At 61.9% G+C, this 225,435-nt stretch carries 221 protein-coding genes, 3 tRNA genes and 1 pseudogene (1 of these 225 only partly in view); 133 read left to right on the forward strand and 92 right to left on the reverse strand.

Annotated features, from left to right (window positions below):
- Positions 1-2,157 (reverse strand): PAS domain-containing protein (locus MJ639_RS00005; protein WP_243367514.1); only part of this gene is annotated, 2,157 nt, incomplete at its 3' end.
- A 49-nt stretch (positions 2,158-2,206) separates the two neighbouring features.
- Positions 2,207-4,318, reverse strand: coding sequence for a S9 family peptidase (locus MJ639_RS00010; protein ID WP_243367516.1), 2,112 nt, complete (start codon positions 4,316-4,318; stop codon positions 2,207-2,209).
- 430 nt (positions 4,319-4,748) lie between these two features.
- Between MJ639_RS00010 and MJ639_RS00015 the strand changes: the two genes are divergently transcribed.
- A complete protein-coding gene (locus MJ639_RS00015) occupies positions 4,749-5,177 on the forward strand; it encodes a Ros/MucR family transcriptional regulator (protein WP_243367518.1) in 429 nt (142 codons plus the stop codon).
- 327 nt (positions 5,178-5,504) lie between these two features.
- Complete coding sequence (locus tag MJ639_RS00020; RefSeq protein ID WP_243367520.1) at positions 5,505-6,377, forward strand: DUF6456 domain-containing protein; 873 nt, start codon at positions 5,505-5,507, stop codon at positions 6,375-6,377.
- Here MJ639_RS00020 and MJ639_RS00025 read toward each other — a convergent pair.
- Entirely contained in the window at positions 6,374-6,817 is a 444-nt protein-coding gene (locus MJ639_RS00025; RefSeq protein ID WP_243367524.1) for a SufE family protein, read from the reverse strand. The two genes, MJ639_RS00020 and MJ639_RS00025, sit on opposite strands and share 4 nt — an antisense overlap.
- A 69-nt stretch (positions 6,818-6,886) precedes the next feature.
- The gene (locus MJ639_RS00030) at positions 6,887-7,216 is read right to left on the reverse strand and encodes a hypothetical protein (protein WP_243367526.1); all 330 of its coding nucleotides are present in this window, start codon (positions 7,214-7,216) and stop codon (positions 6,887-6,889) included.
- Between the two features lie 312 nt (positions 7,217-7,528).
- On the opposite strand from MJ639_RS00030, the gene MJ639_RS00035 reads away from it, so the two are divergent.
- From MJ639_RS00035 to MJ639_RS00045, 3 genes are all read left to right on the forward strand, one after another.
- Positions 7,529-8,482: a peptidoglycan-binding domain-containing protein gene (locus MJ639_RS00035; RefSeq protein ID WP_243367528.1), complete on the forward strand. Its 954-nt coding sequence runs from the start codon at positions 7,529-7,531 to the stop codon at positions 8,480-8,482.
- Positions 8,482-8,823 carry a DUF1491 family protein gene (locus MJ639_RS00040; RefSeq protein WP_243367530.1) on the forward strand — a complete coding sequence of 114 codons (342 nt, stop codon included), beginning with the start codon at positions 8,482-8,484 and terminating at the stop codon, positions 8,821-8,823. The genes MJ639_RS00035 and MJ639_RS00040 overlap by 1 nt, the downstream gene beginning before the upstream one ends.
- A gap of 305 nt (positions 8,824-9,128) precedes the next feature.
- Complete coding sequence (locus MJ639_RS00045) at positions 9,129-9,329, forward strand: hypothetical protein (RefSeq protein WP_243367532.1); 201 nt, start codon at positions 9,129-9,131, stop codon at positions 9,327-9,329.
- A 39-nt stretch (positions 9,330-9,368) separates the two neighbouring features.
- Here the strand turns inward: MJ639_RS00045 and MJ639_RS00050 are convergent, their stop codons facing one another.
- The 4 genes from MJ639_RS00050 to MJ639_RS00065 all read right to left on the reverse strand — a co-directional run bounded on the left by MJ639_RS00050 (position 9,369) and on the right by MJ639_RS00065 (position 13,322).
- Positions 9,369-9,872, reverse strand: a complete 504-nt coding sequence (locus tag MJ639_RS00050) for a GNAT family N-acetyltransferase (protein WP_243367535.1) — start codon at positions 9,870-9,872, stop codon at positions 9,369-9,371.
- Between the two features lie 8 nt (positions 9,873-9,880).
- Positions 9,881-10,444, reverse strand: coding sequence for a DUF1254 domain-containing protein (locus MJ639_RS00055; RefSeq protein ID WP_243367537.1), 564 nt, complete (start codon positions 10,442-10,444; stop codon positions 9,881-9,883).
- The gene (locus MJ639_RS00060; protein WP_243367539.1) at positions 10,441-11,034 is read right to left on the reverse strand and encodes a DUF1214 domain-containing protein; all 594 of its coding nucleotides are present in this window, start codon (positions 11,032-11,034) and stop codon (positions 10,441-10,443) included. Before MJ639_RS00060 ends, MJ639_RS00055 begins: the two co-directional genes overlap by 4 nt.
- A 77-nt stretch (positions 11,035-11,111) precedes the next feature.
- Entirely contained in the window at positions 11,112-13,322 is a 2,211-nt protein-coding gene (locus MJ639_RS00065) for a transglycosylase domain-containing protein (protein WP_243367542.1), read from the reverse strand.
- Positions 13,323-13,540: 218 nt separating this feature from the next.
- Between MJ639_RS00065 and MJ639_RS00070 the strand changes: the two genes are divergently transcribed.
- Positions 13,541-14,047 carry a YcgN family cysteine cluster protein gene (locus MJ639_RS00070; RefSeq protein WP_243367544.1) on the forward strand — a complete coding sequence of 169 codons (507 nt, stop codon included), beginning with the start codon at positions 13,541-13,543 and terminating at the stop codon, positions 14,045-14,047.
- On the opposite strand, the gene MJ639_RS00075 is transcribed toward MJ639_RS00070, so the two are convergent.
- From MJ639_RS00075 to MJ639_RS00095, 5 genes are all read right to left on the reverse strand, one after another.
- Positions 14,044-15,120, reverse strand: a complete 1,077-nt coding sequence (locus MJ639_RS00075; protein ID WP_243367546.1) for an AI-2E family transporter — start codon at positions 15,118-15,120, stop codon at positions 14,044-14,046. The two genes, MJ639_RS00070 and MJ639_RS00075, sit on opposite strands and share 4 nt — an antisense overlap.
- Before the next feature lie 388 nt (positions 15,121-15,508).
- Positions 15,509-16,093, reverse strand: coding sequence for a DUF2939 domain-containing protein (locus MJ639_RS00080; RefSeq protein ID WP_243367548.1), 585 nt, complete (start codon positions 16,091-16,093; stop codon positions 15,509-15,511).
- 152 nt (positions 16,094-16,245) lie between these two features.
- A complete protein-coding gene (locus MJ639_RS00085; protein WP_243367550.1) occupies positions 16,246-17,334 on the reverse strand; it encodes a TRAP transporter substrate-binding protein in 1,089 nt (362 codons plus the stop codon).
- A 136-nt stretch (positions 17,335-17,470) separates the two neighbouring features.
- Positions 17,471-18,883 carry a sensor histidine kinase gene (locus tag MJ639_RS00090; RefSeq protein WP_243367552.1) on the reverse strand — a complete coding sequence of 471 codons (1,413 nt, stop codon included), beginning with the start codon at positions 18,881-18,883 and terminating at the stop codon, positions 17,471-17,473.
- Between the two features lie 240 nt (positions 18,884-19,123).
- Entirely contained in the window at positions 19,124-19,282 is a 159-nt protein-coding gene (locus MJ639_RS00095) for a hypothetical protein (RefSeq protein ID WP_243367554.1), read from the reverse strand.
- A gap of 143 nt (positions 19,283-19,425) precedes the next feature.
- Between MJ639_RS00095 and MJ639_RS00100 the strand changes: the two genes are divergently transcribed.
- The 10 genes from MJ639_RS00100 to MJ639_RS00145 all read left to right on the forward strand — a co-directional run bounded on the left by MJ639_RS00100 (position 19,426) and on the right by MJ639_RS00145 (position 27,271).
- A complete protein-coding gene (locus tag MJ639_RS00100; protein ID WP_243367556.1) occupies positions 19,426-20,445 on the forward strand; it encodes an endonuclease/exonuclease/phosphatase family protein in 1,020 nt (339 codons plus the stop codon).
- Positions 20,446-20,619: 174 nt separating this feature from the next.
- The gene (locus MJ639_RS00105; protein ID WP_243367558.1) at positions 20,620-21,168 is read left to right on the forward strand and encodes a hypothetical protein; all 549 of its coding nucleotides are present in this window, start codon (positions 20,620-20,622) and stop codon (positions 21,166-21,168) included.
- Complete coding sequence (locus MJ639_RS00110) at positions 21,101-22,429, forward strand: DNA-packaging protein (RefSeq protein ID WP_480212882.1); 1,329 nt, start codon at positions 21,101-21,103, stop codon at positions 22,427-22,429. Before MJ639_RS00105 ends, MJ639_RS00110 begins: the two co-directional genes overlap by 68 nt.
- Before the next feature lie 118 nt (positions 22,430-22,547).
- Positions 22,548-22,859: a hypothetical protein gene (locus tag MJ639_RS00115; protein ID WP_243367560.1), complete on the forward strand. Its 312-nt coding sequence runs from the start codon at positions 22,548-22,550 to the stop codon at positions 22,857-22,859.
- A 533-nt stretch (positions 22,860-23,392) separates the two neighbouring features.
- Positions 23,393-24,577, forward strand: a complete 1,185-nt coding sequence (locus tag MJ639_RS00120) for a phage portal protein (RefSeq protein ID WP_243367562.1) — start codon at positions 23,393-23,395, stop codon at positions 24,575-24,577.
- A gap of 185 nt (positions 24,578-24,762) precedes the next feature.
- Positions 24,763-24,963 (forward strand): hypothetical protein, encoded by a 201-nt coding sequence (locus MJ639_RS00125; RefSeq protein WP_243367564.1) that lies wholly within the window; start codon positions 24,763-24,765, stop codon positions 24,961-24,963.
- Positions 24,960-25,109: a hypothetical protein gene (locus MJ639_RS00130; RefSeq protein WP_243367566.1), complete on the forward strand. Its 150-nt coding sequence runs from the start codon at positions 24,960-24,962 to the stop codon at positions 25,107-25,109. The genes MJ639_RS00125 and MJ639_RS00130 overlap by 4 nt, the downstream gene beginning before the upstream one ends.
- On the forward strand, positions 25,106-25,645 hold the full coding sequence (locus MJ639_RS00135) for an HK97 family phage prohead protease (protein WP_423790730.1): 540 nt from the start codon (positions 25,106-25,108) through the stop codon (positions 25,643-25,645). Before MJ639_RS00130 ends, MJ639_RS00135 begins: the two co-directional genes overlap by 4 nt.
- Before the next feature lie 97 nt (positions 25,646-25,742).
- On the forward strand, positions 25,743-25,946 hold the full coding sequence (locus MJ639_RS00140) for a hypothetical protein (protein WP_243367568.1): 204 nt from the start codon (positions 25,743-25,745) through the stop codon (positions 25,944-25,946).
- Between the two features lie 86 nt (positions 25,947-26,032).
- Positions 26,033-27,271 carry a phage major capsid protein gene (locus MJ639_RS00145; protein ID WP_243367570.1) on the forward strand — a complete coding sequence of 413 codons (1,239 nt, stop codon included), beginning with the start codon at positions 26,033-26,035 and terminating at the stop codon, positions 27,269-27,271.
- A gap of 19 nt (positions 27,272-27,290) precedes the next feature.
- Here MJ639_RS00145 and MJ639_RS00150 read toward each other — a convergent pair whose 3' ends face one another.
- Positions 27,291-28,088: a S1 family peptidase gene (locus MJ639_RS00150; protein ID WP_243367572.1), complete on the reverse strand. Its 798-nt coding sequence runs from the start codon at positions 28,086-28,088 to the stop codon at positions 27,291-27,293.
- An 88-nt stretch (positions 28,089-28,176) separates the two neighbouring features.
- Entirely contained in the window at positions 28,177-28,920 is a 744-nt protein-coding gene (locus MJ639_RS00155; RefSeq protein WP_423790731.1) for a S1 family peptidase, read from the reverse strand.
- A gap of 18 nt (positions 28,921-28,938) precedes the next feature.
- Between MJ639_RS00155 and MJ639_RS00160 the strand changes: the two genes are divergently transcribed.
- The 7 genes from MJ639_RS00160 (at position 28,939) to MJ639_RS00190 (ending at position 32,432) form a co-directional block, all read left to right on the forward strand.
- Positions 28,939-29,499: a head-tail connector protein gene (locus MJ639_RS00160; protein ID WP_243367574.1), complete on the forward strand. Its 561-nt coding sequence runs from the start codon at positions 28,939-28,941 to the stop codon at positions 29,497-29,499.
- 16 nt (positions 29,500-29,515) lie between these two features.
- Entirely contained in the window at positions 29,516-29,851 is a 336-nt protein-coding gene (locus MJ639_RS00165) for a phage head closure protein (RefSeq protein WP_243367576.1), read from the forward strand.
- The gene (locus tag MJ639_RS00170) at positions 29,848-30,258 is read left to right on the forward strand and encodes a DUF3168 domain-containing protein (protein WP_243367578.1); all 411 of its coding nucleotides are present in this window, start codon (positions 29,848-29,850) and stop codon (positions 30,256-30,258) included. The genes MJ639_RS00165 and MJ639_RS00170 overlap by 4 nt, the downstream gene beginning before the upstream one ends.
- Positions 30,259-30,288: 30 nt before the next feature.
- Complete coding sequence (locus MJ639_RS00175) at positions 30,289-30,699, forward strand: phage major tail protein, TP901-1 family (RefSeq protein WP_243367580.1); 411 nt, start codon at positions 30,289-30,291, stop codon at positions 30,697-30,699.
- Positions 30,700-30,710: 11 nt separating this feature from the next.
- Complete coding sequence (locus MJ639_RS00180; RefSeq protein ID WP_243367582.1) at positions 30,711-31,058, forward strand: gene transfer agent family protein; 348 nt, start codon at positions 30,711-30,713, stop codon at positions 31,056-31,058.
- Entirely contained in the window at positions 31,055-31,276 is a 222-nt protein-coding gene (locus tag MJ639_RS00185; protein ID WP_279306457.1) for a phage tail assembly chaperone, read from the forward strand. The genes MJ639_RS00180 and MJ639_RS00185 overlap by 4 nt, the downstream gene beginning before the upstream one ends.
- A gap of 469 nt (positions 31,277-31,745) precedes the next feature.
- Complete coding sequence (locus MJ639_RS00190; RefSeq protein WP_243367584.1) at positions 31,746-32,432, forward strand: phage tail tape measure protein; 687 nt, start codon at positions 31,746-31,748, stop codon at positions 32,430-32,432.
- Positions 32,433-32,448: 16 nt separating this feature from the next.
- On the opposite strand, the gene MJ639_RS00195 is transcribed toward MJ639_RS00190, so the two are convergent.
- On the reverse strand, positions 32,449-32,694 hold the full coding sequence (locus MJ639_RS00195; RefSeq protein WP_243367586.1) for an HP1242/YdcH family protein: 246 nt from the start codon (positions 32,692-32,694) through the stop codon (positions 32,449-32,451).
- A gap of 87 nt (positions 32,695-32,781) precedes the next feature.
- Between MJ639_RS00195 and MJ639_RS00200 the strand changes: the two genes are divergently transcribed.
- The 17 genes from MJ639_RS00200 (at position 32,782) to MJ639_RS00280 (ending at position 54,146) form a co-directional block, all read left to right on the forward strand.
- Positions 32,782-33,420, forward strand: coding sequence for a DUF2460 domain-containing protein (locus MJ639_RS00200; RefSeq protein ID WP_243367589.1), 639 nt, complete (start codon positions 32,782-32,784; stop codon positions 33,418-33,420).
- A 12-nt stretch (positions 33,421-33,432) separates the two neighbouring features.
- A complete protein-coding gene (locus MJ639_RS00205; protein ID WP_243367591.1) occupies positions 33,433-34,323 on the forward strand; it encodes a DUF2163 domain-containing protein in 891 nt (296 codons plus the stop codon).
- Positions 34,320-34,751 (forward strand): NlpC/P60 family protein, encoded by a 432-nt coding sequence (locus tag MJ639_RS00210; RefSeq protein ID WP_243367593.1) that lies wholly within the window; start codon positions 34,320-34,322, stop codon positions 34,749-34,751. Before MJ639_RS00205 ends, MJ639_RS00210 begins: the two co-directional genes overlap by 4 nt.
- Positions 34,752-34,753: 2 nt before the next feature.
- The gene (locus MJ639_RS00215) at positions 34,754-38,614 is read left to right on the forward strand and encodes a baseplate multidomain protein megatron (RefSeq protein WP_243367595.1); all 3,861 of its coding nucleotides are present in this window, start codon (positions 34,754-34,756) and stop codon (positions 38,612-38,614) included.
- A gap of 41 nt (positions 38,615-38,655) precedes the next feature.
- Complete coding sequence (locus tag MJ639_RS00220; protein WP_243367597.1) at positions 38,656-40,194, forward strand: DUF2793 domain-containing protein; 1,539 nt, start codon at positions 38,656-38,658, stop codon at positions 40,192-40,194.
- A 14-nt stretch (positions 40,195-40,208) separates the two neighbouring features.
- The gene (locus tag MJ639_RS00225; protein WP_243367599.1) at positions 40,209-40,958 is read left to right on the forward strand and encodes a glycoside hydrolase family 108 protein; all 750 of its coding nucleotides are present in this window, start codon (positions 40,209-40,211) and stop codon (positions 40,956-40,958) included.
- Positions 40,959-41,043: 85 nt separating this feature from the next.
- The gene (locus MJ639_RS00230; protein ID WP_243367601.1) at positions 41,044-41,322 is read left to right on the forward strand and encodes a PepSY domain-containing protein; all 279 of its coding nucleotides are present in this window, start codon (positions 41,044-41,046) and stop codon (positions 41,320-41,322) included.
- A gap of 16 nt (positions 41,323-41,338) precedes the next feature.
- Positions 41,339-42,016, forward strand: a complete 678-nt coding sequence (locus MJ639_RS00235) for a response regulator transcription factor (RefSeq protein WP_243367603.1) — start codon at positions 41,339-41,341, stop codon at positions 42,014-42,016.
- Positions 42,013-43,410, forward strand: a complete 1,398-nt coding sequence (locus MJ639_RS00240) for a sensor histidine kinase (RefSeq protein WP_243367605.1) — start codon at positions 42,013-42,015, stop codon at positions 43,408-43,410. The genes MJ639_RS00235 and MJ639_RS00240 overlap by 4 nt, the downstream gene beginning before the upstream one ends.
- A 71-nt stretch (positions 43,411-43,481) precedes the next feature.
- Positions 43,482-44,588: a c-type cytochrome biogenesis protein CcmI gene (gene ccmI, locus MJ639_RS00245; RefSeq protein WP_279306458.1), complete on the forward strand. Its 1,107-nt coding sequence runs from the start codon at positions 43,482-43,484 to the stop codon at positions 44,586-44,588.
- A complete protein-coding gene (ccmE, locus tag MJ639_RS00250) occupies positions 44,585-45,043 on the forward strand; it encodes a cytochrome c maturation protein CcmE (protein ID WP_243367609.1) in 459 nt (152 codons plus the stop codon). Before ccmI ends, ccmE begins: the two co-directional genes overlap by 4 nt.
- 15 nt (positions 45,044-45,058) lie before the next feature.
- Positions 45,059-47,041, forward strand: coding sequence for a heme lyase CcmF/NrfE family subunit (locus MJ639_RS00255; RefSeq protein WP_243367610.1), 1,983 nt, complete (start codon positions 45,059-45,061; stop codon positions 47,039-47,041).
- A 3-nt stretch (positions 47,042-47,044) separates the two neighbouring features.
- Positions 47,045-47,506, forward strand: coding sequence for a cytochrome c-type biogenesis protein (locus MJ639_RS00260; RefSeq protein WP_243367612.1), 462 nt, complete (start codon positions 47,045-47,047; stop codon positions 47,504-47,506).
- Between the two features lie 106 nt (positions 47,507-47,612).
- The gene (locus tag MJ639_RS00265) at positions 47,613-48,827 is read left to right on the forward strand and encodes a S1C family serine protease (RefSeq protein WP_423790732.1); all 1,215 of its coding nucleotides are present in this window, start codon (positions 47,613-47,615) and stop codon (positions 48,825-48,827) included.
- 140 nt (positions 48,828-48,967) lie between these two features.
- On the forward strand, positions 48,968-49,669 hold the full coding sequence (locus tag MJ639_RS00270; RefSeq protein ID WP_243367613.1) for a winged helix-turn-helix domain-containing protein: 702 nt from the start codon (positions 48,968-48,970) through the stop codon (positions 49,667-49,669).
- Positions 49,670-49,679: 10 nt separating this feature from the next.
- Positions 49,680-51,101, forward strand: coding sequence for a HAMP domain-containing sensor histidine kinase (locus MJ639_RS00275; RefSeq protein WP_243367615.1), 1,422 nt, complete (start codon positions 49,680-49,682; stop codon positions 51,099-51,101).
- Between the two features lie 93 nt (positions 51,102-51,194).
- Positions 51,195-54,146, forward strand: a complete 2,952-nt coding sequence (locus tag MJ639_RS00280) for a bifunctional [glutamine synthetase] adenylyltransferase/[glutamine synthetase]-adenylyl-L-tyrosine phosphorylase (RefSeq protein ID WP_243367617.1) — start codon at positions 51,195-51,197, stop codon at positions 54,144-54,146.
- A 19-nt stretch (positions 54,147-54,165) separates the two neighbouring features.
- On the opposite strand, the gene MJ639_RS00285 is transcribed toward MJ639_RS00280, so the two are convergent.
- Both MJ639_RS00285 and pepN read right to left on the reverse strand, forming a co-directional pair.
- Positions 54,166-56,493 carry a PAS domain-containing sensor histidine kinase gene (locus MJ639_RS00285; RefSeq protein WP_243367619.1) on the reverse strand — a complete coding sequence of 776 codons (2,328 nt, stop codon included), beginning with the start codon at positions 56,491-56,493 and terminating at the stop codon, positions 54,166-54,168.
- 198 nt (positions 56,494-56,691) lie between these two features.
- A complete protein-coding gene (gene pepN / locus MJ639_RS00290; protein ID WP_243367621.1) occupies positions 56,692-59,343 on the reverse strand; it encodes an aminopeptidase N in 2,652 nt (883 codons plus the stop codon).
- Between the two features lie 199 nt (positions 59,344-59,542).
- Here pepN and MJ639_RS00295 point away from each other — a divergent pair, with 199 nt between their 5' ends.
- The 7 genes from MJ639_RS00295 (at position 59,543) to ybaK (ending at position 66,901) form a co-directional block, all read left to right on the forward strand.
- Positions 59,543-59,983 (forward strand): VOC family protein, encoded by a 441-nt coding sequence (locus MJ639_RS00295; protein ID WP_243367623.1) that lies wholly within the window; start codon positions 59,543-59,545, stop codon positions 59,981-59,983.
- Positions 59,984-60,088: 105 nt separating this feature from the next.
- Entirely contained in the window at positions 60,089-61,576 is a 1,488-nt protein-coding gene (xdhA, locus tag MJ639_RS00300) for a xanthine dehydrogenase small subunit (protein ID WP_243367625.1), read from the forward strand.
- 4 nt (positions 61,577-61,580) lie between these two features.
- Entirely contained in the window at positions 61,581-64,046 is a 2,466-nt protein-coding gene (gene xdhB / locus MJ639_RS00305; RefSeq protein ID WP_243367627.1) for a xanthine dehydrogenase molybdopterin binding subunit, read from the forward strand.
- Positions 64,043-65,008: a xanthine dehydrogenase accessory protein XdhC gene (gene xdhC, locus MJ639_RS00310; RefSeq protein WP_243367629.1), complete on the forward strand. Its 966-nt coding sequence runs from the start codon at positions 64,043-64,045 to the stop codon at positions 65,006-65,008. Before xdhB ends, xdhC begins: the two co-directional genes overlap by 4 nt.
- 5 nt (positions 65,009-65,013) lie before the next feature.
- Positions 65,014-65,499, forward strand: a complete 486-nt coding sequence (locus MJ639_RS00315) for a nucleoside deaminase (protein ID WP_341482604.1) — start codon at positions 65,014-65,016, stop codon at positions 65,497-65,499.
- A 303-nt stretch (positions 65,500-65,802) separates the two neighbouring features.
- On the forward strand, positions 65,803-66,405 hold the full coding sequence (locus MJ639_RS00320) for an urease accessory protein UreE (RefSeq protein ID WP_243367631.1): 603 nt from the start codon (positions 65,803-65,805) through the stop codon (positions 66,403-66,405).
- Positions 66,406-66,430: 25 nt separating this feature from the next.
- Complete coding sequence (ybaK, locus tag MJ639_RS00325; protein ID WP_243367633.1) at positions 66,431-66,901, forward strand: Cys-tRNA(Pro) deacylase; 471 nt, start codon at positions 66,431-66,433, stop codon at positions 66,899-66,901.
- A 43-nt stretch (positions 66,902-66,944) separates the two neighbouring features.
- On the opposite strand, the gene MJ639_RS00330 is transcribed toward ybaK, so the two are convergent.
- Positions 66,945-67,712 (reverse strand): phospholipase A2 family protein, encoded by a 768-nt coding sequence (locus tag MJ639_RS00330; protein WP_243367635.1) that lies wholly within the window; start codon positions 67,710-67,712, stop codon positions 66,945-66,947.
- A 210-nt stretch (positions 67,713-67,922) separates the two neighbouring features.
- On the opposite strand from MJ639_RS00330, the gene dusA reads away from it, so the two are divergent.
- Complete coding sequence (dusA, locus tag MJ639_RS00335; RefSeq protein ID WP_243367637.1) at positions 67,923-68,915, forward strand: tRNA dihydrouridine(20/20a) synthase DusA; 993 nt, start codon at positions 67,923-67,925, stop codon at positions 68,913-68,915.
- 116 nt (positions 68,916-69,031) lie between these two features.
- Here the strand turns inward: dusA and MJ639_RS00340 are convergent, their stop codons facing one another.
- The 3 genes from MJ639_RS00340 to MJ639_RS00350 are packed head-to-tail and all read right to left on the reverse strand — an operon-like array spanning position 69,032 to position 70,786.
- Positions 69,032-69,733, reverse strand: coding sequence for a retropepsin-like aspartic protease family protein (locus tag MJ639_RS00340; protein WP_243367639.1), 702 nt, complete (start codon positions 69,731-69,733; stop codon positions 69,032-69,034).
- 1 nt (position 69,734) lies between these two features.
- Entirely contained in the window at positions 69,735-69,932 is a 198-nt protein-coding gene (locus MJ639_RS00345) for a DUF1289 domain-containing protein (protein ID WP_243367641.1), read from the reverse strand.
- A gap of 17 nt (positions 69,933-69,949) precedes the next feature.
- Positions 69,950-70,786, reverse strand: a complete 837-nt coding sequence (locus tag MJ639_RS00350; RefSeq protein ID WP_243367643.1) for an adenosylcobinamide-GDP ribazoletransferase — start codon at positions 70,784-70,786, stop codon at positions 69,950-69,952.
- A 77-nt stretch (positions 70,787-70,863) separates the two neighbouring features.
- Here MJ639_RS00350 and cobT point away from each other — a divergent pair, with 77 nt between their 5' ends.
- From cobT to MJ639_RS00380, 6 genes are all read left to right on the forward strand, one after another.
- Positions 70,864-71,883 (forward strand): nicotinate-nucleotide--dimethylbenzimidazole phosphoribosyltransferase, encoded by a 1,020-nt coding sequence (gene cobT, locus MJ639_RS00355; protein WP_243367645.1) that lies wholly within the window; start codon positions 70,864-70,866, stop codon positions 71,881-71,883.
- A gap of 2 nt (positions 71,884-71,885) precedes the next feature.
- On the forward strand, positions 71,886-72,383 hold the full coding sequence (locus tag MJ639_RS00360) for a thermonuclease family protein (protein WP_243367647.1): 498 nt from the start codon (positions 71,886-71,888) through the stop codon (positions 72,381-72,383).
- A 60-nt stretch (positions 72,384-72,443) separates the two neighbouring features.
- Positions 72,444-73,088, forward strand: coding sequence for a uracil-DNA glycosylase family protein (locus MJ639_RS00365; RefSeq protein ID WP_243367649.1), 645 nt, complete (start codon positions 72,444-72,446; stop codon positions 73,086-73,088).
- 6 nt (positions 73,089-73,094) lie between these two features.
- Entirely contained in the window at positions 73,095-73,886 is a 792-nt protein-coding gene (locus tag MJ639_RS00370) for an enoyl-CoA hydratase-related protein (RefSeq protein ID WP_243367651.1), read from the forward strand.
- An 11-nt stretch (positions 73,887-73,897) separates the two neighbouring features.
- A complete protein-coding gene (locus tag MJ639_RS00375; RefSeq protein WP_243367653.1) occupies positions 73,898-74,104 on the forward strand; it encodes a hypothetical protein in 207 nt (68 codons plus the stop codon).
- 103 nt (positions 74,105-74,207) lie between these two features.
- Entirely contained in the window at positions 74,208-76,445 is a 2,238-nt protein-coding gene (locus MJ639_RS00380) for a caspase family protein (protein WP_243367655.1), read from the forward strand.
- 79 nt (positions 76,446-76,524) lie between these two features.
- Here the strand turns inward: MJ639_RS00380 and MJ639_RS00385 are convergent, their stop codons facing one another.
- From MJ639_RS00385 to moaA, 3 genes are all read right to left on the reverse strand, one after another.
- Positions 76,525-77,406 (reverse strand): NAD(P)-dependent oxidoreductase, encoded by an 882-nt coding sequence (locus tag MJ639_RS00385; RefSeq protein ID WP_341482620.1) that lies wholly within the window; start codon positions 77,404-77,406, stop codon positions 76,525-76,527.
- Between the two features lie 45 nt (positions 77,407-77,451).
- Positions 77,452-78,273, reverse strand: coding sequence for a transporter substrate-binding domain-containing protein (locus MJ639_RS00390; RefSeq protein ID WP_243367659.1), 822 nt, complete (start codon positions 78,271-78,273; stop codon positions 77,452-77,454).
- Positions 78,274-78,373: 100 nt separating this feature from the next.
- Positions 78,374-79,411, reverse strand: coding sequence for a GTP 3',8-cyclase MoaA (moaA, locus tag MJ639_RS00395; RefSeq protein ID WP_243367660.1), 1,038 nt, complete (start codon positions 79,409-79,411; stop codon positions 78,374-78,376).
- 94 nt (positions 79,412-79,505) lie between these two features.
- On the opposite strand from moaA, the gene MJ639_RS00400 reads away from it, so the two are divergent.
- Positions 79,506-79,874, forward strand: coding sequence for a gamma-butyrobetaine hydroxylase family protein (locus MJ639_RS00400; RefSeq protein WP_243367663.1), 369 nt, complete (start codon positions 79,506-79,508; stop codon positions 79,872-79,874).
- Between the two features lie 63 nt (positions 79,875-79,937).
- Here MJ639_RS00400 and MJ639_RS00405 read toward each other — a convergent pair whose 3' ends face one another.
- Entirely contained in the window at positions 79,938-80,525 is a 588-nt protein-coding gene (locus MJ639_RS00405) for a L,D-transpeptidase (protein ID WP_243367665.1), read from the reverse strand.
- 258 nt (positions 80,526-80,783) lie between these two features.
- Between MJ639_RS00405 and MJ639_RS00410 the strand changes: the two genes are divergently transcribed.
- Positions 80,784-80,858, forward strand: a tRNA-Val gene (locus MJ639_RS00410).
- 68 nt (positions 80,859-80,926) lie between these two features.
- On the opposite strand, the gene MJ639_RS00415 is transcribed toward MJ639_RS00410, so the two are convergent.
- Positions 80,927-81,628: an HAD family hydrolase gene (locus MJ639_RS00415; protein ID WP_243367667.1), complete on the reverse strand. Its 702-nt coding sequence runs from the start codon at positions 81,626-81,628 to the stop codon at positions 80,927-80,929.
- A 92-nt stretch (positions 81,629-81,720) separates the two neighbouring features.
- Between MJ639_RS00415 and MJ639_RS00420 the strand changes: the two genes are divergently transcribed.
- The 3 genes from MJ639_RS00420 to MJ639_RS00430 all read left to right on the forward strand — a co-directional run bounded on the left by MJ639_RS00420 (position 81,721) and on the right by MJ639_RS00430 (position 83,642).
- Positions 81,721-82,176 (forward strand): hypothetical protein, encoded by a 456-nt coding sequence (locus MJ639_RS00420; RefSeq protein WP_423790733.1) that lies wholly within the window; start codon positions 81,721-81,723, stop codon positions 82,174-82,176.
- Between the two features lie 238 nt (positions 82,177-82,414).
- Entirely contained in the window at positions 82,415-83,110 is a 696-nt protein-coding gene (gene rpiA / locus MJ639_RS00425) for a ribose-5-phosphate isomerase RpiA (RefSeq protein WP_341482605.1), read from the forward strand.
- A gap of 28 nt (positions 83,111-83,138) precedes the next feature.
- Entirely contained in the window at positions 83,139-83,642 is a 504-nt protein-coding gene (locus tag MJ639_RS00430) for a DUF2059 domain-containing protein (protein ID WP_243367669.1), read from the forward strand.
- Between the two features lie 71 nt (positions 83,643-83,713).
- On the opposite strand, the gene MJ639_RS00435 is transcribed toward MJ639_RS00430, so the two are convergent.
- The 3 genes from MJ639_RS00435 to MJ639_RS00445 form a co-directional block, all read right to left on the reverse strand.
- Positions 83,714-85,213 carry a tripartite tricarboxylate transporter permease gene (locus MJ639_RS00435; RefSeq protein WP_243367671.1) on the reverse strand — a complete coding sequence of 500 codons (1,500 nt, stop codon included), beginning with the start codon at positions 85,211-85,213 and terminating at the stop codon, positions 83,714-83,716.
- Between the two features lie 10 nt (positions 85,214-85,223).
- Complete coding sequence (locus MJ639_RS00440; protein WP_243367673.1) at positions 85,224-85,697, reverse strand: tripartite tricarboxylate transporter TctB family protein; 474 nt, start codon at positions 85,695-85,697, stop codon at positions 85,224-85,226.
- A gap of 69 nt (positions 85,698-85,766) precedes the next feature.
- A complete protein-coding gene (locus MJ639_RS00445; RefSeq protein WP_423790734.1) occupies positions 85,767-86,738 on the reverse strand; it encodes a Bug family tripartite tricarboxylate transporter substrate binding protein in 972 nt (323 codons plus the stop codon).
- A gap of 156 nt (positions 86,739-86,894) precedes the next feature.
- Between MJ639_RS00445 and MJ639_RS00450 the strand changes: the two genes are divergently transcribed.
- From MJ639_RS00450 to gltX, 6 genes are all read left to right on the forward strand, one after another.
- Complete coding sequence (locus MJ639_RS00450) at positions 86,895-88,154, forward strand: O-antigen ligase family protein (RefSeq protein ID WP_243367675.1); 1,260 nt, start codon at positions 86,895-86,897, stop codon at positions 88,152-88,154.
- Positions 88,136-89,521: a glutathione-disulfide reductase gene (gene gor / locus MJ639_RS00455; protein ID WP_243367677.1), complete on the forward strand. Its 1,386-nt coding sequence runs from the start codon at positions 88,136-88,138 to the stop codon at positions 89,519-89,521. Before MJ639_RS00450 ends, gor begins: the two co-directional genes overlap by 19 nt.
- An 84-nt stretch (positions 89,522-89,605) precedes the next feature.
- Entirely contained in the window at positions 89,606-90,709 is a 1,104-nt protein-coding gene (locus tag MJ639_RS00460; protein ID WP_243368992.1) for a GSU2403 family nucleotidyltransferase fold protein, read from the forward strand.
- A gap of 151 nt (positions 90,710-90,860) precedes the next feature.
- Complete coding sequence (locus MJ639_RS00465; protein ID WP_243367679.1) at positions 90,861-92,246, forward strand: class II 3-deoxy-7-phosphoheptulonate synthase; 1,386 nt, start codon at positions 90,861-90,863, stop codon at positions 92,244-92,246.
- A 345-nt stretch (positions 92,247-92,591) separates the two neighbouring features.
- Positions 92,592-94,325, forward strand: a complete 1,734-nt coding sequence (locus MJ639_RS00470; RefSeq protein ID WP_243367681.1) for an NAD+ synthase — start codon at positions 92,592-92,594, stop codon at positions 94,323-94,325.
- A 54-nt stretch (positions 94,326-94,379) separates the two neighbouring features.
- Entirely contained in the window at positions 94,380-95,720 is a 1,341-nt protein-coding gene (gene gltX, locus MJ639_RS00475) for a glutamate--tRNA ligase (RefSeq protein ID WP_243367682.1), read from the forward strand.
- 153 nt (positions 95,721-95,873) lie between these two features.
- Here the strand turns inward: gltX and MJ639_RS00480 are convergent, their stop codons facing one another.
- The 3 genes from MJ639_RS00480 to MJ639_RS00490 form a co-directional block, all read right to left on the reverse strand.
- Positions 95,874-96,635: an ABC transporter permease gene (locus MJ639_RS00480; RefSeq protein ID WP_243367684.1), complete on the reverse strand. Its 762-nt coding sequence runs from the start codon at positions 96,633-96,635 to the stop codon at positions 95,874-95,876.
- Complete coding sequence (locus MJ639_RS00485; protein ID WP_243367686.1) at positions 96,632-97,579, reverse strand: ABC transporter ATP-binding protein; 948 nt, start codon at positions 97,577-97,579, stop codon at positions 96,632-96,634. The genes MJ639_RS00480 and MJ639_RS00485 overlap by 4 nt, the downstream gene beginning before the upstream one ends.
- Before the next feature lie 128 nt (positions 97,580-97,707).
- Positions 97,708-98,832 carry a DUF2865 domain-containing protein gene (locus MJ639_RS00490; RefSeq protein WP_243367687.1) on the reverse strand — a complete coding sequence of 375 codons (1,125 nt, stop codon included), beginning with the start codon at positions 98,830-98,832 and terminating at the stop codon, positions 97,708-97,710.
- Between the two features lie 147 nt (positions 98,833-98,979).
- On the opposite strand from MJ639_RS00490, the gene MJ639_RS00495 reads away from it, so the two are divergent.
- Together MJ639_RS00495 and MJ639_RS00500 are read left to right on the forward strand one after the other, a co-directional pair.
- On the forward strand, positions 98,980-99,363 hold the full coding sequence (locus tag MJ639_RS00495) for a VOC family protein (protein ID WP_243367688.1): 384 nt from the start codon (positions 98,980-98,982) through the stop codon (positions 99,361-99,363).
- A gap of 59 nt (positions 99,364-99,422) precedes the next feature.
- The gene (locus MJ639_RS00500) at positions 99,423-99,929 is read left to right on the forward strand and encodes a CreA family protein (RefSeq protein WP_243367690.1); all 507 of its coding nucleotides are present in this window, start codon (positions 99,423-99,425) and stop codon (positions 99,927-99,929) included.
- Positions 99,930-99,939: 10 nt separating this feature from the next.
- On the opposite strand, the gene MJ639_RS00505 is transcribed toward MJ639_RS00500, so the two are convergent.
- Entirely contained in the window at positions 99,940-100,539 is a 600-nt protein-coding gene (locus MJ639_RS00505) for a LysE/ArgO family amino acid transporter (protein ID WP_243367693.1), read from the reverse strand.
- A gap of 93 nt (positions 100,540-100,632) precedes the next feature.
- On the opposite strand from MJ639_RS00505, the gene MJ639_RS00510 reads away from it, so the two are divergent.
- The gene (locus MJ639_RS00510) at positions 100,633-101,517 is read left to right on the forward strand and encodes a LysR family transcriptional regulator ArgP (protein ID WP_243367695.1); all 885 of its coding nucleotides are present in this window, start codon (positions 100,633-100,635) and stop codon (positions 101,515-101,517) included.
- 10 nt (positions 101,518-101,527) lie between these two features.
- Here the strand turns inward: MJ639_RS00510 and MJ639_RS00515 are convergent, their stop codons facing one another.
- Positions 101,528-101,854 (reverse strand): hypothetical protein, encoded by a 327-nt coding sequence (locus MJ639_RS00515; RefSeq protein ID WP_243367697.1) that lies wholly within the window; start codon positions 101,852-101,854, stop codon positions 101,528-101,530.
- A 293-nt stretch (positions 101,855-102,147) separates the two neighbouring features.
- Between MJ639_RS00515 and cysS the strand changes: the two genes are divergently transcribed.
- The 4 genes from cysS to MJ639_RS00535 all read left to right on the forward strand — a co-directional run bounded on the left by cysS (position 102,148) and on the right by MJ639_RS00535 (position 106,497).
- The gene (gene cysS, locus MJ639_RS00520) at positions 102,148-103,617 is read left to right on the forward strand and encodes a cysteine--tRNA ligase (RefSeq protein WP_243367699.1); all 1,470 of its coding nucleotides are present in this window, start codon (positions 102,148-102,150) and stop codon (positions 103,615-103,617) included.
- A 166-nt stretch (positions 103,618-103,783) separates the two neighbouring features.
- The gene (locus tag MJ639_RS00525; protein WP_243367700.1) at positions 103,784-104,293 is read left to right on the forward strand and encodes a GNAT family N-acetyltransferase; all 510 of its coding nucleotides are present in this window, start codon (positions 103,784-103,786) and stop codon (positions 104,291-104,293) included.
- Positions 104,290-105,885, forward strand: coding sequence for a citramalate synthase (gene cimA / locus MJ639_RS00530; protein ID WP_243367702.1), 1,596 nt, complete (start codon positions 104,290-104,292; stop codon positions 105,883-105,885). Before MJ639_RS00525 ends, cimA begins: the two co-directional genes overlap by 4 nt.
- Positions 105,886-106,047: 162 nt before the next feature.
- Positions 106,048-106,497 carry a DMT family transporter gene (locus MJ639_RS00535; protein ID WP_243367704.1) on the forward strand — a complete coding sequence of 150 codons (450 nt, stop codon included), beginning with the start codon at positions 106,048-106,050 and terminating at the stop codon, positions 106,495-106,497.
- 11 nt (positions 106,498-106,508) lie between these two features.
- Here the strand turns inward: MJ639_RS00535 and MJ639_RS00540 are convergent, their stop codons facing one another.
- Positions 106,509-107,117, reverse strand: a complete 609-nt coding sequence (locus MJ639_RS00540; protein ID WP_243367706.1) for an LOG family protein — start codon at positions 107,115-107,117, stop codon at positions 106,509-106,511.
- A 126-nt stretch (positions 107,118-107,243) separates the two neighbouring features.
- Here MJ639_RS00540 and MJ639_RS00545 point away from each other — a divergent pair, with 126 nt between their 5' ends.
- The 7 genes from MJ639_RS00545 to MJ639_RS00575 all read left to right on the forward strand — a co-directional run bounded on the left by MJ639_RS00545 (position 107,244) and on the right by MJ639_RS00575 (position 113,556).
- Entirely contained in the window at positions 107,244-108,542 is a 1,299-nt protein-coding gene (locus MJ639_RS00545; protein WP_243367708.1) for a LysM peptidoglycan-binding domain-containing protein, read from the forward strand.
- Between the two features lie 89 nt (positions 108,543-108,631).
- Positions 108,632-110,545 (forward strand): ABCB family ABC transporter ATP-binding protein/permease, encoded by a 1,914-nt coding sequence (locus tag MJ639_RS00550; protein ID WP_243367710.1) that lies wholly within the window; start codon positions 108,632-108,634, stop codon positions 110,543-110,545.
- Positions 110,546-110,701: 156 nt separating this feature from the next.
- Complete coding sequence (locus MJ639_RS00555) at positions 110,702-111,403, forward strand: phosphatidylserine decarboxylase (RefSeq protein ID WP_243367712.1); 702 nt, start codon at positions 110,702-110,704, stop codon at positions 111,401-111,403.
- 140 nt (positions 111,404-111,543) lie between these two features.
- On the forward strand, positions 111,544-112,398 hold the full coding sequence (locus tag MJ639_RS00560; RefSeq protein ID WP_243367714.1) for a CDP-alcohol phosphatidyltransferase family protein: 855 nt from the start codon (positions 111,544-111,546) through the stop codon (positions 112,396-112,398).
- A 106-nt stretch (positions 112,399-112,504) separates the two neighbouring features.
- On the forward strand, positions 112,505-113,155 hold the full coding sequence (locus MJ639_RS00565) for a Maf-like protein (RefSeq protein WP_243367716.1): 651 nt from the start codon (positions 112,505-112,507) through the stop codon (positions 113,153-113,155).
- Between the two features lie 19 nt (positions 113,156-113,174).
- Positions 113,175-113,375 carry a DNA gyrase inhibitor YacG gene (gene yacG / locus MJ639_RS00570; RefSeq protein WP_243367718.1) on the forward strand — a complete coding sequence of 67 codons (201 nt, stop codon included), beginning with the start codon at positions 113,175-113,177 and terminating at the stop codon, positions 113,373-113,375.
- A gap of 105 nt (positions 113,376-113,480) precedes the next feature.
- Positions 113,481-113,556, forward strand: a tRNA-Phe gene (locus MJ639_RS00575).
- Between the two features lie 57 nt (positions 113,557-113,613).
- Here MJ639_RS00575 and MJ639_RS00580 read toward each other — a convergent pair.
- Both MJ639_RS00580 and MJ639_RS00585 read right to left on the reverse strand, forming a co-directional pair.
- Positions 113,614-114,282, reverse strand: a complete 669-nt coding sequence (locus MJ639_RS00580; RefSeq protein WP_243367720.1) for a hypothetical protein — start codon at positions 114,280-114,282, stop codon at positions 113,614-113,616.
- Between the two features lie 67 nt (positions 114,283-114,349).
- Entirely contained in the window at positions 114,350-114,658 is a 309-nt protein-coding gene (locus MJ639_RS00585) for a hypothetical protein (protein WP_243367722.1), read from the reverse strand.
- Positions 114,659-114,769: 111 nt separating this feature from the next.
- Between MJ639_RS00585 and galE the strand changes: the two genes are divergently transcribed.
- From galE to MJ639_RS00605, 4 genes are all read left to right on the forward strand, one after another.
- Positions 114,770-115,762 carry a UDP-glucose 4-epimerase GalE gene (galE, locus tag MJ639_RS00590; RefSeq protein WP_243367724.1) on the forward strand — a complete coding sequence of 331 codons (993 nt, stop codon included), beginning with the start codon at positions 114,770-114,772 and terminating at the stop codon, positions 115,760-115,762.
- A gap of 114 nt (positions 115,763-115,876) precedes the next feature.
- A complete protein-coding gene (locus MJ639_RS00595; RefSeq protein WP_243367726.1) occupies positions 115,877-116,404 on the forward strand; it encodes a DoxX family protein in 528 nt (175 codons plus the stop codon).
- 159 nt (positions 116,405-116,563) lie between these two features.
- Positions 116,564-117,652, forward strand: coding sequence for a LolA family protein (locus tag MJ639_RS00600; protein ID WP_243367728.1), 1,089 nt, complete (start codon positions 116,564-116,566; stop codon positions 117,650-117,652).
- A 102-nt stretch (positions 117,653-117,754) separates the two neighbouring features.
- Entirely contained in the window at positions 117,755-118,729 is a 975-nt protein-coding gene (locus MJ639_RS00605) for a phosphoribosylaminoimidazolesuccinocarboxamide synthase (RefSeq protein ID WP_243367730.1), read from the forward strand.
- Here MJ639_RS00605 and MJ639_RS00610 read toward each other — a convergent pair.
- From MJ639_RS00610 to MJ639_RS00620, 3 genes are all read right to left on the reverse strand, one after another.
- Positions 118,720-119,103, reverse strand: coding sequence for a DUF1622 domain-containing protein (locus MJ639_RS00610; protein WP_243367732.1), 384 nt, complete (start codon positions 119,101-119,103; stop codon positions 118,720-118,722). The genes MJ639_RS00605 and MJ639_RS00610 overlap by 10 nt on opposite strands.
- Positions 119,104-119,175: 72 nt before the next feature.
- The gene (locus MJ639_RS00615) at positions 119,176-119,379 is read right to left on the reverse strand and encodes a YgaP family membrane protein (RefSeq protein WP_243367734.1); all 204 of its coding nucleotides are present in this window, start codon (positions 119,377-119,379) and stop codon (positions 119,176-119,178) included.
- A 109-nt stretch (positions 119,380-119,488) separates the two neighbouring features.
- Positions 119,489-120,220 (reverse strand): L,D-transpeptidase, encoded by a 732-nt coding sequence (locus MJ639_RS00620; protein WP_243367736.1) that lies wholly within the window; start codon positions 120,218-120,220, stop codon positions 119,489-119,491.
- Positions 120,221-120,477: 257 nt separating this feature from the next.
- Here MJ639_RS00620 and MJ639_RS00625 point away from each other — a divergent pair, with 257 nt between their 5' ends.
- Positions 120,478-121,056, forward strand: coding sequence for a tyrosine phosphatase family protein (locus MJ639_RS00625; protein ID WP_243367738.1), 579 nt, complete (start codon positions 120,478-120,480; stop codon positions 121,054-121,056).
- Here MJ639_RS00625 and cueR read toward each other — a convergent pair whose 3' ends face one another.
- Positions 121,057-121,503: a Cu(I)-responsive transcriptional regulator gene (gene cueR, locus MJ639_RS00630; RefSeq protein WP_243367740.1), complete on the reverse strand. Its 447-nt coding sequence runs from the start codon at positions 121,501-121,503 to the stop codon at positions 121,057-121,059.
- Positions 121,500-124,031: a heavy metal translocating P-type ATPase gene (locus MJ639_RS00635; protein ID WP_243367742.1), complete on the reverse strand. Its 2,532-nt coding sequence runs from the start codon at positions 124,029-124,031 to the stop codon at positions 121,500-121,502. The genes cueR and MJ639_RS00635 overlap by 4 nt, the downstream gene beginning before the upstream one ends.
- Positions 124,032-124,247: 216 nt before the next feature.
- Between MJ639_RS00635 and MJ639_RS00640 the strand changes: the two genes are divergently transcribed.
- The 3 genes from MJ639_RS00640 to MJ639_RS00650 all read left to right on the forward strand — a co-directional run bounded on the left by MJ639_RS00640 (position 124,248) and on the right by MJ639_RS00650 (position 126,702).
- Positions 124,248-125,090 carry an endonuclease/exonuclease/phosphatase family protein gene (locus MJ639_RS00640; protein WP_243367744.1) on the forward strand — a complete coding sequence of 281 codons (843 nt, stop codon included), beginning with the start codon at positions 124,248-124,250 and terminating at the stop codon, positions 125,088-125,090.
- Between the two features lie 119 nt (positions 125,091-125,209).
- Complete coding sequence (gene gstA / locus MJ639_RS00645; RefSeq protein ID WP_243367746.1) at positions 125,210-125,824, forward strand: glutathione transferase GstA; 615 nt, start codon at positions 125,210-125,212, stop codon at positions 125,822-125,824.
- A gap of 83 nt (positions 125,825-125,907) precedes the next feature.
- Positions 125,908-126,702: a glycosyltransferase family 2 protein gene (locus MJ639_RS00650; RefSeq protein WP_243367748.1), complete on the forward strand. Its 795-nt coding sequence runs from the start codon at positions 125,908-125,910 to the stop codon at positions 126,700-126,702.
- Positions 126,703-126,719: 17 nt separating this feature from the next.
- Here the strand turns inward: MJ639_RS00650 and MJ639_RS00655 are convergent, their stop codons facing one another.
- Positions 126,720-127,073 (reverse strand): RidA family protein, encoded by a 354-nt coding sequence (locus MJ639_RS00655; RefSeq protein WP_243367750.1) that lies wholly within the window; start codon positions 127,071-127,073, stop codon positions 126,720-126,722.
- Positions 127,074-127,250: 177 nt separating this feature from the next.
- Between MJ639_RS00655 and MJ639_RS00660 the strand changes: the two genes are divergently transcribed.
- Positions 127,251-127,341: transfer RNA gene (locus tag MJ639_RS00660), tRNA-Ser, on the forward strand.
- A gap of 126 nt (positions 127,342-127,467) precedes the next feature.
- Here the strand turns inward: MJ639_RS00660 and MJ639_RS00665 are convergent.
- From MJ639_RS00665 to MJ639_RS00695, 7 genes are read right to left on the reverse strand one after another with little or no spacing between them, the layout of a single operon-like run.
- Positions 127,468-128,886, reverse strand: a complete 1,419-nt coding sequence (locus MJ639_RS00665) for a M20 family metallopeptidase (RefSeq protein ID WP_243367752.1) — start codon at positions 128,884-128,886, stop codon at positions 127,468-127,470.
- 33 nt (positions 128,887-128,919) lie between these two features.
- Entirely contained in the window at positions 128,920-129,792 is an 873-nt protein-coding gene (locus MJ639_RS00670) for an alpha/beta hydrolase family protein (protein ID WP_243367754.1), read from the reverse strand.
- Positions 129,789-130,793, reverse strand: coding sequence for an ABC transporter ATP-binding protein (locus tag MJ639_RS00675; protein WP_243367756.1), 1,005 nt, complete (start codon positions 130,791-130,793; stop codon positions 129,789-129,791). The genes MJ639_RS00670 and MJ639_RS00675 overlap by 4 nt, the downstream gene beginning before the upstream one ends.
- Positions 130,790-131,773, reverse strand: a complete 984-nt coding sequence (locus tag MJ639_RS00680) for an ABC transporter ATP-binding protein (RefSeq protein ID WP_243367758.1) — start codon at positions 131,771-131,773, stop codon at positions 130,790-130,792. The genes MJ639_RS00675 and MJ639_RS00680 overlap by 4 nt, the downstream gene beginning before the upstream one ends.
- Positions 131,770-132,684, reverse strand: coding sequence for an ABC transporter permease (locus tag MJ639_RS00685; protein WP_243367760.1), 915 nt, complete (start codon positions 132,682-132,684; stop codon positions 131,770-131,772). The genes MJ639_RS00680 and MJ639_RS00685 overlap by 4 nt, the downstream gene beginning before the upstream one ends.
- Positions 132,681-133,658, reverse strand: coding sequence for an ABC transporter permease (locus MJ639_RS00690; protein ID WP_243367762.1), 978 nt, complete (start codon positions 133,656-133,658; stop codon positions 132,681-132,683). Before MJ639_RS00690 ends, MJ639_RS00685 begins: the two co-directional genes overlap by 4 nt.
- Positions 133,659-133,703: 45 nt before the next feature.
- Positions 133,704-135,314 (reverse strand): ABC transporter substrate-binding protein, encoded by a 1,611-nt coding sequence (locus MJ639_RS00695; protein WP_243367765.1) that lies wholly within the window; start codon positions 135,312-135,314, stop codon positions 133,704-133,706.
- Between the two features lie 103 nt (positions 135,315-135,417).
- Here MJ639_RS00695 and MJ639_RS00700 point away from each other — a divergent pair, with 103 nt between their 5' ends.
- The 3 genes from MJ639_RS00700 to MJ639_RS00710 all read left to right on the forward strand — a co-directional run bounded on the left by MJ639_RS00700 (position 135,418) and on the right by MJ639_RS00710 (position 138,970).
- Positions 135,418-136,293: a MurR/RpiR family transcriptional regulator gene (locus MJ639_RS00700; RefSeq protein WP_243367767.1), complete on the forward strand. Its 876-nt coding sequence runs from the start codon at positions 135,418-135,420 to the stop codon at positions 136,291-136,293.
- 307 nt (positions 136,294-136,600) lie between these two features.
- On the forward strand, positions 136,601-138,412 hold the full coding sequence (locus MJ639_RS00705) for an ABC transporter ATP-binding protein (RefSeq protein ID WP_243367769.1): 1,812 nt from the start codon (positions 136,601-136,603) through the stop codon (positions 138,410-138,412).
- A 150-nt stretch (positions 138,413-138,562) separates the two neighbouring features.
- Positions 138,563-138,970: a DUF2177 family protein gene (locus MJ639_RS00710; RefSeq protein ID WP_243368993.1), complete on the forward strand. Its 408-nt coding sequence runs from the start codon at positions 138,563-138,565 to the stop codon at positions 138,968-138,970.
- A 5-nt stretch (positions 138,971-138,975) separates the two neighbouring features.
- Here the strand turns inward: MJ639_RS00710 and MJ639_RS00715 are convergent, their stop codons facing one another.
- The 3 genes from MJ639_RS00715 to MJ639_RS00725 are packed head-to-tail and all read right to left on the reverse strand — an operon-like array spanning position 138,976 to position 141,013.
- Entirely contained in the window at positions 138,976-139,776 is an 801-nt protein-coding gene (locus MJ639_RS00715) for a DUF1295 domain-containing protein (RefSeq protein WP_423790750.1), read from the reverse strand.
- A gap of 17 nt (positions 139,777-139,793) precedes the next feature.
- On the reverse strand, positions 139,794-140,447 hold the full coding sequence (locus MJ639_RS00720; RefSeq protein ID WP_243367773.1) for a ChrR family anti-sigma-E factor: 654 nt from the start codon (positions 140,445-140,447) through the stop codon (positions 139,794-139,796).
- Positions 140,444-141,013, reverse strand: coding sequence for a sigma-70 family RNA polymerase sigma factor (locus MJ639_RS00725; protein WP_243367775.1), 570 nt, complete (start codon positions 141,011-141,013; stop codon positions 140,444-140,446). Before MJ639_RS00725 ends, MJ639_RS00720 begins: the two co-directional genes overlap by 4 nt.
- A gap of 180 nt (positions 141,014-141,193) precedes the next feature.
- Between MJ639_RS00725 and MJ639_RS00730 the strand changes: the two genes are divergently transcribed.
- Genes MJ639_RS00730 through MJ639_RS00740 form a run of 3 tightly spaced genes read left to right on the forward strand, consistent with a single transcriptional unit; the run spans position 141,194 to position 144,605 of the window.
- Positions 141,194-142,567: an NAD(P)/FAD-dependent oxidoreductase gene (locus tag MJ639_RS00730; protein ID WP_243367777.1), complete on the forward strand. Its 1,374-nt coding sequence runs from the start codon at positions 141,194-141,196 to the stop codon at positions 142,565-142,567.
- Positions 142,567-143,331: a DUF1365 domain-containing protein gene (locus MJ639_RS00735; RefSeq protein WP_243367779.1), complete on the forward strand. Its 765-nt coding sequence runs from the start codon at positions 142,567-142,569 to the stop codon at positions 143,329-143,331. The genes MJ639_RS00730 and MJ639_RS00735 overlap by 1 nt, the downstream gene beginning before the upstream one ends.
- Positions 143,332-143,357: 26 nt before the next feature.
- Entirely contained in the window at positions 143,358-144,605 is a 1,248-nt protein-coding gene (locus tag MJ639_RS00740) for an SAM-dependent methyltransferase (RefSeq protein ID WP_243367781.1), read from the forward strand.
- Positions 144,606-144,645: 40 nt separating this feature from the next.
- On the opposite strand, the gene MJ639_RS00745 is transcribed toward MJ639_RS00740, so the two are convergent.
- The 4 genes from MJ639_RS00745 to MJ639_RS00760 form a co-directional block, all read right to left on the reverse strand.
- The gene (locus tag MJ639_RS00745) at positions 144,646-144,927 is read right to left on the reverse strand and encodes a hypothetical protein (protein WP_243367783.1); all 282 of its coding nucleotides are present in this window, start codon (positions 144,925-144,927) and stop codon (positions 144,646-144,648) included.
- A 92-nt stretch (positions 144,928-145,019) separates the two neighbouring features.
- On the reverse strand, positions 145,020-145,973 hold the full coding sequence (locus MJ639_RS00750; RefSeq protein ID WP_243367785.1) for an aldo/keto reductase: 954 nt from the start codon (positions 145,971-145,973) through the stop codon (positions 145,020-145,022).
- Positions 145,974-146,116: 143 nt separating this feature from the next.
- On the reverse strand, positions 146,117-146,731 hold the full coding sequence (gene prfH, locus MJ639_RS00755; RefSeq protein ID WP_243367787.1) for a peptide chain release factor H: 615 nt from the start codon (positions 146,729-146,731) through the stop codon (positions 146,117-146,119).
- Positions 146,728-147,882: an RNA ligase RtcB family protein gene (locus tag MJ639_RS00760; RefSeq protein ID WP_243367789.1), complete on the reverse strand. Its 1,155-nt coding sequence runs from the start codon at positions 147,880-147,882 to the stop codon at positions 146,728-146,730. The genes prfH and MJ639_RS00760 overlap by 4 nt, the downstream gene beginning before the upstream one ends.
- A 356-nt stretch (positions 147,883-148,238) precedes the next feature.
- Here MJ639_RS00760 and MJ639_RS00765 point away from each other — a divergent pair, with 356 nt between their 5' ends.
- From MJ639_RS00765 to MJ639_RS00785, 5 genes and pseudogenes are all read left to right on the forward strand, one after another.
- Positions 148,239-149,102: a MurR/RpiR family transcriptional regulator gene (locus MJ639_RS00765; RefSeq protein ID WP_243367791.1), complete on the forward strand. Its 864-nt coding sequence runs from the start codon at positions 148,239-148,241 to the stop codon at positions 149,100-149,102.
- Positions 149,103-149,149: 47 nt separating this feature from the next.
- The gene (locus MJ639_RS00770) at positions 149,150-149,911 is read left to right on the forward strand and encodes an ABC transporter substrate-binding protein (protein WP_243367793.1); all 762 of its coding nucleotides are present in this window, start codon (positions 149,150-149,152) and stop codon (positions 149,909-149,911) included.
- 146 nt (positions 149,912-150,057) lie between these two features.
- Entirely contained in the window at positions 150,058-150,771 is a 714-nt protein-coding gene (locus MJ639_RS00775) for an ABC transporter permease (protein ID WP_243367795.1), read from the forward strand.
- A 4-nt stretch (positions 150,772-150,775) separates the two neighbouring features.
- Positions 150,776-151,480: pseudogene (locus tag MJ639_RS00780) on the forward strand (ABC transporter permease); the annotation flags it as partial.
- Between the two features lie 90 nt (positions 151,481-151,570).
- On the forward strand, positions 151,571-152,809 hold the full coding sequence (locus MJ639_RS00785) for an NAD(P)/FAD-dependent oxidoreductase (protein WP_243367799.1): 1,239 nt from the start codon (positions 151,571-151,573) through the stop codon (positions 152,807-152,809).
- A gap of 145 nt (positions 152,810-152,954) precedes the next feature.
- On the opposite strand, the gene MJ639_RS00790 is transcribed toward MJ639_RS00785, so the two are convergent.
- Together MJ639_RS00790 and rocF are read right to left on the reverse strand one after the other, a co-directional pair.
- Positions 152,955-154,010, reverse strand: coding sequence for an ornithine cyclodeaminase (locus MJ639_RS00790; RefSeq protein ID WP_243367801.1), 1,056 nt, complete (start codon positions 154,008-154,010; stop codon positions 152,955-152,957).
- The gene (rocF, locus tag MJ639_RS00795; protein WP_243367803.1) at positions 154,007-154,963 is read right to left on the reverse strand and encodes an arginase; all 957 of its coding nucleotides are present in this window, start codon (positions 154,961-154,963) and stop codon (positions 154,007-154,009) included. The genes MJ639_RS00790 and rocF overlap by 4 nt, the downstream gene beginning before the upstream one ends.
- A 122-nt stretch (positions 154,964-155,085) precedes the next feature.
- Between rocF and MJ639_RS00800 the strand changes: the two genes are divergently transcribed.
- Entirely contained in the window at positions 155,086-155,523 is a 438-nt protein-coding gene (locus MJ639_RS00800) for an Lrp/AsnC family transcriptional regulator (RefSeq protein WP_243367805.1), read from the forward strand.
- Between the two features lie 51 nt (positions 155,524-155,574).
- Here MJ639_RS00800 and MJ639_RS00805 read toward each other — a convergent pair whose 3' ends face one another.
- Together MJ639_RS00805 and MJ639_RS00810 are read right to left on the reverse strand one after the other, a co-directional pair.
- Positions 155,575-156,021: a hypothetical protein gene (locus MJ639_RS00805; protein ID WP_243367807.1), complete on the reverse strand. Its 447-nt coding sequence runs from the start codon at positions 156,019-156,021 to the stop codon at positions 155,575-155,577.
- 599 nt (positions 156,022-156,620) lie between these two features.
- Positions 156,621-157,364, reverse strand: coding sequence for a Crp/Fnr family transcriptional regulator (locus tag MJ639_RS00810; protein ID WP_243367809.1), 744 nt, complete (start codon positions 157,362-157,364; stop codon positions 156,621-156,623).
- Between the two features lie 327 nt (positions 157,365-157,691).
- Between MJ639_RS00810 and MJ639_RS00815 the strand changes: the two genes are divergently transcribed.
- The 3 genes from MJ639_RS00815 (at position 157,692) to MJ639_RS00825 (ending at position 160,141) form a co-directional block, all read left to right on the forward strand.
- On the forward strand, positions 157,692-159,101 hold the full coding sequence (locus tag MJ639_RS00815) for an amidase (protein WP_243367811.1): 1,410 nt from the start codon (positions 157,692-157,694) through the stop codon (positions 159,099-159,101).
- A gap of 67 nt (positions 159,102-159,168) precedes the next feature.
- Positions 159,169-159,927: an oxygen-dependent tRNA uridine(34) hydroxylase TrhO gene (trhO, locus tag MJ639_RS00820; protein WP_243367813.1), complete on the forward strand. Its 759-nt coding sequence runs from the start codon at positions 159,169-159,171 to the stop codon at positions 159,925-159,927.
- The gene (locus MJ639_RS00825) at positions 159,920-160,141 is read left to right on the forward strand and encodes a SlyX family protein (protein WP_243367815.1); all 222 of its coding nucleotides are present in this window, start codon (positions 159,920-159,922) and stop codon (positions 160,139-160,141) included. Before trhO ends, MJ639_RS00825 begins: the two co-directional genes overlap by 8 nt.
- Before the next feature lie 22 nt (positions 160,142-160,163).
- Here MJ639_RS00825 and MJ639_RS00830 read toward each other — a convergent pair whose 3' ends face one another.
- Entirely contained in the window at positions 160,164-160,385 is a 222-nt protein-coding gene (locus MJ639_RS00830; RefSeq protein WP_243367817.1) for an alkylphosphonate utilization protein, read from the reverse strand.
- A 146-nt stretch (positions 160,386-160,531) separates the two neighbouring features.
- On the opposite strand from MJ639_RS00830, the gene MJ639_RS00835 reads away from it, so the two are divergent.
- The 4 genes from MJ639_RS00835 (at position 160,532) to MJ639_RS00850 (ending at position 163,380) form a co-directional block, all read left to right on the forward strand.
- Positions 160,532-161,224 (forward strand): RNA polymerase sigma factor, encoded by a 693-nt coding sequence (locus MJ639_RS00835; RefSeq protein ID WP_243367819.1) that lies wholly within the window; start codon positions 160,532-160,534, stop codon positions 161,222-161,224.
- A 100-nt stretch (positions 161,225-161,324) separates the two neighbouring features.
- Positions 161,325-161,873, forward strand: coding sequence for a DUF4142 domain-containing protein (locus MJ639_RS00840; RefSeq protein WP_243367821.1), 549 nt, complete (start codon positions 161,325-161,327; stop codon positions 161,871-161,873).
- A 2-nt stretch (positions 161,874-161,875) separates the two neighbouring features.
- Positions 161,876-162,205: a cupredoxin domain-containing protein gene (locus tag MJ639_RS00845; RefSeq protein WP_243367823.1), complete on the forward strand. Its 330-nt coding sequence runs from the start codon at positions 161,876-161,878 to the stop codon at positions 162,203-162,205.
- Between the two features lie 176 nt (positions 162,206-162,381).
- Positions 162,382-163,380 (forward strand): LLM class flavin-dependent oxidoreductase, encoded by a 999-nt coding sequence (locus MJ639_RS00850; protein WP_243367825.1) that lies wholly within the window; start codon positions 162,382-162,384, stop codon positions 163,378-163,380.
- On the opposite strand, the gene MJ639_RS00855 is transcribed toward MJ639_RS00850, so the two are convergent.
- The 8 genes from MJ639_RS00855 to MJ639_RS00890 form a co-directional block, all read right to left on the reverse strand.
- Entirely contained in the window at positions 163,377-164,219 is an 843-nt protein-coding gene (locus MJ639_RS00855) for an ABC transporter permease (protein ID WP_243367832.1), read from the reverse strand. The two genes, MJ639_RS00850 and MJ639_RS00855, sit on opposite strands and share 4 nt — an antisense overlap.
- Positions 164,216-165,163: an ABC transporter permease gene (locus tag MJ639_RS00860; RefSeq protein ID WP_243367834.1), complete on the reverse strand. Its 948-nt coding sequence runs from the start codon at positions 165,161-165,163 to the stop codon at positions 164,216-164,218. The genes MJ639_RS00855 and MJ639_RS00860 overlap by 4 nt, the downstream gene beginning before the upstream one ends.
- Before the next feature lie 4 nt (positions 165,164-165,167).
- Positions 165,168-165,620, reverse strand: a complete 453-nt coding sequence (locus MJ639_RS00865; RefSeq protein WP_243367836.1) for a hypothetical protein — start codon at positions 165,618-165,620, stop codon at positions 165,168-165,170.
- Positions 165,608-167,089: an ABC transporter substrate-binding protein gene (locus MJ639_RS00870; RefSeq protein ID WP_243367838.1), complete on the reverse strand. Its 1,482-nt coding sequence runs from the start codon at positions 167,087-167,089 to the stop codon at positions 165,608-165,610. Before MJ639_RS00870 ends, MJ639_RS00865 begins: the two co-directional genes overlap by 13 nt.
- A 111-nt stretch (positions 167,090-167,200) precedes the next feature.
- On the reverse strand, positions 167,201-167,947 hold the full coding sequence (locus MJ639_RS00875; protein ID WP_243367840.1) for an SDR family oxidoreductase: 747 nt from the start codon (positions 167,945-167,947) through the stop codon (positions 167,201-167,203).
- Between the two features lie 29 nt (positions 167,948-167,976).
- Positions 167,977-169,449 carry an aldehyde dehydrogenase family protein gene (locus MJ639_RS00880; protein WP_423790735.1) on the reverse strand — a complete coding sequence of 491 codons (1,473 nt, stop codon included), beginning with the start codon at positions 169,447-169,449 and terminating at the stop codon, positions 167,977-167,979.
- Positions 169,446-171,074 (reverse strand): ABC transporter ATP-binding protein, encoded by a 1,629-nt coding sequence (locus MJ639_RS00885; RefSeq protein WP_243367842.1) that lies wholly within the window; start codon positions 171,072-171,074, stop codon positions 169,446-169,448. The genes MJ639_RS00880 and MJ639_RS00885 overlap by 4 nt, the downstream gene beginning before the upstream one ends.
- A gap of 154 nt (positions 171,075-171,228) precedes the next feature.
- The gene (locus tag MJ639_RS00890; RefSeq protein WP_243367845.1) at positions 171,229-173,274 is read right to left on the reverse strand and encodes a sensor histidine kinase; all 2,046 of its coding nucleotides are present in this window, start codon (positions 173,272-173,274) and stop codon (positions 171,229-171,231) included.
- 111 nt (positions 173,275-173,385) lie between these two features.
- On the opposite strand from MJ639_RS00890, the gene MJ639_RS00895 reads away from it, so the two are divergent.
- A complete protein-coding gene (locus MJ639_RS00895; protein WP_243367847.1) occupies positions 173,386-175,194 on the forward strand; it encodes an ABC-F family ATP-binding cassette domain-containing protein in 1,809 nt (602 codons plus the stop codon).
- Positions 175,195-175,289: 95 nt separating this feature from the next.
- Positions 175,290-176,405 (forward strand): NADH:flavin oxidoreductase/NADH oxidase, encoded by a 1,116-nt coding sequence (locus MJ639_RS00900; protein ID WP_243367849.1) that lies wholly within the window; start codon positions 175,290-175,292, stop codon positions 176,403-176,405.
- A 16-nt stretch (positions 176,406-176,421) separates the two neighbouring features.
- Here the strand turns inward: MJ639_RS00900 and MJ639_RS00905 are convergent, their stop codons facing one another.
- The 4 genes from MJ639_RS00905 to MJ639_RS00920 all read right to left on the reverse strand — a co-directional run bounded on the left by MJ639_RS00905 (position 176,422) and on the right by MJ639_RS00920 (position 179,096).
- Positions 176,422-176,628 carry a dodecin gene (locus MJ639_RS00905; protein ID WP_243367851.1) on the reverse strand — a complete coding sequence of 69 codons (207 nt, stop codon included), beginning with the start codon at positions 176,626-176,628 and terminating at the stop codon, positions 176,422-176,424.
- 88 nt (positions 176,629-176,716) lie between these two features.
- Positions 176,717-177,298, reverse strand: coding sequence for a hypothetical protein (locus tag MJ639_RS00910; RefSeq protein ID WP_243367853.1), 582 nt, complete (start codon positions 177,296-177,298; stop codon positions 176,717-176,719).
- 86 nt (positions 177,299-177,384) lie between these two features.
- Complete coding sequence (locus MJ639_RS00915; protein ID WP_243367854.1) at positions 177,385-177,942, reverse strand: methyltransferase family protein; 558 nt, start codon at positions 177,940-177,942, stop codon at positions 177,385-177,387.
- A 143-nt stretch (positions 177,943-178,085) separates the two neighbouring features.
- On the reverse strand, positions 178,086-179,096 hold the full coding sequence (locus MJ639_RS00920; RefSeq protein WP_243367856.1) for a fumarylacetoacetate hydrolase family protein: 1,011 nt from the start codon (positions 179,094-179,096) through the stop codon (positions 178,086-178,088).
- A gap of 72 nt (positions 179,097-179,168) precedes the next feature.
- Here MJ639_RS00920 and MJ639_RS00925 point away from each other — a divergent pair, with 72 nt between their 5' ends.
- On the forward strand, positions 179,169-180,257 hold the full coding sequence (locus MJ639_RS00925) for a TRAP transporter substrate-binding protein (RefSeq protein ID WP_243368995.1): 1,089 nt from the start codon (positions 179,169-179,171) through the stop codon (positions 180,255-180,257).
- Between the two features lie 21 nt (positions 180,258-180,278).
- Complete coding sequence (locus MJ639_RS00930; protein ID WP_243367858.1) at positions 180,279-181,259, forward strand: endonuclease/exonuclease/phosphatase family protein; 981 nt, start codon at positions 180,279-180,281, stop codon at positions 181,257-181,259.
- A gap of 15 nt (positions 181,260-181,274) precedes the next feature.
- Here MJ639_RS00930 and hmgA read toward each other — a convergent pair whose 3' ends face one another.
- Positions 181,275-182,642, reverse strand: a complete 1,368-nt coding sequence (gene hmgA / locus MJ639_RS00935; protein ID WP_243367860.1) for a homogentisate 1,2-dioxygenase — start codon at positions 182,640-182,642, stop codon at positions 181,275-181,277.
- Positions 182,643-182,765: 123 nt separating this feature from the next.
- Between hmgA and MJ639_RS00940 the strand changes: the two genes are divergently transcribed.
- From MJ639_RS00940 to MJ639_RS00955, 4 genes are all read left to right on the forward strand, one after another.
- Positions 182,766-183,263, forward strand: a complete 498-nt coding sequence (locus MJ639_RS00940) for a MarR family winged helix-turn-helix transcriptional regulator (RefSeq protein WP_243367862.1) — start codon at positions 182,766-182,768, stop codon at positions 183,261-183,263.
- Entirely contained in the window at positions 183,260-183,886 is a 627-nt protein-coding gene (maiA, locus tag MJ639_RS00945) for a maleylacetoacetate isomerase (RefSeq protein ID WP_243367864.1), read from the forward strand. The genes MJ639_RS00940 and maiA overlap by 4 nt, the downstream gene beginning before the upstream one ends.
- Positions 183,887-183,965: 79 nt before the next feature.
- Entirely contained in the window at positions 183,966-185,081 is a 1,116-nt protein-coding gene (gene hppD, locus MJ639_RS00950) for a 4-hydroxyphenylpyruvate dioxygenase (RefSeq protein WP_243367866.1), read from the forward strand.
- Positions 185,082-185,589: 508 nt separating this feature from the next.
- The gene (locus tag MJ639_RS00955) at positions 185,590-186,855 is read left to right on the forward strand and encodes a porin (protein WP_243367868.1); all 1,266 of its coding nucleotides are present in this window, start codon (positions 185,590-185,592) and stop codon (positions 186,853-186,855) included.
- A gap of 279 nt (positions 186,856-187,134) precedes the next feature.
- On the opposite strand, the gene MJ639_RS00960 is transcribed toward MJ639_RS00955, so the two are convergent.
- Both MJ639_RS00960 and MJ639_RS00965 read right to left on the reverse strand, forming a co-directional pair.
- Positions 187,135-188,016: an alpha/beta fold hydrolase gene (locus MJ639_RS00960; RefSeq protein ID WP_243367870.1), complete on the reverse strand. Its 882-nt coding sequence runs from the start codon at positions 188,014-188,016 to the stop codon at positions 187,135-187,137.
- Positions 188,017-188,060: 44 nt separating this feature from the next.
- Positions 188,061-190,118, reverse strand: coding sequence for a transglycosylase SLT domain-containing protein (locus MJ639_RS00965; RefSeq protein WP_243367872.1), 2,058 nt, complete (start codon positions 190,116-190,118; stop codon positions 188,061-188,063).
- Between the two features lie 185 nt (positions 190,119-190,303).
- Between MJ639_RS00965 and dapA the strand changes: the two genes are divergently transcribed.
- The 3 genes from dapA to MJ639_RS00980 are packed head-to-tail and all read left to right on the forward strand — an operon-like array spanning position 190,304 to position 192,247.
- Positions 190,304-191,188, forward strand: a complete 885-nt coding sequence (dapA, locus tag MJ639_RS00970) for a 4-hydroxy-tetrahydrodipicolinate synthase (RefSeq protein ID WP_243367874.1) — start codon at positions 190,304-190,306, stop codon at positions 191,186-191,188.
- A gap of 6 nt (positions 191,189-191,194) precedes the next feature.
- Complete coding sequence (gene smpB / locus MJ639_RS00975) at positions 191,195-191,668, forward strand: SsrA-binding protein SmpB (protein WP_243367876.1); 474 nt, start codon at positions 191,195-191,197, stop codon at positions 191,666-191,668.
- 48 nt (positions 191,669-191,716) lie between these two features.
- A complete protein-coding gene (locus MJ639_RS00980) occupies positions 191,717-192,247 on the forward strand; it encodes a glycine cleavage system transcriptional repressor (RefSeq protein ID WP_243367878.1) in 531 nt (176 codons plus the stop codon).
- A 69-nt stretch (positions 192,248-192,316) separates the two neighbouring features.
- Here MJ639_RS00980 and MJ639_RS00985 read toward each other — a convergent pair whose 3' ends face one another.
- Together MJ639_RS00985 and pyrE are read right to left on the reverse strand one after the other, a co-directional pair.
- On the reverse strand, positions 192,317-192,985 hold the full coding sequence (locus tag MJ639_RS00985; protein ID WP_243367880.1) for a LabA-like NYN domain-containing protein: 669 nt from the start codon (positions 192,983-192,985) through the stop codon (positions 192,317-192,319).
- A 241-nt stretch (positions 192,986-193,226) separates the two neighbouring features.
- The gene (gene pyrE / locus MJ639_RS00990) at positions 193,227-193,811 is read right to left on the reverse strand and encodes an orotate phosphoribosyltransferase (protein WP_243367882.1); all 585 of its coding nucleotides are present in this window, start codon (positions 193,809-193,811) and stop codon (positions 193,227-193,229) included.
- 459 nt (positions 193,812-194,270) lie between these two features.
- On the opposite strand from pyrE, the gene MJ639_RS00995 reads away from it, so the two are divergent.
- Entirely contained in the window at positions 194,271-194,930 is a 660-nt protein-coding gene (locus tag MJ639_RS00995; protein ID WP_243367884.1) for a response regulator transcription factor, read from the forward strand.
- Positions 194,931-194,975: 45 nt separating this feature from the next.
- Here the strand turns inward: MJ639_RS00995 and MJ639_RS01000 are convergent, their stop codons facing one another.
- From MJ639_RS01000 to rpoZ, 4 genes are all read right to left on the reverse strand, one after another.
- Complete coding sequence (locus MJ639_RS01000; protein WP_243367886.1) at positions 194,976-195,674, reverse strand: gamma-glutamyl-gamma-aminobutyrate hydrolase family protein; 699 nt, start codon at positions 195,672-195,674, stop codon at positions 194,976-194,978.
- Between the two features lie 8 nt (positions 195,675-195,682).
- A complete protein-coding gene (locus MJ639_RS01005) occupies positions 195,683-197,854 on the reverse strand; it encodes a RelA/SpoT family protein (RefSeq protein ID WP_243367888.1) in 2,172 nt (723 codons plus the stop codon).
- A gap of 151 nt (positions 197,855-198,005) precedes the next feature.
- Positions 198,006-198,674: a hypothetical protein gene (locus MJ639_RS01010; protein WP_243367890.1), complete on the reverse strand. Its 669-nt coding sequence runs from the start codon at positions 198,672-198,674 to the stop codon at positions 198,006-198,008.
- 95 nt (positions 198,675-198,769) lie between these two features.
- The gene (rpoZ, locus tag MJ639_RS01015) at positions 198,770-199,174 is read right to left on the reverse strand and encodes a DNA-directed RNA polymerase subunit omega (protein WP_243367893.1); all 405 of its coding nucleotides are present in this window, start codon (positions 199,172-199,174) and stop codon (positions 198,770-198,772) included.
- Between the two features lie 411 nt (positions 199,175-199,585).
- On the opposite strand from rpoZ, the gene fabD reads away from it, so the two are divergent.
- The 7 genes from fabD to gmk all read left to right on the forward strand — a co-directional run bounded on the left by fabD (position 199,586) and on the right by gmk (position 206,216).
- Positions 199,586-200,533 carry an ACP S-malonyltransferase gene (fabD, locus tag MJ639_RS01020; RefSeq protein ID WP_243367895.1) on the forward strand — a complete coding sequence of 316 codons (948 nt, stop codon included), beginning with the start codon at positions 199,586-199,588 and terminating at the stop codon, positions 200,531-200,533.
- 12 nt (positions 200,534-200,545) lie between these two features.
- On the forward strand, positions 200,546-201,283 hold the full coding sequence (fabG, locus tag MJ639_RS01025) for a 3-oxoacyl-[acyl-carrier-protein] reductase (RefSeq protein ID WP_243367897.1): 738 nt from the start codon (positions 200,546-200,548) through the stop codon (positions 201,281-201,283).
- A 236-nt stretch (positions 201,284-201,519) separates the two neighbouring features.
- Positions 201,520-201,756, forward strand: coding sequence for an acyl carrier protein (locus MJ639_RS01030; RefSeq protein WP_009764365.1), 237 nt, complete (start codon positions 201,520-201,522; stop codon positions 201,754-201,756).
- Positions 201,757-201,823: 67 nt separating this feature from the next.
- Positions 201,824-203,086, forward strand: a complete 1,263-nt coding sequence (gene fabF / locus MJ639_RS01035; protein ID WP_243367900.1) for a beta-ketoacyl-ACP synthase II — start codon at positions 201,824-201,826, stop codon at positions 203,084-203,086.
- Positions 203,087-203,181: 95 nt separating this feature from the next.
- Positions 203,182-204,582, forward strand: a complete 1,401-nt coding sequence (mltG, locus tag MJ639_RS01040) for an endolytic transglycosylase MltG (RefSeq protein ID WP_243367902.1) — start codon at positions 203,182-203,184, stop codon at positions 204,580-204,582.
- A 91-nt stretch (positions 204,583-204,673) separates the two neighbouring features.
- Positions 204,674-205,561 (forward strand): YicC/YloC family endoribonuclease, encoded by an 888-nt coding sequence (locus MJ639_RS01045; RefSeq protein ID WP_243367904.1) that lies wholly within the window; start codon positions 204,674-204,676, stop codon positions 205,559-205,561.
- 4 nt (positions 205,562-205,565) lie between these two features.
- Positions 205,566-206,216 carry a guanylate kinase gene (gene gmk / locus MJ639_RS01050; protein ID WP_243367906.1) on the forward strand — a complete coding sequence of 217 codons (651 nt, stop codon included), beginning with the start codon at positions 205,566-205,568 and terminating at the stop codon, positions 206,214-206,216.
- Positions 206,217-206,224: 8 nt separating this feature from the next.
- On the opposite strand, the gene MJ639_RS01055 is transcribed toward gmk, so the two are convergent.
- From MJ639_RS01055 to lptF, 6 genes are all read right to left on the reverse strand, one after another.
- Positions 206,225-207,334: a D-alanine--D-alanine ligase family protein gene (locus tag MJ639_RS01055; RefSeq protein WP_243367908.1), complete on the reverse strand. Its 1,110-nt coding sequence runs from the start codon at positions 207,332-207,334 to the stop codon at positions 206,225-206,227.
- 89 nt (positions 207,335-207,423) lie between these two features.
- Positions 207,424-208,275: a 16S rRNA (adenine(1518)-N(6)/adenine(1519)-N(6))-dimethyltransferase RsmA gene (gene rsmA / locus MJ639_RS01060; RefSeq protein WP_243367910.1), complete on the reverse strand. Its 852-nt coding sequence runs from the start codon at positions 208,273-208,275 to the stop codon at positions 207,424-207,426.
- Entirely contained in the window at positions 208,272-209,288 is a 1,017-nt protein-coding gene (gene pdxA / locus MJ639_RS01065) for a 4-hydroxythreonine-4-phosphate dehydrogenase PdxA (protein WP_243367911.1), read from the reverse strand. Before pdxA ends, rsmA begins: the two co-directional genes overlap by 4 nt.
- On the reverse strand, positions 209,288-211,837 hold the full coding sequence (locus MJ639_RS01070; protein WP_243367922.1) for an LPS-assembly protein LptD: 2,550 nt from the start codon (positions 211,835-211,837) through the stop codon (positions 209,288-209,290). The genes pdxA and MJ639_RS01070 overlap by 1 nt, the downstream gene beginning before the upstream one ends.
- 39 nt (positions 211,838-211,876) lie before the next feature.
- Positions 211,877-212,962, reverse strand: a complete 1,086-nt coding sequence (gene lptG, locus MJ639_RS01075) for an LPS export ABC transporter permease LptG (RefSeq protein WP_243367924.1) — start codon at positions 212,960-212,962, stop codon at positions 211,877-211,879.
- 2 nt (positions 212,963-212,964) lie between these two features.
- Positions 212,965-214,125, reverse strand: coding sequence for an LPS export ABC transporter permease LptF (lptF, locus tag MJ639_RS01080; protein ID WP_243367928.1), 1,161 nt, complete (start codon positions 214,123-214,125; stop codon positions 212,965-212,967).
- A 189-nt stretch (positions 214,126-214,314) separates the two neighbouring features.
- Here lptF and MJ639_RS01085 point away from each other — a divergent pair, with 189 nt between their 5' ends.
- From MJ639_RS01085 to MJ639_RS01105, 5 genes are all read left to right on the forward strand, one after another.
- Positions 214,315-215,808 (forward strand): leucyl aminopeptidase, encoded by a 1,494-nt coding sequence (locus tag MJ639_RS01085; RefSeq protein WP_243367930.1) that lies wholly within the window; start codon positions 214,315-214,317, stop codon positions 215,806-215,808.
- A gap of 118 nt (positions 215,809-215,926) precedes the next feature.
- Positions 215,927-216,379 (forward strand): DNA polymerase III subunit chi, encoded by a 453-nt coding sequence (locus tag MJ639_RS01090; RefSeq protein ID WP_243367932.1) that lies wholly within the window; start codon positions 215,927-215,929, stop codon positions 216,377-216,379.
- Between the two features lie 84 nt (positions 216,380-216,463).
- Positions 216,464-218,005, forward strand: coding sequence for a S10 family peptidase (locus MJ639_RS01095; protein ID WP_243367942.1), 1,542 nt, complete (start codon positions 216,464-216,466; stop codon positions 218,003-218,005).
- Positions 218,006-218,008: 3 nt separating this feature from the next.
- Positions 218,009-218,383, forward strand: coding sequence for a hypothetical protein (locus MJ639_RS01100; protein ID WP_243367944.1), 375 nt, complete (start codon positions 218,009-218,011; stop codon positions 218,381-218,383).
- Positions 218,384-218,397: 14 nt separating this feature from the next.
- Positions 218,398-218,751: an immunity protein YezG family protein gene (locus MJ639_RS01105; protein ID WP_243367947.1), complete on the forward strand. Its 354-nt coding sequence runs from the start codon at positions 218,398-218,400 to the stop codon at positions 218,749-218,751.
- Between the two features lie 37 nt (positions 218,752-218,788).
- Here the strand turns inward: MJ639_RS01105 and MJ639_RS01110 are convergent, their stop codons facing one another.
- Positions 218,789-220,666 carry an ABC-F family ATP-binding cassette domain-containing protein gene (locus tag MJ639_RS01110; protein WP_243367949.1) on the reverse strand — a complete coding sequence of 626 codons (1,878 nt, stop codon included), beginning with the start codon at positions 220,664-220,666 and terminating at the stop codon, positions 218,789-218,791.
- Positions 220,667-220,845: 179 nt separating this feature from the next.
- On the opposite strand from MJ639_RS01110, the gene MJ639_RS01115 reads away from it, so the two are divergent.
- Positions 220,846-221,532, forward strand: coding sequence for a Crp/Fnr family transcriptional regulator (locus MJ639_RS01115; RefSeq protein ID WP_243367951.1), 687 nt, complete (start codon positions 220,846-220,848; stop codon positions 221,530-221,532).
- Between the two features lie 440 nt (positions 221,533-221,972).
- Positions 221,973-224,786: a calcium-binding protein gene (locus MJ639_RS01120; protein ID WP_243367954.1), complete on the forward strand. Its 2,814-nt coding sequence runs from the start codon at positions 221,973-221,975 to the stop codon at positions 224,784-224,786.
- Between the two features lie 83 nt (positions 224,787-224,869).
- Here MJ639_RS01120 and MJ639_RS01125 read toward each other — a convergent pair whose 3' ends face one another.
- A protein-coding gene (locus tag MJ639_RS01125) for a TetR/AcrR family transcriptional regulator (protein WP_243367957.1) crosses the window boundary here: on the reverse strand, positions 224,870-225,435 show its 3' portion. Its footprint extends 115 nt past the window's final position; only the last 566 of its 681 coding nucleotides appear in the window; the start codon falls outside the window, past its right edge — the gene reads right to left on this strand; it ends in the stop codon at positions 224,870-224,872.

The raw sequence follows: 225,435 nt of genomic DNA on the forward strand, positions 1-225,435 counted from the left end.
GGGGCCGCCGAAGGTCGACAAGGCGCCATGCTTGGCGGCGTTGGTGGTCAATTCGTGAATGGCCATGCCGATGGGCACGGCCGCCTCCGAGGGCAGCTCGATATGCGGGCCTTCGACGAGGATGCGGTTGCGCGCCTCGTCCTCGTAGGGGCCGAGCTCGGTCTGGACGAGTTCGCGCAGGTCGGCCTTCTGCCACAGGTCCTCGGTGAGCAGGTTGTGGGTGCGGGCGAGCGAGACGATGCGTCCGACGAAGCCCTGGTAGAAGTCATCGATGCTGGTGGCGGTGCGTGCGGTTGATCCGACGATGGCCTGGACGGTGGCGAGCGTGTTCTTGACGCGATGGTGCAGCTCGCGGATGAGCAGCTGCTGCCTCTCTTCCGCATGCTTGCGATCCGTGATGTCTTGGAGCACGCCAGTCATACCGCTTGGGCTACCGTCGGGATAATAAGTGCCCTGGCCCTGAGAAGCGACCCAGATCGGCACGTCATCCCCGAACCGCCTGACCCGATACTCGACGCTGAATTGAGTGCGGTTCTGAACGGCGCTCTGCATGGCGGCCACCATGCTCGGCAGATCGGCTGGGGTGATCCGATCGCGTAGTTCGGAGCGCGTGAAGCTGGAGCCTGGAGGAAGGGCGAAGATTTCGGCCGCACGATCGGACAGCGAGATGACGTCAGTCGGGCCATCGAGACGCCAATCGCCCATATGCGCGGCTTGGAAGGCCAACCGAAGTTGCTCCTCGCTGCGACGCAGGGCTTCTTCCGTCATCTTGAGATCATGGACGTCCACGCTGGTGCCAACCCAGCCCTTGAACTCGCCCGTGGCGCTGTGCACCGGCGCGCCCTGGATCAGGTGCCAGCGATATTCTCCTGCCGCAGAACGATAGCGGGCCTCCGTTTCATAAGCCGTATGATTGGGGACCACATGCTGCAGTTCCACCTCCATGCGTGCCCAATCGTCCGGGTGAATGGCGCGCGCCCAACTGTGCCCGAGCGCCTCCTCGGGCGGAAAACCGGAATAGGTGACCCACCATTGGTTCGTGTAGGTGAGCTCGGTTTTCGGATTGAGAATCCACACGAAGGCGGGGAGGGACTCCGCAATGATCTGGAAGCGCGCCTCCGTCTCGCGCAGCTCGCGCTCCGCACGGGCTTTCTCGACCGCGATCCAAACCCGATCAGCAACATCGACCACGAGTGCGATGTCGTCGCTTGGCCACGCGCGCGGCTGCGAGGAGCTGACATAGAACACGGCCGTAAGCTTGCCGTTCTTAAGAAGCGGAGCGCTCAGGATGGTCCTGACATTGACGCTGCTGTAGAACGCCTGCAGCGTGGGATCCTGAAGATTTGGATCCGTCGTCACATCCTCCGTGACAACGGGGAGGCCTTTTCTCAAAGGCTCCATCACGAAATCGGGAATATGAGCGAGCTGCTCCGCCCGGCCTTCGTTGCTGATAAGTCCTCTCGACCATTCCCGCTCGACGATGATGACACCGCGATTGTCAAAGACCTCGCCATAGCCGGTGCTGTCGACCTTCAGGAACTTGGCAAGGCTTTCCGCTGCGGTTTCCATGATGCGGAGGGGATCTTCCTCACTGCCGATCTTGTCGTTGAGCTCGAGCAGAAATTCCTGGCGGCGTTGCGCGAGAGTGGCTTCTTCCTTGGCCTTCTCCCTCTCCGTGACATCCAGAAGAACGCCTGCGATGCGAATAGGCTTGTCGCCTTCATAGATTGCGCTGCCCCGCGCCAGAACACGCGCGACGCGGCCATCCGTCCGGATCACCCGATGCTCGATATTGAAATCGGTTTTCGTGCGGATTGAATAGCTGATGGCCTGCTCGATGCGCTCCACATCAGCAGGGTGAAAGACCTGTTTCAGCTCTTCATAGGTGAGCGTTGCGTCGGGGCGTAGTCCGAGTGTCGCTTTGAATCCGGGCGATCCTGTCACAACACCCGTTTCGAGGTCACGCTCCCATGAGCCGAGCTTGCCGATATCAAGGGCCATGCGCAACTTGCTGCCGCTGAGGCGCAAGGCATGATCCGCCTCCCGCAGTTGCTGCTCAAGCTCCGCAATCCGCTGCCTCTCGACCGATGACGTCTCATCGTTCCTCTGCAGGGGGACAACCTCTTCGGACGCCTTGATACTCCCGCGCTTGTTCATGCGGGTTCACTCTCTGTAGGCCTGGACGTCACTATGATGACACGTTGCATCAATTCTGAAACCCCTCGGCGCATTTGATCGCAAATGCATAGGCCAGGGCGACCTCTTCGAGCCGGTCGAAGCGTCCGGCCGCTCCCCCATGGCCCGCATCCATGTTGAGCTTCAAAAGGATCGGTCCTCCGCCCGTCATCGTGGCCCTCAGGCGCGCCACCCATTTGGCGGGCTCCCAATAGGTGACGCGCGGATCCGTGAGCCCCGCAAGCGCAAGGATCGCGGGATAGACCTGAGGCTTTACGTTATCATAGGGCGAATAGGACAGAATGGTACGGAACGTGGCCTCGTCGGTGGCCGGGTTGCCCCATTCGGGCCATTCCGGCGGGGTGAGGGGAAGCTCGGCATCCAGCATGGTGTTGAGCACATCGACAAAAGGCACCTCGGAAATGATGCCCGCGAAGAGGTCAGGCGCCATGTTGGCCACAGCCCCCATCAGCATGCCCCCGGCGCTGCCGCCATGGGCGATGATCTTTCCTCGAGAGGTATAGCCTGCCTGGATCAGCGCTTCGCCGCTGGCGATGAAATCCTTGAAGGTGTTCGTCTTCTTCTCGCGCTTGCCGTCGAGATACCAGCGCCAGCCTTTTTCCGTCCCGCCGCGGATATGGGCGATGGCATAGACGAAGCCCCGATCCACCAGGGACAGTATGCCAGTGCGGAAGCTCGCAGGCATGGACATGCCATAGGAGCCGTAGCCGTAGAGGAGGCAAGGGGCGGAGCCGTCGAGGGCGATCTCCTTCCGATGCAGGATCGAGACCGGCACCTGCTCCCCGTCAGGCGCAGTGGCGAAGAGGCGGCGGGTCACGTAATCGGCCGGATTGTGCCCGCTCGGCACCTCCTGGCGCTTGCGCAGAATACGCTCGCCGGTGCGCAGGTTGTAATCGGTCACCTCGCTCGGAGTGGTGAGCGACGAGTAAGTGTAGCGGATCACATCCGTGTCGAACTCGTAGCCTGGTGTGAAGCCGAGCGAATAGGCTTCCTCGTCGAAGGCGATCGCTTCTTCCCGGCCGGTCGCGATCTCGCGCATCACGATCCTCGGGCTCGCGTTTTCCCGTTCCAGGCGCACCATGTAGCGGGCAAGCGCCACGACCGAGAGGATCATGATGCCGGGCCGATAGGGAACGAGGTCCTTCCAATGAGCCCGTCCCGGCGTCGCCACCGGAGCGGTCATGATCTTGAAGTCTTCCGCTCCATCCGCGTTGGTGAGGATGATCAGGCTGTCGTCATGATGCTCCACATCATATTGCAGTTGCGGCGTCCGGCCCTCGACGAGGCGAGGCGTGGCGGAAGCATTCGAGCGATCGATGAGCCAGACCTCCGAGGTCTCGTGGTCGCTGGCCTCGATCAGCACGAAGGCATCCGATTGGGTCACCCCGAGCTTCACGAAGAAACCGGGGTCCTTTTCCTCGTAGATGGAGGGATCTTGCGCCGGGTCGGTGCCGATGAGATGGCGCCGAACCCTGACAGGCCGGTGGTTCTCGTCGAGTTCGACATAATAGAAGCCCGAACTGTCGTTGAGCCACACCACGCCGCCGGAGGTGTGGAGCACCTCGTCGGGCAGGTTCTCGCCGGTCTCGATATTGCGGATGCGAATCGTGAAGTATTCGGAGCCTTTGACGTCCGAACCCCAGGCAAGAAGGCGATGGTCGGGAGAGTGGTCCGCGCCGCCGAGATCGAAGAAGGCATGGCCCTCGGCTTCCTTATCCCCGTCGAGCATAATGGTTTCGCCATCGCCATTCCTGGGCTTGCGGCAGACGAGCGGGTGTTGGCCGCCCTCGCGGTAGCGGGTGAAATAGGCGAAAGGCCCGTCGGGCTGGGGCACGGAGGAATCATCTTCCTTGATGCGCCCGCGCATCTCGGCCACGAGCCGGGCCTGAAACTCCTCCGACCCCGCGAAGGCAGCGGCCGTATAGGCGTTTTCCTGCTCCAGGCATGTCCGGATGGACGAATCGAGGGAAGCCGGGTTTTTAAGGACCTCCTTCCAGTTCTCGGCTTTCAGCCAAGCGTAATCGTCCTGGATCCTGACCCCATGCACCTCGAAACTGTGCGGCCTTGCCGGCGTGATCGGGGCAGGGGGCAGGGGGCGGGACGGGAGGCGCTCAAGTTTCATGGAGATGATCCGGGTCGCGTCTGAAGACGGCATGATTATGCATAGATAACTCGATTTTCCCATGCAGGGTCCCGCTACGGGAGGCATGGGCTTTCGAGACACTGCGTTAGCTCAGTGTCATTATAGCTACTTCTTCTGGCTGAGAGGTCGCGAATTCAATTTTTTGCTACCAGGACCGAGTCGGAATTTCCCCTACGTTAAACATGGGTTTATTAAAGAGGGAAAGTTGACCCCAAGTTTTCCAAAGTTTTCCTTTGAAAGAACTTGTCTTCTGAATGATTTTGACATACCTGAACCTCCAGGCACGATTTCTGTGCATGTACAGTGCGGTTCAAGAATGAAGCAAGCATTGCTTGCGTGATGACTGCTCAAGAAACAGCCAGAAAGGCATTTGAGCCGTTCTTGTGGGCCGGAAAGGAAGAAAATCAAAATGAGCGACAATATCGCTGCGTCGAATTACATTGAGCTGGCTGCTGATATCGTTTCGGCCTACGTGAGCAACAATTCTGTTCCGTCGTCCGATCTGCCCGCGCTGATCAACGATGTCCACACCGCCCTCATGCGCGTCGGTGGCGGCACGGTCGAAGCCCCGATCGAGGCTCCCAAGCCGGCCATTCCCGTGAAGAAGTCCGTCACTCCCGACTACATCGTCTGCCTGGAGGACGGCAAGAAGTTCAAGTCGCTGAAGCGCCACCTGCGCACGCAGTACAACATGACCCCCGAGCAGTACCGCGAAAAGTGGGCCCTGCCGGTCGATTACCCGATGGTCGCCCCCAACTACGCCAAGGCGCGCTCCGAGCTCGCCAAGGAGATGGGCCTCGGCCAGCAGCGCCGTAAGCGCCGCTCCTCCCGCGGCTAAGGCCGGGTTCGGGAAGACAGTTCAAAGCCGCCCTTCGGGGCGGCTTTTTTCGTTGGAGACTCAAGTCTTCAGGATGCTCGCATCATGGCGTTTGTGGGCCAGCCTCACGCACTCCCCGACTTATCCTCACTCTTATCAACAGAATTGAATCTCGTTGACAGCTAGGAATAACGGCCCACTATCAGAGGTGGAGGGGCGTGTCCTTTCTTTCTTTATTTATAGGAACAAAACATGAACAAAAAACAGAACGAACAGGTTCATCAAAGCATTGCTCAGGCAGGCCTTCAGGCACCTCGGAAGGTGAAAAAGGCGAGGCGGATCAGCAACGTGAGAAGTCGTTGCGTTACCGTGGCGGCATCGGCCAGGCCCGATTCTCTCTCGCGTGAGGCGAAACGACTTCTGGCTGTACTCAACGCAGCGGAAACACGCGTTCTGGTGGATCCGATCCACGAGGGTAGGGTCATCGTCCACAGGAAGCGCGCAGGGATCTCGGTGGGGGCAGGGAGCTTCGACATCGCGGATGCTGAGCGGCTCGTCCGGGAGGATCTCGCTTCATGGCAGCAGGGCGGCTCCTCGCAGAAGGTGCTGACCTTGAGCGAGGTGGGACGTGCCTATCTGCGGCGCAATTCGCTGAGTGATTCCGAGATGGCCTTCCTGCACCAGCACCGGGAAACGGCGCAGGTCACGATGGAGACTGAGGCCGGTCCTAAGCGGGTGCGGGTCGACACGGAGGAAAGCCCGCTCGACTGGCTGCGCCGCCGCAAGGATCGCAATGGGGAGCCGATGATCGACGAGACGGCCTATCAGGCAGGCGAGAGACTGCGCACGGACATCATGCTGGCGGGCCTGCTGCCGGGCGTCACGGCGCGTTGGGATGCGATGCCCAGCGGCGGAGGCGCGTTCTCGCCCTCGGAGGCCACCGACCGGATGGTGGCCGCGCGCCAGCGCATTCGCCACGCCTTCGACGCGGTGGGCTCGGATTTCAGCGACTTGCTGATGGACCTCTGCGGCTTCCTGAAAGGCCTCGAGCTGATCGAACGGGAGAGGGGCTGGCCACAGCGCTCCGCCAAGATCGTGGTGCGCCTCGCCCTGGCGCGGCTGGCCGAGCATTACGGCATCGAGGCCGCAGCGCGAGGGCCCGCTGCATCGCGCGGCATCAAGACGTGGCGTGCGGTGGTGATCGAGGGTGGGCGAGCTTAACCGGCGCGCGTGAGCGCTCCGGCTTGAGCGGCTGACGCATCGCGACGGATGCGCTCGACCATGGATCTGACGCCATTCGACCGTTGCGGCGTCAGGTGCTCCGCAAGGCCGAGATCCTTGAACAGGGCGATGGCGTCCGTGGAGAGAGCCTCCTCGGGCGTCTTGCCGTTGTAGAGCGAGAGCATGAGGGCCACGAGGCCGCGCACGATATGGGCGTCGCTGTCGCCGAGAAGACGGAGCACAGGCTTCCCGCCGGAATGGTCCAGGCGGGTCTCGAGCCAGACCTGGCTCGCGCAGCCCTGCACCTTGTTGGCGTCGTTATGCGCCTCCTCGGGCAGGGGCTCCAGCATCCGCCCCAGCTCGATCACATAGCGATAGCGCTCTTCCCAGTCGTCGAGCAGCTCGAAATTGGAGACGATCTCGTCAATGGTCGGCAGCATGGCATCCCTGCTTTGTCTGCCGGTCATATAATCATTGCCGAAGCGTTTGGCGACCGGGCAGGGCGGTTGTCAGCTGCGCGGCTTGTGCGTCGTGGACGCGCGGTCGTCCGAGGTCAGCGTGTCGGAGGGCTTCGTGGCCACGGGCGTGAGGCCCGAAGTGGTGAGGATCTTGTCCACCACCGCCTGCTTGGCGGTGTCGGGCAGGGCCTGCCAGACGGTCTCCAGATGTCCCGCTTTCGCGTCCGCTGAGGGTGGGTTCACGGGCGCAGGCGTCGCCTGTTCGGCGGACTTCGGCGCGAAGAAGGCCTGGAGCGGATCGGGCCCTTCACCGCGCTCGCGAACGGGCGAGTAGTAGTAGATCACGCCGACAATGAGAAAGAAGCGCAGGATGGAAAACATATGGCGGCCGCCGATGCCTGAATGAGCTGAAATGGTGATGCATCATAACGTGCCGTTTGCGCCTCGCGTAGGCGACGGCGCGACAACCTGAGAACAGCATGAATGAAAAGTTAAGGGCCTGATTGATTGACCCCGAGCCGTTAAGAACCTTGGATTTCCTAGAAGAAATATCACGTGTCGATGATGGTCGTGCGCGGATGGATGTTCATGCGGCTGTCAGCGGCATGGATTTAGAAATTTGCGAGCGTGTGGTTTTAGGGTTCGCTTAAGAGGCCTCTGCCACGCTTTCGACAAGAAGAAGGAGGAGCGGCCTTGGGCGCTCTCGCCGATGGCCTCCAGCTGATGGGGACTTGTCGCGGCGAGGCAGCGCCCAACCATCAGGCCTGCTCCTTCGATGATGGGATGATGATTGTGCGTGACGCTTTTCTAGTCGAGCCCGATGACGATCTTGATCTGCCGGCCGTGGTGCGGCGGAAGGCTCCACCGCGCCCGCAGCAGAAGCGGGCATCAAGGCAGGCGCCTCGCAAGATTGGCATGGGGGAGAAGCTCGTTTCCCAGGCCGCGAACAATCCCGGTCGTGTGGCGGCGGCTCTTTTCCTGACGGGCTGCGCGGGCGTGATCGCCTGGAACGCGCTTGTCCTGCAGAATGTCCGCCATCCCGCGCCGCTCTTCAACGTGCGCGATCCTGCCATGGCCGGGGCGCCCATGCCTCTGACACCGCCCGCAGCGCAGCCCTTGCCGCCGACGAGGCCCGGCGAGGCGCCCGAGGCGCAGGCACTGGCAGCGCATGAGCAGCCTCTCCAACTCGTGCCGCCTCCCGTCGAGCCGCCGCCGGCTCCGGCTGCACCCGCGCCTCGCGCCTCATCGCGCAGCGCGATCTCCGACCTCATCCGCAGCAACGGCACGCCAGCCCCTGCGCCGCAGCCGCAGCGTGTGCAGCAGGCCGCCGTTCAGGCGTCCGCTCCGGTGCAGGCTCCCGTTCGCGCGCCGACGGTGCGCGATCCGATTGCCGAAATGATCCGCCTCGGCGGTCCCGTGCCGACGCCGCCCGCGAATGTGGGGCAGCCTGCAAGCGACGGCGTTCTTGCCGGCCAGCGTGCGCTCGCGCGCCTCGGCTACGGCGTGAGGGTCGATGGCGAGATGGGGCCCGGAACGCGCCAGGCGATCCAGAAATTCGAGCAGGACCGTCGTCTGCCGATCACCGGCACGTTCAATGCACGCACGGCGCGTGAACTCTCGGCTGCATCCGGCATTGCCGTGCAGTAATGGCACGCCTGCGCTCCGACTTCTGGGTTTCCGCCTATCTCCGTCGCTGCGGCGTGGAAGGCATCGATGCCGCCTTGCGCAAACGCGGTTCCGCGGAGGCGGGGGCGATCTTCGTGAAGGTCGATCATCTCGACGGCACCGCGAGTCTCTACGGTCCTGCGCCGCAGCTTTTTATCGATGATAGCGGCGAGCGCCTTTTCGCACCGATCCTGCAAGGCGTGTTTTCTCTCGATGTGGAAGAGAGGATGACGCGGGAACTGCGTTTCGATTCCGATCTCTGGCTCATTGAGGTGGACGACCGCGAGGGGCGTCACTTCCTCGATCTTGCGCCTGACGCCTGAACCGTCCCTGCGATCGTGCTCACACATGCAGCCGTCGTCGCGGTTGCCATGCTCATTTCTCCACATAGTCGCAGCCTGGTCGTTGCACGTGTGCATGACAGCATCGCGCTGATGTGCGTGGTTGCACATATCAAACATGAACACCAAGGAATTCAAGGAACAGAAGCGAGTCTGGGGATGTTGTTTTCATGTCAGGCAGCGTGAATTTCGGGCAAGCTCCGACGCTTAGTAACGAGCTGTTAACCATAAGGCTTTTTGTGTGAGCAAGTTACAGAAGCGTGCTTTAGATTTTTGAGGAGGTTGCGATGCAGGATATGTGGGCAAGAGCGCCCGGTGTGGTGATCGCTTTTCCGGATGCTGCGGAACGACCGCAGAAGCAGCACCTGAATGACGGTGAGCCGAGAGGCGAGATCCTGCTGTTCACGGGTGTGCGTTACGAGAGGCCGGCGCCGAATCCCGGACCGTCCCGTCCTTACGCCAGCAACCGTCCAGGCCGCCGCTCCTGATTTCCTTTTAGTGTTTGTTTTCACGTGACGCTTTTCGCGTCAGCTGAGCGCCTTTGCGAGATTACGCGTCATCAGCACTGCATCCGGTCCATAGGTGAGGAGTTTTCCTTCCAGGCCGGGAACATCCGCCTTCCGGAAATCGAGCCGCTCCCAGAATCCTTGGGAGTTGTTGACGGCTACCAGCGACAGATTGCCGAAACCCGCCTTTGCCGCATGCTCGGCGAGTAAAGCGCCGATCTTCGCCGCGTGGCCCTTGCCGCGCGCCACGGGCAGCAAGGCGACGTCATGCACGTAATAGGTCGTGGCATCCCGAGGAATGTCGACGAGCATGGAGTTCAGCGCGGGCGGCTTGCCGAAGTGCCAGGGATGCGTGAGCGCATAACCGATGAGGTGCTCATCTTCTTCAAGGACGAGGCAGCCCTGCGGATAAAGATGCAGGCGCTCTTCGAAGACCGCCGCATCCTCGGGATGGTCGAGATGGATGGCATCAGCCAGGGCCTGTACCTGCGCGAGATCGCGCGCGCTCATAAGACGCCAGGGCATGTCTGATCTTACTCTTGCTGCTCGGTGGCACAGGAGACGGCCTTGGCGGCCTCTTCTGCAAGCGGACGCTGGCTTGCCGTGGGAGCTGCGACGCGGATGATCACGAAACCTTCTCTCTCAGGGGCGACGATGCGCACGTCCCGCGACGGCTCGTTCTCGTCCTCCGCCGCGCGCGCTTCGTCGAGTTGGCGCGCGGTCATCGCGACGATCTCAAGATCGCCTCGCACGGCGGCGCGGTCCGTCACCGCGAAGAAGACGCCGCCCGCCTCCCTGTGAAACGAGAACGACAGCATGGTCGCTCCCGTCTTCGCCGAAACGCGCATCGGCCCATCCCGCAGATCGTAGGCGCAGGCGGCAACCGCAACTGCCGGATCGGGATAGGGCATCCAGGTATTCTCGGCGCCCGGGGCGCTGATGATCTGAGCCTTCTCCGCGCCGAGCAAGGAACCGATCTTCGCGAAAGCATCGTTCTCCGCGAGATGCGGTGTTGCGAGGATAGAGACGATGTGAACGCCTGCCGCCAGAACGAGGCCACAGAGCGTTGCGATCAGGAAGCGGCTGAAGCCTCTCATGAGCCGCACTCCACGCGCTGAATGGTGGGGAAGACGCTGTCAGTCAGGCCGGTGCCCGTCGCGCCGGGCGTATCATAGAGCCTCAGCACAATGCTGAACGGGCCGGAGGCGGGAAGCTGGAGCCAATTGCCGTCCTGAAGAGTTCGGGAAAGCGCGATCGTGAACCGGTCCTGCGCATCACGCACGATCTCGCTGGAAGTGAAGCTGCTGCGTCCCAGTTCCGTCTTCGAGATGCGGCCATCACGATCATAGACGGCCAGCGTCCAGAGCCGCGCATTCGGGACGCCGGGGCCGACGCGATAAGTGCAGGCCGCATTCAGGCCTCTTCCCTCGCTGTCCGTCGTGGCGGTGAAGCCGAGGCCTTCGCCGATAGCCAGGGGAATCTCGCTGCGCTGGGCGATGATAGCGCGCATATAGGGATCGGCCTCAGCAGAGCCGAGGTCGGGCCATGCCTTCCACGGGCCGATGCTCAGGCTGCCGAAGGGCGGATCGCCCTTGAGAACGAAATAGGTCGAGCCAAGACCCAGCCCCAGCGCGAGAAGGAGCGTGTAGACGATCAGGACGACGGTGGGGATGGATCGATTGGTCACGGATTTTGTTACATGCGTCGGGGCGCGCATCGAAGCTGCCTCGGCGGCATTCGTCAATATCGTCTCGCTGTTCATGGTCAGGGCATGGCCACTTGGCGGGACGGTCCCACGGATCCGGTCATGCCCTCGATGGTGCTTTCCTTGACCGTCGCACCGCTGCGCTCCACCGTTTGGAAGAGGGTGCCGATGGTGCCCAGCACCTCAAAGGACTTGCGGGACAACGTACCGGCCAGGAAAGCCTGAGAGGGACCCTGAGCCTGATCCACAGCCGGACGGCCCGAATTCGCCACACGGGCAAAGGCGCCCGAGTCCACGCCCGGGATCGGGCGGATCTCGAGGTTCTGGTGCGCGATGTTCATCACCTCGTGCCAAGTCAAAGCGGGCAGGGTGCCGCCGGTCATGTTGTTCATCGGCTTGGAATCGTCGTTGCCGTACCAGACGGAGGCGACGAGGTTGCCGGTATAGCCGACGAACCAGGCGTCCTTGTAGCCATTGGTGGTGCCGGTCTTGCCCGCGACGGGCACGCCTTCGATGGCAGCGCGCTTGCCGGTGCCTTCGGTCACGACCTTGTTCAGCATGAAGTTCATGTCGGTGACGACACGCGGCTCGAGCACCTGCTTGGGAGGCGTGTCCCGGTCATGGCGATAGATCACCTCGCCGGACGAGTTGCGCACTTCCCAGGCCGCGTAGGGCTCGGCGCGCTTGCCGCCATTGGCGAAGACGGCATAGCCCGCTGCCATGTCGATCGCTGTCACTTCGGCGGCGCCGATGGGCAGGGGAGCCTCGTTCGCCAGCGGGTGGGTGAGGCCCATGCGCTTGGCGGTGTCGATGATGATGGCGCGGCCGGCCTTCGCATTGCCCTTGCCGATCTCGAGCGACATCCGCACCGGGATCGAATTGATAGAGCGCGCCAGGGCCGAGCTGAGCGGCATCGAGCCGGAGAAGGAGCGTCCGTAATTCTGCGGGCACCAATTGCCGAGGCAGATGGGGGCGTCGACGACGTTTGACGTCGGACGCAGTTTCGGGTTCGTGGTGAGCGCCGCCGCATAGACGAAGGGCTTGAAGGACGAGCCCGGCTGGCGCAGGCCGTTCGTGGCGCGGTTGAACTGGCTCTGACCGTAATCGCGGCCGCCGACGATGGTGCGTACGGCTCCATCCACGTCCATGACGACGATGGCGCCCTGGCCCGCACGGTACTGGCGGCCGTTCTGGCGGAGCTGGTTCTCCAGCACCTCTTCCGCGTGACGCTGCAAGGCGGTGTCGAGAGGCGTCTTGACGATGAGCACGCGCTCGGCGCCGAACTTCTTCTCGGTGGCCAGCGCCTGCACCTGCTCGAAGGCCCAGTCGAGATAGAAGTCAGGGGTGCTTTCACGCTCACGATTGACCGGCGTGGCCGGGTTGCGGCGGGCCGTCTGGATCTGGCCCTCGGTGAGGAAGCCCGCCTCGACCATGTTGCGCAGCACCTCGTTGGCGCGGGCGCGGGCAGCCGGCAGGTTCACATGCGGAGCGTACTTCGTCGGCGCCTTGAAGAGGCCTGCCAGCATGGCGGCTTCAGCAAGCGTCAGATCCTTCGCGGGCTTGCCGAAATAGTAATCGGCAGCAGCCACGACGCCATGGGCGCCGCCGCCCATATAGGCGCGGTCGAGATAGAGCTTGAGGATCTCGTCCTTGGTCAGGTGGAATTCGAGCCAGAGAGCCAGGAATGCTTCCTTGATCTTGCGCTCCAGGGAGCGCTCGTTCGTGAGGAAGAGGTTCTTCGCCAGCTGCTGGGTGATGGAGGAGCCGCCTTGCACCACGCCGCCGCCCTGGGCATTGACCAGGAGAGCGCGGAAGGTGCCGATGGGATCGATGCCCCAGTGATCGTAGAAGCGCCGGTCTTCCGTCGCGAGCGCCGCCTTGATCATGTAATCCGGAAAGTCCTCGAGCTTGTAGGAATCGTCGAGGTGGAGACCACGTCGGCCGACCTCCTGGCCGTAGCGGTCGAGGAAGGTAACGGCGAGGTCCTGGGTCTTGAGCCAGTCGTCCTCCGTCTCACGGAAGGCGGGAAGCGCCAGGGCCAGCATCACGATGCCGCCGGCGGCGCCCAGGGTCGTTGCCTCGCTGGTCAGGTCGAGGAGGACGCGCGTGGGCCCGCGAAACCGCAGACATTTCATCTTCTCGGAATAGGACCCGTAGGCTGAAGCCAGCCGATTCCCGCTCTGAAACAGGAACGAGTTGAGCCAAGCATCCAGCCAGAGCGCGGCATGCTTGAGCCGTGTCGAGAAGGGGGTAGGGGGCTGCTGGCGCACGATGGTCCCTTAGGGCAGGTCAGTAAGCCTGAGATGCCTTGTTTTATGATCGTTGATTTCCGTTACGGCAACGTTCGCACGTGACGTCCTGTGTTATCAACAACTCACAAACATGTTCCCCGGTTCACCTAGAGCATACCGGCCCAAGAAAAAGGTTTGTGGTTGTGTGTTGCCGCACCTTCCTTCAAACCGCCGCAAAGAAAGTTCACAGAGCCCGCATGTCCCCCAAAACACTGCACAATCGCTCCGAGCAGGAGGAGCAGCCTTTCTGGCGCGTGAAAACGCTCGAAGCCTTGAGCCTCGACGAATGGGAGAGCCTGTGCGACGGCTGCGGCCGCTGCTGCCTGGTCAAGCTCGAGGACGAGGATACGGCCGAGGTTCTCTATACCGATGTGGGCTGCACCCTGCTCGACGACGAGACCTGTCGGTGCCGGGATTATCCGAACCGCCAGGCCAAGGTTGCCGATTGCGTGCGGTTGACGCCGGAGGCCGTGCGCAGCCTGTCATGGCTGCCGAAGACCTGCGGTTACCGGCTCGTCGCGGAAGGCCGCGACCTGCCCTGGTGGCACCCGCTCGTCTCGGGCGATCCGGAAACGGTGCATGCGGCCGGCATCTCCGTGCGCGACCGGGTGGCGGGACCCGAGGAAGAGTTCAGCTTGGCCGAGCTCCTGGAGCGCCTCACGGATTGGCCCATGGAGGATGGAGCCTCCGAAGAGCCCGCTTAGATAGCACTGTCCTCCTTCGCCTCCGCCTCGCCCGGAATGGGTGTCTCCTCGCCGAGCGTTTCCCGCACATAGAGCTTCTTCACCAGCACATAGACCACGACCGCCAGCGGGAAGCCGAAGACCAGGCCCAGGGTGCCGAAGAGGATACTTCCGACCAGGATCGCGAAGAGCGCCAGCGCGGGGGGAATGCTGACGACGCTGCGCGCTATCAGCGGAAAGATCACATTGCCTTCGATCTGCTGGATCGCCAGGACCGCAAGGATAGTCCAGAGCGCGGTCTCGCCGCTGATGCTGAAAGCGAACAGCACGGCAGGCAGCGCGCCGAGAATAGGGCCGAGGAACGGGATGAAATCGGCAAGACCCGCGATCATGCCCAAGGCATAGGGGGAAGGAAGGCCGATGATCCAGAATGCGAGAGACGACAGAACCGCAACGCAGGCCATGGCGATCAACTGCGACATGAGCCATAGACGCAGGGCCTGACCCGCAGTGTCGAGCGAGCCTTCCGCGAGTTCATGATGGCGCTTGGGGAAGAGCTTGATGAAGCCCTGTTTGTAGAGCCTCGGCGAAGCTGCGATGTAGATGCCGGCAATCACCACGAGCAGGAAATCCGCAAAGCCGCTCAGAACCGCACCGCCGATGCCGGCGATTCGCGTCGCTAGGCCTCCGGTCGGCATGTTGTTCATCATTTCCGACAGGTCGTCGGAGACAGCGCCGAAGCCGAGCTGCTTGCTGAAATTGTCGATGACGAAGGGGAGACGCTCCACCACGTTGGTGAATTGCGCCCTCATCTGCGTTCCGAACAGAGCGATCAAGCCAAGAACGATCGCAAAGATGATGATGCTTGCGACCCACAGGGCCCAACGCTCCGGGACGCGCAGGTATCGAACGAGCACATCTGCGGAGGCGTGCAGGATCAAGGCGACAAGGATGGCTCCGAAGGCCAGCAGCAGAACATCCGCCAGCTTCCAGAGCAGCAGCGCCAGCAGAATAAGACCTAAGACGATGAGGGTTTTTCGGACGAACTCGGCATCGCCCATGATCCTGCGAAAAGAATACCCGTCTTCGTCCATCAATCCACTTCCTGCCTCGCCAGATGACAATTAAAACGGCGAAGCTGGGTTCCCTCGTAAGATCTGTTCCATATCCCTAGGGGCTTTTTTGTTCCTGCTTGGCTGTTGTTATTTTGTATTTGTGGCGTGGTTTTCGAAAAGGAACGTAAAACGCTAAAAGCAGTTGATCTGGCAGAAGGAGGATTCATGTAATGACCTCGAATGTCATCTGCTTTTTGCTTGGCACGGTATTCCCATTGGCAACCGTTGGCTGGATCATTTCTCATTGATTGTCAGAACTAATCTTGCCGGCGATTTTGTAGGGGCAATAAGGCTGCCGACCTGCTCAGAAACTTAAAAACCCGCCACGAGATGAGGCGGGTTTTTTAATGCCCTCTAGTGACTCTTCTTAACGCGATGCGACTGCCGCGCGTTTGATCAATTCTTCGCGCAGCGCTGTCGGAAGCTCAATGCCGCTCAAGCGCCAAGTGGTGTCTCTCAGTCGCATGGTAATCCGGAACTGCTCATCTTTGGGTTGATCGATCCGGATCGGAATGGTCACGATCCTGAAGCCCTCGGTTTCCGAAAACAGGAAGGTACGCCAAGCTTCCCGTAGCGAGCCTATTTCAAGGCGTGGTGGAGGAGGCGCATTCTCGGGGCGCCCCATCGTCTTCTCGGGCCAGCCATGCTCGAAAAGATCGGCTAGTGCCTCGGGATTGATGAACTGCTCGATCACAGGGTTGAGAACAGCGGCCCCAGCCTCCGCGGCCATGTCCCGTTCCTGCCCTTCCAGATCCCGATCCTTCAGATACTCGTTGAGGATCTGGCTAGAGAGCGAGGTTCGGAGAGCATTGAAATTCACGCGCTCCGTGATCCGGTCGATGTCGCGCGCTTCCACCGCCTTGCTCAGGTCGTAGAGCGCGACGAAGGGCGAGACCAGGAAGATCGCCCAGGCCAGAAAAAGGAGAAAGCTTATCCGTAACGTCCAGCGCATGTGCTCGGTACTTCCTTCGCTGTGCCGCCAGTCTTTCGCTTTGAAAAAGAAGAACGGGCTGCGATTAGGGAAGGCCCCTATGTGGGAAGCGCCGAAGACAAAAAAAGGGCGACCGAATGGCCGCCCTTTTTCGGATTTGATGGGAGATCCGATCAGCCGCGAGCGCGGGCGCGGATCATGAAGGTGTCGTAGGCGTACTCGGCCACTTGGAACCAGAGATACTCTTCGCCACGGAAGGCCTTGATCGAGTCGATGACCTTCTTGAAGTCGGCGTTCTTGGCCGAAACCTCATCGAAGACCTCGTTGGTGGCCTTGTAGGCGGCTTCCAGGATTTCCGGTGCGAACGGACGCAGCTGCGTGCCGGCGCCGAGCAGACGGCGCAGGGCGGCCGGGTTGCGTGCGTCGTACTTCGCCAGCATGTCGTTGTTGGCGTAGCCGGCAGCGGTGGTCAGGATCGCCTGATACGCTTTGGGGAGTTCTTTCCACTTTGCATTGTTGATGAAGAGGTGGATGGCCGGACCGCCTTCCCAGAAGCCCGGATAATAGTAGTACGGCGCGACCTTCGAGAAGCCGAGCTTCTCGTCGTCGTAGGGGCCGACCCACTCAGCGGCGTCGATGGTGCCGCGCTCGAGCGACGGATAGATGTCGCCGCCGGGAATCTGCTGCGGCACGGCGCCGAGCTTGGCGAGAACCATGCCGGCGATGCCGGCAATGCGCATCTTGAGACCCTTCAGGTCATCGACCGTCTTGATCTCCTTGCGGAACCAGCCGCCCATCTGCACGCCGGTATTGCCGGCAGGCATGCCGTACAGGTTGTGCTTGGCGTAGAACTCGTTCAGCAGGTCATTGCCGCCGCCGTGGTACAGCCAGGCGTTCATCTGGCGGGCATTGAGGCCGAAGGGGGCCGCCGTGCCGAGAGCGAAGGTCGGGTCCTTGCCGAAATAGTAGTAGGAGCAGGTATGGCCCATTTCGATGGTGCCGTTGCCGACCGCGTCGGCCACCTGCGGGGTGCCGACGATTTCACCGGCGGCGAAAGGCTGGATCTGGAACTTGCCGTCGGTTGCTTCCGAGACGTACTTCGCGATCACTTCGGCAGCGCCGTAGATCGTGTCGAGGGACTTCGGGAAACCGGATTGCAGGCGCCACTTGATCTCCGGCATCGACTGAGCGATGGCGGGGGCGGCTACCGCCGTCGTGGCGGCACCGACCGTAGCGGCCTGAAGAAATTGACGACGCTTCATGGATAAAAACTCCTCCCTGGATCGTGACTTCGTCACTTGCGCCCAATTGACACCAAATCGAGGGGCGGCTGCAAGGAGGTTTCGGGCACTATCGACCAATGGTCTAGACGCGATGTGAATAGGCCCTTGTAAATGCTTAACAATGAGGCATTTCGAGGGGCACGTCGATGGTGCAGACCACGCCCGTCGGCTCGTAGGCGATCTGAGCCGTGCCGTTCAGCTCCCGGGCCAGGCCTTTCTGAATCAGGCGGGACCCGAAACCGGTGCGCCGGGGAGGGGAAACCGGCGGTCCGCCCTGCTCCTCCCAACGGAGAACGAGGCGCGTGCCGTCGCCTTCCGAGACGCTCGACCAGCTGATCCTGATCCGCCCGGAGGAGGTCTTGAGCGCCCCGTATTTCAGGGCATTCGTGCAAAGCTCGTGGATCGCCATGGACAGGCTCAGGGACATGGCCGGCGGAAGGCGCAAGGATGCGCCCTCGATCTCGATCCTGCCTTCGTCATCCCTCTGGTTGAGGAAGGGGGCGCAGGCCTCCCTGACCACATCCGAGAGATTGGCGCCCTCCCAGTTCTCACGGGTCAGAACGTCATGGGCGCGGGAGAGAGCGAAGAGGCGCGCCTCGAACGCCGTACGCGCGGTTCCGACATCGTCGGACGGCGCGAGGCCGAATTTGTAGAAGCTCTGGACTGCCAGGGATTGGACCGTGGCCAGCGTATTCTTCACCCGGTGGTTCAGCTCGTTGACCATAAGGCGCAGGTGCTCTTCGGCGCGCTTGTGGTCCGTGATGTCGTATTGAACGCCGTCCCAGATATACGTCCCGTTGCTCAACTTGCGGGGCATGGTGATCATGCGGTGCCAGCGGATCTCTCCGGTCTTGGCATGTCGAAGCTGGAACTCCACGTCGAAGGTCTTGCGCTCCGAAAGGGCCTTGATGCCCTTCTGGTTCATCTGCTCCCGATATTCGGGCAGAACGAGCCGCGAGATGAGGCCCATATCGGCCAGCACTTCCTCCGCGCTGATGCCGGTCAGCGGCTCGCAGGCCTTGGAAATATAAACGGGGTGGCGATCATAGTATTCGGCGCCGACATAGAACTGGAAAACCATGCAGGAGGGCAGGTTGTCAGCGAGAGAGCTGAGACGGGCCTGGCTTTCGCGCAGTTCCTCCTCCGTCCGGCGGCGTTCCGTCCAGTCGCGGAAGCTGATCCCGAGGCCGCCATTGTAGGGGAACACCCGCATCTCGAGGTAGCGGCCCTTGACGCCGACCGCTTCGGTCTCGAACGCGGCGGCGATGCCGGTTGCTGCGACCTCCTCATAGCGGTGCCTGAGTTCGGTCCCTTTCGAATCCGGAAAAATGTCCCAGATCGATCGCCCGAGCATCTCATGGGCCGGAGCGCCGAAATATTCCTGTGCCGCACGGTTGATGTAGGCAAACCGCCATTTCTCGTCGAGCGCGTAGAACGCGTCGCCGATGCCTTCCAGGATTTCAGCGAGCCGCGCCTCGACCTTCGCCTCGATGGATTGGGCGAGCGCCTGCTGAAGGGCGCCAGCCATCGTTTCCACGGACCCTTTCTGGGGGTTCGGGATTACGAGGTCGCTTGCGGCTGCCGAGCTGTCTCTGGCGCCTGAGCGGGCTGAACGCGGTACAGTCATCGATGTAAACATAATCACGTTACATTTTAGGCGCAATCGCCGGTTTTCTCAGGCCGTTCGAAATTAAGGGAAATGATGCCTTCGGAATGCGGGCTGAACCAACCTTGGCCGCTCGAGCGGCATGCATTCCTAGGTCGGGTTCTAGCTTCTGGGTTCGCTGAAGGCTTCGGCTGCACAAACGAGGGTGAATAGGGCAACGACGCCGATCAGTTCGGCGAGGCTGGTCATCGCGGTTGATGGGTCCGCGACATAAAAAATCGCGCTCATGATGAGCGCAATAATAGTAGCCCAAGCGAGCATGGGCCTTCTCCCGCATATTCGTGTGCGATCATCTAACCCCAAAGGGGCAAAGAAGTTCCTAAGACGCGGAAATTTTTTCTCTCAGGTTCATCGGAGGCCCGGGCGCCTTAGCTATCCAACGGATTGTTGCGAAGGATGGAACCTTGCGACCCCTCGTCGATCAAGCCGTGCCCGATCTTCCCTGCCCGGATGAAAGTCTGCTCGTTGAAGCACGCAGAGCAGAGGCTGGTTCTCATGCGTGCCTTCTCGACCGGATCGACGCCTTCCAAGCGATCGAGTTTCGCGCGCCTCCCAGAGCGATGGGCTCCCCTGAGCGCCTGCGCGTGGCTGCTCTCAACGCAGAACGCTTAAAGCGCCCGCGCGCCGTGCGGCGTCTCATCGACGATGTCGGTGCTCATGTCGTGCTCATGAGCGAAGTGGATGTGGGAATGGCCCGCTCCGGCAACACCCATACCATCCGCGACTTCATCGGCTCGTCGGATCATGGTTATCTTTTCGGCGCGGAGTTCGTGGAGCTCGATCTCGGCGACGAGCGGGAGATGCGGAACCATGCAGGCGAGCGCAACGCCTGCAGCCTTCATGGCAATGCCATCGTCAGCGCGCTCAACCTCGAACAGCCGCATGTGATTCCGCTCGAGGAGAGCGGATTATGGTTCAAGGGGATCAACGGCGCTCAACGGCGTATCGGCGGCAGGATCGCCGTTGCCGCCCGCGTGTCGAACGCACCGCGCCCGCTCTGGCTTGTCAGCCTGCATCTGGAAAGCAAGACCGATCCCGCCGACCGGCAGAAGCAGATTTTAAATCTGCTGCGCGCCCTCGACAGCATTGCGCCGAACGAAGCCTGCCTCATCGGTGGCGATTGCAACACGAAGGCCTTGCCGAGAGGCGAGGGGGAACGCACACTGCTTCTCCAAGAGCCCGAACGCTTCGAGCCGCTCTTCGGGGATCTCCGCAAAGCGGGATTCGTCTGGACCGGCGCGAATCTCGGGTTGCCGACTCAGCGCGATGGTCCGGAGAAAACGCATCCCCGTCCGTTCGGAAAGCTCGATTGGCTGTTCGTGCGCGGCGTGAAGGCGGAGAATCCGCAGGTCGTTCCGTCTCTCGATGAAAGCGGACAACCGTTTTCGGACCATGAGATGGTCTGCGTCGATATCCTTCTGTGAAAAGGCGGCATAGAGCCCGCGAGAATCCTGCTTGACAGCGCAACGCTGTTAGAGTACAAAACGTGAACACTGACGAAGTGTGAATGAAACCCCGCCCGGCTTCATTGCTTAAAACCTCCGCCGCTCAAGCGCCGTCCTCGACGAGCCGTTTGGGCGGTTTTTTATTGGGTGCCCATGTTTCCCAGGATCGAAGTTTCCGACGAGAAACGGCAACAGGCTTATGCGCTTTATGCCGGCGACCCGAAGGTCACCATCAACGACATTGCGGCCTTGCTCGGCGTCGGCGCGAGCACGTTCGTCCGCATGAGACAAAGATGGGGCTGGCCGCCGCGCCTTGCCGCGCTCAAAGAGAACGAGTTGAGCAAGTCTGCGCAGGACCCTGGCGACATCGCGGTCGATGCTGCGGCGGCGACCACATCCTTGCACGCTGCGGCGCGAACGCTGGCGCGGGCCACGCGAACGCAGATCAACGAACTCATGGAGCAGCAGCGGAGCGGGGGACTTGAAGATCACGACCGGATCGCCCGGACGCTGGCGTCCTATGCCAAGACATTGACCACCGCGCGGGCGCTCCTGGAACAGGAAGGTTCGACGCTCGATGCCAACGAGCAACATAACGAAACTCCCCGCAGCCTCCACGAACTCCGCGACGAGCTTGCTCGCCATCTTGAGCGGGTTATCGCGGAAGAGGAAGCTCGCGGAAGCGACGGCCTGCTTATCTGAGGCCGAACTACAACAACTCATCCGCTTCTGGCCGATCCGGTGCCGCGTCGATCAACGCATGCCGGGATTGAGCCGTCATCACGATCCATGGACATTGTGGCTCATTCTTGGTGGGCGCGGCGCGGGCAAAACCCGCGCCGGCTCCGAATGGGTCCGCGGCATCGCACTCGGCGAGCCGGATTTCACGGATGGGCCCATGCGGCGCATCGCACTGATCGGAGAAACTTTTTCCGACGCGCGCAACGTGATGGTGGAGGGGCCTGCGGGCATTCTCGCCGTTCATGCCCGCCACGAGCGGCCGACCTGGTCGCCGTCATTGCGCAAGCTCGAGTGGCCCAACGGCGCGGTGGCGCATGTGTTCTCTGCGGAAGATCCGGATTCGCTTCGCGGTCCGCAATTCGAGGCCGCGTGGGCGGACGAGCTCGCCAAGTGGAAGCACGTGGAGGAAACCTGGGACATGCTGCAATTCGGTCTGCGCCTCGGCGCGCATCCGCGCCAGATGGTGACGACCACGCCGCGTCCCATTCCGCTTCTGAAGCGGTTCCTGGCCGATCCCAGGGTTGCGGTGTCGCGTGTGAGAACATCGGACAATGCGGAGAACCTTGCGCCTGCCTTTCTCGAAACCGTCGTCGGCCGCTATGCCGGCACGCGGCTCGGGCGGCAGGAACTCGATGGCGACATCATCGAGGATCGTCCCGACGCGCTCTGGACGCGCGACATGATCGAGGTAAGCCGCGCCGATGCGGCGCCGCCTCTCATGCGCATCGTCGTCGCCGTCGACCCGCCGGCTTCGTCCTCGAAGCGCGCGGATGCCTGTGGCATCGTTGCCGCCGGCGTGGATGAGGGCGGTACGGCCTATGTGCTGGAGGATGCGACCGCATCGGGCCTCAAGCCGCCGGAATGGGCGGCAAAGGCGGTGGCGCTCTATCGCAGGCTTCAGGCCGACGCGCTGATCGTCGAGACGAACCAGGGCGGCGAGATGGCGACCGGCGTGATCCGCGAGGTCGATCCGTCCGTGCCTGTCATGAGCGTGCGCGCCACGCGCGGCAAATATCTGCGCGCGGAGCCTGCCTCGGTGCTCTACACACAGGGCCGCGTGCGCCATGTGGGAGCCATGCCTGCACTCGAAGACGAGATGTGCGATTTCGGACCGGGCGGTCTCACCTCGGGGCGTTCGCCGGATCGCATGGATGCGCTCGTCTGGGCGCTCACAGACTTGATGCTGCGGGAGAAGAAGGAGCCGCGTGTGCGGATGATATAGTCTTCCGGAGCATAGACGGTTTTCTGTTCACACCCGTCCAGAGACGATTTAGACTTCGCCTGTCGTATCCAGTGCAGCGCTGGCCTGATGCCAGTCCCTCCTTTTCGAGGAGATCACCATGTATGCACGACTGACGACATTTCGCGTCAAATCCGACAAGCTGGAAGACATGCGCCGCTGGCGCGAGGTGAACGAAGCCAAGATCTATGCCCAGCCCGGCCTGCGTGAGTGGATTGGGATGATGGATGACAAGGGCGAGTTCACCGTCCTGGCCGTGTTCGACGACGAGAAGGCGGCTCGCGATGCGATGCCGCAAGTCCGCGCCTTGTGGAGCGACATGGCTTCCATGATCGAGAATGGCCCGACGGCGAAGTTCCTTGAGGTGCTGGCGGCCAAGAACATGGCCACGCGCGGCGTGATCATGGCTTGAGGGCAAGGATCAAGCTCCGGCCTGATCCATCGTTACAGAACGGCGTGTCATGTTGCAGTGAAAGATGGAGCCTTCGTTTCGCAAAGGCGGGCGGAGGGCAGTCCATCCGTGCCCGCCCGCCTCGCCATCTGCCTCGTGCCATTCCGTTTAGCAAGGAACGACAGAGCTGAGAAATCGATGGTCGCGCCAGCCGAAGAGTGAACTCACCCGGCTGGCGCGTGAATGTCGCTGGAGCATCGGACCCAAAAGTGGAATGCACTTTTGTGATCCAATCCGATGCTCTCCTTTGAGAGAGCGCATCGTTGAGTGCGGAAAACCGGATCCACTTTTCCGCACGATGCGCTTGCTGCCCCGCAACGTCTTCAGATTACTCTGCGAGATGTGACTGTCGAATGACACTTGCACTCAAGCTGCACGCTTGCTCGGCAGAACATGCGGAAATGAGCGCCACTCTGAACAAGCGAAGTGCTTTCCCATCCTTCTGTGATCATCGTCACAGTCTTTGATTGTTGCCCGCCGGGCAGGAGCTTTTGATGCTGACCAAATTGACTCGCTGGTTTCAGGCCGCGCCTGAAGCCAAGGCTTCGCGCGCCCATTCGGCGATCGCGTTCTATTTCGACGGACGTGCCGTGTGGACGCCGCGCGATTATGCGGCGCTTTCCCGCGAAGGTTTTCAGAAAAACGCCATCGTCCACCGCGCGGTGCGGCTCGTGGCGGAGGCGGCGGCATCGCTGCCGCTCATCCTGAAGCAGGATGCGCGGGAACTCTCGGCGCATCCGCTCTTGTCGCTTCTCACGCGTCCCAATATGCGGGAAGGCGGGCAGCGCTTTCTGGAGAGTGTCTATGGGCACCTGATGGTGTCGGGCAACGCCTATGTGGAGGCGGTCGGCGTAGATGGTACCCCATCCGAACTTTATGCGCTGCGGCCTGACCGCATGCGCGTCGTGCCAGGTGCCGATGGCTGGCCCGCGGCTTACGAATACAATGTGGGAACGGAGAATGTGCGTTTTGCCGTTGCAGGGGAGGCGGTTTCGCCGATCCTGCATCTCACCCTGTTCCATCCGGCGGATGATCATTACGGTTTGTCGCCCATGGAAGCGGCGGCCACCGCGCTCGACATCCACAACGCGGCCGGTGCCTGGAACAAGGCGCTCCTCGACAATGCGGCGCGTCCCTCCGGCGCGCTGGTAGTCGGCGGCAATGCGCTTACCGATGCGCAGTTCGAGCGCTTGAAGGGCGAGCTCGAAACGAATTACCAGGGCGCATCCAATGCGGGCCGTCCGCTGCTTCTCGAAGGCGGGCTCGACTGGAAGCCGCTCTCCCTGTCGCCGAAGGACATGGACTTCGTGGAAGCGAAAGCGGCTGCCGCGCGGGAGATCGCGCTCGCCTTCGGCGTTCCACCCCTGTTGCTCGGGCTGCCGGGCGACAACACTCACGCCAATTATGCGGAGGCCAACCGCGCCTTCTATCGCCAGACGGTGATCCCGCTGGTGAAGCGCACCATGGAGGCCTTCGCGCAATGGCTCTCGCCCGGTTTCGGCGAGGCGCTGCAGCTCGAGCCCGACCTCGATGCCATCGAGGCGCTGGCCGACGAGCGCGAAAGCCTCTGGCGGCGCGTCTCGGCGGCGTCGTTTCTCACCGAGGATGAGAAGCGCGAGGCGGTGGGGTATGGGCGCGGTTCGGCTGCTCCCAAGAGAAAACAGGCGCGGTCGGTTTAGCGTCATCCCGGGGCTGCGCAGCAGAACCCGGGATCGCGTGACGAGAATGGCGCCTTATCCTGAGAACGATCCCGGCTCGGCTGCGCCGTCCGGGATGACGCTTCCCCCGCGCTTCTACTCTCCGCAATCCGCCAACAGACGCAAACCTCACACCAAAGGGGGCACCTTTTGCGAGAGAACAAATAATGAACATTTTCGATAAGGTCGCCGAGGCTGTGATCAGTCGCGGCGATCTTGCCCATCTCGCCCTGTTCATCTGGGCGAGCGGAACCTCCGCCTTGCTCGTCATGACCCTTCGCGACCTCTTCGCGGCCAACCGCCGCTTCGACGAGTTCGTGCGCGAGCTGTCCCTCTTCAACCGCCGTCATACGGGAGACCCTTCATGACCCGACCTTCGACCCGTCCCGCCCGGAAGCCGAAAGCAGCGCGGAACGGGCAGAGCCGCGCGTCGCTCGTGTTCCGCGACTTCGTGCGCCAGCTCGAAAAGCTCGATTCCAAGCCGCCCAAATCCGCGCGTGGAGCGCAGGTATGAAGCACGCCGCCATTCCCTCAACGCAGGAAATGAAGTTCCTCGCCGAGCCTCTCAACGCCATCGACGCGGATGGCGTGTTCGAGGGCTATGCCAGCCTGTTCGGCGTCGCCGATCTCGGCAAGGATGTGGTCATGCCGGGCGCCTTCACCGACAGCCTCCGGAAACGCGAGGCTGGCGCGGTGCGGCTCCTCTGGCAGCACGATCCCGCAACGCCCATCGGACGCTGGATCTCCATCGAGGAGGATCGGCGCGGACTCCGCGTGCGTGGCAAGCTCAATCTCGCCGTCGAGCGGGCGCGGGATATCCATGCGCTCATGCGCGAGGGAGCCGTCGACGGTCTGTCCATCGGCTTTCGGGTGGAGCGGGCGAGGGCGGAACGGCCCACGGGCCTGCGCCGTCTCGAAAAGCTCGATCTGTGGGAGATCTCCGTCGTGACCTTCCCGATGCTGCCAGGGGCGCGCGTGGAGACCGTCAAGCACGCTCAGCCGAAGCTCGCATCATCCATTCGCGCCACCGCTGCTCGATTATTTTCCTGAACCGAGACGACATAACGCGCGTTACATGCAAGCCCGCAGAGCTGCGGACGCTGCGGGCCTGACCCGTGATGCCGTCCGCTTTCTCGGGAGGCTCTTCATGAAGAAACTCGCTTTTGTCGCCCTTCTCGGCCTCGCGGCCGCAGCCTGCACCACCACTGAGGAGCGCGTCGGCGGCGCCGCCGTCGGCGCTGGCGTCGGTGCTGTGGCAGGACCGCCCGGTGCGGTCGTGGGTGGCGCCGTCGGTGCTGTAGCCGGCCCGACCGTCGCGAAAACAACCCGCCGCGCAGCCCGCAAGATGTAAGCATTCCCTCGACTGGGAATAACCGGCCCGCCTTCTGGCGGGCCTTTTCGTTGAAGCCTATCCCTTTTTCAAACCTTTGGATTGATATGATTCCTGTTGTTGAAACCAAGTCCGTTTCCGATGACGTCGCCTCGGCGTTCGAGGATTTCGCCCGCGCCTTCGAGGCGTTCAAGGACACCAACGACACGCGCCTGTCCGAGATCGAGACGCGCCTGTCGAGCGATGTGGTGACGGAGGAAAAGCTCACCCGCATCGATGCCGCCCTCGACGATGCCAAGCGCCGTCTCGACCGGTTCGCCCTCGACCGTTCCCGCCCGCCGCTGGGTCGTGGCGCGGATGCCCCGCGTGATCCCGCCCAGGCCGAGCACAAGACGGCGTTCCATTCCTACATGCGCTCCGGTGAGGCCACGGGCCTCAAGCGCCTGGAGGAAAAGGCGCTCTCCGCCGGTTCAGGCCCGGATGGCGGCTATCTCGTGCCCGACAATGTCGAGACGGAAGTGCTGCGCCGCCTATCCGCGATCTCGCCGATCCGCGCGATCTCCTCGGTGCGCGTGATCTCGGGCGGCCAGTACAAGCGCGCCTTCTCCACCACGGGTCCGGCCACCGGCTGGGTCGGCGAGACGGCGGCGCGTCCGCAGACCGCCGCCCCGACGCTCTCCGAAATGAGCTTCCCGGCCATGGAACTCTATGCCATGCCGGCGGCGACCCAGACGCTGCTCGATGATGCGGTGGTCGATATCGATCGCTGGATCGCCGAAGAGGTCGAGGCCGCCTTCGCCGAGCAGGAGAGCGCCGCTTTCGTGAATGGTGACGGCGTCAACAAGCCGAAGGGCTTTCTCGCTTCCGACATCGTGAAGGACGATACCTGGAGCTGGGGCAAGCTCGGTGCAGTGCATACGGGCGGCGCTGCCTTCCCGTCGAGCAACCCGTCGGATGTGCTGGTGGAACTGGTTTATGCCCTGAAAGCAGGCTATCGCCAGAACGCCTCCTTCGTCATGAACCGCAAGACGCAGAGCGCGATCCGCAAGTTCAAGGACTCGACCGGCCAGTATCTCTGGGCGCCGCCTGCGAGCCTCGGCCAGTCCGCGACGCTCATGGGCTTCCCCGTGGTGGAGGCTGAGGACATGCCGGACATCGCGGCCGGTTCCTGCGCTATCGCCTTCGGCGATTTCAAGCGCGGCTACCTGATCGTCGACCGCGCCGGCATGCGCGTGCTGCGCGATCCTTACTCCGCCAAGCCCTACGTGCTGTTCTACACCACCAAGCGTGTGGGTGGCGGCGTGCAGGATTATGCGGCGATCAAGCTCTTGAAATTCGCCGCTTAAGTCAAAGTCGTGGGCGGGATCAACGTCTCGCCCACGCCCCTTCGAGGGCGGTGAGATTGCGTGCGGCTCCACGGATCCAGTTGAGATGCTCGACGATGGGCGTGACGGCGGTCAGGCCACCGCAGGCGCTGCGCTCGCGGGTGCGGAACGCGCCGCTCGACCAACTGGTGATGCCATAAAGGAGATAGCTGTCGCCTGAAGAGGCCAGGATCGGCCCGCCGGAATCGCCCCGGCATGCGCCCGCGCCGCTCGTCTCGGCCAGGCGCTCGCGGTCGACCACGATCAGCACGCGGTTGGCGACTTCGAGAGGACCGAGCGAAACGAGGTTGGTCTGCCGCAAGGTGCGCGCCGTCTGCCTTCTCTTTTCGGAGAGCACGCCGAAGCCGGCGATGGTGACTTCGTCGCCGATATCGATCGTGCCCGCGAGGCTGGGATCGAGGGGCAGGAACTCGGGTCCGAGCGGGCGTTCGAGGCGCAGGATCGCGAGATCGACACCGGGCTGCGTGCGCGGCGTCGTGCCCGTCACGAAGGTGGGATGCACGGCGAGTGCAACAATCCTGATGCGCTGCGGCTTGAATGCCCGGTTGACCGCAACGACACGGTAAGCAGCCGGATCGGTCACGCAATGGGCGGCCGTGAGCACCAGATCGGCTGCGATGAGGGCGCCCGAGCAGAGTTCGCCCAAGGAGTTCTCGATGGAGACCACGGAGCGCCGCAACCCGTTCGGATCGCGAGATGTCGCGCCGAGCAGAACGGCCTGCGCCGAGCCCGTGAAAAGAGCCGTGGCGGCGAGTACGAGGAAGAGCAATGCGCGCATCTGGAGCTTTGGGAGAAAGAGGGAGAATATTACGTAAGGGAAGGCTTGTTAACGTAAGTTAGTTCCACCTTTCTTAAAAATTCTCCCCTCAAACGCCGGTCCATGCTGCCGCGCGATTCCAGGTTTTCAGGGTTCGGTCGATCCATTCCTTCTGGGGCCCCAGGAGAATGCCCTGTGTGGCGCCTCCGCAGCTCCGGCCGCGAGTGGGGGATGACCAGGACGTGATGGCGGCAATGGCGGTTCCCAAGGCCATCGGCCCGCCGGAATCGCCCTGACAGGCCCCCATGGCTCCCGAACCCTGGCTCCAGAGCAGGATATTGCTCGGACCGTAAGGCTCCGTGACCGTCAGGGAAGCCGCACGGAAGGTGCCCGTCGTCTTGGCGTCCCCCTCCCGGGCAAGGCCATAGCCGCCGACCATGATCGTTTCGCCCTTGGCAGGCTTGGCGGCCGTGAGGCTCGCACGCTCGAACCGCTCCGGCAGGTTTTGCGGAATGCGCACGAGCGCCAGATCGATGGAGCGCTGCCGGGTCTCGATGGCCTTCGCCTTGTAGCCCGGATGCACGGCCTTCGCGGAGGGTGCGATCAGCACCGGCTCGCCGGCCTCGTCACGAAAATGCACCCGGTGCTCGTCCGCGCCCGTCACGCAATGGGCGGCGGTGAGTACCACGTCGCGCGCCACCACCACGGCGCTGCAGACACCACCGTTCGAACTCAAAATCATCACGCTCTGGCGGGCGAGGGGACCTTGGTCCTCGGCCCCGCCGACGATGGCCTGTGCCCCGGTCGCTGCGAGCGACAGGGCGAGGGAGAGCGTGATCAGACGATTCATCATGGAAGGATTCCTGTTGCGATGATCCCGATATTCGTTGATGGCCCCGCCGTCGAGCCCATAACGCTGCCCGAGATGAAGGCTTATCTGCGCGTCGACGACGATGCGGAAGACGATCTGATCGCCGGGCTCATGAAGGCCGCGAGGCTCATGGTGGAATCCGCCGCGCGGCGCATCCTGATCGAGCAGCGCTGGCGGGTTTACCTGGATCGCTGGCCCGAGAGTGGAAAAGTGATGCTGCCGGTGGCGCCTCTGCTCGCCGTGGATGGCATCAGGGTGCTCGATGCATCGGGTGCTGCCACCGCAATCGAGGTTTCGGCCATTGAGGCTGATCCTGTGAGCGATCCGCCCTGCATCACCGTTTCCGATGCGCCTTCGCCCGGCAAGGCGAGGAATGGCATCGAGATTGAGCTGCGTGCCGGCTTCGGCGCATCGCCCGATGCGGTGCCGGCCACCCTGAAACTCGCGATCAGAATTCTCGTCGCCCATTGGTTCGAGAACCGGGGCGACGTGGCGGGCGAGCAGATCCTGCCGCCGGAAGCCATGGCGCTCGTGGCTCCGTTCCAGCGGGCGCGTATTTAATTTTCGAGTTGTTCCGATGAAACCAAAATCATTGCCTATCGGCGCGCGGGCGCGCCCGTTCGTTCTCGAAGTGCCTCTCGAAAGTCCCGACGGGTTCGGGGGCGTGATCCGTTCCTACAAATCGGGTCCGCAGCTCTGGGGCGCGATGGAGATGCTCTCCGGTTCCGAGCGCGTGCGCGCCGACAGGCCCGAGCAGAGTCTCACGCACAAAATCACCCTGCGCTATCGCGACGGGGTGACGGGCGCCATGCGCCTGACCTCGGGCCTGCGCCGTTTCGCCATTCGCGCAGCCTCCGATCCGGATGGCTCGCGGCGCGATCTCGTCTGCCTCGTCGAGGAGATCAAGGCATGACGAGCCCGATCCTCGCACTTCGCCGCGCCATTCTCGATGCGGCGTCGGTTGATGCGGAGCTGGTGTCGCTCATGAGCGGAAGCCTGCGCCTATACGACGAGCCGCCGCGAAATGCGGAGCCCGTTTATGCCCTGTTCGGCGACGTGACGGCGCAGGATTGGTCGACCGATACGGATCGTGGGCACGAGCAGGATCTCACTCTCGTCGTGTGGTCGGAACGCGGCAGCACGCGCACGGGCCTGGCTGTTGCCGAACGTTTCGCCGCGCTTCTCGACGATGCACCGCTCGTCCTCGACGGGCATCGCCTCGTGAACGTGCGCGTGACGGAGATCGCCTCCGCGCGGGACAAGGACACGCAATTGTCCCGCGTCACGCTTCATCTTCGCGCCGTCACCGAACGCGTGTGAACCTCGTTCTTTCAATAAAAGGATTTCTTCATGCCTGCTCAAAAGGGCAAAGACCTTCTCATCAAGGTCAGCGATGGCGGCACGGGCTTCGTCACCGTTGCCGGTCTTCGTACCCGTCAGATTTCGTTCAATGCCGAAACGGTCGATGTCACCCATGCGGAATCCGCAGGGCGTTGGCGAGAATTGCTCGCTGGTGTCGGCGTGCGCCGCGCCGGCATCACCGGCTCCGGCGTGTTCAAGGATGAGGCCTCGGATGCGCGCATGCGCCAGGTGTTCTTCGACGGCGACATTCTCACCTATCAGATCATCGTTCCCGATTTCGGGCGCATCGAAGGGCCTTTCCAGCTCACGAGCCTTGAGTATCGCGGCGATCATGCAGGCGAGGTCACCTTCGAGATGGCCTTTGAATCTGCGGGTGCGCTGACATTTGTGGCACTATGAGGATAACCACCATGGCGAACAGAAGACGCGGCGAAGTCGCGCTGCACTTGGGCGAGAAGCGCTACACTCTGTGCCTCACGCTCGGCGCTCTCGCCGAATTGGAGGAAGCCTTCGGTGTGGATGATCTCATGGCGCTTGCCGAACGGTTCGGAACGGGCCGTCTGTCGAGCCGGGATCTTCTGAAGCTGCTGGTAGTCGCCCTGCGCGGCGCCGGTCAGGATGTGGGCGATGCGGAGGTGGCGGGCCTTCCGCTGACGGAAGGCATCGAGCCCGTGGCATCGGCCATCGCCGATCTTCTCACTGTCACCTTCGGCGCGGAACCGTCTTCCGCAAACCCTCTACAGCCGCAGAACATTTGAGCGAGCCGCAAGTCTTCCCGTGGGAAGATGCGATGATGCTGGGCTTGAGCGTTTTGCGGTGGAGTCCCGACCAGTTCTGGCGCGCAACGCCGCGCGAATTGTTCATGGCCTGGGAAGGGGTGAGCGGTGGGAGGCGGTCAGAGCCTGCTGTCAGCCGTGACTTGAGGCGACTGATGGAGACGTTTCCGGACTGTGATTCAATCTATTATCAAGGATGATTGAGAATAAACTATGATGCCTCGTCAAAGGGCGGCTAGGGCCTAGAGAGGTTGGAATACAACGCCTTTTCTCTTGGCGCACTCAATTTGTAGGTCTTCGCGTAACACATCCTTTGCCCGAGAATCGGGTCGACCTGCGACTGATTTCTCTGCCTCTTCTTTGCACAGAGCCTCAATTTGATCCCATTGCTCTTCGGGCATTGTGATCCTGCCGACAAATGTCGCGCCTTTTAGCTCAGCGCACATATTGAACAGTCGTCTCTTTGTATAGACGGTTGGGGTTCTTGGACCAGCTGCTGCAGTAGCCTTTTCGGCTTCATAAGAGCACTCAGCGCTAATGCGGCTCCATTGAGTGCTGCTCATCCCGGGAGTCTTAAAAATGCTGTAAGTCGGCGGCGCGCTCACGCATGCGGCTAAGCTCATGGCTAGAAGAGCAGAAAGCGCAATTTTGTATTTTGGAGATAAGAGTATGGAGCGAAAGCCAACGGACGATCTGAGTAAAAACTCAACTGATGATAAGACCCGCCAGCTCAACACACTCATCGGCCTCTCCGATAAATTCGGTGACTCACTATCCAATGCTTTCGCGAAGAATATTGCCGAGGGCAAGAAATTCGATGTCGTTTTGAAGAAGGTGCGCGAGTCTCTTGTGGAAACAGGGTTGCGTCTCGCGCTGGGGCCTCTTCAGACTGCCTTGAGTCAAAGCCTGAAGGGTTTGACCGTGGAGCCGCTTCAAGGCTCGCTCCCTATGGGTGGTGGCGATTTGTTCGGCGGGCTTTTCAAAGGAATAGGCTCGCTTTTCAGCTCCCTCTTCGGCGGCGGGGGAGGCGCTGCCGCTGCTGCCCCCTTCGCCAAGGGCGGCGTGTTTTCGCGCGGTATGGTGATGCCGTTCGCGCAGGGCGGTGTTGTCGGCGCGCCCACCTACTTTCCACTCGGGCGCGGTCTCGGCGTCATGGGTGAGCGAGGGGCGGAGGCCGTGATGCCGTTGGCCCGAGGGCCTGACGGCAAGCTCGGCGTGCGCTCCGGCTCAGGCGGACGTTCCGCCTCGATCACGGTGAATATTTCAACGCCCGATGCGGAGAGCTTCCGACGGTCTGAGGCTCAAGTATCCGCAGCACTGGCGCGGGCCGTGGCACGCGGACAGCGTGGGATGTAGTTTTCAAAAGGATGGTTCAGGCGTTCTCGTCGTCGAGCATCGCCATGATCTCGTCCTTGATCTGCAGGCGGCGACGCTTGAGCTCTTCCTCGGCTTCGTCCGATTGCGGCTCCACCCGCGTCTCGATGCGGTGAATGGTGCGGTTCAGCTCGTTGTACTCGTCATAGAGCCGCGCGAAGCGGTTATTGCCCGTCTTCAATTGATGAATCCGGTCGGCCTTGTCGGGGAAATCCTCGTGGAGGTCGTTTGGGGCGTTGCTCATCGCCTGCAATCTCCTTGGCTCGAATGTCCTGCTCGGACGACAACGCCACCCGCTCTTTTTTCGTTTCATATTTGAGAAGGATGGATCATGGCCTCCGATTTCCATGAGGTCCGCTTTCCCCTCGACGTCAGCTTGGGCAGTCGGGGAGGGCCCGTGCGGCGGACCGATATCGTCACGCTGGCCTCCGGCCGCGAGCACCGCAACAGCCGCTGGGCCTCCTCCCGCCGCCGCTACGATGCGGGTCTGGGTGTCAGGACCGTCGATGCGCTGCATGCGGTGATCGCCTTCTTCGAGGAGCGGCGCGGCAAGCTCTACGGTTTCCGCTTCCGCGACAGGACCGATTGGCGTTCCGGCCCACCGTCCAAGGAGCCGACGCCGCTCGATCAGCGCATCGGCACGGGTAACGGGACGGCGAAAACGTTTCAGCTCGTCAAAGCCTATGGCGGCTCTTTCGCGCCCTATCTGCGCACCATCGCCAAGCCTGTGGGCGGCTCCGTGAAAGTGGCCGTCGACGGCGCCGAGCAGGCGGTCGGGGCGGACTTCAATTGCGATCCCACGACCGGCATTGTCACCTTCACATCCCCGCCGCCGACCGGCGCCGTGATCACGGCGGGTTACAGCTTCGATGTGCCCGTGCGGTTCGACACGGACGAACTCGATATCGATCTCTCCACCTTCGAGGCGGGCGGCATTCCGCAGATCCCGCTGATCGAGATCGTCGTTTAAGGCTTCATATCCATGCGCAACATTCCGACGAACCTCGCCGCCCACATGGCGGACGGGGCGACGACGCTTTGTCATTGCTGGAAGCTCATTCGCCGCGACGGCAGGAGCTTCGGTTTCACCGATCATGATCGCGATATCACCTTCGGCGGCACGATCTTCGCCGCGCGCTCGGGCCTTGAGGCTGCTGAGGCCACAGCCGAACTCGGCTTCGTGGTCGGTGGCGGCGAGGTCGCGGGCGCGCTCATGTCCGCGGGCCTGACGGAGGACGACATCTCTTCCGGCTTCTACGACGATGCGAGTGTGGAAACCTGGCTCGTGAATTGGGCCAATGTGGCCGAGCGCCTTCTTCTCGATATTGGGACCATTGGTGAAATCCGCCGCTCCGACGGCAGTTTCGTCGCGGAGGTGCGGGGCATCATGCATCGTTACGACGAGGAGAGAGGGCGGCTGTTCCGTGCTACCTGTTCGGCTGATTTAGGCGATGCCAAGTGCGGCATCGATCTCACCTCGTCGGCCTATTCCGATACCGGCACCGTCACACGCACGGATGGGTTCCTCGGAATCGTCGCGTCCGGCATCGGCTTTTCGGATGGATGGTGTACGGGCGGCAAGATCACCTGGACGAGCGGCAGCAATGTCGGCGTCTCGGTCGAGATCAAGGTGCACCGCGCCATCAGCGGAACCGATGAGTTCGATCTCTGGCAGCGCGCGCCGCAGGAGATCAGGGTGGGCGATGCCTTCCGTGTCACTGCAGGCTGCGACAAGACCCATGGCATGTGCCGCAAGCGCTTCAGGAACGTCGCGAACTTTCGCGGCTTCCCACACATGCCGGGTAACGACTTCATCATCCGCATGCCGCAGCAGGGCGAGCCGGGCCTCGACGGCGGGAGCTTCTTCAAATGAACGATGCCTTGTCCGAACGTGTCGTTGCCGAAGCGCGATCCTGGATCGGCACCCCTTACCGGCATCAGGCATCTCTCAAGGGCATCGGCTGCGATTGTCTCGGCCTGCTGCGCGGAGTCTGGCGCCATATCCTGGGATCCGAGCCGGAACTGCCGCCGCCCTATTCGCCCGATTGGGCGGAAGCCGGAGCCGATACGCTCGTTGCCGCCGCGCGCCGGCATCTCGTCGAGATTGGCGTTGCTGCCTTCAAGCCGGGCGATGTGCTGCTCTTTCGCTGGCGCGACGGGCTTCCCGCCAAACACTGTGCCATCGCGACGTCGAACGACACGATGATCCACGCCCATGACGGCGCCTCGGTAGCGGAGGTCGCCTTCGCGCCCTGGTGGCGCCGGCATCTCGCCTACGCTTTTCGCTTTCCGGAACCTTGATCATGGCCACTCTCGTTCTTCAAACAGTCGGCTCCGTCGTGGGCGGCATGGTCGCAGGGCCGTTGGGCGCCATGGCGGGGCGCGCGCTGGGCGGACTTGCCGGTGCTGTCATCGACAATGCGCTTCTGGGCGGCGGTGACACGAAATACGTGGAAGGCCCGCGCCTCAAGGAAATGGACGGTCTCACCTCGACAGAGGGTGCGGCCATTCCAAGAATCTACGGGCGCGCGCGCATTGGCGGCCAGCTCATCTGGGCGACGCGTCTCGAAGAGGTTGCCAACACGAAGACCGAGCGCTCGGGCAGCCAGGGCGGGAAAGGAATGGGCGGCCCGAAGACGGCAACCACGACCTATTCATATTTCGCCAATCTCGCCATCGGTCTTTGCGAAGGCTCCATTGCCTATGTGAGACGCGTATGGGCGGATGGACGCGAGATCGATCTGTCCAAGATGACCATGCGCGTGCATCGGGGAGGCGAGGCGCAGTCCGCGGATCCGCTCATCGTGGCAAAGGAAGGTGCTGATTTCGCGCCGGCCTATCGCGGCCTTGCCTATGTGGTTTTCGAGCGGCTGCCTCTGGAGGAGTTCGGCAACCGAGTGCCGCAATTCTCCTTCGAGGTGTTGAGACCGGTCGACGGCCTCAACAAGATGATCCGCGCCGTATGCCTGATCCCTGGCGCGAGCGAGTTCGGATACGATACGCTTCCCGTTATCCAGGTGCTCGGCCTCGGCAAGACAGTGCCTGAAAATCGGCATCAGCTGCGGCGTAGAAGCGATGCTCTCGCATCGCTCGATGCTTTGGAAGCGCTCTGTCCCAATCTCAAGCGCGTGTCGCTCGTCGTCAGCTGGTTCGGAAATGATCTGAGAGCAGGAAACTGCCTGATCGAGCCGCGTGTCGACGTGAGAAACAAGACGACCGATGGAGACAGCTGGTCGGTTGCGGGGCTCACCCGCGATCAGGCAAAGCCCGTATCACAGGTCAATGGCTCGCCGGCCTATGGCGGGACGCCTTCTGACGAGTCGGTCATTCGACTGATCAAAAACTTGAAGGATCGGGGACTCGAAGTCGTCCTCTATCCTTTCGTCATGATGGATATTCCGGCTGGAAACGGGCTGCCGAATCCTTACGGAGGTACAGGGCAGCCGGCTTACCCGTGGAGAGGCCGCATCACGTGCCATCCGGCACCGGGGCAAGCGGGATCTCCGGACGGTACCAACGCCACCGTCTCGCAAATCGGCCAATGGTTCGTGCGCACCAACGGCTACAACCCGTTCATTCTTCACTACGCAAGGCTCGCCCAGGATGCCGGGGGAGTCGATGGTTTCATCATTGGCAGCGAACTCGTCGGCCTGACACGCGTCCGTTCCCAATCTGCCATCTATCCTGCAATCGGATGGCTGAGGACGCTCTCGAGCCAGGTTCGCGCGATCGTGGGGTCGGGTACTAAAATCGTCTATGCCGCCGACTGGACGGAATACGGAGCGCATGTATTCAACGATGGGAAGGATGTTCGCTTTCCTCTCGATCCTCTCTTTACATCGCCCGAGATCGACGCCATCGGGATCGACTATTATCCGCCGATTTCCGACTGGCGCGATACCCCCGATCATGCGGATCTGGCGGATGCACGCAGCATTTATGACGTGGATTATCTGCGCAGCAGACTCGGGAGCGGCGAGGCTTATGACTGGTACTATGCCAGCAGCTCTGATCGAGCCGCGCAGCGGCGAAAGCCCATTACCGACGGTGCTTTCGGCAAGCCTTGGGTTTTTCGAGCCAAGGATCTCGTTTCCTGGTGGTCGAACCGGCATATCGAGCGCTTCAATGGCGTGGAAACCGGAGCGAGCATCTGGGAACCCAAGTCGAAGCCCATCTGGCTGACCGAGATCGGCATCCCTGCTGTCGACAAGGGGCCGAACGGGCCCAATGTCTTTCCCGATCCGAAATCCTCGGAATCCGCTTATCCGCCATTCTCGCGTGGCGTGCGGGATGATCTTGTTCAGGCGCGTGCCCTTGAAGCGATCATCTCCCGCTTCGATCCGGCCCAGAGAGGCTTCTCACCGGCCTACAATCCGGAGGCTACCCTCTACAAGGGACGTATGGTCGACCCGGCCAATATCTTCGTATGGGCATGGGACGCGCGTCCCTTCCCCGCGTTCCCGGATTACGAGAATGTGTGGAGCGACGGGCCGAATTGGGAAACCGGTCACTGGATCACGGGACGGATCGAAGGAGCACCGCTCGACAGGCTGATCGTGTCGATCCTCAAGGATTTCGGATTCCCCGATCCTGGCGTTCTTCCCGTCGACGGTTTCGTGGATGGCTATGTCATCGACAAGCCCATGTCCGCGCGTGGAGCGCTCGAGCCGCTCATGCGTCTGTTCGGTGTCGATGCCATTGCGAGCGGCGGCAAGATTGCATGGAAAGGCCGGGGCGGGCGCTCGGTGATCGCGCTCACGCGCGACGATCTCGTGCTCAATGAAGGAGAGCCCGCGCTCAAGCTCAATCGCGCACAGGAAACCGAGCTGCCTCAGCAGGTCGAGATCGGGTATACGGAAAGCGAGCAGGACTTTCGCCGCGCGGCTGTGGCTTCGCGCCGTCTGTCGGGATCGAGCCGTCGCGAGGCGCGCAACGATTGCGCGATCATCACCCGACGCACCGAGGCGCAACGCTTGGCCGATGCCTGGCTGCAGGATCTTTGGGCCGGCAGGGAAGGGGCTGAATTCGCGGTCTCGCCGCGCCGGGTCGATCTCGAACCCGGCGACATGATCTCGCTCCCTACGGATGCCGGGCCGAAGCTGCATCGGATCGTGCGGATCGCGGATGGAGAAACGCGAAAGATATCGACGCGGGCGGTCGAGCCAGCCGTGTTCGAAAAGCCGGGAGCCTCGATCGATAAACCCATTCGCAAGCCTCCTCCCATTCCGGGAAAACCGCAGGTCGTCATTCTCGATCTGCCGACGGCTCTCGGTGATCCGACGCCCCTGCAATATGTCGCGGTGGCGGCCGATCCATGGCCGGGTGCCGTAACGATCTGGCGCTCGGGTAACGGCGCAAGCTTCAGTCCGCACAGTATTATCGCTCTTCCGGCTGTGATCGGAAGAACGAAGACGGCATTTCCCGCAGGGTATCTCTGGCGATGGGACCCGCATGCCACCCTCGATGTCGAGATTTCCACGGGCGCCATCAGTTCGCTCGATGACGAGACGGTGCTGGCGGGCGGCAATATTTTCGCGATTCAAGGAGTGAATGGGCGATGGGAAATCGTCTCGGCGGCACGTGCGGAAATGATCGGCGAGCGTACCTATCGTCTGTCGCGTTTCCTGCGCGGATTGTCGGGCACGGAGCCGGAGACGAGCCGCATCGTGCCCGAGGGAGCCCTGATCGTTCGCCTCGACGAGGCGGTTGCTCCTCTCGTGACAGATCAGAACGATCTCGGCCAGACATGGCGCTACAGGATAGGTCCTGCCGGGCGCGACCACGCCGATGCTTCCATGACGGAACTATCGGCGCTCGTCGGACGCGAAGCCCTCAAGCCCTTGAGCCCGGTTCACGTGGCTCTTCGGCGCGACGCCGATGGAGTGCGCATCGGCTGGGTTCGCCGCACGAGGCGAAACGGCGATGGCTGGGAGGCCGTCGATGTGCCGCTGTCCGAAGACATCGAACGCTACGAGATCGATATCCTCAAGGCGGGAAGTGTCGTCCGAACCCTGACGAGCGATCAGCCCTTCGTTCTCTATCCCGCAGAGCAGGAGGTTGCCGATTTCGGGACTCGTCAGAAGACCATTGATCTTCGCATCGCGCAGATCAGCGCTGTCGCCGGGCGAGGTTTCGAAGCCCACGTCACGCTGCCGGTTCACTGATTGCCACTGTTTCATCCATTCATCTCACGATTGAACATTTCATGACCATGACGCCTCATCTGGCCCTGCCGCTGCTGGCCGCAGCGCAGGCGCAAAAGCATGTCACCCACAATGAAGCGCTTGCCTCGCTTGATGCTCTTGTGCAACTCGCCGTGAAGGAGCGGGGACGGAATTCGCCCCCCGCAACGCCCGCCGAGGGTGATCGCTATCTCGTCGGCAATGCTGCGACGGGAGCGTTCACGGGAAAGGACGCGACGATTGCACTCTTCGATCTCGGTGCGTGGCGTTTCTTCGCGCCCCGACCGGGTTGGCGGGTCTTCGTGGAGGCTGAAGGGGCGCTCATTGTTTTCGACGGAGCGCAATGGCGCGATATCGGCCATTATTGCAGCATTATCGACAACCTGGATCGTCTCGGGCTCGGAACGTTGCCCGACGATCTCAACCGCTTCTCCGCGAAGCTCAATGCAGCCTTGTTCGCGGCATTGGGAATGGAAGAGGGTGGGAGCGGCGATCTTCGCTTCGTTCTCAACAAGACTGGAACAGGCAACGTTCTCTCCCAACTTTATCAGAATGGTTTCAGCGGGCGAGCGGAAACGGGGCTGATCGGCAACGACGATTTCAGCATCCGCGTCTCGAACGACGGGTCACATTGGAAAGAGGCTCTGCTCGTCGATGGAGCAACGGGAGTCGGCACGTTTCCGCAAGGCTTGGCGAACATTCCGAGACCCAACCTTCTGATCAACGCGTCCTTTCGCGTGAATCAGCGAGGTTTTTCCGGAGGTGCGCTGGCGCAAGGTGTTTATGGTTTCGACCGATGGAAGGGCGGCACCGGAGGCTGCACGCTCACGCGCGCAGCGGATGGAACCATCATCCTGACAGGCGCCCTCGATCAGGTGATCGATGTGGCACACGCCTCCGCGCTCACGGGCGGCGCCAATCTCGCCGCCACTACCTTGACCCTCTCGGTGCAGGATCCATCCGCGATCCTGCCTGTGATGATCGGCACGAAAGCTGCAACGATCCCTGCGGGTGTGGGCCGTCGCTCCGTGACCGTCACTCTCGATGCGACGGAAACAGGCCATGTCACATTGCGGCTCAATCCGTCATCGGCGTGTTCCTTCAAGCAGGTGAAGCTGGAGTTCGGCTCCTTTGCGACGCCTTGGGAGGGAGAGGCCATCGATGTCGAGATGCTGCGCTGCCGCCGCTATTATCAGCCGCTTCCTGCCAGCGGGTCGGGCCCGATGATGCTCGGAGCGCTCGGCCACAGGATGGCGGCCAACATCATCGATATTCCCATCACTCTCCCTGTGTCGATGCGGGCCGAGCCTGGCCTGATCACGAGCAGCGCTGCTTGGGCATCAGCTTCTCCAGTCGGCAATCAGATTGGTTTCTACAATTCCAGCAGCGGTGCTTGGATAACCCTTGCTGGCGCGCTTTCTGTAACCACTGCCGTGCCGGCCTCTGTGAACAGCCTGGTGCTGAGATTGCAGGCTGCCACGTCGTTTTCCGGCACGGCTGGCACCATCGGCATGCTGCATCTGGGCGGCTCAGCAAACATGGCCTTGCAGGCTGAACTCTGAACCGGGGCACGCCGATGTCTCTCTTGTTCGAGAAGTCTCTCGCGATTGTGCTGCGGCACGAAGGCGGGTTCGTGCAGGATTCTCGTGATCCTGGCGGCGCAACCAATTTCGGCATCACCCGGCAAACGCTGTCCCGCGCAAGGGGCAAGTCGGTGTCGGATGACGATGTTCGATGCCTCACCCAGGAAGAGGCGGCGGCAATCTATCGCCAGTTCTACTGGGATGAAATTAGAGCCGATGAGCTTCCGGCAGGCCTCGATATCGCACTCTTCGATCTTGCCGTTAATTCGGGGCCGGAGCGCGCGGTCATGCTGCTGCAGAAAGTGCTCGGCGTGGAGATCGATGGAGTGATCGGCCCCGTCACTCTCGATGCGATCCGCTATGCCGAGTGCATCGCAACCATTCGCGCCCTCACTCGTGAGCGCCTCGGCTTTCTCTCCCGCCTCGCCATCTGGCCCGTCTTTGGTCGCGGCTGGCGCAGGCGGGTTCTCGATGTCGAGCGGGAGGCAATCCGGCTCGCCACATCCTCTTATCTCACAGGAGAAGTATCCAACATGATCGATACCAAGACCATTTTCGCCAGCAGGACCGTCTGGGCCAACCTTATCGGCCTCGCAGTGCTCATTCTTGGAATGTTCGGCTTCGATACCTCGGGCCTGGATGCGGGCGCCTTCCTGGAAGCCCTGGTGCAGCTCATTGCTGCAGGTAGCTTCATCGCCTCGACCCTCTTCCGGATCCTGGCCACAAAGCAGCTTGGGCGCTAGATTGGAGACATTCAGGCTTCGTTCAGTGCTTTTGAGGCAAAAAGCGGGCATGCGTCTGGTTTGGCTGGTCATAATGCTTGGGGGAATGATGGGGGTTGCGCACGCGCAAAGCGCGACGGCGGCCCTCCAGAATTGCCTGCCGCCCAAGGAAATGCAGGAGGCCGTGGCCTCCAAGGGCGTCGTGGCCCCGGCCTTGGCCGTCATGACCGCCCGGCGCCAGGTTCCCAATGCGGATGTTGTGCGGGCAAACCTGTGCCGGGGCGGCGATGCCCTGGTTTATGTGATCATGGCCTTGCAAAAGGATGGTCGCATCGTGCAAGTGACCATCGACGGTCCTACCGGACGCGTGAAATCGGTCCATTGAAAAGAAAGCTCGAAGCGTGCGCCTTCTCGTTGTCGAGGACGACAAGATCCTCAATAAGCAGATCGTGACCGCCCTTGAACAGGCGGGCTATGCCGTGGATACGGCTTTCGACGGCGAGGAGGGGCAGTTCCTCGGCGATACCGAACCTTACGACGCGATCATCCTCGATCTCGGCCTGCCGAAGGTTGATGGGGTATCCGTTCTCACGGCCTGGCGACGGGAGGGTCGGAAGATGCCCGTCATCATCCTGACCGCCCGTGACCGCTGGAGCGACAAGGTCCAGGGCTTCGACGCCGGTGCTGACGATTATGTGACCAAGCCCTTCCACATGGAGGAGCTTCTGGCCCGCGTTCGCGCGCTCCTGCGCCGGGCGACCGGCCATGCGACGAGCGAGATCGTCTGCGGGCCCGTGAAGCTCGACACCCGCTCGGGCCGCGTCGCTGTCGACGGAAACCCGGTGAAGCTGACCTCGCACGAGTACCGGCTTCTGTCTTATCTCATGCACCATATGGGCCGCATCGTCTCGCGCGGTGAACTGACGGAGCATCTCTACGATCAGGATTTCGACCGTGACTCGAACACGATCGAGGTCTTCATCGGCCGCCTGCGCAAGAAGCTCGGCGTGGACATCATCCAGACCGTTCGCGGCCTGGGTTATCTCCTAGACGCGGGCCAGGCCCAGACGAAATCGTGAGCGGGCTACACCTCATCCTGAAGCGCTTCGCGAGCCGGCCCATCGCGGTACGGCTCGCGGTCTCCTCCGTCTTCTGGAGCTTCGCGATCCTGCTCGTCGCGGGATTGATCCTGCTGACTCTCTATCGCGACAACACGGAACGGGCCTTCGACCAGCGGCTCCTCGTCTATGCCAACACATTGGCGTCCAACCTCGTCGCTCCGGGCGATCCTGATCGCGATCTCGGCCCCATCGGCGACCCGCGTTTCGAGTTGCCATTGTCCGGCTGGTACTGGCAGGTGGCGCGGCCCAATGCCAGGCCCAATGAAACCCGCTCCTCCAAATCCCTTTTTGGCGGTCAGGTCCCCGGCCTTGCCATGTCGAGCGACGACCGGTTCGGACAGATCCGCCGCGGCTACGGCAAAGCACCCGACGAGCGGAACCTGCGCATCATCGAGCGAGACATCGACCTCGGCGAGGATGGGCGCTACATCATCCGCGTGGCGGGGCCTGCCGACGAGATCGATGTGGGCGTTCGCGACTTTCTTTTCGCGCTGACCATCACTTTCGCATTGCTCGGTCTTGCCCTCGGCTTCTCGACGCTCCTGCAGATCCGTTTCGGCCTGCGTCCGCTCGCCAATCTGCGCAGTGCGCTGGGCGCCATCCGGCGCGGCGAGGCGGAAAGGATCGTGGGCGAGTACCCGCGCGACATTTCTCCGCTGGCGAGCGAGTTGAACCTGCTGCTCGACACCAACCGCGAAATTCTGGAGCGTGCCCGCACACAGGTGGGCAATCTCGCCCATGCCCTCAAGACGCCGCTCAGCATCGTCATGAACGAGGCGGAGAATGCGCCCGATGAGGTTGCAGCCCGCGTACGCGAGCAGGCAACCCTCATGCGCGATCAGGTGAATTACTATCTCGACCGCGCCCGCGCGGCGGCGCTCGCCGGTACTTTGGGCACGCTGACCGATGTGGAGCCGGTGATCGCGGGCCTCGCCCGCACCTTCGCCAAGATCTATCGCGACAAGGACCTGGAGGTCGAACTCGCGATTCCCCCGGATCTCCGCTTCCGGGGCGAGAGGCAGGACCTCGAGGAAATGGCGGGCAACCTGATCGACAATGCCGCCAAATGGGCCGGTCACAAGATCGAGATTTCCATCGAGATTATCCGCGACGATGACGAGCGTCCCCGCTTCCGGCTGCTCATCGACGATGACGGTCCCGGCCTGCCGGAAACCGCGCGGGCCGAGATGCTCAAGCGCGGCCGCCGCCTCGACGAAACCAAGCCTGGCTCAGGTTTGGGGCTGTCTATCGTCAGCGATCTTGCAACTCTCTATCGTGGCTCGCTCAAGCTCGAAGCCGCCCCTCTGGGAGGCTTGAGGGCCGTGCTCGAGCTGCCGGGGGATAGAGGGTAATCCTATGTATTTTTACGCGTGACACCGTGCCACCGTCGTGCTTGACGGGGACTCGGAGTAATTAGGATTTTATGGTGATCTGGATCATACTCTTGCTGATGACGGCGGCTGCCGTGATGGCGGTGCTTTGGCCGCTGTCGCGCCACCGCTCGCTCGCCGCGCAGCAGGTGGATCCGGACACGCAGTTCTACCGCGAGCAGATTGCAGAAATCGAACGCGACCGCGAACGTGGCGCGCTTCTCGCCAGCGAGGCGGAAGCTGCCAAAGCCGAGGCCGGACGCCGGCTTCTGCGGGCCACGGGCGTGACGGCTGCCGATGCTTTTGCTGCTCTCGGTGAGCCGGCTCTGCGCCGCCGCCGAGCGGCATCGACGCTGGCCCTGTCGGTGGTCCCGATCATCGGTCTTGCCCTCTACGGAGCCTACGGCTCGCCGCAGCTTCTCACGCATCCGCCTGAGCAGCAGGCTCGAGAGCAGGGCGACAGGCTCGACCTCATGACCGCCGTTACCCAGATCGAGACGCATCTGGCGCAGCATCCGCAGGATGGTCGCGGCTGGGAGGTTGTGGCCCCGGTCTATATCCGCATGGGCCGCATCGAGGACGCGGTGAAGGCTTATGCTTCGGCTGTGCGCTATCTTGGCCCCAGCGCCGAGCGGCTGGCGAATTACGGCGAAGCCATGGTGCTCGCCAAGGACGGTCTCGTCTCCGCTGAAGCGCAGAAGGCATTCGAGCAATCCGCGCAAATGGACAAGGCGGCATTCAAGGCTCGCTATTATCTTGCCGTTGCGGCTGAGCAGGATGGGAAGGTTGATGCGGCCAAGAAAGCCTATGCCGAGATCCTCGATACTTCGCCGGAAGGAGCGCCGTGGATCAGCGTCATCAGGCAGCGCATTGCAAGCCTTGGCGGTGAGCAGCCCGTTGCAGGGCAGGCGGATGAACCCCAGATAGGAGCCGCCGACATTGCCCGCATGGTGTCCGGCCTTGCCGAGCGTCTCGAAAATCAGGGCGGCACTCCTGACGAATGGGCGCGGCTCATCCGCTCCTATGCGGTGCTGGGGCAGCGCGACAAAGCCGTGGCTACGGCTCGACGCGCACGTCAGGCACTCGCGCAGGATGGTGCAGGCCTGGAAACAATCGACGCGATGTCTCGCGAACTGAAACTGACTGACGCCGCACCATGACCAGAAAACAACGACGTCTGACCCTGATCGGTATCGCCGGTGGCATCCTCGCGATTGCGCTCGGTCTTGTGCTTTACGCCATGAACGACACCATCGTGTTCTTCAACTCGCCGGCGGATATCCAGGCCAAGAACGTGCAGCCCGGCACGCGCCTCCGTTTGGGTGGACTCGTGAAGGAAGGGACGGTTCAGCGCGGCGCCGACCAGCAGATCACCTTCGAGGTCATGGATGCACAGGCCTCCATGAAGGTGCATTACAAAGGTCTGCTGCCCGATCTGTTCCGTGAAGGGCAGGGTGTCGTGGCCGAAGGCGTTCTGGAAAACGCAAGCGTGTTCCGTGCCGATTCCGTTCTCGCCAAGCACGATGAAAACTATATGCCGCGTGAAGTGGCGGATGCCCTGAAGAAGCAGGGGCATTGGCAGGGCGAGGCGAACGCCGCGCCGAAAACGCAGTAAGCAAGGAGAGCCTTTGTGTTGGTCGAGGCTGGACATTACGCGCTTGCACTGGCGCTCGGGTTATCCCTGATCCAGTTCATCGTGCCGCTCTGGGGCGCGCGCGCCAGCGACCCTGTTCTGATGTCGGTCGCGCCCGCCACGGGCCTTGCCGTTTTCGGCTGCGTCGCCTTTTCTTTCCTGGCCCTCACGATCGCTTATGTGAGTTCCGATTTCTCGGTGCTCAACGTGGTCCAGAACTCGCATTCGGCAAAGCCGCTCATCTACAAGATCTCCGGCGTGTGGGGTAACCACGAAGGCTCGATGCTGCTGTGGATCTTGATCCTTACGCTTTTCGGCGCCGTGGTGGCGCTCGCCAAAAACAGTATTCCGCTGCGGCTGCAGGCCAATACGCTGGCAGTGCAGGCGGCCGTCACCATTGCCTTCCTGCTCTTCATCCTGCTCACGTCGAACCCGTTCACGCGCGTCATACCGGCTGCAGCCGAAGGGCAAGATTTGAATCCGCTGCTGCAGGATCCTGGCCTCGCGATCCATCCGCCGCTTCTCTACATCGGCTATGTGGGCTTTTCGATTTCGTTCGCCTTCGCCATCGCAGCATTGATCGACGGGCGCATCGATGCCGTCTGGGCGCGCATCGTTCGCCCCTGGACGCTCGGAGCCTGGGCCTTCCTCACGCTCGGCATCGCGATGGGCTCTTACTGGGCCTATTACGAGCTCGGATGGGGCGGCTGGTGGTTCTGGGATCCGGTGGAGAACGCATCGCTGATGCCGTGGCTTGCCGGCACGGCGCTCGTGCATTCCACGGTCGTCATGGAGAAGCGCGATGCGCTGAAAGTGTGGACGATCCTTCTCGCGATCCTCACCTTCTCGCTGTCGCTGCTCGGGACCTTCCTCGTGCGTTCGGGCGTGCTGACATCCGTTCATTCCTTCGCGGTTGATCCCGAGCGCGGCACCTTCATCCTCGGCATTCTCATCCTCTTCATCGGCGGTTCGCTGGCGCTGTTTGCGTGGCGCGCACCGATGCTCAAGCAGGGCGGATTGTTCGCGCCTGTCTCGCGCGAAGGCGCGCTCGTGCTGAACAACCTGTTCCTGGCAACGGCCTGTGCAACGGTTCTCATCGGCACGCTCTATCCGCTCGCCCTGGAGGTCGTGACGGGCGACAAGATTTCGGTTGGCGAACCGTTCTTCAACCTGACCTTCATCCCGCTTGTTCTTCCGCTGCTCCTGCTGCTGCCGCTCGGCCAGACGCTGGCCTGGAAGCGCGGCAACTTTCTCGGCACCGCGCAGCGGCTTTACGCCGTATTTGGCATCTCGATCCTCGTCACCATCGCGTTGTTTGCATACGAGCATGGCGGACCTGTCGCCGCGCCTCTGGGTATCGGTCTCGGCGTCTATCTGGTTCTCGGCTCGCTCAATGAGATCGTGACCCGTTCCTGGTCGAAGGGGACGCCGCTCTCCGTTGCATGGCGCAAGGCCGCTAACCTGCCGCGCTCTACCTGGGGCACGGCGCTGGCGCATGCGGGCGTCGGCCTGACCGTTATCGGCATTGCCGCCACGGCCTGGGGCGTCGAAGGCCTCGCGGCGGTCAAGGTCGGTGGCAGTGTCAAAGCGGGCAACTATGAAGCCCGGTTGGAGCGTGTCGTCCCTCGTATCGAAGCCAATTTCCGGGAGGATGCGGCCGTCTTCACGATCCTGCGGAACGGCCAAGCGCTCGGCACGCTAGAGAGCATGAAGCGCCTTTACGTGACCCGCGGCATGCCAACCACGGAAGCCGGCATCATGACCATCGGTCTCGGCCAGGTTTATGCGAGCCTCGGCGAAGTCGAAGCCGATGGCTCCGTGGGCGTGCGGCTCTACTACAAGCCTCTCGTGCTGCTGATCTGGATCGGCTCGCTCATCATGGCTCTGGGCGGAGGCATCTCGCTGACGGATCGGCGGTTGCGCATCGGCGCTCCCGTCCCCGCAAAGACGGCTCCAGCCGCGCCTGTTCCTGCGGAGTGAACCATGAGGGTCATTCTTGCTTTTCTGACAGCCCTCGTTTTCAGCGCCACGGCCTTCGCCGTTCAGCCCGATGAGGTGCTGAAGGATCCGGCCATGGAGAAGCGGGCTCGCGAGATCTCCGTAGAGCTGCGCTGTCTCGTCTGCCAGAACCAGTCCATCGACGATTCCGATGCGCAGCTCGCTAAGGATCTGCGGCTTCTCGTCCGTGAGCGCCTTGTTGCCGGGGATAGCGACCAGCAGGTGCGCGACTTCCTGGTGCAGCGCTATGGCGAATTCGTCCTGCTGAAGCCCACCTTCAGCGCGCACAACATGCTGCTGTGGCTGACGCCCGCGCTCGTTCTGATCCTGGGCGGCATTGGAGCGTACACCGCCCTCAGGCGGCGTCCGCAGCCTGCCCAGGCCCTCGATGACGAGGAGCAGAAGGCGCTTGAGGCCTTGCTGCGGCGGGACCGCTCGGCCTCCTGACCGAACCTTACCAACATTTCATCTTGGGGTGAGAGTACCGTAAGGCTCAAAACCCCATCTTGCTCCCAACACGAACCGACAAAGGTTCCTGCAGGAGAGACAAGACATGTTGGACAAGGTTTCCACTCCCGTCCGTAAGCGTACCGCGAAATGGCTCGGCGCCGCAGCCGTTGCCGCCCTGATTGCCGGCGGCTCGGTCGGAGCCGGTTTCGTCGTTCCCAACACAGCCCATGCCGAGCTGCGCTCCATGTCGCAGCCGATTCAGAACGTGCCGTCCTTCGCCGACGTCATCGAGCGCGTGAAGCCCGCTGTCGTCGCCGTAAAGGTCAAGGTGCAGAACGTGGCCGATCGGGGCGACGATGAAGACGGGCCGCGTTTCTCTGCGCCCGATCTGCCGCCCGGACATCCGATGGAGCGCTTCTTCCGCCAGTTTCGGGACCAGATGCCCGGCGAGCGTGGCGGTCGCGGCCCGCGCCAGGAGCGCCCCCGCCAGTTCGGCCAGTCTCTTGGATCCGGCTTCTTCATCTCGGCTGACGGCTATGTCGTGACCAACAATCACGTGGTCGACAATGCCTCCGAGGTGCAGGTGACCATGGATGACGGCAAGACGCTCGACGCCAAGGTCATCGGCACCGATTCCAAGACCGACCTTGCCCTGCTGAAGGTCGAAGGCAACGACTTTCCCTATGTACGCCTTGCAGGCCAGAAGGCCCGCATCGGTGACTGGGTCGTCGCCATCGGCAATCCGTTCGGCCTCGGCGGCACGGTGACGGCCGGCATCGTCTCGGCTCAGCACCGCGACATCGGCGCTGGTCCCTATGACGACTTCATCCAGATCGATGCTTCGGTGAACAAGGGCAATTCCGGCGGCCCGACCTTCAATCTCTCGGGCGAGGTCGTGGGCGTGAACACGGCGATCTTCTCGCCGTCGGGCGGCAATGTGGGTATTGCGTTTGCCATCCCGGCGAGCACGGTCGATCAGATCGTGACCTCCTTGAAGGACAAGGGCTCCGTGACCCGCGGTTTCATCGGCGTGCAGATGCAGCCGGTGACCAAGGAAATCGCCGAGGCCATCGGCCTGAAGGAAGCCAAGGGCGCTCTCGTGGCCGAGGCGATGAAGGATGGCCCCGCCGCGAAGGCTGGCGTCCGTACAGGCGATACGATCATCGCCGTGGACGGTCAGTCGATCAACGAGGCCAAGGACCTCTCCCGCAAGGTCGCTCAGGTCGCGCCCGGCAAGAGCCTGTCTCTCACGCTCTGGCGTGAGGGCAAGGAACGGACGGTGACCCTCGAGGTCGCCAGCCAGCCGAAGGGCGTCTGATCTCTCGGTGAAAGAGTAGGGCACCAGGACCTTAAGTGTTGATTGCCCCCGACACCTGGTGTCTTCTGCCCGCGGCAGGTTGGCCTCCTTCCCCTCCAGGGCCGGCCTGCCGCAGGGCTCATTTGCGTTAAAGTCAGGCTATGCGGATTCTCATCATCGAGGACGACAAAGAGGCGGCCTCCTACCTTGTGAAGGCGTTCCGGGAGACGGGACACGTGGCTGACCATGCCGCCGACGGTCTCGACGGCTACGCCATGGCCGAGGCGGGCGACTATGACGTGCTCGTTGTCGACCGCATGCTGCCGAAGCTCGATGGCCTCTCCCTGATCCGCTCCTTGCGCGAGCAGAAGGTCGAGACACCGGTTCTCATTCTTTCTGCCCTTGGCCAAGTCGATGACCGCGTGAAGGGCCTGCGCGCCGGCGGCGACGATTATCTCCCCAAGCCTTACGCTTTCTCCGAACTTCTCGCCCGCGTCGAGGTGCTCGCGCGTCGCCGTGCATCGGCACCCAGCAACGAGCCGACCGTTTATCGCGTCGCCGATCTCGAACTCGACCGCTTGTCTCATCGCGTGACGCGCTCGGGCCATGAGATCGTGCTGCAGCCGCGCGAGTTCAGGTTGCTCGAATATCTGATGAAGAATGCCAATCAGGTGGTGACGCGCACCATGCTGCTCGAGCATGTGTGGGATTATCATTTCGATCCGCAGACCAACGTGATCGACGTGCATGTGTCGCGCCTGCGTTCCAAGATCGACAAGGGCTTCGACAAGCCTCTCATCCATACTATCCGGGGCGCCGGCTACATGGTCCGCGTAGGCTCGGTCGAGGAGGGCGAGGAATGAGTGTGCTCTCATGACCGCTCTCGGCAAGCTCTTCCGGACGACCGCGTTCAAGCTGTCGTTTGCTTACCTTCTGGTCTTCACCCTCTTTGCTTTCGTGACTCTGGGCTATGTGGCCTGGAGCGCGCAGAAGCTTCTCACGGATCAGTTCGTCTCCGCCATCGATACAGAGATCAACAGCTTGGCCGGCATTTACAGAGGCGGCGGCCTTCGGCGTCTCGTGGGTTCCGTCGAGCGGCGCTCCCGTGCCCCCGGCGCATCGCTTTATCTCGTTACCACCAGTCTTGGAGAGCGGGTTGCCGGTAATGTGGGAGCCTTGCCTCCCGGCGTGATTGATCGCGTCGGAGAATTTGAGACGCTTTACAACCGGACGGACGAAACCGACGCCAAGCCGAACGTGGCTCTTGTGCGGGTTTATGTTCTTCCCGGCGATTTCCGCCTTCTTGTGGGCCGCGACATTGAAGAGCGCGTTCGTCTGCGCGACGTCATTCACCGTGCTTTCGGCTATTCGCTTTTGTTCATCGGCGTTCTGGGTTGCCTGGGCAGCTGGTTTATCGCGCGACGCGTTCTCAAGCGCGTCGACGATATGACGGACATCACGCGCGACATCATGGCGGGCGACCTCGACGGGCGCCTGAAGGTTGCCGGAACGGGCGATGAACTCGACCGTCTCGCGCAAAACCTCAACGACATGCTCGACCGTATCGGTGAGCTGATGCGCGGGATGCGCGAGGTTTCCGACAATATCGCGCACGATCTGAAGACGCCTCTGACGCGCCTGCGTAACAAGGCGGACGAAGCCCTGCGCACCGCCAAGACGCAGGACGAGCTAAAGGGTTCGCTCGAAGCCATCATCGAGGAGAGCGACAACCTCATTCGCATCTTCAATGCGCTTCTCATGATCGCGCGGCTTGAAGCCGGAAACGCTCGGGAGGCCCTGGCCGATTTCGATGCGGCGGAAGCCGTGCGTGATGTCGCCGAACTCTATGAAGCTCTGGCTGAAGAAGCCGGTGTCTCGCTCGATGTCTCGATCGAGAACGATCTGCCGATCCATGGCAGCCGCGAGCTTTTGGGCCAGGCGATGGCGAACCTGCTCGACAATGCGTTGAAATATGGCGCTGCACCTGATGGAAGCCCACAGACCATCTCAGTCTCGGCGCAGCGTGCCGGATCAGAGATGCGGATTGTAGTGGCGGATCGAGGTCCGGGCATTCTGGAGGCCGAGCGCAGCCATGTTCTGGAGCGTTTCGTCCGTCTGGAGACGGCCCGTTCCCGCCCAGGCTTCGGCTTGGGCCTCAGCCTTGCCGCAGCCGTTGCGAGGCTCCACGAAGGTCGGCTCATGCTTGAGGACAATGCACCTGGCCTGAGGGTCGTCCTGATTCTTCCCTTGAAGGATATTCCCGTCACTCAGACCGCCTTGCCGTCTGCAGCCTGAAACCGAACTCGCAAGGATAGTCGAAAATTTCGGTTGCCTCCCGGTCTCGGGCATGAACACTCAAGCCAACCTTGAGACAAGGATGACTTGGCCGTGCCGGACCAGAAAAGCCCCCTCATCAGCCGCCTGACCCAGGCGCCACCCGTTTCCGACGCCAAGAAGGCCAAAGCCCAACTTGCGGACCTCATCGAGCGCGTCCAGGGTGAGCCTGAGGCCAAAGCGCTTCTGCCCCCTCTTGCAGACGGCCTGTTTCGCGACCTTCTCCTGGCTTTGGCCGATTACTCGCCTTTCCTCTGGCAAATCGTCATCAACGATCCTGTGCGCACGGCAAGGCTTGCTCTGGAAGAACCCGGCGCCTTCCATAGCTCCATCGTTGAAGATCAGACAAATCTGTTCCGCCGCCTCCGCTCCGGCGAGATGACACGTGACGATGCGGTGCGAGCATTTCGCCGAAACCGTAATTCCCATGCCCTTCTGGTCGCGCTTGCGGATATCGGCGGGCTCTGGGGCACGGAGGAAGTCACGCAGGCCCTGTCGGATTTCGCGGATGCTTCCGTTTCCGGTGGACTGAATCTCATCCTGACGGAAACAGCGGATCTGGGACGACTCATGCTTCCCGATCCTGATGCGCCGGGCAATGGCTCCGGCGTCACGGTGCTGGCGCTTGGCAAACACGGGGCAGGGGAGCTCAACTACTCCAGCGATATCGATCTTGTCGTCTTCTTCGATCCTGAGACCTCCGCGTTGAAGGAAGGGGCCGAGGCCGCCACGATCTACACCCGCATTGCCCAGCAACTTTCCCGCCTTCTGCAGGAGCGGACACCTGACGGCTATGTCCATCGGGTCGATTACCGCCTGCGCCCTGACCCCGGCTCTACCCCCACGGCCATGTCGCTGTCCTCAGCTTATGTCTATTACGAAACGCTGGGACAGAACTGGGAGCGCGCGGCTTTCATCAAAGCACGGCCCGTCGCGGGCGATCTGACGCTCGGCGAAAATTTCCTCAAGGAATTGCGGCCCTTCATCTGGCGCAAATATTTCGACTTTGCCTCCATCGCCGACGTTCATGCCATGAAGCGGCAAATTCATGCGGTGCGTGGGCATGATGAGATTGCGGTGGCTGGGCACGACATCAAGCTCGGACGCGGCGGCATCCGCGAGATCGAGTTCTTCGTGCAGACGCAGCAGCTTGTTTTCGGCGGAAGGCGTCCGGCTTTGCGTGGGCGGCGCACGCTAGACATGCTGGTCGAGCTGCACAACGAAGGCTGGATCACGGCGCAGGCGCGCGACGAGCTTTCTCACGCCTATCGCTTCCTGCGTACCATCGAGCATCGCCTGCAGATGGTGGCGGATGAGCAGACGCAGCGGCTTCCCTCCGATGAGGAAGATCTCAAGCGCTTCGCCAAGTTCTGCGGCTATCCCAATCTCAAGGCCTTCGAAAAGGCCCTCACGGATCAGGCCAGGATCGTGCAGGGTCATTACGCCTTGTTGTTCGAGGAAGGTCCGGAACTCGCCTCCGATGTAGGAAGCCTCGTCTTTACCGGTACGACTGACGATCCCGAAACGCTCGCCACGCTCCAGCGCATGGGTTTCCGCGAGCCTGAGAAGGCTGCAGAGACCGTGCGCGGCTGGCATTTCGGCAGGCGCGCCGCCATCACGAGCCAGCGTGCCCGCGAGGTGCTGACGGAGCTGACGCCTGCTCTGCTCTCCGCCCTTGGCGGCACAGCCGATCCTGACGGTGCCTTGGCTGCGCTCGACAGCGCTTTCGGTCGCATGCCGGCCGCCGTCGAGCTGCTCACCATTCTCCAATCCCACGACCGCCTGCGTCTGCGTTTCGCCGACCTGCTCGGCACGGCGCCTCGCCTTGCCAATACGGTAGCGCAATCTCCGCACGTGCTCGATGTCCTCATCGATCCGGCCTTCAACGTGCCGCTCGTCGATGAAGCGGCAATCGAAGAGCAGGTGCGTCAGATCATCGGGAGGCCTGCCGATTACGAAGAGTTCCTCGACCGCGCCAGGGATGCGGCCCGGCAGATGCGCTTCATCACCGGCGCTCGACTTCTGTCCGACATCATTTCCCCGGCCCAGGCAGGCGAGGCCTATGCCGCCATCGCCACAGCCATCACCCGCGTTTGCTTCGAGCGTGTGCGCACGGAGTTCGAAGCCGAGCATGGGACCGTGCCCGGCGCGCAAATGGCGATCCTCGGCCTCGGACGCCTCGGCACGAAGGAGCTGACGGCGGGATCCGATCTCGATCTCGTCGTGATCTATGACTTTGACGAGGAGCAGCGCGAGAGCAATGGTCCACGCCCCCTCGATGTGGTCGTTTATCACACACGCCTCACGCAGCGCCTCGTAGCGGCGCTCACGGTGCCGACGAGACGCGGTCTGCTCTACGAAGTGGACCTTCGGTTGCGCCCGCAAGGTGGTAAAGGGCCAGTCGCGTCCCAGTTTAAGGGCTTCGTCAGTTACCAGCAGAGCGAGGCCGATCTCTGGGAGCATATGGCGCTCACCCGCGCTCGGGTTCTTGTTGCAGAGGACGATTTCGTCGGACGTATCGGAGAGGCCATTGAAGGCATTGTGAGAGCGCAGCGCGAGCGGAAGCATGTCATCAAGGAAGTGCGCTCGATGCGCGATCTGATCGCAGCCGAGAAGGGCAATGACGATCCTTGGGATCTCAAGCTCGCCAGGGGCGGCCTGACCGATCTCGACTTCATCGCACAGGCCCTGACCCTTGCGCATGCTGCCAAGTATCCCTCCCTCATGGGATTGGCGCCGGAAGAGACGTTTCAGGAGGCTTGCAAGGCCGGTCTGATTTCAGACGAGGATGCGAGGGAGCTGATCGAGGCGCACCGGCAGTTCAACGCGATTTTCCAGTGGCAGCGATTGACGATTGAAGGTGCTTTCATTCCTGCCAGCGTGCCGCCGGCCATCTTCAAGCGTCTCGCGACCATTGCAGGACTGCCCGATGCGAAGGTGCTGCTGACGCACCTGAATGCGACACGCCGGAGCGTGCAGGAGATCTACGACCGGGTACTGCGCTAAAAACCAGCGCAGCCGAGATTTAGGCGGCCGCGTCCGCCAGGGCGATATCTGCGTTCGTGGCTTCCGTCATCGGCAGGTGGACGAGCACGATGGTGCCGACGCCTTCCTGGCTCTTGATGCGAAGCGATCCGCCATGCAGCTCGGCGAGCGAGCGGGCAATGGCGAGGCCGAGGCCCGAGCCCTTGTAGCTCTTCGAGAACTCGGTCTCGACCTGCTCGAAGGGCTGGCCGAGTTTATGGATGGCGTGGTCGGGAATACCGATGCCATTGTCCTCGACATAGATGTTGACCGCGTCGCCTGCGAGACGGGTGCGCACCGTGATGCAGCCGCCTTCGCTCGTGAATTTCGTCGCGTTCTGGAGCAGGTTGACGAGGATCTGGTGGAGCGCGCGCTCGTCGGCGGGCACCACGATATCATCTGGGTTCACGTCGACCGAGACGGAGAGGTTCTTCGCCTTGGTCTGCTCGCTTACGAGCCTGAGGGCGCGTTGAATGGAGGCATGAACCTCGATCGGCTGCTTGGTGAGCGTCGTGCGGCCTGCCTCGATGCGCGACATGTCGAGGATGTCGTTGATCACTGACAGCAGATACTCGCCGCTGGAGCGGATGTCGGAGCAATATTCCTCGTACTTGTCCGAGCCGAGATTTCCGAAGATGCCGCTCTGCATCACTTCCGCGAAGCCGATGATGGCATTAAGCGGGGTGCGCAGCTCGTGGCTCATATTGGCCAGGAATTCGGACTTGGCGCGGTTGGCGCTTTCCGCCTGGGCCTTCTGGTCGAGGTAGCGCTCGGCGAGATCGGCAAGCTGGTGCGTCTGCGCCTCGAGTTTCTGGCGCGACTGCTTGAGATCGAGAACGGTGGCGATGAGCTCCTTCTCGGATTCGACGAGGCGGTGTTCATGACGCTTGAGGGCGGTAATGTCCGTACCCACGGACACGTAGCCGCCGTCCTTGGTGCGGCGCTCGTTGATCTGCAGCCAGCGGCCGTCTTGCAGGCGCGCCTCGAAGGTGCGGGCGCCCACATCCTGCTGCTCGCGGCGTAGGAACTGGTGCTGCACTTCCGGCGGACGGCCAAGGGCCATCACTTCCGCATAGGGCTTGCCCTGCAGGTTCGCGTCGGCCGGTAGCTCATGAAGTTTCTGGAACTTCGAATTGCACAGCACGAGATGATTGTTGGCATCCCACAGCACGAAGGCCTCGGAGATTGCCTCGATGGCATCGTGCAGGCGCGCATCGGCTCGGGCGGTTTTCTCTTCGAGGCCGCGCTGCTCGGTGACGTCGACGGCGATGCCGACCAGATGGCTTGCGGCGTCGTCCGGATCGTTCATCAATTCGGCGCGGGCGCGCAGCCATACCCAATCACCCGAGACGCTGCGGATGCGGAATTCGTAATCGACAAGCGAGGTGGTGGCGGAGGCCAGCTGTTCGGCAAGCGTGTAGAGATCCTGATCCTCGGGATGGATCATGGTGTTCACTTCGCCGAACGAGAGGAACTCGTCCTGCCGCTCGTAGCCGAGCAGCTCATACATGGAGTCCGACCAATAAATGCGGCCACGGCCGATATCCCAGTCCCACAAGCCGCAGCGGCCGCGGTTGAGGGCGGAGTCGATCCGGTCACGCACCTTCTCGCAGACCTCGTCGGCGGCGCGGGCGCGGTTGGCCTGCATCATGTAGGCGATGCCGATGCCGAGAAGCACCATGATCGTCGCGCCGAGCAGGGAGACATGACCGATGGTGCGCGTCCACCAACCCGAGAGAACGTGGGGCAGCGGTTGGACGATGGCGATCTGGCCGGAGGAGGCGGGAAGCGAGCGCACGGTGGCGATGCCCTCGTTGCCGTCGGACATCTTGATCGTCATCACGCCAGCGCGGTCGGCGAACAGGGCGAGGGGCTGCGCGTCGCCGAGAACGTCGGCGAGCGTCCGCGGCACAATGTCGGCCTGCGGGTGCATGGCCAGCACGGCGCCGGAATGGTCGATGAGAAGAAGGCTGCGGCTCTGGTTCAGGGCGCTTGCCGGCATGTCCTTGGCGAGCGCAACGAGATGCGCAGCCGCCTGGGTCCTGTCTGCGGGCGCATGATAGGTGCCGAGCTTCGCAGCCGAGAGCGATGCGATGATGTCGATGTCCTGGATGGCATCGAGCATGGTGTCCCGGCGGCCGTCGCGGATTTGAATCCAGGCGCTGCCTGCCAGGGTCACGAGAAAGAGAATGAGAACTGCCGGAACTGCGAGTCTGAGCAAGGATTCATACTGCTCAAGACGACGATAAGCCGGGTTCGCGTCAGATCGCGCTACGCCCAGAATCGTACCCGTGCGTGCGGGTACGCAAGCGGTCACCGCCCCCGCCATGCGTTGCTCCTTCGGAACCGTTACTGTCCTTATTCGGAAGGACGTGCCGCATCTCTCCGAATCACTAACAATAGAATCACGGGCGGGTGATTTGTCTAGCTATGTGAACGCTTAGGTTAATAAAAAATTCTTATTTGCGGCTTGGCCTGGGGATAGCTTTGGATAAGTGAAGGCGTCTCTTGCAGCTCCGCTCAGACTCTATTCGGCGCCATCCTGTTCAAGCGACCGATTCACAATGTCTCCTACGTCGCGGGAAAGATTCGACTTTTGCGCGATGGACTGCAATGCGCGCCGCGCGTGGGAGCGTCGTGTCGACTCCATCATCTTCCATGTGCTGAACGCAGTGAGCAATCGTGATGCGAGTTGTGGGTTCAACTCGTCGGCGCGCAGTACGATGGAGGCGAGGAGGGCATAGCCTGCCCCGTCCTTACGATTGAACTGCACCTGATTGAGCATCGCGAAGCTGCCGATGAGCGAGCGCACGCGGTTCGGATTGCTGATGGAGAATGCAGGGTGCTCCATCAGCTTCTTCACACGGTCGAGCGTCGCGTCCTCCGGAATGGCGGCCTGCAGGGTGAACCATTTGTCGAGCACGAGGGGTTCGTTGCGATAGCGTTGCTCGAAGCTTGCAATCGCGTTCTCCCGCACCATGCCAGGGATTGTCGTGAGTATGCCCAACGAGGCGAGCCGATCCGTCATGTTGGTCGCTGTCTCGAACTGCTCGCTTGCAAGCCTTTCTCCGGCTTGCTGGTCCGCAGCTGTCAGAAGATCGAGGGCGGCATTGCGCAGGGCCCGTTGTCCTGCGCTAGCGGCGTCGGGGCTGTAGACGTCTCTTTGAGCCAGGGAATGGTAGAAGTCCATCAGGCGATTGAAGCAGGATTGGCCAAGATGCTTGCGCATGGCCTTGCGGGCGCGGTGAATTGCGTCGGGATCCACATCCTTGCCGATCTCCTGTGCGATGTCGGCCTCGCTGGGTAGCGTCAGGACGAGAGCGGCGAATGCCGGATCCTTACGGGCCTCCGTATCCATGAAGGCTCGGAAGGCTGAGGCGAGGGAGGTCATCTCCTCTTCGGTCACAGTTGCGCCGGTCGAGAGCGACACGAGCGTGCGCATCGCAACGGTCTGCGCCGACTGCCAACGATTGAAAGCATCCGTGTCGTGCCGGAGCAGCACGAGGAGATCGTCGGTCGACAGGTCGAGGGATACCTTCACGGGGGCCGAGAAGCCACGGAAAACCGACGGGACAGGGCGCGAACGGATGCCGGTGAACGTGATGCTGTCCTCGGCCTTCTCCAGCAGGAAGACGCCACGCGCATTCACGCGCTCGCACGCAGCCTCCATTGGTTGACCGTCAATACTCACGAGGCCGAGTGCGACCGGGATCACCATCGGCTCCTTCGCGGATTGGCCCGGCGTGGGTGGAGTCTCCTGCTTGAAGTCGAGGCGGTAGGTTCCGGTGCCCTCGTCGTAATGACCATGTACGCTCATGCGCGGCGTGCCGGATTGCGCGTACCATCGGGAGAAATGGGAGAGGTCTCGACCAGTCACCTCCGCGAAGGCTTTCAGGAAATCCTCGACCGTGGCGGCGGTACCGTCGCAGCGGTCGTAGTAGAGGTCCATGCCGCGCCGGAAATCCTCGTCGCCGATGATCGTCTTGAGCATGCGCACGATCTCGGCGCCCTTCTCATAGACGGTGGCTGTATAGAAATTGTTGATCTCGCGATACTGGCTCGGACGGACCGGGTGGGAGAGGGGGCTTGCATCCTCCAGGAACTGGCGTGCCCGCAATGTCTTCACCTCCGCGATCCGATGCACCGGGCGTGAGCGCTCGTCGGATGAGAATTCCTGATCGCGGAAGACGGTGAGACCTTCCTTAAGACAGAGCTGGAACCAGTCGCGGCAGGTGACGCGATTGCCGGACCAGTTGTGGAAGTACTCATGTGCGATGATCGCCTCAATATTCGCGTAATCGACATCCGTGGCCGTCTCAGGGGAGGCCAACACGAATTTGTCGTTGAAGATGTTGAGGCCCTTGTTCTCCATTGCGCCCATGTTGAAGTCGGACACGGCGACGATGTTGAACACGTCGAGATCGTATTCGCGGCCGCAGACCTTCTCGTCCCAGATCATGGAGCGCTCAAGCGCATCGAGCGCATAATCGGCACGGTCCTCCTTGCCCGGCTCCACATAGATCGCGATTTCCACCTCGCGCCCGCTCATGGTCGTGAAGGGCTTCGAAACCTTGCCGAGACGGCCTCCGACGAGAGCAAAAAGATAGGACGGCTTCGGGAAGGGATCGTGCCAGATCGCGAAGTGACGGCCGGTGCCTGCGATCGAGCCGCTTTCGACGGGGTTGCCGTTGCCGAGGAGAACCGGCGCTTCCTCTCGATCCGCCTCGATGCGGGTGGTGTAGACGGCGAGCACGTCCGGCCGGTCGAGGAAGTAGGTAATGCGCCTGAACCCTTCAGCCTCGCATTGCGTGCAATAATTACCGCTAGAGCGGTAAAGCCCCATCAGCTTGGTGTTCGCCGTCGGGTTGATCTCGGTTTCGATGGTGAGCTTGAAAGGCTGCTGCGGCGGCTGGGAGATCACGAGAGATTGCGGCGATGCCTCGAACTCGCCTGTATCCAGCGCGCGGTCGTCCAGGGCGAGCCCTTTGAGGTTCACCTCGTCGCCGTCCAGCACCAGCGGGACGTCGGAGCGCCCGGCCGGGTTAGGGCGCATGGACAGCGTCGTCGTCACCTTCGTTGCAGTGGGATGCAGCCGCACGTCCAGCTCGACTTGGTCAATCAAGAAATCGCTCGGGCGATAATCTTCGAGACGGACGGTCTGGGCGACATCGGTTCGCATCGGCAGCTCTTTCATGAAACATGATTACGCTAAATCTAGGAGATTAGCGGTGGGGGCAAGATTGTCTGAATCCGTAGGCGATAAAAGTCACGCCCACTTGGACAATTCCAAGGCTTTTTCCGTGGGGATAATGCATAAGCCTTGATCTCTGCGCCAAATGCGCCATCACGGTAGCCCGAGCGCATAGGAGCGATAGTCTATGGAATATCTCCACACCATGGTCCGGGTCTCGAACCTGGAGCAGTCCCTCGATTTCTTCTGCAACAAGTTCGGCCTTGTCGAAGTTCGTCGATCGGAGAACGAGAAGGGGCGCTTCACCCTTGTTTTCCTGGCAGCCCCTGGGGATGTCGAGAAAGCCAAGGAAACCAAGGCTCCACTTCTGGAACTCACCTATAACTGGGACGAGCATGAATATGCCGGCGGCCGGAATTTCGGCCATCTCGCTTATCGGGTCGACGACATCTATGAGACCTGCCGGAAGCTGATGGATGCTGGCGTGACCATCAATCGCCCGCCCCGCGACGGCTACATGGCCTTCGTCAAGACTCCCGACAACATCTCCATCGAATTGCTGCAGCGCGGCGAACCCAAGCCCGTTCAGGAGCCCTGGGCCTCAATGCCCAATACCGGCACCTGGTAAGTCTAGACTTTCGCGTAAAGAGCACCTGCGGCCCCTTGGCGAAAAGGCCTTGCTCCTCCATTCTTCCCGGCTCACCATAACAGGCCGGGAAGAACCCGGCGGAGGATGATCTTGGCACGAGACGCAATCCGCTTCTGGCGGAATGGACAGCCCATCGAGGTTTCAGGCTTTCACCCGCGCACCACACTTCTGGATTACCTGAGACTCCAGGAGCGCCGGGTCGGCACGAAAGAGGGCTGCGCCGAAGGCGATTGCGGTGCCTGCACCATAGCCCTCGGCAGATTGAAGGACGGGCGCGTTCACTATGAGCCCGTCAACGCCTGCATTCTCCTTCTCGGACAGGTCGACGGCGCGGAGGTGGTGACCGTCGAAGACCTCGCGAAAAGCGGGGAATTGCATCCCGTCCAATCGGCCATGGTGGCGCATCACGGTTCCCAATGCGGCTTCTGCACGCCCGGCATCGTGATGAGCCTTTTTACGCTCTATCATGAAGCCGAGCGGCCGTTGGGCCGCGACGGTATCAACGACGCGCTTGCTGGCAATCTCTGCCGCTGCACGGGCTACAGGCCCATCGTCGATGCGGCGCTCGAGGCTTGCTCAGGCAAGCCAGACGATCTCTTCGCCGAGGCCAATGGGGCGACCGCACGCGGCCTTGCCGCAATGGCTGACGGCCAGGATCTCGTCGTCGGAAGCGAAGCCCACTTCTTCGCCGCTCCCGCAAGCGAAGCGTCCCTTGCCGCTCTTTATGATCAACATCCCGATGCCACCCTCGTGGCGGGCTGTACCGATGTGGGCCTCTGGATCACGAAGGGCATGGCGGAGCTTGAGAAGATCATCTGGCTCGGGCGTGTGTCCGGCCTCGACCAGATTGAGGACACCGCCGATGCGCTTACCATCGGTGCAACGGCCACTCATGCCGCCGCCTATTCAAGCCTTGCAAGCATTGATCCTGATCTCGGCGAGCTCATGCGCCGTTTCGGCTCGGTCCAGGTGCGGGCTTCCGGAACCGTCGGCGGCAATATCGCCAACGGCTCGCCCATTGGCGATCTCGCACCTGCGCTCATCGCGCTTGGCTCTAAGCTTGAGCTGCGCAAGGGCGAAAGCACCCGCGTTATTCCCCTCGACACATTCTTCATCGCCTATCGCAAGCAGGATCGTCAGCCCGGCGAGTTCGTGCGCCGCGTCACGGTGCCGAAGCTCAACAGCAACGAAGTGTTCCGCGCCTACAAAGTCTCCAAGCGCTTCGACGAGGATATCTCCGCCGTTATGGGCGCGTTCAAGCTCAGGCTCGATGGCCGCAGGATCGCCGAGGCGCGCATCGCCTTCGGCGGCATGGCGGGCATTCCGAAGCGCGCGATGGAAACCGAAAAGGCACTTACCGGAATCTCTCTCGACGATCCGTCTTCCTGGGGCGATGCAATGGCAGCCATCGCACGCGATTACCAGCCGCTCGACGATCATCGCGCATCGGCGGTCTATCGCGCGACGGTGGCGCGCAATCTCGTGTTCAAGGCTCTGAGCGAGACGGCCTCCGGTGAAACGGGTGCGACGCGGATCATCGGTCGGCGCGAAGCGCTCGCGGCAGCGGAGTAAGGCCATGAACGAGCATCCGAAGGTCCCCGTTGCTTCTACCTCCCCCTCGAGGGGGGAGGTCGCGCCGAAGGCGCGGGAGGGGGTGGGAAGCTCCACATCTGCCAGTGTCGCGCCACCACCCCACCCCGGATCGCTTGCGCGCTTCGACCCTCCCCCTCAAGGGGAGGATGGGGAGTTTCTCCGCCACATTCGCAAGCCTCTGCCGCACGATTCAGGCCCGAAGCATGTTCAGGGCGTTGCTCAATATATCGACGATATCCGCGAGCCGGAGGGCACTTTACATGTTGCTATCGGCCAGTCGCCGAAGGCGCGGGGGCGTCTGATCTCGCTCGATGTTGCCGCCGTTCGCGAGACGCCCGGCGTCGTTGCCGTTCTGACTCTGGCCGACATTCCCGGCAAGAACGATGTGTCGCCGGCCTTTGGCGACGATCCGCTGTTTGTCGATAGCGAGATCAGTTTCATGGGGCAGGCGGTTTTCGCTGTCGTCGCCACGACTCGTGACATCGCGCGGCGCGCGGTGAAGAAGGCGGTGATGGAGATTGTCTCCGAGACACCGAGCATCACCGTCGAGGATGCGCTCGATCGCGGCGAGACCGTTCTGCCGGATTATGCGTATGGCCGTGGCGATGTAGAGGCCGTTGTCGCTGCTGCCCCTCATCGTCTTGAAGGCCAGTTCCGCATCGGCGGGCAAGAGCATTTCTATCTTGAGGGTCAGGTTGCCTTCGCCATTCCGGGCGAGGATGGCGACGTTCAAGTCTATTCCTCGACCCAGCATCCCACGGAAGTGCAGCATGTGGTCGCCCGCGTGCTCGACATTCCCGATTCTTACGTCACCTGCGAGACGCGCCGCATGGGCGGCGGCTTCGGCGGCAAGGAGAGCCAAGCCACGCAATGGGCCGTGACGGCAGCATTGGCTGCGCGCGTTACCGGACGACCGTGCAAGATCCGCCTCGACCGCGATGACGATTTCATCCTCACCGGAAAGCGTCATGATTTCCGCTGCGACTGGAAAGTGGGCTTCGACGGAGAGGGCCGCATCCAGGGCTATGGTGTCGATCTTCTGGCGCGTTGCGGCTATTCGGCTGACCTTTCCGCCGGCGTGGTGGACCGCGCCATGTTCCATGCGGACAACGCCTATTGGATGCCTGCCGTCCAGATCGCCTCGAAACGGCTCAAGACCAACACAGTGTCGAACACCGCTTTTCGTGGTTTCGGCGGGCCGCAAGGCATGCTCGCCATCGAGCATGTGATGGACCAGATCGCCTGGGCGACGGGACGCGATCCGCTCGATGTGCGCTACGCCAATTTCTATCGTGAGGGTGAGAACATCACGCCCTATGGCATGGAGGTGGAGGAGACCGATACGCTCCTCAGTCTTGTGCGCACGCTCGAAGAGACATCGAGTTACCGCGAGCGCCGCAAGGAGATCGCCGCCTTTAACGCTGCTTCGCCCATCATGAAGCGAGGTTTGTCTCTGACGCCTGTGAAATTCGGCATCAGTTTCACGCTGACCCATATGAACCAGGCGGGCGCTCTGGTCCATGTTTATCAGGACGGCTCCGTGCATCTGAATCACGGCGGCACTGAGATGGGGCAGGGGCTTTACATCAAGGTGGCGCAGGTCGTGGCCGAGGAATTCGGTATCGCCATGGAGCGCGTGCGCATCACGGCGACGACGACTGCGAAAGTGCCCAACACCTCGCCAACGGCGGCATCTTCGGGCTCCGATCTCAACGGCATGGCGGCCAAGGTCGCGGCGGGCGCGATCAAGAAGCGTATGATTGCGTATGCCGCCGAGGCTTTTAGCGTTCCTGAAGAGCAAATCGAATTCCGCGACGACCGCGTCTTCATCGGCAACGAGAGCATTCCCTTCGATGAGCTGGTGAAGAAGTGCATTTTTGCGCGTGTTCAGATGTCCGAGGCAGGCCATTACAAGACGCCGAAGATCACCTGGGATCGCGCCAAGGGCACGGGCCGTCCCTTCTTCTACTTCGCCTATGGCGCTGCGTGCTCGGAAGTCATCGTCGATACGCTCACCGGCGAGAACCGCGTGCTGCGCACAGACATTCTCCACGATGTGGGGCGTTCCTTGAACCCGGCCATCGATATCGGCCAGATCGAAGGCGGCTTCGTGCAGGGCATGGGCTGGCTCACGACGGAAGAACTCGTGTTCGGCAAGGAAGGTCACCTGCTCACGCACGCGCCTTCCACCTACAAGATTCCCGTGGCCTCCGATGTGCCCGCCGATTTCCGTGTCGCGCTCTATCCCAATTCCAACCGCGAAGAGACGATCTATCGCTCGAAGGCGGTGGGCGAGCCGCCGATCATGCTGGCGAACAGCGTATTCTGCGCGTTGGCCGATGCTGTCCATGCGCTCGATCCGTCGAAGCCTGTGCCATTGAATGCGCCCGCGACGCCAGAGGCAATCCTGCGCGCCTGCGAGGCTCAGCGGGGGAGGTCGATGGGGTGAGAGCTTGGCGACAGCTCACCGATCTCATCACGCGACATGGCGCGGCGGCTCTGATCACCGTGCATGATGTTAAAGGCTCTGCTCCTCGCGAGAAGGATGCGCGCATGGTCGTGCGGCCGGATGGTGCGTTCCACGGCACCATCGGTGGTGGACAGCTAGAATTTCTGATGCTCGACATCGCCAGCGAAATGCTGAAGGCGGGGCGGGGCTCTGCTCGTATCGTAGACCAGGCGCTCGGCCCCGATCTCGGGCAATGCTGCGGCGGGCGCGTGAAGATCCTCATCGAGACTTTTGACGAGCGCAACCTCTCCGACATCTCTCCGCTTGTCGAAGCGGAGAGCAAAGGCGCTCTCTTCGATGTCGAGTGCCGCATGGAGAATGGCCGCGTCAGGCGCGAACTGGCATCGCAGGCCGATGACGCCCCCGGCGCCGAATGGCGCGAGACCCATGGTGAGGATCGCACGCCCGTCCTCATCTTCGGCGCAGGCCATGTAGGCCGCGCGCTCGTGCTGGCCCTCGCGCCACTCCCGTTCTCCGTTCGTTGGCTCGATGACCGGGAGGACGCCTTTCCTTCCCATGTTCCCGCAAACGCATCCGCCATCCGCATGAAAAGCCCAGAAGGAGAGATCGCGGAGGCTTCTGCGAACTCCCTCATCCTCGTGATGACTCACGATCACCCCCTCGACATGGCGATCACGGCTGCGGCCCTGCAGCGCGGCTTCCCGTATGTGGGCCTCATCGGCAGCGCCACGAAGCGTGCCCGGTTCGAGAAACGGTTCCGTGAACTCGGGCTGCCGCAGGAGTGGATCGCCTCCCTGGTCTGCCCCATCGGGCTTCCAGGCATCGCGGATAAGGATCCTGCCGTGATCGCGGCCTCGGTGGTGGCGCAGCTTCTCCAGGTCCGGGAGCGCAGCCAGCTTGACCGAAATCACTCGCCTCTGAGGCCGTCAGACGGTAAATAAGCCCCATGACCGACATGAACACTCAAGACCAGCGCTACCTGAAACGCGCCATCGACCTGTCCCGCGAGCATATGGAGGGCGGCGCGGGCGGCCCGTTCGGCGCCGTGATCGTGCGCGACGGCCAAGTTCTGGCCGAGGGCTGGAACCAGGTGACCTCCGCCAACGATCCCACGGCCCATGCCGAGGTGACGGCGATCCGCCGCGCTTGCGAGGCGGTCGGCGATTTCTCGCTGGAGGGCGCGACGCTCTATACGAGTTGCGAGCCGTGCCCCATGTGCCTCGCCTCCGCCTATTGGGCGCGGGTATCGCGCATCGTCTTCGCCAATACCAGGCAGGATGCTGCCGAGATCGGCTTCGACGACAGCCTGATCTATGACGAAATTCCGAAGCCCATTTCCGAGCGCATCATCCCCATGGACCACCTGCCAAGCCTGGAGGCCAAGGCGGTGTTCCAGGCCTGGGCGGACAATCCGGACAAGGTCGAGTACTGATCCATATTATGGGGGGCTCAAGAGAGCGCTTATCCAAACGAAAATAGCCCCGAAAACCAAAGCCATGATCAGGCTCGGTATCAAAAGGTAGACAGGGGAGCTTCTCAGCGTCGAGCCTGCCAGGCGGCTTATAATTCCGAGAATGATTGCCAATATGAAGAGAGCTGTTCCAGCATGAGAAGTCATGATGAAACAGTATCCCTGATTGGGTAAGCGATCTAGCCTGGCCTTTCAAAACTGGCCTATGCATGCCCTAAAGTGCTATTCACCTGAACCGCTGCCCCTCACTGTCGAGACAACACCATGCCCCGCGTCACTACTATCGTCCGCAAGCCCGCCGTGAAGGCCGACCGTGTCGTCGATACGGTGACCCTCGATCACGAGGCGCGAAACCGCCGGCATGCCCATCTGAAGGCCGAGGGCGGCACCGAGATCCATCTCGATCTCGACATGGAAACGACCATCAACGACGGCGACGCGCTTCGCCTGGAAGACGGAAGCCTCGTTCAGGTGAAGGCAAAGGCCGAAGGTCTGTTGGAGGTGAGGGCGGAAAATCCTCTGCGCCTCATGCGCCTTGCCTGGCATCTGGGCTCGAACCACGGCCTCGCCGAGCTCACGAACGACGCTCTCTATATCGAGAACAATCCGGCTCTCGCGGAGCTAGCGCGCGGGCAGGGCTGCACGGTGACGCCGGTGGAGCGCCCGTTCAAGCCGGAGCGCAGCACCCATGTCTGCGATCATGATCACCACCATCACGGCCATGAGCACCATCATCACGATCATGCTCACGAGCATTATGATCACAAGCATGAACACAAGCACGCGCATGATCATGACCATCACGAGCATGGCCCCGGCTGCGGATGCGGCCACCATCATCACCACGGCCACAAGCACGATCACTGACCGATCGAATTTCTGAAGCCTTCTCATGTCGAAGACCACCCGCGCCACGCAGGCCCTCCAGCAGGCCGGTGTTTCCTTCACGGTTCATGCCTATGAGTACGATCCGAATGCGGAGCGCATCGGGATGCAGGCGGCAGAGGCCATGGGCGCCGATCCGAACAGCGTGCTGAAGACGCTCATGGTGCTGGTGGACGGAAAGCCGGCCTGCGTTGTCGTTCCCTCCGACAAGGAAGTGAATTTGAAAAAGCTCGCCTCGGCCCTCGGCGGCAAGGCGGCGCAGATGATGAAGCCCGTGGATGCGGAGCGCGTGACCGGCTATCACGTGGGCGGGATCAGCCCCTTCGGACAGAAGAAGCGCGTTCCCACCCTCATGGAACAATCTGCCCTTGCGCACGAAGAAGTCTTCATGAACGGCGGTCAGCGGGGCCTGCAGGTGAGGCTGAAGCCAAAAGATGCCGTTTCGGCGCTGGAGGCAAAGGTCGCCGATGTCATTTGACGCGTATGAGACTCACTCATCCTTCATCTGAGCCTGCTTGGGCCTAGAACGCGAAGTCCCAGTGTCCGCTGTGAGAGTCCAGCTTATGCTCGAGGGCGTCAAAAAGGTGTGACGCAACATCCCCATGATGTGAGGGGATCGAAACGCCAGTCCCTTCTGTTTCGACTACATGCACGATTGCTTCCACGAAGAGGGCCTTCGCAGCATTGCCCGTGGGGAGAACGAAGGCATCATCGGACAGGATAAAGGACAGCGTGCCGCCCCCAAGCTTGCCAACCAGAGCCAGGATCTTCTCTGCGGCGAGATCAGCGATGGGGCTTTCGCTTTCGGCCAATGCTGCGCTCGTCTGCTGCAGCCAGGCCACGAGGGCCGCTCTCTCCTGCGGCTCCGGCTGGAGGCTGCCCTGTTCGATGAGTTTGGCGGCTGTCTCGATAGTCTTCGGCAGATCAATTTTGGCAAGCACATCTGGTCGCCGGTCATCGACGACGATCCGCCCGATCATCGCCAGGATGGCCGCGCCTGCATAGAGGTCGCCTTCACCCGTAACAGCATTGGGCGCAAGCCCCATGATCCCCTTGATCAGTTTCAGGTCGGCTTGCGCCTGCTCAAGCGGGGTGTCGGCTGCAAGGACCGCTCGATCATGACGGCGGAAAAGCGCATCGAGTGGATCGACAGGTTTAACGGCGAAGGAGGCCGTCTCCCCAGGCTCCAACAGCACACCGCCCGTATAATCCGGGCCGCCGTAATTGCCGTAGGTTGGAATGCGGAAATCCTGATCGGCTGGAGCCAAGACGAGCCAGTTGATCGACATAGCCTTCTCCTTCGACAAGAGGCTTCCTCGATGGGGCATGTCACAGGCTCAATCAGGCCAGAATACGGTAGCTTGACCTTAGTAGACCCAGGGACCAAGCGCTGTGTGACAACGCCGCCCGCTTATTTTCCTTGAGATTGCAGCCTCCATATTGGAAAAGGCTGTTCAAGCCCCGTTGAGCCGGAAAGCTCTCCTAGAAAATATTTCGAGATGACCCAGAAATTCTTCACCGTTGCCCCCATGATGGATTGGACCGACCGGCATTGCCGGGCGTTTCATCGTGTCATGTCGCGCCGGGCGCGGCTTTATACGGAGATGGTCACCACGGGCGCGGTGATTTTCGGGCCCCGCGAGCGTCTGCTTGGTTTCAGCGATGCGGAGCACCCCGTGGCGGTGCAGCTGGGTGGTTCGAGCCCGGAGGAACTCGCCAAGGCTGCGCAGATCTGCGCCGATTTCGGCTATGACGAGATCAACCTCAATGTGGGCTGCCCCTCGGACCGGGTGCAAAACGGCCGCTTCGGCGCCTGCCTGATGCAGGAGCCGGTGCTCGTGGGCGAATGCGTGGCCGCCATGAAGGCCGCCGTTTCGCTTCCCGTCACGGTGAAGTGCCGCATCGGCGTGGACGATCAGGACACGCAGGAGGCGCTCGACCGCCTGACCGAATGCGTGGTCGCTGCAGGTTGTGACGAGCTGACGGTCCATGCCCGCAAGGCGTGGCTCAAGGGCCTCTCTCCGAAGGAGAACCGGGACATTCCGCCGCTCGACTACGACCGGGTCTATCGTCTGAAAGCGGCGCGGCCCGATCTTCCCATGGCCATCAATGGCGGCATCAAGACATGGGCCGAAATCCACGAGCACCTGAAGCATGTAGACGGTGTCATGCTGGGGCGCATCGCCTATCACGAACCCGAAATCCTGCTTGGCGTCGACCGCGAGCTTTATGGCGAGGAGCCGCCGGTGGTCGATGGCTTCGAGGCGGTGGAGGCGTATGAGCCCTACATCGCCGCACAGCTGGAAAAGGGCGAGCGCCTGAGCAACATCACCCGCCACATGCTCGGTCTCTTCACAGGGATGCCCGGTGCGCGCGCCTTCCGCCGTCATCTGGCGACGGAGGCCGTGAAGCCCGGCGCGAACCTGCAGACCTTGCGGGATGCGGTGGCGCAGGTGTCGCGCAGCGCAGCGCTGAATACAGCTGCGGAATAAATTACGCAGTCATCCCGGACGGCGAAGCCGATCCGGGATCGCGTGACGAGAATAGCGCCCTATCCTGAAAACGATCCCGGATCTTCGCTCTGCTTCGTCCGGGATGACGGCCCTGGCTACTCGCCTTCCCCCGCTCTCAGGATCAACCTGTTGCCGCGCACTTCATACGACCCGAGGCGCTCCAGGAATGTCATGCCGAGCAAATTGGCATGGAGCACGCCCTCACGCGCGACGAGCGCGTGAACATTGCGCTCCGTGATCGATCCGATGGAAAGACTCTCCAACACAACAGGAGCCGCAAGCGCGCCGCCATTCGCCGTCGAGACAGGAACGGAATAATTCAGCGTCTCCGGCTTGATCCCTAATGCAGTCGCGTTCTCCGCGCGCAGCACGACGGTGCTTGCGCCTGTGTCGAAAACCAAGCGCGTGTCGTGCCCGTTCACTTTTGCCTGCAGAAGGAAACTGCCGTCGGTCTTGCGGGCGGCGATCACCTCGCCGTCCGGCGTCACCACCGTGCGTCCCACCGAGATGTCGCCGATGGCGCGGTCGATAACGTTCTGGAATTCGCCACGCGCGGAATACATGACCATGAGTGCGATCAGCACGCCGCCGCTCACGGCACTTGCCTGCACGCCAGAGGTCCAGTGTTCGCCAAAACCTTCGACGACGCTGGCGGCGAGAAAAAGGCTGATGCCTCCGAAACCGAGTAGGCCAGCCGCCTCGACCGGGGTGAGATCGCCGATATCCTGATCGGCGAACATCGCGATCAGCAGCGCCGCGATCAGAAGCAATCCGCCTGCGCCACGGATTCCCGGCATGTCATTCCGCCTTGTCGTTCGGCATCGCGAAAGCCTCGCGCATGCGCTCCGGCAATTCCGCCATGATGCGCTGGCGTTCCTCTTCCGGAATCCGGTACCAGCTCGCGATCTCTTCCCGCGTGCGTCCGCAGCCTTCGCAGAGGCCCGTTTCGGGGTCGAGGGTACAGACGCGGATGCAGGGGCTGGAGACGCGGGTCATTGTCTTGTCAAATGTTGTTATGGATGGATCATGGTCAAGAGGCCGATCAGCGCAGCGATCTCGGCCACCTGCTGCGTCGCGCCCGCGATATCGCCGGTCTGCCCACCGAGATGCTTCATCGAGAGGCGAATGAAGCCCCAGCCGATGAGGCCTGAAAGAGCGATCATCAGACCTACGGCGAGAGGTGGCAGGCCGCCGAGCTGTCCGAGCGCGAGGGCAAGGAGGCTCGCCAATCCTGCGGCGAACCAGAAACTGCCGCGCGAGGGTTGCCCCACGGCATAGGCGGCGCCGTCGACGCGAGCGGGCGGCAGGAAGACGAGAGGCATGAGGCCTGCCGTCCGCGAGAGGGCAGCGATCATGAGCAGGGCCATGACGCTAAGCGTCAATCCGCCATAGGCGATTACACTCGACAGGAGGCTGATGCGGAGAAACAGGGCGAGGAAGAGGGCGGATGCCCCGAAGGAGCCGATGCGGCTGTCGCGCATGATTTCCAGGCGGCGCTCTCGGGTCGAGCCCCCGAAGCTGTCTGCGGTATCGGCCAAGCCGTCCTCGTGAAAAGCTCCTGTCGTCAGGGTGGCAACCGCAACCGCCAGGGTTGCCGACACTAAAGAACCCAGAACGAGGAGTTCTCCGAAGATGAGCGTGAGCGCTGGAAGAATCCCGAGGGTAAGCCCCGCGATCGGCAGAACCCGGATGAGGCGGGGGAAATCCGGCAACGCATGGGCGCTTTGCTCCCAAGGCAGAGCTGGCACCGGGAGGCGGGAATAGAAGCGTAAAGCTTGGGCAATATCGATTGTGACGGCCTGCCAGAAGCCGATTGGCTCTCTCTGTGTCGTTTCGATCTGCTCGGACATGCTTCACCCCACGCAATCAGATCGCTATAGGTCACGCCACATCAGATTCCGCAATGCCCTATGGGCCGGAGCCCCTCATGACCGCTGCTTCACCTTTCGACGATATCCGCCGCCTGATCACGACCATGCCCGGTCCTGACGAGGCGGCCATCGAGGCCGCGCGGATGCGGGACCGGCAGTTGACGAAGCCCGCAGGCAGTCTGGGCCGTCTCGAATGGCTCGCCGAGTGGCTTGCCGCCTGGCAGGGCAAGCCCAATCCGACCGCCGACCGCCCGCTGGTCTGCGTCTTCGCCGGAAGCCATGGCGTCACCGCGAAGGGCGTCTCGGCCTTTCCGTCCGATGTGAATCGCCAGATGCTCGAGAACTTCGCGGCTGGTGGCGCGGCCATCAACCAGATCTGCGCGGCCTATGGGCTTGGCTTTAAGGTCTTCGACCTCGCCATCGACATGCCCACTGGCGACATCACCGAGGCGGAGGCCATGGACGAGAAGGCATGTGTCGCCACCATGGCCTTCGGTATGGAGGCGATTGCCGGCGGCACCGATCTTCTCGCTATCGGCGAGATGGGCATCGGCAACACCACGGTCGCTGCCGCCATCTACACGGCGCTCTATGGCGGCCCCGCCGAGCATTGGGTGGGGCGCGGCACGGGCATCGACGATGAAGGCCTGAAGCGCAAGGTCGCGGCGGTCGAGGCTGCGATTGCCCATCACGGCGATCACCTGAAAGACCCGCTCGAAGTGCTGCGCCGTCTCGGCGGCCGTGAGATCGCGGCCATGGCCGGTGCGATCCTGGCCGCACGGCTCCAGAAGATTCCCGTGGTGCTCGACGGCTATGTGGCGACCGCCGCCGCTGCGGTTCTTCATGCCATCCATCCTTCCACCATCGACCATTGCATCGCAGGCCATCTTAGCGCCGAGGGCGCACATCAGGATGTGCTGGCGCGTCTTGGCAAGATTCCGCTTCTGGCGCTCGGCATGCGCCTCGGCGAGGGATCGGGAGCAGCGCTCGCGATGGGCATCGTGAAGGCCGCTGCGTCCGTTCATCGCGACATGGCGACGTTCGGCCAGGCGGGAGTGGCCGAGCGCCTGTCGTGAGAATGCGCCGACGCCGCTCCCGGTCGAGCGGCCTTCAATCTCTCATCATCGCGCTGGCTCTCGCCGGCGGTTCGGTTGTCGTGCTGAAGCCGGATGGGCGTGGTCTCGAAGGCCGCGCCCATGTCACCGATGGCGACACGATCCATATCGGCGATGCGAAGATCCGCCTGAAGGGCATCGACGCGCCGGAGATGGATCAGACCTGCTTTCGATCAGGGCGTTCTTATCGCTGTGGCGATGTTGCCCGCCGCGCGCTCATCGACATTGTCTCCGGCGAGAACGTGCAATGCCGCGCCGCAGGCCGCGACCGCTATCAGCGCATCCTCGCCCGCTGCAATGTGAAGGGCGCTGATATCGGCGCGCGCATGGTGGAGGAGGGCTGGGCCGTTTCCTACGGGCGCGATTACGACCTGCAGGAAATGCGCGCGCAGAGCAGGAGGGCAGGCATATGGGCCGGCGAGTTCGAGCGTCCGCAGGACTGGCGGCGCTCCCGGGGATGAAGTCTCGGTGTGACGTCTCGGCGCGTCGCCGACATGCGTAAGCATTCCCATCTGAGGCGAATGAATCCTCCCTCCGATTTCGACGCTCTCGCCCAACAATTGCGCGCCTGCCGTATCTGCCGCGATGCGCCTCGCTATGGCCTCTCTTTGCCGCATGAGCCGCGCCCGATCATCCAGGGCAGCGCCTCGGCGCGCCTGTGCATTGCGAGCCAGGCTCCCGGCACGCGGGCGCATGCCAGCGGCATCCCGTTCGACGACCGCTCGGGAACCCGCCTGCGCGAGTGGCTCGGGCTCGACAAGGCGGCGTTCTACGATGCGTCCAAGGTGGCCATCGTGCCGATGGGATCCTGTTTCCCGGGCCAGGATGCCAAGGGCGGCGACCTGGGCCCGCGCCGGGAATGCGCGGAAGCCTGGCGGCAGCCGCTTTTCCGGGCGCTCCCGAATCTGGAGCTCATCCTTCTCATCGGGCAGTACGCCCAGTCCTGGCATCTCGGCGACGAGTTTCGGGATGGGCTGACCGGCACCGTGCGGCGCTGGCGTGAGATTCTTTCCAGCCCGCAAAGGCCCCGCATCCTGCCGCTTCCGCATCCGTCTTGGCGCAACAATGGCTGGCTTAAGACCAATTCCTGGTTCGAGGAGGAGCTTTTGCCTGTTCTTCGCTCGGAAATTCGCACTATGTTCGAGCTCGACCATTCGGGAGCTTGAACGAGCATGAGTCTCACGACCCTGCGCTGCACCATCGAGGGCCATGTGGCGACCATTGCGCTCGCCCGGCCCGACAAGCTGAACGCCTTGAACGGCACCATGCATGCCGAGCTGCGGGAGACGCTCGACAAATGCGAGCAGGACGAGAACGTCCGCGTCGTGGTGCTGACCGGGGAGGGCAGGGCCTTCTCCTCGGGCCAGGATCTCACCGAGAATCTGCCGAAGGATGAGAAGGGGCGCATCGATCTCGGCCCGCCCTTGGCGCGCGACTACAATCCCCTGATCCTCAAGCTCGCCAGCTATCCCAAGATCACCATCGCAGCCCTCAATGGGCCTGCGGTCGGCGCATCCCTGAACATCGCGCTTGCCTGCGATATCGTGGTCGCCGCGCGTTCCGCCTATCTCCAAGAGGCTTTCGCCAAGATCGCGCTTGTGCCGGATGCAGGCGGCACCTGGATCCTGCCACGCCTTGTCGGTCCCAAGCAGGCGCTCGCCCTGATGCTCACCGCCGAGCCGATTCCGGCAGAAGAAGCGCAGCGCATGGGGCTGGTCTTCAAGGTGTTCGAGGACGCCTCCTTCGCGGTGGATGTGGCGGCCTTCGCCGCCGCCATTGCTGCCGGCCCGGGGCTCGCACAGCGCCTGACGAAGCAGGCCGTGGCCCAAAGCCTCTCCAACGATTTGCGGACCCAGCTCGAACTCGAAGCCCAACTGCAGCGGGAAGCAGGCTTCAGTCGCGACTTCCTTGAGGGTATTACCGCATTCCGCGAGAAGCGCGCGCCGCGCTTCGAGGGAAAATAAGAGGTTCAGTCATGCGTCGCCTTCCGTGGATTCTCATTCTTGCGACGCTCAGCGTCGTGCTCACTATCATCGTCTCGCGCGATCCCGAGCGTGCTACGCAACTGTCCGAGATGTATCGAAGCGTGACCCTCACGGGCGAGACCCGCGAGATGGTGATTATGCTTTTGGCGCTAGGGATCGGCGCCTTCGTCGTCTATCTCACGGTTACCCGCCGCTGAGCCGCCGTCAGCGTTCCCTTTTGTTCACGGCCCATTCAAGTCCCAGTCCTTACCGCTTGCTCTGAAATACCCGCTCTCCGGGTCGTAAAAAGGTTCGCGCTCCGTGTACCAGTTGAAACGTGCTATCGTTTTCGCCGTCCTTCTCCTGACATCCTTTGCTGGTGCGTTCACTCCGGCAAGTGCGCAGGAGGAGCAGCAGAATCGTCTCGCGCTTGTGATAGGCCAGAGCGCCTATGAGGGCCGCGCGCTTGCCACTGCAGCCAATGATGCGGGCCTGATCGCCCAGGCGCTCACCAGCGCCGGTTTCGAGGTGATCCAGGGCCGCGATCTCAACGCCAATGACCTGCGCCGCGTGGTGCGCGATTTCCTCGACAAGGCTCAGGCCCTTCCGAGCGATGGAAGCGTGGTCGTCTATCTGTCGGGCTATGGCCTGCAGCTTGAAGGCGAGAATTATCTGCTGCCGGTCGATGCGCGCATCCAGCGCGATGTGGATGTGCCGATCGACGGCTTCCGCCTCTCTGACCTGGTCCGTTCGCTGGAGCGCACTCCCGCTCAAGGCCGCATCATCATGGCCGATATGACGCGGGATTATCCGCTTCCCGCCGGCGGTGATCCACTCGCCCGCGGTCTTGCTCTTATGGACCCGCCCGCCGGCTTCCTGATCGCGTTCTCGTCCGCTCCCAACATCACCAATGGCGACGCGCCCGGACCTTACGGCCATTACGCGACCGCACTCGCGGAGATGATGCGCCAGCCCGGCGTGCCGGTGGACGAGATGTTCAATCGCGTTCGCCTGCGCACCCACGAGACCACGAAGGGGCTGCAGACGCCGTGGCACAAGGCCAATCTCGGCAACGCGCCGTTCACGTTCTTCGAGGCTGAGGGAACCGCATCCGCATTGCCTCCCGCTCCCCAGGTGCGCCGCATCGAGGAGGTGCCTGCCGAGGAAGCCTACAACATCGCCGTCGAGCGCGACACGATCCAGGATTACCAGGCCTTCCTGCGCCGCTATCCCGATCATCCGCTCGCCCGTCGCGTCTCGGCCCTGCTCGCAGCCCGCCGCGAGGCCATCGTCTGGCGTCAGACCGTGACCCGCAACACGAGCGAGGCCTATTGGACCTATCTGCGCCGCTATCCGAATGGTCCACACGCACCGGACAGCCGCCGTAGGCTCGCACGCCTTTCAGCGCCGGTGGCTCCGCCGCAAGTATTCGAGGAGGTCGTGTATGAGGACCTGCCGCCTCCGCTGCCCGCAGTCGAGACCATCGAGGTTGTCGAGGTGGTGACGATCATCCGCGAAGCGCCGCCTCCGCCGCGCCCCCCGGTCTATCTGCTGCCGGCCTATGAGGATGACGATGAGTTCGTCACGATCATTCGCGAGCCGCCTCCGCCGCCGATCATGGTAGGCGTGCTGCCGATTCCATCCCCGCTGCCGCTGCCGCGCTATGCCCGTCCGCCGCGCTACTATTACGAGCCCATCGCACCCGTAACGCCGCGCGGTCCGGTGGCGCTTCCCGTCCGGACGCCTGGGATCGGAGATCCTCTCTTCGGTCGCGGCGAACCCAGCCCTCCGCGTGGGCGTCGCCCCATGCCTCCGATTCCGCGCCAGCCCGGCCTGACGGCGGAGCCGAAGCCGATTCCGGTCGTGACACGACCCGAGCGTCCTCCGGTTGCCCGTCCGGGAGAACGGCCGCCGGTTCAGGCTCCGCGCCTCCCGAGCCGTCCCATTCCTGTCGTCCGCCCGACGCCTGCGGAGCGGCCGCAGGTCATTGTCCCTGCTCCTGGAGCGGTCGATCAGGATTCGGTCCAAAGACCTCAACCTGTCCGGCCTGCTCGTTCGCCGTCGGCCATTCGTCCTGCCAACGAGGATACACCGCCTGCGCCGCGCGTGACGCCTCCTGACCGGGGTGTCCCGCCTGTCGTACGGCGCCCTGACCGGGATGAGCCACCTGTCGTGCGTCGTCCTGACAGAGATACTCCGCCTGTCGTGCGGCGTCCGGAAAGGGCCGATTCGCCGGTTGTACGGCGTCCCGCTCCGGAGCCGGAGCGTCCCGTCGTCCGCCGTCCGACCGTTCCAACAATCGAGCGTCCAGCTCCTCGGGTCGAAGGCCCTCGCGCCGCGCCGATGATCCGGCCTGCGCAGCCGTCCAACCCCGTCGTGGAACGGCCGCGTCCGGCACCGGCGCCGGTGGCGAGGCCCGCTCCTCCCGTCGTGCGGCCGCCGGTTGCCCGGCCCGAGGCTCGGCCTGCCCCGGCAATTCGCCCGGCGGTTCAGGCGCCGCCTCCCGCCAACAAGCCTCAGGCTTGTGTCCCGGGGCGTGTGTGTCTGCCTAAGAACTGATGCCATCCAAATGAAAAGCGCCGGAGCCATAAAAGCTCCGGCGCTTTTTTCATGCGTACTTCTGAGAGGAACCCGCTTCTTACTTATCGAGCCGCGCGATGAGGCTCGACGTATCCCAGCGGCTGCCGCCCATCTTCTGCACATCGGCATAGAATTGATCCACCAGCGCGGTGACGGGCAGGCTTGCGCCGTTCTTGCGCGCTTCGCCGAGCACGATCGACAGATCCTTGCGCATCCAGTCCACCGCGAAGCCGAAATCGAACTTGTTCTGGTTCATGGTCTTGCCGCGGTTCTCCATCTGCCAGGAGCCGGCGGCGCCCTTGGAGATCACGTCGAGCACCGCCTCGATGTCGAGACCCGCTTTCTTGCCGAAATGGATACCCTCGGCGAGGCCCTGTACGAGGCCCGCGATGCAGATCTGGTTGATCATCTTGGTGAGCTGGCCGGCTCCGGTCTCGCCCATCAGGCGCGAGGCGCGGGCGAAGCTCATGATGGCCGGTTCAGCCTTCGCATAGGCATCCGCATCGCCGCCGCACATGACCGTGAGAACGCCGTTCTCGGCACCCGCCTGACCGCCGGAAACCGGGGCGTCGACGAAGGCGAAACCCTTGTCCTTGGCAGCCGCATAAAGCTCGCGGGCCACTTCCGCCGAGGCCGTGGTGTGATCGACGAAGATCGCGCTCTTCGCCATGCCGTGGAAAGCACCGTCTTCGCCGATGGTGATCTGGCGCAGATCGTCGTCGTTGCCCACGCAGGCGAAGACGATCTCCTGGCCTTGAGCTGCTTCGCGCGGTGTCCTGGCGGCGCGTCCGCCGTTCTCCGATACCCATTTGTCGGCCTTGGCCGCCGTGCGGTTGTAGACCGTCACCTCATGGCCCTTGGCCGCGAGATGCCGCGCCATGGGATAGCCCATCACGCCCAGACCCAGAAAGGCAACCTTCGCCATCGTGTGCTCCTGAATTGTCCCTTCGGTTGTAGGAACAGAGGGAGCAGGGGTCAAACGGCTCTATTTGATATCGAAGGAAAAATATTTTGCGCGGATGCGGTCATAGGTGCCGTCCGCCTTCACCTGCGCGATGGCGCGGTTGAAGCGGCCTCGCAGTTCCTCGTCTTCATGGCGGAAGCCGATGGCATAGACCTCGCGGCGATAGGCGGGATCGGCGGGCGCATCGCCCAGCACATGACAGCACTCGCCCTCGCGTGTCGTGAGGAACTTCGAGAGAAGCAATTCATCCCCGAACACCGCATCCAGCCGCCCCACGAGCAGGTCGAGATTGGCTTCGTCCGCCTTGGAATAGAGAACGATCTCTGAGTCCTTGTAGAAGGACTTCAGGTAGGCCTCGTGATCGCTGCGCTCGATGGTGCCGATCTTCTTCCCGGCAAGCGCCTGGGGCGTGATCTCGCCGGGCGTCACTTCCTTGGAGCCGATGAAGACAGCGGGGATGCGGTAATAGGGGTCGGAGAAGGCGATCCTCTTCTGGCGCTTCTCGGTGATCTCGAGCGACGACATGATCGCATCGTATTCGCCCTTGATCAGGCCCTTGATGATGCCGTCCCACTCATGCTGGACGAGTTCGCATGGGGTCTGCATCGCCTCGCACAGGCTCTTCAGAAGATCGACTTCGAAGCCCTGCAATTCGTTGCTGTTCGGATCGATGAAGTTGAAGGGCGGATAAGCGCCTTCGACGGCGACGCGGATCGCAGGCTTTTGCGCAGGCGCGGGCTCCTGGGCGAGCGCCACGGGCGCGCCAAGTCCTAGAACCGAAATCTGTCCCAGAACCAGAATTGCAAGTATTGAGAGGCGCTGCCCGAAATGAAACGCGTTCACAGTTCTTCAGCCTGTTTGTTCAAGCTGATATCACTTGAAAGCCTTAAACAGTCAATCGACCGAACGGCGTAGTATTACGGCCTGATCGTCGCAGAACGACTTAACCTCCCGTCATGCTCATATGGCGGCTGACGGCAGGACGGGCGTGGTTCCGGTCGATGATGAAGTCGTGCCCCTTGGGCTTGCGGGCGATGGCATCGGCGATGGCCTGCGTCAGGAGCGCGTTGTCCTGCGAGGCGCGTGCGGGCGCGCGCAGATCGGCGGCGTCCTCCTGGCCCAGGCACATGAAGAGCTGGCCCGTGCAGGTCAGGCGCACCCGATTGCAGCTTTCGCAGAAATTGTGCGTCAGCGGCGTGATGAACCCAAGCTTTCCGCCGGTCTCCGCCACCCTCACATAGCGCGCCGGACCGCCGGTGCGCTCAGGCAGATCGTGCAGCGTATAACGGTCCTCTAACCTCTGCCTCACCGTCGAGAGCGGCAGATACTGATCGACGCGCAGCCCGTCGATCTCGCCGAGCGGCATGACCTCGATCAAGGTGAGATCCATGCCGCGTCCATGGGCCCAGTGCATGAGGCGCTCGATCTCATCCTCGTTCACGCCCTTCAAGGCGACGGCGTTGATCTTGACCTTCAGGCCGGCAGCCTGCGCGGCGTCGAGACCCTGCATGACCTTCGACAATTCGCCCCAGCGGGTGATGGCGCGGAACTTGTCCGGATCGAGCGTATCGATGGACACGTTCACCCGCTTCACGCCGCAGGCGGCAAGCTCGTGAGCATGGCGCGCGAGCTGCGAGCCGTTGGTGGTCACGGTCAACTCATCGAGCGCGCCGGATTCGAGATGGCGGGAGAGGGAGCGGAACAGGGTCATGATGTCCCGCCGCACCAGGGGCTCGCCGCCCGTGATGCGCAGCTTGCGCACGCCATTCTCGACGAAGACGGTACAGATGCGGTCGAGTTCTTCCAGGCTCAGGAGGTCGCGCTTGGGCAGGAACGCCATATCTTCGGACATGCAATAGACACAGCGGAAATCGCACCGGTCCGTCACCGAGACCCGCAGGTACGTGATGGCCCGTCCGAATGGATCCAGCAATGGAGAGCCGGGGGAGGGCGTCGGCAGCGTGATCGGCGATCCCTGCATCAGGGAAGAGTCCTCATGGCTTTTGGAGGCTTGCGTTAGAATTCATATGTAGGCACTTCCTGTCAAAGAACAAAGCCGAGAAGAGGTCCGATCCATGAACGCTGAGCGCTGGCCTACGGAGCTTCGCCTCGCCAAGGACAGGCGCAGCCTTCGCATCGTGTTCGACGATGGGGCGGCCTTCGATCTGCCCGCCGAGTATCTGCGGGTCACCAGCCCCTCGGCCGAGGTGCAGGGGCACTCTCCGGCCGAACGCAAGATCCTGCCGGGCAAGAAGGATGTCGAGATCATCGGCGTCGAGCCTATCGGCAATTATGCGGTCAAGCTCGTCTTCGACGACATGCATGATACGGGCATCTACGGCTGGACATATCTCCACGAGCTCGGGGCCGGATATGCTGAGAAGTGGCAGGCCTATCTCGATGATCTTGCCGCCAAGGGATTGTCCCGCGAGCGGCTGCGCTGAACCCAATGAAAAAAGGCCGGCGTGATGCCGGCCTTCTCAATTCTGAGACATGTCTCAAGATTTTTAACGCTGGACGATGACCCGCGCGCCGACCTTGGCCCGGTTGTAGAGGTCGATCACGTCCTCGTTGGTCATGCGGATGCAGCCGGAGGAGACCGCCTCGCCGATGGTTTCGGGCTCGTTGGAGCCGTGGATGCGATAGATCGTGCTGCCGAGATACATGGCGCGGGCGCCGAGCGGGTTGTCCGGGCCACCCTTCATGTAGCGGGGCAGGTCAGGACGACGCTTGAGCATGGCCGCCGGGGGGCGCCAATCCGGCCATTCGCGCTTCATGGTGATGGTGTTCGAGCCGCCCCAGGTGAAGCCCGGACGGCCGACGCCGACGCCGTAACGCAGGGCCTTGCCGTCTCCCATGACGTAGTAGAGGCGACGCTCGCTCGTGGAGACAACGATGGTGCCGGGAGCATAGCGGCCGTCGAAGGACACGACCTCGCGCGGAACGGGCGAGGCCTGAGCCTTCACGGTCTCGTCCTGGGTGCTGTAGAGGGGCTGGCGTGTCAGCGGATCGATTGCCGTAAATGCCGCAGCCGGTGTCGCGAGAGCGACGAAAGCACCGGCAAGACCGAAGAGGGTTGCGCGCATGCGTCCCATAATTGCCTCGAAGTGAACAAATTTGATGGCGGGTTGAGTAGAATTGTAACGCTTATAGCCGCGTTTCGGATCCAGGGTTTATCAGGGTTTCGCCATAAAATCCTAGCGCTCCATGCCCCAATTTCGACACGTCGTAACCGAGCGGTTAAAGCCGCGCTGCCATAATCCAAATTTGAAGATTCTTGGAAGATTCTTGGCGAGGTTCTTAACTCTGTGGCTTGACGCCGGGGCTTCGACGCCATTAGAAGGCCCTGGTCAGGGCGCGTAGCTCAGCGGGAGAGCATTCGCTTCACACGCGAAGGGTCACAGGTTCAATCCCTGTCGCGCCCACCATTTCCTTCCTGACAATTGAAATGCCGATCGCCGTGCCGCTCCGTTGCGCACGCGTTCGATGCCGTGCGTCAGACCGTGACCGGCTTCAGGAGCTTCACGACGGCTGAAAACAGCTCGTCGAAATGGTCGATCACGATATCCGGATTCAGGCTCTCCACCGGCACGTCCGTATAGCCGAAGGGCACGGCCACCACCGGAATGCCTGCGTTCTGCGCCGTCACGATATCGGTGCGGGAATCGCCCACCATGATGGCCCGCGACGGATCGCCACCCGCGCGCTCGATGGTGAGAGTGAGGTGGCGGGGATCGGGCTTGAAATAGGGGAAGGTGTCCCGCCCGCAATTGGCCGCGAAGCGATGGCTGATTCCGAGTTCGTCGATCAGCTTGATGGAGTGCTCCTCCATCTTGTTGGTGCAGACAGCAAGGAGGAAGCCTGCCTCCTCGAGCCGGTCGAGAGCCTCCAGCGCGCCTGGGAAGAGTTCGGTCCGCACGCGGATGTTCTCGCCGTAATGGACCATGAACTGCTTGAAGAGCTCGTCGAGATACGCCGGGGCCAGCTCCTTGCCCGCCGCTTCGAAGCCGCGCTCGATGAGAGCCCTTGCGCCCGCGCCGATCATGTCGCGCGCCTGCGCCACGGGAATGGGCGAGAGGCCTTCCTGCTCGAGAATGACATTGAGCGTCCCCACGAGATCGCCGGCCGTGTCGGCCAGGGTGCCGTCGAGATCGAAGACAACGATGGGCGGGGCGATTTGCGGGATATGAAAGGTCATGAAGCTCGGGTACCTGCTGGGAGCAAGGGAATCAACGGGCAGGATGATATGGTGCTCCTGGTTGATTCGTTCTTACCGTAATGGAGTGATGAATGCGGCTTTTTGGGTGCGTGGCGTTCGTGTCGATGGTCTTGGCGCTGGGAGGCATATCGGGTTCGGCTCAGGCTGCTTCCTATGATTTCGTTCCTGCGCCGCAGACCGATCTGAACCGGATTTATAGGATCGATCGCGTCACCGGCGAGGTCAGCTCGTGCCAATATGGCCTGCAGGAAGGCACGATCGGCGTGACCCTGTGCTTCAGTCCGGGGGAGGGCGCCGGAGCCCAGCAGCCGGGCGAGTACGGCCTTGTGGCTTCCCGTCACGAGCGCGAAGGCGGCGTCTTCCGCGTGAATTTCCGGACCGGCGACATGAGCATCTGCTACGTCTTCGACGAGCGCGTCGTCTGCACGCCGCAAGCGAAGCCGTCCTCGGCGGCTTCCTCTCTGGCTCCTAACGCAGCGACACCGGGTGTCGGCTCGGGCTCGGGAGCCTCGCCACAGCGTCCTTGAGGCTTGCCGGCTGGGCATTGTGCCCGAAGCCGCAGTGAAACCATCTTTCTTTTCAACATCCTCGCATGCTAGAGCATCGTGCGGAAAAGTGGATCCGGTTTTCCGCTTAAACGATGCTCTCATTAGAAGTAGAAAGCATCGGATGGGCCCCAAAAGTGCAAATCCACTTTTGGGTCCGATGCTAGAGGCGGGCAGTGGCCCTCCTTGAACCAGACGGGCGACATTTCAGGGGTGCTCAGTGAGCGACAATCTCAAGCGTGCAGCGGCCGAAAGGGCAGCCGAGTTCGTCACCGACGGTATGAGGCTCGGCCTCGGGACCGGGTCGACGGCGGCGCATTTCGTGGCCGCCATCGGCGAGCGCGTGCGCGGCGGCCTGAAGGTGGTCGGCGTGCCGACTTCCGAAGCGACCCGCGAACAGGCGCAGCGCGAGGGTATTCCGCTGGCCACCCTGGACGAAATGCCGGAACTCGACCTGACGGTCGACGGCGCCGACGAGCTCGATGACGACCTGCGCCTGATCAAGGGCGGCGGCGGCGCGCTCCTGCGCGAGAAGATCGTCGCCTCCGCCAGCCGACGCATGATCGTGATCGCGGACAGCTCGAAGCGCGTCGCCAAGCTCGGCAAGTTTCCCCTGCCCATCGAAGTGGTGCCCTTCGGCCTCACGGCGACGGAGCGCGCCATCGCCAAGCTCCTGGAGAGCCTTGGCACGGCCGGAGAGCTGCGCCTGCGCCGCGCCAAGGACGGCGCGCCTTACGTCACCGATGGCGGTCACTTCATTCTCGATGCCCATCTCGGCCGCATCGACAAACCCAACGTTCTCGCCTCGACGCTCAACAACATTCCGGGCGTCGTCGAGCACGGTCTCTTTATCGGCCTCGCATCCGGCGCGATCCTCGCGACCGGGGAGGGGCTCGTCGAACTCGGTCAGCTCTGACCATCAGCTTACGATTGGAGTCCCTTCTATGATCCGTTCCGCTTCACGTCTGGCCGCGACCTCCGTCGCCTTGTTCATGCTGGCGAGCCCCGTCTTCGCTCAGCAGGCTCAGCCCAGCGCCGGCCATCTGGCCGCTGCCCGCGAAGTCGCCATCAGCTCCGGCATGACGGGAGCCTTCGACTCGCTCATCGGCCCGCTGCTCGCCCAGTTGCAGCGCATGAGCGTGACGAACCCCGATGTGCAGAAGGATCTCGAACAGGTCGTCAACCTGATCAGGCCTGAACTCGAGCAGAAGAAGCAGGAACTGATCGATGCGACCGCGCGCGTCATCGCCGCAAAGATGACAGAGGCCGAGCTGAAGGAGGTCGTGACCTTCTACAAGTCGCCCGTCGGTCAGAAGTACGTGCAGATTCAGCCGATCATTCTCGACGATACCGTTCGCGAAATGGGCATCTGGTCGGACAAGGCCGCCGAGTTCATCCTGACCCGCGCCCGCGAGGAAATGGGCAAGCGCGGGCACCAGCTGAACTAAGGTTCGGTGCGATAGCAAGAATAAGAAAAGGCCCGGTTTCCCGGGCCTTTTTTGTTGTCTGGCGTTAGCCCTTAGTCCTCGACCGCCTTGAAGCGGCCCAGGCCCTTCATCACGAAAGGAAGGATGAGAGCGATCAGCGCGATGACGAGCAGCGTTGCCGAGATCGGGCTTTCGAGCAGCACCATCGGATCGCCGAGGCTGATCGACAGAGCACGGCGCAGCTGGCTCTCTGCCACGGGACCCAGGATCAAGCCCACGACAACCGGCGCGATGGGGAAGTCGAAGCGGCGCATCAGGAAGCCGAGCACGCCGAACACGGTGAGCATGATGAGCTCCACCGGGGACGGATTGGCCGCGATGGTTCCAATGGTCGCGAAGACCAGGATGCCTGCGTAGAGCCAAGGCTGCGGAATCGCCAGCAGGCGCACCCACAGGCCCACGAGCGGCAGGTTCAGCACCAGCAGCATGCCGTTGGCGATGAAGAGGCTCGCGATCAGGCCCCAGACGAGATCAGGCCGCTCGGCGAAGAGCAGCGGGCCGGGGTTGAGGCCGTATTGCTGGAAGCCCGCAAGCATCATCGCCGCCGTGGCGGAGGTGGGCAGACCGAGCGTCAGGAGCGGCACGAGGGTGCCGGCGGCCGAGGCATTGTTGGCGGCTTCGGGACCGGCGACACCTTCGATGGCGCCGTGGCCGAACTCCTCCGGATGCTTCGTCAGTCGCTTCTCGGTCGAATATGACAAGAAGGTCGGGATCTCCGCACCGCCTGCCGGGAGAGCGCCGATAGGGAAGCCGAAGAGAGTGCCGCGGATCCAAGGTTTCCAGGATCGCTTCCAGTCTTCCTTCGTCATCCAGAGAGAGCCGCGCACGGGCTCAAGCTTTTCTTCCTCGATATGACGGCGGGAGGCGACATAGAGGGCTTCGCCGACAGCGAAGAGACCGACGGCCAGGGTCGTGACCTCGATGTTGTCGTAAAGCTCCGGGATACCGAAGCTCAGGCGTGACTGGCCCGAGAGGATGTCGATGCCGACGAGGCCGAGCAAGAGGCCGATGAACAGACTCGTGAGGCCGCGAACGGGTGAGTCGCCAAAGGTGGCGGACACGGTGATGAAGGCCACGCACATGAGGGCGAAATAATCCTCGGGTCCGAAGCTTACGGCGATATCCACCAGATACGGAGCGAGGAAGGTCAGGCCGAGCGTCGCGATGGTGCCGGCCACGAAGGAGCCGATGGCAGCGGTGGCGAGCGCGGGGCCGCCGCGTCCGGCCTTGGCCATCTTGTTGCCTTCGAGGGCCGTCGCCATCGAGGCGCTTTCACCGGGCGTGTTGATAAGGATCGCGGTGGTCGAGCCGCCATACATGCCGCCGTAATAGATGCCGGCGAACATGATGATCGAGCCCCCCGGATCGAGCTTGAAGGTGATCGGCAGGAGCAGGGCCACGGTGAGGGCTGGTCCGATGCCGGGCAACACGCCGACGGCGGTGCCGAGGAGCACACCGATAAGCGCGAAGAGCAGGTTCATCGGCTGGATGGCAACGGACAGGCCGCTGGCGAGCGAATAAAAGGCTTCCATATTTCTAGCCTCAGAACAGACGTTCGAGCGGGCCTGCCGGGAGCGACAGGGTCAGGAGCTTCCCGAGAAGCAGATAGACGAACAGGGCAAGGCCCGCGCCGATCAGCAGGTCCACCAGGAAGGCGCGGCGTCCGAAGGCCGTGGATGTCGCGGCGAATAGAATGGCCGTGCCGATGATGAAGCCCCAGCCGAGGGTGATCAGCGCGATCAGGATCGCGAGCCCGCCCAGGATGAGAACAATCGGCGTCCAGTCCAGGCTCTCACGCGTGGGCAGATCGCCTCGGAGCGCCGAGATGCCGTTGCCGATGGCGAGCAGGATGAGCCCGGCGGATACGACAATCGGCATGACTTTCGGGCCGAGATCGTAGGGCGAGAGGATCTGGAGCTTGCTCATGTCCCACCAGACGAGGCCGGCGAGAGCCAGGAGAATGAGCGCGATGGCAAGGCCTGCCACGTCGATGCGCCGCTGCGGAGATGTCGTCATGGAATGTCCTAAAAAGAAGCGCCGCGCTCGGGAAAGAACGCGGCGCTATCAATGGCAATATAACGAAGTTTACGACTTCACCAGACCCACTGCCGTAAGGACATCCTTGGTGCGGGCGATTTCGTCGTTGAGGCCCTTCGCGAAGGCGTCGCCGGACAGGTAGGCATTCTCCCAGCCCTTGGCCTTCAGGATCTCCTGCCATTCCTTGGACTGCACCATCTTCTCGACGGCGTCCGTCAGGGCCTTCTTCTGGTCGGCGGAAATGCCGGGAGGAGCAACGACCGCGCGCCAGTTGGCGATCTCGAGGTCGATGCCCTGCTCCTTGATGGAGGGAACGTCGACATTCGCGGTCTTGGTGGCCGAGGTCAGGCCGATCAAGCGCAGCTTGCCGGCCTTCACCTGGCTTTCGAACTCGCCATAGCCGGAAATGCCGGCCGTCACCTTGCCGCCGAGGATGGCTGCGAGAGCCTCACCGCCGCCGGAGAAGGGAATGTAGTTGATCTTGGTCGGATCAGCGCCGGCAGCTTTCGCGAAGAGAGCTGCAGCGATGTGGTCCACGCCACCGGCCGAGCCGCCGGCCCAGGTCACCTTGGCCGGATCGGCCTTGATGGCCGCAGCCAGGTCCTTGGCGTTCTTGATCGGGGAATCGGCCGGAACGACGATCGCTTCGTATTCCGTCGTCAGACGGGCGATGGGTGTCGTCTGGTCGAGGGTGATTGGCGACTTGTTGGTAAGGAGCGCGCCCACCATCACGTAGCCCATGACCATGAGCTGGTTACCGTCGCCCTTGGAGTTGTTCACGAGCTGGGCGATGCCGATGGAGCCGCCGGCGCCGGGAACGTTGGCAACCTGCACACTCTTGGCAATGCCAGCCTGGGTGAGAGCCTGCTGCATCGAGCGGGCCGTCTGATCCCAACCGCCGCCGGGAGCCGCCGGGGCCATGATCTTCAGGTCGGTCTGGGCCGCAGCCGTTGTCACGAAGCCTGCGACGGCAGCCGCAGCAAGGGCGCCGCGCCAAAGACTTTTGCGAAGTTGGCTCATTATGTTTCCTCCATGGGACTTAACGTCACGTCAGAACGTGGTGCTGCGACCGTAAAGGCGGTTTTTCGAGGGAGCAAGCGTCTGGGCGCTTTATCCGTATTCGACGTTGGCGTAAGAGCCATTTCGAAAGATTCTAACGTAAGAGCATTTGGTCCCATGGCCTTGATCGACACTCCGCCGATGGATTCCCGGCGCGTTCTCGCCGATGGATTCTGGCGCGCCGCCGTGGTCACCCTGGCGCTGCTGCCCGTAGGCATGGCGATTGCTCACCGATCGAGCCCTGTTTACGTCATCCTGAGCGCCGTTCTCTGCCTGATCGCATCCGGCATCGAGGGGCGCCTCGACACCTTGCTGCGCAACCTGAGATCCGCCTTACTGTCTCCTCTGGGGCTGGCGGTCATTGCCTTCTTCGTATGGGGCCTCATGTCCATCGGCTGGAGCGAGTTCAGGCTGCTGTCCCTGAGGGCCTTCGGTGAGTTCTGGCTGCCAATCTCGGCCGTGCTGGTCCTCGCGCTGCTCCTGCCCGAGAAGATCAAGCCGCCGATGTTCTGGCTCCTGGCCGGCGCTTTCGTCCTGGCGGCAATCATCATGCTGGTGGAGCTCAAGACGGGGATGGCCCTCCGGAGGGCCTTCAAGGTGCGCTCCGATACCTATATCTTCAACAGGCCCGTTCTCACGCTGCTCATGTTGATCCTGCCGCTGACCGCGTGGGTTCTCAGCTGCGTTCGGAGAGGCTGGATCTATGGATTAGGGCTTCTTGCTCTCCTTGCGGTCCTTGAACTCCGATCTGAGAGCGAGGCCGCCATGCTTGGGCTTGCGATCGTCTGCATCGCCTTCCCCTTGGCCTGGTTCCTCCCGCGCCTGGTTTTCGCCTTGGCGGGCCTCGGATTCCTCGCGGCTTTCTGCCTTTCGCCCTTCATCGGCTTCATCTCGGCACAGGTGATGACACCCGCCATGCATCAGCAGCTGGCGAGCGGCCATTCCAAGGACAGGGAGCAGCTTTGGCAGAGTTTCGGCTACGTGGTACAGGAGGATCCTCTGCTTGGCGGCGGCTTCGGAGTAAGCCCGCGGATGCCTGATACGGAGGTGGCGCAGAAGGTCCCCGCCACGCATCGAAGGATGTTGAACATAGGACATCCGCACAATGCAGCCCTGCAAATTTGGGTGGAGCTTGGTGTGGTCGGTGCCGTTCTTTCTCTGCTGATTGCCTTTCTGACTCTTCGTTCCCTTTGGAATATGCCTCATCTGACACGCAGCGCCTCCATGGCCCTGATGGCCGGAGCCGCACCCGTGGCTCTCGTCGGTCATGGTGCATGGCAGGGCTGGTGGGCTGCATCGCTGGGCGCAGCCATTATATGGATGCAAGCAGCCAGCCGATTCCAAGCGGAGACCAAGCCATGTCCGAGTTCGATGTAGACCTTTTCGTCATTGGGGCGGGGTCGGGCGGTGTCCGTGCGGCCCGCATCGCTGCCAGCTATGGCGCGAAGGTGATGATCGCGGAGGAATACCGGGTCGGCGGCACCTGCGTGATCCGTGGCTGCGTGCCCAAGAAGCTCATGGTCTATGCGAGCCGCTTCGCCGATGATTTTCACGATGCGGCGGGCTTCGGCTGGAATGTTGGAGAGCCAAGCTTCGACTGGGCGACGCTGATCCGCAACAAGGACAAGGAGATCGACCGGCTCGAGGGGATCTATCGGACCAACCTCGAAAAGTCCGGTGTCGAGATCATCAACAGCCGGGCCGTGATCGAGGATGCGCATACGGTTCATGTCCTCAAGACCGGAGCCCGCATCCGCGCCCGCTATATCCTTGTGGCAGTCGGCGCGCATCCGACCATGGAGCCCGCCATTCCTGCCGGTGAGCTCGGGATCACCTCGAACGAGGTCTTCCATCTCGAAACCTTGCCCAAGCGCGTCATCGTCGTCGGCGGCGGCTATATCGCCGTGGAATTCGCCGGTGTCTTCGCAGGCCTTGGCAGCGAGGTGACCCTGATTCATAGGGGCGACAAGCTCCTGCGCGGCTTCGACGAGGATATCCGCGATGCGCTCGGCGAGGCCTATGCCCAGCGCGGCATCAACCTCGCCCTCAAGAAAACCGTCACGCGTCTCGACAAGAATGCCGATGGCATTGCCGCGACCCTGTCCGATGGCTCCATCGTCACCGTCGATCAGGTGCTCGTCGCTACTGGGCGGCGGCCGAACACGAAGGGTCTCGGCCTCGAGAAGGCAGGAATTATGGTGGACGAGGTGGGAGCGATCCCGGTCGATGCCTATTCCCGGACTCTCATCCCCTCGATCTATGCGGTCGGCGACGTGACCAACCGCGCCAACCTGACCCCCATCGCCATCCGCGAGGGCCATGCCTTTGCGGATACGGTGTTCGGCGGCAAGCCCACCATGGTCGATCACGATCTGATCCCCACCGCCGTCTTCTCGACTCCGGAGATCGGTGTGATCGGGTGCGGTGAGGAGGCTGCCCGGGCGAGCTATGGGGATATCGACGTCTACAAGACTGCCTTCCGCCCCATGAAGGCCACCCTGTCAGGCGGCTCCGAGCGGGTGCTCATGAAGCTCATCGTCGACAAGGCCACCGACAAGGTGGTGGGCGTCCATGTCATGGGGCACGATGCGGGCGAGATGATCCAGCTTGCCGGCATCGCCGTCACCATGGGGGCCACAAAGGCCGATTTCGACCGCACAGTCGCCGTCCACCCGACCGCCGCGGAGGAGCTGGTGACCATGCGCAGCCCGGTTGTGGTCAAGAAGCCTGTGGCGGTGGGTTAGACTGTACCCTTCGAAGTAGAGGATCTGGATTTTTCAACACTTCAATGGCAACCCACTTGGGATTGTTGAAACGGTTCCGTCTTGGTGTATGGTTTGTTTCAACAGTGGTTGCTCGCTGAATACGAAAGTGTTGAAACTATGCTTTTTCAGGAGTTTAACGGCGATCAACGGCGCGAAAAGGTCAATTCCATCCAGCGCTACTTATCCTGGCGTGATGCTAAAGAGCGGACCGAGAGTTACCGCGGTTCACTCGTTTGGCAGGAGGTCAAGGGTGAGCGATACTTAGTTCGAAGCTATTATGACGCTTCCGGAAAGCGCCGCCAAAGGTCCGAAGGTCGACGCAATAGTGAGACGGAAAGGCTGAAGGCCGCTTGGGATCAAGCACGTCAGGAGGCGATGGAACGCCTCAAGTCTTTGCGGGAGGTCATGGCGAGGCAGGCAGCCATCAATCGCGCGGTCAAGCTTGGGCGCGTCCCGATGACTGGCGCGCGGATTATTCGGGCCATCGATGACGCTGGTCTTCTGGGAAACGGCATCCGGATAGTCGGCACGAATGCCATCTACGCCTATGAGGCTGCGGCAGGGGTGATGGTGAATCCCGACATTACAGCCACTCTCGACATCGACTTGCTGCTCGACGCCAGAATGTCGCTGCGCATGGTGCTGCGGGATGAGGCTTCCGAGCCCACTTTGATCAACCTGCTGCGCAAGGTGGACAGATCCTTCACAAGGACAAGCCAGACTTTTCGTGCGGTTAATGACGAGGGCTATCTCGTGGACCTGATCAGGCCACAGCGCGATCCTCCCTGGCTGAATGAACGGGAGCAGATAGGCGAGGCGGAGGATGAGCTTTCTGCCGTACCGATCCACGGATTGTCATGGCATGAGAGCGCTCCGCCGTTTGAGACTGTCGCCATCGATGAAAAAGGCGGGCCAGTACGGATTATCGCGAGTGATCCACGGGTCTTTGCGGCTCACAAGTTATGGCTGTCGCGAAACCCTGACCGGGAGCCCACAAAACGGCGTCGCGATGCTGCGCAGGCACAAGTCGTTGCTCAGATGGTAGCGCGCTATCTGATCCATCTGCCGTACGACAGAGCTGAACTGCGGATGCTGCCGAAGGAGTTGTTCGAGCAGGCCGCAGGATTGTTTGATGTCGATAAAACCGAGGATATGTATACCTTTTAAGGCATATCTATGAGTGCCCGACGAGAAGGCCGCCCATGAGTCGCGGCCTTTCGGCACTCGCCTTTTTGATTATGTCGTGTATAGGTGCCCGTTCGTACCGCTTATTGCGGGGAACGACGAGGATTTAGATAAAGACACGGGGGTATGTGTCATGACTGAGCGGTGGACGCCCGATAGCTGGAGGCACAAGCCTATTCAGCAGGTTCCGGCCTATCCGGACCAAGAGGCGCTTGAAGGCGTGGAGCAGCAGCTCGCAGGCTTTCCTCCGCTCGTTTTTGCAGGCGAGGCCCGTAAGCTGAAGCGCGATCTGGCGAAAGTGGCCAAGGGAGAGGCTTTCCTCCTCCAGGGCGGCGACTGCGCCGAGAGCTTCGCCGAACACTCCGCCGACAATATCCGCGATTTCTTCCGCCTGTTCCTGCAGATGGCTGTGGTGCTCACCTATGCGGGCGGCTCGCCCGTGGTGAAGATCGGCCGCGTGGCAGGCCAGTTCGCCAAGCCGCGCTCGTCCGGCACCGAGGTAATCGACGGCGTGGAGCTGCCGAGCTATCGCGGCGACATCATCAGCGACATCGCCTTCACGCCTGAAGCGCGCATGCCCGACCCGCGCCGCCAGCTCATGGCCTACCGCCAGTCGGCCGCGACGCTGAACCTGATCCGCGCCTTCGCGACCGGCGGCTATGCGAACCTCGAGAACGCGCATCGCTGGATGCTCGGCTTCGTGAAGGATTCGCCGCAATCCTCGCGATACAACGAGCTTGCCGAGCGCATCACCGAGAGCCTGAACTTCATGCGGGCCATCGGCATCGATCCCGAGACGCATCCCGAGATGCGCTCGACGGATTTCTACACCAGCCACGAGGCCCTGCTGCTCGGCTACGAGGAAGCGCTCACCCGCGTGGATTCCACCACCGGCGACTGGTACGCCACCTCCGGCCACATGGTCTGGATCGGCGACCGCACGCGCCAGCTCGACCACGCCCATGTGGAATACATGCGCGGTATCAAGAACCCGATCGGCCTCAAGTGCGGCCCGTCGCTCACGGCAGATGGCCTGCTGAAGCTCATCGACACCCTCAATCCCGAGGACGAGGCCGGCCGTCTCACCCTGATCTGCCGCTTCGGCGCGGACAAGGTGGCCGATCACCTGCCGGGCCTGATCCGCGCGGTGCAGAAGGAAGGCCGCACGGTGGTGTGGTCCTGCGATCCGATGCACGGCAATACGATCAAGGCGGCCTCCGGCTACAAGACACGCCCGTTCGAGCGCGTCATGGGCGAGGTGCGCGACTTCTTCGCCATCCATCAGGCGGAAGGCACCCATGCGGGCGGCATCCACCTCGAGATGACCGGCAAGAACGTGACGGAATGCACCGGCGGCGCCCGCGCGCTCACCGATGCGGATCTCTCGGACCGCTATCACACCTATTGCGATCCGCGCCTCAATGCCGAGCAGGCGCTGGAAATCGCGTTCCTGACCTCGGAGCTCATCAAGCGCGAGCGCCAGTCAAGGGAACGGCCGGCCGCTCTGGCTGCTGAGTAAGGCAAAAGAAAAGGGGCGCTGGAAGCGCCCCTTTTTACTGTCTGGGTATAGGAATGAGCGAATGCAGAACTTAGCTCAGCCATCCCATGAAGAAGAGAATAAGGATGATCGGAAGCGGAATACCGATCAACCACAGTAAGCCACCTTTCAGCATTGTTGCCTCCATTGTTCGAAACGTGTGGGAACAACGACCTAAGCTGTATTGGGTTCCGAAGAACATCGCCGTCTTGACGATCTTTGGCGTCGCGGGCTCGGATCGCGGCAGAGGCTCCGGCGTTAAGTTCATGGGATAGCTCGGGCTTTGCATTGCTGCTCTCCCGGCGGCGCGCTAATTCTGCGGGTGCCATGGCTCAGAACACGCTCAAGATCGCTCTCGCGCAGCTCAACCCCATTGTCGGCGATGTCGCCGGCAACGAGCAGAAGGCGCGCCAAGCCCGCACGAAGGCCGCCCGGATGGGCGCCGATCTCGTGATGTTCGCCGAGCAATTCCTGGCGGGCTACCCGGCAGAGGATCTGGTACTCAAGCCTGCCTTCCAGGATGCGTGCCGCGCCGCGCTCGAGCGGCTTGCGCGTGAAACGGTGGATGGTGGGCCCGGCATGCTCATCGGTCTGCCATGGCGCGAAGGCGGCGAGCTCTACAACGCTTATGCGCTTCTCGATAACGGCGCGATCTCCGTGCGCTTCAAGGTCGATCTGCCCAATTACGGCGTGTTCGACGAGAAGCGCAATTTCGAACCCGGCCCCTTGCCGGGGCCCGTCAATTTCCGCGGCATCCGCCTGGGTCTTCCCATCTGCGAGGACATCTGGACCGGCGACGTGGTCGAATGCCTCGCGGAGACGGGAGCCGAGATGCTGCTCGTTCCCAACGGCTCGCCTTATTGGCGTGGGAAGACCGAGGAGCGGTTCAACATCGCCGCCGCGCGCGTGACAGAGAGCGGCCTGCCGCTCGTCTATCTCAACCAGATCGGCGGTCAGGATGAGCTTGTGTTCGACGGCGCGTCCTTCGTGCTCAACGCCGATTGCTCGCTCGCCTGCCAGCTCCCGGCCTTCGAGGAGGCGATCGCGCTCACCGTTTGGGAGAAGGGCGAGGACGGCTGGGTGTGCCGCGAGGCTCCCATCACGACGGTGGAGGAGGGCGAGGAGGCGGATTACGCCGCCTGCGTGCTCGGCCTTTGCGACTACGTGGAGAAGAACCGCTTTCCTGGCGTCGTGCTCGGCCTGTCCGGCGGCATCGATTCCGCCATCTGTGCCGCCATGGCCGTCGATGCCTTGGGCGCGGAGCGCGTGCATTGCGTGATGCTGCCCTACCGCTACACCTCCGCTGAATCACTGAAGGATGCGGAAGGTTGCGCCCAAGCGCTCGGCGTGCGCTATGACATCCTGCCTATCGCCGAGCCTGTCGAAGGCTTCGAGGCGGCGTTGCAGCCGCTCTTCGCAGGACGGGAGCGTGATATCACGGAGGAGAACCTCCAGAGCCGTGCGCGGGGCACTATCCTCATGGCGATCTCGAACAAGTTCGGCGCCATGGTGCTGACCACAGGCAACAAGTCCGAGATGTCCGTGGGCTATGCCACGATCTACGGCGACATGAACGGCGGCTTCAATCCGATCAAGGATCTCTACAAGATGGAGGTCTTCTCGCTCTCGGCGTTGCGCAACCGCTGGAAGCCGAAGGGCGCGCTTGGGCCCGATGGCATCGTGATCCCCGAGAACATCCTGACCAAGGCGCCTTCCGCAGAACTGCGCGAGAACCAGAAGGATCAGGATTCGCTGCCTCCCTATGAGGATCTCGACGCGATCCTGCGTGGCCTCGTGGAGGAGGAACTGCGCGTCTCCGAGATCGCCGCCAAGGGCTATGATTTGGAGATCGTGAAGAAGGTGGAGCGGCTTCTCTACATCGCCGAATACAAGCGCCGACAATCCGCGCCGGGCGTGAAGGTCACGCGCCGGAATTTCGGCCGCGACCGCCGCTATCCCATCGTGAACCGCTTCCGCGACCAAGGTCTCTTGGCTTACGAAAAGGACGAAGCCCTTGAGCGCGCCATCGGCAAGCCGCGCATGGGCTCGCTCGATGTTTGATCTTTCAAGAGCGGCCCCTTGCGCCGCTTCTCTCCCTTCGCCATAGGGTTTCCCATGTCCAAGCCCATCGTTCGCTTCGCCCCGTCCCCGACCGGGCACATCCATATCGGCAATACCCGCGTGGCTCTGCTCAACGCGCTCTTCGCGCGTCGAGAAGAGGGCACCTTCATCCTGCGCTTCGACGACACGGATCTCGTCCGTTCGAAGCAGGAATACGCGGATTCCATCGAGACCGATCTCAAGTGGCTCGGCATTCCGCCGGATGTGACAGTGCGCCAGTCGGAGCGTTTCGCGCTCTATGACGCCGCCGCCGAGCGGTTGAAGACGATGGGCCGCCTCTACGCATGCTACGAGACGCCGGAGGAGCTGGAGTTCCGCCGCAAGCGCCAGCTCGCGCGCGGCCTGCCGCCGATCTATGACCGCGCCGCTTTGAAGCTGACAGACGAGGAGCGTGCGACGCTCGAAGCCGAGGGCCGCAAGCCTCACTGGCGCTTCCGTCTCGACCATACGAACGTGGCGTGGAAGGATCTCGTACGCGGCGATTGCCATGTGGATTGCAGCTCGCTGTCCGATCCCGTGCTGGTGCGCGAGGACGGCACCTATCTCTATACGCTCCCGTCGGTGGTGGACGATATCGACCTCGAGATCACCCATGTGATCCGCGGCGAGGATCACGTCACCAACACGGCGGTGCAGATCCAGATCTTCGAGGCGCTCGGCGCCACGCTGCCGACCTTCGCGCACCACAGCCTGCTGATCACCGCAAGCGGCGAGGGGCTTTCCAAGCGCCTCGGCCACCTCTCGGTGAAGGGCTTGCGCGATGCGGGGCTCGAGCCGCAATCGGTTGCTTCTCTCGCCGTGCTCGTTGGCTCCGCTGAAGCCGTGCGTCCTATCGCGGACCTGGGCGAACTCGCCAAGCTCATCGATTTCTCTCACATCTCCCGTGCGCCCGCGAAGTTCGACGAGAGCGAGCTGGAGCATCTGAACGCCCGTCTCATCCACGAGATGTCTTACGAAGCTGTGCGCGAGCGTCTTGGCACATTCGATGCCGATCTCGGCGAGACCTTCTGGAACGCGGTGCGTGGAAACCTCACGAAGGTGAAGGATGTCGCCGAATGGGCGGCGGTCGTGCGCGGCCCGGTGACGCCCGTGATCGAGGATCGCGCCTTCATCGATGCGGCGACGGAAGTGCTGCCGTCGGCACCATGGGATACGACGACCTGGAAGGTGTGGACGGAAGCGGTGAAGACGAAGACCGGCGTGAAGGGCAAGGCGCTGTTCATGCCCCTTCGCCTCGCGCTCACCGGCCTCGATCATGGACCGGAGCTCGGCAATCTTCTGCCGCTCATCGGGCCTGAAAGAGCCAAGGCGCGCTTGGCAGGGCAGGCAGCGTAAAACACACAAACAAAAATCTCGAACATAGTCCTCATCCTGAGGAGCCGCTGCAAGCGGCGTCTCGAAGGAGGCTCCAGAGTGAACTGGATGCTCCTTCGAGACGGTCGCGATGCGACCTCCTCAGGATGAGGTTTGAGCTTGTATCAAGACTTATCAGTTCTTGATCTTGTAGCCCGTGCGGAAGATCCACCAGATCGCGGCGAGGCAGGCGAGCATGAACAGGAATGTCATGCCGAGGCTGATGCCCACATCCACGTCGGCGACGCCGTAGAAGCTCCAGCGGAATCCGCTCACCAGATAGACCACCGGGTTGAACAGAGCGATCTTCTGCCAGAAGGGCGGCAGCATGTTGATGGAATAGAAGCTGCCGCCAAGAAACGCGAGCGGAGTAACGATCATCAGCGGGACGATCTGCAGTTTCTGGAAGCTGTCGGCCCACACGCCGATGATGAAACCGAAGAGGCTGAACGTCACCGAGGTGAGCACCAGGAACGCAATCATCCAGACAGGATGCTCGATGGAGAAGTCCACGAAGAGACGCGCGGTGATGAGAATGATCGTGCCGATGATCACCGATTTCGTGGCGGCCGCGCCCACATAGCCGATCACCGTCTCGATGGCGGAGATGGGAGCGGAGAGAAGCTCGTAGATCGTGCCGGTGAATTTCGGCATGTAGATGCCGAAGGACGCATTGGAGATGCTCTCCGTCAGAAGGGAGAGCATGATGAGGCCCGGCACGATGAAGGCGCCGTAGCTCACGCCGTCGATGCTGGCCATGCGCGAGCCGATGGCCGTGCCAAAGACGATGAAATAGAGCGATGTGGAGAGCACCGGCGAGGCGATGCTCTGCATGATCGTGCGCCAGGTGCGCGCCATCTCGAAAAGATAGATGGCCTTGATGCCGTAGATGTTCACGAGCGCCCCCTCACCAGGCTGACGAAGATATCCTCCAGAGACGACTCGGAGGTGCGCAGATCCTTGAAGTCGATGCCGTGCTCGTTCAACCGGCGCAGGAGCGTGGCGATGCCCGTTTCCTCGCTCTGCGTGTCGAAGGTGTAGACGAGGTCCGCGCCGTCTGCGGAGAGTTGAAGATGCTCGGATTGCAGATCGGGGGGCAGCGCCGTGAGCGGGCTCTGCAGGTGAAGCGTCAGCTGCTTCTTGCCGAGCTTCTGCATCAGGGTGTGCTTGTCCTCGACCAGCACGATCTCGCCCTTGTTGATCACGCCGATCCTATCGGCCATCTCCTCGGCTTCCTCGATGTAATGCGTGGTGAGGATGATGGTGACACCGCTCTCGCGAAGGCCGCGCACCATGTTCCACATGTCGCGGCGCAGTTCCACGTCGACGCCCGCTGTGGGCTCGTCGAGGAAGAGGATCTTCGGCTCGTGGGAGAGCGCTTTCGCGATCATCACGCGCCGCTTCATGCCGCCGGACAGCGCCATGATCTTCGTGTCCTTCTTCTCCCACAGGGAGAGGTCCTTCAGGATCTTCTCGATATAGGCCGGGTTCGCCGGCTTGCCGAAGAGGCCGCGGCTGAAGCTCACCGTTGCCCACACGCTCTCGAATGCATCCGTCGTGAGTTCCTGCGGCACGAGGCCGATCTTGGTGCGGGCAGGGCGGTAATCGCCCACGATGTCGTGCCCGTCGGCCGTGACCGTGCCCGTGCTCGGATTGACGATGCCGCAGATGATGCTGATGAGCGTGGTCTTGCCCGCGCCGTTGGGCCCGAGCAGGGCGAAGATCTCGCCCCGGCGAATCTCAAGGTCGATGCTGCGCAGGGCCTGGAAGCCCGAGGCATAGGTTTTGGAAAGGCCGGAGACCGAGATGATCGGGGCCGATGCGCCGGGTGATTCCGGCATTCGCGAATGATCGAGCGGTTTCATGACGCGCCTGATAGCACGCCGGAGGCAGGCCAGGAATTCCCCCTCCTAGGAAAAGAAAACGGGCCCGCATAGGGCCCGTTTTAAATCCTTGTCCTTGAGCAGAATTAGTTCTGCGGATTCGGCACCGGAATGAGGTTCGGCGCGATCACGCGAACCGTCTTCTTCTGGCCGTCGCCGGAAGCCATCTCCTGCTTGTTGCCCTCGTTCTCGCCGATGACGCGGGTCGTCTCGATCGATTGCGGGCCGATACCGGAGGATTCCTTGCTCGCGGTCGGAGCGGAGGCGGCGCTCTCGGCTTGGGCCTTCTCTTCCTCGTCCGTCTTCTTGTCGGCGGCCTTGCGGGCCTGCACGGCCTTCGGACGCGACATCTCCTCCGCCTTCTCGGCGGTCACGATCACGTCGCCCTTGCGCTGTTCCAGCATGCTCTCGGCCTTGCGCAGCACCACGGCCCAGCTTTCGCCCTGCCTCTTGCAGGCGCAGCTTTCGTCGAAGGTCTTGCGGAACTTGAATGCGTTCGCGAGCGACGTATAGGGCTTATTGCCCGCGAGGGAGGCTGCGTGGGTCAGGCCGTCATCGCCGCCGGGATAGGCGAAAGCCGTGGTTTCCGTGCCGGGGCAGAGGGCCTGGCACATCTCGTCCGCGCTCTGCTGGCCGCCGGGTGGGCTGGTGAGCGGGAAGAAGGAGCCGTCGCAGGTCTTCACGCAGATCAGGCGGCCGCCACCGAGGGAGGGCTGGCCCTCCTCGGCGATGATCGGTTGGCCTTCCGGTGCAATCTGCTGCTGCTGACCGCGCGGCGGGCCGAAGAGCGTTTCGAAGAAGCCGCGGGGCTGCTGATCGGTGGAGCAGGTCTGCTGCACGGCGGCCTGAAGCTGGCGGCGGCGCGCATCGACCGCGGAGGGGTCGATGGATTGCTGCGCCAGACGGGCATAGCCCGCCTCCAACTGGCGAATCTGTCCGGCAATCGCCGGGCATTCGGCCGGCGGAGGGCCTGAAAAGAAGCTCAAGGGACCGCGTTCACAGCCGATGGAGCTGTAATAGCGGGCCAGACGGCTGATCTCGGCGCGCTGCGCCTGCATCTGCCCGGTCGGCGCTCCGCCGCCGCTGCGCTCGAGATTCGCCAGTTCTGCCCGGAAGCGCTGGCATTCCGGCGATTGGGCGAGGGCTGCCTGTCCGGCGGCCAGGAAGGCCGTCACGGCGAGGAGGGAGCGGAGGAAGAATGTCTTTGTCATCAAACAGATCGCAGGTCCGATACGGCGCCATGGCCAGGGTCTTGGTCATGTGACGCCGGATTTGGGCTCTATTGTGATTACCGTCTTGCCCGCCTTGGGAAAAGCCTTTTAGCCTTCCGCCAACAGCGACCTCGAACGAGCCCCTGCATGTACTCTCATACGACCATCGGAGCAAATGACTTAGGTCGGGCCCGATCCTTTTACGATGCGGTGCTGGCCCCCTTGGGGCTTGAGGTCCGCTTCACTGACGAGACCATTCTGGGCTACGGCCTGCCGGGAGGGCGGCCGCAATTCCTTGTCGTGCGGCCCTTCGACGGGGCCGAACCATCCGTGGGCAACGGTGCCATGATCGCCTTGCTCGCCTCCAAAAGGGCCCAGGTCGATAGCTGCCATGAGATCGCGATGAGGTTGGGGGGAGCGGATGAGGGCGGCCCCGGCCTGCGCTCGCATTACCATCGCAACTATTACGGGGCTTACTTTCGCGATCTCGACGGCAACAAGATCTGTATCTGCAGCCATCACGCCGAGTAGGTCTCGTCAAAAGCGGTTGGCATTCCCACATTGAGCGTAGCATTGGGAGAAAAAGAAGAATGCTCGCTCGAATCGCCTTGGCCCTGACCCTCGTCGTTGGAGGCGCTTTCGGCGCTGCGGCCCAGGAGCCGGATCTCATCTTCAAGAAGTCCACCGTCTGGCGGGCGCTGACGCCCGACGACAAGCTCGCCGTCTACGGCATCGACGATCCGGTGGTGGAGGGCGTGGCTTGCCATTACACGACCCCCGAGCGGGGTGGCATCTCCGGCACCTTCGGCGTGGCGGAGGAGGTTTCCGACATCTCGCTGTCCTGCCGTCAGGTCGGCCCGGTGAAGTTCAAGCAGCGCTTCGGGCAGGGCGACGTGGTGTTCAGCGAGCGCCGTTCGCTCATCTTCAAGAAGATGCAGATCGTGCGCGGCTGCGACGCCAAGCGGAACACGCTCGTCTACATGGTCTATTCGGACCGTCCCATCGAAGGCTCGCCCAAGAACTCGACCTCCAGCGTGCCGTTGATGCCCTGGGGAACGGAAGCTCCGGCCAAATGCGGGGACTGGCTGAACAAGTAAGGACGATTCCTCAGTTCAGCAAAAGCCGCGCCGCCGTGACCCACATGATGATGCCGATGGCGATATCGAGAACACGCCATGTGTTCGGGTTCGCAAAGAGTGGCTTGAGCAGGCGTGCGCCATAGCCGAGGCAAAAGAAGAACGTGAACGAGGCCAGCATGGCTCCGAGCGCGAACCATCCCTTGCCGTCTCCGAACTGCGTCGAGATCGAGCCGATCAGAACCACCGTGTCGAGATAGACATGCGGGTTGAGCCAGGTCAGCGCCAGGCAGGTGAGGACGACCCGTCCGATGCCGGCGGGCGCAGCCTCTGACGGTCGCAGGGCAGCGGAGCGGAAAGCCTCCCTGAAGCTTCGAGCGCCATAGGCGATGAGAAATGCCGCGCCGAAATAGAGAAGGGCGGTCTCAACCCAGGGCAGAGCCGCACTGACCGTGGACAGACCCGTAACACCGGCCAGGATCAGCAGGGCGTCCGAGATGGCGCAGGTCAGGCAGACGGCCCAAACATGCTCGCCGCGCAATCCCACACGCAGCACGAAAGCGTTCTGGGCCCCAATGGGCAGGATGAGGCTGAGGCCCAGCAGGAAGCCGGCGATGAAGGGAGCGGTCATGGCAATGGTCCAAACAAGAGTCGACCTCTCCTAAGCGAGCCTCTACGATTAGAGAAGTTAAAGTCTCTTAGATCGCATTAGGAAATTTAATTCGTGCTGGATTATGCCCTCCTGTCCGCCTTGGCTGCCGTGATCCGTACCGGGAGCTTCGAGCGGGCTGCGCAGCAATTGAACGTGACCCCTTCGGCCGTCTCCCAGCGCATCAAGCTGCTTGAGGAGAGGATCGGCGCGGTTCTCGTGGTTCGAGGTCAGCCCTGCACGGCGACCGAGGCAGGCTTACGTCTCTGTCAGCATGTGGAGCAGGTGGCCCTGCTCGAGGGCGCCTTGAGCGAAAGCCTCCCGGGAGTGCAGTCTGGCAACGGGCCGGTAACCCTGCGCATTGCCGTGAATGCGGACAGCCTCGCCACATGGTTCGTCGCGGCCATGGCGGAGACGGAAGGCCATCTCTTCGATCTCGTGATCGACGATCAGGATTACAGCACCGACTGGCTGCGGCGAGGGGAGGTGATGGCTGCGGTGACCTCGCATGGACAGGCGGTCCAGGGCTGCAATTGCCACCCTCTTGGAGCTCTAAAATATGTCGCGACGGCAAGCCCGGACTTCATGAGGCGCTGGTTTCCCAAAGGTCTCGATCAGGAGGGTGCGGCCCGCGCGCCTTGCCTGATCTTCAACCAGAAGGACAGGCTGCAATATATATGGCTGCGGGAGGCCCTTGGAGTGGACATCAGGCCTCCGCTCCACTGGCTGCCTTCATCGCAGGCTTTCGTGGATGTGGCTCTCGCAGGGCTGGGATGGGGGATGAATCCGGAAATCCTGGTGCGGGAACACCTGAAGACAGGGCGTCTCGTGGCGTTGAACCCAGCGGTTCCGTTCGAAGTGCCCTTATTCTGGCAGGAGAGCCGGGTCGCCGGGCCAGTGATGGCCGATGTGACCCGGGCTGTTCTGAAGACAGCCCGGACATGGCTGGCGTCTCGCTAGAGGCTCAAGTTCAGTTCGCGCAGGTGATCGAGATCGGACGATCTTCGGAGGCCGTGACCGACACCTTTTGAACCGAACCTGTGGTCTCCTCGGCCTCGATCTGGCGGAAGGAGATGGCCTGCTTATAGCCCTGAGCCTCACACCAAGTGTTTGCCACAACTTGGCCACAAGGCTGGTTTGAGATGAGGCATTCCGCGACGCCGTATCCATCGGCGGCGGGGACCAAGAAGGTCGCTTCGGTCGACGAGGCCTGAGTGCCGTTGGGAAGCAGCGTCATGGACGCGGCTGCAAGGAACATGGCTGTGCCCAACCCGAGCACGGCATATGCGCGGCGCATAGAAAACCTCATTGGCTGAAACCGTGATTTATTGTCACGGAACCCTGTGAATAAAGCTCTAACGGGTTTGGTTAAAACCCGTTTCTTGCATGCCTGCAAAGGAACTGTGCTCTCCAGCACGGGAACCTTGACGCCTGTCGTTGGACGGGGCATTGATGGGTTCATGAACACGGCAGCGATCCTCACTTCCGGGATTATTTGCGGCTAGCGACCACGCTGGCTGGAGCCGTCTCGTTCTCATTCCAAGAATGAAACCAACCTCCGGCCTCGTGGCCTGACAGGGATTTGGTTTCATGGCGCCCCAGCTGAAGCTCTACAACACGCTCTCCCGGTCGAAGGACGCATTCGTCCCGATCGATCCTAAGAACGTGCGCATGTATGTCTGCGGGCCCACGGTTTACGATTACGCTCATATCGGTAACGCCCGCCCCATCATCGTCTTCGACTTACTGTTTCGTCTGTTGAGAAATATCTATGGCGCGGATGCCGTAACGTATGTGCGCAATATCACGGATGTCGACGACAAGATTAACGCCCGCGCCGCCCGCGATTACCCGGACCTGCCGCACAACGACGCCATCCGGGAAGTGACCCGCAAGACGGAGGTGCAGTTCCACGCCGATATTCGCGCTCTCGGCGTGCTCATGCCGGACGACGTGAACGAGGCGGGCAAGCCCGCGCGCTTCGTGGAGCCCCGGGCCACCGAGCATATCGACGAGATGCGCATGATCATCGAGCGCCTCATCGAGCGGGGGGCTGCCTACGTGGCCGAGGAGCACGTGCTCTTCTCGGTTTCCGGCATGCAGAAGCTCTCCGGCGTGCCGCAATACGGCGCCTTCTCGAAGCGCTCGCTGGACGAGCTGCTCTCCGGCGCCCGCGTGGACGTGGCGCCCTACAAGCGTGACCCGATGGATTTCGTGCTCTGGAAGCCTTCAGGCCCGCAGGACCCGGCTTGGCCTTCGCCCGCCGGCATCAAGACACCGGGCCGTCCCGGCTGGCATATCGAGTGCTCGGCCATGTCGTGGAAGCACCTGATTCAGGCTTTCGAGACGCGGCTCTCATGCAGCGATCCGACCGAGCGCGAGATCTTCGACATCCATGGCGGCGGCATCGACCTCGTATTCCCGCACCATGAGAACGAGATTGCACAGAGTTGCTGCGCGTTCGATGCGCCGCGCATGGCCAATGTCTGGATGCATAACGGCTTCCTGCAGGTGGAAAGCGAGAAGATGTCGAAGTCGCTCGGCAACTTCTTCACCATTGCCGACCTCCTGAAGGATTGGCCGGGCGAGGTGCTGCGCTTCAACATGCTGCGCACTCATTATCGTCAGCCCATCGACTGGACGTCGAAGGGTCTTGAGGAAAGCCAGAAGACTCTCGACCGCTGGTACGAGCTGGCGGGCCATGGTCAGACGGCGCGGCTGTCCGATCAGGTTGTGGACGCGCTGGCTGATGATCTCAACACGCCGAAGATGCTCGCCGAGCTTCATGCCCTCGACGGGCAGGGCGCTCACGACGAGCTCGGCGCGAACCTGCGCGCGCTCGGCTTCCTGCTCGAGGGAGCCGAGGCGTGGAAGGCGCGCAAGCAGGCCTCGCTTTCGGTCGATCCTGCGGTCGTTGAGAACCTCATTGTTGCCCGTAAAGAGGCGCGCGCGGCAAAGAACTGGGCTGAATCCGACCGCATCCGCGACGAACTCGCGGCTCTCAACGTTGTGGTGAAGGACAACAAGGACGGCACCACCACCTGGGAGGTCGCGCGATGACGGCGCTTCTTCAGACTGTTTCACTCTGTCCTCATCCTGAGGAGGCGCGCAGCGCCGTCTCGAAGGAGGCTCCAGAGAGCACTGGAATCTCCTTCGAGACGCAGACTGCGTCTGCTCCTCAGGATGAGGGCGATGTCTCGGTGAACTGTAAGACAGGGGTGCGCTGATGGGACAGTCATTGCCGAAACCGGGGCTTCGTCCCTTCCTTCCCGCCGACCTGCCGGTGCTCGTCGAGATCTTTCAGGCGAGCATCGAGGAGCTGACGGGCGAGGATTACAGCGAGGCGCAGCAGGAAGCCTGGATGATGCAGGCGGATGAGGAAGACTTCGCGCAAAAGCTCGCGAAGAACCTCACCCTCGTCGCGACCATCGAAGGCTCGGCCGTCGGCTTCATCGCGTTGAAAGAGAACGAGCTGATCGAGCTGTTCCATGTGCATCCGGCCGTTGCGGGGCAGGGGATCGGCACGATGCTCTTTGGCGCGGTGGAAAAGCTCGCCACCGCACGCGGCGCGGCGCGGCTCGTGGCGGAAGTCAGCGACAACGCGCAGCCCTTTTTCCAGAAGCATGGCTTCCAGCCGCAGCGCCGCAACACCTTGTCGCTCGGCGACGAGTGGCTCGGCACCACCACCATGGAAAAGCGCCTCGCACCCGACGAGGACAGGAAGTTGTCATCATGACCCGCGAGCGCGTCTATCTCTTCGACACTACCTTGCGTGACGGCGCGCAAACCACGGGTGTCGATTTCTCGCTGGAGGACAAGCGGGCAGTGGCCTCCCTCCTCGACAAGCTCGGCATCGATTACGTCGAAGGCGGTTATCCGGGAGCCAATCCCCTGGATACCGCCTTTTTTGCTGAGAAGCGCACCAAGAACGCGAAGTTCACGGCCTTTGGCATGACGAAGCGCGCCGGGCGCTCCGTGTCGAACGATCCCGGCGTCTCCGCGCTTCTCGAAGCCAAGGCCGATGCGATCTGCTTTGTTGCGAAGTCGTGGGATTACCACGTGCGCGTGGCGCTTGAGACGACGCCTGAGGAAAACCTCGCCGGCATCCGCGACAGCGTCGAGGCCGCACGTGCCAAGGGCCGCGAGGTGATCGTCGATTGCGAACATTTCTTCGACGGCTACAAGGCCAATCCCGAATACGCGCTTTCCTGCGCCAAGGCCGCCTATGAGAGCGGCGCACGCTGGGTCGTGCTGTGTGACACCAATGGCGGCACGCTGCCTCACGAAGTGACGGAGATCGTGAAGATTGTCACGACAGTCGTGCCGGGTGCGCATCTGGGCATTCATGCGCATGACGATTGCGGCTGCGCGGTGGCTAATTCGCTCGCCGCCGTGGAAGCGGGCGCACGTCACATCCAGGGCACGCTCAACGGCCTCGGAGAGCGCTGCGGCAACGCCAATCTCATCACCCTGATCGGCGCGCTGAAGCTCAAGGACGGCTATGCCGCTCGCTTCGATCTCGGCGTGTCGGATGACGCCTTGAGCGGGCTCACCCATGTGTCCCGGCAGGTGGACGAAATCTTGAACCGCCAGCCCAACCGCCACGCACCTTTCGTCGGCGCGAGCGCGTTTGCGACGAAAGCCGGCATTCATGCCTCCGCCGTTCTCAAAGACCCGCGCACCTACGAGCATGTGGAGCCGGAAGTCGTCGGCAATGTGCGGAAAGTGCTGGTGTCGGACCAGGGCGGGCAGTCGAACATTCTCGCCGAGCTCAAGCGCTGCGGCTTCGATCTTGAAAAGGGCGATCCGCGCATCTCGCGCGTGCTCGACGAGGTGAAGCGCAAGGAAGCGCAGGGTTTTGCCTTCGAGGGCGCGGACGCTTCCTTCTATGTGCTGGTCAAGCGCATGCTGGGTGAGGTGCCGGCCTTCTTCGACGTGGAGCGTTTCTCGGTCAATGTTGAACGCCGTTTCAACGCCATGGGCGAACTCGTCACCGCATCTGAAGCCATCGTGAAGGTGCGCGTGGGCGACGAGGTTCTCATCTCCGCCGCCGAAGGCAATGGCCCGGTGAACGCGCTCGATGTCGCTCTGCGCAAGGATCTCGGCAAGTATCAACACCTGATCGAGGATCTGGAACTGGTGGATTATAAGGTGCGTATCTATCAGGGCGGTTCGGATGCCGTCACACGCGTGCTCATAGAGTTCACCGATGCATCGGGTGAGCGCTGGACCACCATCGGCGTGTCGGCCAACATCATCGATGCCTCGTTCCAGGCGCTCACCGATTCCATGATCTACAAGCTCTTGAAGGGCGGGGCTGCGCTTTAGTCTCGCTCACAGGAAACACAGACCTCATCCTGAGGAGCCGCGTAGCGGCGTCTCGAAGGACGTTCCAATGCTCTCTGGAACCTCCTTCGAGACGGGCCTGCGGCCCTCCTCAGGATGAGGACAGAGTTTGAAAGATCGCTCTATCTCACGATGAGACAAGTCATGAACCTCTCGCTCCTGCTTCCGCTCGCCGGCATCTTCATCGGCGGCATCTTCCTGTCGTCGCAGGCGCCCATCAATGCCGCGCTTGCGCGCTCATTGGGCGATCCGCTGCTGGCCGCCTGCATTTCGTTTGGCATCGGATTTCTGGTGCTGGCTCTGGTGACGGCCTTCCGTGGCGCCATGCCTTCCGGCAGCGCCATCGCCTCCGCGCCCTGGTGGTCATGGCTCGGTGGCTTCCTGGGTGCGTTCTACGTGGCCATCGTGATTTGGGGCGTGCCGCAGATCGGCGTGGTGAGCACGGTCGCGGCGCTAATCTTCGGCCAGGTGGCCGCAGCTCTTATTCTCGATGCCGTGGGCGCTTTCGGCCTGCCTGTGCAGGCAATCACGTGGCAGCGACTCGCGGCGGCAGGCCTTATCCTGGGCGGGCTTGTTCTGTCCCGCGCAGGATAAGTTGCGTTGTCTTAGAACTTCGTCTCGATGAGGTCGGCGTTCTCGACGATGCCGACGCGGCGCGCGGCATTCTCGATCATCGGGACGACATCTTCTACCTTCTCGGCCACGAGATAGCTCAGTTCGAGACCTGGGCGGATGAAGCCCTGCTCGCGCATATGGGCGAAGAGGGTGAGCAACGGCTTCCAGAAGCCCTTGGTGTTGAGCATGAGGATCGGCTTCGTGTGACGGCCGAGCTGCGCCCAGGTCATCTGCTCCACGAGCTCTTCCAGCGTGCCGATGCCGCCGGGCAGCGCCACGAAGGCGTCGGCCTTCTCGAACATCAGGCGCTTGCGGGTATGCATGTCCGGCACGACGATGGTTTCTTGCACGTCGTCGAGGAGCTTCTCGCGCGACTTCAGGAAGTCGGGAATGATGCCTGTGACATAACCGCCGTGGTCGAGGACGGCTTGAGCAACCGTGCCCATGAGGCCCACATTGCCGCCGCCATAGACCAGGTTGATTCCCTGCTCGGCCATGGCACGGCCCAATGCCGCCGCATTTTCCGCGAAAACGGGGTCGTCTCCGAATCCGGAGCCGCAATAAACGCAAATAGATTTGACCGGCTTAAGTTCTGACATGAGCATTTCGGGGAGGCGGGGAGCCTCCCGCGTTGAATCATAAAGCATATATAGTCCCTTTATGGCCGTAGCCTTTTGAAAGATAAACGGCTTAAATGCATGAAAGTGCCGCGGTTGAGAAAAAGCATGGCGCAGGCGACAGAAATCAAAGGAACCATCGCGATCCTCGGCGCGGCAGCGGCCGGTATCGTCGCGGTTCTCATCGGGGCTCTCTATTGGGCTTGGCCCGGTTCATCCGAAGCGCCCCGCAGCAACGCGGCGCCTCAGGCTTCCGTGCAGCAGCCTGCTCAGCAACAGAGTTCGGCGCCCCAGCCTATGCCACCCAAAACCTTGCCGCCCAAGGCTCCCGAGCCTAAGGCCGCAGAGACGAAGCCTGCTCAGGCTCCCATTGTCCCATCCTTCGACCTCGTCCGCATCGAGCCCAATGGCGAGAGCGTAATCGCCGGGCGCGCCGCTCCTGGCGCGACCATCGAGCTGATGCGGGGCGATCAGGTCCATGCCCGTGGCGTGGCCGATGCGTCCGGTCTCTTCGCCATCGTGCCGCCGGCCCTGCCGCCGGGTTCTCACCAGGTGGTCCTCCAATCCATCGCGCCGGATGGCGCCCGCCAGCGGTCACAGCAGACCGTCACGGTGGTGATCGACGCCACGCAGAACCAGCGTCCCCTTGTGACCCTGACGACGCCCGACCAACCGACCGTGGTGCTCTCCAATCCCGAGCCGCCTGCGCCGGAACCGCAGGTCGCGCAAAACACGCCCCAGCCTGAGGCCCCAGCAAAGCCGGAAGAGCCGTCCCAGCCGACTCCTCAGCAGCCGCAGCAGCAGGCCAATGCCACGCCGGAGCCTCCGGCCCAGCCTGCGCCCCGCCCCGAGATCAAGATCGTCAGCGTCGAATCCGAGAACGGCAAGCTCTTTGTTTCCGGCCAATCCGCTCCGGGCGCGACGGTGCGGCTCTATCTCAATGAGACCCTTATTGCCCCCGGCGGGGCAGGGGGCGATGGCAAGGTGTCCTTCTCCATCGGCTCCGGTGTCCGCCCCGGCGATTACCGCATCCGCCTCGATGATGTGGATCCGGTCTCCGGTCAGGTGAAGTCGCGCGCGGAAGTCGGCTTCAATGTGCCGGCCCAGGTCGCCGCCACGCCGGAAACGCCAGCCGCTCCCGAGGTTGCCCCTCAGGCGCAGACCGCCGAGAAATCCGCATCCGAGGCTCAGGTCGCGGCGGCGGGCACGGTGGTGATCCCCAACATCAGCACGGCTATCATCTCCAAGGGTGACAATCTTTGGCGGATCAGCCAGCGGCTCTACGGCTCCGGTTATCGCTACACGGTGATTTACGGGGCGAACAAGGATCAGATCCGCAATCCCAACCTGATCTATCCGGGGCAGGTCTTCGTGGTTCCGAACGAGCAGGAGCAGAAGACCAACTAGGTCAGGGCAGGACTGTGGAAGGAGCAGGGTGAATTCCTGTTTCCGATCACTTATATCGGGGACCGACACGTCATTCGGATTCTCTGATCATGCCCCCCACTACCTCCGTCCCCGCAACAAGCGCCACCCTGCGCAAGCAGAGCGGCTTGGCCGCGACCTGGACGAAGCTCTGGCCTTATCTCTGGCCGCAGGGGCGGCCCGATCTGCAGCGCCGCGTCTTCCTGGCCTTCGGCCTGCTCCTCATCGCCAAGGGCGTCACCATGGTGACGCCGTTTGCCTTCAAATGGGCGACGGATGCGCTTGTGGCCGTGACCAACGGCGCGAACCAGCCTGCCGAAGTTGCCGCGACGGCGGGCTCCTGGCTGTGGAAGTCGCCGATCATCCTCACGATCATCTACGGCGTCACGCGCATTCTCATGGCCGTGCTGACCCAGGTGCGCGACGGCCTGTTCGCGAAGGTCGCCATGCATGCGGTGCGCAATCTCGCGCTGCAGGCCTTCGAGCACATGCATCGTCTGTCGCTGCGCTTCCATCTCGAGCGCAAGACCGGTGGCCTCACGCGTGTGCTGGAGCGCGGGCGCGAGGGCATCGAGGAATTGTCGCGCCTCATGGTGCTGACGCTGGTTCCCACCATTCTCGAATTCGTATTGGTGCTCGGGCTTCTCGCCTGGGAATTCAACTGGACCTATTCCGCCGTCGTTTTTGTGATGGTGGTGATCTATCTCGCCTATACCTACAAGGCGACGCAGTGGCGGATCTCGATCCGCAAGCAGATGAACGACTCCGACACGGACGCCAACACCAAGGCGGTCGATTCTCTGCTCAACTACGAGACGGTGAAGTATTTCGGCGCCGAGCAGCGCGAAACCGCGCGCTACGATCGCTCCATGGAGCGCTTCGAGAAAGCCTCGACGCAGACATACACCTCGCTCGCCGTGCTCAATGCTGGTCAGGCGGTGATCTTCTCCATCGGCATGGGCATCGTCATGGTGCTCGCGGCTCAGGACATCATGGCGGGCCGCGTTTCCATCGGCAGCTTCGTGCTCGTGAATGCGATGTTGGTGCAGCTCTACATTCCGCTGAATTTCATGGGCATGCTCTATCGCGAGATCAAGCAGGCGCTCATCGACATCGACGACATGTTCCGCATCATCGAGCAGAACCCGGAGATTCAGGACAAGCCGGAAGCAAAGCCCCTCGATGTCAAGCAGGCGGTGGTGCGTTTCGAGGACGTGCATTTCTCCTACATTCCGGAGCGTCCTATCCTGAAGGGCGTGAGCTTCGAGGTTCCCGCGGGCCATACGGTTGCCATCGTCGGCCCGTCGGGCGCAGGCAAGTCCACGATTTCGCGCCTGCTGTTCCGGTTCTACGAACCCAAGAGCGGACGCATCCTCATCGATGGGCAGAACATCTCCGACGTGCAGCAGGTCTCGCTGCGCAAGGTGCTCGGCATGGTCCCGCAGGACACCGTGCTGTTCAACGACACCATCGGCTACAATATCCAATACGGCCGCTGGGATGCGACTCCGGAAGAGGTGAGGGAGGCCGCATGCCTCGCCCAGATCGACCGCTTCATCAACACCCTGCCGGAGGGCTACGATACGCCGGTGGGCGAACGGGGCCTGAAGCTCTCGGGCGGCGAGAAACAGCGCGTGGCCATCGCCCGCACGATCCTCAAAAGCCCTCCGATCCTGGTGCTCGATGAGGCGACCTCGGCCCTCGACACCTTCACGGAAAAGGAGATCCAGGACGCACTCGACCGGGTCAGCCGAGGCCGCACGACCCTCGTGATCGCGCATCGCCTATCGACCGTGATCGGAGCGGACGAGATCATCGTTCTCGACCAGGGCAGGGTGGTGGAGCGGGGCAACCACGGGACCCTGCTGGCTCTCGGCGGGGTCTATGCCTCCATGTGGAACCGCCAGCGCGAGGCGGACGAGGCCCGCGAGACCCTCAAGCGGGCCGAAGAGGAAGAGCGGTCGAAGGAAGGCGTGGCAGGTTGACGGGAGCCCCGGCTCCTGCCATCCCCTCCCAAACCCAAGAGCTTGATCACGTCTCTTTGAAACGTGATCAAGCTCTTGGTCCCTTATTGCCGCATGATCCGGGCGAACAACCGGTTTCCACTTGTTCTGATCATGCTCTAGCAAGGCCTCGAAAGAATGACCGATATCCTTGAATCGATGCGCCGCATCTTCGTCCCGATCCACAAGGAGGGGTATCCCTTCATCCTGATCGCGCTGTTCGCGACCATCGTGCTGGCCTGGCTCTGGTCGCCGCTCGGCTGGATCGGTGCCATCCTCACCGTGTGGGTCTGCTACTTCTTCCGCGATCCGCCGCGCGTGACCCCCATGCGCGAAGGCCTCGTGATTTCGCCTGCCGACGGGCGCGTGAACCTCATCACCACGGCGGTTCCCCCGGCCGAGCTCAGCCTTCCTCCTGAGCCGATGACCCGCATCTCGGTCTTCATGAACGTGTTCGACTGCCACGTGAACCGCTCGCCGGTCACGGGCCGCATCGAGCAGATCCTTTATACGCCGGGCCTCTTCCTCAATGCCGAGCTCGACAAGGCGAGCGAGGACAACGAGCGCAATGCGCTGGTCATCGAGACGGCCGGCACCCGCATCGGCGTGGTGCAGATCGCAGGCCTCGTGGCACGCCGCATCGTCTCCTTCGTGAAGGTGGGCGACTCCCTCAGCACCGGCGAGCGCTTCGGCCTGATCCGCTTCGGCTCGCGCCTCGACATCTACGTGCCGCTCTCCGCCCAGGTTCTTGTCGGCCTCGGTCAGACGGCGGTGGCCGGTGAGACGGTGCTGGCGGACCTGACCGCCAACGAGCCCGCCCGCCAGTACCGGGTCGGCTAAACTCTTCGTCAGCGGAGGCTTCTTCACGCCTCCGCTGGCCCTCTGGACGGAACTGTCCACAGCAGTTTGGGCTTCTCCCATCGCCCGCACACTGCCCAGCTCGCCTTGCCGGTGAGACAGGCTCCCCTTAGGTTGATGCCATGAGTGATCTTTTCCCGCCCTTCGCTCCGGACCCGAACGAGCCGCGCAAGCGCCTTTTCAAGCCTGTGCCGGTGCGCGTCATCATCCCGAACATCATCACCCTGATCGCCCTGTGCCTCGGCCTGACCGCGATCCGCCTTGCCTTCGAGGGACGCTACGAGCCTGCGGTGGTGGCCATCGTGGTGGCGGCGCTTCTGGACGGGATTGACGGACGCGTGGCGCGGATGCTCAAGGGTACGTCCCGTTTCGGCGCCGAGCTCGACTCGCTTGCAGACTTCGTCAATTTCGGCGTGACCCCGGCGCTTATTCTCTACAGTTTCCTGCTCAACGAACTGAAGGCGATGGGCTGGATCGCCGTGCTGGTCTTCGCCATCGCCATGGTGCTGCGTCTCGCGCGCTTCAACGTGATGCTCGATGATCCGCACCGGCCCGAATGGAAGAAGAACTTCTTCACCGGCATGCCTGCACCGGCCGGCGCGCTGACATCGATGCTGCCCCTCTACCTCTCGTTCCTCGGGTTCTCGATCGGCCCTGCGGCTGCTCCCATCGCGCTCGTCTACCTGTTGGGGCTGGCCTTCCTGATGGTGTCCACGATCCCGGTCTATTCGGGCAAGACCATCGGCCTGCGTGTGCCGCGCCAGTGGGTGCTGCCGATCTTTGTCATCTCGGTGGCGCTCTTCGGTCTTCTGGCTAACTTCCCCTGGGAGATGCTGACCGCCATTACGGTGCTGTTCCTCGCCTCGATCCCGTTCAGCGTCCTGCGTTATCGCCAGCTCGACCGGGCTCATGCCGCGAGCGCGGCTTCCGCCCAGCCGCCCGCGCCATCGGACACCGAGCCGCCGCCCGCCGCTTGATTCAATCGCGCCCGGTGCCATGTTGTGACCGGGCGTAGCCTTACGCCTGAAGAGCAAGCAATAATCGTGACGGGCCGGGTGAGCGCCCTGAAGCGTGGAGATCAAAGTGGCGTCGTCTTCCGAGGTGTCGAATTCCATCCCGCGTCCGAAGCTCGTCCTGGCGTCCGCCTCGCCCCGCAGGCTCGCCCTGCTGCAGCAGGCGGGCATCGAGCCCGATGCCCTTCTGCCGGCGGATGTGGACGAAACACCCCTGAAGAACGAAGGACCCAAGGACCTCGCCAAGCGTCTGGCCCGCTCGAAGGCCGAAGTGGCCCGCAAGACCGCTCGCAACCGGGAAGACCTGAAGGATTCCTATATCCTCTCCGCCGATACGGTGGTGGTGGCAGGCGGGCGCATCCTGCCCAAGGCCGAGGTCATGGACGAGGCTGCCGGTTGCCTGCGCCTGCTCTCGGGGCGCGCACATCGGGTCTATACCTCCATCTGCGTCGTCACCCCGAAGGATTCGATCCGCGAGCGGCTTGTGGAAACCCGTGTGCGCTTCAAGCGTCTCTCGAAAGAGGAATTTGACCGTTATCTCGCTTCGGGCGAATGGCGGGGCAAAGCAGGGGGCTATGCCATCCAGGGCCTGGCGGGCACCTTCGTGGTGAAGCTCGTCGGCTCCTACACCAACGTGGTCGGGCTGCCGCTCTACGAGAGCGTGGCCCTGCTGGACGGGGAGGGCTTCCCCGTACGCTTCACTTGGCTCGAAGCCGCCTGACCCGACAAGGAGGCACGGCATGGACCCTGCCAATGAGAACAAACCCCTGACGTCTTCCGGCAAGTGCCCGATCTGCGGCAAGGCCTCTGTGCCGGAATTCAAGCCTTTCTGCTCCAAGCGTTGCGCCGATGTGGACCTGAATCGCTGGCTCTCCGGCAGCTACGCCATTCCGGCGGTGGACGACCCTGAGGACAAGGAAGAGGACGACGGGGAGAACTGACAAGAATTCCCCCAGAAAATTTTTCTCGGCTAGTGGCTGGACAGGGGGCTAAGGTCTGACTATACAACCGCCCACGACGCGCACGGCACTGCCTGTGCATCGGATGCCCAGGTAGCTCAGTTGGTAGAGCATGCGACTGAAAATCGCAGTGTCGGCGGTTCGACTCCGTCCCTGGGCACCATTCATTCTAGAATGATGCAAGCACCGCTTTTGCGGTGCTTTTTGTTTTTACACCTGACTAATCGGCTTGCTTCTTCTGCAAGGACGATGTGAGCGAGCCCGTGTAGGCGCTCATACCGTAGTGATCGAGGTCGATGGTCGGGTCGACCCAGATCGTGCCGCCGATCGCCGCCCAGCGGCGGCAGAAGGTGTAGTCTTCGCCCACCATCTTGCCGTTCTCGATCATGGTGTCGAACAGGGCGTATTGCTCCTGCTTTCTCTCGGTGATCTTCAGTTCGGGATAAGCCTTGATCATGGCCTCGATGCAATCGCGGCGGATGCGCAGGAATCCTGCGGACACGCCCTTTGCCTTCAAGAGGCCGGTCTTGGGATCGGCAGCGATATTGCGGGGATCATCGAACTCCACCGTGTAGATCGTCTCCGGAGCCTTCTTCCGATAAATGCCGGCGACCAGCGAGACATCGTGCTGGAGGAGACGGACGAGGCTTTCCGGCTTCCAGCCGATATCGCTGTCGATGAAGACGAGATCGGTCGCATTCGACGCCAAGAAATCGGTCACGAGATTGTTGCGGCCCATGACGACCAGGGAGCACTGGGTCTCGAACAGGATCTCGCTTCGGATGCCAGCCTGCCGCAACGCAATCTGCGACGAAAGAAGCGATTGGACATAGCCGATCACGAGCTTGGGCTCGTTGACGGGAGTGGCGATCATAACCTTTTGGGACAAGACAGGTCTCCGCTGGGAAAGGCTTTCAGCGGTTTCGGGCTATATCATAACCAAGGCGTCTTTTGTCTTATTTGATCGCGTCGTAGATCGAGCCTGAGCATTGCGCGACGAAGATCAGGAGCAGGATACCGATGAACCACAGCCAGGAGCCGGATTTCTGCGGCTTCGCGGGGGCAGGGCTCGGGGTGGCTCTGGGTTCGAAAAGGGGAACGGGCGGAGCCGGCAGGCGTTCGATCAGCTCGGCCGATTGAGCCTGGACGCGGCCTTCCGTGCCGATGAACCGGAAATGCACGGGGATCCCGCCGACGAAGCCGACTTCCGCGGGCTCAATCGCGGAATCATGGCGGACCCACCAATATTCCGTGCGTTCGTTCATGGTCAGCCTCATATAATCGACAGGGTACTCTGCCTGTTTTGACAGCAGGTTGCGCTGGAAATCCAGAGCCATTCGCGTAACGATGGCGCAAGTAAGAGTTAAGGGAATCTCGTGAACGTTTTAGTGACTGGGGGAGCCGGCTATATCGGCGGCCATATGGTACTGGCTCTGCGCGATGCGGGCCTCAAGCCTGTTGTGTTCGACAATTTGTCGACGGGCTTCCGCTGGTCGGTGCCGGAAGACGTGCCGCTGGTGGTGGGCGACATCGGTGATTACGAACTCGTCCTGCAGACGCTGAAGAGCCATTCCATCGACGCGATCGTGCATTTCGCCGCCAAGCTCGTCGTGCCTGAGTCCATGCGCGATCCCCTGGGCTATTATCTCAACAACACGGTCAAGAGCCGCTCTCTTCTTGCCGCTGCGGTGGCGGCAGGTATCAAGACATTCGTCTTTTCCTCGACCGCTGCCGTCTATGGCAACGCGTCCGAGAAAGCCCTGACGGAGGATGCGCCGCTTGCGCCGCTCTCGCCCTATGGCAGCTCCAAACAGCTGACCGAGGTGATGCTGCGCGATGTGGCTGCGGCGCATGACATGCGCTTCGTCACTATTCGCTATTTCAACGTGGCAGGCGCCGATCCCGCCATGCGCCATGGCCAGTCCACTGCGAATGCGACCCACCTTATCAAGGTGGCGGTGCAGACGGCGCTGGGCATGCGCCCCTCGATGGACATCTACGGCACGGATTATCCGACGCCGGACGGCACCTGCATCCGGGATTACATCCACGTGACGGATCTCATCGCGGCCCACATGCAGGCGCTCGATCACCTGCGGGGAGGTGGGGAGAGCCTCGTCGTGAATTGCGGTTATGGCCACGGCTATTCCGTCTCGGAAGTGGTCGAGACAGTACGCAAGGTTTCCGGGCGTCCGGTGGAGGCGCGCATCGCCCCCCGCCGCGAGGGCGATCCGATGACCATCGTCGCGGACTCGACCCGCATCCGCTCCAAGCTCAATTGGCAGCCCCGTTACGATGATCTTGCGACCATCGTGGAGCATACGCTGCGCTGGGAGACCATGCTGCGGGAGCGGAACCTGAAGCTCTGACCGGAAAACGCGGGACAAGGCCGGCGTGATAAGAACAGGTTAAGAACCTCTGCCTCTAATACCCGGCGATGGCCTTAGCGATTCTGGGCCGGCCGAGAGGGAGAGGGATTGGACATGAACGCTGGCGCGACGAACGGAGTCCTGCTCCTCAACCGGCTGCTGCTTGCCGCCTGCTTCCTGCCGCCGGCCCTCGTGCGGCTTACAAACATTTCGGGCTTTGCCGCATCTCTGACGATGAAGGGCATTCCCTATGGGGATGTCGTGGCGGCGGCCATCGTGATCACCGAGATCGTGGCTCCGATAGCCCTCATCCTCGGCCTGGCGCCGCGCGTCAGCGCCTCGGCCCTGATCGCCGCGCTCGTCATCACCACCGGAGCCCTGCACCGATTCTGGGATTACGGCGGCCTGACCCGGGCCGGGGAGCAGGCTTTGTTCCTGGCCAATCTCGGCGTCCTGTCGGGTCTTCTGTTCTACATGCTCGTCGGCCCCGGCGCTTACAGCTGGCAGGGCTGGTGGCGTGGCATGGGGACGAAGAAGCCCGCCAAGAAGAAGCGGCAATCCCGCCCGCGTGCTGCCAAGCCCAAGCCGGCTCCGGTCCAGCCCATGGATGACGAGGACGACGACTACGCGAATGCCGCCTGAGGGCGCCGCGATTGAGACGTGCAAAGCCTCAGTTGATCCCTGGACGCGACTCGTTTTCGCCTGCAAGCTCCTGCCTTCATTAAGCCTCTAATCGAAGCCATAAGGCCGGACCGCTTTTTGCTGGCGGCATTTGTTGTTTATCGGGTTTGCAGTCGAGCCATGCTCAAGAAGTCTTTGCGTTGCATTCTTGCTCTTGCGGCTATGACGGCCTGTGCTTTTCCGGCCGCCGCCCAGCAGCGCGCCTCCGATCCGCTGACGCGATTCCTGGATGGCGTCTTCCAGCCTAACCTGAGGCAGGGCGCGCCAGTTGAGCCGCAGCCGGCACAGGCTCCCCAGCAGACCGCCGAGCCTGCCCCTGCAGCGCCGGTGCCGGCAGCCCAGCCTCAACCGAAGCCCAAGCCGAAGGCTGCTGCCGCGAAGCCGAAGGCCCCCGCGACGCAGCAGGCTGCCCAGCCCAAGCCGCAACCTCAGCCTGTCGCCCAGCAAGCACCTAAGCCGGAGCCCGCACCGCAACCTGCTCCTGCTGAACCTGTGACGCAGGCCGCTCCTACGGCACCTGAACCTGTGCCCGCAAAAAGCGAGCCTGAGCCTCGAGTCGCTGCAACGCCCGAACCGGCTCCTGTGAAGGCGGCGGAGCCTCCGAAGCCCGCCAAATCCACGCCTGCCCAGGCGGCCAGCCCGACGCCGACTTCCGTTGCTGCGGCTGCAACGCCTGTCTCCCCGCCGAACCCGCCGTCTCCCGCGGCGGCGCTGGAGCGGGTGAACGCCTATTTCAACAGCATGGACACCATGTCCGCCTATTTCGTGCAGAAGAACCCCAACGGCCAGCAGGTGGAGGGCACGCTCTCCGTGCGCCGCCCGGGGCAGCTGCATTTCGCCTATGCGCCGCCGAGCACGATGGAGATCGTCTCCGACGGGCGCAACGTGGCGATCCGGGACAAGAGGCTCGGCACCAACGACGTCTATCCCGTCAGCCAGACGCCCCTGAAATTCCTCGTGCAGGAGAACGTGAATCTCGCGCGGGACACCAAGGTCCGCGACGTGCAGATCGGCCGCGACGGCGTGATCACGGTGGCCTTCGACGACAGCGCCACCATGGGCGGCACCTCCAAGATCACCCTGCGCTTCGACAGCCGCGCCAATGCGCTGAAGCAATGGACGGTCCTCGATTCCCAAGGTTATGAGACCACGGTGGTCCTCTCCGGCATCAACCTGGTGCAGCGCAAGAACGCTAATGCCGCCAACTGATCTGGTGGAAAGGCCTGTGTTTCCTGCGATTAGCCCTAGCCTCTGAGCGGATTCCGTCTAGAACTCGCCGGGCGGGAACTCGAACAGCGTTGGCAGGTGAGCATGGTCGATCAAGCAGCCCTCAAGGCATATGCCGGTTACGTCCTCCAGGATGCGACCATCCCCGAACTGCCGAACCATTACCGGGGCAAGGTGCGCGACAATTACGACCTGCCCGACGGGCGGCGCATCATCATCGCCTCGGACCGTATCAGCGCCTTCGACATCAACCTCGCCTCCATTCCGCTCAAAGGCCAGGTGCTCACGCAGACCGCGCGCTTCTGGTTCGAGAATACGGCGGATATCTGCCCCAACCACATCATCGAATATCCCGATCCCAACGTGGCCGTGTGCAAGAAGCTCACGATCCTGCCCGTCGAGATCGTGGTGCGCGATTATCTCGCCGGTACCACGGGCACCTCGATCCTCTCGCTCTACAAGCAGGGCCAGCGGGAGATGTACGGCATCACGTTGCCCGATGGCATGCGCGACAACCAGAAACTTCCGCAGACCATCATCACACCCACGACGAAGGCATTCCACGGCGGTCACGACGAGCCGCTGACCGCAGCCGAGATCGTGGAGCACAAGCTCCTCACGGCAGAGCAGTGGAAGACGGTTTCCGATTATGCGCTTGCGCTCTTCGCCAAGGGCCGCGAGATCGCCGCCGCACGCGGTCTCATCCTTGTCGACACGAAATACGAGTTCGGCATCGACGAGAACGGCACGATCATGATCGCCGACGAGATCCATACGCCCGACAGCAGCCGCTACTGGTTCGCCGAGAGCTATCCCGCACGCTTCGAGAAGGGCGAACGCCCCGAGAGCTTCGACAAGGATTTCGTGCGCAGCTGGGTTGTGGCGCGCTGCGATCCCTACAAGGATCCGATCCCCGAAATCCCCGCCGACGTGATCCTCGAAACCTCGAAGGTCTATATCGACGCCTTCGAGCGCATCACCGGCCAGACTTTTGCGCTGCCGGATGCAGGCGTGCCGGTGCTAGAGCGCATCTGTAAGAACTTGGCGCGCTATTTCTGAACTGCACTCGTATCGCTGGCCTCACCCTTATGCCGCTCCCACGGCCAACGTCCTTCAATCTCTACCTCGAGCGAGAAGCTCAAGAAGGTGCGGATGAGGATGATGCCGCCGAGGATGAGGAGGCTTTGGAGCGTGGGCTCGATGGCGACTGTGTTGATGATGTCGGCGGCCACGAGGAATTCGAGACCGAGCAGGATCGCCCGTCCGAGATTGGAGCGGTAGAGGCTATAGGCCATGTCGCCGGAGCGGCCTTGGAGGATTTGCCACAGAAAGGCAGCCGTCGCGCCCAGGGCCCCGAGCACAATGATGGCGATGCCGCCGACTTCGATCAGGCGCGTCGTGAATCTGAGCGCCTGAGGGAACCAATAATCCATGGATGATCCTTTGCAGAGCACATGGATATTGATTCATAGGTCAGGCGGCAGCAGCCTCCAGGGGGGCAGGGCTCAGGTGAAGCCGGGCTTGCTGGGAAGCCCGAGTCGCTTGAGCATCATCACCACAGGACAGAGGCCTGTAAACGATGCCTGGACGAGATGGGCTCCGAGAATTCCGGTAAGCCAGAGCCAGTTGAGATTGACGTAAACCGCAAGCAGGACGCTGACGATGATCAGTCCGCCAACGGTGAGAAGGATCGCGCGTTCGACAGTCATGGCCGTGCCTCCAGGAGAGACATGATCATCATACATCAAGCGGGGCCAATGAAAAAGAAAAGGGCCGGCGCAGGGCCGACCCTTTCGAATTCGTCCGGTACTGATCCGGTCAGTAGAACGCCACGCGTTCTCCGTCCTGCTCCACATCCCTGAACGGGGTGCCGCGCAGCACCACCACGGGCGAACCGACAGGAACACGGTTGTAGAGGTCGATCACGTCCTGGTTGAACATGCGGATGCAGCCGGAGGAGACGGACTCGCCGATGGACCATGGCTCCGTCGTGCCATGGATGCGGTACATGGTATCGACGCCGTTGTTGTAGAGGTAGAGCGCGCGGGCGCCCAGCGGGTTCTCGATGCCGCCCGCCATGCCGCCGGCCCATTTCGCGTTGCGCTCGGGCTCGCGCTTGATCATCGCGGCGGTGGGAGTCCAGCGGGGCCATTGAGCCTTGCGGCCGACGGTGGCGCGGCCTGCCCAGGCAAGGCCTTCCTTGCCGACGCCGATGCCGTAGCGGATCGCACGGCCGCCCTCGCGCACGAGGTAGAGATAGCGGGACTGCGTATCGACCACGACGGTGCCGGGCTCCTCGCGGCCGTAATAGGCCACCTCGCGGCGCAGGAAGCGCGGATCCACCTCGGAGATATCCGTGGCCGGGAGCGGATGCATCTCGTCGGGGCGCTCGCCGTACATGGCCATGTAGGCCGGATCGATACGACGGACGGCCTGCTGCGGCGGCGGAGCGGTCACGCAGGCGGCCAGCGCCATCGGAAGAAGGGCGAGGGCGCAGAAACGGATCACGTTTCTCAACGAAGACAATCTCAGGGCCGTAAGAGCAGACATAAGTGGGAGGCTCGCAGTTTCTGGTTTTTCGTTTCTGCTGCCGCTATTTGGAACGGCAACGGTAATCTAACCAGGAGTTCATAAGCTCGCTGGTGACCAGAAGGTGTTACCGACATGGCAGAAATGTGGCTAGGCAAAGCTGTGTTCAAAAGGACACAATGATGTGATGGACTTGAAGCTGTTCTCCCTCCATGGGTACAACGGCCAAGCCCGCCCCTGGAGGTTGTGATCGCCTCCGATCATCACGAGTTTTTGACATGCAGCCCATCTCCATTTCGCTCCTGACCGTTTGTGGCATCTCCGAACTGCCGGAGCAGAAGGAGAGGGCGGTCACACATGTGCTCTCGATTCTCGATCCGGATCATCCCGATCCGGAAGCCTTCGGCACTTACGCTTCTCATCACCGCACGATCCTGCGCTTCCACGACATCATCAATCCTATCGAAGGCATGATCCTGCCGCGGGCCGAGCATGTGGAATCCGTGCTGCGTTTCGGCGACGAGGTGGCGGCAGGCAAAGCCGGACGCACGGAGGGCCATCTTCTCGTCCATTGCCACATGGGCGTGTCGCGCTCGACGGCGGCGATGCTGACACTCATGGCGCAGACCTATCCGGACGAGAGCGAGGACAACCTGTTCCTGCGCCTTGCCGAGATCAGGCCGCAGGCTTGGCCCAACTCGCTCATGATCGGCTTCGCGGATGATCTTCTCTCCCGCAAGGGACGTCTCGTCGAAGGCTTGCGCCGGCATTACGGACGCCAAATTCAGCGCCAGCCCGAACTCGCACGCTGGATGGGCGAACTCGGTCGCAGCCGCGAAGTGGAGATGGCCGTTTAATCAGGCCTTTCCCAGCGCCCCGAACTTCGCATCCGTCTTGGTGTGAACGGGCAGCGGCTCGTCGCTCGCAAGCTCTTCCAAAATCGGGCAATGAGGGCGTGAATCGCCACAGCAATTCTCCGCGAGATGCCTGAGGGTCGAGGCCATTTCCTGCAATTCGCGGATCTTGCGTTCGAGCACGCTCACATGATCGAGTGCGATCGTCTTCACGTCCTTGCTCGCACGCTCGCGGTCACGCCACAGCGAGACAAGATCGGCGATTTGCTCGACAGAGAAGCCGAGATCGCGCGAGCGGCGGATGAAGCGCAATGTATGCACATCGTGATCCGAATAGACGCGGTATCCCGCTTCCGTGCGCAATGTCTTCGGAATGAGCCCGATGGATTCGTAGTAGCGGATCATCTTGGCGGAAACGCCGGAGGCTGTTGCTGCCTGTCCGATATTCATGCCACACCTTCTGCAGTTTGGACGGCAGGAGCAATCTCCTGCCGTGTATCGATGGGAGCCTTGAAGCGGCGAAGACGCAGGGCATTGCCGACGACGAACACGCTGGACAACGCCATAGCCGCGGCCGCCACGATGGGCGAGAGCAGGGTGCCGTTGACGGGATAAAGCACGCCCGCCGCGACCGGGATCAGCACCACGTTATAGGCGAAGGCCCAGAACAGGTTTTCTCCGATATTGCGGATCGTCGCTTTCGAGAGGCCGATCGCATTCACCACACCGCGTACGTCGCCGGACATGAGCACCACGTCGGCGCTTTCGATGGCGATGTCAGTGCCCGTGCCGATGGCGAGGCCGATATCGGCCTCGGCAAGCGCCGGAGCATCGTTGATGCCGTCGCCGACGAAGGCGATCTTGCCGTGCGTTTGGCGCAACTGCTTCACCACCTCGACCTTGCCCTCGGGCAGAACCTCCGCCACCACTTCGTCGATGCCGATGCGTCGTGCGATGGCTTCCGCCGTCCTGCGATTGTCGCCGGTAATCATCGCGACCTTCAGGCCTAGGCGATGCAGTGCCGCGATTGCTTCAGGCGTCGAAGGCTTGATCGGATCAGCGACGGCGACGATGGCAGCGAGCTTGCCGTCGATGGCGGCATAGAGCGGGCTCTTGCCTTCTTCACCGAGGCGCGTCGCCGTGTCGGCGAAGATGCCCACATCGAGGCCGAGCTTCTGCATGAAGCGATCCGCACCCACATCCACCTTGCGCCCTTCCACCGTGGCGGAGACACCAAAGCCGGGTACGGCTTCGAAGCTATCGGTCGCGGGCAGAACGACACCCTGACGCTCCGCCGCCGCAACGATGGCCTGCGCAATCGGATGTTCCGATCGCGCCTCGACGGCTGCGACGAGTTTCAGTGTCTCGGCTTCTGTAAAACCGTCGGCGGTGACGAAATCCGTTAGGTCGGGACGGCCTTGCGTGAGCGTGCCGGTCTTGTCGAGAGCGACGACGCCGATTTCCTTCAGGCTCTGCAGCGCTTCGCCCTGACGGAACAAAACGCCGAGTTCCGCCGCGCGCCCGGTACCGACCATGATCGAGGTGGGCGTCGCCAATCCCATGGCACAGGGACAAGCGATGATGAGCACGGCGACCGCATTGACCAACGCGAAAGTCGCAGCCGGTTCAGGTCCGAAGATCAGCCAGACAAGGAAAGTCAAAGCCGCCGCAGCCATGACGGCAGGCACAAACCACGTGGTGATTCTGTCGACCATAGCCTGGATCGGCAGCTTCGAGCCTTGCGCCTGCTCGACCATGCGGATGATCTGAGAGAGCACCGTATCGGCGCCGATGCGCGTGGCGCGGAAGGTGAAGCCGCCTGTCTTGTTGATCGTGCCGCCGACCACTTCGGAACCTTGCGCTTTCTGCACGGGCACGGGCTCGCCGGTGATCATGGATTCATCGACATAAGAGGAGCCTTCCACCACCTCGCCATCGACCGGCACTTTCTCGCCGGGGCGCACCTGCACGATGTCGCCGATCTGTACCTGATCGAGCGTAATCTCCATCGCTTCGCCATCGCGCATGACGCGTGCGGTTTTCGGCGCAAGTCCAATGAGGCGCTTGATCGCTTCCGACGTACGGCCTTTGGCCTTCGCTTCCAGGAAGCGCCCGAGCAGGATCAGCGTGACGATCACGGCGGCGGCTTCGTAATACACATTGAGCATGGAAGCCGGCAGCAGCGTCGGCAGGAACGTTGCGACGACGGAATAAGCGTAGGCCGCGCTCGTGCCGAGCACCACGAGGGAATTCATGTCGGGCGCCCAGCGAAGGAGGGCAGGAACGCCTTTCCTGAAGAAGCGCAGGCCCGGCCCGAACAGCACGAGCGTGGTGAGTGCGAATTGCAGATACCAACTCGTCTGGTGGCCCAAGGTGTTCATCACCCAATCGTGGATCGCGGGAATGAGGTGCGAGCCCATCTCCACCACGAAAACGGGCAGGGTGAGGATGGCCGCCAACATGAGCGAGCGGCGCAGGCCCGCGATCTCGGCTTCGCGGGCAGCACGCTCGCGGTCCGTCTGATCGGCATCCTGGCGGATCTCCTTGGCCGCGTAGCCCGTGGCATCGACCGCCTCGACCATCCGGCCGACCGTATCCGCGCCGCCGATATATTGAACCGAAGCCCGTTCCGTGGCGAGGTTCACATGGGCCTCCACGACGCCGGGCACGCGCTTGAGCGCCTTTTCCACCCGCGCCACGCAGGAGGCGCAGGTCATGCCGTCGATCTTCAGGTCCACATGGCTCCCGGCCGGCTCATAGCCTGCCGCGCGGATCGCCTCGACGACCGCATGAGGATCGGCCTTGTCCGGCGCGAAGGAGACATGCGCCCGCTCCGTTGCCAGATTGACGTTCGCGGCGGTCACTCCCTCGACCGCCTTGATGGCTTTCTCGACGCGCCCGACGCAGGAGGCGCAGCTCATGCCCTGCACGGGAATGTCGAAGCTGTTGCCGGAGGTTGTGCGATCTGTGGCGGCCATCTTGAATCTCCTGATCCATCATATGGTGTCAGGGTGTAATCCTTCCAATCATGGGAAGGTCAAGCGACCTTTTGATGATTGCGTGCGGCCGGAACCATGGCCGATGATGGGTCATTGATCCGACACGTTTGCACCATAGGTCGCGGGGCAACCTGCCGCCGCACGGTCCATTCGAAGGCCATGCATGTTCACCCTTGTCCAAGCCGGTATCGACCTTTGAAGCACAGCGATCATCACGGACGCCCGTTCCGGATCCTCACCTACAACGTTCACCGCTGGCTAGGCACGGACAGGAAAATCTCACCGACGCGGATCGCCGAGGTGATTGCGGCCTGCGAGCCCGATATCGTCGCGCTTCAGGAGGTGAGGGTCGGCCGTACGGGTCCGAGGGAGATCGATCAGGCCGCCGGCGTGGCGGATGCGCTCGGCATGGAACTCCATTTTCAGCCCACGATCCGCATCCTCGGCGAGCAATACGGCATCGCCGTTCTCACCAAACACCCGGCCCGCCTTGTGAAGTCGGAGCGTCTGCCGACCCAGTCCACGAAGCCGTCCTTCGAGAAACGCAGCGCCTTATGGGTCTGCGCCGAGATCGACGGGCAGAAGGTGAATGTGATCAACGCGCATCTGTCCCTGCGCTCGGGCGAGCGTCGGGCTCAGGCTGCCGCCCTCGTTGGTTCCGACTGGATCGGGCACCCCGATTGCGCCGATCCGGCAATCCTCCTGGGCGATTTCAATGCGCCGCCTTATTCGCGCTCCTACCGCATGATCGCCAATCGCCTGCGGGATGCGCAGCTCTCCAATCCCCACGGTGAGCCGCAGCCGACCTTTCACACGCGTGCTCCGGTGCTGCGTCTCGATCATGTCTTCGTTACAAAGTCGGTGGAGGTAGTGAAGGCCGCGCCGGTGCGCAACATGCTAACGCGCATCGCCTCAGATCACTTTCCGCTGCTCGCCGAATTACGGGTCCGCAGTTCCGTCAAGGGGCATAGCCACGATCAGAAACAGAGAGCCGATGGGGACCTTCTCTCGGCCGGGCATAATCCTGCCTCAAATTGATATAACATTCTAAAGATTGCCGGGCTGGTCTTGAAATCCGGACAAGCTGATTATTTTAACAGAATTACGTTACGTTACCTTTGTTTTTCCCTGCGGACAGGGAATAGGAATTGAGTGTGATGAAGCTCTATTACAGCCCTGGCGCATCCTCTCTCGCGCCTCACATCATTGCTTGTGAAGCGGGTCTCGACATCGAGTTCGACCGGGTTGACTTGAACACACAGACAACAGCGTCCGGAACGCTCTTCGACAAGATCAATCCCAAAGGGAATGTGCCGGCTCTTGCCCTGAGCTGCGGCGAGGTGCTGACGGAGGTTTCCGCCATTCTGGAATATCTTGCCGACCGCGTGCCCGATCACCGACTCCTGCCGGAGCTGGGCAGTCTGGAGCGCTACCGCGTCAAGGAATGGGTGGGCTTCATCGCCACGGAGTTGCACAAGGGGTTCGACCCTTTGTGGGATGGGTCGATGCCCGATGCGGCCCGGCGGCTGGCGGTTCAATATCTTCAGCGCCGTCTCTCCTATCTCGACAGCCGTCTCGAGGGGAGGTCGTACCTCATGGGCGAGCGGTTCACCGTGGCGGATGCTTACTGCTTCACCGTCCTGAGCTGGGCCCGGTTTCATCGGATCGACCTGTCGGAATACGCGGCGGTCCAAGCCTTCATGCATGAGGTATCGAACCGTCCCATGGTCCGCAGGGCCATGGAGGCGGAAGGGCTGATGCACGCGGCCTAAAAACAACAGGGCACGGGCTAGACGACGCTAAGCGCTTGGTACCTCTTGCGTTCCTGCGGGAGGGCGGCTAGGCACCCGTTGCCATGCTTCCTCTGTCCGTCTTCATCATTGCCAAGAATGAGGCCGACCGGATCGGCGCGACGATCCGCGCTGTCCGGGACCTGACGGACGATTTGGTCGTGGTCGATTCCGGCTCGACCGACGGCACGCAGGCGGTTGCCGAGGAACTCGGTGCCCGGGTGATCTTCAATTCCTGGCCGGGCTATGGCTTGCAGAAGCGCTTCGGCGAGGATCAATGCCGCCACGAATGGCTCCTCAACATCGATGCTGACGAGGAGCTGTCGCCGGTCCTGCGGGAGGAGATCAAGGCTCTCTTCGCCCATGGCGAGCCTCCCTGTCAGGCCTATGGCCTCCCCATCGCCGAGACCTATCCGGGCGAGGCCGCGCCTCACCCTCTGGCCTATCGCCTGTCCCCCGTCCGTCTCTACCGGAGGGATGCGGGCCGGTACTCGACTTCCCTCGTCCATGACCGGGTCGAGCTGAAACCGGGGACGAAGGTGGGCAAGCTCAAGGGCCTCGTTCATCATCGGTCGATCCGCTCCCTTGGCGACCAGATCGCAAAGCTCAATTTCTACACGGACCAGCTCGCCCTCGATCTCGAGGTGAGGGGGATCTCCATCCCCACCTGGCGGGTCTATGTGGAGTTCCCGGCAGCCTTCATCAAAGCCTATTTCGGGCGCCTGCACTTCCTGCGGGGCACCTATGGCTTCCTGATCGCCATGAACTACGCCATCTGGCGCCATCTGCGCCTGGCGAAGCACTATGAGAAGAAGCGTGTGAAGGCCCTGGCGAGGGCGAACAAGGGCGAGCAGGCCTGATCACCCCCGTAGCCGTCTTAAAGGGCGGCGGTGACCTGGATCTCCAGCGCATAGTCCGGATCGGCGAGCCGGGCCTGAACGCAGGCGCGGGCAGGCGTATGTCCCGGCACCACCCAGGTATCCCAGACTGCATTCATCTCGTCATAGGAGGCCATGTCCGTCAGCCAGATCGTGGCCTGCAGGAGTTTGGACTTGTCGCTGCCGATCTCGGTGAGCGACTGCTCGATCTGGGCCAGCACGTCCCTGGTCTGCTCGGTGACCGACTGGCCGATACTGGTCTCGGGCACATAGCCTGAGAAATAGGCCGTATTGCCGTGAATTACGAGGTCGCTGTAACGGGCGGCAACGCCGATCCGCTTGATTTCCGCCATGGAAGGCTCCTGTCTTTCGAGGTTGCGTTGCCTCCTAACACGAGGCGAGCCCATGGCCCAGGTCAGGGGCAGGAATTGCAGGGGGCAGCCCCTCTTTTTGGCCTTGACGAAGGGCGGCGGTTCGCGTCTATTGCGCCACCTGCGAGGCAGGGTTTTAAGCCCTGTTCTGTCGCGAACGGAGACGTGGCCGAGAGGCTGAAGGCACTCGTTTGCTAAATGAGCATACCCCAAAAGGGTATCGAGGGTTCGAATCCCTCCGTCTCCGCCATTTCCCTGCTAGTTATCGAAATCCTCCCTATCCCAGGCCTAGGCTGGAACCGAATGGGCTTTTGGCGCTCAGCGCCAGGAGCCCGCGAGCCGGTGCGGACGATCCTGGCGCTGCTGGTAGGCCTTCTCAATTCCGCGACATGTCCAGAGGCGGCTCGACGCCTTCGCGCAGCGGGCTCACGTACGGCGTCTCACGGGTTCTTTCCGCGAGGTCGGCCTTGGCCGCCGCGATCAGGGACGGATCGGTGATCGCGGCCATGCCCGTTGCGGCCATGGCTTTGGCTACATGTACCATGGCTTTGTGCGCGGCCGGCATCTTGCCTTGAGCGACGATCTGCCAGGTATGGAACGGCGTTCCGATTGCCACCGTCGGCGCATGGGCCTGGACGGTCGGCACCACCCAGCTCACATCACCGATATCGGTGGAGCCGATCATCGGCTTGCGCGGTGAGTCGAGGGGCACGAGAAAATCGGCAAGCGGCGCATCTGTCTTCGGCTGGCCGATGGCTTTGTAGACGGAGGCGATCTCCTGCTCGGACAGGGTCGCGCGGATCTTCTTGGCGAAGTCGCGGTCCGCCTCGTCGAAGGACGGAGGACCGAGCTCTTCCATGGCGTTGTGCAGAGCGTGCTCGAGTGGCGTGTTGCCGAGCGTGTTCGATACGGCGCTGACGATTCGCATCTCGACGCTCGTCTCCGTCATGAGAGCGGCGCCTTGTGCGATCTTGTGCACGCGCTCGACGAGGTCGAGCATGCCCTGCAGGTCCATGGCGCGGATCGAGTAGCGCACACGGGCATAGGCCTGCACGACGTTGGGTGCGATGCCGCCGGTGTCCAGAAGGGCGTAATGCACGCGCGCGTCGGAGGGCATGTGCTCGCGCATGTAGTTCACGCCCACATTCATCAGCTCCACCGCATCAAGCGCGCTGCGTCCCAGATGGGGAGCGGCTGCGGCATGAGCCGCGCGGCCGGTGAAAGCGAAATCGGCGCGGGTATTGGCGAGTGAGAGGGCAGGCGCCACTTCCCAGAAGCTGTAGGGATGCCATGAGATCGCGATGTCGGCATCATCGAAGGCGCCCGCGCGCACCATGAAGGCCTTGGCTGCGCCGCCTTCTTCGGCAGGGCAGCCGTAATACCGAACGCGGCCTGGAATGCCTTTTTCGGCAAGCCAGTTCTTCAAGGCGATTGCGGCGAGCATCGCGCCCGATCCGAGGAGGTTGTGGCCGCAGCCATGGCCGTGCCCGCCGGGCTCGATGGGGCGATGTTCCGCGACGCCTGATTCCTGGCTCAGGCCGGGAAGCGCATCGTATTCACCGAGGAAAGCGATGACCGGTCCACCTTCACCCGCTTCAGCAATGACGGAGGTAGGAATGCCCGCGATGCCTTCGGTGATGCGAAAGCCCTGATGCCGTAATTCGGCGGCGTGCTCGGCGGCGGAGCGCACTTCGGTGTAGCAGACTTCGGGCATTCCCCAGACCCGGTCGCTCAAGGCGATCAGCCGGTCCTTGGCTGCATCCACATGCTGCCAGATCTCGTTTCGAATGTTCATGATCTTGCTCCGAACTCTGCTGAATCTGATACGTTACAGGGCGCCTGCTTCAACCGATACCAATTCCTCGGCGGGTGGAATGCGTCCCTCGAACCAATAGGCGGCGGCAGCACGCGACATCGCGGCGCCGTCATGGCCTACGCCTTCGACGCGGATCAGTTTCCAGTTGAACGGCAACTCCAGGCGTTCGGCTTCATGGCGTGCGAAGTCATAGACGAAATGCGCGCGTCCATAGCGGTGCGGGCCTTGGTCGAGGGCTTCACGCTGGGCGGGCAGGTTCGGATCGTCCGTGCTGATGTCCTGATCGCCCGCGAAGATGTGCATCGGATATGCGAACCAACGCGAGAGCGCGGATTCATCGAGACCGAGACCGCCGAGGCCTTCGGGAAAATTGCGCTGCAATGTCGGCAGTGTGTACCAGCCCGGATTAGCGGCGACCACGGCTTCGAAGGGACCGTGATCCTGCGTGGCCAGGAGGCGATGCGAGAATTGCCCGCCGGCGGAATGACCATAAAGGCGCGCTTTCGCACGGCGCGTCACGCCGCCTTTCTGCAGAGCGGCGAAGACACGGGCAGGAACCGAATAGAGCCACTTCTCGAAAGGGCGAAGGGCTCCCGCATCGTCGATGATCAATCCGTTGTTGTAGGATTCAGCATTGGGAAAATGCTTGTCCGAAAAAGTCGGCGCGGCGATCAGGATGCGATGCTTCTCCGCGGCGGGAATCCAGAAATCCCGATATTCGTCGCCGTTGCGGAGCATCCCATGCTGTACGATCACGACCGGATCGTCAGGGCCATGGCTTTCCGGACGATAGACATTCACCTCGATCGGCCGGTCGGGATGGAAAGGGTCGAGATAAGCAAGCGTGGAGCGGCCGATCTCAGGGGTCAATGTGGTGGTGCTCATGAATTGTCCGAATTGTGCAAATGGCAGGCGGCGCTGCGTCCGGGAGCTATCTCTTTCAGGATCGGGCGGAGTTCACGGCATTTCGCCATGGCGTGTTCGCAGCGAGGATGGAACGGGCAGCCGCTCGGCGGCGCGAGAGGAGAGGGCAGTTCGCCCTTGAGCGGCTGAAACGCGCGCTTGCGCCGTGCGGTCGATGGGCTCGCGGCGATCAGCGCCGCGCTGTAGGGATGCGCGGGCTCGGCGAAGACAGCGGAAGCAGGCCCGATCTCAACGATGCGCCCGAGATACATGATCGCGACCCTATCGCTGATATGCCGGACGACACCGAGATCGTGGCTGACGAACAGATAGGTCAGCCCATGCTTCTCGCGAATATCCATGAACAAGTTGATCACCTGCGCCTGGATCGAGACGTCGAGCGCCGAGACCGGCTCGTCGCACACAAGAAAATCGGGTTTCACCGCGAGCGCGCGTGCGATGCCGATGCGTTGGCGCTGGCCGCCGGAGAATTGATGCGGGTAACGGTTCTTGTAGGCGAGATCCAATCCGACCTCGGTCAGGGCCTTGTCAACCGCAGCATCGATTTCGCTCCTGGGCAGAAGACGATGAACCCGCAGGGCTTCGCCGACGATGTTGCGCACCTGCATGCGTGGATTGAGCGATGCATAGGGATCCTGAAACACCATCTGAACCTTGAGCAGATAGTTCAGGCGATCCTTGCCGCGAAGCTCCGCGACCGGGCGGCCTTCATAGGTGATGCTGCCGGCGCTGGGATTGGAAATGCCTGTGGCGATGCGCGCAAGGGTGGACTTGCCGCAGCCGGATTCACCGACGAGACCCAGCACCTCTCCACGCATCACGCTGAGATCGACGCCGTCGACCGCTTTCAGGACGGCAGGCAGAGGAGCGTTGCCGGTCGCGGCGAGCAGGCGCTGTGCGAATGTCTGCTTGCCGCGAAAATGCTTCTTCACATCTCGCAGCTCGAAGAATGGAGCGTTCATAGGGCGCTGCCCTCAGTCACGGGGTTGTGGCACCGATAGCTGTGTCCATCGGCCTGGACTTGGGCGGGAGGATCAATCTGCGCGCAGAGAGGGAGGGAACGTCCGCACCGTGGGCGGAACGGGCATCCGCTCGGACGCGCATCGATGCTGGGAGCGGCTCCGTCGATCTGCTTCAGGCGCTCGCCCGGAGCAACGGTCGCGGCGGAGGAGCTGAGCAGGCCGAGCGTGTAGGGATGGCGGGGACGGTCCAGAACGTCGTCGACGGTGCCTGTCTCGACGATGCGTCCGGCATACATGACGGCGACACGATCAGCGAGTTCGGCAACCACAGCAAGATCGTGGGTGATCCAGAGAACGGCAGTGCCTGTCTCGCGGCTGAGTTTCTGCACTTCGAACAGGATCTGGCTCTGGATCGTCACGTCGAGGGCCGTCGTCGGCTCGTCCGCGATGATCAGGTCCGGCTTGTTCAGAAGGGCGGTTGCAATCGCGACGCGCTGGCGCATGCCTCCCGAGAATTCATGCGGATACTGCTTCAGCCGTGCATCGGGCGAGGAAATGCCGACCCGCGACAGAGCGTGGGAGGCTTCCTTCATCGCTTCTTCGCGGCTGCATGAGCGATGCTCCAGGATCGCCTCGCACATCTGCTCGCCGATGGTCAGCACGGGATTGAGCGTCATCAGCGGATCCTGGAAGATCATCGCGATGCGGTCGCCGCGCAGGCTGCGCAGGCGCTCCTCCGAGGCCTGCCGCAGATCCTCGCCGTTGAACAGTACGTCTCCGGCAACGATCTCACCGGGAGCGTCGATCAGCTGCACCAGCGAGAAACCGGTCACGGATTTGCCAGAGCCGGATTCTCCGACGAGGCCCACGATCTCTCCCGGCTTGACGACAAGATCGACGCCGTCCACGGCGGGCCAAGAGCCTGCGAGATCGTGAAAGACGGTTTTCAATCCGCGAACGTCGAGCAGCGGCGATGTCATGAGCCCCTCACGTTGAAGCTGCGGCGCAGGCGTTCGCCCACGAGGTTGAGGGACATGATGAGGAGCACGAGCGCGATGCCGGGGAAAGCGGCGATCCAGTACTCTCCCGACAACAGGAACTCGAAGCCGTTGGCGATCAGAAGTCCGAGCGAAGGCTGCGTAACCGGAACGCCGACTCCGAGGAAGGAGAGGGTGGCTTCGAGAGTGATCGCACCGGCGATGCTGATGGTGGAGACGACAAGCACGGCTCCGATGGAGTTCGGCAGCAGATGCGCCAGCATGATGTGGCGTGTCGGGAGGCCGAAATTGACGGCGGCCTCGATATATTCCTTGCGCCGTTCGACAAGCGCGGAAGCGCGCATCAATCGGGCATACTGCGCCCATTGCACCAGGATGATCGCAAGGATCACCTTGTCGACGCCTCTGCCTATCGAGGCGAGCAGGACAAGGGCGATCAGGATCGACGGGAAGCCGAGCATGAAATCGACTACGCGCATGATCGCGGCATCGATAGCGCCGCCGAATTGCGCGGCAACAAGCCCCGCAAGAATACCGATGGCAAGGGCGCCCGCAGTCGATGTCAGACCGACGAGGAGGCTTGTCCGAAGGCCGTAGAGGATCGCGCTCAGCATGTCGCGTCCCTGCGCGTCGGTGCCGAGCCAATAGGTGATGCCGGTCATCCCCTGCGCGCCGGGCTCCAGGCGGTTGTCCATCACGCTCAAGGACGCGAGGTCATGCGGATTCTGCGGCGCAATGAAGGGTGCGAGCAAAGCCAGAAGCAGAAGGATGCCGAGAAGGATGATCGCGCCGCGCGTGGTGGGGCGGTTCCTGATCCGGCGCAGCACTTTCTCCCGGAGAGGCGTGTCGGCGTAGTGCGGCACAGTCGATGGTGCCGATTTCAGCGGCTTCATGCCATTTCTCCCGTCAACTTCACGCGGGGGTCGAGCGCCGCGTAGAGAACGTCGACCAGGAAATTCACGGCGACGAAGAGCAGGGTCGCAAGCATCACGTAGGCTACGACAACCGGACGGTCGAGCTGGTAGATGCTGTCAATGAGAAGCTTGCCCATGCCCGGCCACGCGAACACCGTTTCGGTGATGGTCGAGAAGGCGACGAGGCTTCCGAATTCCATGCCTGCGACCGTCACGACCGGGATCAGGATGTTGCGCAGGATGTGCCGCCCGACGATGCGCTTGCTGCGCACGCCTTTGGCGCGGGCGTATTTCACGTAATCCTGCGTCTTCGCTTCCGCCGTTCCGGCCGCGACGAGACGGATCATCAGCGCCATGTTCGGAATGGCGAGGTTGAGCGCGGGCAGGGTGAGATGCTTGAGGCCGTTGAGCGTCAGCAGGCTGATCGGAATGCCGAGAACGGAAACCGTTTCGCCGCGTCCCGCTGTCGGCAGCCAGCCGAGAAACACGCTGAAGAGCAGAATGAGCATCATGCCCTTCCAGAAACTCGGAAGAGAGAAGCCGAGGATCGTGCCGGCCATGATCGCGCGGCTTACACGGCTCTCAGGGTTGAGGCCAACGAGAAGGCCTAGCGGCACGCCGACGATGGCGGCAAGGCTCATCGCCAGAAACACGAGTTCGAAGGTCGCAGGCAGCCTGCCCAGGATCAGGTCGACCGCCGGAATGCCATGCACGAAGGAGCGGCCGAGATCGCCTTGCAGGGCATTCCCGAGGAAGGAGAGGTATTGCTGCCAGATGGGCAGATCGAGCCCGAGGCGACGGATCATCGCGGCGCGCTCGGCGGCGCTGACCTGCGGAGGAACGAGCAGCTCGATCGGGTCTCCGATGCCATAGACGGCGAGGAAGACCACGATGGAAACCGCGAGAAGAACCAGAACGCTCTGGATCAGACGCTGCAAGATATAAGCCGTCATGTCAGGCGTTCCGGTCTGCTCGCGGTTTCGATTGGTGATGGCTTTTTACTTCGCCGGCTTTACCTGCATGGCCATGGTGAACTGATCGGCGCGGCCCACATAGGTCAGGTTCGACTTATAGGCCCAGACAGTGCTTTCGAAATGCAGCGGAATGAACGCGCCGCCTTCGAGGACCTTCACGCCGGCCTGCTGGAGAAGCTCGGAGCGCTTGGCGTCGTCGAGAGTGACGATGGCCGTGCGGATGAGCTTGTCGAATTCCGGATCGGCATAGCCGCCGTAATTCGAGCCACCGATGGTCTTCGCCTCGTCAGGAGTTGCGGGCCACTGACGCAGGAAGGACGAGGCCTCGCCGCTCGTGGAACCCCAGCCGCCGATGGCCAGGCTGAATTCCTTCTTGGCGCGGCGCGGGAAGTAGATGGCGCGTGCCATCGCGTCCACATCGGCACGGATGCCGACCTGAGTCAGGTACTGCGCAACCGCCTGCGTGATTTGGCTGTCGTTGATGTAACGGTCGTTGGTCGTAGCCAGCGTGACCTGGAAGCCGTTCGGGTAGCCAGCCTCGGCCAGGAGCTTCTTCGCCTGCGCCGGATCGTAGGCCATCTTGGGCGGGTTCGTCAGAGCGCCGAACATGCCTGCGGGCAGGAACTGGTAAGCAGGTTCTGCCGCGCCGTCCATGATGCGCTTCACGATGGCGTCACGGTCGATGGCGAGCGACATCGCCTTGCGCACCTTCGGATCCTTCAACGGGTTCTTGCCGTTGTCGGCTTTCACGAACGGGCTCGGCTCGCGCTCCACGTCGAGCTGGAAGTAGATCACGCGCGTCGAGGGAGTGATCACGTGGCCGAAGCGCTTGTCGTCCTTGATGCGGCCGAGATCGCGCGCGGCGGGATTCTCGATCACGTCGTAATCGCCTGCCAGCAAGCCAGCCAGGCGCGGGCCGGCATTGGGAACCGGAACGAAGGTGACGTTCGCCCACGGCTCGGCGGGGCCCCAATATTTCTCGTTGCGCTCGAGCTCGATGCTCGTGCCCTTCGTGTAGCTCTTGAACTTGTAGGGGCCGGTGCCGATGGCGAGCTTGCCGTCGTTGAAGTCGCCGACAACAGGCCATGCTCCGGTCACGCCGCAATTCTTGGCGACGTCGAAGGTGATTTTGTCGTGCGGAAGAACGGACGAACTCAGGATAGCGACAGCCGACAGGAAGTTCGGCAGAAGCGGATCAGGAGCCTTCGTGGTGATAACGATGGTGTGCGGATCAGGCGCCTCAACCGCCGTGAAGTTGCCGGTGATGTCGGCGAACGAACCCGCAATCGCGGTCTCGTTCTTCAAGGTGCGGCAGAAGCTGAAGATCACGTCATCGGCGGTGAAGGGCTTGCCGTTCGAGAACGTCACGCCCTGGCGCAGCTTGAACGTCCAGCGCGTCTTGCCATCGTTCTCCCAGGAGGTCGCGAGGCTGGGCAGAACCTTCTGCTTCTCGTCCTGCTTGGTCAATCCGTCGAAGATATGAGCCGCAAGCGCATTGTTCGGCGACAGATCGTGATAATGTGGGTCGATGGCGGTCGGCTCTGAGCTGAGCGCGATCTTGAGGGACTGAGCCCATGCAGGAGCGCTGAGCAGGCAGGTGCCGGCGATCAAGGCGGATATGAGTGGACGATGCATTGGATTTCTTCTCCGTTCCCGAGGGTACTGCCTTTTTGACAGATTTATTTTCACAAATTAAAAATCATGAAAATCTATTGACGTCAATCTGTGCGGAGCGTCCATGTCTCATGCCTTGAAGCCAACGACGGACCTCGCCAACCGGATCTCGGCCGCCTACCCCTCGCTCAACGGCGCCCCCCGCCGCGCGGCGGATTTCGTGCTGCAACATCCTCTCGAAACGGCGACGATGACGATCGAGGGTTTCGCCGAGCGCAGCGGCGCCTCCACCGCGACCGTCACCCGTTTCGTGCGTGCCCTCGGCTATGGCAGCTACAGCGAATTCAGGGCGGCGCTCTCGGAAGCGTTGCGTCTGGCGATGGCGCCCGTCGATAGTTTCGCGGATGCACACGGCACTCAAGGGTCGGCCTTCTCGACCCTCGTCACCGCCCTAAAGGACCAAGCCGCCAACCTGAGCGAGACGATCTCGGCTCTCGACGAGCAGATCGCCTCCCGTGCGATGAAGGCTCTTCTGGAGGCGCGGCGAATCTTCATCGTCGGTTCCGGCGTGAGCCACCACGTGGCCGCACATCTCGAGGAGGGGTTGGCGCTTTATCTCGATGCCAACGTGATTCTCGCCTCATCGCGCGGTGGGCCGGAGCAGGCCATCCGGCACATCACGACGATCAACGGCGCGGAAGACCTGGTGATCGCCATTTCAGTCCCGCGCTATTCCCGCGGCACCGTCGATCTCACGACTCTCGCCAAGAAGCGCGGAGCGACCGTGCTGGCGCTGACGGATGCGCCGACTTCGCCGCTCGCGTCCATCGCCGACATGACCCTGTTCGCCCCGGCCCGAAACCGCCTGCTGCCGAACTCGCCGTCCGCAACCTTCGCACTCGCCGACGCCATCATCACAGCGGTCGCCCGAGAGAGGCCCGATGCGGTGGAAACCTTGAAGGAACTGAGCGAGAGTCTTCTCTGGACGTTTCATCAGTAAACAACGCCATCGATTGACAGCGTGACCACTGAAACAATCAGGCGGTTGCCAAGTTGACGCAACTGAACTATCTTGCGCGCAGGCTTTTTTGAAAGAGGGAGGGCTGCATGGCTGTGAAACGCTTGCTCAACGTTCCTCCCGCGTCCGGACGTTCCTAGGTCCGTCTTCGCGGGACATCTGATCCCGCACGTATAAGCCTTTTTCCCATTTCGCCGAATATCGGGCAGCTCCTGGCCTCTGCTGTGGCTTCTGTGATGCTTGTCCACGTTACCAGGAGAGGCGCGCCCGGCGCAGCCTGTTTAAGTCCATGACGAAGCAAACCAAGCGCGGGGACGCGACCCGCGACGTTTTGAGATTCACCTTCCGGCACTGGCGCAACGAGCCGCGCTATGTGGCGCTCGTTGCCGGGACAATCATGATGTCCACGCTCGCGGATGTGTTCATGCCGGTCTTCGCGGGTCGTCTCGTGGATGCTATCGCAGCGGGCGAGGGCAATCGCGAGGCTGCCCTTAACGCGGCTCTCATGGCCTTTGCCATCATGACGGGGCTCGGCCTCCTCATGATCGTGATGCGGCATCTGGCATTCTACGGAATCGTGGAACTTACCCTGAGGATCATGGGGCGCGTGGGGCGAGATGCTTTCGCGCGCGTGCAGCGTTTCTCCACGGATTGGCACGCCAATAGCTTTGCAGGCTCGACCGTGCGCAAGATCACGCGCGGCATGTGGGCGCTTGACCTCATGCACGACACGCTGCTCCTGGCATTGCTCCCTTCGCTCACCGTGCTCGCGGGCTCGATGATCGTACTCGGCCTGCGCTGGCCCATCATGGGCGTGGTCATCGGCTTGAGCTCGCTGGCCTATATCGTGATGACGGGCTTGCTGGCCATGCACTATGTCGCCCCCGCTGCACGACTCGCGAATTCTTGGGACACGCGCATGGGCGGTACGCTGGCGGATGCGTTGAGTTGCAACCCGGTCGTGAAGGCCTTCGGGGCCGAAATCCGTGAGGACGCGCGCCTCACGCGCGTGGTCGGCAAGTGGCAGAGCCGCACTCGGCGCCTCTGGCAGCGCGGCACCAATAGCGGCACGACGCAGTTCACCGCATTGCTCGGCATCCGCGTCGCCATCATCGGCACGGCCATCTGGCTGTGGTGGAACAACCGCGCCACGCCGGGCGATCTTGCCTATGTGCTTACCACCTATTTCGTCATTCATGGCTACCTGCGCGATGTGGGCATGCACATCAACAACCTGCGCCGCTCCGTAAACGACATGGAAGAGCTTGTGGCAATCACAGGGGAGAGGATCGGCGTGCTCGATCGTACCGGCGCGGGCGCGATCCACATCTCGCGCGGCGAGGTGGAGTTCGACCGCGTCACCTTCCATTATGCGGGCCACGACACGCCGCTCTATACGGATCTGTCGCTGACGATCCGTGCGGGCGAGCGTGTCGGTCTCGTGGGACCGTCGGGGTCAGGCAAGACTACGCTCGTCAAGCTGATCCAGCGTCTCTATGACGTGAATGACGGTGAGATCCGCATCGATGGGCAGAACATCGCCGATGTCAGCCAGGCGTCGCTCCGTTCGCAGATCGCCATCGTGCAGCAGGAGCCGATCCTGTTTCATCGGACGCTCGCGGAGAACATTGCCTATGCCAGGCCCGGCGCAAGCATGGAGGAGATCGAGCGCGCTGCGCGGCTTGCCAATGCGCATGAATTCATCACGAGCCTGCCGAAGGGCTATGCAACGCTCGTCGGCGAGCGCGGCATCAAGCTCTCGGGCGGCGAGCGTCAGCGTGTGGCGATTGCGCGGGCGTTCCTCGCCGATGCGCCGATCCTCATCCTGGACGAGGCGACTTCGGCTCTCGACTCGGAGCTGGAAGTGCAGATCCAGCAGGCCATGGAGCGGTTGATGGTGGGACGAACCTCGATCGTCATCGCGCATCGCCTATCCACCGTGCGCAGTCTCGACCGCATTCTGGTCTTCGAGAAGGGGCGCATTGTGGAGGAGGGCAACCACGACAGCCTCTATCGCAAAGGCGGCCTCTACCGTCGCCTGTGCGAGCACCAGGGGCTGGATTTTTCAGATCACAGATCGAGAGAACTCGCAGCGGAGTGAATCACGCCTTATCGCCTCCGGAAAATACCAAAGTCGGGCTAAACGCCCGGCTTTGTTTTTAAGGAAGTTGCATTCATCCGGTTCGTGATCCAAATGCGGCAAGAAACCGTATTGCAGGACAGCGTGACAATCATGAGCCGGACATTCAGCGTGAACATCTATCTTGCAGCCTATGGCGTGACCGCCGTTATCTTTCTCGCCATCGACTTCGTGTGGCTGACAACCATGGCGAGCGCTTTCTACCGGCCCATGCTCGGCGATCTTCTGGCCGAGCAGCCGCGGCTGCTGGTGGCCGCATTTTTCTATCTTCTCTACGTGGTGGGCATTGTCTATTTCGCCGTCGTCCCGGCACTACAAACAGGGCAATGGACCACGGCTCTGCTCAATGGCGCTATGCTCGGATTCATTGCCTATGCCACATACGATCTGACGAACCAGTCGACCCTTCGTGAATGGCCGATCCTGGTTTCTATCGTCGACATGACCTGGGGCACTTTCCTGACCGCGCTCTCGGCGACGCTGGGCTATCTGATTACTGCGTGGTTCACCAAGGCCTGATGCGCTCAGAGCCGGCGCGGTCCGGGAAAGAACGCATTGACCCTTGAGCGATAGGCCTCAAAAGCTGCCCCTCGGGAGCGCAGCATATGCGCTTCGAGGAGCGGAATGCCCGACACGTGAACGAGAAGCCAATACATGAAAGCGGGTCCTATTAGAGCGGCGAAGCCGATCGGGTAGGAGAGGTCGGTATTGATGGCGAAGAGCGGATAGGCGCACCAGGCGAGCCATTCGAAGAAATAGTTCGGATGGCGTGAATAGGCCCACAATCCGCTCTCGCAGATCTTTCCGCCATTGGCGGGATTGGCACGAAAGTCGCGCAGCTGATTGTCAGCAAGGCGCTCGCCCAGGACGGAAACGGCAAGCAGCATGGTACCTGCGATATCTGCGATACGCAGCTCAGGGCTTGGGTTGTGGGCTGCGATGGCGATGGTTGCTGCAAGCAGGAAAGCGGCTGCGGCCTGAATCTGCAGGAACCAGAACAGACGGCGCGGATAATCCTTGCCCCATTCTTCGTAAAGGGCCGCATAGCGGGGATCCTCTCCACCCTTCCGCGTCCGTCGTGCCAAAGAGAGCCCGAGGCGCAGCGACCACGCGGCGGCGAGAACGGCAACGAGGATCTGGCGGAAGGAGAGGGCGCCGTCATTGCCAGTCCAGAGAGCAAGACATGCACCAACCGCACCGACGGCAAAGGACCATATGGTGTCGATCCAGCCCGATTGCTTTGTCCGCATCTGCACGCGCCAGGCGAGCGTCATGATGGCGGACAGCGCGATGGCGGCGCCCGTAAGAAGCAAGGCTGCCGTCATCGCGTTCATGCTGGCCACTAGATTCCCACGAAAGGCTGCACCAGGCGTCCGATCAAGCCCTGCAGGCGCATATGCCCATCGATGGCCGCAAGGCAGATGCATTCGCCATCAGGATCGACGACGGGTTGATGCTTCACATCGGCATCCGCTTCCTCGATATCGCCCCTGGCGAAACGCACGCCATCATCCGTGAAGGAGCCCTTCAGGATCAGCGTATACTCCGTGCCGGTATGGCCGTGATGCGGCAGGCGGCGACCCGCGCCGACCTTGATCAGCATCACGCTCGCCTTCGGTGCATCGGGAATGACGACACGGCTCATATGCACACCGGGACCGCGCCAGCGCCAGGGGCCGATGTCGCATCCCTTGAGAGCATCGGGCAGGACAAAGCCGTCGAGGACGGCAGGGCGCCTGGCTGCAGGCTTCGGGCTTGCGTGGCGAGGCTCGGCATCGATGCGGGACAACACTTTGTCCAGCGCATCATGGGCCATCTCTGTTGGCGGCAGGTCGTCGAGCATGGCTCCGCCGACGGCCTCGAAGGTGCGGGCCTTGTCCGAGCAGGCAGGGCAAAGTTCGAGATGGGTCGCGACGACAAGCGCCGGTCCGGGCTCTAAGGTACCTGCAGCATAACGCAGGAGTGTTTCGTCGCTCGGGTGATGTTTCGCGCTCATAGCAGATCACCCAGAAGGTTGCGAAGCCGGTCCATGGCCAGCCTGATCCTGGATTTCACGGTTCCCAACGGGATTCCGAGATCACGGGCTATTTCCGCATGCGGCTTGTCGTGGAAGAAAGACATCTGGACGATCTTTGCCTGCTCCTCGGACAAATGTTTCAGGGCTGTGCGCACCCGCTCTTCACGCTCCGACGCCAGAAGATAGGAATCCGCTGGCGGCGGAAGATCCGGCTCATCGCTCGGATCGGGCTCGTAGGTGGCGGCGTTCCTGTCGCGCCGGATCTGGTCGATGCGGAGGTTTCTCGCGATCGTGAAGATCCACACGCCTGCACCGGCCCGGGCCGGGTCGAACGAGGCTGCTTTTCTCCAGACGCTCAACAGCGCTTCCTGCGCCAGCTCTTCCGCAACATTTCCAGGGCAGCCCGAGCGCATGAGATAGGTTTTGATGCGCGGGGCGAAATGCTGGAACAGGGCGGAAAACGCATCCTTGTCGCGCCCGGTGCCGACGGAGAGCAGAAGGCGGTCGAAATCAGGCCCTTGCGCGGAAGGGGCTGCCCGGGCCATTACCGGGCGCCTCCGGGGGCGCAAGGCCCGGTATCCAGGGCGTTCTGCTGTGAGACTGACTGCATGCATGCCTCTTGATACGAGCCGACCGTCGATTTGGATCATCGCATTCTTCGCTGATCCAAAACAGATGGAGATACGTATCTAAGCCGACAGTGACGAAAGCGAAAGGCTGCCTCCGTGAACGCCCCCTTCCATGCCTCCAGCCCTCGCTATGGCGTCAAAAGACTCAAAATCGCGGTCATCGGCAGCGGGATTTCCGGCCTTTCGGCCGCGTGGCTTCTCGGCAAGAGCCATGACGTGACCCTGATCGAGGCGGACGAGCGCTTCGGAGGGCATTCCCACACGGTGGATGCTGCGTCTAAAGCTGGCGGGATTCCTGTCGATACGGGGTTCATCGTCTATAACGAACCTGCCTATCCCAACCTGACCGCGCTCTTTTGCCATCTCAGCGTTCCAACCAGGGCGACCGATATGTCGTTCGCGGTCTCCAGGGACGACGGCACTCTCGAATATGCGGGCACCGATCTTGCCGGGATTTTCGCGCAGAAGCGCAACGCCTTTCGCCCGCGTTTCTGGTCCATGCTTTCCGATCTGGTCCGGTTCTATCGCAATGCTCCCGCCGATCTTGCCGAGGCGGGGCTCATGTCGCTCGGCGATTATCTCGATGCCAAGGGCTATGGCACCGCGTTCCGGGAGGATCATCTCTATCCCATGGCGGCGGCGATCTGGTCGACGCCCCGCCACGAGATTCAAAATTACCCCGCCGCGGCCTTCATTCGTTTCTGCGAGAACCACGGTCTCCTGAAATTCGCCGACAGGCCGATTTGGCGTACAGTGGATGGCGGCAGCCGCGTCTATGTGGAAAAATTGCTCTCTGATTTCTCCGGACAATGCATCGCGGGCGATGCCGCAACGCGGATCACGCGCAAAGACTCAAGCGTTACGGTGGAAACCCGGCAAGGAACCGTTCAAACCTACGATCACGTGGTCATGGCCACCCATGCCGATCAGGCGCTGCGGCTCCTTGCCGATCCGACGGCTCAGGAAATGGATCTGCTCGGTGCGTTCCGCTACAGCCGCAACCGCACAATGCTCCATTGCGACGAGCGCTTGATGCCGCGCCGCCGCTCCGTTTGGGCGAGCTGGAATTACCTCTCGCGCCGTGACATGGACGCCACCCGCCTTTCCGTCACCTATTGGATGAACCGCCTTCAGAACCTTCCCGAGGACCGCCAGCTTTTCGTGACTCTCAATCCGGCCGTGGAACCGCGTCCCGAAACCGTGTTGTGGGAGGGGCTTTACGAACATCCCCTGTTCGATCGGGAGGCGATCCTTGCCCAGGAAAAGCTTTGGTCCCTTCAGGGAGGTCGCAACACATGGTTCTGCGGCGCCTATTTCGGATCCGGTTTTCATGAAGACGGCCTCCAGGCGGGCCTTGCCGTTGCGGAGGAGCTTGGCGGCTTGCGCAGGCCGTGGCAGGTTTCGAATGAATCCGGCCGCATATGTCTGCCTGCTCGCGTGCCTGCGGATCCTCTCGCAGAGGCTGCCTGATGAAGGAAGGTTCGGCACTTTACGTCGGAAGTGTCGTGCATCGGCGCATGCGCCCGCGAAAGCACGCTTTGCGCTATCGCGTCTTCTGGCTTCTTCTCGACATCGACACCATGAAGGAGGTTGCGGCATGCAATCTCCTTCTTTCGCTCAATCGTTTCAATCTGTTCAGCGTTCACGAGAAGGATTACGGCGACCGTTCGGGACAGCCCTTACGCCCACAAGTCGAAGCGGCGATGCGCAAGGCGGGTATCGAGCCCGATGGCGGACGCATCCTGCTCCTGACCATGCCGCGCGTCCTCGGTTATGGATTCAATCCGTTGAGCGTCTATTTCTGCTATCGGCGGAACGGCGAGCTTGCCGCAATCCTCTATGAGGTCTCGAACACCTTCGGCCAACGCCACAGCTATGTCCTGCCCGTCGAGGCGGGGGACAGCATCGTGCGCCAGTCGATCCCCAAGCGGTTCTATGTCTCGCCGTTCATGGACATGGATCTTTCTTATGCATTCCGTGTCGTCTGCCCCGACGACACGATCGCCGTTTCCATCCGATGCGAAGACCGGGAGGGGGCAATCCTGATAGCCTCCCTCGTGGGCACGCGTAAATCTCTCTCCAATGCCGCTCTCTTATCGGCATTCGTGACGCATCCGCTCCTGACGCTGAAGGTGATCGCCGGAATCCATTGGGAGGCGTTCTTCCTCTGGATCAAAGGCATCGGCCTAAGGAAGCGTCCGCCTCCGCCCGAACAGCCCCTGACGACGGCATAATATCGATCCCTGTAGGAAGCTTCATCATGACGTTCCAGAATGCCGGCAAGCCGATTGCACCACGCGGCATGACCTCCGATGGCAGCCGAAGGAAAATCGGCCTTGCGCGTCTTTTCCTGCAAGAACTCCTGTCAGGCGTTCAATACGGCAGCCTGATCATCGAGACGCCTTCGGGAGAGAGGATCCGCAGCGATGCCCGGCAGCCGGGGCCTGAGGCCATATTGGTGCTGCATCGATGGCGCGCCTTGAGCCTCATCGCGAGCCAGGGTGATCTCGGTTTCGCTCAAGGCTATATCGACGGTGAATGGACGACGCCGGACCTGACCACGCTCATCATGTTCGCCGCATTGAACAATGCTGGCTTGGATCGCATGATCCAGGGTAAATGGCCCATGCGCCTGTTGCGCCGGGCAGTCCATCTCATGCGCGCCAATACGCGCAAGGGGAGCCGCAGGAACATCGCCTATCATTATGATCTCGGCAATGATTTCTACGAGCTGTGGCTCGATCGCTCGATGACCTATTCGTCGGCTTTGTACGAGCAGGGCAGCATGAATCTCGAACAGGCGCAGCAGGCAAAGATCGATCGCATCGCGCATCTCCTTCAGCTTTCACCCGGCCACTCGGTTCTCGAAATCGGTTGCGGCTGGGGCGCTCTTGCAACGAGGATGGCGGAGCAGGGAGGCCACATCACCGCTCTGACGCTGTCGAAAGAGCAACGTGCCTACGCGATGGCGCTGAGAGACAGAAAAGGGCTGTCCGACAGGATCGATATCCGGCTTGAGGATTACAGGGACGTCGCCGGCACTTTCGACCGCATCGTCTCGATCGAGATGCTGGAGGCTGTGGGCGAAGCCTATTGGCCGACTTACTTCGCCACTCTCCAGCGCTGTCTCAAGCCAGGCGGTCGTGCGGTGCTCCAAGTCATCTCCATTTCTGAGGATCGTTACGAGTCCTACCGCGCCGGCGCCGACTTCATCCAGACACATATCTTTCCCGGCGGAATGCTGCCGTCGAAGACACTTCTCAAGTCGCAGGTCGAGGCGGCAGGTCTGACGCTCGCCGCATCGGAATGCTTCGGATCCTGCTATGCGCGGACTCTGGCCGAGTGGCGTATTCGCTTCCACCGGGCATGGTCGGAAATCGCCACGCTGGGATTCGATGACCGGTTCCGGCGCATGTGGGATTACTACCTCTGCTATTGCGAGGCCGGCTTCCGCGCCAACATCATCGATGTCGGCCTGTACGTCATTACCAAACCGGCCAATTCGTAACGGATCGAGGAGAGAGGCCTATCGATCTGCGCGGCCTCCTTTAGCGTCCGTTATCGATCTCGACGGAGCGGCAGACGGATCCGATCGGGCATTTGACCGTATCGGCAGTTCTGACCCAAACCGGTTGAGTGGTTGTCGAACGGTCGCAGAAACTGGCGTCGCGGACATAGCGGTCATAGGTCGTCGGCCCTGTATTCAGGACAACTGCGCCTCTGGACGCGACGACCTGCCTGGCTTGCGCGCAGGTCATGGAGAGGGTTGATTGCGCCATGGCGCTTGTCGAGAGGCCTGCCATGACGACGAATGAAAGAAGAGCTTTCACGATACGACCCCTTAAGCGCCTTTCAGTGATGAAAGAAAAACGAAGCCGATTGTCTGCTGTTCCGTAACATTCCTAGCGACGGCACGTTGAGCCTATTTCCAGGTGCTGGCCTGATCGAGCAGATCGATGTCTGCCGTGTCGAGCTGCAGCTTCGTCGATGCCACGAGGTCCTTCATCTGCTCGAGGCTCGTGGCGCTTGCGATAGGGGCGGTCAATCCGGGCCTTGCCATCAGCCAGGCCAGGGCGACCTGGGCCGGGTTTGCGCTCTTGCGTGCCGAAACCTCGTCCAGCGCCGCAAGAATCTTTTTGCCGCGCCCGTTCAGATAGGCGCTCATCCGACCGCCGCGAGGGCTTTTTCCGAAATCCGCTTCCGAGCGGTATTTGCCCGTCAGGAAGCCGCTGGCGAGGCCGTAATAGGGAATGTTCCCGATCTCCTGCTGGCGGCACAGGGGTTCCAAGCCGCTCTCGTATTCTTCGCGGTCATAGAGATTGTATTTCTGTTGAACGCTCTCATAGCGCGGCAGGCCGAGCCGCTCGCTGATTTCCAGAGCCTCTTCCAAACGGGCCGCCGTGAAGTTCGAGGCGCCGATTGCGCGCACCTTTCCCTCGCGGATCAGCTCCGCATAGGTTTCGAGGGTTTCCTGCTGAGGTGTTTCGGTATCGTCGCGGTGCGACTGATAGAGGTCGATGTAATCCGTCTGCAACCGCTGGAGCGACGCCTCCACGGCGGAGCGGATATAGCTCCGCGACAACCCCTTCTTGTCCGGCGCCATCTCGGATCCGACCTTGGTGGCGACAATCAGCTTGTCGCGATTGCCGCGAGCCTTCATCCATTTGCCGATGATGGTTTCCGACTCGCCGCCTGTATTGCCGGGAACCCAGGTCGAATACACATCCGCCGTGTCGATGAAGTTGAGACCTTCTCCCGCATAGGCATCCAGAAGTTTGAACGATGTCGCTTCATCGGCGGTCCAGCCGAAAACGTTGCCGCCAAGGCAGAGAGGCGAAACCAAGAGGTCCGAGCGACCGAGTCGACGCTTATTCATGGCAAGATCCTATGCTGATCCGACGATGCGAATGTGCGGTGAAGGGTATTGATAACCGATCGCTCCCTCAAGCCGAATTCGATGGGCTCGCGGGCGGGGCGTCGGGCTGAACGGAACTTCAGCCCGACGCTTTTCATGCTCTGTCACTGTCGCTGAACGAGCTTGCCGTTCTCGAATGTCCGGACCGGGTTGCCCCGTTCCACCGAGATGCGGACGAGCCATTGCCGGAACTGCACCGCATTGCGCTCCCGTTCATGCACAGCGGCAATCAGCGCGCGCAGTCGTTCGACCGCGAGCGCCTTGTTGCGATGCTGCGAGCGCTCGTCGCGCGCCACGACCGAAACGCCCGTGGGGCGGTGCGTGGCGCGGACGGCGCTTTCCGTCCGGTTCTGATGCTGGCCGCCCGGACCTCCGGCTCTCAAGGTTTCGAAAGCGATGTCCGCTTCCTTGACCTCCGGGAGCTGAGGAGGCGAGGGCAGGCGGTGGACCGCGACGAACCAGTTCTTCCGCTTGTGACCTGGCCTCAAGCCGCTGCGGGCCACCCATTGCACCGATCCTTCCCAGGAGCGGGCGAAGGCATCCGCTGCTTCGCCGTCGATGGAGACGAAGGTGGATGCGCGTCCTTGCTCCGTTTCCATGCCGAAGGCGAGACCGTGCTCGGCCGCTTCCTCCCGCATCAGATCGACGATGTGCGCCATGGCCTCGCGGCACTCGGCGGGCCCACGGCCTGCCGTCACGCAGAGAATGAGCGTGCTCATGAGCGCCTCCGTTCGGTGGAACGGGAGGCATCCCGCGCCGTCTTGAAGGTGATGAGCGGACGCATGATCGCCACCGTACGGCAAAGACCATGCGCTTCGAGATCCGCCACGACGCGACGGATGTCCTTGTACGCCTCGGGCGCCTCCTCGACGAGGAGCTTGCGATCCATGCAGATGATCCGCCCGCCGAAGGTGTTGCGGGTCAGCTTGTCGAGATCGCCAGCCTGCGTTCTCACGCGCTTCTCCATGGAAGCGCGGTCGTGCTTGCGACCGGCTCCATGAGCGAGGGAAAACAGCGCTTCCTCGGCCTTCTCGGCAAGAGGCTCGACCAGATAGGTCACCGCTCCCCGCGAGCCCGGAATGGGCAGGAGAGGACGGTTGGACGAGGCCGCGCCTTTGCGGTGAAGGATCGTGTCTCCTTGCCGCTCGGCGAAGTTGTGAGGCGCATCGACGATCTCGACGCCTTCCGTGCGCAAAGCCTCGATCGCACGCTGCGCAATGACGCGCCGGTTGAGCGCGGCAAAGCGCAGAGCGATGTCGTGCTCCTCCAGATAAGCGAGGCCTCCTTCATTCAAGGCGATGCCATGAGCATGGCCCGGATGATGGCGCGAGAGCGTATGCGCTCCGAGCCCGCGTGAGCCGGAATGGACCAGCAGGTAGAGGCCGCCCTTGGCGATCCCGGCCCGTGCGGAGGATTCTTCATCGAGGATTTCGGCCACGGCCTGAACCTCGCAGAAGTGATTGCCGCCACCGATGGTGCCAAGGCTCTCCGTGAAGAGACCCGCGTCGAGACCGTGCTCGGCAAACCGGTTCTTGGCATCGCCGCCCCACGGCCCTTCGAGGGCCAGCATGCGGTCGGCGGCCTTGTCGAGCTTGAGGCGGTGCTCCTTCAGGTCGAGAGACCAGAACTGCATGCCACAGCCGATATCCGTCCCGACGACGTCGGGATGGACGATGTTCCGGCTGAGAGCGGCGCAGCCCACCGGGCCGTTCATGCCCGGATGCAGATCCGGCATGCCGGCCACGGTTTCAACGCCGTTGCGCTCGGCGAGCTGTTCGAGTTGTCGGATCGCCGCGCCTTCGATCCAGGATTGCGGCGACGTGAAAAGGCGGACGCGCCGATTGGCGTCCGCAGAAATGGGATTGCCCATGTGAATTTTCTTCGAAAGGGACGTCGTGCCCGGAGCGGAGATTCGCTCAGGCGCGCGTCAAAGCTTCCAGTGCCGTAAGAGGCAGGTGGTGGTCAGCTTCTGGCCCTGACCGGGCAGCATGGCATCGTCATGGCTGTGCCCTTTCGAACGTCGCGAGCCGTCCAACGGCCCTATGAATGCGGATATAAGTTCGCGGACGCGCATCGACTAGTGATTTTCTGCAACAGTGAAGCATCGCCTTGAGGCGGCTTGCAGAACTGCGCTTCTCGGTCTCGCAGCAGAAGCCTTGGACAGAAACCCGGCAGTATTTGCTTTCATGTCAGAAAGCTGCCTAAATGCCCTCACGGGAGATTTTCGTGAGCCAGCACGTCAAGCAGCGCCTGGAAGAGAGCCTGATCAAGGCGACCGCGTCCGGCAGGGCGGTGGCGAGCTTTATGCTGGCGAACCTCAATGACCTTCCCTTCGAGACCTCGGCCTCCATCGCCCAGAAGATCGGTGTCAGCGAACTGACCGTGGGGCGGTTCTGCCGCTCCATCGGCTACCGGCACCTCAAGGACCTCAAGGATCACCTGCGGACCGATCTCGGTGGCAGCCCCTGGCTTCTGGGGGATCGGCTCAAGGAATTCCAGGCGCGCAGCCGGCACGACATGGGCGAGTTGACCCGGAGCTTCGAGCACGAGGTGGCGGCGCTCGTTCAGGTCTACGAATATGCGCAATCCCCGGCCTTCCAGGCGGTGAGCCGACGGCTCGCCACGGCGCGCCAGGTCCATGTCGCCGGTTTCCAAACGGAGAGGGGGCTCGCGGCCTCCCTCGTTCACAATCTTCAATATCTGCGTGACGGCGTGCATCTGCTCGATACGGCCTCCGGACATTTCGGCGAGGCCATTCTTGGGAGCGACGGCGGATCGGCTCTTGTGATCTTCGAGGCGCGCCGTTATTCGCGGCAGGCCGGTCTTTTAGCCCGCAAGGCGCATGAACGGGGGATCCCGGTCACCCTGGTGACCGACATCTATTGCGACTGGGCGGAAGGTTGCACCAGCGAGGTGTTCCGCATTCCCACGGACCTCAATCTGTTCTGGGAATCCACGGCGCCGATGCTGTCCCTGGTGCATCTTCTGCTGAACGCGGTATTCAATGAACTCGGCCCCGCGGTCGAGGAGCGGCTGAATGAAACAGCCGCACTTTATCACGAATTCGTCGGCTATACGGCAAACCCGTAAGGCAGGCGTGGACAGGACCGGACAGGTCGAAACACAGAGGTTACAAGATGTACAAGACACTTCTCGCAGCAGGCATCTGCATCCTGGGCATGACGTCCCTGGCGTCGGCGCAGATGAAGAAGGAAATCGTGATCGCATCGGAGGGCGCCTATCCGCCCTTCAACTTCATGGATTCCAACAACAAGCTGCAGGGCTTCGACATCGATATCGCCAATGCGCTCTGCGAGAAGATGCAGGTGAAGTGCACCATTGTTGCCCAGGATTGGGACGGCATCATCCCGGCGCTGCTGGCCAAGAAGTTTGACGCCATCGTCGCTTCCATGACGATCACGGACGAGCGCAAGCAGCAGGTCGAGTTCACCGACCGCTATTACCGCACGCCGCTCTCTCTGGCCGTGCCGAAGGACTCGCCGATCAAGGACACGAGCGTCGCCTCCCTGAAGGGCAAGACGGTCGGCGCGCAATCCTCCACCACCCAGTCGATCTATGCCGAGGACACTTACGGCAAGGGCGGGGCGGATGCGAAGCTCTATCCGACCCAGGACGAGGCCAATGCCGATCTCGCCAATGGTCGCCTTGATGCTGCGGTGGCCGACAAGTTCGTACTCGTCGAGTGGCTGAAGAACAGCGGCAAGGATTGCTGCAAGCTTCTCGGTGATATCGAAGGCACCATGTCCGAGGCGGGCATCGCCATCCGCAAGGAGGACAAGGAGCTGAAGGCCGCGCTGAACAAGGCGATCAAGGACATCGTCGCCGACGGCACCTATAAAAAGATCCAGGACAAGTACTTCGCGTTCGACATCTACTAAGTCACTTTGCCCTCATCCTGAGGAGGTCGCGGAGCGACCGTCTCGAAGGAGGCTCCAGCACACTCTGGAAACGCCTCTCCCTTCGAGACGGATTGCTCATGCAATCCTCCTCAGGGTGAGGCTCACCACGGCGGCGGGCCAGTCCATTGCAGGATATTCTTTCGCTTCTTTCCTTTTCCGATGGCGGCTGGGGCACTGCACTCGCGGCGGGCACTCTCGTCACCTTGAGCCTTGCGCTCACGACTCTTCCCGTTGGCCTTTTTCTGGGCCTCGGCGTTGCGCTGATGGCGCGCTCTAACAGTCCGCGCCTGCGCGCGATAGCCACTGTGTTCACCACGATCTTCCGTGGGCTGCCGGAATTGCTGACCCTTCTCATCGTCTATTACGGTGGGCAGATCCTCATCCAGCGTCTCATGGCGGCCATGGGCTTCGAGGCGCAGATCCAGATCAATGCGTTTCTTGCGGGCGTGATCGCCTTCGGTCTCGTGCTCGCGGCCTTCTCCAGCGAGGTCTGGGTGGGCGCACTCAATACGATCGCGAGAGGGCAGTATGAGGCGGCGAGTGCGCTCGGCCTCACGAAATGGCTCTCCTTCCGCCTTGTTGTGTTTCCGCAGCTCATGCGAGCGGCCCTGCCGGGCCTGTCCAACAACTGGCTGACGTTGCTGAAGGATACCTCGCTGATCTCGACCATCTCCCTCGTCGACATCATGCGCCAGACGAACCTTGCGGTGGGTGCCACGAAGCAGCCGATGGTGTTCTATCTCACGGCCTGTTTCCTCTACCTGATCCTCTCGGCGGGCTCTGGCTTTGCCTTCGCGTTCCTGGAGCGCCGCGCCAATCGCGGCCATGTGAGGGGTTGACCGGATGTTGCGCGATCTTCTCGGCCTCGTCATCAATCTCGATCTTCTCGACCGTTACGGCTGGCGCTTTCTCGATGGCGTCGTTGTCACCGCGCAGCTGGTGACGATCTCGTTCATTCTCGGCGGTGTTCTCGGCCTCCTGCTGGGCCTCGCCCGCCTGTCGGAAAACCTCGCCCTGCGCTGGTTCTCGGGCGCTTACATCTATTTCTTCCGTGGCTCTCCGCTGCTGGCGCAGCTCTTCCTGCTCTATTACGGCCTCGGCTCCCTGCGCGGTTTCTGGACCGATGTCGGATTGTGGTGGTTCTTCCGCGAGGCGTGGTACTGCGCGCTGCTCGCCTTCACTCTGAACACGGCGGCCTATCAGGCAGAGATCTTTCGCGGCGGCATCCAGGCCGTGCCACGAGGGCAGCGCGAGGCCGCTGCCGCTCTCGGCATGCATAACGCCATCATCTTCGCGAAGGTCGTCTTCCCGCAGGCGATGATCGTGGCCCTGCGTCCGCTCGGCAACGAGCTGATCCTCATGGTCAAGGCCAGCGCCATCGCATCGCTGGTGACGATCTATGACCTCATGGGCGTCACCAAGCTCGCCTTCTCGCGCTCCTACAATTTCGAGCTCTATCTGTGGGCGGCGGTGCTCTACCTCATCATCGTCGAGTGCATCAGAAGGCTCTGGGCGGTGCTGGAACGGCGGCTGACGCGCCACCTGAAAATGGGCGAGTCGCAGCCCGTGCAGGCGGGCTGGCTCAGCCGCATGACGAAATCCGCTCTCAAGCCCAACGCCTAATCGAGATCGCTTATCATGCGTTATGACGTCATCGTGCTGGGCGCTGGGATCGTCGGGGTCTCCGCCGCGCTTCACCTGCAATCACGCGGGCGCTCGGTTTGTCTCATCGACCGCCGTTCACCAGGCGAGGAGACGAGCTATGGCAATGCCGGGCTCATCGAACGTGCGAGCGTGATCCCCTATGCGATGCCACGGCAATTCTCAGCATTGCTGCGCTATGGCCTGAACCGCTCGCCGGACGTGCGCTATCGCCTTGCGCATTTACCTAAGATGAGCACGTGGCTTTTTCAGTATTGGCTGCACTCATCATCGAAGCGCCTGCTCGAAGCGACGAATGCCATGCTCCCGCTCATCGAGCGCTGCGTGACGGAGCACGATGAGCTGATCGACAGGGCAGAGCTCACGCATCTCCTGCGCCGCAGCGGCTGGATCGAGACGTTCAGCACGTCTGAGGGTAAGAAGAAGGCGCTGTCCGCCGCCAAGGATGTCGAACGATACGGCCTGAACTACGACATACTCGATGCGGCGGAGTTGAAGGCGCGGGAGCCGCACCTTCTGGATTCTCCCATCGGTGCCATCCATTGGCGCGATCCGACGACGGTGTCGGATCCGGAGGCGCTGACCAAAGGCTATGTCGCGCTCTTCATGAAGCGGGGCGGACGCTTTGCATCCGGCGATGCGCGCAGTCTTTCGCAGAGCGGACAGGACTGGATTGTGGCGACAGAGGAGGGGCTTGTTACGGCGGCAGAGGTCGTCGTTGCTCTCGGCCCCTGGTCGGACCAGATCTTCAAGCCGCTCGGCTATCGCATTCCGCTTGCCGTCAAGCGCGGCTACCACATGCATTACGGCGCCAAGGGCGAAGCCAAACTCAACCAGCCGGTGCTCGATTTCGAAGGCGGCTATGTGCTGACCCCGATGAGCAAAGGCATCCGCCTCACCACGGGTGTGGAATTGGCAGGCTTTGACGCACCGCAGGATGCGCGCCAACTCGATCACGCGGAAGCGATGGCCCGCAATCTCTTTCCTCTGGCTGAGCGCGTGGAGCCAAAGCCTTGGCTCGGGCGCAGGCCATGCTTACCCGACATGCGCCCCGTCATTGGAGAAGCACCGCGCCATAAGGGGCTTTGGTTTAATTTCGGCCATGCCCATCATGGTCTGACTCTGGGGCCCGTGACAGGCCGTCTTCTCGCCGAGATGATGACGGGCGAGGAAACCTTCTGCGATCCGTCGCCCTATCGCGCGGACCGGTTCTAACCGCGGTCATTTGCTCACGCTCAACCTCATCCTGAGGAGTCGCTTCAGCGGCGTCTCGAAGGAGGTTCCAGAAACCACTGGAGACGCCTCGCCCTTCGAGACGGACCTGAAGGTCCTCCTCAGGGTGAGGCTATGAGGTATTTCCTCATGCCGCGTTCGGAGCCGCTGCCGCGCGCAGCAGCATGCCGAAGAGATCGCGCGGCTCGTCCGGGTCTGCGAGCAGGTCGAGTTCCTCGAAGAGGCCGGTTTCCGCGATCTGCTTCTTCACGTAGCGCAGGGCCGAGAAATCCTCGATGGCGAAGCCCACGGAGTCGAACAGGGTGATCTGCCGCTCGCTCGCGCGGCCCGTCTCCTGGCCCGCGATCACGCGCCACAGCTCCTTGACCGGATAATCCGGCGCGAGCTGCTGGATCTCGCCTTCGATGCGCGTCTGCGGCGGATATTCCACGAAGATGTCGGAACGCTTCAGGATGTCGGCGTGAAGTTCGGTCTTGCCGGGGCAGTCGCCGCCGACCGCGTTGATGTGCAAGCCCGATCCGACCATGTTGTCGGTGAGGATGGTGGCATTCTGCTTGTCGGCAGTGACGGTGGTGACGATCTCCGCGCCCTCCATCGCTTCCTCGATGGATGAGCACACCGTGATGTCTAAGCCATAACCGGCAAGGTTGCGCACGCATTTCGTGCTTGCCGAGCGGTCGATGTCATAAAGCCGCAACTTGTCGACGCCGAGAAGCGCCTTGAAGGCGACGGCTTGGAATTCTGCCTGCGCGCCGTTTCCGATGATCGCCATGGTGCGGGCATTCTTCGGCGCGAGATACTTGGCAGCCACCGCCGAGGTCGCGGCGGTGCGCAGCGCCGTTAGAATGGTCATCTCCGTAAGCAGCACGGGATAGCCGGTACCCACATCCGCCAGCACGCCGAAGGCGGTGACGGTCTGGCGGCCTTCGCGGGTATTCTTCGGATGGCCGTTCACGTACTTGAAGCCATAGACCTCGCCGTCGCTGGTGGGCATCAGCTCGATCACGCCTTCGCGGCTATGCGAGGCGACGCGCGGCGTCTTGTCGAACAGCTCCCAGCGGCGGAAATCGGACTCGATATATTCGGACAGCTCCAGGAGAAAGCGCTCTACGCCGATGGCGAGAACGAGCTTCATCATGTGATCGACGCTGACGAAGGGGACGATGTTGAGGTTCGGGATCATGCTTCGACCGCTTTAGGCGTATGGCGATAACTCTGGGTAGGACGGTCGAGCACGCGGCGGCCCATGAGGCTCGAGGCGAGATCGACCATGAGCAGGGCCGTGCGTCCGCGATCGTCCAGGAAGGGATTCAACTCGACGAGGTCGAGGCTTCGCACGAGGCCACTATCGTGCAGCATCTCCATGATGAGATGCGCCTCGCGGAACGTCGCACCGCCCGGCACCGTCGTGCCGACGCCTGGCGCGATGCCGGGATCTAGAAAGTCCACGTCCAGGCTCACATGCAGAATGCCGTCGGCTTCCGCCACGCGCGTGAGGAATGCGTCGAGCAGCGGCGCGACGCCGTTCTCGTCGATGGAGCGCATGTCGTGGATCGTGACGCCAGTGGTGGCCAACGCCGCGCGCTCGGCAGGATCGACGCTGCGGATGCCCATCATGCACACGTTCTCGGACTTGATCGGCGCATGCACTTTCGGGAAGTAGCCGTCGAAGCCCTTGCGCCCGGTGGCATAGGCCATGGGTACGCCGTGCAGGTTGCCGCTCGTCGTGGTCTCGAGTGTGTGAAAATCGGGATGCGAGTCGAGCCACAGCACGAAAAACTCGCGGCCTTCTTCCGCCGCTCTGCGGGCAAGGCCCGTCATGGAGCCGGCGGAGAGGCTGTGGTCACCACCGAGGAAGATCGGCATGCCTTCCCCGCTTGCCTTGTAGGCGGCCTCGGCAATAGCCTCCGTCCAGCCGACGGTTTCCGGCAAGGCCTTGATGGCGCTGTTGTCATGGCGCAGCTCACGAAGAGGTGCAGGCGCGATATTGCCGCGATCCTCCACCGTGTAGCCCAGGTTCTTCAGCTCGGTGACCAGGCCGGCGGTGCGGAAGGCGCTCGGCCCCATATCGCAGCCAAGCCGACCGGCACCTTCTTGAACAGGCGCTCCCAACAGAATGCAGGGCTTTTGCGTCATCGATCCCTCCAAACACTTTAGCCAAGCTAGGGGAGAGGATTGGCGATTTGAACAATCTAGTTTGACAAATAGCTCAGGTTGTTTGAACATTTTGACAAGCAGTTATTGCCAAAGTGATCAGAATGGACGATCTCGACCAGCGCCTCATCACGCTCCTGCGCCATAATGGCCGGCGCAGCGTCTCCGACCTTGCCCTCGAACTCGATGTGTCCCGGGCGACTGTGCGGGCCCGCATGGAACGCCTTGAGCGCTCGGGCGATATCGTCGGCTATACGGTGATTTTGCGGGCGGATGCGGTGTCGCTGCCGGTGCGCGGTATCATGCTGATCGAAGTGGAAGGCCGTGCGGCGGATCGAGTGGTAGATTCTCTCGGAGGATTTCCAGAGGTCAGCGCCATTCACACCACGAACGGAAAATGGGATCTCATCGTCGAGCTCGGCGCGGCTAACCTGTCCGATTTCGATGGAATCTTAAGGCGCATTCGTCTGATTCCGGGCGTCATCGCCTCGGAAACCAATCTGCTTTTGGCAACGCCCCGTAGCACCCGCGCGCGCTTATGAGCAAGCAGTCCTGGCCTGGAATGAGCTACCAGGACTGCTTTTAAGCCGATTTCAAGCCTTGTCTCCGGCTGACAGGTGCTGAACCTCGCCTTGCGGTGTGAGGTATTCGATCGAAACCCAGTTCGTGCAGGATCGGAGGATGGGCGCCAGATAGGCCCGACTGCCTTCGATCTCCACGACGCGGCAGGGATAGGCTCGGCGATCACCCGGAGGGCGGTAGACGACCGTGCTGCCTGGCTTGATCTCCTCCTGGTCCCCGGAAGCGACATGGGCAGGAGGGGCTGATTCGTAGGGCTTGTTATCGCCGTTATCCTGGATGACGGCGGTCTGCTGACTCGCCCTGTACCTGTCGAGCGCTTCGATCGCGATGCGTGCCCGGTCACGATAACGGTCCGTGACGACCCTCATCAGGGTACCCGTCTCGCGGCCCGGGTACCAGGAAACACCACCAATTTTTGCAAGCTCTTCTGCGACGATTTCAATTTCTTCTTCGGTCATAAGCTCATTCCCTCGAGAGGTAGGAATTATGCTCGGGTCTGACGGCGGCGTACCGTGTGATCCGATGCTTGTGCTTTTCTTGGCCCCGAAGAGTTCGCGTCTCTTATGATTGAATGCGTGACTCGGTACTGACGGTCGTAATGCGTGCGATCTCTTTTATCTGTGCGAGATCATACGTTCCTGAAGAACTGCCAATTCCCGTATATAGGGCATCCGCCGTTCATGATGCTGCGACTTTAGCTTCTCAAGAACTCGGATTCTCAAGTTTAGATCCGGCGAGTTCTTGCTGATGTTTTCCTTGGCCTGTTCGTATTCGAAATCGATGTCGGCCAAGGTTGAAAGGAGAGATTGAAGGAGAGGCTGAGTAGCCGGGGAGTAGAGCCTGGGCTTGTCTTGGGTGCCAGGGACTTTGCTGTTACGAAATCCAGTATCGTCCATTCGCCGCCTCGTATTAACCTTGCGTTAACACCCTGACGTTACTGACGTAGGGTTACTCCGTCTGTTGGGTACCCGACAGAGCTGCAAAAAGAATTTGCATCTACCTCGAAAGGCGGAGCTGCTGCCGTTCCTGCTTTTTTTTAGATGGAAGCGAGCGGTGCTCAGCCCTTGCTGCCGAACTTAGAATGGGTGCCGGGCAGCAAACGCTCAAAGCTGGTGCGGATGATCCGGTAGCAGTCGCAGGACATTTCCTCGAGGCCTGAGCGATCCGTGATCGTGATCACGCCACGTCCTTGTTTAATCAAGCCTTCGATCTGAAGGGCTCGCGTGACGCTGCTGACAGTGGAGCGCTGCACACCCAGCATCTCGGCCAATGTCTCGTGGGTGAGGGGAAGAGCATCGTGATCGACGCGATCGCGTGTGCTCAGGATCCAACGGGAACAACGGGCTTCTACGCTATGTACGGCATTGCAGGCTACCGTCTGCAATGTCTGCGCCATCAGCGCTTCAGTGAAGCGCTGGGTCAGTTCACGAACCTTGGGTCGGTCGTAAGTCAGTTCGTTTAGTTTCTCGACGGGAATCCGCGAAGCTGTGCCCGAGAACTGTGTGACATAACGCCCGAACGATCTGCGGGTCATGATGGCGCTGACGAAACCGAACATCGCCTCCCGGCCGAAGGCGGCCATCTCGACCGCTCCGCCATCCTCCAGGATCGTCGTCAAAGAGACGATCGTGTCGTGAGGAAAGTAAGTATGCGTAATCGGAGCGCCTACCTCATAGACGACCCTACCTTTAGGCAATTCCACGATTTCCAGATACGGTTCGAGAAGTGCAAAATCCTCAGGCGCGAGAGCGGCGAGGAGCCGGTTCGTTCGGTGCTTGATCGCCTTAGAACCATGCTGCATGGCAAGGTAAACCGATCTCTGCGGATGCCCTGTCCCGAAATGGGTAGGATCTATGTAGAAGATGCTCGCGCAACTTCAGGTGGTCAATTCCACTCTCTGTTGTTGTAAACAGACTTCCCGCTTCAGCCATGCCTTTAAACACGGTTTGTTCAAAGAAGTTTTGTCGACCTCTTCATAAGTAGAGGAATTTTAAAGGGGTATTGGCCACCCCGCTTCTCTCGCTTGACAGCCCTCAGGGCCCAGCTTTGGGGCTACCCCCATTTACGTAAGAGGAGGGATGGCGCAGCATGGAAAGATACGAATCCATGTTGCATCGAGGCCGTTCCCGTGAGCACGCAATCCTCCTCCCCATCATCTGCGGATCTAGCCGATTGGTCCGGTTTTGATCTCCTAGAGGGTTACGCTCGCAGGACCATCTCGCCCGTCGATGTCATCAAGTCCGTAACGGCACGCATCGAGTCTTACGAACCCCGCCTCCAGGCGCTCTACGCTTATGATCCCGGCTCCGCATTGGCTGCCGCGCGCGAGTCCGAGCAGCGCTGGATGAAGGGCGAGGCGAAGGCGCTCGATGGAATCCCCGCAACCATCAAGGAAAACATCGCCACCAAAGGTACGCCGGTGCCGCTGGGGACCGCTGCCCGCCCGCTCACGCCGGCAGCGGATGATGCGCCATCCGCCGCTCGCCTGCGGGAGGATGGGGTCGTCATTCTCGCGAAGACGACGATGCCCGATTACGGCATGCTCTCCTCAGGGCTGTCGAGTTTTCATCCACTCGCCCGCAATCCATGGGACCCGTCGAAGAACCCCGGCGGCAGTTCCGCAGGCGCGGGAGCTGCTGCGGCGGCAGGCTATGGCCCTTTCCACATTGGCACGGATATCGGTGGCTCCATCCGCCTCCCAGCGGCTTGGTGCGGCGTGTTCGGCCTGAAGCCCAGCTTCGGGCGCATTCCCATCGACCCCACCTATTACGGTCGTGTGGCCGGACCGATGACGCGGACGGTCCGTGATGCCGCCCTGATGATGACGAGCCTCACGCGGCCTGACATGCGCGATCCGATGAGCCTGCCGTATCAGGATATTCCCTGGCTCGATCTCAACATCGACCTCAGAGGCCTGAAGATCGGCCTGATGATGGAGGCCGGCGTCGGCTTGAGCCTCGATCCGGAGATCCGCGATGCCGTCGAGAAGGCTGCGAAGCTCTTCGAGCATGCGGGAGCGACGATCGAGGAGGTGAAGCCCTTTATCACCCGTGAGATGCTCGACGGGCTCGACGATTTCTGGCGTCAGCGGGCCTGGATGGATATCGGCCCTCTTGGAGATGAGGAGCGCGCACGGGTTCTGCCCTACATCCTGCACTGGGCCGAAGGCGGGAAGTCCCTGACAGGCGCTCAGGTTTATAACGGTATGAACCAGATGCTGGTGATGCGCCACGCGGCCATTACCGCGACGCATCAGTTTGATTTCGTGCTCTCGCCGGTGGCTCCCAACGTAGCCTATGAGGCGGAGCTCGCTTCTCCGATCCACGATCCCGAGCGGCCTTTCGAGCATATCGGCTATACGGTGGCCTTCAACATGTCGGACCAGCCGGCGGCCTCGGTCAATGCAGGCTTTACGAAAGCGGGACTGCCCATCGGCCTCCAGGTCATCGGCCGTCGTTTCGATGATCTCGGGGTGCTGCGCCTCTCCCAGGCATGGGAGAGGATGTGTCCGGATGTGAGAGCTTGGCCAAAGTTTTGAGCTGAAGCGACACCATGGATCGTCGCGGCGGGTTTTCGGATGAGCCGCCTGCTGGTAAAGAGCGGCCATGACTTACAAGGTTGCCGCTCTCTATCAGTTCGTGTCGCTCCCCGACTTCCGGGAGATCCGCGATCCGCTCCACGCCATCTGCTCCGAGCTCGGGGTCAAGGGCACGCTCCTGCTTGCCCAGGAAGGGATCAATGGCACCGTGGCGGGAACGGAGAAGGGCATCGACGCCCTCATCGCCGAACTGAGGCAGGGGGTGCTCTTCCGTGGCCGACTCGACAATCTGGAGCTGAAGTTCTCGAATGCCTCCGAGATGCCTTTCGGCAAGATGAAGGTGCGCCTGAAAAAGGAGATCGTCACCCTCGGCGATCCGCAGACGGACCCGACGAAGAAGGTCGGCACCTATGTTTCGGCGGCGGAGTGGAACAAGCTCATCGAGAGCCCGGACGTGATCCTGCTCGATACCCGCAACGACTTCGAGGTGGAGATGGGCACTTTCGAGGGTGCCATCGATCCGCGCATCAAGAAGTTCAGCGAGTTCAAGGAATTCGTGGCGAGTGAACTGAATCCGACCAAGCACAAACGGGTCGCCATGTTCTGCACCGGCGGCATCCGCTGCGAGAAAGCCAGCTCCTTCATGCTGAGCCAGGGCTTCGAGGAGGTCTATCACCTCAAGGGGGGCATCCTGCAATATCTGGAGGACGTGCCGGAAGAAGAGAGCCGATGGAATGGCGGCTGCTTCGTGTTCGATGAGCGCGTGTCCCTCGGTCACGGTTTGGTCGAACGCCCGGAGGACAGGAGCCTTGTGAGCGATGAGTGATCCTGAATCCGCGAATTCCCGCCTGGAAGCCCTGGAGGTGCGTGTCGCCTATCAGGAGCAGGTTATCGAGGATCTGAACCAGACTGTCATCGACCAATGGAAGAAGCTCGACTCGCTCAGGCGCCAGCTCAACGAGCTTCTCGACCGTGTGCAGGAGGTCGAGGATAACTCATCCGGCCCCCGCGCGCCTGAGCCTCCGCCGCCGCATTATTGAGGGCGAAGGCCTTTTAGAGGCATTAGACCTTCTTCACGAACTCAGTCTTGAGCACCAGGCCTTTGATCTGAGCCGAGCGGCACTCGATCTCGCCCGCATCGTCCGTCAGGTGGATGTTCTTGAACACGGTACCCCGCTTCAGGGTGGTGGACGAGCCTTTCACCTTCAGGTCCTTGATGACCTGGACGGAATCGCCCTCGTTGAGGACGGCTCCATTGCTGTCTCTCACAACCACATCACTCATATCGATCTCCTGGGGCGTATCTGACGCCGATAGCAGGGCATAGCCTTCAGGCCGATACTTTGTCCAATCAGGGCTGTTACGGAGCTGCCTAGCATTGGGAACCTTTCGAAGCGTGGTATCATCCCATGATCGGAAGGCTGGTTCGAATGATCACGAAGCTCAAAGCCATTGCCGATTATGCCACCCTGGATGAGGCGGATCTGGTGGCGCATGCCTTGGCAGGTGCGCCTCAGGCTTTCCGGACCATCATGCAGCGTCATAACCGACGTCTCTACAGGGTCGCGCGTGGGATTGTCGGGAGTGATGCGGATGCAGAGGATGTGCTGCAGGAGGCCTATGTGCGCGCCTTCGCACACTTGAGTGAGTTCAAGGGCGAATCCCGCCTGTCGACCTGGATGACCCGCATCGTGATCAATGAATCGCTCGGGCGTCTCAGAAGAGAGCGTGATCTCGTGGATCTCAGTATTCTGGATCAACCTCAGGAAGGACAATCCAAGGTGTTGATCTTTCCAGGTGCGCCGGACCCGAGCGATCCGGAAGCTGATGCTGGTCGTGCCCAGCTGCGGCGATTGCTCGAACATGCTGTCGACGCGCTGCCGCAGGAATTCCGCTCCGTCTTCATGATGCGTGAGATCGAGGAGATGAGCATCGAGGAAACAGCGGCTCAGCTCGGGATCAAGCCGGCAACCGTCAAGACCCGCCTGCACAGAGCCCGCCGGTTGCTACGGCATGCTCTCGATGCCGAGCTTGTCTGTACCATGAAGGATGCGTTTCCCTTCGATGGCCTGCGCTGCGCGCGGATTTCCGATCAGGTGATGCAAAGATTGTCGAAACTCTAGACGCGGGAACCTCAGCTCGCCCCCCGCCATCCCATGGGAGTGGATGTTTTCTGCGCCGCAAACCGGTGCGATCTCATCCGATCTGCCATAGGAGAAGCACATGACCAGGCTCCATATCGCCCTGCTGAGCGCCGGCCTCTGCCTTGCCTCGCAAAGCGTGTTCGCCCAGGCACCGGCGAAGCCCACCGACCCCCAGATTGCGCATATTGCCTACACGGCGGGCCAAATCGATATTCAGGTCGCTGAAATGGCGTTGAAGAATTCCAAGAACAAAGATGTCCGTGCCTTCGCCAACGACATGATCCGCGATCATAAGGCGGTCAACGAGAAGGCCTTGGCCCTCGTGAAGAAGCTGAACGTCAAGCCTGAGGACAACGACACCAGCCGCTCGCTGATGCAGCAGGCGCAAGCCAAGCAGAAAGAGTTGAGTGCCCTGAAAGGGGCAGCATTCGACAAGGCCTATGCTCAGAACGAGGTTGCCTATCATCAGCAGGTCAACGCCGCTTTGCAGAGTACGCTCATCCCGTCGGCTACCAATGGCGAGCTGAAGGATCTTCTCTCCACCGGGCTCAAGATTTTCCAGGGGCATCAGCAGCATGCCGAGCACCTCGTCACCCAGCTCCCAAGCAGTTCCTCGTCCCTGAGGTGACCATGGCAAGGGAAAACTTCACGGGCATCTTCCTGGCCTTGGCTGCCCTCGGCTTGACTGTGGGGGGAGGGCTTGCTGCTGGCCAAAGCCACCGCATCGTCATCAAGGCGGCAAGCTATGATCCCGCGCAGGTAAGGGTGCATATCGGCGATCAGATCGAATGGGACAACCAGGACATCGTCGCCCACACGGCAACAGTCGCGAACAAGGCATGGGAGGTCGTCATGGGTCCGGGGCGAAGCGGGCGGATTGTCGCCCAATCTCCGGGCAGGTTCGACTATATCTGCCGCTATCATCCCAACATGAAAGGCGAAATCATCGTCGAACCTTAGATTTCTAAACCTCTGGCTGAGGCATATCTCTCGCCTTGAAGCCCGGCGCGGCAAGCGCCGGGCTTTCTCATGCAGACCTGCTACGCTTCAGGCGAGGGGCTTGGGGGCTTGCATCGCGGGTGCGGAGTGCTGATGTGAAGCCGGACCATCATGTAGCCTTCGACGAGAGTTCGCCCATGCCCCCGCTGTCCATTCTCGACCTTGCGCATATCACGGAAGGCTCCACCGCCTCCGATGCCCTGCGCAATTCGCTCGATCTCGCCCGTCACGCGGAGGCGCTAGGCTATCATCGCTTCTGGCTCGCCGAGCATCACAACATGATCGGCATCGCAAGCGCCGCGACGAGCGTCGCCATCGCTCATGTGGCGGGCGGCACGAAGACGATCCGCGTCGGCGCGGGCGGCATCATGCTGCCGAACCATTCGCCGCTCGTCATCGCCGAGCAGTTCGGCACTCTCGATGCCCTATTCCCGGGCCGTATCGATCTCGGCGTTGGCCGCGCTCCCGGTACCGACCAACGCACCATGCTGGCATTGCGCCGGGACCCCACGAGTGCCGACACTTTCCTGCAGGACGTGCTGGAATTGCAGGCGCTGCTCGGGCCATTGCAGCCGGGACAGACGATCCAGGCCGTGCCGGGCACGAACAGCAATGTGCCGATCTGGATTCTCGGCTCCAGTCTCTTTGGCGCGCAGCTGGCGGCTATGCTCGGCCTGCCTTACGCCTTTGCTTCGCATTTCGCACCGAATGCGCTCTTCCAGGCGTTACAGGTTTATCGTGAGCGCTTCCAGCCTTCCGCCCAGCTCGACAAGCCGTATGCGATGGTGGGCGTGAACGTGATCGCCGCCGATACGGACGAGGAGGCGAAGCGTCTCTTCACCTCGGCGCAGCAGGCCTTCACCAACATGTTCCGCGGCACGCGCGGCAAGCTTCAACCACCCATCGACGATATCGAGACCTATTGGACACCCGCCGAGAAGGCCCAGGCTTCCAGCATGCTCGCCTGCTCGTTCGTCGGCTCGGCGGCTACCGTGCGCGAAGGGCTCGAAGGCTTCATCGAGCAGACCGGAGCGGACGAGTTGATCGTGGCATCGGCCATATACGATCATGCTGCGCGGGTGCGTTCCTACGAGATCCTCGCGGATGTGCAGAAGGCCATGAGCCAGGCCGCTTAAGCGGTCGCGCCACGTGCCTTCAGCGTAGGATCCAACGCATCGCGCAGGCCGTCGCCCAAGAGGTTCAAGCCCAGCACCGAGAGTGCGATGGCAATGCCCGGCGCGATGGCGAGATGCGGGGCTTGCGAGAGGTATGTCTGCGCATCGCTGAGCATGCGGCCCCAGCTCGGGTTCGGCGGACGCACCCCGAGGCCGAGATAGCTCAGGCCTGCCTCGGTGAGGATCGCAAGTGCAAGCTGGATCGTGACCTGCACGATCAGCGCGCCTGCGATATTGGGCATCACGTCTTCCAGCGTGATCCGCAGCGGGTGCTTGCCGATGGCACGCGCTGCAGCGATGTAGTCGAGTGACCAGACCTGCATCGCCACGCCGCGCGTGACGCGGGCGAAGACGGGCACGTTGAACACGGCGATGGCAAGGATGGCGGCGAGCGGGCCTGAGCCCACGAGCGCGCCGATCATGATGGCGGAGAGGACGGCGGGAAAGGCAAAGACCACGTCCGATACGCGCATGGCGATCTCGTCCGCGATCCCCTTCCACGCTGCTGCCGCGCAGCCGATGGCCGTGCCGATGGCAGCCCCCAGCAGAACCGCAGGCCATGCGATCGCAAGCGAGTTCCACGCTCCCACCATGAGAAGCGACAACACGTCCCGCCCGAAATGATCCGTGCCGAGAAGGCCCACTTCCAAGGGAGCCTTGAGGCGCATGGCGATGCGCACGCGGGTTGGCACTTCCGGCGTCCAGACAAGCGAGAGAAGGGCCGTGGCGATCAGGATGGCCGTGAGGATGCCGCCGATGACGAGAGCCGCATTCCAGCGGATGGAGGACCGTTTTGTCATGCGCGGCTCCTCAGGCGCGGATCGAGGATCGTGTAGCCTATATCGACCAGGAAGTTCACGACGATCACAAGGCCGGAGAAGATCAGCACGATGTCCTTGATGACTACGAGGTCGCGCTGGTTCAGCGCCTGATAGGCAAGGCGTCCGAGGCCCGGCAGGTTGAACACGTTCTCGACCAGGATCGCTCCGCCGAAGAAGAAGGAAAGCTGCAATCCCAAGATCGTAGTGACGGGAATGAGCGCGTTCGGCACCACATGACGGCGCAGGGTCGCGCCTTTGTCCACGCCCTTCGCGCGCGCCGTGCGCACGAAATCTGCGCCGATGACTTCCAGCGTCGCCGAGCGCGTCACACGGGTAAGAACGGCGGCCTGAGGAAGGGCGAGCGCGACGGCAGGGAGCAGCAGCGCCTGAAAAGCGGGCCAGAAGCCCGCGCTCCAACCGGGAAAGCCACCGGCAGGAAACCAACCGAGCCATGTTGAGAAGAAGAGAATGAACAGAAGCCCGATCCAGAAATTCGGCACCGCAACGCCCATCTGGCTGAACACAAGCACGGCGCGGTCCACAAGCCCATCGCGCTTTGCTGCCGCGGCGACGCCGAGAGGCAGGGCGAGCGCGGTGGAGATGAGAATGGCGAGAAGACTCAGCGGCAGCGTCACGTTCATGCGCTCGGCGACAAGCGTCGAGACCGGCATCTTATAGGTGATCGACTGTCCGAGGTCCCCATGCAGTAGCCCGCCGATCCAGTCGAGATAGCGAAGCAGCGCAGGTTGATCGAGCCCCATTTCCTGCCGCAAAGCCGCGAGCGTATCCTCCCGCGCGGACGTTCCCAGCATGATCGCTGCCGGGTCGCCCGGCAGCACTTCCAGGATCAGGAAGATCGCCAGCGAGACGCAGAGCAAAGTGATGGCAAGCGAAGCCAGCCGGGAAATGACGAGGCGCAGCATGATGTCAGCGTGGCACGAAGCGGAGGGATTTTACAATGTCTTCGCAAAGGGAAACTTCACGGCGCTGATGTTCCCACTCGCAGCAATAGGTGACGAAGGCAAAGCTCCTTCCATCCGATACGTACCAGACTCGAATGAAATCGTCTCCCCATTGGTAGTTCATGCCTGCCCCACGCAGGGCTTCATGAGTGAAGAGAGATTCCTCGAATGGGTCGCCTAGATTCCGGTCTTCCCCGAACTTTAGCGCCATGTCCCTCAGCTTTTCCTGGGAAGGATCAGGAACCGCTCCTCCTTCATAGAGGGCGATGGAAAATTGCAATGCCCCTACACCCTCAGAGTCCGCGAGAGTGTAGGGAGCATTGTCAACTTCGACCTCGTCAGTGATGTCATGCCACGGCGGCGGAACCGTCACTTCTATCCCGCCAAACGCGATCCGCTTTTGCGTTACTCCGTCCACGACACTTCCGTCACGTCGTTGATCGGGATCGGCGAGTTTTCCCACATGCCCTGCACCTTCGCGTTCCACACGCCGAGCTTCGGCAGCTGGAACAGGAAGAGAGCGGGCACGTCCTCGGCGAGGATCTTCTGCGCTTCGGCATATTTCGCGAAGCGCGCCTTCTCATCCGTGGTCTTGGCGGCGTCCGCAATCAGCGCCTTGAACTTGTCGTTCTTGTAATTGAAGTAGTAGTTGTCTCGGGCGAAGATATCGATGTCGAGCGGCTCCGTATGGGAGACGATGGTGACGTCGTAATCCTTCGCCTTGAAGACCTCTTCGATCCACTTCGCCGGGAACTCAGTGGGAATGATCTTCAGCTCCACGCCCACTTCCGCGAACATGGCTGACATCAACTCGGCCGACCGGCTCGCATAAGCCATCTGTGGCGTCTTGATGGTGATGGACAGGCCGTTGCCGTGGCCTGCTTCCGCGAGCAGAGCCTTGGCTTTCGCCGGGTCGTAAGGGATGACGCTCGTCGTATCCACATAGGCGGGATTGTTCGGCGAGAAGAAACTGCCGATGGGCGTGCCGAAGCCGGAATAGGCGCCCTCGATCAGCGCCTTGCGGTCGATGGCATGCATGAGCGCGCGACGCACGCGCACATCGTCGAACGGTTTCTTGGCACTGTTGAGACCCGCAACCGTTTCGCCCTCGGTATTGCCGGCGACAGCCTTGAACCGGGAGTCCTTCTGGAATTCCGCGAAGAGTTCGGGCGCTGCGAGGTTCGGGAAGGCATCCACATCGCCCGCACGCACCGCCGCGACCTGCGCCTGCGAGTCACTGATGAAGCGGAAGGTGACGTTTTCGAGCTTCACCTTGTCCTTCTGCCAGTAATCAGGGTTCTTGATGAGTTCCACCCTGTCGCCACGCGTCCAGGACTTGAACTTGAAGGGCCCTGTGCCCACAGGGTTTGCAGCGTTGCCGGCAGCCGTTTCCGGCGCGACGATCACTGCATCGCCCCAGCCGAGATAGGTGAGGAAGTTGCCCGAGGTTTCCTTCAACTTGATTACGACAGTGGCGGGATCGGGCGTCTCGATGGAATCGATAGGCGCGAAGATCTGCTTCTGCGCGTTCGTCGATTTCGGATCGCGGGCGCGGTCAAAGGCGAACTTCACGTCCGTGGAATCGAAGGTGCTGCCGTCGTGAAACTTCACGCCTTCCTGCAGGCGGAAGGTATAGGTGAGACCATCGGGGGAAATCTCCCAGCTTTCCGCGAGCAGCGGCTGCACCTTGCCGTTCCGGTCGATGCGAACAAGGCCTTCGTAGAGATTGGCCAGCGTGACTTCGCGGATGGCGACGGGCGCCGCGATCGTCGGGTCGAGGCCCGGCGGCTCGATGGGCATGCCGACGACCAGGGAGGTTTGGGCGGCAAGAGCCGGAAGAGCGCTGACAGAGAGGAGCAGGGCGGCGGCCAGAAAACGCTTCGACATGGGGCGGATCTCCATCCGGTGTGAGGAGCGAAGGGTCGCGGATGCCTATAGCTTACGCAGTGTGACGCCGGATGGAAGATCTTCCTTATCTGTTTTTCCCGCTTATTTTCGTCAGATGCAGCGCCCGCCGTCGACCTCCAGCACCACGCCGGTGATCATGCTGGCCTCATCCGAGGCGAGATAGAGCGCGGCGTTGGCGATATCCTGCGGGGTCGAGAAGCGGCCGAGCGGGATCGAGTTCACGAATTGCTGGCGGCGCTCCGGCGTATCCTCGCCCATGAAGGTGGCGAGTAGCGGCGTTTCCCCTGCGACGGGCGCGAGAGCGCAGACACGGATCTTCTGCGGCGCCAGCTCCACGGCCATGGACTTGGTCATGGTATGCACCGCACCCTTGGTGCTGTTGTACCAGGTAAGGCCGGGGCGCGGGCGCAGGCCCGCAGTCGAGCCCACATTGATAATGACGCCGCCCTGGCTCTGCATGAGCGGCACGGCGGCCTTGGCGAAAAGATAGATCGATTTCACGTTCACTGCGAAAATGCGGTCGAACTCCTCTTCCTCCACTTCCAGCAGGGAGCGGTTGTGGTGGGTGATGCCCGCATTGTTGACCACGATGTCGAGCTTGCCGAAGGCGGTCAGCGTCTTTGCGACGGCGGCATTCACGTCGAGAGCTTTCGAAACGTCCGCCGCCAAGCCGATGGCCGAAGCGCCGATCTTTTCCGCAGCCGCTTTGGCGGCGGCTTCGTTGATATCGACGACGGCGACTTTCGCGCCTTCGCGGGCGAATGTCTCCGCAATGCCGAAGCCAAATCCGGAACCGGCGCCCGTGATCAGCGCCACCTTGCCTTCAAGGCGTTTCATGGTCTTCCCCTTAGTCTGATTTCAGCTGTTCAGCCGTGAGCGATGACGAGGGTTTTCGTCGTCGTGAATTCGATCAATCCCTCGAAGCCTTTCTCGCGACCATGACCCGAGCGGCCGAAGCCGCCGAAGGGCAGCTCGATGCCTCCGCCCGCGCCATAACAATTCACGAAAACCTGGCCCGCGCGCATGGCGCGGCCGACGCGGGTCGAGCGCATGGCGTCTCGCGTCCAGACACCGGCTGCAAGGCCGTAAGGCGTGCCGTTCGCCAAGCGGATAGCATCAGCTTCGTCTTCGAAGGGCGTAGCCACGAGAACAGGTCCGAAGACTTCTTCTTGAGACAGGATGCTCTGATGCGGCACCGGTGCAAAGAAGACCGGCGGTACGTAAAAGCCTTCGGCGGGAGCATCGATGGCGACCACGCCTTCGCTTAAAATCCGAAGACCCTCGTTCTTGGCGCGCTCCAGATAACCGAGCACGCGGCGTTGCTGAGCCTGGTTGATCATGGGGCCGAGATCGGGCTCGCGCTCCGGATGGCCGGCGCGCAGGGCGCGGAAGCGCTCGGCGACGGCGTTCACTACGTCGTCGAAGATGCCGCGCTGGATCAGCAGGCGACTTCCCGCCGAGCAGGTCTGGCCGCCATTCTGGATGATGGCGTTCACCAGAGTGGGCAGAGCGCGCTCAAGATCGGCGTCGTCGAAAACCACCTGGGCCGACTTGCCGCCGAGTTCGAGAGTGACGCCCACATGGTTCTTCGCCGCCGCCGTCTGCACGGCGGTGCCGGTCTCAGGAGAGCCGGTGAAGGAAAGGAAATCGATGTCAGGATGGGCGGCAAGCGCCGCACCGGCCACGCGGCCGAGACCGGTGACAATGTTGAGCGCACCATCGGGGAAACCCGCTTCTCGCGCGAATTGCGACACGCGCAGGATGGTGAGCGAGGCGTCCTCGGCAGGTTTCACCACGGTGGCATTGCCAGCAGCAAGAGCTGCGCCCACGGAACGGCCGAAGATCTGCATCGGATAGTTCCACGGAACGATGTGTCCCGTCACGCCGTGCGGTACGCGCTCGACGCCGATGAAATGCGTGTTGAGATAGGGAATGACGTCGCCGTGCAGCTTGTCGGCGGCGCTGCCATAGAATTCGAAATAGCGGGCAAGCGCGATGGCATCGGCGCGGGACTGGCGAAGGGGCTTGCCGTTGTCACGGCTTTCCAGCGCCGCCAGTTCGTCCGCATGAGCTTCGACAATCGTTGCGAGCTTCATGAGCAGACGCCCACGCTCGGTGGCCGTCAGCTTACCCCAGGCGCCTTCGAATGCGGAGCGGGCCGCCTTGACGGCTGCATCGATGTCCTGCGCCGTGCCAGCCGCGATCTTGGCGAAGAGCGCCCCATCTACTGGCGAGATCACATCGAGCAGCAGGCCGTCGGAGGCCGGGATCTCCTTGCCGCCGATAAGATTCCTGAAGACCATGTTCGGCGCGATATTCGGGTTGATCTGATCGTTCACCGGTCCTGCACTCCCTGCAACGTTCTTGCCTTACCCGGCACCGCAGCCAGAAGCTGGCGGGTATATGGGTCCTGTGGGTTGGCGAAGAGTTGCCCGGTTTGAGCCATTTCGACAATTCGACCTTTTTGCATGACAGCCACGCGGTCGCAGATCTGGGCAGCCACGCGAAGATCGTGGGTGATGAAGAGAATGGACAGGCCAAGCTCCTTCTGCAGCCCCCGGATAAGCTCGAGGATGTCCGCCTGCACCGAGACGTCGAGCGCCGAGACTGCCTCGTCCGCCACCAGCACATCGGGCTTCATGGCAAGCGCCCTTGCGATTCCGATGCGCTGACGCTGGCCACCGGAGAATTCATGCGGATAGCGCTCGGCGGCCTGGGCGGGCAGGCCCACCTTCTCGAGCAGGATGCGCGCCTCCGCGAGGGCAGTCGCAGGATCGGCGCCCTGCGTGACCGGTCCTTCGGCAATAAGTGTGCCGACCTGTCGTCTCGGATTAAGAGAGGCGAAGGGGTCCTGAAACACCATCTGAATTTTGCGTCGATGAGGACGCAGCTCGCGCTGTGAGAGCGTACCGAAGGAAAGATCGCCGATTTCGATCCGACCGCCATCGGGTTCGATCAGGCGCAGCACGCAGCGTCCGACGGTCGATTTGCCGGAACCCGATTCACCCACCAGTCCCAGTGTCTCCCCACGTCGAATGTCGAAACTCACCGCATCGGCGGCCTGAACCTTGCGGCTTGCTCTGAAAAAGCCGCGTCCGCCGTAGGTTTTGGTCAGCGCATCGACCTTCAGGGTGATCGGCTCGTCACGCAATTCTTTCGGCGGAGGCGGCGTCAATGAGGGCACTGCCGCAAGCAGCCGCTTGGTGTAGGAATGCTGGGGATTGCGCAGCACCTCGTCCACCGTACCTTGCTCCACCAATTCGCCGTTCTGAAGCACGGCGACACGGTCGGCGATCTCGGCGACGACGCCGAAATCATGGGTGATGAAGAGCACCGCCGTGCCCTTCTGGCGGCGCAGGTTGTCGATGAGCTTGAGCACCTGCGCCTGTGTGGTCACGTCGAGCGCCGTGGTCGGCTCGTCCGCGATGAGAAGCTTGGGTTCCAGCGCAAGCGCCATGGCGATCATGACACGCTGACGCTGCCCGCCGGAGAGCTCGTGCGGATAGGCGCGGGCGATGAGTTCCGGGTTCGGCAGATTGACTTCAGTAAGCAGTTCCAGGGCGCGGTTATAGCGCTCTTGCGGAGTGAGCAGCCGATGCGCCTGAAATGTCTCCGCGATCTGGTCCGCGACGCGCATGACCGGATTGAGCGATGTCATCGGCTCCTGGAACACCATACCGATGTCCCGCCCGCGTATATCGCACCATCCCTTTTCGTCGAGGGAGACCAGATCGAAGCCGCCGAGCTTGATCACGCCCGAGAGAATGGTCACGGCAGGAGGCAGAAGGCCGATGGCCGCCATCGCCGTCATGGATTTGCCGGACCCGGATTCTCCCACGACGCAGAGCGTCTCGCCCGGCTGGATGGCGAGCGAGAGATCCTTGATCGCATGCGACCGATCAGCCAGGGCCGGAAGGCCAATGGAGAGATTTTCAATCGACAGCACAGGGGAGGGGCCGGTCACGCATATTCTCCTGCCGCCGGACCTGGAAGGAATGAGTCCGAGCGAGGGGAGAAGCATCCCCGCGGGAGAGGTGGTTCGTCAATCCGCTCGCCTTCTTTTGAGGTTTGAAAACCGGCGATGGCTGGAAAGGCGCGCTTCCTTCCTATGGCTGTACCTACTGCGGCAGGGGAACGCAGATGTCGTAATCGACGCCTGTCGGGGCGAAATTGAGAACGATATCGCCTTCCAGCTCGCCCTCGATGCTGCGCTTGATCAGGCGCGATCCGAAGCCCTGGCGTTTGGGAGGCTGCACAGGCGGGCCGCCTGACTCGGTCCAGCGGATGCGTAACGTGGGCGGTTTATCCGACCCATGAATCACTGTCCATGACAGGTCAAGCCGACCTGTGGGCATGGAAAGCGCCCCATACTTTGCCGCGTTGGTGACGAGCTCGTGCAGGACGAGACCCAGATTGATGGCATAGCGCGGCGGCAGGTTCACCTTCTGGCCATTGATGACGACTCTCTCATCGGCCTCGCGCTTGTAGGGAGCGAGTTCCTGCTCGGCGATATCGTGGAGATCCGCCTCGCGCCATGATTTCAGTGTCAGCAGGTTGTGCGTCATCGAGAGGGCCAGCAGCCGTCCCTCGAAGGATTCCTTGAACTGCGCTGCGTTTTTGGCCGAGCGCAAAGTCTGCGCGGCGATGGATTGCACCGTGGCGAGCGTGTTCTTGACCCTGTGGTTCAACTCATCGAGGAAGAAGCGCTGTTGGTCGTCAAGCTGCTTGCGCTCAGTGATGTCCTGGATGATGCCGACAAAAAAGACCGGCTTCTTGCGGACATCGAATGAGACGCGGCCCTTGGAGCTGATCCATCGCACCTGACCGTCGGGCCGCCTGATCCGGTATTCGTCCTCATAATCGCCGTCGCCGAGGACGGCTGCGCGGAGCTTCTCGATGGCCTTGTCGGCGTCGTCCGGATGTAGCAAGGAGCGCCATTGCTGGACATTGGTTGCTGCTTTCGAGATTGGCAGGCCGAGCAACTGAGCGGCCTGGGCCGACCAGCCGCCGACGCGTTTGCGGTGATCGTACCACCATGTCCCCATATGACCCGCCTCCAGGGCAAGTCGGGCGCGTTCCTCGCTGGCCTTCAGGGCTTCCTGGCGTTCGGCGACGTCATCCATGAGATCGTTGAAGGCTTTCGCCAGGATACTGAATTCCCCTGAATTCTTCGGCAGATGGATGCGGGCCTGATAATCTCCGTGCCGCCAGTTCTGAACGGCGCCGGTCATGATGTCGAAAGGCTTCGTGATGAAAGCGCGGCTTGCGAGCCATGAGAGCGACAATGCGAGGATGAGCGCTGCCGCGATCAGCATGAAGCCGCGCCGGGCCGCCTCGTTGATCGTGGCAAAGGCTGCATCCGTCGCAAGCCCCGCGCTGACATAGATGTTCCTCGGGCGCAGGGTCATGGGGATATAGCCATAGACCCGCATCGTGCCGTCCTGGCTGCGCGCCCGGAAGCTTCCGGCTTCCGCAGCCCTCAAATACTTGTCGAACGCGTCTGGAATCTTCGTCGATATGAACTGATCCGGAAAGGGCTCGCGAGAAATGATCGTCCCGTTCCTGTCGGCGATGGTCAGGGATCCGCCGCTGGGAATGACGCGCTCCTTGAGGCTGTTGTTAAGCCACATGAGGTCCAGAGCTGCAGCCATGACACCGACCACTTGGCCGTCGTAGCCCCAGACCGGCAAGGAGAGAGGAAGAACGGAGCGGGCGCTGATGCCGCCCTCCGGGAACTCGCTGTTATATGTACCGATCAGGAATTTGTTGCTGGCGAGAGTCTCACGGAAGTAAGGGCGGTCCTTGAAGCGAAGGTCGGAATTCAGAAGGCCGGTGCTGCTGCATCGTACGGCCCCATCCAGATCGAGCACCACGAAGGCCGCGATGTAGGGAACCTTCTCTTGCAGCGAGCGAAGGTAGTTGTTGCAGTTGAATGTATCGAAGCCGCGCACGGAGCGCGTTTCATTGATGGCCACGAGAAGACTGCTGATGCCGTTGAAGATGTGATCGAGTTCCGAGGCCGCCAGATGGGCCTGCCGGATGACGAGATCATTGACTTCGGCCTCACGGGCGCGCCTCAGCGAGACTTCCGTGAATGCCCAAATGACGATCGCCGGCAAAACGGAGATCAACGCCAAAAGGAGCAAACGTCTCGTCAGAGTCATGCAGGAGCCCAGTTGAGAAGAGCAGGGGATCATAAAGATCGCTGAGCGTCCACCCCGTAACAACCGAAGAGTGGCCTTGCATCCCCGGCCAAGAGGTGTCAGGTGGCAGGAATGGCTCCTCCTCTGCTTCTTCTCCAGGAAATTGCTCTCACCTTTGGCGGTACGCCCCTGATCGAGAGCGCGGAACTCTCCGTGTCCCCCGGCGAGCGCGCCTGCCTCGTGGGCCGCAATGGCTCCGGCAAATCGACCCTGCTCAAGATCGCCGCAGGCCTCATCGAGGCCGATAAAGGCAAGCGCTTCGTGCAGCCCGGCGCCACCGTGCGCTATCTGGCGCAGGAGCCGGACCTCAGCGCCTTCCCGAACACGCTGGCCTATGTGGAATCGGGCCTCGGGCCAGGCGATGACCCGTATCGAGCCCGCTACCTGCTGGAGCAGCTTGGCCTGACCGGTGAGGAGAAGCCCTCTGACCTGTCAGGCGGCGAGGCCCGCCGGGCAGCTTTGGCCCATGTGCTGGCGCCCCAGCCCGATATTCTGTTGCTCGACGAGCCGACGAACCATCTCGACCTACCGGCCATCGAATGGCTGGAAAGCGAGTTGAAGAGCCTGCGCTCGGCCCTCGTGCTCATCAGCCACGACCGGCGCTTCCTCGAAAGCCTGTCCCAGGCGACCGTCTGGCTGGACCGGGGTAAAACGCGCCGCATGGACCAGGGCTTCGCCCATTTCGAGGAATGGCGCGATCAGGTGCTGGAGCAGGAGGAGGCCGAACATCACAAGCTCGGCCGCAAGCTCGTGGCCGAGGCCGACTGGCTTCGCTACGGTGTGACCGCCCGGCGCAAGCGCAACGTACGCCGCCTCGGCAATCTCCATGCCATGCGTCAGCAATACCGCGACCGGACGAAGGCGGTCGGCACGGTGAACATGACCCTGGCCGAGGCCGAGCAATCCGGCACCCTCGTGGTCGAAGCGGAGGGCGTCTCCAAGGCCTATGGCGATCGTCCCATCGTCTCGAACCTGTCCTTGCGCATCCTGCGCGGGGATCGTCTCGGCATCATCGGTCCGAACGGGGCCGGCAAGACCACCCTCATCAATATGCTCACGGGCAATCTTCCGCCGGATACGGGCCGGGTGCGCCTAGGCTCCAACCTGCAGATGGTCCATCTCGACCAGCGCCGGGCGAGCCTCGATCCCAACGCCACAGTAGCGGAGACGCTGACCGGTGGACGCGGCGACAGCGTCATAATCGGCGGTCAGACGAAGCACGTGATCGGCTATATGAAGGACTTCCTGTTCTCTCCCGAGCAGGCCCGCACTCCGGTAGGCGTGCTCTCGGGCGGCGAGCGTAACCGCCTCATGCTGGCCCGCGCTTTGGCGCAGCCCTCGAACCTGCTCGTGCTCGATGAGCCCACCAACGACCTCGATCTCGAAACTCTCGACCTGCTGCAGGAAATGATCACGGATTATTCCGGCACGGTCATCCTCGTCAGCCACGACCGCGACTTCCTCGACCGCACGGTCAGCTCCGTGCTCGTCTCTGAGAGCGACGGACGCTGGCTCGAATACGCGGGCGGCTATTCCGACATGGTGGCCCAGCGCGGCCAGGGCGTGCAGGCCCGTGCTGTCGAGAAGGACGCGAAGCCCAAGAGTGCCGATAAGCCTTCGAGTGCGCCTGTGGCTTCAGCCAAGCGCAAGCTCAGCTTCAACGAGCAGCACGATCTCAAGACACTGCCGAAGCGCATGGAGGAATTGGGAGCCAAGATCGCCAAGGTGCAGGAGATCCTGGCCGATCCGGAACTCTATTCCCGCGATCCGGCCCGCTTCCAGAAGGCCATGGATGCGCTCACGCAGTTGCAGGGCGAGTTGCATGCGGCGGAGGAACGCTGGCTCGAGTTGGAGATGCTGCGGGAGGAGCTTGAGGGTTGAGCTGAATGCAGCCCTCTCAGACCTTCTGCGCCCGTTGCGCGTTTTAGTCCGGACTGCTCACTATCCCGGCAGCATTCGCTCAATGGAGATAGACGATGGCGCAGGCCAAATTGTTTACACCCTTTCGGGTCGGGGACCTGGAACTCGCCAATCGCATCGTGATCGCACCCATGTGCCAGTATTCGGCGCAGGACGGGTGCATGACCGACTGGCACACGATCCATCTGGGCCAGCTTGCCCTGTCGGGTGCCGCTCTGCTGACCATCGAGGCCACTGCCGTCGTGCCCGAAGGGCGCATCAGCTACGGCGATGTGGGCCTTTATTCGGATGAGACCGAAGCCGCCATGGGCCGCGTTCTCGACAGCGTTCGCCGCTGGTCCGACATGCCGATCGCCATTCAGCTGGCCCATGCCGGACGCAAGGCGTCCACGGATCTGCCATGGAAGGGCGGCAAGCAGATTGCTCCCGATCATGCCAATGGCTGGCAGACCGAAGCGCCTTCGGCCGTTCCCTATGCGTCGAGCGATGTCGCGCCGACCGCTCTCGACCGGGAAGGGCTCGCACGCCTGCGCAAGGCCTTTGCCGATTCAGCGAGGCGTGCTGCTCGGCTGGGCATTGGGGCCGTTCAGGTTCATGCAGCTCACGGCTACCTGCTTCACGAGTTCCTTTCGCCGCTCTCCAACCAGCGCACGGACGAATACGGCGGTTCGCTGGAAAATCGCATGCGCTTCCCGCTCGAAGTCTACGACGCGATCCGCGAAGCCTTCCCCGCTGAGCGGCCCGTGACGGTGCGTGTTTCGGGAACCGACTGGGCAGAGGGCGGCTGGAATATCGAGGAGACTGTCGTTTTCGCGCAGGCCCTCGAAGCGCGCGGATGCAGCGGCATTCACGTATCGAGCGGAGGATTGACCTCCGCGCAGCAGATTCCCGTGGGACCCAGCTATCAGGTACCGTTGGCCCGTGCGGTCAAGCAGGCCACCAAGATGCCGGTCATCGCGGTTGGCCTCATCACCGATTTCGTGCAGGCGGAATCGATCCTCGCAACGGGCGATGCCGATCTCATCGCGCTCGCGAGGGCTATTCTCTACAATCCCCGCTGGCCCTGGCATGCGGCCGCGCATTTCGGTGCTGCCGTGAAGGCCCCCAACCAGTATCTGCGCTCGCAGCCGAACCAGTATCCGAAACTTTTCGATATTCGGGCGGACGATTGAGGCTGTGGAGGCGGGCTCACTCCAGCGTGAAGCCCGCCTTCAGCACGACCTGATAATGGCGCACCTCGCCATTCTCGACATGTCCTCGCGTCTGCAGGACCTCGAACCAGCGCAGGTTTCGCAATGTCTGACTGGACCGCTTGATCGCAGTCTGAATGGCATCCTCGATGCTCGTTTCCGACGAGCCGACGAGTTCGACGACCTTATAGACATGATCGTTCATGGAGCGCTCCCTGAGTGAGGTTCAGGGAGAGTTTTAGAGCGCAGCGGCGGACTGCCTACTCCTGCAGAACCTCAAGCCTCTCCTGGATCTAGTCGAGAAGCCTTATCTGCGGATGCTTCTGCTCGAAGAAAAAGTCGTACAGCGGATGCTGACGCGTTTTGTAGCGGTTCCTGGCTTCCCGCAGGTCCAGCCACATCACGGAATGACTTCGCTTCTGGGCATCGAGCGGGTGAATGAAGGTGATCCCCGTATCTTCGAACAGGAGAGCCTCGTAATCACGTCTTGCGCTCCGCCTTGCAGCAACCATCAGCGCAGGGCTGTTGAGGGCAAGAGCCAGAAGATAACCGGCTTTCCATATCGCCAGTTTGGTCATTGCCGATCCGGGAAAGGGCGGGATCGTAAACTTGGTGCCTTCCATGCACTCGGAGATTCCCGAATGCGTGCTGAGATCAGCATAATGCGCGGTCTCGACGGGGCCGTGAGGTCGCCTTAGGAGGCGTCCCGTTCCTACCGGATTTCCGCTCTGATCTTCCGCGAGGAAAATGAAACTGGTCGGCAACAGATCGTACTTGTCGCGAACGTCGGCGCCTGGCCCCAAAAATTTCGCGAAGCCTCGCCTGCGAACTTCCAAGACCTTTTCATAATCGCTTTCCGAACGCACGATGCGCACGGTGCAAGGCAAGTCGCCCCAATTGCTGGAAACGGACGCGTTCGGCTCCTTCACCCGAGCCGTGGTCACGAATTGTGTGCTCATGATCAGAGAGCCCAGGGAATGAACATACGGGTCCGAGCCGAATAGGCGGCATAACTATCGGCCAGTTCGCTATGCGAGAATTTCCTCTCTTCCGCCTTCGCTGCGCTCCAGTACAGCGCGCCCATGACGGCCATGAGAGCTGCAAGCCATAGTGCGCCTGTAGCGGCCACACCTGCCGACCAGAACAGAAGATAAGAAGTATAGAAGGGATGCCGGATATACCTGTAAGGGCCCCCGGTAACGAGGAACTCCGGCGAATCTGTTGAGAAGACAACCGATAGTCGATGCGAGGCCTGCGTCGATCGGATCGCCCACCAGAAAAGCGCCAAAGACCCGGCATATAAGCAAAGCGCGACGGCGCACTGAGCAAGCCCTACCGGATAATAGGCATATGTGGCGACCGTCAGAAGGGTTCCTAAGGGAGTGATCGCGAACACGAGGCGCATCCCTAGGGAGCGTTCCTGCGTGTCGACGAAATGGGAGCGGGCGGCCCAGGCGAAGCTAACAAAGGCGATGATTACGGCGCTGCAAAGGACAACGCTCGGTGCGAAGGTGAACATGATTCAGGGTGCCCGGAAGTCGACGAAAACGGTTATGATTGTTCATTGTGATGATATATAATAACAACATAGTTGGCTAAATTGAACTAATCTGAGGTTGCATCTTTCGCGACCCCCTCAAAAACTTAAACGTGCACAATGCCTTAAGGGTAACGCGTGACTTCCTGCTCAATGGCGCCGAAGATCGAGTGGCCTGCTTTGTCCTTCATCTCGATGCGGATCGTATCGCCGAAGCGCATGAAGGGCGTGCGCGGTTCTCCGTGGAGGAGGGTTTCCACCGTGCGCTGCTCGGCGAGGCACGAGTAGCCCAGACCACCATCGGCGATTGTCTTGCCTGGTCCGCCATCCGCATCCTTGTTCGAGACGGTGCCTGAGCCGATGATTGTGCCCGCTCCGAGAGGTCGGGTCTTGGCCGCATGGGCGATCAGGGTCGGAAAGTCGAAGGTCATGTCTGTCCCGGCATCGGGTTTGCCGAAAGGCTTGTCGTTGAGGGTAGAGAGCAGGGGCAGATGGAGTCTGCCGCCATCCCACGCATCCCCTAGTTCGTCGGGCGTCACGGCGACCGGTGAGAGAGTGGAGGATGGTTTCGACTGGAAGAAGCCGAATCCTTTCGCAAGCTCTCCGGGAATGAGGTTTCTCAAGGAAACATCGTTGACCAGGACCACGAGGCGGATGGCTTTGGCCGCTTCCTCCGGCGCCGCGCCCATGGGCACATCGCTCGTGATCACGGCGATTTCCGCCTCGAAGTCGATGCCATGGGCCTCGTCCATGGCGGGGATCGGGTCGCGCGGGCAGAGGAAGGAATCCGACCCGCCTTGGTACATGAGCGGATCGGTCCAGAAGGATTGGGGCATCTCGGCCCCTCTGGCTTTGCGGACCAGCTCTACGTGATTCACATAGGCCGAGCCGTCCGCCCACTGATAGGAACGGGGCAGGGGAGAAGCGCAGTCATGCTCATGGAAGCGGAAGGAGGGCACGGAGCCGTGCTCGAGCTGTTCCGCAAGGTCACGAAGGCGGGGCTCGACTTTTTCCCAATCATCAAGGGCTTGCTGTAGCGTCGGAACAATGAAAAATGCATCCGTCGCGCGGGTGAGATCCTTCGAGACGACGACGAGACGGCCATCTCGGCCTTGCTTGAGAGAAGAGAGCTTCATACCCACCGACCGGTTGTTGTGCTTCGCTTAGGCCTGAACATAGCGCTTTCTGGGGAAATGCCCATGACGACGATAAAGAGAAGAAACTTCCTTAAAGGTGCCGGCCTCGCGGCTGCGGCCACCACGGTGGCGGCTCCTGCCATCGCTCAGTCGATGCCGGAAATCCGCTGGCGTCTGACCTCGAGCTTCCCCAAGTCGCTCGACACGATTTTCGGCACGGCCCAGACCTTCGCCAAGTACATGGCGGATGCCACCGACGGAAAGTTCCAGATCCAGGTCTTCGCTCCCGGCGAGATCGTGGGCGGCCTCCAGGCCATGGACGCCGTCGAGAACGGCTCCGTCGAATGCGCCCACACGCCGCTTTACTACTATATCGGCCGTGAGCCTGCGCTCGGCATCGCCACCGGCCTGCCGTTCAGCCTCAATGCCCGTCAATCCCATTCCTGGTGGCACTTCGCCGGCGGCAAGGAGATCATCAACGAGATCCTCGCGAAGTATAACTGCACCTCGCTGGTCTGCGGCAATTCCGGCGCGCAGATGGGCGGCTTCTTCCGCAAGGAGATCAACTCCGTCGACGACCTGAAGGGCCTCAAGTTCCGCATCGGCGGCCTCGGCGGTCAGGTCCTCGCCAAGCTCGGCGTCGTGCCGCAGCAGGTGGCTCCGGGCGACGTTTATCCCGCTCTCGAGCGCGGCACGCTGGATGCTGCCGAATTCGTCGGCCCCTATGACGACGAGAAGCTCGGCTTCCTGAAGGTCGCCAAGTATTACTACGCTCCCGGCTTCTGGGAAGGCGGCGCCATGCTGCATCTCGTCGTCAACAAGGCGAAGTGGGATGAGCTGCCCGCGCATTACAAGGCCATCATGGCCCAGGCTTCGGAAGCGGCGAACAACTGGATGCTCGCCAAGTACGACGCCGTGAACGGCCAGGCGCTTCGCCGTATGGTCGGCGCCGGCGCGGAGCTGCGCACCTTCTCGCCCGCCATCATGGAAGCCTCGCTCAAGGCGGCCAACGAGCTCTATGACGAGCTTTCCGCCAAGAACGCGAATTTCAAGAAGGGCTACGACTCGATGGTGGCTTATCGCAACGATGTGCTGCCCTGGTGGCAGCTCAACGAATACGCCTTCGACACCTTCATGATCCGCACGCGCGGCAAGGCGTAACGTTCGACGGTTGTGGCCTGCATGCGAGGGCTCAAGAAACGTTCCACGTTTGCGGAGCCTTTCAAACGCAGGCTGCTGCTGGCAGCAGCGCTGCTCCTGATCCTTGTCACCACCGCGAGCTTTTTCGGTTCGTGGTGGTGGCTGCTCGATATTGCCTCCCACTTTCGCATTCAGCTCACAGCTGCAAGCCTTGTGGTATTGGTGGCAGCCCTGTTTATTCATTCCCGGATCGGCATCTATTGCGGGATTGCTGCGGTGCTCGCAAACGCTCTTCCAGTGTTGCCTTATCTGGGAGACAGCGGAACAGCGCATGGTTCCGCTCAGCCGCATGTGAAGGTGCTGACTCTCAACCTGCATGGCGAGAGTACCGATCCTGAGGCGTTCAGGCTTATGATCGCTGCGGAAGATCCGGACATCATTTTGCTTAGCGAATTGCCCTGGAATGATGAGAGCCTTCCTGCGTCTTTGAACGCGCAATATCCTCACCGCGCAGCCGGCTTTAATGGTTCTCCATTCGATGTGGTTCTCTTGAGCCGTTGGACCGTTGCGAACTGGTCCGTCGATCGAAGTGCGGCTTCTTTTCTGCCTGTCCTGACCGCCCATCTCTGCGATCCATCCAGCGAAGAGCGCTGTCTCACAATCGTGGGGCTTCACTCTGCCCGCCCGTTCGGCAAAGGGGGAAGCCTTCAACAAGCTCAGCTCCGTCATGCTGCCGATGCGGTAAGAGCAGCTCCTGTAGGCAATGCCATCGTGATGGGTGATCTCAACATGTCGCCTTGGTCCGCCGGATTTCGTGAGTTTGTGCAATCGTCGGGATTGAACCCATATCCGCAGGTCCGAGGGATCGAGACAACCTGGCTGTCCCGCTTTCCGCTGTTCGGGCTTGCCCTCGATCATGTGCTCGCGGGCCCAGGCATCCGGATCGTTCAGGCCAGAGTAGGTCGTGATGTCGGATCCGATCATTTGCCCGTTATTGCCCACGTGACCTTTTTAGAACGGTAAGCACCAATACCATCCTCACTTCGGCTCCCGCTGGTTGGGATCGAAGTGCTTCTTCAGATCCTTCCAGCAATCGATGTAGTTTTCCTGAAGTGTCGGCAGTTCGGCGGCGTATTTCGTCACGCGCTGCGGGAAGCGCGTTTCGAACATGAAGGCCATGGTGCCGGTAAGCTTCACAGGCTTCAGTTCGCTATTGCTCGCATGCTCGAACGCTGTCGTGTCGGGGCCATGCGGGAGCATCTGGTTGTGCAGCGAAAAGCCGCCCGGCACGAAGCCTTCGGGCTTCGCGTCGTAGATGCCGTAGATCAGCCCCATGAACTCCGACATCAGGTTGCGGTGATACCAGGGCGGGCGGAACGTGTTCTCCGCCACCAGCCAACGCTCGGGGAAGATCACGAAATCCACGTTCGCCGTGCCGGGCGTCTCGGAGGGCGCGGTGAGTACGGTGAATATCGACGGATCGGGATGGTCGAACATGATCGCGCCGACCGGCGAGAAATGGCGCAGGTCGTATTTGTATGGCGCGTAATTGCCATGCCACGCGACCACATCGAGCGGCGATTGATTGATCTCCGTGCGATAAAGCTCGCCGCCCCATTTCACGAACAGGAAGGAAGGCGCTTCCTTATCCTCGTAAGCAGCCACCGGAGTGAGGAAGTCGCGCGGATTGGCAAGGCAGTTTGCGCCGATGGGGCCGCGATCAGGGAGGGTGAAGGCACCGCCGTAGTTCTCGCACACGTAAGCGCGCGCCGTGCTGCCAGTGATCTCGACCTTGAAGATCACGCCGCGCGGAATAATGCAGATCTCTCCGGGCTCGATGTCGATCAGGCCGAACTCGGTACGGAAACGCAAATTACCTTCCTGCGCGACGACGAGATATTCGCCATCGGCATTGAAGAAATATTCGTTGTCCATGGAGCGCGTGACGAGAAGCACATGCGCCGCCATGCCGGTCTGCGTATCGGAATCACCTGCTGTGGTGATGGTGCGAAGTCCGTTCACGAAAGTGAGCGCTTCATCCGGAATCGGCGTCGGGTCCCAGCGGAGCTGGCCGAGCGGCAGATCGCTTTCCTCTCGCGCAGCGGGGGCAGTGCGCATCAGGCCCTTGTCGACTTTCACATAACGGCCCGAGTGCTTCACGCTCGGACGGATACGGTAAAGCCAGGAGCGTTGGTTCGTGGCTTGCGGAGCCGTGAAGGGAGAACCTGAAAGCTGCTCGGCATAAAGACCGTAATTGATCTTCTGCGGCGAGTTGCGCCCGATGGGAAGGGTACCTTCCAGGGCCTCCGTTTCGAAGGAGTTGCCGAAGCCGGACATGTAGCCGGGCACGATAGCGCTTTGACGGGGCTGCTCGGATTGGAAGCCGGAGACGTTCTGAACGTTCATAGCGTTCTCCCTGAAACGGAGCCGTTGAATGTCACCACTGATATTGACCAAGCGGCTCGCAAATCTAGTTGCTAGTGCAACGAATTTATCATATTAGTTGCATATGCAACGAAAATGTCAACCATGACCCAAACCGCAGCCAAGAAAGAGGAACTCTCCAGCGCCACGGTGATCTTGGAGAAATTCCTGCCTTACCGCCTCAATGTGCTGGCGAGCCTGACCTCGAACGCGCTGGCGCAGATCTATGCCGAGCGGTTCGGTCTCTCGATCCCGGCATGGCGGGTTGTGGCGACGCTTGGCCAGTATGAGTACCGCACGGCGCGGGACATTGCGGCCCATGGGGTGATGCACAAGTCTACAGTCTCACGTGCCGTTTCGGCCTTGGAACAGCGCGGCCTGATCGCTCGGCGCCCTAATGAAGATGACCGGCGAGAAGAATTGCTGGAACTCACGGAGGAGGGGCGGGAGATTTACGAGGCCCTGGCGCCCGAGGCACTCGCCTTCGAGGAACGCTTCGTCTCCGTCCTGACGGCGGAGGAGCAGAAGGTTCTTGCCGCCCTGATCGATCGCCTGAGCGGTCATGCGCGGCTGCTGGCGCCCGAAGGGGAGGTGGAGGGGTGAAGCTCTACACTTACTTCCGCTCCTCGGCGGCCTATCGGGTCAGGATCGCTCTCAACCTGAAGGGCCTTCCTTATGAACCCGCGCCGGTCAACCTTCTCAAGGGCGAGCAGTCGGAAGCAGCGTACTGCTCCATCAATCCTCAGAAGCGATTGCCGTCTCTCGATATCGGTGGCACGGTTCTCACGCAATCTCCCGCCATTCTTGAGTATCTGGACGAGGTCTATCCCGATCCGCCGTTCTTGCCCGTCGGTGCCGTGAATCGCGCCAAGGTCCGTGCCGTCGCCTCGATCATCGGCTGCGATATTCACCCCCTCAATAATCTCGGGCCTCTCAATTATCTCAAGAAGAAGCTCGGTCACGATCAGGCCACGGCGGATGCATGGTATGCCCATTGGGTACGTGACGGGTTCGATGCCATCGAGGCTTTGATCGAGCCCGGCCCCTATTGCTTCGGTCAGCGTGTGAGCCTCGCCGACATCTATCTCGTGCCGCAGGTCTTCAACGCGCGGCGCTTCAATATCTCGCTCGATGCCTATCCGAAGATCGTCGCGGTGGATGCGGCCTGTGCCGAACTCCGCGCCTTTCAGGATGCCGCGCCGGAACGCCAGCCGGACGCGGTGTGAGAAGAGCGCATCCCTTGTGATGCGTTGAAGGGCAAATCGCGGCTCCTCGCTGAGCTGCAGTGACAACAGGAGGAAAGCCATGGGACCGTTCCCGCACGATGCACCGCCGCCGGCTATCAGCGAAGACAACCCGATGGGAACCGACGGCTTCGAGTTCGTGGAGTTCTGCCACCCCGATCCGAAGGAACTCGACAAGCTGTTCAAGACGATGGGTTTTTCCGTCGTTGCCAAGCACCGCTCGAAGAACGTGCTGCTCTATCGCCAGGGCGACATTAACTTCATCGTCAATGCGGAGCCCGGCTCCTTCGCCGAGCGCTTCGCCAGCCAGCATGGGCCATCCGCTCCGGCGATGGCATTCCGCGTGGTCGATGCGAAATACGCTTATGAGCGCGCTCTCTCCATGGGCGCCAAGCCCGCGCAGACACAGGTGGGACCCAACGAACTGGAGATTCCGGCCATCGAGGGTATCGGCGGACTTCAGATCTACTTCGTCGATCGCTACGGCTCGAAGGGCTCGATCTATGACGTCGATTTCGAGTGGTTGGGTGAGAAGGATCCGAAGCCGCAAGGCGTCGGCCTCTATTACATCGACCACCTGACCCATAACGTCTATCGCGGTCGGCTGAGCGAATGGGCGGGCTTCTACGAGCGCCTCTTCAATTTCCGGCAGATCCGCTACTTCGACATCGAAGGCAAGCTGACGGGCCTGCATTCCCGCGCCATGACAAGCCCCGACGGCAAGATCCGCATTCCGATCAACGAAGATGCGGGCGAGACCGGGCAGATCGAAGAATACCTGCAGGAGTATAAAGGCGAGGGCATCCAGCACGTCGCCCTGGGTTCGCATGATCTCTACGAGTCCATCGAGACCCTGATCGGAAATGGGCTCGAATTCATGCCGGCGCCCAATGACATCTATTACTCGCGGATCGACAAGCGCCTGCCCAGCCATGAGGAGTCGCTCGAACGGTTGCAGAAGAACGGTATCCTCATTGACGGCGAAGGAGTGGTGGAGGGAGGCTTCACGAAGGTGCTGCTCCAGCGCTTCGGCAAGACCGCCATCGGCCCGATCTTCTTCGAGTTCATCCAGCGCAAGGGCGACGAGGGATTCGGCGAAGGCAACTTCAAGGCACTCTTCGAATCCATTGAGGAGGATCAGATCCGTCGTGGCGTTCTGAAGCCGAAAGTGGCGTGAAATCGCTCTCTAAAGTTACGATTCGATGGAGGCCGGGTTCGTCCCGGCCTTCTTTTTGGGACGGTTGAGGCGCATCTCCGCCCAAATTGTGGATGGACTTATGCACAGCCTCACCCGTCCGTGATTCTCCGAAACAATGCTTCGGACGGTAGTTTACGCAGTTGCCGTACAGGCGTGAAAGCCTTGCAAATTAAGGATTTGTTAAGAACCGGGTTCAAAGTTTGCCGGAAAGGAAGGGGGCGAGGGTAAAAACGTTGCCTTTGTGCAACATGCCCCTGAAAAGCCCCCCGGCTTGCCCAGTTTGTGCCTTCATTTGGTTGCTTGCGGAACGGCTCTGGCTAATGTGGCACCAGCGACGGGGGCACCCCAGTCGTCATTTGATGAGTCCTAGCCACAGGCTGGGTCATCAGATCACTAGGGGAAAAGGGTGTGCTTGGAGCTTCACAGAAGTCTTCAAGGCACAACAAGCCCGACCCCCCAAGGGTCTCGAAACTTTGGAGGTTTAACCATGAAGCTCGTTAAGAGCCTTCTTCTCGGTTCGGTTGCGGGTCTCGCCGCCGTTGCCGGTGCTCAGGCTGCTGATCTTCCCGCAAAGAAGGCTGCTGCCGTTGAATACGTTCGTGTCTGCTCCACCTACGGCGCAGGCTTCTTCTACATCCCCGGCACGGAAACCTGCCTCCGCGTCGGCGGCCGTGCACGCGCTGAAATCCGTTATGTCGAGCCGGACACCCGCGCTCGTGACTCGATCGGCTTCCGCGCTCGTGGCCGCATCCAGCTCGACGCTCGTACCGCCACGGCTTACGGCCTGCTGCGTACGTTCGTCCGCTTCGAGATGACCCGCGACACCGGCGTGTATGGCGCTTCCGCCACGACCGCCAACGTCGACCAGGCCTTCGTGCAGTTCGGCGGCCTCACCGCCGGTCGCGCCCTGTCGTTCTTCGACAACGGCGACCTGCCGACGGGTCACATGGGCACGCTCCGCTTCTCGGACGCTCCGAACGTGAACCTGTTCGCCTACACCTTCTCCTTCGGCAACGGCTTCTCGGCCTCGCTGTCGGTTGAAGAAGGCCGCTTCGCTGGTAACACCTTCGATCTGACGCCTGGCGCTCCTGCCGACTTCTTCTACGGCGGCCAGCGCACGCCCGACCTCGTCGCTCAGCTCAAGTACTCCGGTACCTGGGGCTCCGCGATGCTCGCCGGTGCTGCTCACCAGATCCGCAGCGTTGCTATCCCGGTTGCTGGCTTCGCTGAGCCGGTCGTTCCGGACACCGAGTACGGCTTTGCTGTGACGGCTCAGGTTGGCATCAACCTGCCGATGCTGGCTGCTGGCGACGCTCTCTGGATCGCCGCGACCTACGCTGACGGCGCTATGGGCTACCTCGGCTTCGGTGGCGCTAACGGCCGCCTCGGCAGCGTGAACCGTCCTGTCGTCGACGCCTACTACGACGTCGATGGCGAAATCGACACCGCTCAGGGCTGGTCGATCGCCGGTGGTCTCCGTCACTACTGGACCCCCGAGATCCGTCAGAACGTCTTCGGTTCGTATGCTCGCGTTGAGTACGGCGCAGCTGCTGATGCCCTCTTCGGCACCCCGCTTGCTCCGGTCAGCGCGGACTTCAACGAGTGGCGCGTTGGTACCAACGTGTTCTGGCAGCCGGTTGCTGGTCTCGACCTCGGCGTCGAAGTTCTCTATGCGAACATCGACCCGCGTGGTCCGGATACCCGCTCGGGCGACGCCTGGGAAGGCCGCATCCGCGTTCAGCGCGACTTCTAATCGGTTCAACCCGATTGGTTAGAGGAAACCCCGGTGGAAACACCGGGGTTTTCTTTTTGCGTCGTTCTCGTTGTGAGGCGCGGGGATATGGCTTTTCCCAAGGCGCCAGTGCTCAGAAGACGCCAGAGTTCAGAACATCATCACTGATTTTGGAGAAGGCAGGCTCGGCTCACGGACGCGAGGTAATGTTCGTAGGAGGTTGTCGAAAGCTGCTTCGTTCATCAGTGACGGGTAAGGCACACTGAGAACGCTGCTGATGCCATGCTGATGAAGGCTGCTTTAAAGAGAGGTCTCAACTTTGACGATCAGGTTGCTGATCGCATGAAGAACCGCACCTTCCATCAACGGCGCGTGGCCTTGGCCTGGCACCGTGAGGGCCGTTAGGTGCGGATGGCGCTGCTGCATGGCAAAGAGCGTCTTGTTTGAGAGCAGGTCCGAGAGTTCGCCTCGGATGGCGAGAACCGGTACAGACGCCAGCCCTTCGAAGAGCTGCCACAGATCCGGCATGGGCTTTGTCAGATCCAATTCCTGCAAAGGCTTCATCAGGTTGGGATCGTAGCTGAGCACGAGGCGGCCGCTCTCCTCATGCCAGGTGCCGCGGGCCATGGCTTCCCATTGCTCGGGACCAAAGGCGGGAAACTGCGGGCCGGAAACTTGCTTCAGGATCTGCGCACCCTCCAGCAGGGTCGCCGGCATTGGCAGCTTGCCGACATAGTTGCGAATGCGGATCAATCCTTCAGACTCGATGACGGGGCCTACATCGTTCAGCACAGCGCCCGCGATCAGCCCGGGCTTTGCCACATTCAGCGCCATTGTGAGCAATCCGCCGCGTGAAGTTCCGACGAACACGGCCTTCTCGATACCTGCGACGGTCAGAACCTGCAGAATGTCACCGAGCTCGGTGCCGAGATCGTATTGTCGCCAGTCTGAAGTCCATGCCGACCGGCCGCGTCCGCGGTAATCAACAGCGAGAACGCGGCGGGGGCGGAACGCATCCGTGCTGAGCGCCAGAGCGAGTTCGTGAAAATCCTCGGAGTTACGCGCGAGGCCCGGCAGGCACACGACGGGAAGCGCTGCTCCCGACAAGAGACCGTAATCGCGGGCATAGAGTTTCAGGCCGTCCGAGGCCGATACGAAGAGATCCCGATAAGAACTGCTCATGAAAGACACGACATGGGTGGATATTCGATGAGCAGCATCCTGCCTCAATACGAGGTCTTTGTCGCATCCGATGTTGCAGCGGCTGCCGCAGAAGCTTCCGCCGGAGCAGGAGCGGGCTTGTCTTTCAGCCGCGCCCTGTAGACGTGCAGATTCTCCATGACACGTTGTACGTAATTGCGGGTCTCGTAGAAGGGAATGCGCTCCACCCAGTCAATCATGTCGACCTGGGGCGAACGGGGATCGCCATAGGCATTGATCCATTTCTTCACGTTACCGCCGCCCGCATTATAGGAGGCGAAGGCGAGGATGTAGGAACCCTTCCAATCCTCCATCAGCTCTCCGAGATGGGCCGAGCCGATCTTCGCGTTGTAGGACGGGTCTTCGATCAGCCGCTTCACATCAAAACCGACGCCGAAGCGCTGGGCTGTGCGCTTGGCGGTGGCGGGCATGAGCTGCATGAGGCCCCGCGCACCTGCGCTTGAGATAGCCTTGGGATTGAAGGCGCTTTCCTGCCTTGCAATGGCATAGATCATCGCTGGCTCAACCTCGTCGCCCACCGGCTCGAAATCCGGAATCGCGGCAAGAGGATAGGCGTGCTGATCGAGGGGGAAGCCGCGCTGGAGAGCGATCTTGCCGATGGCGAGAACCGCGCGGGGATTGCCCTGACTGGTTGCAAGAGCCGCCAGCGCATCAAGCTGTCCAGGGTCGTTCAATGTCTGGGCAAGATCGATATAGAGGCCGATGGCCAGTTCCGTCTCGCCTGCCTGTTGGAGAAGATTGACAGCTCGGAAGGGGATGCTGTTCTCGAAGACTTTGCGCTCGTCATCGCTTAGCGGCGCGACCGAGCGCAGGGAGACGGTTTCACCAAGCTTCTCCCGGGCAAGTTGCCCATAATAGGTGGTTGGGTGGCCGGCCGCCTTGGCATAGAACAGCTTGGCGTCCGCTGAGGCTTCAGCGGCTTCCGCCGCACGGCCCTGCCAATAGGCGACGCGCGATTGGGAGATCGGCGTGGAGGCGGTCTGCCCGACCGTGGCGAAGTGCTTTGCCGCCGTCGCGGGATCGCTCAGGAAGCGAAGCGCGATCCAGCCTGCATGGAACTCAGCCTCGATCTGCTGGGCCGGGGATTCTGCTGCATGATGGCTCGCCACCTTGTAGGCGGTCTGGGCGTCGCCCTTGTCGAGAAGCTCGCGGGTGATGAGGCGCTGCTCGGCCCACCATTCATCGCCGTCCACGCGCTGCTCGTGGTCGCGCGGCGCCTGCATGATGATGTTGGCGGCCTCGACCAGGTTCTTGCTCCGGCGCTGAAGCAGCGCGCGGGAGAACAGGTAAGAGGGATCGCTCCGCAACGAGGCAGGAACGGCTGCGAAGGCCTTCTCCGCTTTCTTCTTGCCCTGGAACACGCCCATGCGCGCTTTCACCAGGGTGACGTAATCCTGCCCGGCATAGCCCGCCGCACGCAGGGCTGCGCCCCAATTCTCCTTCAGGAGATGGCGTTCCATGCGGAACCGGTGATCGGCCTGGGTGAGCAGGCCCGGAAGGCGGGCGCGAATGCGGTCCTCGGTCTCGCTACCGAAGGTGTCCTCACGCCATGCCTGGCGAATGAGATCCGTGGCCTGCTTGTCGAGACCGTCATTCTTCAGGGCAAAACCATAGGCGATCCGCCCGCCGGCGGTCACGGGGGGCTGCTTGTCGAAGAAAGCGCGGATCTGTGCCGTGGAAGGGCGCTCGGAGAGGAAGGTGTCCTCCATCCGGCGCAGGAGCCGCGCCGTGACGGGCCAATCCGGAAAATCCTTACGGAAGGCGAGGATGCGCTCATGGCCCATGGGCAGGCCGCTGCGGATGGCGAACCATTCCGCGAGGGCCTGAGCGGCGGGGTCGGAGAGCTTCGACTTGAGGATCGCGGCTTCCGTCTCATCGTTGTCCCGATAGGCCTTGAAGATCAGCGGTAGCTGTTCCAGGTCCCCCATGGCCTTGGAGGGCGGCGCGAAGTTCTCCAGGGCTGTCGGCTGCGGCGAGCCGGCAGGTCCCTCATTCGCGTGAACGGAGAGAACGGACAAGTGGATTGCGGCGACAGACGCCAGAAGACGGACCGAAAGGCGCATTGTGAGGTTCACCCGCTAACCCCCATTTCGCCGCCTGTCTGTTGTGGCGACGTTTCACTTGAGGAAACACCAAGTGCCGCGCTAGGACAACACCCTAAAGGAGCGTTTGCGCGGATGCGACGCACCCCTTATGTGTTAAGCCCTTGGGCTCTCTCCCATCTGCCGCTTCTTACTCGAGGATTGTCATGACCCGATTCAAAGGCTCCATCACGGCTTTGGTGACCCCCTTCAAGGACGGCGCCGTGGATGAGGCTGCCTTCCGGGCCTTCATCAACTGGCAGATCGAGCAGGGCACCCATGGCCTGGTTCCCGTCGGTACCACCGGCGAGAGCCCGACGCTCAGCCACAAGGAGCATGACCGGGTCATCGAGATCTGCGTCGACGAGGTGAAGGGCAGGGTACCCGTGATCGCCGGTGCCGGCTCCAACAGCACGGAGGAGGCCATCGGTTTCTCCCGCCACGCGGAGAAGTGCGGCGCCGATGCGGTGCTGATCGTCACGCCTTATTACAACAAGCCGACGCAGGAAGGGCTCTACCAGCACTTCAAGGCGATCAACGACGCCATCGGCATTCCGATCTTCATCTACAATATCCCCGGCCGTTCGGTGATCGATATGTCGGTGGAGACGATGGCGCGCCTGTTCGAGCTCAAGAACATCGTGGGCGTGAAGGACGCGACTGCGAACCTTGCCCGTACCAGCCTGCAGCGCCAAGCCATGGGGCCTGACTTCATCCAACTCTCGGGCGAGGATGCGACGGCCCTCGGCTTCATGGCCCATGGCGGCCATGGCTGTATTTCCGTGACTTCCAATGTGGCTCCGCGCTTCTGCGCCGAAATGCAGGAGGCCTGCCTGAAGGGCGATTACGCGACGGCCCTGAAAGTGCAGGACCGCCTGATGCCGCTCCATACCAACCTGTTCATTGAGACCAATCCGTCGCCGGTGAAGTACGCCGCGTCCGTCCTCGGCCTGATGAAGGACGATGTGCGCCTGCCGATGATTCCGGTCTCCGATGGCACCAAGAAAGCAGTGCGTTCGGCCATGGTCCATGCGGGCCTGATCAACGCTTAAAGACAAATGGCAAAAGATCCGAAAAGCGGCCCCCGCGTTGTCGCCGACAACCGGAAGGCGCGTTTCAATTATGAAATCGTGGACACCTACGAGGCCGGCATCGCATTGACCGGCACGGAGGTGAAATCCCTGCGCACGGGCAAGGCCACCATCGGCGAGGCCTATGCCGGCCCGTCGGGCGAGGAGTTCTTCCTCTTCAACGCCTATATCCCGGAATACCTGCAGGCGAACCGCTTCAATCACGAGACGAAGCGTCCACGCCGCCTGCTGCTGCACCGGAACCAGATCAACAAGCTCCTTGGCGCCACGCAGCGCGAGGGCTTCACCGTGATCCCGCTCAAGATCTATTTCAACGAGCGTGGGATGGCGAAGGTGGAACTCGGCCTCGGGCGAGGTAAGAAGCTCCACGACAAGCGCGAGACGGAGAAGGAGCGCTCCTGGAACCGCGAGAAGGCGCGCCTCATGCGCGACAAGGGCTGACACGCGACGCCTGTGCTCTAACTTCCTTCCTACTTGGGAGGGATCAGCATGGCGTCCGTAGCTCTCGTTTCCGTTCTCGGCCCTGATCGTGTCGGGCTTATCGCCGCGATTGCGGAGCACCTGTTCGATATCGGCGTGAACCTGCGCGACACCACCTTCGCTTCGCTGGGGTCCGGAGCCGAGTTCCTGGCGATCTGCGAGCTGCCCTCGGGCCTCGAAGCGAGCACGATCGAAGCAGGCTTGAGGCAAGTGCCGGAATTAGAGGGCGCGGAGGTTCGCGCCGTGCCTTATGCCTTCGATCCGAGCCCAGGCCCTGCGGGCAGCATCACGCACCGCATCACCATCAGTGGCGGTGATCAGCTCGGTCTCGTGGCGCGGCTGGCGGAAGTGTTCAAGCAATACGATGCCAACATCGTGCGCCTCGAGGCGCGCAAGCTGTCGGATGCCGAAGGCGGGCTCTATGTGACGCGCTTTGCGGTCTTCATCCCGCAGGAGCGGGAGAGCCTGTGCCTCGCCACCGTCAGCAACACGGCGGGAGCACTCGGATTGGATTGCGACGTCGAGGCAAGCTCTCTCTAGCCTTGCCCTTTAAACGACAATGGCCGGGACGAGCCCGGCCATCTCAGCATTCGGCTTGAAACCGATACCTTACATCTCGAACTCGTCGTCCGATCCCTGTTGGCGGATCCCGTAGCGGCTTTCCAGGGCGCCGTTGCGCGGCTGCTGTTGCTGCTGCGGACGCGGGCGATCCGGGCGGTCGTTGCCTTCACCGGGCGCGCGCTGCGGGCGATCCGACGGGTCGCGGCCGATGCGGGAGGCGAGCTGCGACAGGTCGAGGAATTCATCGGCCTGGCGGCGCAGCTCATCGGCAACCATCGGGGGCTGGGTGGTGATGGTGGAAACCACCGACACGCGCACACCACGGCGCTGCAGGGCTTCGACCAGCGAGCGGAAATCGCCGTCGCCGGAGAACAGGACCATGTGATCGATGTAAGGAGCAAGCTCGAGCGCATCGATGGCGAGCTCGATGTCCATGTTGCCCTTTACCTTACGGCGGCCGGCGGAATCCACGAACTCCTTCGTCGGCTTCGTGACCACGCGGTAGCCGTTGTAATCGAGCCAATCGATGAGCGGGCGGATAGAAGAGTATTCCTGATCTTCCACGAGTGCCGTGTAGTAGAACGCACGCACAAGTGTGCCACGGCCTTGGAATTCCTTCAGCAGCCGCTTGTAGTCGATATCGAAACCAAGCGTCTTTGTCGTAGCGTAAAGGTTCGCTCCATCAATGAAGAGCGCTATCCGCTGCTGGCCTGACATAAGTATTCTCTGTTTGTGTCTGCCTGGGTGGCATAACAACCTGATGTGTCAGAGCGACATCTATTGTTTTTGCGATCAATACAGTTGCGCAATAAAAACGGACGTGCCTGAAAACAGGCTGTTATCAACCCTTTAGACGAGTAAAAACCGAAACTTCGAATACTTAATGGTGAGTAAACGAAAATGAGTCAAGTTGGCAGAAAGGGGGCAGTCAACCCTTAACGTGAAAAATAAACAATTTTTATGACTTGAGGCTGCGGCTGCCGGGTTTGATCGCCGGCAAAGCTGCGAGTTCGGGGGGCAGCTTGTCGGGTTCGTAGGCCGGAATATCGAGCTGGACCAGGGAGACAAGCGGTACGCCGAGATCAGCCTTGCCGCCGGAGCGGTCAATGAGGCAGGCCGCGCCCAGGACGTTCCCCGGATGGTCCTTGAGGGATGCCAGGCACTCGTGGGAAGACAGGCCCGTTGTCACGATGTCCTCCACCATGACGACCCTGGCGCCTTCCGGAATCGTAAAGCCGCGCCTCAGGACAAAGACGCCGTTCTCGCGCTCCACGAAGATGGCCTTGGCCCCCAGGTGCCTCGCGGTCTCGTAGCCCGGCACGATGCCGCCTACGGCGGGGGAGACCACGTAATCGACCGTTCCGAAGCGTTCCTTGATCTTTTCGGCAAGAGCCTTGCAGACCCGTTCGGTGCGAGCAGGATCCTGGAACACGAACATCTTCTGCAGGAAGACCGGGCTGTGCAGCCCTGACGAGAGAATGAAATGTCCTTCGAGCAAAGCGCCGGCGGAGCGGAATTCTTCGAGGGCTTCATTCGGGGTCATAATGGCATCTCCTTGAGTGCTCTTTGGCAGTTGGACAGGCGAGAAGCAAGGGCGTTCAGCGGAGAAGTCGTGCTGAGTCCAGGCCACGACGACCACTGTGTGGAAGCGCACTTGAATAACAATATGACATTCCATTTATACGAGGCCAAGAGATCATTGTCAGGCTATTGGCGATGATGAGAAATGTATATCTCCCTTCGCGCGAAGGTGATGCGGGAGATAAAGCCATAAAAGCATGATTAATGAATCGTGCGAGAGTGGGCAGGAGAAACAGATACATGCCGACATTCATCTTTTGCTTCTGCTGCGCGGGGATATGAATATGAAGACGCAGATAGAGAACTCTTTTTCTGATATGACAGCCGAGCCAGGAGCAGTTGAATGGCGCAATCATTCTGCAATCCGTAGAGCCACTATCATATGGTCTATGACGTCTTGGCTTTCCGTCGAGTCAAAGACATGAAGAACGCCACTTTGAAAGAGTGGGCTTGCTCGGTAAAGACAGTGCTGGTCGAACCCAGTGAGCTATTCCGGGAAGGCCTGAAACACATCCTGGCCGAGACGGTCTATGGCTCTGCAATCTTCGGCGAGAGTTTTGATGAAATCCAGCCCTTGCTGAATGCGAGGAGCGGCGTGTCTCTCCTGATCGCAGACGCGGCTCAGGATTTTGCAGCGACATGCGAACGGATTCGGTCCCTCAAGAAGCAGATCCCGACCATCCGAGTCGTCATGCTCGTCGAACGATATGATTTCAATCAGATGCTAGCTGCCATTGAAGCAGGGGCAGCCGCTTATCTCGTGAAGTCGACATCGCCCGAGGCACTCGTGAAGACCTTGGACCTCGTCATGCTGGGTGAAATGATTTTCCCGGTGACCATTTTCCCTCGGCTGCGAGAGATGGCGGCTGTGCCCCAAGCCGGCAAGGTAAAAGGATTGACCGAGCGCGAGACGGCCGTTCTCGAATGTTTGACGCAAGGTGAATCGAACAAAGAGATTGCCCGCAGGCTTGAGATTTCGGAGGGCACCGTCAAGGTTCATATCAAAGCGATCTTACGCAAGCTCCAGGTCAAGAACCGGACGCAAGCCGCGATGTGGGCATCTACCCATGCCGTTGACTGACGGCTCAGCGAAATGAAAGACAATTTCTGGCGCGCAGGGAGCAGTCTAACTTCTCTCTGCCGCCTGAATGAAGGCGCGGAAGATCGGGTTTCCGGGATGCTCCTGCCGCGTGAATGCTTCCTGATGCCACTGAACGCCGAGTGCGAAGCGATACGATGGGATTTCAACGGCTTCTATGACGCCGTCCTCGGCATAAGCGCTCGCGATCACATCCTTGGATAGCTCGACGACGGCTTCGCGGTGAAAGGTGTTCACCGTGAGTTCGCGCTGGCCGACGATGCGGGAGAGAAGGGTATCTTCCTTGATCGCCACGGGATGCAAGTGTCCGCGCTTGTCGTGCTCCATGATGTGCGAGCCCATCGCGCGCACATCCGGCGAGAGGCGGCAACCGTGGAGACCTGCGAGAACCTGCATGCCGTTGCAGATGCCGAGCACCGGCTTGTCGCGTTCGAGAAAGCTGCGCATGAGCGCAAGCTCCACGGCAAGACGCTCGGATTCCGGAGCCTTGGAGACCTGACCGTCGATGAACCACTCATCCGGAAAGGCGAAGCGGCCGCCCACATTCACGAAACCGTCGAACTCGTCGACGACATTCTCCACCATGTCCATGTGATACGGAATGCCGAAAGGCATGCCGCCTGCACCGTGAATCGCGATGAAGTAGTTCTTCGTCATGTCATAGCGCGTGCCGTCGACGCTGGTGTTCTCGTCCATGATGACGGCAATGCGGGGCTTGTTCGGCATTGAGAGTTCTATCCGGTAATGCGGTCGACGCGGCTCACCACGCGCTTGGCGCGCAGTTCCGCGATGATGGCGTTCAGGTGCTTCAGGTCCCACACGGTTAGATCGATGGTGACATCCGTGAAGTCCTGCGTGCGGCGCTTCATGTTGACGCTATCAATGTTGCCGTCATGATCCGCGATCACCTGCGCGATTTGTGCCAGCGACCCGGGCTCGTTGATCGATTGCAGCTTGATGCGCGCGGGGAAGCGCTGCGTGGAGCCGAATTCGAGATCCCAGCGCACGTCGATCCAGCGGTCGGGTTCGTTGTCGAAATCGGCCAGCGCCGATGATTGGATCGGGTAGATCGTCACGCCTTCGCCAGGCGTGAGGATACCGACGATGCGGTCGCCGGGCACCGCGCCGCCTTCCGGCGCGAAGCGGATCGGCATGTCCTTGTTGAGGCCACGGATCGGAATGCCGCTCGACTGCTCGCCGGACGATTTCTCGCCAGCGCCATCAGGCTCGCCGGCAATCCGGGTCTCAGTCCCGGTGCGGCGTTCTTCCTTGTAGTCGGGATAGACTGCGCGCACCACATCGCCGGAGAACATCTCGCCCCGGCCGACCGCTGCGAGCACATCCTCGGCGGAGACGCGAGCCAGGCGGGGCAGGGCGCCTTTGAGCTTCTCGTCGGAAAAGGGGCGTCCTGCACGCTCGAAAGCGCGCTCCAGGATCTGGTGGCCGAGGCCTGTATATTGCCGGCGCACGGCGGCGCGCGTGGCACGGCGGATCGAGGCGCGTGCCTTGCCGGTGACGACAAGTGACTCCCATGCGGCGGGAGGCGTCTGGCCTTCGGCGCGCACGATCTCCACCTCGTCGCCATTCTGCAATTCAGTCAGCAGTGGCGACATGCGGCCGTTGATCTTGCAGCCCACCGCCGTGTTGCCGACATCCGTGTGGACTGCATAAGCGAAGTCGATTGGCGTTGCGCCGCGCGGTAGGGCGATGAGGCGCCCCTTCGGCGTGAAGCAGAAGACCTGATCGTGGAAAAGCTCGAGCTTGGTATGCTCCAGGAATTCTTCCGGATTGTCGCCTTCGGCCAGAAGATCGATGGTGCGCCGCAGCCATTGATAGGCGCGGCTTTCCGTGGCGAGGCGCGAATTGTCGTTCACACCTTCCTTGTAGAGCGCGTGCGCGGCGATGCCGTATTCCGCGATCTCATCCATTTCCTGCGTGCGGATCTGCAGTTCCACGCGCTGGCTGCCGGGGCCGATCACCGTGGTGTGAATCGAGCGGTAATCGTTCTGCTTGGGCGTCGAGATGTAATCCTTGTAGCGACCTGGAACCATCGGCCAGCTCGTATGCACGGTGCCGAGCGCCCGGTAGCATTCGTCGAGGGTGCCGACGATGATGCGGAAGGCGAAGATGTCCGACAATTGCTCGAAGGAGACGGACTTGCGTTCCATCTTGCGCCAGATGGAATAGGGGCGCTTCTGGCGCCCCGAAACATGCGCATCGATGCCCTGGGCCTTCAGCTTGGTTGTCAGCGTCTGCTCGATCTCGTCGACGAGCTTTTCGCTCTTTGCTGTCAACTCGTGCAGATGCCGGTTGATGGCCTCGTAGGCTTCAGGATCGAGGTTCTGGAAAGACAGGTCCTCCAGTTCCTCGCGCATTTCCTGGATACCCATGCGCCCGGCAAGCGGCGCATAGATCTCCAGCGTTTCCTCGGCGATGCGCTTGCGCTTTTCCGGCGGCATGAAGCCGAGGGTGCGCATGTTGTGCAGGCGGTCGGCGAGCTTGACGAGAAGTACGCGCACGTCGTCGGCGATGGCGAGCAGCAGCTTGCGGAAGTTCTCTCCCTGCGCCGCGCGCTTGGAGACGAGGTCAAGGCGCTTAATCTTGGTGAGGCCGTCGACGAGGGCGCCGATCTGGGGGCCGAAGGTCTTGTTGATCTCTTCCAGCGTCGCCTCGGTGTCCTCCACCGTGTCGTGGAGCACGGCGGCGGCGATGGTCGCCTCGTCGAGCTTCATGTCGGTCAGGATGGCCGCGACTTCGAGGGGATGGCCGAAGAACAGGTCGCCGGACGCACGCTTCTGGTTGCCATGAGCCATCATGGCATACACGTAAGCGCGATTGAGAAGCGCCTCGTCGGCCGAGGGGTTGTAGCGCTTTACCCGCTCGACGAGTTCATACTGGCGCATCATGTCCGCCGACACCCTCCTTCAAAACGATCTATCTGGCTGAAATCAGAAGATTTTTAAAAGATATTGTAAGACGTCTTCTGACTGCAAGCTGAATACCTTGCCGCAGCCGGCTAAACCGCGCTGTGGTTAAGGGGACGGAAGGCGAACTTTATCAGGGTTTTAGGCGTTCGTAGCGCCACGTTTTGCGGTCGAGGATCAGCCGCGCCTTGCCCGTCAGCTCCCCACCATTGCCGGAGCCTTCGAGGTTCACACGCTCCGAGCCGCGCCAGCCTTTCACACAGTATGACCACTCGGCTCCAGGCATTTCTTGACCGAAATCGTAACCCCATTCCTTTCGGAAGGTGCTGCCGTCCCTTTTCCATATAACAAGAGCGTAGATATCGCCGTGAGGGTCATTGGTCACTGTTACGAACCGATTCTTGTCTGGAGAGAACCAGGGAAACCCGTCGATATCAGTAGTCTTGCCGGTTCGCATGTCGATGAGTTTATACGCTCCACCCTCATAATAGCCGACATGAACTACCCACAGGTTCTGCTCAGGGAGCACATCTGCCAAAGCATATTTTACGCACTCGGCCGTAGGCGCGTCGTCACTGCAATCGGTATCTTTGAAGACAACTGGACCGGGGGCGGTCGTGATCTGGAGGATCTGGTTGTTTCGCACCGCTCTTCCTTGGGCTTTCTTCAGTGCCAAGGCTTCGCCATCGCGGTAAGCTGGTTCATGCCCGCATTCCGCAAGAGCAGGTACGATTATCCCTGCACTTGTGCCGATCAGTGCTAGTAAAGCAATGGTCCAAGGCTTGGCTGGATATCGGCGCATGTAAGGTCTCGGAAACGATCCACGCCCTAGGAATATCGTAACAAAAAGCCCGGCGCTAGGCCGGGCTTTCGTAAATTCTTTAAAGACCTTTGAAATCATTCGCGGTCGTCGTCGTCCGAGCTGTTGTTGCTCGGGGGGACGAGGCCTTCGAGGCCGCGGAGCAGGTCTTCCTCGCTCATGCGGTCGAACTGGACGTCCGCGTCGTTGTCGCTGCCCGAAGCGGCAGCGGTGCCGCCGAGCATCGGGACGGCTTCGGCTTCCGGTTCGTCCACCTCGACATACTTCTGCATGGAGTGGATGAGCTGCTCCTTCAGATCGTCGGGAGCAATGGTCTCGTCCGCGATCTCGCGGAGAGCCACGACGGGGTTCTTGTCGCGGTCGCGGTCGATGGTGAGCGGCGAGCCCGAGGAAATCAGGCGGGCGCGGTGGCTGGCCAGCAGCACGAGCTCAAACCGGTTGTCGACCTTGTCGATGCAGTCTTCGACGGTCACGCGAGCCATGCGGGCGCTCCTTATTCAGGTTCATCAATAGCGGAAGGGCGACCGGATACACCGGATGGCTCAAGAAAACAAGAGGAAGCGTTCCCGGACAGGGACTTAAACCCCAGCCTTGCCGCCAAGTGCAGTCCCGCACGCCGACGGCCCCGCTGTCACGAATATGTTGCAACATAGGGAGTATGGGGGCCGCATGAGGATCTTGAAGAGGTTTGCGCAGCGAGTTCTGCACTGGATCGAGCGCCTGTCAGCGGGGCTTTTAACCCGCAAGCCGCAATTTGACCGGAGCCTCCTGAAAGGCTGGCGGCAGCTTATCTGAGGGCTGGATAAGGCCTTGAAACGCGCTGTTTGCCTTGACTCTGAGCCCCGCGAGTGCGAGTTCCGCGCGGATTCGATGCAATAAAGGTTCCGCTCCCGATGAAGCGCGCATTCATTTTCCCGGGCCAGGGCAGCCAGGCCGTGGGCATGGGCAAGGCCCTCGCCGATGCCTTTCCCCAGGCCAAGGCCGTGTTCGACGAGGTGGACGAGGCTCTCTCGCAGAAGCTCTCCACCCTCATGTGGGATGGTCCCGCCGAGGAGCTGACCCTCACTGCCAACACCCAGCCGGCCCTGATGGCCGTGAGCCTCGCCGCCATGCGCGTGCTGGAGGCCGAGGCCGGGCTCGATCTCAAAAAGCATGCCGCCTTCGTTGCCGGTCACTCGCTGGGCGAATATTCGGCCCTTGCCGCTGCGGGCAGCCTCTCCATCGCCGACACGGCCCGACTGCTCCGCATTCGCGGCAATGCCATGCAGAATGCCGTGCCCGTCGGGCAGGGCGCCATGGCCGCTCTCCTCGGCCTTGAATATGACACCGCCCTTGAGGTTGCCAAAGCGGCAGCCCAGGGCGAAGTCTGCGATGCAGCCAACGACAATGGCGGTGCGCAGGTCGTCGTCTCGGGCCACAAGGCCGCCGTCGAGCGCGCGGTGACCATCGCTCAGGAAAAGGGCGCCAAGCGCGCCGTGATGCTGGCCGTATCCGCCCCCTTCCATTGCGCCCTCATGCAGCCCGCCGCCGACGCCATGCGCGAGGCTCTGGCGGGTGTCACCGTGAACGCTCCCGTCGTTACGGTGGTCGCCAATGTGGAGGCTGCCCCGATCACCGATCCTGCCGCGATCAAGGATGCCCTGGTCCGTCAGGTCACGGGCACGGTCCGCTGGCGCGAATGCGTGGCCTATATGGCCGCTCAGGGCGTTGAATCATTTTATGAGGTTGGCTCGGGTAAGGTCCTGACAGGCCTTGTGAAACGCATCGCGGCGGGCGCCACGTCCAGCGCCATCGGCACCCCCGACGACGTCGCCGCCTTCAAAGCTTCCCTGCAAGGATAAGAGGAGAGCCTCATGTTCGATCTGACTGGCCGCAAGGCTCTCATTACCGGTGCGACCGGCGGCATCGGCGGCTCCATCGCCCGTGCCCTCCATGCCCGTGGCGCCACCGTGACCATCTCCGGCACCCGCCGCGCTGCTCTCGACGAGCTGGCCGCCTCGCTCGGCGAACGCGTCCACGTGGTCGAGGCGAACCTCGCCGACAAGGATTCCGTCGAAGCCCTCGTTCCCGCCGCCGAGGCAGCCATGGACGGCCTCGACATCCTCGTGAACAACGCGGGCGTGACCAAGGACAACCTGTTCATGCGCATGAAGGACGAGGAGTGGGACACGGTGATCGCCGTCAACCTCACCGCTTCCTTCCGCCTGTCCCGCGCCGCCGTGAAGGGCATGATGCGCCGCCGCTATGGCCGCATCGTCAATATCGGCTCTGTCGTGGGCTCCACCGGCAATCCGGGGCAGGGCAACTACGCAGCCTCCAAGGCCGGCCTTATCGGCATGACCAAGGCGCTCGCTGCCGAGGTGGCAAGCCGCAACATCACCGTGAACCTGGTCGCGCCGGGCTTCATCGAATCCCCGATGACCGAGGTTCTCAACGATAAGCAGCGCGAGGGAATCCTTGGCACCATCCCTATGGGAAGGTTGGGCCAGGGCGATGAAATCGCCTCGTCGGTTGTGTATCTCGCCTCCAACGAAGCCGGCTACGTAACGGGGCACACCCTGCACGTAAACGGCGGAATGGCCATGTTCTAGAATAACTTAGCGGCATCTGCGGAATCTGTTCGCAGGTGCCGCTGGCCTCTCGCCAGAGAGGATAAGCTTGTGTTAAGCATGAGCCCGATCACGCCAAAGGGGTTGACCGGCGCGCAAAAATACGGCTTTGCACGGCGCAAGGTAGCCGTTTCAGCGTTGTCAGCTGAGCAGCTGATCTAAGTTTCGATTTTTAATCCGCCCAATTCCTGAGGCGGCAGCCACTGAGGAAGAAAACGATGAGTGACGTCGCTGATCGCGTGAAGAAGATTGTTGTCGAGCACCTGGGCGTCGAAGCCGACAAGGTGACGGACAACGCCAACTTCATCGACGACCTGGGCGCCGACAGCCTCGACACGGTCGAGCTGGTGATGGCCTTCGAAGAAGAGTTCAACGTCGAGATCCCGGACGATGCAGCCGAGACCATCGTCACGGTTGGCGATGCCATCCGCTTCCTCGAGAAGAACGCAGCCTAAGTAGGTTGACGGGCGTCGGGTGAGTCACCTGACGCCCGATTTTTATTTAAAGATAGGGTCAAACGTTATGCGCCGGGTTGTCGTTACTGGTCTTGGCATGGTCACTCCGCTGGGCAATGGGGTCGATACCACATGGTCCCGCCTGATCGAGGGACAGAGCGGCGCTAACAAGATCACCGACTTCCAGGTCGATGATCTTGCCTGCCAGATCGCCTGCCAGATCCCGGTCGGCGACGGCTCCGCCGGCACCTTCAATCCCGACGAGTGGATGGAGCCGAAGGAGCAGCGCAAGGTCGATCCGTTCATCGTCTATGCCATGGCGGCCTCCACCCAGGCCCTGCGCGACGCAGGCTGGGCCCCGAAATCCTACGAGGATCAATGCGCCACGGGCGTGCTGATCGGCTCCGGCATCGGCGGCATCGGCGGCATCTATGAGGCTTCGGCCACCCTGATCGAGCGCGGCCCGCGCCGCATCTCGCCCTTCTTCATCCCCGGCCGTCTCATCAACCTCGCAGGCGGCTACGTTTCCATCGAGCACGGCCTGAAAGGTCCGAACCACGCGGTGGTGACGGCCTGCTCCACAGGCTCGCACGCCATCGGCGATGCGGCGCGCCTGATCGCCCTGGGTGATGCGGACGTGATGGTGGCCGGCGGCACGGAATCCCCGGTCAACCGCCTCTCGATCGCAGGCTTTGCTGCCTGCCGTGCGCTCTCCACCGGCTACAACGACACGCCTGAGAAGGCTTCGCGTCCCTACGACAAGGATCGCGACGGCTTCGTCATGGGCGAGGGCGCCGGCGTCGTGGTGCTGGAAGAGTACGAGCACGCCAAGGCGCGCGGCGCGAAGATCTATGCCGAGGTCATCGGCTATGGTCTCTCGGGCGACGCCTATCACATCACCTCGCCCTCCGAAGACGGCGACGGCGCCTATCGCTGCATGTCCGCTGCCCTCAAGCGCGCGGGCATCCCGGTCTCCGAGATCGACTACGTGAACGCCCACGGCACCTCGACCCCGCTCGGTGACGAGCTGGAACTGAAGGCCGTCGAGCGCATTGTCGGCAACGCTGCCGGCAAGCTCTCCATGTCGTCCACCAAGTCGGCGGTCGGCCACCTGCTGGGCGCTGCCGGCGCTGTCGAGGCGATCTTCTCGATCCTCGCCATGCGCGATGGCATCATTCCGCCCACGATCAACCTCGACAATCCGTCGGTTGAAACCGCCATCGACCTCGTGCCGAAGGTGGCCAAGCGCAAGGAAGTCAACGTGGCCCTGTCGAACTCCTTCGGATTCGGTGGCACCAATGCCTCGCTGATCTTCCGTCGGGTTGCCTGAGGATAGCGCTTCATCGTTACGGCTTTTCGCCATAATCCCCGTTAGGGTGTCGAACGAGTCACCACGCACAAGGCCGGCACCAGAAAAGCATCGCGATGTTCGGACGCAAAAAGAAAAGCACTCTGATCTCTGAGCATGAGGCAGAAGCCCATGGCCAGGAGCAACCGCGCCTTGCCCCGCGCTCGCCGAGCGAGGCGCTGAAGCCCTCTTTGGCTCCGCCGCCTCCGCCGCGCCTGCGCCGCCGTCGCGGCGGCATGCTGTCCGTCCTGAGCGGACTGCTGACGCTGATCGTGGCTGTGGCGCTGGCTGGCCTCTTCGGGTTCTCGATGCTGCAGCAGGAGGTCACGGCCAAGGGCCCGCTGCAGACCGACAAGGTCGTGCTCATTCCGCGCAATACCGGCACGAGCGAGATCGCAGGCATCCTGAAGGAAGAGGGCGTGCTCAATCAGCCCTTCCTGTTCGAGGCTTATGCCCTCATCAACCGTCAGCGCGGCCAGCTCAAGGCGGGCGAGTTCCAGTTCAAGGCCGGAACGAGCATCGAGGAAGCCATCGATACCCTCGTTAACGGCAAAGCGATCCTCCACTCAGTCACGGTTCCCGAAGGACTCACGAGCGAGCAGATCATCGCGCGCCTTTACGAGAACGAGATTCTCTCCGGCGACATCGCCGAGACCCCGCGTGAGGGAACGCTGCTGCCCGATACCTATAAGTTCGAGCGCGGCACCACGCGCCAGCAGATCGTCGGCACCATGCAGGCGGCGCAGCGCCAGGCGCTGAACCAGATCTGGCAGCGCCGTTCGGCCGAGTTGCCGATCAAGTCGCCGCAGGAGCTCGTGATCCTCGCCTCCATCGTGGAGAAGGAGACGGGCCGCGCTGATGAGCGCACGCGTGTGGCGGGCGTATTCATCAATCGCCTCATGAAGCGCATGAAGCTGCAATCCGACCCGACCATCGTGTATGGCCTCGTCGGCGGCAAGGGCACTCTCGGCCGTGGCATCCTGCGCAGCGAGATCGAGGCTGCGACGCCCTACAACACTTATGTGATCGAGGGCCTGCCGCCCGGACCCATCGCCAATCCGGGACGCGCCGCGCTCGAGGCCGTCGCCAATCCATCGCGCACGAAGGATCTCTACTTCGTCGCCGACGGCTCGGGAGGCCACGCCTTCGCCGAGTCTTACGATCAGCACCAGCGCAACGTGGCGCGTTGGCGCCAGATCGAGAAATCGAAGCCGGCGCCGGACAGCAACAATGTCGATCGTATCGTCGATCCGGAGGCTCCCGGCCAGTCCGGCGCGGTGGACGACGGTTTGTCCGAGCTGCGCGGCACCGCCAACGCCCTGCCGGCGGGCTCATCTCGCCCCATCGTGGGGGCCAATGGCAGGCCCGGTCGTGCGCGCGGTTTCGATGCCAGCGAAGGCACAGACAAGGATCCGCTGAAGAACAAGACCTTCGATCTGACCAATCCGAAGAATGTTCCGAATCTGAAACAGCCCTGATTGTTGGCTGTTCTCTCATTGCAATCGACTTCAAACTCGGTGCGGATTATGGTCCCGCCGAGTTTTTTATTCTGTGTCTGAGGTTCTGTGCATGTCGATTGCAAGCATGACCGGTTTTGCCCGCGAGGCCGGCGTTACAGGCCCCTTTCAATGGGCCTGGGAGATCAAGACCGTCAACGGACGCGGGCTGGAAGTCCGGGTCCGTACGCCCTCAGGGCTTGATGCCATCGGCGAGGAAGCGCGCGGCCAGATCCTAAAAGCGCTGACCCGTGGTCAGGGCCAGCTCAACCTCTCGATTTCCAAGGCCTCGTCGTCGCCGAAGCTCAAGGTCAATCAGGACGTCCTGCAATCGCTGCTCTCGGCCATCGGCGGCCTGACGCTGCCGGACAACGTGAAGCCTGCATCCCTGGACGGGTTGCTCTCGGTGCGCGGCGTCGTGGAATTCGATGAGGATGCGGTCGATCCCGGACAGGACGAGGCTTTGACGAATGCGCTCAAAGGTGGGGTCGCCAAGCTCATTGAGGCCTTGAAATCCGCGCGGTTGAAGGAAGGGCAGGCTCTTGCCTCCGTCCTCAACCAGCAGCTCGACACCATTGCCGCGCTCGTCTCGGAGGCCGAGGCCTGCCCGGCGCGCCAGCCGGAAGCGATCCGCACACGGCTCGAAGCGCAGATCGCAGAACTGCTGGAAGGCAAGTCCTCGCTCGATCCGGCCCGCCTGCATCAGGAAGCCGTGCTTATCGCGGCGCGTGCCGATATCCGCGAAGAGATCGACCGCCTGCGCGCTCACGTGGACGCCGCGCGTGGGCTTCTAGGCGAGGGCGGCCCGGTCGGCCGCCGCCTCGATTTCCTGGCGCAGGAATTCGGGCGCGAGGCGAATACCCTGTGCGCAAAGGCCAATGATGTGGCTCTCTCGCGGATCGGCCTTGAATTGAAGGCCGTTATCGAGCAATTCCGCGAGCAGGTTCAGAACGTGGAGTGATGCGGTGAGTGAAGATTCGAAGCCTCTGGTCGGCCGTCGCGGCCTCATCCTCATCTTGTCCTCGCCCTCCGGCGCCGGAAAGACCACGCTCACCCGCAGCCTCGTGGACGAGCGAGCCGGTGAGCTTTCCATTTCCGTGACCACACGCCCGAAACGTCCGTCCGAGATCGAAGGAAAGCACTATCACTTCATCGAAGTGGAAGAGTTTCTCGCGATGCGCGACCGCGACGAGTTGCTGGAATGGGCCGAGGTCCACGGCAATTATTACGGCACGCCACGCAAGCCGGTGGAGAAGACGCTGGCCGCAGGTCAGGACATGGTCTTCGACATCGACTATCAGGGCACGCGCCAAGTGCGCCAGAAGCTGCCGGACGATGTGGTTACGGTCTTCGTTCTGCCCCCGAGCTTCAAGGAGCTGAAAGCCCGCCTGGAGCGTCGCGCCGAGGATGCGCCTGAAGTCATCGCCAAACGCCTCGCCAATGCGCGCGTCGAGATGGAGCGCTGGGTCGAGTACGATTACGTGATCGTCAATGAGGATCTCGGCGATTCCTTCGCGAAGCTCAAGGCGATCCAGACGGCGGAGCGCCTCAAGCGCGACCGCCTCGTTGGCCTGCAGGAATTCGTCGATGGCCTGCTCGCCGAGAAGCTCGACTGAGATATTCTCTACACGAGCGCCAATGCATTGCGGCGCTCATGCCGCGCAACGGCGTGTCCGAGCAGAATTTCCATCAGCTCCGGTGTGGGCAGTCCGCCGGCCTCCCAGAGTTTGGGATACATGCTGATGGAGGTGAAGCCGGGGAACGTGTTCGCCTCGTTGACGAAGATCGCTTCTTCCCGTTTCGGATCGACGAAGAAATCGATGCGAGCCATGGCTTCGCAAGCCAAGGCCTTGAAGGTTGCAATAGCGAGTTCCTGAAGCTTTTGAGTCTGCTCTGCCGACAACGCGGCGGGAATGCGCAGCATCGCGCCGTCCGCATCGATGTATTTCGCATCGTAGCTGTAGAAGCCGTGACTGCTTGCCGGCGCGATCTCTCCAAGAGGAGAAGCGCGGATCTCGCCTGACGCATTCTCCAGTACCGAGCATTCGATTTCACGCGCGCCTGCAACGCCTTTTTCCACGAGCAGCTTGCCATCATAGCGGAAGGCGTTTGTGCAGGCTTTCGCGAACTCATCCGCATTCGTTGCGCGCGCAACGCCGACGGAAGAGCCCATATTGGCGGGTTTGATGAAGAGATCGCTGGAGCCGAGCGCATCGACGGCGGCGTGGTAATCGATAGGCTTGTCTTGTGTGATCGTCACGAACGGCACTACGGGAAGACCGGCGTCGCGCAGCAGGCGCTTGGCGACATCCTTGTCCATGCCGGCAGCGGAGCCCATCACGCCGGAGCCGACGAAGGGAACGTTGGCGAGCTGGAGGAACCCCTGAACCGTTCCGTCCTCGCCATTGGGGCCGTGCAGAACAGGAACGACGGCATCGAGATGGAGGGAGCGGGAAGTCTTTCCGTCGAGAACGATCATCTCGCCATTACCGCCGGGAAGCAGCGCGACCTGGGGTGCGCCCTCGGTGATCTCGAGCGAGCGCGCGCCTCGTCCTGCGCCGTTGCCGCTGTCGCACAACACCCAGCGTCCGTCACGGCCGATGCCGATCAGTACGATGTCGTAGCGTTCTGGATCGAGCGCGCGCAGGACATTGGCGGCAGAGAGTTGCGAGACCTCATGCTCTGCCGAACGCCCTCCGAAGAGAAGTCCGATCGTCTTGCGCGTCTGCATCATGCATCTCTCCCGCTGCAGCCGAGAAGGGCTGCTGTGTCCGATGCATCATTGATAGGGCGGGTTAAGGTCTTCTGAAGAGGTGACGATCTTCAGCGTCGCGCTGCGTCGAGGGCATTGGCGAGCGCCACATAGCCTTCCACTGGCACGTTCTCGGCGCGGATCGTTTCTTCCAGGCCTGCGGCGGCGATGATCGGAGCAGGATCCGGCGCGATGGCCTTGAGGCTCTGGCGCAGCATCTTGCGGCGTTGCCCGAAGGCGGCGCGGGTGATGGCTTCCAGGGCCCCGATACGGCAAGGCAGGGGCGAGGCCTTCGGCGTCAGATGCACAATGCTCGACGTGATCTTCGGCGGCGGCACGAAGGCGGATGGCGGTACATCGAAGAGAATGCGCGCATCCGTGCGCCAGCCGCAGAGCACACCGAGCCGCCCGTAATCCTTCGGATCGTCCTCGGTCGCCACGATGCGCTCGGCCACCTCGCGCTGGAACATGAGGGTGAGGGAGGACCACCAGGGCGGCCAGGCCTCGCCCGTGAGCCAGCCGGTGAGCAGCGCCGTTCCCACATTGTAGGGAAGGTTGGAGATGATGCGCACGAGCCCGTCGCCGACCATGGGTCGCGGGTCGAATTCCAGTGCGTCGGCCTCGATCACTTCCAGGCGCCCCGGATAGTAATCGGCGATTTCGGCGAGAGCCGGCAGGCAGCGGCTGTCGCGTTCGATGGCGATGACCTTCTTCGCGCCTGCTGCCAAGATGGCGCGGGTGAGCCCGCCCGGGCCTGGGCCGACCTCGATGACGGTCGTGTCCTCCAAGGGGCCTGCGGAACGGGCGATGCGGCTCGTCAGGTTGAGGTCGAACAGGAAGTTCTGGCCGAGGGACTTCTTGGCCATGAGCCCATGGGTGCGAACGACCTCTCGCAGGGGCGGTAGATTGTCGATCTGACTCATGGCTTCCTCGCCTTTGCGCCAAGGCGCGCCGCCAGCTTGATCGCGGCGATCAGACTGTCGGGGCGCGCAATGCCCTTGCCCGCGATGTCGAAGGCCGTGCCGTGATCCGGCGAGGTGCGCACGAAGGGTAGGCCCAGCGTGACGTTCACCGCCTCGTCGAAGGCGATGGTCTTGATGGGGATGAGGGCCTGATCGTGATACATGGCAAGCGCCGCATCATAGCCCTTGCGGGCACGGGCGTGGAATATGGTGTCCGCCGGGAGAGGGCCGGATGCGGCGATGCCCTCGGCCTGCAGGGAAGCGACGGCCGGGGCGATGACCTTTTGATCCTCCGCGCCCATGGAGCCGTTCTCGCCCGCATGAGGATTGAGCCCGGCGATGGCGAGACGGGGATTGTTCAGTCCGAACCGTTCCTTCAACTCCCGCGCCACAATGCGCGCCGTGCGCACAATCAGCTCTGTGGTGAGGGCCGCAGGCACGGCGGAGAGGGCGATGTGGACTGTGACCGGCACTACAGCCAGCTCCTTACTCCAGAGCATCATCACCGGATGATAGGTGTTCCCGTCCTCGCCGGCGAGAGCGGCAAGGAACTCCGTATGTCCCGGATGCCGAAAGCCGGCATCGTAGAGCACGTGCTTCGCGATCGGATTCGTGATGACAGCGCTGGCCACACCGCTGCGCACGAGATGGACTGCCGTTTCGATGGATTCGATCACCGAGAGCGCCGAGGCAGAATCGGGCCTGCCCGGCTGAACCGATACCGAGGCCTTCAATGGAATCACAGGGAGGGCCTGAGAAAAAGCGGAGGCTGTCTGCGCGACGTCGACCGCCGCTATAGGCACGGTCCAGCCCAGATTCTTGGCGACCCGTTCCAGATACGTGGGATCGGCCAGGACAGCGAAAGGCGGGAGGCTTTCCTGATCACGCTGGAGCCAGGCCCGGAGGGTTAATTCCGGCCCGATGCCGGCCGGGTCGCCTTGGGTCAGGAGGAGAGGGCGTTCAAGCCCAGCCACTACTTCGCCACGCCTTCTTCGGAAGTGCCGTCGTCGCTGCCACCAATATTCTGGCTAATCGAGGCCTCGCCAAGGGTGCGCAGCTCAAGGCTCAGCATGACGGTGTGGTTGCGGTCCTTCTCACCCGAATTCGCGGCCACAGAACGCGGTGTCATGATGTACTTGATCGAGAGGGTCGTGCACTCGTCCACATAGCCGAGGCCGAGGGACATCGAGCTGACATAAGCCAGGTCCTGCCGGTTGTAGACGGCCGTATCGGGGTTCCTGGCGAATTGCAGGGCGTAGGTTTCACGCGCCAGCAGATAACGGTCGAGATCCAGCAGCACCGAGCCCGACACATACCAGTTCGGCGTCAGGTTCCAGGTGGCGGAACCCAGAAGGCCTTCGCGGCGGCGTGGGAAGCCGATATCGGGCTGGGCCTCGTAGCGGGCATAGGTCAGCGAGGTCGTGAGCGGCAGATAGGGGTCGAAGTTTGCCCTGAAGCTGGCCTCGATGCGGTTCACGTCGAAGTCGTCCTGATCGAACCGCGCGCGGGTCAGGAAAGCGAAGTTTCTGTTCGGAGAGATCTGGAGGCGGCCGACGTAATCCGAAGCGCGGGAATCCAGTCCCGAGTCGAGGCCCACATTGGCCAGATCCGCCTGACGGAACGAATTGCGGCCGGCAACCTGATAGGACTGGCCGAACAACACGTTGGCGTAGAAGTTGTCTGCGCCTGTGACGGTGTACTGGATGCCGAGATTGGCGCGAACACCGCCCTCGGCGCGATCGTAACCGGAGAACTTGTCCCAATCGAAGAGGGAGGTGTCGTCAAAGACGAGACTCTGCGCGTCCTCATTCGGCAGGTGACCAATCTTGGTCTCGTTCGGGCGTGCGATGATCTGTGCGATCGGTTCGATCACCTGGCGGCCCGAGGTGCCGAGGCTGGCCACGAAGGGATAGCGGTATTCCACGCCCACAGCCGGAGTGGCGCGGAACAGATAATCGTCGTCGCCTTCAATATAATTGGCCAGATTGACGTTCTGATAGCCGTCAAAATCAGGAGCGATCCAGAAATTGTCGGCGCGGACATAGGCGAACGGCGTCCAGACCTGCCCGATCGGATCGACGAATTCACGGCGCCAGGAGGCGGTGATCGAGGCGCGGGACATGGAGCCGCTGGCACCGCGTACCAGGCACTCCTCAGGATCGAAGATCGCGCAGGTCTGATAGATGCTGAAACGCCTCGTGTTCGTCGCCGTCAGCGGTTCGAACTGGCTCGCTTCGCGCGAGAGGCTCGTCACGTTGACGTTGAGGCCGAACTCGCCGCCGATGACCGGCGGGGTGATGCGCTTGTCATAGTCGATCACCGGGTGAACGACGGGCTGCTGCTTCTGCCAGTCCCTGGTGGACAGGACCTGGAAATAATAGCCGCGCATGTCGAAGAAAGAGCGGTCACCCTGGCCCTGCAGATAGAGCGTCGAAACCGATTCCTTCAGGTAGATCGACTGAAGGCTCTCGCTGCGGATGTGATAATTGTCCAGGAACCACTTGTCCGAGACGAGGGCGAGGTCCCAACCCCATTTCCAGCGCTCGTTGATGTGGAACTGGCCGGCCGTTTCCAACGAGCCGCGCCATTCACGATCGCCGGCACCGCGCGGGCTGAGGAGGAATGCGTCCTGATCCTGCTGGGCGATGCCGGCGACGCGGATGTTGTACGCACCCGTTTCAAGCCGGTGACGCCATTCCGCCTCGCCGAGAACACCCTGGCGGCTTAGGAAGGTCGGGGCGACGGTCAGGTCGTAGTTCGGGGCAATGGCCCAGAAAAACGGGAGGCCGACACCCATGCCGAGCGTGTTCGAGATCACGTAGCGCGGGGCAAGAAAGCCCGTCTTGCGCTTGACCGTTGGATCCGGCGTCCAGAAATAGGGCAGATAGGCAACGGGCAGGCCGAGGATCTCGAGGGTAGCGTCCTCGTAATAGATCGTCTGCTCGCTGTTGTTATGAATGATCTTCGCGGCCTTGACCTGCCAGAGCGGTGGGCGCTCCGGATTGTCCTTACAGGGCTCGCAGGCCGTGTAGGTGCCGCGCTCGAAGGTGGTGGTCTCGCCCGCAGCACGCTCGGCGCGCGGCGAGGAGAAGCGAGTCGTGACCGTCCGGCCGTTATCGACCACGGTTTGCGTGACGCGCAGGGAATCGATGAAGCCGTTCTTGAAGTCGTCCGTCAGCTCGAACCGGTCGCCCGTGACCACGGCGCCGCTGGCATCGGTGAGGCGGGCATTGCCCTCGGCATAGACGCGGCCGGTGTTCCGGTCATAGGTGACCTTGTCGGCCTGGAGCGTCCGGCCCTGGTAGTTCATCTGGACATCGCCGGCCGCGGCGATCGTGTTCTTGTCGTTGTCGTAGATGATTTCCTTGGCGTCCACGAGCAGGCGATCGCCGTTCGGATTCGCCTGGAGACGGGCGCTGAGATTCTCGTTGAGCGACTGGGCGAGCGTAGGGCTTGACCCAACGGCACATAGAAGTGCCGTTGCGACCGCAGATAGTGCGATCGTTGCCTTAAGCCCTTGCATCCCCACTCCTCAAACCACGTCTTATTATGAGAACGGGGGTCAGCCGTCCTCTTGGTACAATAACGCCAAGGTTCCCAGGAGACTGCCTACTACAGCAGGGAACCAGGCTGCAACAACTGAGCTGATGATCCCCGAAGCACCAAGCTCCGCCATAAGCTCAGTGGCGACATAAAGCATGAACCCGGCGGCGACGCCACCCAGAACCATCATCGCTACACCACCAAATCGAAAGAATCTTAACGACACCGATGCGGCCACAAAAACCATGGCGATGAAGAGCAGGGGGCGGGCCATGAGGATGTCGTAATGGAGCTTGTAGGCGGTGGTATTCAAGGCCGCCCGCTCCATACGCTGAATCGTCTCGCGAAGTTCCCAGAACGGTACGGAATCGGGGTCGATGAAGCTTTGTCTCAGCTGGGAAGGCTGAAGATGCGAGGCGATAAGATAGCGCTCGTGGGATTCGGGCTCTTCTGTTGCCGAAAGGACACGGGCATCGCGCAGTTCCCAGAAGCCCTCGTGAAGGGCTGCTTCCTTAGCTTCGATTCGATGGGTGAAGCTCCCTTCCAGGTCGAAGGTGTAGACGGTCACGCCCACCAAGGCGGCCGCATCGGTCCGGGAGCCGTCGGCCCGGATCACGGCATATCCGTCCTGGCTCTTCTGCCGCAGCCAGATGGCTTTGCCCGAACTCTGGGTCGTGCGGGAGAAAATCTTGTTTTCCAAGGATGCCGCACGCTGCTTCAGGTGAGCCGATAGGGGGTTGTAGGCCGTGACTGAGCCAACCCCGATCAGAAGGGCCACGAATAGGCCGGGCTGCAGGAACTGCCAGGCGGAGATGCCGGCGGCGCGGGCCACCACCAGCTCGAGCTTGCGGCTGAGCTGAAGCAGGGCTGCCATGCTGCCGAAAAGCACGGCAAAGGGCATGACCTGCTCGGCAATGGCCGGGGTTCTGAACAGGGCAAGGGTGGCGACGAGCCCCGTGGTCGCGTTCTCCGCATCGCCCGCGCGGCGCATCAGCTCGACGAAATCGAGGGTATAGACGAGCGCGAACACCGTCGCGAAGACGATGAAGATCGTCTTGACGAACTGGCGCGCGAAATAGAATCCGAGAGTTCGGCCGATCAGCATGGTCAGGTCCCTTGAGCAGCCGTTTTGCGCGACAGGAACAGGCCGCTGAAGGTGGAGCGGATCCGGTTGTTCATGCTCCGGATCGTCGCTCCCTTGAAGATGAACAGCAGGCTGAGGAAGATGCCGCCGAGAGGCACCCCGTAGATCAGCAAGATCGCGGCCGGCGAACGGGCAACCGCGCTGGAGGCGGCAAAGCCCAGGACCCTGAGCAGCACGACCCCGGCGATGGCTGTTGCGATGGCCAGACTGCGTCCCTGTCGGGTCGTTCGCGCCTCTCCGAGGGCGGCAAATGCGATCATCATCATGGCCAGGGGATAGAGCCATGCCGAGAGGCGGTCATGCAGCTCGGCCCTGAAACGGCCCGTCTGGGCTTTGTAGAGATATTCGTCCTTATCCGGAAAGAGCAGCTGCATCGTGCTTCGCTCGCGAGGCTTGTAGACGACCTCGCCGTTTTCCTGATTGAAGGCCGCCAGGTCGACCGCGTAGCTCTCGAACACGACGATGGAGGAATCCTTGCTCTTGGGGTCCTTGCGCTGCACGCTGCCCTTTTCGAGCACAAGATAGGCCTGCCCGTCCTTCTCGACGGTCTGGCCGCGCTCGGCGAGATAGACGATGGGCTTCTTCTTGTCGCGCTGGTCTTCCATGAAGATGCCGAGCAGGGCATCGCCCGAGCGCTCGCGGTAATGGAAGGTGATGCCGTTCTCGAGCGTGATGAACTGCCCCTCCTTGGCCATAGTGGCCACGAAATCCGCCCTGATCCGGGTGAACAGCATGCGCAGCTCCTGGAAGCTCGCGGGCATGAGGTATACCGAAATAATTCCCACAATGAGGCTGATGAACATCGCCAGGGCGATGAAGGGGCGCAGAAGCCGCTGAGGGGCCATACCGCCTGCGCTCATGACGATAAGCTCGGAATCGCCGTTCAGCTTGTTGAGGGTATAGATCGTCGCCATGAACAGGGCGACCGGCGCGATGACGCTGATGAGCGCGGGCAGGGAAAGCCCCGTCACCGTCAGGAAGATGAGAAGCGTCTGGCCCTTGCCCGTCAGAAGATCGAGCTCACGCAGAGCCTGCGTGATCCAGATGACGCCGGTCAGGGCGATCAGACACGCGGCAAAGGCGTTGAAGGCGATTTTCAGAATGTAGCGTTCGAGAAGTGTCATGAAACCCTTCGCCCCTGGGCGCGAAGGGCCAGGGTTACCTTGTCGCTAGGTCTTAAGGCAAGACGGGCGTTTTCAACAGCCTGAGATTGCGCCTATTTCACGGCGGGGCCCGGCATGCCCTATATGAGGGCGGTACCAAAGCGGAGATGCCGGAAACCGGATCTCCTACAGTCAAAACAAGAGGGTTTCATGGCCGAGAGCTTCAAGATCGACTTCCAGCCGCACGGCAAGGTCGAATCCGGCGATCTCATCGTCTTCGTCGGGGACAATCTCAAGCCCACGCCGGCGGTTGCCAAGCTGATCGGCTCCAAGGCCGTCGATCTCATCGCCAAGGCCGCCTCTGCCGAGAACTTCAAGGGTAAACCGAAATCCGCCATGACCATCGTGGTGCCGAACGGCCTGACGGTGGATCGCCTGATCGTGATCGGCGTCGGGGGCGAGAAGGAGAGGGCGGATGTGGATTTCGTTCAGCTCGGCGGCCTGATCTCCGGCAAGACCAATGGCAAGACGGCCACCGCCGTGCTCGACCTGCCTGGAATCCAGGTCTCGCCGGAGGCAGCGGCCGACATCGCGCTCGGCGTGCAGATGCGCCGCTACAGCTTCGACCGCTACAAGACCAAGAAGAAGGATGAGGACGAGAAGAAGAGCGCGGCCCGTCTCGTGCTGAGCGTGGCTGACCCGGCGGCCGTGAAGAAGGTCTACAAGGCCCGCGAGAGCGTGCTTCAGGGCGTCAATCTCGCCCGCGATCTCGTCAACGAGCCGCCGAATGTTTTGGGTCCGCAGGAATTCGCGGCTCGCGCTCAAGAACTCACCAAGCTCGGTGTGCAAGTCGAGATCCTCGACGACAAGGCCATGAAGAAGCTCGGCATGGGCGCGCTGCTCGGCGTGGCCCAAGGCTCGGTGCGTGGCGGACGTATCGCTATCATGCGCTGGAACGGCGGTAAGGCGAACGACAAACCCATCGCCTTCATCGGCAAGGGCGTGGTGTTCGACACCGGCGGCATCTCGATCAAGCCTGCTGCCGGCATGGAGGACATGAAGGGCGACATGGCGGGCGCGGCCTGTGTGGTCGGCCTCATGCATGCGCTGGCTTCCCGCAAGGCGAAGGCGAATGTGGTCGGCGCCATCGGCCTCGTGGAGAACATGCCCGACGGCAACGCCCAACGCCCCGGCGACATCGTCACCACCATGTCGGGCCAGACCATCGAGATCATCAACACGGACGCGGAAGGCCGCCTCGTTCTCGCCGACGTGCTCTGGTACGTGCAGGACCGCTTCAAGCCGAAATTCATGGTCGATCTCGCCACGCTCACCGGCGCGATCCTCGTCGCATTGGCGCAGGAATATGCGGGCCTGTTCTCGAACAACGACGAACTCGCCGAGCGCCTCGCCGTTGCTGGCAAATCTACGGGCGAACGCGTGTGGCGCATGCCGATCGGGCCGGAATTCGACAAGATGATCGAGTCGAAATTCGCCGACATGAAGAACACGGGTGGCCGCTTCGGCGGTTCGAGCTCGGCTGCTGCTCTGCTCCAGCGTTTCGTCAACGATACGCCCTGGGCACATCTCGACATCGCCGGCACTGCCATGGGCTCACCGCAGAGCGAGATCAATCGCGGCTGGGCTTCGGGCTGGGGCGTGCGCCTGCTCGACCGCCTCGTGCGCGATCACTACGAGGCATAAGTCAAAAAGCGTCATTCCGGGGCTGCGCGAGCGGAACCCGGAATGGCGAAACGAGAATGGCGCTCTCTTCCGACAACGATCCCGGATCGGCTTCGCCGTCCGCGGTGACGAGATGTGAATGGCCGAGATCCTTTTCTACCATCTTCAGCAGCAGCCGCTTGAAGCCGTGCTGCCCACGCTCCTGCAGAAGACGCTGGAGCGCGGCTGGCGCGCGGTGGTGCAGGTCTCGACCGAGGAGCGCATGGCGGCTCTCGACGATCACCTCTGGACCTTTACCGACGAGAGTTTTTTGCCGCACGGCACGGACCGCGAGGCCCATGCGGCGGACCAGCCTATCCTGATTACCTTGAGCGGCGACAACCCCAACGGCGCCGCGATCCGCTTCCTGGCCGAAGGCGCCCCCCTGCCGGAGGAGATCGGCTCCTACCAACGCCTCGCCATCCTGTTCGACGGCAACGATGTGCAGGCGCTCGCCATCGCGCGCGATCAGTGGAAGGCCGTGAAGGAAGGCGGCCACGACGCCACCTATTGGCAGCAGGACGACAACGGGCGCTGGCAGCGCAAGGCTTGAGCCGGACACAAAGTGTTCATCGTTTTCAGGCTTGCAACCTCCTCGCGCCTCTCCAGTTTCCCGAAGGCCTAAAGGAACATTGCCATGCTTCGCGCCTTCCGATTGCCCGTTTCCGCCGCGCTCTGCCTGTTGCTCTCCACGCCCTTTGCCATCGCGCAGGAGCAGCAGCGAGGCGAACAGCAGGAATCCCGCAGGCCGCGATCCGAGGCACAGGCGCAAGCCCTCCCACCGGAATCGGTCACGCGCCACACGCTTGAGCTGCCAAGCCGCACTCTGCAGTTCACCGCGACAGCAGGCCACCTCACGCTCACTGACCAGCAGGGCGCGCCGCAAGCCGAGATTGGCTTCGTGGCCTACACGAAGGATGGATCGGACCCCGCGACGCGGCCTGTCACCTTCGCGGTGAATGGCGGGCCGGGCGCATCCTCCGCTTACCTGCATCTTCTCGCTGTCGGCCCATGGCTGCTGCCGCTCGATGGCCCAACGATCAGCCCGTCAGCTCCGACGGCGCTCGTGCCCAATGCGGAAACGTGGCTCGACTTCACCGACCTCGTCTTCATCGATCCGCCGGGCACCGGTTACAGCCGCGTGATCGGCGGCGATCAGGTGCGCGAGAGGTTCTATTCCGTGCAGGGCGATATTGATGGATTGGCCGCTGTCGTCATGCGCTGGCTGAAGGAGAAGGGCCGGCTCACCTCACCGAAATTCTTCGTCGGTGAAAGCTATGGCGGCTTCCGGGGGCCGCTGCTGGCGCAGAAGCTGCAGAACGATCAAGGCATCGGCTTCAGCGGTCTCGTGCTCGTGTCGCCCGTGTTCGATTTCGACTGGCTCGATCAAGGTGCGGGTGCGCCCTGGATCAACGCGGCCCTGCTGCCGTCATTGGCTGCGGCGAAGCAGTCGCGCGATGGCACGGTGTCACGCGAGAGTTTGCGGGAGGCAGAAACTTATGCTTCTTCCGAATATCTCGTCGATCTCATGCGCGGCCTGCAGGACAAGGATGCCGTTGATCGGGCGAGCCGTCGTGTCGCCGAGTTGAGCGGATTGTCTCCCGATCTCACGCGGCGTCTGGCAGGCCGCATCGACATGCGTACGGCGCAGCGCGAATTGCGCCGTGGCTCGTCGGAGATCGTGAGCGCCTACGACACCAATATCGCCATTGCCGACCCCAATCCGTATTCGCAGTTCTCGCGCTTCGAGGATCCCGTGCTCGATGCGATGACAGCGCCTTTGTCGAGCGCCATCATTCAGCATCTGACCGGCGCGCTGAACTACAAGGCGGAGGGGCGCTATAACCTGCTCAACGGCTCCATCAACGGTGCCTGGCGCTGGGGCAATGGGCGGACTGCGCCGGAGAACCTCGAGGAGCTGCGGCAGGCGCTCTCGCTCGACAGTAAGATGCGCGTACTCGTCACCCATGGCTTCACCGATCTCGTGACGCCGTACTTCGCCTCGAAGCTCCTTCTCGATCAGCTTCCCGATCTCGGTCCCCAGAAGCGTGTGGCCCTGAGCGTTTACGAGGGCGGCCACATGTTCTATTCACGGCAGGCATCGCGGCAGGCCTTCCGCACGGATGTGCAGCGCCTCTTCGACGAGGCCTTGCAGGCCAGGACCGCCAATGGGGATTGATCAATGCGTCTGAAGGTTTTGTCGTGCGTGGCTCTCGCCGCTCTGGGCCTGTCCGCCTGCAACAGCACAAGCTCCGCCCCACCGCCGGTGGCCGCTCCGGCCCCTGTGGTTGCGGCACCGACCGGCCCCACCTTCGACGGCCCGCTTCTCGGCCCTGACGGACGCTGCACCGGCACGCCCACAGGCACCGCCACTGTCATCGAGCCCGGTATCGGCGAATGCGATCTTGTGCGCCTCAAGGGCAAGCCCGCCACCGACGTGCTCGTCGGCGAAAGTGGCAAGGGCCAGCGCGAAGTACAGGTGCTCTATTCCGAGCCCGGTGGCCGCGAGCTGTATTTCTTCGTGAACAATCGACTGGACCGCATCTCGAAGCCGTAATCTGGTAGCTATTTATGAAGCTGTTTGATCTCATCCTTGGGCGGAAGAAGAAACCTCAAACCCTCAAAGACATTCATCAGAGGCTGGCTGACATCATTGGCCAAGCCATCCCTGAAGATTGGACAAAAGCCTGGATCAAGGCGCAGATGCACACCGGCAACGCCGAGTTCGATTTTATGTATGTGCAGCCTGCCAATACGACGCCGGTGCCATTTCACGATCAAGCGAGCCCGTTCATCGGGGATATCTACAAGAGCTTCAAGGCGATGAGAGAGGCGTTCGTCCAATCCGGTCAGCCGGCATGGCGCTCCGCAACATTCATAGTTGAGAGCAATGGCCGTTTCGTCGTCGAGTATGGGTACGATTGATCTCACGGTTGGAGATCAGTTTTCCCTTACAGCGCTTTTAGACGCTGGCTCCCTCAATTTCTTCGCTCACCATCAACCATTCCTCTTCGAGAGAGGCGAGGGTGTCGGCCGCTTCCGCGCGCATCTTCGATAGTTCGGTGGCCTTCGCGGAATCCTTCAGGAAGGCCGTGCCGTCGGCAAGGGCCGCGTCGACTTTTCCGATCACATCGTTGAGTTTCGCCATGCGCGCTTCGATGGCATCGAGCTTTTTGCGCAGGGGCGCGAGCGCGGCACGCTTTTCTGCCGCCGCGCGGCGCTCGTCCACCTTCGATGTGGTGGGTGCCGAGGCCTTGTCGTCCTGTTTCTGCGGGTCGAGATCGCCCGACAGGATGAGCTGACGATAATCGTCCATGTCGCCGTCGAAGGACTTCACCGTGCCGTTGCCGACGATCCACAGGCGGTCGGCGCAGGCTTCGATTAGAAAACGGTCGTGGCTCACTAGGACCACCGCGCCGGTATAGTCGTTGATGGCTTCCATCAGCGCCGTGCGGCTGTCGATGTCGAGATGGTTCGTCGGCTCGTCGAGAATGAGCAGGTGAGGGCCGTTGAAAGCCGCAAGCCCCATGAGCAGGCGTGCCTTCTCGCCACCGGAAAGTGACGAGACGGGCGTGTCGGCCTTCGCGCCGGGAAAGCCAATCTGCGCCGTGCGGGCGCGGATCTTGGCGACCGGCGTATCGGGCATCCGCTCGGCCACATGATCGTAAGCGGTCGCCTTCGGGTTCAGCTCGTCGAGCTGATGCTGCGCGAAATAGGCGACATCCATGCGGTTGACGCTGCGCATCTCGCCCTTCATCGGCTCGAGCCTGCCGCCGATGAGCTTACAGAAGGTGGACTTGCCGTTGCCGTTGGAGCCGAGCAGTGCGATGCGGTCATCAGGCGCGATGGTGAGGTTCAGGCGGTCAAGCACAATGCGCTCGCCATAGCCCACCGCGCCGCCTTCAACGGTCACCAGAGGCGGCGCGGCGGGGCGTTCGGGGCCAGGGAGATTGAAGGGCATCACGTCGTCTTCGACGATGGTCGTGATCGCTTCCATCTTGGCGAGGCGCTTCACGCGCGACTGCGCCTGACGCGCCTTCGAAGCTTTCGCCTTGAAGCGGTCCACGAAGGCCTGGAGGTGTTTGCGCTCGGCCTCTTGTTTTGCCGCCATCTTCGCGGTCAGCTCGCGCTTTTCCGCGTATTGCTTGGCAAACGACGTATAGCCGCCGCGATAAATCGAGAGCTTGCCGCGGTCGAGATGCAGGATGTGGTTGACGCAGGTGTCGAGCAGCTCGCGGTCGTGGCTGATGACGAGAACCGTGTGCGGATAGCGCCCGAGATAATCATAGAGCCAGAGCGTGCCCTCTAAGTCGAGATAGTTCGTCGGCTCGTCGAGAAGCAGCAGGTCCGGCTCGGTGAACAGCACGGCTGCAAGCGCCACGCGCATGCGCCAGCCGCCCGAAAAGTCGGAGCAGGGACGCTGTTGCGCCTCGGCATCGAAGCCGAGGCCGTGGAGGATCGCGGCGGCGCGGGCGGGAGCGGAATGCGCGCCGATATCGGTGAGCCTCATCTCGATCTCGGCCCGGCGGATGCCATCCGCATGCTCAGCCTCGGCGAGGAGGGCGCTGCGCTCCTTGTCGGCGGCGAGAACCACGTCGATGAGGCGCTCCGGGCCGCCGGGGGCTTCCTGCGCCACCGCGCCGATCCGCATGCCGCGGGGGAGGGTGATGCTGCCGCTCTCGGTGGCGAGCTCGCCCTGGATAATCTTGAACAGGGTGGTCTTGCCCGCGCCGTTTCGCCCGACGAGCCCCACCTTCGCGCCGTCAGGCAGGTTGAAGGAGGCATGGTCGAGGATCAGGCGGTCGCCGATGCGGTAGGTCAGGTCGTTGACGTGGAGCATGCCGCCTTTTGGCCCGTGAAGGGGGCTCTGGCAAGGTCCGTTCATACGCAATAGCCATGAATAGGAAGGGCGGTGAATGACCGGGCGGTCAAAGCCTGATAAAGTAAGCGGGAAGTCTAGACGGCTAAGAAACGTGATATAGTTATAGTCGAACTAGCGGTCGCGGGTGGGATAAAGACATGGGTCGGCTTGCCAATGTTCAGTTGTTCAGGGGTCTGGAGATTGATCTGGTCCCCTTCGAGGCGCGGTCTAACTGGCGCCGCTTCGATCCGGAGGAGGTCATCGTCGATTTCGATGAGCTCTCCAACGACGTTTATTTCCTGCTCTCGGGCGAGGTGCGGGTGCTGATGCGCACAGCCTCCGGCAAGGAAGTGATCCTCAACGAGATGAAGCCCGGCGAGGTGTTCGGCGAACTCGCTGCCCTCGACGGCATCAAGCGCTCTGCAAATGTGACCGCCCTCACGAGGGGCGAGGCATGCGTGATGCCAGCGAACGTGTTCAAGGAGCTGCTCTTCGCCAACCAGCCCGTGTCCGAGCGCCTTTTCTGCCTCATGGCCTCGCGGCTGCGCGAATTGAACGCCAAGTTCATGGAGCAGACGGTGTTGGATCTGCGGCACCGGCTTTATTCGGAGCTTCTGCGCCTGTCCGTGCCGCGCGGCGAAAGGGGGATCGAGCGGGTCATCACCCCACCGCCTTTCCACCATATCGTTGCCGCCCGCATCGGCTGCCGCCGCGAGCAGATCACGCGCGAGTTTACGATGCTGACCCAGGAAGGCCTGATAGAGCGCACCCGCGGCGCCCTGATCCTGCGCCAGCCGGAGGTGCTGAAGGAGCGTGTGGCCGAAGCGATGCGGGCGGATCGTTGAGCTTTCATAGAACCACTAGGGCCTCAGCCTAAAGGGACGTTGATCAAAAGCCTCGCAAGCGGCATTGCGGGGCTTTTTGCTAGATGATTAGCATTCTGTCCCGAAATAAAACAACCAGACTTGAGAAAATTATTTGGCGTGTAATCTACGTTACATGAGGCATTATCAAATATTTCAAAGTCTTGTTTAATTTAGGAATAATATTATTCGTCGATATTCATAGGCCAAATGGTCTAGGCCTGCAGCTAAGAGTGGTGATGTGACCCAGCGTCATCCAACTTGGCGTCAAATTTACTAAAAAATATTGGTTGTTCACATGTAAACACTCTCTGATTAGAGAGTATGAAAGAGCCAGATTTTAAAATCACTTCGAAGCCTGACAGTGCCGGGCAAGGTGAAAATGCCTTGGCGCAAGTTCCTTTCGACGTGGGGTTTATGCAATGGCAACCAATTCATTTGAAGCCGAGCTTTATCGTCTGGGCATCCTCTTCGGCGGTACCGGCGCGACCTATGGTGGCTCCGGGGGGCCAGGCTCTGGGATTCCAGGCGACGGCCCCACTACGACGATCGAGACAGGCGGTATCGTATTCCCTCCTTTTCCAATGGCGCGCACTTGCGACATTGACCGGATGGATGAGGACGGTGATTTCGGCGGCGAAGAATGGATCCCTCGCGGGAATGGAGCCGCGTACGACCCAGAATTAGAAGGTGCAAGCGGCGATCCGCTCATCGATGGGAACGCTTTATGGGATATGGTAGGCAGTGCCATTAGTCGCGCAGGCAATGCACTCCTTGAAAGCCTTCGGGACGATGAGGATACCGACAGCACTCCTCCAACCCCTGGACCTGGGACTGGCCCGGATTCTGTCGATGAAAATTCCGTTGATGTCCGTGTCACGATGAAGTTCGGCGCCACAACCTACTCGGCGAATGTGCGATCGAGAGGTGATGGTAACGATAGCCTTGTCGGAAACGCGGAAAGGGACTGGTTCGGCGGCGGTGGCGGCAATGACACCCTGCATGGCGCGGGGGGCAACGACAGTCTTTTCGGAGAGGCCGGAAACGATCTGATCGATGGCGGCGAAGGCCATGACTACCTGTACGGCGGCGAAGGCGACGATCGCATTCTCGGAGGTGTCGGTTCCGATCTCCTGAGTGGCGATGCCGGTAACGATACCCTTGATGGCGGCGAGGACAACGACAGCATCCTGGGTGGCGCGGGCGATGACTTGCTCATTGGCGGCGGCGGTAAGGATACTCTGAGCGGCGGTGACGGCAACGACACTCTCGAAGGCGGCGAGGGCAACGACATTCTCGACGGATGGTGGGGTGATGACGTCGTCAATGGCGGCAACGGCGATGACATCATTCTCGGCAGCCTCGGTGCCGACACGCTCAACGGCGGCGCGGGGGTGGATACCGTCAGATACTCGAGCAGCGCCAGCGGGATCTACATTGACCTTGCGGTGGGATATGGCAGCCGCGCAGCGCAAGGTGACGTTCTTCGCGATGTAGAGAACGTCATCGGCAGCTCGCATGACGATACCATTATCGTCGGCAACGCCAGCGGCCAATACTTCAACGCCTATGATTACCTCGTCAAGAATAACGACGTGTATCGCCACATGCTGCAGATGCAGCTGGGCTTTGACTACGCCTATTATCACTGGCTGAACTACGGTCGCTTCGAAGGGCGTGCCGGCGGCTGGAGCGGCGGTTCGCAGACAGGCGCCGACTGGGGCAGTGCATTCGATGTGGCGGGTTATCTTGCCGCCAACCCGGATGTGGCCGCCTACAAGAAGAAGTACAACCTGTCCGACGCCTGGGTCTGGGAGCACTGGCTCGTCAACGGCGCGCATGAGGGCCGCGCGGGCGCCTTCAAGGTGTCCGGCTCGGTGATTGATGCGGGTGCCGGCAACGACACGGTGCAGGGCGGTGTCTATTCCGACTACCTCATCGGCGGCACCGGCAACGACGTGCTCGTGGGCCATCAGGGCCACGACGTGCTGGTCGGCGGCGAGGGCGACGATACGCTGCGCGGCGGCGACGGCGACGACCACCTCTATGGCGGCGCCGGCAACGACGTGCTCGACGACATGATCACAACCGGTTACGTCTACGGCCACGATAAGTTCGACGGCGGCAAGGGCGACGACCAGCTCTATGGACGCTTCGGCAACGACACGCTGTATGGTGGTGAAGGCAACGACACTCTCGATGGCGGCGAGGACAATGACCATCTCGACGGCGGTGACGGCCACGATGTGCTGATCGGCTACACCGGCAACGACGTGATCTACGGCCGCTTCGGCCGCGACACGCTGTCCGGCGGCGACGGCAACGACCATCTCGATGCCGGCGAGGACGATGACGTGGTCGATGGCGGCGACGGCCATGACGTGCTGATCGGCTATACCGGCAATGACACGCTGAACGGCGGCCAAGGTCAAGACACGTTGCTGGGCGGTGACGACAACGACAAGCTTTACGGCCACAACAGCCACGACCTGCTCTATGGCCAGGGTGGCAACGACCACCTTGACGGCGGCGACGGCAACGACACGTTGGATGGTGGCGAGGGCGATGATGATCTGCTCGGGTACTGGGGCGATGATCGCCTGCTCGGCGGCAGCGGTCACGACCGGCTTTATGGCCTAGACGACGACGACCTGCTCTACGGCCAGGACGGCAATGACACTCTGATGGGTGGCATGGGCCAGGACACGCTGTATGGCGGGGCCAACGAGGACCGACTGCATGGAGACGACGGCAACGACATCCTTGACGGCGAGGACGGCGACGACATGCTGTATGGCGAGGACGGCCATGATCAGCTCTCGGGCGGCAATGGAAGCGACTGGCTGTATGGCGGCTACAATGAGGACACGCTGTATGGCGGCGCCGGTGACGACCGCCTGTACGGCGAGGACGGCCACGACGTTCTGCAGGGCGGTGCGGGCAACGACACGATGTGGGGCGGGGCCGGCAGCGACAAGTTCGTGTTCCATGCGAACAGCGGTTCTGATGTGATCAAGGACTTCGGTTACGGCGACGTGATCCGCCTGGTGGGTGTGACGAGCTCGTATAGCGACTTCTGGGGCAGCAACAACAAGCCGAAGAACGTGCCGACCTGGACTGAGTTTAGGACCGTAGAGATCACGGTCAACGATGGCCGTAAGATCTTTATCGAGGGCATCAAGGCCGAGCAGCTCAAGGGCGGCGTGGTCGACGGCGCTTGGCAGTGGTGGATCTAAGCATCACCTCTGCACGAACCTGACAAGCACAAAACCCGCCGTGCACAACACGGCGGGTTTTGTTTTTAGTTCGCTAAGCTGCTTCAGCGGGGAGCCGATTGCGGCCCATAGGCCGCGAAGAATACCCGGATAGCATTCGCCACGTTCTTCTTGATCTCGTCCTGCGTCGGCGCACCACCCACGGCGAAAAGCTGGCGGCGCATGAGGCCGGAAACGCAGAGGTCGAGGAAATGCTGGGCGGCCACGCTTGTGTCCTCGATGGACAGACGCCCGGCCTCGACCTGACGGTCGAAATAGGCGGCAAGGCGGGCGATGCCCTGGCAGGGACCCGCTTCGTAGAAGGCTTGGCCGAGGGAAGGGAACTTCTCAGCCGCGCCGATGACCATTCGAATGGATGAAATGTGCTCCGGCGTTCCCATGCGCGTGAGATAGGTATGGCCGAGCTGGGTCAGCACGGAGCGCACGTCCGGATCTTCGGGGTCGAGCTTGAACAAAACCTCCGCCAGGCCGCGCTTCTCTTCCAGGGTCAGAGCGGCGAACAGGCTCTCCTTGCTGTCGAAATAGACATAGAGCGTGCCCTTGGAGACGCCGGCCGCCTTTGCGATCTCGCCCATGCTGGCGCCGTCGAAGCCGCTCGCCAGAAAAACCT

Origin of the sequence: Microvirga solisilvae, from assembly GCF_022808595.1 — a bacterium.
GTDB classification, from domain to species: Bacteria; Pseudomonadota; Alphaproteobacteria; order Rhizobiales; family Beijerinckiaceae; genus Microvirga; species Microvirga solisilvae.

Bases quoted from the DNA above. Each gene is read 5' to 3' on its own strand.
- MJ639_RS00010 (WP_243367516.1), bottom strand. From the start codon at position 4,318: ATGAAACTTGAGCGCCTCCCGTCCCGCCCCCTGCCCCCTGCCCCGATC.
- MJ639_RS00015 (WP_243367518.1), top strand. From the start codon at position 4,749: ATGAGCGACAATATCGCTGCGTCGAATTACATTGAGCTGGCTGCTGAT.
- MJ639_RS00025 (WP_243367524.1), bottom strand. From the start codon at position 6,817: ATGCTGCCGACCATTGACGAGATCGTCTCCAATTTCGAGCTGCTCGAC.
- MJ639_RS00030 (WP_243367526.1), bottom strand. From the start codon at position 7,216: ATGTTTTCCATCCTGCGCTTCTTTCTCATTGTCGGCGTGATCTACTAC.
- MJ639_RS00040 (WP_243367530.1), top strand. From the start codon at position 8,482: ATGGCACGCCTGCGCTCCGACTTCTGGGTTTCCGCCTATCTCCGTCGC.
- MJ639_RS00045 (WP_243367532.1), top strand. From the start codon at position 9,129: ATGCAGGATATGTGGGCAAGAGCGCCCGGTGTGGTGATCGCTTTTCCG.
- MJ639_RS00050 (WP_243367535.1), bottom strand. From the start codon at position 9,872: ATGCCCTGGCGTCTTATGAGCGCGCGCGATCTCGCGCAGGTACAGGCC.
- MJ639_RS00055 (WP_243367537.1), bottom strand. From the start codon at position 10,444: ATGAGAGGCTTCAGCCGCTTCCTGATCGCAACGCTCTGTGGCCTCGTT.
- MJ639_RS00070 (WP_243367544.1), top strand. From the start codon at position 13,541: ATGTCCCCCAAAACACTGCACAATCGCTCCGAGCAGGAGGAGCAGCCT.
- MJ639_RS00075 (WP_243367546.1), bottom strand. From the start codon at position 15,120: ATGGACGAAGACGGGTATTCTTTTCGCAGGATCATGGGCGATGCCGAG.
- MJ639_RS00080 (WP_243367548.1), bottom strand. From the start codon at position 16,093: ATGCGCTGGACGTTACGGATAAGCTTTCTCCTTTTTCTGGCCTGGGCG.
- MJ639_RS00085 (WP_243367550.1), bottom strand. From the start codon at position 17,334: ATGAAGCGTCGTCAATTTCTTCAGGCCGCTACGGTCGGTGCCGCCACG.
- MJ639_RS00090 (WP_243367552.1), bottom strand. From the start codon at position 18,883: ATGGCTGGCGCCCTTCAGCAGGCGCTCGCCCAATCCATCGAGGCGAAG.
- MJ639_RS00095 (WP_243367554.1), bottom strand. From the start codon at position 19,282: ATGCTCGCTTGGGCTACTATTATTGCGCTCATCATGAGCGCGATTTTT.
- MJ639_RS00105 (WP_243367558.1), top strand. From the start codon at position 20,620: ATGTTTCCCAGGATCGAAGTTTCCGACGAGAAACGGCAACAGGCTTAT.
- MJ639_RS00115 (WP_243367560.1), top strand. From the start codon at position 22,548: ATGTATGCACGACTGACGACATTTCGCGTCAAATCCGACAAGCTGGAA.
- MJ639_RS00120 (WP_243367562.1), top strand. From the start codon at position 23,393: ATGCTGACCAAATTGACTCGCTGGTTTCAGGCCGCGCCTGAAGCCAAG.
- MJ639_RS00125 (WP_243367564.1), top strand. From the start codon at position 24,763: ATGAACATTTTCGATAAGGTCGCCGAGGCTGTGATCAGTCGCGGCGAT.
- MJ639_RS00130 (WP_243367566.1), top strand. From the start codon at position 24,960: ATGACCCGACCTTCGACCCGTCCCGCCCGGAAGCCGAAAGCAGCGCGG.
- MJ639_RS00135 (WP_423790730.1), top strand. From the start codon at position 25,106: ATGAAGCACGCCGCCATTCCCTCAACGCAGGAAATGAAGTTCCTCGCC.
- MJ639_RS00140 (WP_243367568.1), top strand. From the start codon at position 25,743: ATGAAGAAACTCGCTTTTGTCGCCCTTCTCGGCCTCGCGGCCGCAGCC.
- MJ639_RS00145 (WP_243367570.1), top strand. From the start codon at position 26,033: ATGATTCCTGTTGTTGAAACCAAGTCCGTTTCCGATGACGTCGCCTCG.
- MJ639_RS00150 (WP_243367572.1), bottom strand. From the start codon at position 28,088: ATGCGCGCATTGCTCTTCCTCGTACTCGCCGCCACGGCTCTTTTCACG.
- MJ639_RS00155 (WP_423790731.1), bottom strand. From the start codon at position 28,920: ATGATGAATCGTCTGATCACGCTCTCCCTCGCCCTGTCGCTCGCAGCG.
- MJ639_RS00160 (WP_243367574.1), top strand. From the start codon at position 28,939: ATGATCCCGATATTCGTTGATGGCCCCGCCGTCGAGCCCATAACGCTG.
- MJ639_RS00165 (WP_243367576.1), top strand. From the start codon at position 29,516: ATGAAACCAAAATCATTGCCTATCGGCGCGCGGGCGCGCCCGTTCGTT.
- MJ639_RS00170 (WP_243367578.1), top strand. From the start codon at position 29,848: ATGACGAGCCCGATCCTCGCACTTCGCCGCGCCATTCTCGATGCGGCG.
- MJ639_RS00175 (WP_243367580.1), top strand. From the start codon at position 30,289: ATGCCTGCTCAAAAGGGCAAAGACCTTCTCATCAAGGTCAGCGATGGC.
- MJ639_RS00180 (WP_243367582.1), top strand. From the start codon at position 30,711: ATGGCGAACAGAAGACGCGGCGAAGTCGCGCTGCACTTGGGCGAGAAG.
- MJ639_RS00190 (WP_243367584.1), top strand. From the start codon at position 31,746: ATGGAGCGAAAGCCAACGGACGATCTGAGTAAAAACTCAACTGATGAT.
- MJ639_RS00195 (WP_243367586.1), bottom strand. From the start codon at position 32,694: ATGAGCAACGCCCCAAACGACCTCCACGAGGATTTCCCCGACAAGGCC.
- MJ639_RS00200 (WP_243367589.1), top strand. From the start codon at position 32,782: ATGGCCTCCGATTTCCATGAGGTCCGCTTTCCCCTCGACGTCAGCTTG.
- MJ639_RS00205 (WP_243367591.1), top strand. From the start codon at position 33,433: ATGCGCAACATTCCGACGAACCTCGCCGCCCACATGGCGGACGGGGCG.
- MJ639_RS00210 (WP_243367593.1), top strand. From the start codon at position 34,320: ATGAACGATGCCTTGTCCGAACGTGTCGTTGCCGAAGCGCGATCCTGG.
- MJ639_RS00215 (WP_243367595.1), top strand. From the start codon at position 34,754: ATGGCCACTCTCGTTCTTCAAACAGTCGGCTCCGTCGTGGGCGGCATG.
- MJ639_RS00220 (WP_243367597.1), top strand. From the start codon at position 38,656: ATGACCATGACGCCTCATCTGGCCCTGCCGCTGCTGGCCGCAGCGCAG.
- MJ639_RS00225 (WP_243367599.1), top strand. From the start codon at position 40,209: ATGTCTCTCTTGTTCGAGAAGTCTCTCGCGATTGTGCTGCGGCACGAA.
- MJ639_RS00230 (WP_243367601.1), top strand. From the start codon at position 41,044: ATGATGGGGGTTGCGCACGCGCAAAGCGCGACGGCGGCCCTCCAGAAT.
- ccmI (WP_279306458.1), top strand. From the start codon at position 43,482: ATGGTGATCTGGATCATACTCTTGCTGATGACGGCGGCTGCCGTGATG.
- ccmE (WP_243367609.1), top strand. From the start codon at position 44,585: ATGACCAGAAAACAACGACGTCTGACCCTGATCGGTATCGCCGGTGGC.
- MJ639_RS00260 (WP_243367612.1), top strand. From the start codon at position 47,045: ATGAGGGTCATTCTTGCTTTTCTGACAGCCCTCGTTTTCAGCGCCACG.
- MJ639_RS00265 (WP_423790732.1), top strand. From the start codon at position 47,613: ATGTTGGACAAGGTTTCCACTCCCGTCCGTAAGCGTACCGCGAAATGG.
- MJ639_RS00270 (WP_243367613.1), top strand. From the start codon at position 48,968: ATGCGGATTCTCATCATCGAGGACGACAAAGAGGCGGCCTCCTACCTT.
- MJ639_RS00275 (WP_243367615.1), top strand. From the start codon at position 49,680: ATGACCGCTCTCGGCAAGCTCTTCCGGACGACCGCGTTCAAGCTGTCG.
- MJ639_RS00285 (WP_243367619.1), bottom strand. From the start codon at position 56,493: ATGGCGGGGGCGGTGACCGCTTGCGTACCCGCACGCACGGGTACGATT.
- pepN (WP_243367621.1), bottom strand. From the start codon at position 59,343: ATGCGAACCGATGTCGCCCAGACCGTCCGTCTCGAAGATTATCGCCCG.
- MJ639_RS00295 (WP_243367623.1), top strand. From the start codon at position 59,543: ATGGAATATCTCCACACCATGGTCCGGGTCTCGAACCTGGAGCAGTCC.
- xdhA (WP_243367625.1), top strand. From the start codon at position 60,089: ATGATCTTGGCACGAGACGCAATCCGCTTCTGGCGGAATGGACAGCCC.
- xdhB (WP_243367627.1), top strand. From the start codon at position 61,581: ATGAACGAGCATCCGAAGGTCCCCGTTGCTTCTACCTCCCCCTCGAGG.
- MJ639_RS00315 (WP_341482604.1), top strand. From the start codon at position 65,014: ATGACCGACATGAACACTCAAGACCAGCGCTACCTGAAACGCGCCATC.
- MJ639_RS00320 (WP_243367631.1), top strand. From the start codon at position 65,803: ATGCCCCGCGTCACTACTATCGTCCGCAAGCCCGCCGTGAAGGCCGAC.
- ybaK (WP_243367633.1), top strand. From the start codon at position 66,431: ATGTCGAAGACCACCCGCGCCACGCAGGCCCTCCAGCAGGCCGGTGTT.
- MJ639_RS00330 (WP_243367635.1), bottom strand. From the start codon at position 67,712: ATGTCGATCAACTGGCTCGTCTTGGCTCCAGCCGATCAGGATTTCCGC.
- dusA (WP_243367637.1), top strand. From the start codon at position 67,923: ATGACCCAGAAATTCTTCACCGTTGCCCCCATGATGGATTGGACCGAC.
- MJ639_RS00340 (WP_243367639.1), bottom strand. From the start codon at position 69,733: ATGCCGGGAATCCGTGGCGCAGGCGGATTGCTTCTGATCGCGGCGCTG.
- MJ639_RS00345 (WP_243367641.1), bottom strand. From the start codon at position 69,932: ATGACCCGCGTCTCCAGCCCCTGCATCCGCGTCTGTACCCTCGACCCC.
- MJ639_RS00350 (WP_243367643.1), bottom strand. From the start codon at position 70,786: ATGTCCGAGCAGATCGAAACGACACAGAGAGAGCCAATCGGCTTCTGG.
- cobT (WP_243367645.1), top strand. From the start codon at position 70,864: ATGACCGCTGCTTCACCTTTCGACGATATCCGCCGCCTGATCACGACC.
- MJ639_RS00360 (WP_243367647.1), top strand. From the start codon at position 71,886: ATGCGCCGACGCCGCTCCCGGTCGAGCGGCCTTCAATCTCTCATCATC.
- MJ639_RS00365 (WP_243367649.1), top strand. From the start codon at position 72,444: ATGAATCCTCCCTCCGATTTCGACGCTCTCGCCCAACAATTGCGCGCC.
- MJ639_RS00370 (WP_243367651.1), top strand. From the start codon at position 73,095: ATGAGTCTCACGACCCTGCGCTGCACCATCGAGGGCCATGTGGCGACC.
- MJ639_RS00375 (WP_243367653.1), top strand. From the start codon at position 73,898: ATGCGTCGCCTTCCGTGGATTCTCATTCTTGCGACGCTCAGCGTCGTG.
- moaA (WP_243367660.1), bottom strand. From the start codon at position 79,411: ATGCAGGGATCGCCGATCACGCTGCCGACGCCCTCCCCCGGCTCTCCA.
- MJ639_RS00400 (WP_243367663.1), top strand. From the start codon at position 79,506: ATGAACGCTGAGCGCTGGCCTACGGAGCTTCGCCTCGCCAAGGACAGG.
- MJ639_RS00405 (WP_243367665.1), bottom strand. From the start codon at position 80,525: ATGGGACGCATGCGCGCAACCCTCTTCGGTCTTGCCGGTGCTTTCGTC.
- MJ639_RS00415 (WP_243367667.1), bottom strand. From the start codon at position 81,628: ATGACCTTTCATATCCCGCAAATCGCCCCGCCCATCGTTGTCTTCGAT.
- MJ639_RS00420 (WP_423790733.1), top strand. From the start codon at position 81,721: ATGCGGCTTTTTGGGTGCGTGGCGTTCGTGTCGATGGTCTTGGCGCTG.
- MJ639_RS00430 (WP_243367669.1), top strand. From the start codon at position 83,139: ATGATCCGTTCCGCTTCACGTCTGGCCGCGACCTCCGTCGCCTTGTTC.
- MJ639_RS00435 (WP_243367671.1), bottom strand. From the start codon at position 85,213: ATGGAAGCCTTTTATTCGCTCGCCAGCGGCCTGTCCGTTGCCATCCAG.
- MJ639_RS00440 (WP_243367673.1), bottom strand. From the start codon at position 85,697: ATGACGACATCTCCGCAGCGGCGCATCGACGTGGCAGGCCTTGCCATC.
- MJ639_RS00445 (WP_423790734.1), bottom strand. From the start codon at position 86,738: ATGAGCCAACTTCGCAAAAGTCTTTGGCGCGGCGCCCTTGCTGCGGCT.
- MJ639_RS00450 (WP_243367675.1), top strand. From the start codon at position 86,895: ATGGCCTTGATCGACACTCCGCCGATGGATTCCCGGCGCGTTCTCGCC.
- gor (WP_243367677.1), top strand. From the start codon at position 88,136: ATGTCCGAGTTCGATGTAGACCTTTTCGTCATTGGGGCGGGGTCGGGC.
- MJ639_RS00465 (WP_243367679.1), top strand. From the start codon at position 90,861: ATGACTGAGCGGTGGACGCCCGATAGCTGGAGGCACAAGCCTATTCAG.
- MJ639_RS00470 (WP_243367681.1), top strand. From the start codon at position 92,592: ATGGCTCAGAACACGCTCAAGATCGCTCTCGCGCAGCTCAACCCCATT.
- gltX (WP_243367682.1), top strand. From the start codon at position 94,380: ATGTCCAAGCCCATCGTTCGCTTCGCCCCGTCCCCGACCGGGCACATC.
- MJ639_RS00485 (WP_243367686.1), bottom strand. From the start codon at position 97,579: ATGCCGGAATCACCCGGCGCATCGGCCCCGATCATCTCGGTCTCCGGC.
- MJ639_RS00490 (WP_243367687.1), bottom strand. From the start codon at position 98,832: ATGACAAAGACATTCTTCCTCCGCTCCCTCCTCGCCGTGACGGCCTTC.
- MJ639_RS00495 (WP_243367688.1), top strand. From the start codon at position 98,980: ATGTACTCTCATACGACCATCGGAGCAAATGACTTAGGTCGGGCCCGA.
- MJ639_RS00500 (WP_243367690.1), top strand. From the start codon at position 99,423: ATGCTCGCTCGAATCGCCTTGGCCCTGACCCTCGTCGTTGGAGGCGCT.
- MJ639_RS00505 (WP_243367693.1), bottom strand. From the start codon at position 100,539: ATGACCGCTCCCTTCATCGCCGGCTTCCTGCTGGGCCTCAGCCTCATC.
- MJ639_RS00515 (WP_243367697.1), bottom strand. From the start codon at position 101,854: ATGCGCCGCGCATATGCCGTGCTCGGGTTGGGCACAGCCATGTTCCTT.
- cysS (WP_243367699.1), top strand. From the start codon at position 102,148: ATGGCGCCCCAGCTGAAGCTCTACAACACGCTCTCCCGGTCGAAGGAC.
- MJ639_RS00525 (WP_243367700.1), top strand. From the start codon at position 103,784: ATGGGACAGTCATTGCCGAAACCGGGGCTTCGTCCCTTCCTTCCCGCC.
- cimA (WP_243367702.1), top strand. From the start codon at position 104,290: ATGACCCGCGAGCGCGTCTATCTCTTCGACACTACCTTGCGTGACGGC.
- MJ639_RS00535 (WP_243367704.1), top strand. From the start codon at position 106,048: ATGAACCTCTCGCTCCTGCTTCCGCTCGCCGGCATCTTCATCGGCGGC.
- MJ639_RS00540 (WP_243367706.1), bottom strand. From the start codon at position 107,117: ATGTCAGAACTTAAGCCGGTCAAATCTATTTGCGTTTATTGCGGCTCC.
- MJ639_RS00545 (WP_243367708.1), top strand. From the start codon at position 107,244: ATGGCGCAGGCGACAGAAATCAAAGGAACCATCGCGATCCTCGGCGCG.
- MJ639_RS00550 (WP_243367710.1), top strand. From the start codon at position 108,632: ATGCCCCCCACTACCTCCGTCCCCGCAACAAGCGCCACCCTGCGCAAG.
- MJ639_RS00555 (WP_243367712.1), top strand. From the start codon at position 110,702: ATGACCGATATCCTTGAATCGATGCGCCGCATCTTCGTCCCGATCCAC.
- MJ639_RS00560 (WP_243367714.1), top strand. From the start codon at position 111,544: ATGAGTGATCTTTTCCCGCCCTTCGCTCCGGACCCGAACGAGCCGCGC.
- yacG (WP_243367718.1), top strand. From the start codon at position 113,175: ATGGACCCTGCCAATGAGAACAAACCCCTGACGTCTTCCGGCAAGTGC.
- MJ639_RS00585 (WP_243367722.1), bottom strand. From the start codon at position 114,658: ATGAACGAACGCACGGAATATTGGTGGGTCCGCCATGATTCCGCGATT.
- MJ639_RS00595 (WP_243367726.1), top strand. From the start codon at position 115,877: ATGAACGCTGGCGCGACGAACGGAGTCCTGCTCCTCAACCGGCTGCTG.
- MJ639_RS00600 (WP_243367728.1), top strand. From the start codon at position 116,564: ATGCTCAAGAAGTCTTTGCGTTGCATTCTTGCTCTTGCGGCTATGACG.
- MJ639_RS00605 (WP_243367730.1), top strand. From the start codon at position 117,755: ATGGTCGATCAAGCAGCCCTCAAGGCATATGCCGGTTACGTCCTCCAG.
- MJ639_RS00610 (WP_243367732.1), bottom strand. From the start codon at position 119,103: ATGGATTATTGGTTCCCTCAGGCGCTCAGATTCACGACGCGCCTGATC.
- MJ639_RS00615 (WP_243367734.1), bottom strand. From the start codon at position 119,379: ATGACTGTCGAACGCGCGATCCTTCTCACCGTTGGCGGACTGATCATC.
- MJ639_RS00620 (WP_243367736.1), bottom strand. From the start codon at position 120,220: ATGTCTGCTCTTACGGCCCTGAGATTGTCTTCGTTGAGAAACGTGATC.
- MJ639_RS00625 (WP_243367738.1), top strand. From the start codon at position 120,478: ATGCAGCCCATCTCCATTTCGCTCCTGACCGTTTGTGGCATCTCCGAA.
- cueR (WP_243367740.1), bottom strand. From the start codon at position 121,503: ATGAATATCGGACAGGCAGCAACAGCCTCCGGCGTTTCCGCCAAGATG.
- MJ639_RS00635 (WP_243367742.1), bottom strand. From the start codon at position 124,031: ATGGCCGCCACAGATCGCACAACCTCCGGCAACAGCTTCGACATTCCC.
- gstA (WP_243367746.1), top strand. From the start codon at position 125,210: ATGAAGCTCTATTACAGCCCTGGCGCATCCTCTCTCGCGCCTCACATC.
- MJ639_RS00650 (WP_243367748.1), top strand. From the start codon at position 125,908: ATGCTTCCTCTGTCCGTCTTCATCATTGCCAAGAATGAGGCCGACCGG.
- MJ639_RS00655 (WP_243367750.1), bottom strand. From the start codon at position 127,073: ATGGCGGAAATCAAGCGGATCGGCGTTGCCGCCCGTTACAGCGACCTC.
- MJ639_RS00665 (WP_243367752.1), bottom strand. From the start codon at position 128,886: ATGAACATTCGAAACGAGATCTGGCAGCATGTGGATGCAGCCAAGGAC.
- MJ639_RS00670 (WP_243367754.1), bottom strand. From the start codon at position 129,792: ATGAGCACCACCACATTGACCCCTGAGATCGGCCGCTCCACGCTTGCT.
- MJ639_RS00675 (WP_243367756.1), bottom strand. From the start codon at position 130,793: ATGAACGCTCCATTCTTCGAGCTGCGAGATGTGAAGAAGCATTTTCGC.
- MJ639_RS00680 (WP_243367758.1), bottom strand. From the start codon at position 131,773: ATGACATCGCCGCTGCTCGACGTTCGCGGATTGAAAACCGTCTTTCAC.
- MJ639_RS00685 (WP_243367760.1), bottom strand. From the start codon at position 132,684: ATGAAGCCGCTGAAATCGGCACCATCGACTGTGCCGCACTACGCCGAC.
- MJ639_RS00690 (WP_243367762.1), bottom strand. From the start codon at position 133,658: ATGACGGCTTATATCTTGCAGCGTCTGATCCAGAGCGTTCTGGTTCTT.
- MJ639_RS00695 (WP_243367765.1), bottom strand. From the start codon at position 135,314: ATGCATCGTCCACTCATATCCGCCTTGATCGCCGGCACCTGCCTGCTC.
- MJ639_RS00700 (WP_243367767.1), top strand. From the start codon at position 135,418: ATGTCTCATGCCTTGAAGCCAACGACGGACCTCGCCAACCGGATCTCG.
- MJ639_RS00705 (WP_243367769.1), top strand. From the start codon at position 136,601: ATGACGAAGCAAACCAAGCGCGGGGACGCGACCCGCGACGTTTTGAGA.
- MJ639_RS00715 (WP_423790750.1), bottom strand. From the start codon at position 139,776: ATGACGGCAGCCTTGCTTCTTACGGGCGCCGCCATCGCGCTGTCCGCC.
- MJ639_RS00720 (WP_243367773.1), bottom strand. From the start codon at position 140,447: ATGAGCGCGAAACATCACCCGAGCGACGAAACACTCCTGCGTTATGCT.
- MJ639_RS00725 (WP_243367775.1), bottom strand. From the start codon at position 141,013: ATGGCCCGGGCAGCCCCTTCCGCGCAAGGGCCTGATTTCGACCGCCTT.
- MJ639_RS00735 (WP_243367779.1), top strand. From the start codon at position 142,567: ATGAAGGAAGGTTCGGCACTTTACGTCGGAAGTGTCGTGCATCGGCGC.
- MJ639_RS00740 (WP_243367781.1), top strand. From the start codon at position 143,358: ATGACGTTCCAGAATGCCGGCAAGCCGATTGCACCACGCGGCATGACC.
- MJ639_RS00750 (WP_243367785.1), bottom strand. From the start codon at position 145,973: ATGAATAAGCGTCGACTCGGTCGCTCGGACCTCTTGGTTTCGCCTCTC.
- prfH (WP_243367787.1), bottom strand. From the start codon at position 146,731: ATGAGCACGCTCATTCTCTGCGTGACGGCAGGCCGTGGGCCCGCCGAG.
- MJ639_RS00760 (WP_243367789.1), bottom strand. From the start codon at position 147,882: ATGGGCAATCCCATTTCTGCGGACGCCAATCGGCGCGTCCGCCTTTTC.
- MJ639_RS00770 (WP_243367793.1), top strand. From the start codon at position 149,150: ATGTACAAGACACTTCTCGCAGCAGGCATCTGCATCCTGGGCATGACG.
- MJ639_RS00785 (WP_243367799.1), top strand. From the start codon at position 151,571: ATGCGTTATGACGTCATCGTGCTGGGCGCTGGGATCGTCGGGGTCTCC.
- MJ639_RS00790 (WP_243367801.1), bottom strand. From the start codon at position 154,010: ATGATCCCGAACCTCAACATCGTCCCCTTCGTCAGCGTCGATCACATG.
- rocF (WP_243367803.1), bottom strand. From the start codon at position 154,963: ATGACGCAAAAGCCCTGCATTCTGTTGGGAGCGCCTGTTCAAGAAGGT.
- MJ639_RS00800 (WP_243367805.1), top strand. From the start codon at position 155,086: ATGGACGATCTCGACCAGCGCCTCATCACGCTCCTGCGCCATAATGGC.
- MJ639_RS00805 (WP_243367807.1), bottom strand. From the start codon at position 156,021: ATGACCGAAGAAGAAATTGAAATCGTCGCAGAAGAGCTTGCAAAAATT.
- MJ639_RS00810 (WP_243367809.1), bottom strand. From the start codon at position 157,364: ATGCAGCATGGTTCTAAGGCGATCAAGCACCGAACGAACCGGCTCCTC.
- trhO (WP_243367813.1), top strand. From the start codon at position 159,169: ATGACTTACAAGGTTGCCGCTCTCTATCAGTTCGTGTCGCTCCCCGAC.
- MJ639_RS00825 (WP_243367815.1), top strand. From the start codon at position 159,920: ATGAGTGATCCTGAATCCGCGAATTCCCGCCTGGAAGCCCTGGAGGTG.
- MJ639_RS00830 (WP_243367817.1), bottom strand. From the start codon at position 160,385: ATGAGTGATGTGGTTGTGAGAGACAGCAATGGAGCCGTCCTCAACGAG.
- MJ639_RS00835 (WP_243367819.1), top strand. From the start codon at position 160,532: ATGATCACGAAGCTCAAAGCCATTGCCGATTATGCCACCCTGGATGAG.
- MJ639_RS00840 (WP_243367821.1), top strand. From the start codon at position 161,325: ATGACCAGGCTCCATATCGCCCTGCTGAGCGCCGGCCTCTGCCTTGCC.
- MJ639_RS00845 (WP_243367823.1), top strand. From the start codon at position 161,876: ATGGCAAGGGAAAACTTCACGGGCATCTTCCTGGCCTTGGCTGCCCTC.
- MJ639_RS00850 (WP_243367825.1), top strand. From the start codon at position 162,382: ATGCCCCCGCTGTCCATTCTCGACCTTGCGCATATCACGGAAGGCTCC.
- MJ639_RS00855 (WP_243367832.1), bottom strand. From the start codon at position 164,219: ATGACAAAACGGTCCTCCATCCGCTGGAATGCGGCTCTCGTCATCGGC.
- MJ639_RS00860 (WP_243367834.1), bottom strand. From the start codon at position 165,163: ATGCTGCGCCTCGTCATTTCCCGGCTGGCTTCGCTTGCCATCACTTTG.
- MJ639_RS00870 (WP_243367838.1), bottom strand. From the start codon at position 167,089: ATGTCGAAGCGTTTTCTGGCCGCCGCCCTGCTCCTCTCTGTCAGCGCT.
- MJ639_RS00875 (WP_243367840.1), bottom strand. From the start codon at position 167,947: ATGAAACGCCTTGAAGGCAAGGTGGCGCTGATCACGGGCGCCGGTTCC.
- MJ639_RS00890 (WP_243367845.1), bottom strand. From the start codon at position 173,274: ATGACTCTGACGAGACGTTTGCTCCTTTTGGCGTTGATCTCCGTTTTG.
- MJ639_RS00895 (WP_243367847.1), top strand. From the start codon at position 173,386: ATGGCTCCTCCTCTGCTTCTTCTCCAGGAAATTGCTCTCACCTTTGGC.
- MJ639_RS00900 (WP_243367849.1), top strand. From the start codon at position 175,290: ATGGCGCAGGCCAAATTGTTTACACCCTTTCGGGTCGGGGACCTGGAA.
- MJ639_RS00905 (WP_243367851.1), bottom strand. From the start codon at position 176,628: ATGAACGATCATGTCTATAAGGTCGTCGAACTCGTCGGCTCGTCGGAA.
- MJ639_RS00915 (WP_243367854.1), bottom strand. From the start codon at position 177,942: ATGTTCACCTTCGCACCGAGCGTTGTCCTTTGCAGCGCCGTAATCATC.
- MJ639_RS00920 (WP_243367856.1), bottom strand. From the start codon at position 179,096: ATGAAGCTCTCTTCTCTCAAGCAAGGCCGAGATGGCCGTCTCGTCGTC.
- MJ639_RS00930 (WP_243367858.1), top strand. From the start codon at position 180,279: ATGCGAGGGCTCAAGAAACGTTCCACGTTTGCGGAGCCTTTCAAACGC.
- hmgA (WP_243367860.1), bottom strand. From the start codon at position 182,642: ATGAACGTTCAGAACGTCTCCGGCTTCCAATCCGAGCAGCCCCGTCAA.
- MJ639_RS00940 (WP_243367862.1), top strand. From the start codon at position 182,766: ATGACCCAAACCGCAGCCAAGAAAGAGGAACTCTCCAGCGCCACGGTG.
- hppD (WP_243367866.1), top strand. From the start codon at position 183,966: ATGGGACCGTTCCCGCACGATGCACCGCCGCCGGCTATCAGCGAAGAC.
- MJ639_RS00955 (WP_243367868.1), top strand. From the start codon at position 185,590: ATGAAGCTCGTTAAGAGCCTTCTTCTCGGTTCGGTTGCGGGTCTCGCC.
- MJ639_RS00960 (WP_243367870.1), bottom strand. From the start codon at position 188,016: ATGAGCAGTTCTTATCGGGATCTCTTCGTATCGGCCTCGGACGGCCTG.
- MJ639_RS00965 (WP_243367872.1), bottom strand. From the start codon at position 190,118: ATGCGCCTTTCGGTCCGTCTTCTGGCGTCTGTCGCCGCAATCCACTTG.
- dapA (WP_243367874.1), top strand. From the start codon at position 190,304: ATGACCCGATTCAAAGGCTCCATCACGGCTTTGGTGACCCCCTTCAAG.
- smpB (WP_243367876.1), top strand. From the start codon at position 191,195: ATGGCAAAAGATCCGAAAAGCGGCCCCCGCGTTGTCGCCGACAACCGG.
- MJ639_RS00980 (WP_243367878.1), top strand. From the start codon at position 191,717: ATGGCGTCCGTAGCTCTCGTTTCCGTTCTCGGCCCTGATCGTGTCGGG.
- MJ639_RS00985 (WP_243367880.1), bottom strand. From the start codon at position 192,985: ATGTCAGGCCAGCAGCGGATAGCGCTCTTCATTGATGGAGCGAACCTT.
- pyrE (WP_243367882.1), bottom strand. From the start codon at position 193,811: ATGACCCCGAATGAAGCCCTCGAAGAATTCCGCTCCGCCGGCGCTTTG.
- MJ639_RS00995 (WP_243367884.1), top strand. From the start codon at position 194,271: ATGAAGAACGCCACTTTGAAAGAGTGGGCTTGCTCGGTAAAGACAGTG.
- MJ639_RS01000 (WP_243367886.1), bottom strand. From the start codon at position 195,674: ATGCCGAACAAGCCCCGCATTGCCGTCATCATGGACGAGAACACCAGC.
- MJ639_RS01005 (WP_243367888.1), bottom strand. From the start codon at position 197,854: ATGATGCGCCAGTATGAACTCGTCGAGCGGGTAAAGCGCTACAACCCC.
- MJ639_RS01010 (WP_243367890.1), bottom strand. From the start codon at position 198,674: ATGCGCCGATATCCAGCCAAGCCTTGGACCATTGCTTTACTAGCACTG.
- rpoZ (WP_243367893.1), bottom strand. From the start codon at position 199,174: ATGGCTCGCGTGACCGTCGAAGACTGCATCGACAAGGTCGACAACCGG.
- fabD (WP_243367895.1), top strand. From the start codon at position 199,586: ATGAAGCGCGCATTCATTTTCCCGGGCCAGGGCAGCCAGGCCGTGGGC.
- fabG (WP_243367897.1), top strand. From the start codon at position 200,546: ATGTTCGATCTGACTGGCCGCAAGGCTCTCATTACCGGTGCGACCGGC.
- MJ639_RS01030 (WP_009764365.1), top strand. From the start codon at position 201,520: ATGAGTGACGTCGCTGATCGCGTGAAGAAGATTGTTGTCGAGCACCTG.
- fabF (WP_243367900.1), top strand. From the start codon at position 201,824: ATGCGCCGGGTTGTCGTTACTGGTCTTGGCATGGTCACTCCGCTGGGC.
- mltG (WP_243367902.1), top strand. From the start codon at position 203,182: ATGTTCGGACGCAAAAAGAAAAGCACTCTGATCTCTGAGCATGAGGCA.
- MJ639_RS01045 (WP_243367904.1), top strand. From the start codon at position 204,674: ATGTCGATTGCAAGCATGACCGGTTTTGCCCGCGAGGCCGGCGTTACA.
- MJ639_RS01055 (WP_243367908.1), bottom strand. From the start codon at position 207,334: ATGATGCAGACGCGCAAGACGATCGGACTTCTCTTCGGAGGGCGTTCG.
- rsmA (WP_243367910.1), bottom strand. From the start codon at position 208,275: ATGAGTCAGATCGACAATCTACCGCCCCTGCGAGAGGTCGTTCGCACC.
- MJ639_RS01070 (WP_243367922.1), bottom strand. From the start codon at position 211,837: ATGCAAGGGCTTAAGGCAACGATCGCACTATCTGCGGTCGCAACGGCA.
- lptG (WP_243367924.1), bottom strand. From the start codon at position 212,962: ATGCTGATCGGCCGAACTCTCGGATTCTATTTCGCGCGCCAGTTCGTC.
- lptF (WP_243367928.1), bottom strand. From the start codon at position 214,125: ATGACACTTCTCGAACGCTACATTCTGAAAATCGCCTTCAACGCCTTT.
- MJ639_RS01085 (WP_243367930.1), top strand. From the start codon at position 214,315: ATGGCCGAGAGCTTCAAGATCGACTTCCAGCCGCACGGCAAGGTCGAA.
- MJ639_RS01090 (WP_243367932.1), top strand. From the start codon at position 215,927: ATGGCCGAGATCCTTTTCTACCATCTTCAGCAGCAGCCGCTTGAAGCC.
- MJ639_RS01095 (WP_243367942.1), top strand. From the start codon at position 216,464: ATGCTTCGCGCCTTCCGATTGCCCGTTTCCGCCGCGCTCTGCCTGTTG.
- MJ639_RS01100 (WP_243367944.1), top strand. From the start codon at position 218,009: ATGCGTCTGAAGGTTTTGTCGTGCGTGGCTCTCGCCGCTCTGGGCCTG.
- MJ639_RS01105 (WP_243367947.1), top strand. From the start codon at position 218,398: ATGAAGCTGTTTGATCTCATCCTTGGGCGGAAGAAGAAACCTCAAACC.
- MJ639_RS01110 (WP_243367949.1), bottom strand. From the start codon at position 220,666: ATGCTCCACGTCAACGACCTGACCTACCGCATCGGCGACCGCCTGATC.
- MJ639_RS01115 (WP_243367951.1), top strand. From the start codon at position 220,846: ATGGGTCGGCTTGCCAATGTTCAGTTGTTCAGGGGTCTGGAGATTGAT.
- MJ639_RS01120 (WP_243367954.1), top strand. From the start codon at position 221,973: ATGGCAACCAATTCATTTGAAGCCGAGCTTTATCGTCTGGGCATCCTC.